Below are 229916 nucleotides of genomic sequence, written 5' to 3'. Positions count from 1 at the left end.
GGCGGGCTTCTCGCCCAACAGCCACGACGGCCGCGACCTGATGCAGATCATGGAGACGTACCCGCGCGACGACATGTTCCAGACCCCGGTCCCGGAGCTGGAGTCGATCGTCACGAGCGTGCTCTACCTCCAGGAGCGCCGCCGGCTGCGGCTGTACCTGCGCCAGGACGAGTACGGCCGCTACTACTCGGCCCTCGTCTACCTCCCGCGCGACCGCTACACCACCGGCGTCCGGCTGCGGATCATCGACATCCTGAAGGAGGAGCTCGGCGGCACCAGCGTCGACTTCACCGCCTGGAACACCGAGTCGATCCTCTCCCGGCTGCACTTCGTCGTCCGCGTCCCGCAGGGCACCGAGCTGCCCGAGCTGTCCGAGGCCGACAAGGACCGCATCGAGGCCCGGCTGGTCGAGGCGGCCCGCTCCTGGGCCGACGGCTTCGCCGAGGCGCTCAACGCCGAGTGCGGCGAGGAGCGCGCGGCCGAGCTGCAGCGCCGCTACACGAACTCCTTCCCCGAGGGCTACAAGGCCGACCACACCCCGCGCGCGGCGGTCGCCGACCTGGTCCACCTGGAGCGGCTCACCGAGGAGCCGGGCAACGACTTCGCGCTCAGCCTCTACGAGCCGGTGGGCGCCGCCCCCGGCGAGCGCCGCTTCAAGATCTACCGCAAGGGCGCGGCGATCTCCCTGTCGGCCGTGCTGCCGGTCCTGAACCGGCTGGGCGTCGAGGTGATCGACGAGCGGCCGTACGAGCTGCGCTGCGCGGACCGGACGACCGCGTGGATCTACGACTTCGGGCTGCGCATGCCGAAGGTGGCCGGCGGCGGCAACGGCGACTACCTGGGCGACGACGGCCGTGAGCGTTTCCAGGACGCGTTCTCCGCGACCTGGACCGGCCTCGCGGAGAACGACGGCTTCAACGCGCTGGTGCTCAGCGCCGGGCTGAGCTGGCGGCAGGCGATGGTGCTGCGGGCGTACGCCAAGTACCTGCGGCAGGCCGCGTCCACGTTCTCCCAGGACTACATGGAGACGACGCTCCGCAACAACGTCCACACCACCCGGCTGCTGGTCTCCCTCTTCGAGGCGCGGATGTCGCCGGACCGGCAGAAGGCCGGCCTGGAGATCACCGACGCTTTGCTCGAGGAGCTGGACGCGGCCCTTGACCAGGTGGCGAGCCTCGACGAGGACCGCATCCTGCGCTCCTTCCTGACCGTCATCAAGGCGACGCTGCGCACCAACTTCTTCCAGGAGACGGTCGACGGCAAGCCGCACTCCTACGTCTCCATGAAGTTCGACCCGCAGGCCATCCCCGACCTCCCGGCGCCCCGCCCGGCGTTCGAGATCTGGGTGTACTCGCCGCGCGTCGAGGGCGTGCACCTGCGCTTCGGCAAGGTCGCGCGCGGCGGTCTGCGCTGGTCCGACCGGCGTGAGGACTTCCGTACCGAGATCCTCGGCCTGGTCAAGGCGCAGATGGTGAAGAACACCGTCATCGTGCCGGTCGGCGCCAAGGGCGGCTTCGTCGCCAAGCAGCTGCCCGACCCGGGCGTGGACCGGGACGCGTGGCTGGCCGAGGGCATCGCCAGCTACAAGACGTTCATCTCGGCGCTGCTCGACATCACCGACAACATGGTGGCCGGCGAGGTCGTGCCCCCGCAGGACGTGGTCCGGCACGACGAGGACGACACCTACCTGGTGGTCGCGGCCGACAAGGGCACCGCGACGTTCTCCGACATCGCCAACGAGGTCGCCGGCAGCTACAACTTCTGGCTCGGCGACGCCTTCGCCTCCGGCGGCAGCGCCGGCTACGACCACAAGGGCATGGGCATCACCGCGCGCGGCGCCTGGGAGTCCGTGAAGCGGCACTTCCGGGAGCTGGGCACCGACACCCAGACCGAGGACTTCACGGTCGTCGGCATCGGTGACATGTCCGGTGACGTGTTCGGCAACGGCATGCTGCTCAGCGAGCACATCCGCCTGGTCGCCGCCTTCGACCACCGGCACATCTTCATCGACCCGAACCCGGACGCGGCCACCGGCTACGCCGAGCGCCGCCGCCTGTTCGACCTGCCCCGCTCCAGCTGGGGCGACTACGACACCGACCTGCTCTCGCAGGGCGGCGGGATCTTCCCGCGCAGCGCCAAGGCCATCCCGGTCAACGGCCACATCCGCGAGGCCCTCGGCATCGAGGAGAAGGTCGCCAAGCTGACCCCGGCCGACCTGATGAAGGCGATCCTCGGGGCGCCGGTCGACCTGCTGTGGAACGGCGGCATCGGCACCTACGTCAAGGCGTCGACCGAGTCCAACGCGGACGTCGGCGACAAGGCCAACGACGCCATCCGCGTCGACGGCGCCGACCTGCGCGTCAAGGTCGTCGGCGAGGGCGGCAACCTGGGCCTGACCCAGCTCGGCCGGATCGAGTTCGCCCGCCAGGGCGGCAAGATCAACACCGATGCCATCGACAACAGCGCCGGCGTGGACACCTCCGACCACGAGGTGAACATCAAGATCCTGCTCAACGGCGCGGTCGCGGACGGCGACATGACGGTCAAGCAGCGCAACAAGCTGCTCGCCGAGATGACCGACGAGGTCGGCGCCCTGGTGCTGCGCAACAACTACGCGCAGAACGTGGCGATCGCCAACGCGCTCGCCCAGTCCGGGGACATGCTCCACGCCCAGCAGCGCTTCCTGCGCCACCTGGTCAGGGAAGGCCACCTCGACCGGGCCCTGGAGTTCCTGCCCACGGACCGCCAGATCCGCGAGCGCATCGGCACCGGCCAGGGCCTGACCGGCCCGGAGACGGCCGTCCTGCTGGCGTACACGAAGATCACGGTCGCCGACGAGCTGCTGGCCACCACGCTGCCGGACGACCCGTACCTGAGCAGCCTGCTGCACGCCTACTTCCCGACGGCCCTGCGCGAGCGGTTCGCCGCCGCGCTCGCCACCCACCCGCTGCGCCGCGAGATCACCACCACGGTGCTGGTCAACGACACCGTCAACACCGGTGGTACGACCTACCTGCACCGGCTGCGCGAGGAGACCGGGGCCTCCCTGGAGGAGATCGTCCGGGCGCAGACCGCGGCCCGCGCGATCTTCCGCTCGGCCCCGGTGTGGGACGCCGTCGAGGAACTGGACAACAGGGTCGACGCGGCCGTCCAGACCCGGATCCGGCTGCACTCCCGCCGCCTGGTGGAGCGCGGCACCCGCTGGCTGCTCAACAACCGGCCGCAGCCGCTCCAGCTCCTGGAGACCGTCGACTTCTTCTCCGAGCGGGTCGAGCAGGTCTGGCAGCAGCTGCCGAAGCTGCTGCGCGGCGCGGACCTGGAGTGGTACCAGCACGTGTACGACGAGCTGTCCGGCGCCGGTGTGCCGGCCGAGGTCGCGACCCGCGTGGCCGGCTTCTCCTCCGCCTTCCCGGCGCTGGACATCGTCTCGGTGGCCGACCGCACGGGCAAGGAGCCGCTGGACGTCGCCGAGGTCTACTACGACCTCGCCGACCGGCTCGGCGTCACCCAGCTGATGGACCGCATCATCGAGCTCCCGCGCGCCGACCGCTGGCAGTCGATGGCCCGCGCCTCCATCCGCGAGGACCTGTACGCGGCCCACGCGATGCTCACCGCCGACGTGCTCGCCGCGGGCAACGGCACGTCGACGCCCGAGCAGCGCTACGAGGCCTGGGAGCAGAACAACAGCGCGATCCTGGGCCGGGCCCGGACCACCCTGGAGGAGATCCGCAGCTCGGACTCCTTCGACCTGGCCAACCTCTCGGTGGCCATGCGGACGATGCGGACGCTGCTGCGCACGCACTCGTAGCCGTACACGGTGGTAGTACGACATGAAAAGCGCCCCGGGCCGGTGACGGCTCGGGGCGCTTTCTTTCTTACCCGTGTTTGTTCTTGCCGATATCTAAGGGGAAGTGGGCGGAGGATTTACCGTTTCCTGCTAGTCGGGATGTCTCGGTTATCGTCTGCCGTGTGACAGTGCAACTCACGGTGGGGCGGCCGGTCCCGCAGGTCGTCCTCGAGGTCGCGAAATTCGGGATCGTCGGCGGCAGCGGTGTCCTCGTCAATTTCCTGGCCTTCAACCTGCTGCTGCACGGCCTGCGTTGGCAGGCCATGGCCGCGACGGTGGTGGCCAGCTGCCTGGCGATGGCGACCAATTACGTGGGTTTCCGGTTTTTCGCCTATCGGGACCGGGCCTCGCGCACACGACAGCAGATCGCACTTTTCTTCGTGTTCAGCGGAGTGGGTGTCGTGCTGGAAAGCGGTCTGTTCTATGCCGGCTATCACGGTCTCGGTCTCGCCGGCCCGCTGGAATCCAACATCGTGAAGGCGCTGTCGATCGTGCTCGCCTCCGCGTTCCGCTTCCTCGTCTACCGGACCTGGGTGTTCCGGACGGACGCGAGCCGCGCCGTATAGCAACGGCGCGGCTCGCGGTCGTGGTTCTGCTGCAGGAGGGTTCAGGAAGGCTGGGTGACCTTCGGCTTGGGCTTCGCCTTCGTCTTGTCGGACTTGTCGCCGGTGAAGGTCTCGTACTCGGCGAGGACCTCCTCGGTCGGCCCGTCCATGCGCAGCACACCGCGCTCCAGCCACAGCACCCGCTCGCAGGTGTCGCGGATGGACTTGTTGCTGTGGCTGACCAGGAACACCGTGCCCGCGTGCTGGCGCAGTTCGCGGATGCGCTCCTCGGACCGGATCCGGAACTTCGCGTCACCGGTGGCCAGGGCCTCGTCGATGAGCAGGACGTCGTGGTCCTTGGCGGCGGCGATGGAGAAGCGGAGCCGGGCGCCCATGCCGGAGGAGTAGGTGCGCATCGGCAGGGTGATGAAGTCGCCCTTCTCGTTGATGCCGGAGAAGTCGACGATGTCCTGGTAGCGCTCCTTGATCTCCTCGCGGGACATGCCCATGGCGAGGCCGCCGAGGTAGACGTTCTTCTCGCCGGTCAGGTCGCCCATCAGGGCCGCGTTGACGCCGAGGAGGGAGGGCTGGCCGTCGGTGTAGATGGCGCCGTTCTCCACGGGCAGCAGGCCGGCGACCGCCTTCAGGAGGGTCGACTTGCCGGAGCCGTTGGTGCCGATCAGACCGATCGCCTCGCCCTTGTAGGCGACGAACGAGACGTTCCTGACGGCGTGCACCTTGCGGACGCCGGCCGCGCTCTCGGCCCGCTTCTTGCCACGCAGCATGCGGTTGAGGGCGGCGGTGGCGGAGCCGCGGCCGGCGCCGGTGCCGTTGACCCGGTAGACGATGTCGACGCTGTCGCAGACGACGGTGGGGACGTCGCTCACGGTGCGGGGCTCGCGCACGGTGGGGATGTCGTCGTTCATGCTGGGGGTGTCGCTCACGTTCTCAGCCACGGCCGTACGTCTCCTCAGCCTTCCAGAAGTAGATGAACCCACCGACGCCGACGACCAGGGCCCAGCCGGTCGCGACGATCCACACGTGCGGCGGCAGCTGGCTTCCGTGGAAGCTGTCGATCAGGGAGTAGCGCATCAGGTCGATGTAGACGGCGGCCGGGTTGTCCTTGAGTACCGGCGCCACCCAGTCCGGCAGCCCCTTGTGCTTGCCGGTCAGCCGGTCGATGCTCCACATGACGCCGGAGATGTACATCCAGGTGCGCAGCACGAACGGCATCAGCTGGGAGATGTCCGGGGTCTTGGCGCCCCATCGGGCCATGATCAGCGACATGCCGGTGTTGAAGGTGAACTGCAGGATCAGCGCCGGGATCGCCAGCAGCCAGGAGGCGGCCACCGGCACGCCGAAGCAGAGCAGGATGACGACCAGGGCGCACATGGAGAACAGCAGCTGCTGCAGCTGCTGGAGGCAGAAGGAGATGGGCAGCGCGGCCCGCGGGAAGTGCAGGGCGCGGACGAGGCCGAGGTTGCCGGCGATCGCGCGGGTGCCGGTCATGATCGAGCTCGACGTGAACGTCCAGATGAACACGCCCGTGACCAGGAACGGGATGTAGTCCGGGACGCCCCTCTTGGTGTCCAGCAGGACGCCGAAGATGAAGTAGTACACCGCGGCGTTCAGCAGCGGGGTCATGACCTGCCAGACCTGGCCGAGCTTCGCCTGGGCGTACTGGGCGGTGAGCTTGGCGGTGGCGAACGCGACGATGAAGTGCCGTCGGGCCCACAGCTGGCGGATGTACTGCGGCAGGGAGGGGCGGGCGCCGCTGACCGAGAGACCGTGCCGGGCGGCGAGCGCCGCGAGGTCGTCCTCGGCCGTGACCGGGGCCGGGGGCGGTGTGTGGAGAACCTGGGTCACATCCGCTGCTTTCACTCGGGGGGTGGGGGTGCTGCGGCGTCCGGCTGGGGCCGGGCCCGTCACCCGAAGTTTCCTTACGCTTCTCTTCACGTTTTCTTACGTCGGGACGGGACCGTATCGTCGCAACGGGAGCGTAGGCCGAGTTGGCGTCGGAACGCAACCGTTTCGTCGTCACGGGCGGGTGTGCGCCGTAACACTTTCGAGGTCGGGGTGCGACCGATTCGTTGCGGTGTGGTGCGGGCACGTGTTCGGTACGGCGATGACCTGGGACGCGTTCAGCGGGCCCGCGTTGCGGCGTTCGGGTGGCGGCTCCGTGCCGCTGCGTCGTCGGAACGCAACCGTTTCGTCGTTACGCCCCTATGCTGGGAGTCATGACGACGAACGCCGAGGAGTCCCAGACGCGTCCGCGCCGACGAGCCCCCGCCGGGGCGGCCGTCCTCCGCGAGGACGTGACCGAGGCCATCCGGGCCGCCGTCTTCGAGGAGCTCGCGGCGGTCGGCTATGCCCGGATGTCCATCGAGGGCATCGCGCGCCGCGCGGGCGTCGGCAAGACCGCCGTCTACCGCCGCTGGCGCTCCAAGCTGCACCTGGTCCTCGACGTCGTCTCGGCCCTCGCCGTGCTGGGCCTGCCGGTACCCGACACCGGCTCCCTGGAGGGCGACCTGCGCCTGCTGTACGAGGTCACCTCGCGTGCGCTGCGCCATCCGGTCGCCTCGCAGATCATCCCCGACCTCCAGGCCGAGGCGGCCCGCAACCCCGACATCGCCGAGGCCATGCAGAAGACGCTGCGCGAGGGCCAGGAGGGCGTCGCCAGCAAGATCATCGAGGCGGCGCAGCGGCGCGGCGAACTCGCCGAGAGCCTCGACGACGACCTGGCCATGGACCTGATCTCCGGCCCGCTGTACTGGCGCTCGGTGGTGATCCGCACCCCGAAGCTGCCGAAGGGGTACCTGGCGGCGCTGGCCCGCGGGACCACGGAGGCGCTCAAGGCGCTGTAACCACTCCGCCGGGGATGTCACAGGCGGCGCGGCCGTCTCGTCGTAGAGGGCACAGGCATCCCCGATCAAGGAGTGGACGATGAACCTCGCGCTGTGGATCGCCGCCGGGCTGCTCGCCGCGGTGGCGCTGGCCGGCGGGATCAGCAAGGCGTTCGTGCCGCGGGAGAAGCTGGCCGCGGCCCACGGCGGCGGCTGGACCGGTGACGCCGGCGACGGTTTCGTGCGGACGCTGGGCATCCTCGAACTCCTGGCCGCGGCGGGCCTGGTGCTGCCCGCCGTCACCGGCGTCGCCCCGGTCCTGGTGCCGGTGACCGCCACCGCCTGGATCCTGCTGATGATCGGCGCGATGATCACCCACGGCCGGCGCGGCGAGCGGGCGTTCGTGGCGCTGAACCTGGCCTATCTCGCGCTGGCGCTGGTCGTCGCGGCGGGCCGGTTCGGCCCGGGCACCTTCTGACGGAACAGGGCGGAACAGGGCAGCACGGAGCGGGACCGGCACGGTTCCGGACAGGTCGGGACGAGGGGGAGACGCACATGAAGAGCAAGACCGAGGAGTTCCAGGAGCTGCGGCCGCTGCTGTTCTCGATCGCGTACCGGATCCTGGGCAGCGTCGGCGAGGCCGAGGACGCGGTCCAGGAGGCCTGGCTGCGCTTCACCGGCTCGCCGACCGAGGTCAGGTCGCCGAAGGCCTTCCTGTCGGCCGCGGTGACCCGGATCTCGATCGACGTCCTGCGCTCGGCCCGGGTCCGGCGCGAGGAGTACGTCGGCCCGTGGTTCCCCGAGCCGCTGCTCGCCGACCCCTACGAGGACCCGGTGCGGTCGGCGGAGCTGGCCGACTCGGTGTCGATGGCGGCCCTGCTGCTCCTGGAGCGGCTCAGCCCCCTGGAGCGTGCGGTCTTCGTCCTGCGCGAGGTGTTCGACTTCGGCTTCCCCGAGGTCGCGTCGGCGGTGGGCCGCTCGGAGGCCGCCTGCCGCCAGCTGGCGGTCCGGGCCAGGCGCCACATGGCCGAGGGCCGCCCCCGTTTCGCGGCGGACCGCAGGGAACGCGACGAACTGGCCGCACGCTTCTTCGAGGCCCTCCACGAAGGCGACCTGGCCGGCCTCCAGGAACTGCTCGCCGCCGACGTGTCGCTGGTCGGCGACGCCGGCGGCAAGGCACCGCAGCTGGCCCGCGCCGTTCTGGGCGCCCAGAACGTGGCCCGCCTCCTCGCCGCCGTCGTCCCGTTGCTGTTCCGGATCGACGTCACCTGCGAGCAGCACGAGGTCAACGGCCAGCCCGGCGCGATCTTCCGCGACCGGGACGGCAAGGTCCTGCAGACCTTCTCCCTCGACATCCTCGACGGCCGCGTCCAGGCCGTCCGCCTGGTCCTCAACCCCGACAAACTCGGCCACGTGGGCCCGGTCGCGGACGCCTGGTCCATCGCCGAGGAGGCCAAACAGGCCCGCAGAGCGGGGGCGTGACGGGACCTCACGCCTCCAGCCGTCGGGTCAGCGCCGCGAGGTCCGCCGCCCGCAGCACCCGGTCACCGAACCCGGGCAGCGGCACGTGCAGGACGTCCGTCCACCGTTCCGGTACGGCCCCGACGCCGTGGACGGCACCGGCCAGGGCGCCGGTGACCGCCGCGACGGTGTCCGTGTCGCCGCCCAGGTCGACGGCCGCCCGGACGGCGTCCTCGTAGGAGGAGGTGGTCCGCAGCGCCCAGACCGCGGAGCCGAGGCAGGGCCACACGGCACCGTTGAACTCGGTCGCGAGGTCGGGATGCCAGGCGGGGTCGAGGACGGTGGCGTACCGGTCGCGGTGGCCGGGGTGGACCGCCGCCAGCGATTCCGGTACGGCGGCCAACGGGTCGTCCCCGGCCAGGGCGGCCCGCAGCAACTCGTGCAGGATCGCGGTGCCCTCCCAGGCGGCCCGGTCCCCGTGGGTGAGCGCGGCCAGTCGGCGGCCGGCGTCCATCGTGCCGTCCCGGCCGAGGGGCGCGAAGTACACCCCGGAGGTCGCGGCGCGCATCAACGCGCCGTTTCCGGCGGCGCGTTGGCTGGTCTGGAAGTGCAGGGCGGCAGCCAGATCCCACGGGTCGCCGCTGCCCAGCACCGCCTCGGTCTGCAGGCCGATGTCCTTCGGCTCGCCCGCCGCCCACCGCCGGAACCGCCCGAAGACGTCCGGGAGTTCCAGCCCGCCGCACTCCACCAGGGACTCCCCGACGAGCATCGCCATCTGCGTGTCGTCGGTCGCCTCGCCCGGCTCCCAGCCTCCGCCCCCGCACATCTCGCCGCCGTGACCCGCTGTCGGGAACCGCGCGGAGAAGGCCCCCTCGGGGCCGAACTCGAAGGGTGCGCCCAGGGCGTCACCTACGGCGGAACCGATGACGGCGCCGAGGGCGCGGTCGAGGCGGGGCAGTCGAGGCATTCCCGCAGGGTACGGGGTCGGCCCGGGGCCGTCTCCGGTCGTGTCCGCCGCGGCCGTTCCCGGTTGCGGGGTCGGCCGCGAGGTCGGTCAGGGGGTCGGTTGCGGGTCAGCCCCGGGCTGCCTCCGGATGCAGGCGTACCCAGCCGTCCCAGGCTGAGGTGATCATGTCCTGGATGTCGTGCTTGGTCTTCCAGTCGAGTTCGGTGGTGATGCGGTCGGCGGAGGCGACGACGCGGGCCGGGTCGCCGGGGCGGCGCGGGGCGACGGTCGGGGGGAGGGCGTAGCCGGTGACCGCGTTGATGCGGTCGATCATCTCGCGGACCGAGACGCCCTCGCCGCGCCCGATGTTGAGGGTCAGCGCGCGGCCCGGCTCGGCCTGGAGGGCGCGGGCCGCGGCCACATGGGCCTCGGCGAGGTCCACCACGTGGATGTAGTCGCGGACGCAGGTGCCGTCCGGTGTCGCGTAGTCGTCGCCGAAGATGCGCGGCGGCGCGTTCTCCGTGAGCTTCTCGAAGACCATCGGGATGAGGTTGTAGACGCCTGTGTCGGCGAGTTCGGGGCGGGCCGCGCCGGCCACGTTGAAGTAGCGGAGCGAGGCCGTGGCGAGGCCCGTGGCCCGGCCCGTCGCGCGGACCAGCCACTCGCCCGCGAGCTTCGTCTCGCCGTACGGCGACATCGGCACGCACGGCGTCTCCTCCGTCACCAGGTCGACGTCCGGCATGCCGTAGACCGCCGCGGAGGAGGAGAAGACGAAGGAGGGGACTCGTGCCTCCGTCACCGCCTGCAGCAGGACGCGCAGGCCTTCGACGTTCTCGTGGTAGTAGTGCAGCGGGCGGTCCACCGACTCGCCGACCTGCTTCTTCGCCGCCAGGTGCACGACCCCGGTCACCTCGTGCTCGGCCAGGACCCGCGCGACCTTCTCACCGTCGAGGGTGGAGCCCGTCACCAGGGGCACGTCCTCGGGCACGCGCTCGGCGATGCCGGTGGACAGGTCGTCGTACACCACCGTCCGCTCGCCCGCCTCCGCCATCGCGCGTACGACATGCGCCCCGATGTAACCGGCGCCGCCGGTGATCAGCCAGGTCATGTGTGGCCGTCCCCTCCGTCAGTTGGCCCGTGGTGTTCGTCAGCCGCGGTCACCCCTCAGTGAAGCAGGTGCCGCGGACATCTGCGGACGGCCGACCTGACCCGAGGTGACCATGTGGACACGGGACGTGCTCTCCCGGCGGCGGGAGGCGCGCCACAGACGGGTGAGGGAGAGCACGGCGGCGGTGGCCAGCAGGCCGTTGCGGGCGAGCATCAGCAGGCAGCCGGTCCAGGTGCAGTGGATGACCTCGGCGTAGAACACGGGGTAGGCGACGGCACTGAGCGCGGTCGCCGCCATGACCAGCGCGGCGACCGGACGCTGCGTGGTGTGCCGGGAGGTCAGGCACACGGCGGCCAGGCCGAGCAGCCAGATCATGTACTGCGGGCTGATCACCCGGCTGGTGACGGTGAACAGGAGTACGGCGCTCAGGGCCGCGTCGTACGGGGTGGCCGGGGTCCAGCGCCGGGCCCGTACCCGCCACAGCAGGAGGAGGGCGAAGGCCGCCGCGGTGAGCGCGAGGGAGGCGGTCGCGACCGCGTGCACGTGCGGGCCGACCAGTTCCATGGCGCCGTACTGGTAGCGGGTCGTGCCCCGCCAGCCGGCCTGCCGCGCGAGGCTGAGCGCGGTCCCGCCGAGCGACTCGACCTGCACACCCCGGCCGCCCTGCTGACGCAGAAAGGCCAGCGGGTTGCGGAACGACATCAGAAGGGCGGCGAGGGCGACGGCCCCGGTCAGGGCCGCGGACAGCCATGCCGTGCGCGTCGGCCGCCCGCGCGCCAGGCCCAGCAGCACCAGCGCCGGCCACACCTTCACCAGTGCGCCCAGCGCCGCCAGCGCACCGCACACGCGCGTGGAGCGCGACAGCGCCAGCAGGGAGAGCACCGCGAAGGCGGTGACCTCCACGTCGTAGCGGGCGAGCGGGAGGTGCAGCAGCAGGGGGAGGCCGCCGGTCCACAGGGCCGCGCCGAGCAGGGTCCGGCCGGGACGCGTGCCCGCGCGGGCGAGCGCCGCCGTGATCAGCGCGTCGGTGGCCAGGGTGAGCGCCACGAACGCCTGGAAGTAGCTCGGTCCGGGCACCAGCCCCGGCGCCAGCAGCACCGCACCGGCGCCCGGCGGGTACTGCCACAACGTGTCGTGCGCCGGGAACGCGCCGTGCGACAGCACGCCGTACCAGTGGAAGTACAGCCGCCACACTTCGCGCGCGACCGCTCCGTGACCCAGGACTCGCTCGTTGTTGTGGGCGAGGAGCCACAGCATCGACGCGCGCGTGACGGCCCAGGCGACGGCGAGACAGAGGAGGCGGAGGAGACGCGGGAGGCCGGGCGGGCGGCGGAGCCGCGGGAGTCGAACAGGCGGGGCGAACGGGACGCGCGGGAGCGGCAAGTACGGGCGGCGGTTCATCAACCGCGAGCGTAAGCCGCGCGGATGGTGTATCCATGCCGATACGCCGTCAATACCCGGCAAAGGTTGGCTAATCGCAAAAGATCGGGCCGTGGTGACTATCGGGCCTCTCGTAAAAGCACATCCGCGAACGACGCGAACAGCAGAAGACGGCCGGCCGGCTCCACGGAGTCGGCCGCGCCCGTTGGGCGGTCCGCCCCGGTGGCCGGGGGCCGCCCGGGGCCTGGCCGTGGCCGTCCCGGCCGCGGTGATGCTCGCGGTCGGGTTCTGGGGGCTGCACCGCGGCGGCATGTGGCGCGACGAGGCCGTCACCTACCAGGTCGCCCGGCGCACGGTGCCGCAGATGTGGCGGCTGCTGCACGACGTGGACGCGGTGCACGGCCTGTACTACCTGCTGATGCACGTCGTCCTTGCCGCCGACCCCGGCCACCCCGGCGAGGTCGTCCTCCGGCTGCCCTCGGTGTGCGCGGCTGCCGTCACCGCGGGCCTGGTGGCAGCCCTGGGCAGCCGTCTGGCCCGGCCACACGTCGGCCTGTGGGCCGGGCTGCTGTACGCGGTCACCCCGCTGATCGGCCACTACGCGCAGGAGGGCCGCTCGTACGCCCTGGTCGCCGCGGGCGCCACCGGCGCGACGCTGCTCTTCGTCCGGGCGGTGCGGGAGGGGGGACGACGGGCCTGGTGCCGGTACGGCGTCGTCCTCGGAGTCACCTGCTGGCTGCACGAGTTCGCCGTCCTGCTGCTGCTCGCGCACGCGGGAACTCTGGCGCTGGCCCGTTCGTCGGGAAGGGTGTGGCGGGGGTGGGGCTGCGCGGCCGGGGGTGTGGCGCTGTCGCTGCTGCCCATGGTCGTGGTCTCGCGGGGGCAGTCGGCCCAGGTGGCGTGGTTGCGGGAGCCGGACGTGGAGACCGCGCAGGAGTTGCTGCGCCAGTACCTCGGACCGACCGACGGGGTGTACTGGGCGTGCCTGGCGCTCGGGCTCCTCGGGCTGACGAGGCTGGTGGGCCGGCGCGGTGAGGTGACCCTCGCGGCGGTCGCGCTGCCGCTCGCGGTGCTGCCGCCGGTGGCGCTGATGCTGGCCTCCCAGCTCACCCCGCTCTACGTCGACCGGTACGTGCTGTACGCGCTTGCCGGGGGGCCGTTGCTGGTGGCGCTCGGCGCGGACCGGGTCGCCGGGATGCTCGGCCGACTCTGGTCCCACGGCACGGCGACCGCGCCCCGGTCGCCCGCGCTCACCCTGGCCGGGGTCCTGGCGGTCCTCCTCGCCTTCACCCACCAGATCCCGCTGCTGCGGGCGGACCGGGTGCCGGGCACCCGTCCCGACAACCTCGGCGGGGTCGCGGCGGCCGTGGCCCGGGTGCTGCGGCCCGGCGACCCCGTGCTGTTCCTGCCGGCCCACGCGCGCGGGGCGGAGCTCGCGTATCCCGCCGACTTCAGGTCCACGAGGGACGTTGCACTGGCCGAGCCGGGGCCGGCGTCGGGCACGCTGTACGGGCGTGAGGTGGGGGTGGGGACGCTGCGGCGGCGGCTCGCCGGGGTGGACGAGGTGTGGGCGGTGATGGAGAAGTACGCGCTGGTGAGGGGATATCGGCCGCGGCTCGGGACGGAGCGGGCCAAGTGGGCCGTACTGAACCAGGAGTTCGTGCTGCGGGAGGAGATGGTGATCGACCGGGTTGCGTTGAGGTTGTATGTGCGGCCGATTCGGGTGGGTTCGGCCGAGTCCGCGGTGCGGGCCGGTGGGGGCTGGCCGCGCCCACGCGGCGACAGCCGCACCTCGACAACAGCCCCGCGCCCCTGAGGGGCGCGCTCAGCGCGCCCCTTCCTCCGCGGCCGCCGCGTCCAGCGTTCCCGTCAGCTGGTCCAGCCGTGCCTTCAACTCCCGGATCTCGTCCACGTCGAACCCCGTCGCCGAGACGATCCGGCGCGGTACCTCCAGGGCCCGCTCGCGCAGCGCGGCGCCCTCCTCCGTGAGCCGTACCTCCACCGAGCGTTCGTCGCGTGTGCTGCGCTCGCGGTGGACCAGGCCCGCCGCCTCCAGGCGCTTGAGCAGCGGCGACAGGGTGCCGGAGTCCAGGCGCAGGTGTTGGCCGAGCTTCTTGACCGGCAGGTCGCCCTGTTCCCACAGCACCAGCATCACCAGGTACTGCGGGTAGGTGAGTCCGAGGTCCTTGAGGATCACGCGGTAGACGCCGTTGAAGGCGCGGGACGCGGCGTGCAGGGAGAAGCAGATCTGGCGGTCCAGGTGGAGCCACTGCGCCTCGGGAGGAGCGGCGGGGCCGGGGGCCGGGGTTGTTGCGGTCATGGCTCAAGGGTAGCGCTTGTGGGTCATTTAGTTGTGTGCAATTGAATTGTGTGCTCTACTTGTCGTCGTGAGGGCGGCCGAACGGGAGCCGCCGGAACACCGAGACTTCGAGTACTTCGAGAGGGATGGTCTTCCATGGACGCCATCTACACGGCAGCCGCCACCGCCACCGGCCGGGAAGGACGGGCGGTCAGCTCGGACGGGCAGCTGGACCTGACGCTGGCGTTCCCGCCCGCGCTGGGCGGCAACGGCCAGGGCACCAACCCCGAGCAGCTCTTCGCCGCCGGTTACGCCGCCTGTTTCGCCAGCGCCCTCGGTGCCATCGGCCGCCAGGCCAAGGTCGACACCGGCGAGATCTCCGTCACCGCCGAGGTCGGCATCGGCAAGGACGAGTCCGACGGCGGCTTCGCGCTCAAGGTCACCCTGCGCGTCGAGCTCCCCGAGGCGCTCGCCAACGAGACCGGCGAGAAGCTGGTCCACCAGGCCCACGCCTTCTGCCCCTACTCCAAGGCCACCAAGGGCAACATCCCGGTCGACCTCGTCATCGAGTAGTCAGCGGCGCCGGGGACGCGTCCCGCGTCCGGGCGAGCCGCGCGAGCACCTCGCCGGTGCGCCGGCTCCAGTCCACGACCACCGCCTCCGCGGGCAGCCGCTCCTGCCGCGTCAGCAGCAGCCAGCGCACCCGGGGGCGGTGGTCGTGGCCGTCGGTCAGGTCGATGCCGTACCCGGGGAGCAGCCGGACGGCGTAGTACGCGTCCGTGATCACCGGTTCCCCCGGGCCGATGTGCCGGGCCGCCCAGTCGTACGACGGCCAGCGCGGCGGCTGTGTGAAGCCGACCGGGTCCACCGAGCGAGGCACGACCGCTCCCGCCTGCGCGGCCAGAAAGCCCAGGCAGACCCCGCCGCCCGCGGCCCAGCCGAGCGCCCGCCGCCACCGGGGCCAGGGCCGCTGTGCCGCCAGCTCCACGGCGAGCGCGCACTGCGGCGCCAGCAGCGCGAGGCCGAGCACGCCGACGAGCCGGCCGCCCGCCAGCACCAGGCACTCCAGGGCGAACAACAGCACCAGCGGATCACGCCGTGCCGCAAGCCCCAGCGAACCCGGCGACCCCAGCGAACCCGGCGACCCCAGCGAACCCAGCGAACTCGGCGGACCGGTCCCGGCCGCCCGCCGCGCCCGTAGCCACAGCGCCGGGACCCCGAGCAGGGCCAGCCAGCACTGACCCGCCCACCCGGTCAGCCCGGCCAACCCGATCGACCCGTCGTACGACCCGTATGACGAGTACGACCCGTATAGCGCGTACGACCCGTACACCCCGTATGACGCGTACGGCTCGTACGGCGAAGCCGCCGGCACCCGCGCGTGCGTCCCGAAGGCGAGCATCGCCGCCGCCACCGCGCACGTCAGCGCCCACCGCCCCCATACCGAGCCACGCCACCCCCGCTGCCACCCCGCCACGAACGCCACCGCCCCGGCCGCCGCGCCCACCCCGGTCACCGGGTCGACCAGGGCCACCGTCCCGTACAGCAGTCCGAGCGCCGCGTATCCGGACAGGCTGCGCAGGCCGCTCGGGCCGACGTAGCGCACCCGGCGCAGATCACGGGCGCGGGCGCCGGTCAGGGACCAGGCCCAGAAGGTGAGGCCGAGGGCGAACGCCGACGGGTAGCCGAGGCTGCCGGTCAGCGGCAGCAGGGCCAGCGAGCCCCCGCCCCAGGCGGGTCGCGTGCCCCACAGCACGGACCCGAAGACCAGCGCCAGTACCGGCGCCCACGGGCGCGGGCTGAGGACCCGGACCAGCCGGCCGAGGCCCGTCAGCAGGACCACCAGGTTCAGCGGGCCGCACACCCGCAGCAGCTGCCAGCCGCTGAGCCCGGTCAGCCGGGCCAGCGCACCCTGCGCCAGCACGTACGGGGACACGGCGGGGTCCGTCAGGCCCGCCCGCAGCCGTGCCACCGCCGCCGCGTGGAGCCCTGCCTCGCAGCACGGCGGCACCCGCCAGTAGGCGAGGGTCATCAGCAGCCAGAAGAGCAGGCCGAAGACCTGGTACGGGGTGAGTCTGCGGACCCGGCCGCCGCGCAGGGCGGTGGAGCCACGCGTGGCGCGCCGGAGCAGGGCGCCGGTGCTCACCGGAGGAAACGGAGAGGGCGGACCATTTGCCAAGTGTTCCCGTCCGCCTCGACGGCGTTGCCGTCCATCACCTCATCGAGTGACACCCACCTCATCGAGTGACGCCGACCGCCCTGGGCGACCCCTGCGCGGGAACCGGGACCGGCCGGCGCAGCAGCGGTTCGAGGAGCAGCGGCACGCCCAGCACCGGCAGCAGCCAGGCCAGCACGATCAGCCGGTCGCCGAAGACGGTGATGTCGGGATGCCCGGCCTGGGTGAGGATCCCGGTTCCGGCGGCCGCCAGCAGGAAGACACCGAAGGCCGGCCGCCGCCGCGCTCCCCACGCCCCGGCCGCCAGCACGGCCGGGAACAGCGGCTCCGTCAGCTGCCGGCGCAGCCACTCCACCCAGAAGTCGAACTCCAGATGGAGGAACTCCCGCCACGGGTGGGCCCGGTCCGGGTGGGTGTAGTGGACGGTCAGCAGGTCCTGCACGCTCTCCGCCTCGGAGGGATAGCGCAGCAGCCGGGCGAGGAGCAGCGTGCCGGCCACCGCCGCGCACCCCACCGCCGCGATCGCGGTCACCGCGCGCCCGGGTCCCCGGCCGTGCCGGCGCCGCCACAGCGCGACCACCGCCGCGGCCCCGGCCAGGCACCCGCCGAGGAAGAGCGCCTGCGAGTGCTTCACCGCGAACAGCGCGAGCAGCGCGCCCGCCACCAGCGCCGTCCCCGCCCGCACCCGCCCGGTCAGGGCCAGCGCGCAGCCCCACACCGCCGTCAGGGTCAGGGCCAGCATCAGGCCCTCCGCCATCGGCCGCATCGCGGTCGTGCCGACCGGCAGGACGTAGTACAGGACCTGCCCGGTCAGCGCGAGCGGCACCGGTACCGACACCGTCCGCAGCACCAGGAAGACCAGCACCCCGCCCGCGCCCGCGACCAGCACGCTCGCCAGCCACACCCCCCACGTCACCCCGAACACGGTGACGAACGGCACCAGGAACACCGGATAGCCCGGCCGCACCTCGAAGATCCGCCGCAGCCGGGGGGCCACGAACGGCACGACGTGCCCGTCCGTCTGCGCGCCCCCGGCCCGCAACCGCCGTTCCACCCGCCCCAGTTCACCGGCCCGGCAGTCCGCGAACACCTGGTCCGCCGGACTCGGCCCGTGGAAGCGCAGCACGTCCACGCGCTGGGCGCGCTCCGCCGCCGACGCCTCGCCGGCGCACGCCCAGTCCGTCGTCTTGGCCGCCGCCTCCCGCTTGCCCGCCCCGGCCAGGGCCAGCGCGTACGACACGTAGTTCTTGGAGTCAGGGGTGTCCCGGCCGGTGACGTCGGCGAGTTGCAGCACCGCGAAGACGGCGGCCAGCACCAGCACCCAGGTACGCGGTCTCACGTCGACGCCAGCAGGTCACGCGCCCCGGCCGGACCGGGCACCCGGGCCGGCGGCTCCGGCATCGACTCGCCGAGCAGCAGCGTCCGTACGACCCGTTCGGCGGCCCGGCCGTCGTCGAACTCGCAGAACCGGGACCGGAAGTCGGCCCGCAGCCGCGCCGACTCCTCGTCCCGCCAGCCGCCCGAGGCGAACAGCCACGCCAACTCCCGGTAGGAGTGCGAGACATGGCCCGGTGCCTCGGCGGTGATGTCGAGATAGGCGCCGCGGCTCGCCGTGTACGCGGCCCAGTCGTCGGCGTGGACGACGATCGGCCGGTCCAGGTTGGCGTAGTCGAACATGATCGACGAGTAGTCGGTGACCAGGGCGTCCGCGGCCAGCATGACCTCCTCGGCGTGCGGTTCGCCGGTCGCGTCGACCACGATGCCGCGCCGGTGCAGCTCGGCCAGGCCCGTCCCGCGTGCCGGACCGGTCGCGAGGGCCGGGTGCAGCCGGACCACCAGCGTGTGCCCCTCGCCGAGGTCGGCGGCGAACCGGTCCAGGTCGATCCGGTCGACGTGACCGCCCCGGACGTAGTCGCGGCGGGTCGGCGCGTACAGCACCACCGTGTGGTCGGCGGGAATGCCGTGCCGGGCCCGGAAGTCCGTCCGGCCGCCGGTCACCAGGACGTCGTTGCGCGGGCTGCCCGTGCGGGCCGACGCGAAGTGGCAGGGGTAGGCCCGCTCCCACACCAGCTCCGAGTGGCGGTTGGCGACCAGGCTGTGGTCCCAGCGGTCGGCCCGGCGCAGCATCTGCGGCACGTCGAAGCCGAGCCGGGCGCCGGGCTTGCCCAGCAGGTCGGCGCCCAGGTACTTGAGCGGGGTGCCCCGGTGGGTGTGGACGTGCACGCTGCCGGGCCGTTTCACCAGCGTGCCGGGCCAGTTGACGTCGTTGACGAAGAACTTGGCGCGGGCGGTCAGCCGCAGGTACTCCGGGGAGTCCAGCAGTACGTGGTCGACGCCGGCCGGCAGGTCCGCGGCGACCTCCGCGTCCCGCACCACCCAGACGCCGCGCAGCCGCGGGGCGATCTCCCGGGCCGCGCGGTACACGGCCGCCGGGTCGCCCCGCAGCCCTTGGTGCGAGGCCGCCGAGTACAGGACCAGCTCCTCGTCCAGGGGACGCAGGCCGCGCAGCCCGGTCAGCGCGCGCCGGGCCCGGGCCCCCGCCGCCCGCCGCACCCGCAGCGCCTGCCGCCCGCTCTCCCGGCCGACCCGCCCGGCCTGCTGCCGCAGCCGGTACGAGGCGTACGACCCGTCGAGCACGCTCAGGTCACCCACACCGGGGTCACCGGGGTCACCGGGGTCGGCCGGGGGGTTGGCCCCCGCCGGCCGGAACGCCCGGTACAGCTCCGCCGTGCGCCGGAAGAACTCGCCCTTGGCGGCGGCCGGCAGCCGGTCCGGCTTCGCCAGGATGTCCAGGCAGTGCTCGCCCATCTTCCGGTGCAGGCAGGGCCGCCAGACCGCCAGCTCCGGGCGGGCGCCGACGAAGGCGAAGACCCGCTTGTACTGCTCGTGCACGTCGAAGTGCTTGCGGCTGGTGGTGGAGAGGATGTTGCCCTGCCGGCGCTGGCGGTAGTGGAGGCAGATCCGGTCGAGGGTGGCGATCCGGGCCGCACTGAGCAGGACCGGGAAGGTCCAGGGGGTGTCCTCGTAGTAGCCCGGCGGGAACTGGAAGCCGTTCTCCTCGACGAAGTCCCGGCGGTAGGCCTTGTTCCACACCACCATCAACAGGTCGAGGATCTCCGGGTGTTCGGCCGCGGTGAAGACGCCGTCGGTCGAACCCAGCACCTCCGCGAGGGCGTTGCGCCGGGTCCCGCCCCACCAGTAGGTGCGGGCGTAGTCGAAGACCAGCACGTCCGGGTCGCCGGTCTCCGCCAGCCGGTCGGCGATCGCCCGCAGCGCGCCCGGCGTGAGGGTGTCGTCGCTGTCGAGGAAGAGGAGGAAGTCACCGGTGGCGTGCGGGAGTCCGGCGTTGCGGGCGCGGCCGAGGCCGACGTTCTCCGGCAGGTGCAGGACCTTCACGCGCGGGTCGCGGGCCGCGTACTCGTCGAGGATCGCGCCGCAGCCGTCCGGGGAGCGGTCGTCGACGGCGATCACCTCGACGTCGTGGAAGGACTGCTCCAGGACCGAGTCGAGGCACTCCCGGAGGAAGCCCTGCACCTTGAAACAGGGGACGATCACACTGAGTCGGGGCACGGTCAGCTCCTGACGAGGGTCGCGGCCGGGGCGGGCAGGCGTTCGGCGAGCGGGATCACCGCCGGGATGTCCTCCGGCGGTCGGCCGAGGAACACCCGGCGCACGACCCGTTCGGCGGCCAGGCCGTCGTCGAACTGGCAGAAGCGCGCGCGGAAGTCGGCCCGCAGCTGCCGGGACTCCGGGCCCCGGTAGGAGCCGTCGCGGAAGATCCGGGCCAGTTCCTCGGGGGTGCGGGCGACCGGTCCCGGCGGTTCGGCCATCAGGTCGAAGTAGACGCCCCGGGTCTGCCGGTAGACCTCCCAGTCGTCGGCGTACACGACGATCGGCCGGTCCAGGTTGGCGTAGTCGAACATGATGGAGGAGTAGTCGGTGACCAGCGCGTCCGCGGCCAGGCAGACGTCCTCGGCGGAGCGGTGCGCGGTGACGTCGATGACCCGGCCGGTGCCCGCCGAAGGGCCCCGGTCGTAGAAGTAGTGCGCGCGCAGCAGCACGACGACGTCCTCGCCGGCCGCCTCGCAGAACGCCTCCAGGTCCAGGCCGGGCTCGAAGCCGGTGTGGTGGTCGCGGTGGGTGGGGGCGTACAGCACGGCCGTCCTGCCGTCGGGGACGCCCAGCCTGCGGCGGGCCCGGACCACCTCGTGGGCGGTCGCCGTGTAGTAGACGTCGTTGCGCGGATAGCCGTACTCCAGCGTCCGGTACGAGCCGGGGAAGGCGCGCTCCCACGTCTGGGTGGAGTGGCGGTTGGCGGAGAGGTTGAAGTCCCAGCGGTCGACGCGGCCGAGCAGCTTGGCGAAGCTTCCGGTCTGCGCGGCGACCACCGGGTACGTCGACTGGTCGACGCCCATCTTCTTCAGCGGGGTGCCGTGCTGCGTCTGGACGTGCACGCTGCCGGGCCGCTTGACGACCCCCTCGGCGAAGTTGGCGTTGTTGACGAGGTACTTGGCGCGGGCCAGCACCTGCCAGTACCGGCGGCTGCCGATCACCGCGTACTCGACGTCCTCGGGCACGCTGTGTTCCTGACCGGCCTCGACCAGGAACACCGAGCGGAGGTGCGGGGCGAGTTCGCGGGCCACGGCGTGGATCGCGGCCGGGTTGCAGACGTAGCCGCGCCCCCAGTACGCGCAGTACACGGCGAGGTTCTGGTCCAGCGGGCGGCGCAGGTCGAGGGCGTACCGCAGCCGGGTGAGCGGCATGCGCGGGCGGGGCAGCCGCCCGGCCGCCGAGGCCGCGACCCGGTTGGCACCGCGCAGCACCCGGAACGCCGTGTACGCGCCCGCCGCGAGCAGCCGGTGCTGGACGCCCACGCTCCCGCCCGGCATCCGGAACCCGTCCGGCCGGTGCGTGCGGTGCAGCCGGGCCGCCCGCCGGAAGAACGCCCGGCGCCCGGACGGCATCCGGTCCGGCCGCGCGGCCGTCCTCAGCACCACCGCGAAGACCTGCTCGAACAGCGCCCGCGCCCGCTCGCCGGGCAGCGCGGCGGCCCGCTCAAGGACCAGCTCCGCCTGGTCGAGGAGCTCGTGCTGGTGCGGCCCGGGCAGGTTCAGCCGGCTGCCCTGGCGGCGCAGCCGGTGCCGTACGACCACCGAGCGCAGCACCGCGATCCGTTCGGCGGCGACGGTGGTCAGGCCGCCCCAGCCGAGGTCCGTGAAGTGCCCGTCCGGAAAACTCAGCCGCCGTTCGGCCAGGAAGGCACGGCGGTAGACCGCGCTCCACGCGGGCAGGGCCACGCCCGTCAGCCGGGGCGCCCGGTCCGGGGCGAAGGCGCCGTCCGGGACGCCCGCAAGGAGGGGGACCGCCGGGTTGCCCGGCTCGCCCTCCCACCAGGGCGCCCGCTCGTGCTCGGCATACAGGACGTCCACGTCACCGGTCTCGGCGAGCCGGGCGTCCAGCTGCGCCAGCGCGCCCGGGATCAGCACGTCGTCGCCGTCGAGGAAGAGCAGGTACGTGCCGTTCGCCGCGCGCATCCCGGTGTTCCGGGCCCCGCTCAGCCCGGCCGACGGCGGCGAGTGCACCGGGGCCACCCGGGAGTCCCGCTCGGCGTAGGCGGCGGCGACCGAGGCGGCCGGGGCGTCGGGCGCGTCGCAGACCGGGATCAGCTCCAGGTCGCCGAAGGACTGGGCGAGGACCGAGTCCAGCGCCTGGGAGAGCCGGCCGGCGACCCCGTGGGACGGGACGATGATGCTGAAGCGGGTCATGCTGCTCTTTCTCAGGTGTGCATGCGGCCCGGCCTTCCCGTCGGCCGCCAGGTGGACGGCCGGGACGGAGTGGGCCGCGAGGTGTTGGGGGGCATGAGGGAACTCCCTGCAAGGCAAACGGCGTTCAGCGGCTCTCGGTGACGGGCAGATGGCCGGAAGGTTGCGGAACGGTGGCCAGCGGGGAGTGGGCGAGCCCCGCGGCCGCCGAGGGCACGGGGTGCCGCTGCTCCAGCGGGACGACCTCCGGCAGCCCGGCCGGCTCGCCGAGCACCACGTGCCGGACGACCCGCTCGGCGGCGCGTCCGTCGTCGTACCGGCAGAACCGCTCGCGGAACGCGGCGCGCAGCTGCGCGGAGCGGGAGCCGCGCCAGTGGCCGGTCGCGAAGATGTCGATCAGTTCGTCCTCGGTGCGGGCGACCGCGCCGGGCGGGCTGGAGCGCAGGTCGAAGTAGGTGCCGCGGGCCGCGTGGTAGGCGTCCCAGTCCTCGGTGTGCACGACGATCGGCCGGTCCAGGTTCGCGTAGTCGAACATGATCGACGAGTAGTCGGTGACCAGCGCGTCCGCGGCCAGGCAGAGGGACTCCACACGGGGGTGGCCGCTGACGTCGATCACCCGGTCCCCGGACGCGAGCGGACCGCCGTGCCAGTAGTGGGCGCGGGCCAGGATCACGAAGCGCGGACCGAGGCGGCGCACGATCCGGTCCAGGTCGAGAGCGGGGCGCTGGGTGCGCCGGTAGTCGCGGTGGGTGGGCGCGTACAGCAGGGCGACCGTGCCCTCGGGGATGCCGAGCGACGCGCGGATCCGGGTGACGTCGGCCGTGGTGGCCTGCTGGAAGACGTCGTTGCGCGGGTAGCCGTATTCGAGGGTCCGGTAGCCGCCGGGGTAGACGCGCTCCCAGGTCAGGGTGGTGTGCCGGTTCGCGGACAGGACGTAGTCCCACTTGTCGACACCCCGCAGGAGCTCCTCGAAGTCCATGTCGGCGGCGGCCGCCGGGTGTTCCTGGAGGTCCAGGCCCATGTGCTTGAGCGGGGTGCCGTGCTGGGTCTGCACGAACACCTGGCCGGGGCGCTTCTTCAGCCGCCGGTCGAAGTTGACGTTGTTGACCAGGTACTTGGAGCGGGCCAGCGCCGTCCAGTAGCCGAAGGTGCCCGGCCGCAGCCGGCGCGGACCCGGCGGAACCGTGTGGTGGTGCTCCGGACGGGCGATCCACGCGGTGCGGATGTGCGGGGCGTGGGTGCGGAACGCCTCCTCCAGCGCCCCCGGGTTGCAGCCGTGGCCGCGGTTCCAGTAGGCGGCGAAGACCGCGCGGTCGGCGCGCAGCGGGAGCCGCAGCTGGATGCGGTAGTGCAGCTGGAGCAGGGCCGAGCGCAGACCGCGGACGGACTTGACGCCTGCCTTGAGGGCGCGGCGGCGGGCGGACATCGCCAGCTGGAGGGCGCGGTAGGTGCGGTGCAGGCCGTAGTGGACGAGAGCGTGGCGCAACCGGGTGCGGAGCGGGATCTGCGAGCCCCCCACCTGATAACGCCGGTAGTGGGCGCGGGCCGTGCGCAGGAACTCGGCGCGGCTGCCCTTCGGGAGCCGGTCCTTCCTGGTGAACACCGTCGAGAAGTGGTCGACCATGCGGCGGAACAGCACCGGCCGCCAGCGCGCCAGTTCGGGCCGCTCCTCGATGAACGCGAAGACCCGGTCGTACTGGTCGAAGACGTCGAAGTGCCGGCGGCTCCGGGTGCCGAGGATGCTGCCCTGCCGCCGCTGCCGGTAGTGCACGCAGACCCGGTCCAGGGTCGCGATCGACCCGGCGGCCATCAGGGCCGGGTAGGTCCAGGGCGTGTCCTCGTAGTAGCCGGGTGGGAAGGCGAGGCCGTTCTCCTCGACGAACTCCCGCCGGTACGCCTTGTTCCAGGCCACCATGAGCACCCGCAGCAGACCCGGCCGGTCCTCAAGACGGAACGGCGCGGGACCCTGTTCGGTCAGGTGCAGCGCGACCTTGTTGCGCTCCGCCCGGCCCGTCCAGAACGTCCGCGCGTAGTCGTACACGAGCACGTCCGGGTCGCCGGTCTCCTTGATCCGGTCGGCGATCGCCCGCAGCGCGTCCGGCGTCAGCGTGTCGTCGCTGTCCAGGAAGAGCAGGTAGTCGCCGCGCGCCTGCGCCAGCCCCGCGTTGCGGGCGCCGCCCAGGCCCTGGTTCTCCGGCAGGTGCACGGCCTTCACGCGCGCGTCCCTCGCCGCGTACTCGTCGATGATCGTGCCGCAGGCGTCCGGTGAGCAGTCGTCGACGGCGATCAGTTCCAGATCGGGGTACGACTGCGAGAGCACCGAGTCCAGGCACTCGGGCAGATACGCCTGGACCTGGTACGCGGGGACAATGACACTGAACCTGGGCAAGGGACATCCATGGGTCGGTCGGCGCGGGCGTTCTGCCCGGGAACGGCCAATGGAGTGATTCGGTTACGGTTCGCTACGTCATGTGGGTTACGTTCCGTGAGCGGGGAGAGGCGAGCCGATGGCCGACTCGCCCCTTTCGAGAGCCCCTTGTGCGGTCTTGTGCGGTTATTTGACCGCGCCCGCCATCACCCCCGACACGAACTGCCGCTGGAACGCGAAGAACACGGCCAGCGGGATCACCATCGAGATGAACGCGCCGGGCGCGAGGACGTCGACGTTGTTGCCGAACTGGCGTACCTGGGTCTGGAGCGCGACCGTGATCGGCTGGGTGCTCGACTTGGTGAACACCAGCGCGACCAGCATGTCGTTCCACACCCACAGGAACTGGAAGATGCCCAGGCTCGCGATCGCCGGCCCGCCGAGCGGCATCACCACCCGCGTGAACACGCGCAGTTCACCGGCGCCGTCCAGCCGGGCCGCCTCCAGCAGCTCCCGCGGGATCTCCGCGAAGAAGTTCCGCAGCAGGAACACCGCGAACGGCAGCCCGAAGCCGACGTGGAAGAGGACCACCCCGAAGACCGTCCCGAACAGGCCGATCTTCCCGAAGAGTTCGGCGATCGGGATCAGCGCCACCTGGACCGGGACGACCAGCAGACTGACCACGACCAGGAACCACCAGTCCCGGCCCGGGAACTCCAGCCACGCGAACGCGTAACCCGCCAGCGCCCCTACGATCACGACCAGGACCGTCGCCGGGACGGTGATCAGGACCGTGTTCCAGAGGGAGTTGGTGATGTCACTGTTCTCCAGGAGCTTCTGGTAACTGTCGAACGTCAGCTGGGACGGCTTGGCGAACACGTGCCACCAGCCGTTCGCGCTCATGTCCTCCGGGGATCGGAGGGAGGACGCCAGCAGACCGATCGTCGGCACCAGCCAGAAGAGGGCGACGACGATCAGGAAGACCCGCACCAGACCGCCGTTGATCTTCTCCAGCAGTCGGCTCATCGCCGCTCCTCCCGCCGCAGCCGCCGCACGTTGAACCACATCACCGGGATCACGAGGAGCAGCAGGAACACCGCGATGGCGCTGGCGATGCCCGGCTGGCCCTCCGAGAAGCCCTTGCGGTACAGCTCCAGGGCGAGCACGTTCGCGTCGTCCTGCGAGGAGCCCGGCGCGATGATGTACACGAGGTCGAAGACCTTCAGCACGTTGATCATCAGGGTGACGGTGACCACCGCGAGGACCGGCGCCAGGAGCGGCACGGTGACCTTGCGGAACACCTGCCACTCGGTGGCCCCGTCGACCCGTGCCGCCTCCAGCAACTCCCGGGGCACGCCTGCCAGTCCGGCCGCGATCAGCACCATCGCGAAGCCCGCCCACATCCACACGTACGACCCGATGATGGCCGGCGTGACGAGGGACGGGCCGAGCCAGTCGACGCCGTTGTAGGGCTGCTTGAAGTTGCTCGCGGGGAGCCGGAGCCGGGCACCGTCGGCGGCGGCGGGCAGGGTGAAGGTGCCGTCGGCCGCGGCCTTCGTGGACGCCACCACCCTGCCGTCCTTCACCGCCTCGATCCGCATCCCGGCGTAGCCGACCTCGGACGGGTCGGGGGCGCCCAGCGTGCCGACGCCCTTGCCTCGGGTGAAGTCCTGCCAGGTGGTGCCGGTGATCCTCCCCGGATCGGGCTTCGCCGCCACGGCCTTCTTCGCGCCGTCGGGCAGCTGGTCGGGGGCGACGCCGAGGAGGGGCAGGGTGACGGCCTGGCCGGTGTGGACCGTCGCCTTCGTGACGAAGCCGCCCTGATCCGCCGTCAGGGGAGACTCCCGGCCCAGGTGGGCGTTGGGGAACGCGGAGGACCGGGCGAAGGTGTCGTGGATGCCGACCCAGACCGCGTTGGCGACCCCCTTGTCCGGGTCCTGGTCGTAGACGAGACGGAAGATGATCCCGGCGGCCAGCATCGAGATCGCCATCGGCATGAAGACGACCAGCTTGAACGCCGTGCCCCAGCGCACCCGTTCGGTCAGCACCGCGAAGACCAGACCGAGGGCGGTGGAGACCGTCGGGGCGAACACCACCCAGATGACGTTGTTCTTCAGGGCGGTGCGGATGCCGTCGTCCGTGAAGATCGCCTTGTAGTTGTCGACGCCGGCGAAACCGTCGCCGTTCGCGTTGGAGAAGCTGCGGATCAGCGAGTACCCGATCGGGTAGACCACGAGCGCGCCGAGCAGCACCAGGGCGGGGAGGAGGAAGAGAGCCGCCACGGTCTTCCGGGTGCCGGTCACGCTCCTGCGGTGGCCGGGAGGCGGAGCGGGGGCCGTGGTCGCGGGTGCGGCCATCGCCGGGTCAGCTTCCGCTGCCGTAGGCGGCCGCCGCGTCCTTCTCCAGCCTGGCCTGGGTGCCCGCGACGTCCGTCGGGTTCTGCAGGAAGTCCTGGAGGTCCTTCCACTCGCCCTTGCCCGGGGTGCCGCCGAACGCCTGCGGGGCCTGGTCGGACATGTCGAAGCGGAAGTCGTCGCCGGACGCGATCAGGGACTTGGCGATGGTGCGCTGCACCTCGTTCGGGTAAGCCGAGTCCGGTACGCTCTTGTTCGGCGAGAGATAGCCGCCGAGCTTCGCCTGGATCGTCGCCGCGTCCGGGGAGGCCAGGAACTTCGCCAGCGCCTGGGCGCCCTTGGAGTCCTTGAAGACGACCGCCGCGTCACCGCCGGAGACCACGGGCGCCGTCGAGCCGACGGACGGGAACGGGAACACCTTCGCGTCCGTGCCCACCTTCGCCTTGGTCTCCCCGATGTTGACCTGCACGAAGTCGCCCTCGTACACCATGGCCGCCTTCGGCTGGTCGCCGCCGGTGAAGGTCTGGGTCACCGAGGCCGGGAACTCCGTCTGCAGCGCGCCGGACGCGCCGCCCGCGACGTAACCCTTCTTGCCCCAGATCTGGGCCAGCGTGGTCAGCGCCTGCCTGACGCTCGGGTCGGTCCACTTGATCTTGTGCTGGGCGAGCTGGTCGTACTTCTCCGGACCCGCCTGGGAGAGGTAGACGTTCTCGAACCAGTCGGTCAGCGTCCAGCCGTCGGCACCGCCGACCGAGAACGGCGTGACGCCCGAGTCGTACACCGCCTGCGCCGTCGTCAGCAGCTCCTGCCAGGTCTTGGGCTCCTTGGCGCCCGCGTTCTCGAAGACCTTGGCGTTGTACCAGACCAGCGACTTGTTGGCGGCCTTGTAGTAGACGCCGTACTGCTTGCCGTCGACCTTGCCGATGTCCTGCCAGCCCTGCGAGTAGTTCTTCTGCACCTCCGCGAGCGTGTCCGCGTCGAGCGGCTTCGCCCAGCCCTTCTGGACGGCCTGCTTGATCGCGCCGGGCTGCGGCAGCAGTGCGATGTCCGGCGGCTGGCCGCCCGCGATCTTCGAGCCCAGGAAGTTGATGATCGGGTCCTGGGCGGGCACGAAGGTGACCTTCGCGCCGGTGCGCTTCTCGAACTCCGCGAGCACCTGCTTGAAGTTCTTCTGCTCCTGACCGGTCCAGACGGCGGCCACTTCGAGGGTGGTGCCGTCGAGCTTCGGCAGGGTGAGGGTGCTGGTCGCGGTGGCGCCGGTACTGGTGTCGCCGCCGCCCGACTTCTTGTCGCTGCTTCCGCACGCGGTGAGCGCGAGGGACCCCGCGAGCAGGGCGGCGAGTGTGGTGAGGGTGGTGAGGGTCCTGTGTGTCCGGATGGTGTTGCTCATGACGCGCATCACTTCCCCGTTCGTCGTTCCTCGTTGAACGTCAGAACTCTGTGCCGTGCGCTCCGGTGTACGCGGGGGCCGCGTATGCGGCAAGTGGGCCGACAGGTCAGCGCGGGGGATCGTGACTGCGTTGTGATCGGTGACCGGCGGGAGCCCTCGCTCAGAGAAGGGAAGGAACCTCCGCCGCCGAGACCTCCTTCGCCGCCCGCTCCACCGCGCTGGCCAGCAGGGCCAGGTCCGTCGGGCCGTTGCCCAGTTCGCGGACCGGGCGGCGGGCCGGGGGGTCGCCCATGCGGTGCCAGTCGAGGGGGACCACCGTGGGGCGCTGGGTCGCCGTGCGCGGGATACGGCCGGTGACGCGGCCCGTCTGGAACGCCGTGGTCCGGCCGTCCGGGGTGGTCAGGCGGCCACGGCCCGGTGCCGGTTCGTCGGGGCCGCCGGCCGGGGTGTCCAGGGTGATGCGCAGGGTGGCCTGCCGGGCCGGTTCCGTCTCCGCCGTACGGCCGCCCGCGCCGGCCGCCGCGACCAGGTGCACGCCCAGCCGGTCGCCCTCCTTCGCCACCGCCTCCAGCGCCCGCATCACGGAACCGGCGGCCGGGCGGCCCGGTGAGCCGAGCGCGGGGGAGACCAGGGCGTCCAGGTCGTCGACCACGACCACGAGACGGGGGAGAGGGGGCGGTGTCTCCGTACGCTCGCGGGCCGCGGCGCCGGACGACGGGCGCAGCCGGATCGTCGAACTCGGCGGGGCTTCTATGTCGGCGGCGCCCGCGGCGGCGGAGCGGGTGCGCTGCGGGACGATGCGGCCGGAGATCTCGCGCTGCGCATGCCAGTCGGTGAAGTCGGAACGGCCCAGCAGCTCGGCCCGCCGCTTCAGCTCGGCGCTCAGCGACTGCGCGAACTCCCGCATCCGCACCGGGTCGTTGGCGGTGAGGTGGGTGGTGACATGCGGTATGTCCGTACAGACCCGCAGGCCCTCGCCGTGCCCGGCACCCGTGCCGACGCCGTCGCGGCCGTCGATCAGGACGATCCCGAGCCGGTCGGGCCGCTCCGCGGCGGCCAGCGAGGCGACCGTCGACCGCAGCAGCTCGGTACGGCCGCTGCCGGGCGGGCCCTCGACCAGCACATGCGGTCCGTCGGCCACCAGGTCGGCGGTGAGCGGACCGCGCGGACCGGCGCCGAGCACCGCCCGGGCCCGGCCGCCCAGCGACTCGGTGTCGTCGGCCGCGTCCGCCCAACGGGCCATCAGCGAGGCCGGGGTGGCCCTCGCCAGCCCCAGCTCGTCCAGCAGCCGGGCGGACTGGGGGAGCGGGGCGGCCACGCGCGTGTGCCGCTCGGCGCCCGGGCCGTCGGGGCGCAGCGGGGCCAGCGCCCTCGCGAACCGCTCGGCCCAGGCGGGGGAGACCGCGTCCACCGCGGCCAGGGTGCCGGGGCCGACCGGGCCGGTGTGACCGGCATGGCCGCCGGGACCGGCGGAGACCCGCATCAGGTGCAGTGCCGTCGCCACGTCCCCGCTGAGCAGGGCGACCGCCCCGCACTCCCGGAACGTCGGCGTCACCGCGCACGCCTCCTCGTAGGTCCGGTCGACCGGGGAGGCGGACGAGGTGGGCGCCGTCTCCGCGAGGCAGATCACGTGCACTCCGGCGCGCGGGCCGGCCACGGTCAGCCGGGCCACCGCCTCGCGCAGCGCGGAGCCACCGGGATCGCCGTCCACGACGACGACCGTGTACGGCCCCGGGAAGCCGCCCTTGCCGTCGTCGCCGAGGTCGTCGCGGGCCCAGGAGGGGCGGTGGGCGGCTTCGGCGGGCGAGGCGTCCGCCGCCGTACGGGCGGATGCCGGTGCCTGCGGCGGGACCGGTGCCGGGCGGTCGGACGGGGTGGCCGGCCTTCGGGGGGCGGACAGCTCCTCCGTCCGCCGCAGCAGCTCCTCCACGCGGGCCGCCGCCTGTTCGCGGTCGTAGGCCAGCAGCAGGCGGCAGTCCTGGCCGTGCCCCGGGCGGACGTGCGGGAGCCAGCCGAGCCAGGACCACTCGGCCGTGCGCTCCTCCAGGGGGCGGGCCCGGTCCGCGCTGATCAGCACGATCTCCAGCAGGTCGGGCGAGTGCAGCGCGGCGAGCTGGGCCAGCACCGCGCGGGCGAGGCCGGCCAGGCGGGTGCGTGGGCCGGCCAGGCCGAGCGCGCCGGCCTCGCGCAGATCGGCGGTGACCGGGACGGCGGGGAGCAGCCCCGAACCGTCGGGCGCCGAGCGGTCCGCGGTGCCCAGCCGGACGGTGAGCGCCTCCGGGTGGCCGGGGCCGCGCTCCCAGAGACGGGGGCCGGGGCCGAGCACGGTCAGCAGCAGGGCGGCGGGGTCCGGCCAGGTCTCGGGCTGGGCGGGAAGACCGACGAAGGAGGTGCCGCCGTCCTCCGCCGCGGTCTCGTCGTCGACGGCCGACGGGGGCTCACCGCGCCCGCCGGCCAGCCGCCGCGCCCAGGCCCCGAGCCCGCCGCCGCGCTTGCGGGCAGCGGGCAGGGCGGGGGCGTCGGTACCGCGGAGGGGGGTGCCTTTGCGCCTGGCGGAGGGGGCGGAGGCGTCGGCGGGGGTGTCGGTGAAGGGGCCGTCGTCGGTGAAGCGGCTCTCGTCGGCGGCGGCGGCGGCCGCGGGGCGGGTGGCGCCGGTGCCTGCGGTGCCCGCGGAGGAGCTCGGGCCGCCGAGGGCTCCGGAGCGGCCGGCATGGGTGTCGCCCGAGCGGTGCTTGACGGCGGAGCCGCGCGCGGTGCCGGGGTCCTGCGCCGCGCCGGGGCCGGGTGCGGCCCCTGATCCGTGGGACGGGACGGGGCTCTGCCCGGCGCCCGACCCGGGTGCGGTACCGGAACCGCCGCGTGGGCCCGGCAGCGTGCCGTGCGTGCCGTGCGTTCCGTGCTCGCCGGCCGACGGGTGTCCGTGGCGGTCGTCGTCGCCCCCGGGCCCGGCCGACAGCGGCTCGATCCCTTGACCGGCGGACGGCGGGAACCCGCCCGGGTACCCGCCGTGCCCGGCCGGCAGTCCGGTCTCCCGTCCGGTCCGCCCGGTCCGCTCGCTCCGTCCGGTCCGCTCGCTTCGTCCGGTCTGTTCGGTCCGTGGTGTTCCGTCCCCGCGGCCGGCCGTCGGCAGCCCGCCCCGGCTCTCGATCCTCGGTGCGTCCCCCTGGGCCGGTACGACCGGTGGCTCCACCGCGCCGTGCCCCTGACCCCCGGCCGCCCCGCCCGCGGCTCCCCAGCCCGCGGTGCCGTAGGCGTGATGGGTACGGCCCGCCGGAGCGGCCGTACCGCCCCCGGGGCCGGCGGGACCGCCCTCGTCGGCCCCCTCGCTCCCCGTCAGCACCCGCATGCACCCCTCCCCGTCGGGTGCCGTGCCCACCCGGGCGCCCGGGCCCCCGGACGGCGTAAGCCGCAGGGCCGACTCCCCGATGCGCAGGAGCGAGCCCGGGGTGAGGCGGACCGGGTGGTCGGTGACGCGGGTGCCGTCCAGGGCGGTGCCGTTGGTGGAGTGCAGGTCGGCGACCGAGACCCGGCCGTCCGCGGCGACCGTGACCGCGCAGTGCAGCCGGGAGACGTCCGGGTCGTCGAGCGGGACGTCGGCGTCGGCGGAGCGGCCGATGGTGATCTGGCCGCCGTGCAGGAGGTGGACCCCGCCCGCGTCCGGGCCGGCGATCACGTGCAGCTGGGTCGGGGCGTCGTCCAGCTCGGGGTGCGGCTCGGGGGCCGCGGGCGCGCCCAGGGACAGCACCGCACCGTCGACCAGCGGGGGCTCGCCCAGGATGCGGCGGCGGGCGTCCAGCCGCTCCACCCCGGCGTACAGCACGACCGGGGCACCGCTCGGCTCACGGCCGCCCAGGCTGCCGTCCCCGGTGACCGCCGAGGCCAGCCCCGACGCCACCGCGGCCAGGTCCGTGCCCGAGGGCGCCGTCACCAGCACGTCCCGGCTCACGGCCCGGCCCCGCTGCGCGGCAGGGCCCAGCGGGTCTACGACGGTCAGCCGGATCTGCATCGCCGTCAGCGGTCCCTTCTGCGCGGGCGCGGATTTCCCCCCACCACCACTAGCGCGTGGGCGAGTTCTGCTGTCGCACGCATCCTCGCACCTGCCACTGACAACGTGCCCATGCCCCGATGGTAAGTGATCTTGATTGGTCAGCTCTGCCCCCAAAAGTGCCTGACCAATACCTTGCGCGCGATCACTTGAGATCGGTCACGTCCGAGCCCGGCAACCGGCGGACCGAAGCAAGCGTCTTTCCATCGAACGCATGCAGGAACGCCAACGTATGGGGATACGTCGGGACGCTTATCGGCTCCCTACGAGGGAGGGGAAAGCACAGCCGGACGACAGCCCGGTCCCAGGCACCACGGCACTACAGTGGGTCGGACACATGGGTCGGAGACATTCAGCAAGCAGCAGGGAGTGCATGACGTGCGGCCGGTAGGCAGCAAGTACCTCCTGGAGGAGCCGCTGGGACGCGGCGCCACGGGTACCGTCTGGCGTGCCCGCCAGCGGGAGACCGCGGGCGCCGAGGCAGCCGTGGCCGGGCAGCCCGGCGAGACCGTCGCGATCAAGGTTCTCAAGGAAGAGCTCGCGAACGACTCCGACATCGTGATGCGCTTCCTGCGGGAGCGCTCCGTCCTGCTCCGGCTCACCCACCCGAACATCGTCCGGGTCCGGGACCTCGTCGTGGAGGGCGATCTCCTCGCCCTGGTCATGGACCTCGTCGACGGTCCCGACCTGCACCGCTACCTGCGGGAGAACGGCCCCTTCACACCCGTGGCGGCCGCCCTGCTCACCGCCCAGGTGGCCGACGCGCTCGCCGCCAGCCACGCCGACGGCGTGGTGCACCGCGACCTGAAGCCCGCCAACGTGCTGCTCGCCCAGTACAACGGCCAGATGCACCCGATGCTGACCGACTTCGGCATCGCCCGCCTCGCCGACTCCCCGGGCCTGACCCGTACCCACGAGTTCGTCGGCACGCCCGCGTACATCGCGCCGGAGTCCGCCGAGGGCCGTCCGCAGACCTCGGCCGTCGACATCTACGGCGCCGGCATCCTGCTGTACGAGCTGGTCACCGGCCGTCCGCCGTTCTCCGGCGGCAGCGCCCTGGAAGTCCTCCACCAGCACCTGAGCGCCGAGCCCCGCCGCCCATCGACCGTCCCCGACCCGCTGTGGACGGTCATAGAGCGCTGCCTGCGCAAGAACCCCGACGAACGCCCCAGCGCCGAGAACCTCGCGCGCGGCCTGCGGGTCGTCGCCGAGGGCGTCGGCGTGCACGCGAACTCCGCGCAGATCGCGGCGGCCGAGGGCGTCGGCGCGCTGCTCGCCCCCGACCCGGCGCCGACCGCCGTACCGGGCGCGGCCGACGCGACCCAGGTGCTGCCGAACACGGGCGCGCCGATGGGGACGTACGACCCGAACGCCGCGACCAGCTTCCTGCCGCACACCGGCGGGCCGGTGCCGTTCGGCGCCGCCGACCCGACCGCCGTGCTGCCGAACACCGGCGCGGCCGACCCGACGGCCGTGCTGCCGCCGATGCCCCAGGGGCAGCCGGGCCAGCCGGGCCAGCCCGGCCAGCAGCAGCCGGAACAGCCGCATCCCTGGCAGACCCAGCTCCGCGCGGCCCGCGACCGCAACGAACAGACCCAGGTCCAGTACCTCGACCCGGGCGAGGACCCGCTGCGCCGCCGCCCGCAGCGGCAGGTGGCCCGGCCGCAGCAGCAGCCGCCGCGCCAGGCCCCGCAGCAGCAGCCGGTACGCCGGCCGCAGCCGCGAGGCCAGGGCGGGCAGGGCGGACCGGGCGGGTACGGCCAGCAGCCCGCCGGGTACGGCCAGCAGCCGGGCGGGTACGGCCAGCAGCAGCCCGCCGGATACGGCGGCGGCCGGCCGCCGCAACAGCAGTACGCCCCGCCGCAGCAGCCCCAGCAGCCTCAGCAGCGCTACGCGCCCCCCGCCGCCGAGCCGCAGCAGCGGGCCCCGCGCGAGCCGCGGCAGCGCAGCGCCAACCCGATGAAGATCCCCGGGCTCGGCTGCCTCAAGGGCTGCCTGTTCCTGGTCGTCATCCTGTTCGTCGCGGGCTGGCTGATCTGGGACCTGACCCCGGTGCACACGTGGGTGGGGGAGGGCCGGGGCTACTGGAGCCAGCTGAAGGACTGGACGAAGTCGGTCAGCAGCTTCGTCGGCAGTCTGGGCAACGGCTCAGGGAACTGACCGCGAGTCTGTGGATTTGTCGACACCTGGCGGGTGATTTCCGCCTCCGTGGTGAAGGTTGGCTCGTCGGACGCGTACTTTTGTCGGCAACACGCGTCTGTAGGAGCAGTCTTGGCACGGAAGATCGGCAGCCGGTACACCGCCAACCAGATCCTGGGGCGGGGCAGCGCCGGCACGGTGTGGCTGGGCGAGGGGCCGGAGGGGCCCGTCGCCATCAAGCTGCTGCGCGAGGATCTCGCGTCCGACGAGGAGCTGGTGGGCCGGTTCGTGCAGGAGCGCACGGCACTGCTGGGCCTCGAGCACCCGCACGTGGTCTCCGTCCGTGACCTCGTCGTCGACGGCAACGACCTCGCGCTCGTCATGGACCTGGTCCGCGGTACGGATCTGCGCACCCGCCTGGACCGGGAGCGGCGGCTCGCGCCCGAGGCGGCCGTCGCGATCGTCGCGGACGTCGCGGACGGGCTGGCGGCGGCGCACGCGGCGGGGGTCGTCCACCGGGACGTGAAGCCGGAGAACGTCCTTCTGGACATGCAGGGTCCGCTGGGCCCCGGCGGCTCCCACCCCGCCCTGCTGACGGACTTCGGCGTCGCGAAGCTCATCGACTCCCCGAAGCGGACCCGCGCCACGAAGATCATCGGTACGCCGGACTACCTGGCCCCGGAGATCGTCGAGGGGCTGCCGCCCCGCGCCTCGGTGGACATCTATGCGCTCGCGACGGTGCTGTACGAGCTCCTCGCGGGCTTCACCCCCTTCGGCGGCGGCCACCCGGGCGCGGTCCTGCGCCGCCACGTCACGGAGACCGTGGTCCCCCTCCCCGGCATCCCCGAGGAGCTCTGGCAGCTGCTCGTGCAGTGCCTGGCGAAGGCGCCGGCCTCGCGGCTGCGGGCGTCCGAGCTGGCCGCGCGGCTGCGGGAGCAGCTGCCGATGCTGGCGGGGATGCCGCCGCTGGACGTCGACGAGCCGGAGACGGAGGCGTCGGAGGAGGCCGAGGAGTCGGCGGCCGCAGCCGCTCCGGCCACGGAGGAGCAGCGGGTACGGCGCCGGGGGGCCGTCTCCCTGGTGCCGGGCGCCAAGCCGGACTCCAACCGGGACACGCACACGTCGATGCGGGTGCCGGGCCCCGACGAGCTGGCGGGCGGCGCCCGGGGCACGGCGCGGGTGCCGAGGGCGTCGGGGGCGCCGCGGCCGGGGTCGGCGCGGCATCGCGTGGCGGCTCGGCGACGCAAGGTGACGTTCGCGGTGGCGGGGGTGGTGGTGGCCGCGGTGGTGGGCGTCGGGGCGTGGCTGGCGACGTCCGGTGACGATGCGGCTCCGCCGCAGGAGACCCACAGCACGTCGACGCCGTGACCGCCCCGTCGCCCGTCGCCCACCCACCCGACTCGATAGGCCAAAACCCCACCGCCACGGGACTCCGCCCCGGACCCCGGCGGGGGGCTTGGCGTCCTCCTGGCTCGGCCCCCCTACGCGGAGCGGAGCGCGTGGGCGATGCCCGTCGGCCATCCTCGCTTGGCGGAGCCGTTACGCTGGAGGCGTGGCAGTCGTCGATGTATCCGAAGAGCTCAAGTCCCTCTCCTCGACCATGGAGTCGATCGAGGCCGTTCTGGACCTCGACAAGCTGAGGGCAGACATCGCCGTGCTCGAGGAGCAGGCGGCCGCGCCGTCCCTGTGGGACAACCCGGACGAGGCGCAGAAGATCACCAGCAAGCTGAGCCACCTGCAGGCCGAGGTCAGGAAGGCCGAGGGGCTGCGCGGGCGGATCGACGATCTCGCCGTGCTCTTCGAGATGGCGGACGAGGAGGACGACCCGGACACCCGCGCCGAGGCCGAGTCCGAGCTCGCCGCCGTCAGGAAGGCGCTGGACGAGATGGAGGTCCGGACGCTGCTCAGCGGGGAGTACGACTCCCGGGAAGCGCTGGTGAACATCCGCGCCGAGGCCGGTGGCGTCGACGCCGCCGACTTCGCCGAGAAGCTGCAGCGCATGTACCTGCGGTGGGCGGAGCAGAAGGGCTACAGGACCGAGCTCATCGAGACGTCGTACGCGGAAGAGGCCGGCATCAAGTCGACCACCTTCGCCGTGCAGGTGCCGTACGCCTACGGGACCCTCTCCGTGGAGCAGGGCACGCACCGGCTGGTGCGGATCTCGCCGTACGACAACCAGGGGCGCCGGCAGACCTCCTTCGCCGGGGTCGAGGTGCTCCCCGTGGTCGAGCAGACCGACCACATCGAGATCGACGAGTCCGAGCTGCGGGTCGACGTGTACCGGTCCTCCGGGCCCGGCGGCCAGGGCGTGAACACCACCGACTCGGCGGTGCGGCTGACCCACCTCCCCACCGGCATCGTCGTCTCCTGCCAGAACGAGCGGTCGCAGATCCAGAACAAGGCCACCGCCATGAACGTGCTGCAGGCCAAGCTCCTGGAGCGGCGCCGGCAGGAGGAGCAGGCCAGGATGGACGCCCTCAAGGGCGACGGCGGCAACTCCTGGGGCAACCAGATGCGGTCGTACGTCCTGCACCCGTACCAGATGGTCAAGGACCTGCGGACCGAGTACGAAGTGGGCAACCCCGAGGCCGTGTTCAACGGCGAGATCGACGGGTTCCTGGAGGCCGGAATTCGCTGGCGCAAGCAGCAGGAGAAGTAGCTTTGTCGACTCGCCGACGGTGAGTCCGTCGACCTGGAACTGCCGCCCCCGTGGCGGCAGTTCTCGTTTGTCTGGGTTTTACGTCACACTCACATGCTTCAAGCCCCGGCATTGGGTGCGCAACTGGACATCGCGCCCGCAACGGCCTTGACGTTGCTTTGAAAAATGGGAAGGGTGAAGGGTGGCATGCGTATCTCTGGGGCGCATGTGAACCGGGGGGCTTGCGCATCCGTAGCCTTCTCCGTCGATCACGGCCCCAGCGCCGCCATCCTGACGTTCAGCTACTGGGGGTAGCAACCAGATGACCAAGAAGACCCGGATCCGGGTCGCGCGGATAACCGCCGGCCTCGTGATCGCCGCCGGTGCCTCGCTGACCGCGGCGGGCGCGGCCTCCGCCCTGTCCATCGGCGTCGAGGCCGACGAGACCGGCGTGAGCGTGAACGCCGACCTCGACGGCGATGACTCGCCCGCCCCGACCGACAGCGCCACGGAGATCCCGACCGGCCCGGCCTCGCCGACGGAGGAACCGCCCTCCAGCGAGCCGCCGACCAGCTCGCAGCCGTCCGAGCCGAGCGAGCCCACGGACGAGCCCACCCAGCCGACCGACGAGCCCACCGAGCCGACGGACGAGCCGACCACCGACGACCCGACCGACGGCAGCGGCACGGGTACCGGTGACAGCGGCAGCGGCAACAACACCGGCACCGACGGCAACTCGGGCACCTCCGCGCAGGAGGAGGGCACCTCCGCCCTCACCGACACCGGCTCGTCGAACACCGAGGCCCAGGGCGGCGGCGGCCAGCTCGCCGAGACCGGTGCCGCGCAGACGACCTTCCTCATCGTCGGCGCCGCCACGATGATCGCCGGCGGTATCGGTTTCCGTATCCTGCCGCGCCTCATGAGCGGCCGCGGCGGCGCTGCCGCCTGACGGTAGCCAGTCGCTCACGGAGCGCATGTGCACCGCAGGGCGAAGGGCCCCGAGCAGTAGCTCGGGGCCCTTCGGTCGCTCTCGGCGGGCTTCGGGTGTGAGCTTCGTTACGCGGTCTGGTGCGCCGCCAGCAGCGCCACCGCGGCGATCAGTACCGCCAGCAGCCCGATCAGCGCCATCGGGTTCAGACCACCTAGGAAACTCTCCTGCTGAAGACGCTCGCGGTTGGCACGGCACACGGGGCACCGGCCTTCGCTCACGGGCGCCGCGCAGTTCGCGCACACCAACCGGTCGTACGTCATGCGCTCGCCCTCCTTGCACCGGCCATCGCCTACACAACGCTCTGCGGAACGAGAACGTTCCCCTCCCACTGTGCCAGGTTCCCCCGGAAAGGGCGCGGCCGTCCGTGGAGCCCGCCCGGCCACTCCGGGGCACTCGGGAGAGACTGCCCCGGAACAAAACCGCACAAGCCTCACCCAACCGTGACCGGCGCCTGCGCTTCCTCACCCGACTCGCGTATGGTCACGCTCATCTACCCCCGGCGACCCGTGGTGCATCCGTGATCCGATTCGACAATGTCTCCAAGGTCTACCCCAAGCAGACCCACCCCGCACTCAGGGATGTCTCCCTGGAAGTGGAGAAGGGTGAGTTCGTCTTCCTCGTGGGATCCTCCGGCTCCGGAAAGTCCACCTTCCTGCGGCTGATCCTCCGCGAGGAGCGGTGCAGCCACGGCCAGGTGCACGTCCTCGGCAAGGACCTCGCCCGTCTCTCCAACTGGAAGGTGCCGCAGATGCGCCGCCAGCTCGGGACGGTCTTCCAGGACTTCCGTCTGCTCCCCAACAAGACGGTCGCCGAGAACGTGGCCTTCGCCCAGGAGGTCATCGGCAAGTCCAAGGGCGAGATCCGCAAGTCCGTGCCCCAGGTGCTCGACCTCGTCGGGCTCGGCGGCAAGGAGGACCGCAGGCCCGGTGAGCTCTCCGGTGGTGAGCAGCAGCGCGTGGCCATCGCGCGCGCCTTCGTGAACCGGCCCAAGCTGCTGATCGCCGACGAGCCCACGGGCAACCTCGACCCGCAGACCTCGGTCGGCATCATGAAGCTCCTCGACCGCATCAACCGCACCGGCACCACCGTGGTGATGGCCACCCACGACCAGAACATCGTGGACCAGATGCGCAAGCGCGTCATCGAGCTGGAGAAGGGCCGTCTCGTCCGCGACCAGGCCCGCGGCGTCTACGGCTACCAGCACTGACCGCGACCGTCCACGGAAAGGCATAACCCGACGCCATGCGCGCCTCGTTCGTAATGTCGGAGATCGGAGTCGGTCTCCGCCGCAATCTGACGATGACCTTCGCGGTCGTCGTCTCGGTCGCCCTGTCCCTGGCGCTCTTCGGCGGCTCGCTCCTGATGAGCGACCAGGTCAACACCATGAAGGGCTACTGGTACGACAAGGTCAACGTCTCGATCTTCCTCTGCAACAAGAGCGACGCCGAGTCCGACCCGAACTGTGCCAAGGGCGCCGTCACCGACGACCAGAAGAAGCAGATCCAGGCCGACCTCGGCAAGATGTCGGTGGTCGAGAAGGTGACCTACGAGTCGCAGGACCAGGCGTACAAGCACTACAAGGAGCAGTTCGGCGACTCGCCGCTGGCCGACTCCCTCACGCCGGACCAGATGCAGGAGTCGTACCGGATCAAGCTCAAGGACCCGGAGAAGTACCAGGTCGTCGCGACCGCCTTCGACGGCCGTGACGGGGTCCAGTCGGTCCAGGACCAGAAGGGCATCCTCGACAACCTCTTCGGCCTGCTCAACGGCATGAACTGGGCGGCCCGCATGGTCATGGCCCTGATGCTGGTGGTCGCCCTGATGCTGATCGTCAACACGGTGCGCGTCTCCGCGTTCAGCCGTCGGCGCGAGACCGGCATCATGCGGCTGGTCGGCGCCTCCGGCTTCTACATCCAGGCCCCGTTCATCGCGGAGGCCGCCGTCGCCGGCCTGATCGGCGGCACGGTCGCCTGCGGATTCCTGGTGATCGCCCGGTACTTCATCATCGACCACGGCCTGGACCTGTCCCACAAGCTGAATTTGATCAACTTCATCGGCTGGGACGCGGTGTTGACCAAGCTCCCGCTCATCCTCGCAACGAGCCTTCTGATGCCCGCGCTTGCCGCGTTCTTCGCGCTGCGCAAGTACCTGAAGGTGTGACGCATGCCAAGAGGGCCGTACGGGCAACCGCCCGTGCGGCCCTCTTGCCTTGTCCTAGACTCACCGGCATGTCAGGCCGAGAGCTGTTCTGTCAGCCCCGCCGGGTTCGCCGGGGGGCGGCTCTGACGTTGGTTTTCGCAGGGCTGTTGGTGACCGGGGCGGCCACCGGGGCGTTTCCCGACCCCGGCCGGTCCGACCGGAAGACGCCCACCGGAGCCGCCCGTCCGGCCACCGGGCACGAGGACGTCGCGAAGGCCGCCGCCGAGGCGATGGCCGACGGCAAGTCCCCCATGGAGGCCGCCGAGCGGGCTGTCAGCCGCAGCGGCGACCGGTGGGCGGCGGTCTACTCCGAGGGCGAGTACCAGGAGTTCGAGGAAGCGCTCGACGGCCAGTACACGGGCGTGGGGCTGTGGGCCCGGCGGACCGCGGACGGGCGGATCGACGTGACCAAGGTGCAGGCGGGGTCGCCCGCGGCCGGGGCGGGGATCAGGAAGGGCGACCGGCTGCGCAGCATCGACGGCGAGGACGTCGACGGGCGGCCCGTCACCGACGTCGTCTCGTTACTGCGCGGTGACGCCACCGACGCCCGCGCCGGTACGACCGTCACCCTCGGCCTCGAACGCGGCACGCGCGCGTGGAGCGAGACCCTGCGCCGGGCGCTGCTGTCGACGGACTCGGTGACCGTCCGCAAGCTGGCCGCCGGCATCACCGTCATCAGGATCTCCGCCTTCACCAAGGGCTCCGGGGAGCTCGTGCGCACCGCCGTCCGGCAGGCCCCCGCCGACGCCGGGATCATCCTCGACCTGCGCGGCAACTCCGGCGGACTGGTCAGCGAGGCCGTCACCGCTGCCTCCGCCTTCCTCGACGGCGGCCTGGTCGCCACCTACGATGTCGACGGCGACGAGCGCTCCCTGCACGCCGAGCCCGGCGGCGACACCGCCAGACCGCTGGTCGCCCTCGTCGACGGCGGCACGATGAGCGCGGCCGAGATGCTCACCGGCGCCCTCCAGGACCGCGGCCGCGCGGTCGTCCTCGGCTCCCGCACCTTCGGCAAGGGCTCCATCCAGATGCCGACCCGCCTCCCCGACGACTCGGTCGCCGAGCTCACCGTCGGCCACTACCGCACCCCCTCCGGTCACGCCGTCGACGGCCGGGGCATCACCCCCGACCTGGAGGTGTCCGCCGGGGCACTGGAACGGGCGGAGACGGTCCTGAGCGGCCTCGGCGACCCGTCGTAGGAAACGTCGCGGGAAGCCCGTTAACCGCTTCCCCCGCACCCCCTCCGTAGTGCGAAAATGGACAGCACTATGGCCAAGGGAATGTACGTACCGAAAGAGTCCCAGCAGAAGCAGCAGGGGACGGCCGCCAAAGCCCGGGACGGCGAGAAGGGCGGCAAGCGCAAGATCGTCGCGCAGAACAAGAAGGCGCGGCACGACTACGCGATCATCGACACCTACGAGGCCGGCATCGTCCTGTCCGGCACCGAGGTGAAGTCGCTGCGTCAGGGCCGCACCTCGCTGACCGACGGCTTCGTGCAGATCGACGGGAACGAGGCGTGGCTGCACAACGCCCACATCCCCGAGTACCACCAGGGCACCTGGACCAACCACTCGGTGCGCCGCAAGCGCAAGCTGCTGCTGCACCGGGAGGAGATCGACAAGCTGGAGGCCAAGACCCAGGAGACGGGTCACACGATCGTGCCCCTCGCCATCTACTTCAAGGACGGCCGCGCGAAGGCGGAGATCGCCCTGGCGCGAGGCAAGAAGGAGTACGACAAGCGGCAGACCCTGCGCGAGAAGCAGGACCGCCGGGAGTCGGACCGCGCGATCGCGTCGGCCAAACGCAAGCAGCGGGGCGCGTAGCCGACAGGAATGCAGTGGCACGGGCGTACGTTGGTCACGTACGATGGGGCCAACAGCAGGGGAAGCCCTGGTGTGAGCATTGAAAAATCAACATGGGGATGATCGGTTTCGACAGCGGATGTCGAAGCAGGGGAAGCGTGTCGAGGAAGCGGCAATGATCTCGTAAACCATATGTCGCAACCAATAATCGCCAATTCCAAGAGCGATTCCCGCGCCTTCGCCCTCGCTGCCTAATAAGCAGTGAGTGAAGGCCCTAACGGGTGTCAGCCCGGGGGTGTTCCCGACCCGGACCCTGGCATAATCTAGGGGACTAAACCATCGAGCCCGGTCACGGGGTTCGGTGGGAAATCAAACAGTGACTGGGCCCGTCGGCGACTTGTTCGCGTGATCGCCGGGGCCGAGAAAATCACAGCGAACTGCACACGGAGAAGCCCTGTTTTTGCACCGTTGGACGCGGGTTCGATTCCCGCCATCTCCACGATCAGGGGAGCCCAGCTCCTCAATCCCATGTGGGCACAGGCCCTGGCGCTCTGGAAACAGAGCACCGGGGCCTTTGTCATGCCCGGAGGACCGGCACCGGACGGATACGTGATCGGAGCGAACACCGCATGACGTCCGAAGCACCATGGAACCTGCTCGTGCAGGCGCGCGGCGAGCCGTCTCCCCTGTACGAGCCGGAGGACCCGGAGAGCCCTGCGGCCCACGACGCCCTCGGCGCCCTCGGCGCCTTCACCCGCGCGATCGCGCTGGACGACGACCGGCTGGCCCTCCCGGCGGACCTGGCGGACGAGCTGCGCTCCTGGTCGCTGTCCCGCCCGCCGGGGGGTTTCGCCTCCCGCCCCGCCCTGCGCAAACACGCCGCACGGGGGCTGGAGACCGCCCGGCGCCTGGCCGGGCGGCTCGGGCCGGCGTGGTCGGTGCGCTACCGCGACGAGCGGCACCGGACGGCGACGTGGCTGTGCTGGGGCTGCGACCGCCTGCACGGGGAGCCCGACGAACACGGCACCCCGCCGCATCCGCTCGACCTCACGGTCGAGGCCGAGTACCGGTACGGTCCGCTGCGCGCCGACGGCTTCGGGGACTTCTTCCCCGACGACCCCGCCGCCGGACTGGCCCTGTCCGACGACCTGGTCGCCGGTCTGTACACCTGGGCGAGGGCCGTCGACACCACCCTGGACCTGTATCTGCGGGACCGGGACGAGGCCGCGTACGAGGACGACTGGCAACGGCTGTTCCACGAGGGCGCGGAACTGGCGAGACGAGTCGCCCATGAGTCCGGCCCCGCCCGGAGAGTGACCTACCGGGGCGTGGCACACGGCGGCCTGAGCACACTGACGTCGATCACCTGGCAAGGGGACCGGTCCCGGTAGCCGACGGGAAATCCTTGGGGGAGGGGTGCGCGCACCGGGGCACTGCTTCCATTCGACCGGCGGTGCCGATCAGGAACGCCGCGGTGGCCGCGGCGAGCGGTGCGGTGAACGCGGCCGTCGGGGAGACGTGTTCGGCCGCCCAGCCGCCGAGCGCGGAGCCGCAGGCGATGCCGGTCAGCAGGGCGGTGACGACCAGGCTCATCCCCTCGTTGAGGCGGTCCGCCGGGGCACGGTCCTGGACCAGGGTCATCGCGGTCACCATGGTCGGCGCGGTCGCCATGCCCGCCGCGAGCAGGGCGGGGGCGAGGGCCCAGAGGCTGTCGAACGCGCGCGCGGCGAGCAGGGGGAGGGACATCAGCGCCGCCATGGACAACAGGCAGACGGGAAGCCTGCGTTCGACCGGTCCGGTCGGCCTGAGCGCCCCGTACAGCAGGCCCGCCGCGCAGGAACCGGCCGCCTGGAGGGCGAGCACGGCACCGGCCGCCGAGCGGTGGCCCTGGGCGTCGGCGTAGGCGATGGTGACGACCTCCATCGAGCCGAACACCGCACCGGTCGCCACGAAGCAGGCCAGCAGGGGACCGATGCGCAGCGGCGTACGTGCGGTGCCCGTACCGGCCCGGGGCGGCGGCTCGGTGGCCCGCTGGGCGGCGAACAGCAGCGCGCCGGTGAGCAGCAGCACCGCGCCGGCCAGGGTGCCGGCCTCCGGGAAGAACGTGCCGGTCAGGAAGGAGGCGAGAACCGGTCCGAGCATGAAGCACAGCTCGTCGGCGGCCTGTTCGAAGGAGTTCGCGGTGTGCAGGGCGCCAGGGTCGTCGCGCAGCAGGTGCGCCCAGCGGGCCCGGGACATGCCGCCGAGGTTGGGGGTGGTGGCGGTGGCCGTGTATGCGGCGAACAGGGTCCAGTCCGGGGCGCCGCAGCGGACGCAGAGCAGCAGGGCGAGGCTGCCGAGCACGGCGGTGACGGTCGCGGGCACGGCGACCCGGGCCTGCCCGTACCGGTCGACGAGCCGTGCGATCCAGGGCCCGGCAAGACCGGTCGCGGCGAGGCCGGTCGCGGTGACGGCACCGGCGAGGGCGTACGAGCCGCGCGACCCGGCGATCATCACGACCGCGCTGACGCTGAACATGCCCATGGGGAGCCGGGCCAGCAGGTTCCCGGCGGTGAAGGCCCGGGTGCCGGGGCGGGCGAAGAGGCGGCGGTACGGGCCGGGTGGGCGGCGGGGGGAGCGGGGGTGAGGGTGAGGGGTCTCGCGAGGGCCGGCGCGGTGGTCGGCGCGGCGGTGGAAGCGGGGGCCGAAGTCGGCGGTGACGAGGGAGTCGGCGGTGACGGTGTGGACGAGGTGGGCGGTGTGGGTGGTCTCATGCGGGCTCGGCCGAGGCGGTTGTGGCATGGACACCACCGTCGCCCCGGGGCGATCAAGGAGTCCAACACCTGCTCGGCGCCGATTCACGCACTGCTGTTGTGAGTCCGGTGAGGCCCGGGCCGTTCGGGTTGCTCGGGCTACTTCGGGCTGAAGGCGATCACCGGGGTGTAGTCGGATCCGGCGTTGAATTCGACCCGTTGGGTGCCGGTCGGTGAGCCGATCCCGCGCAGGGGCAGGGTCCAGGTCTGTGTCGAGCCGTCGACCGTCCGGTTCGGGCGGGTCGCTGTTTCGGTCCAGCTCCAGTCGGTCGACCGGCTCCGGTAGAGGCCGTCGTTCTCGATCATGTAGTCGGCTCCGAGGGCCGCGGACGACGGATAGGGGAGCTGGTAACCGGTCGCGGTGTTGCCGTCGGTGTTGAAGAAGACGTGGTAGTAGGACTGTCTGGTGTGGAAGGTGACCTGGAAGGTGACCGTCCCGGACGACAGGCAGACGGAGTAGTCGGTGAGGGCGCCCGAGCCCGCGGCGGAGGTGCAGGAGGAAGAGGCCTCGTCGCTGCCGCCCGACTTTGCCTCGGTCCGGCCGCCGTCCGCCACCGCGGCGGCAGCGACGGACGGCGCGGTCGTCGGGTGGGTGGTGGAGCCGCCCTTGGCGGCTTTCGTGGCCGACGGCCCCGACGACGCGTGCACGGCGTCCGCCGACGGTGACGTGGACGGCGAGGCGGACCGCGACATGGACGGTGGGGGCGGGCCGAGCAGGCTCGGCGTGCTGTCGTACGAGCCGCCGCCCCCCGCGGTGCCCGGCATGGCGCCGGACGTCGAGTCCGACGACCGTGTGCCGTCGTCACCGGCGCGGCCGATGAGGAAGGCGCCGCAGATCAGCGCGGCCACGACCACGGACGCCCCGGTCAGGAGCACCGCCTGGGGCAACCGGCGTCGGGCGGTGCCACCGGCCGGGGGCTGCGGAGCGGTTGCGGTCCCCGGTCCGGCGGTGGCTTCGGCCGCGCGGTCGCCCCCACGGTCCGGCGGCGTGCCGACGACCTTCGGGGTCCGCTCGCTCCCGCTCTCCATGCGCTTGCTGCCGATGCGCGAGGGATTGGCCGTGACGGCCGTGGGCTGAGGGGTGACCGCGCTCTCCGCTGCGAACGCGGCCGCCGTCGCGGACATGGGCGGCGTGGTGGGGTTGGGTTGCTGCTGGGAGGCGGAGTCGTCCTTGGGGCCGGGGCCGGGGCCGGGGCCCGGCGCGGTGCGGGAGGCGGACGCCGCGGCGATGGCCGACGGCCCCTTCGGCCGCCGGGGCAGTGGAGACGGCACTGTGGTCGCGTCCTTCCAGGAGAGCGATGGCGAACGCGTCCGGCGGCGCCAGGGCGCCGATGGTACTGGCGCCGGACCCGGATCCAGGCCGCGTCGAGTTGTCTCGTTGTTGTCAACTTGCTTGTGGGTTCGTCAAGTTGCCGTTTCCTGCCGCGTTGTCGGTAACAGTGCCTGATGGGGCACCGGTGATGTCCCGGCCGATGCATCGCCGACTGCCCGCCGGGGCATCGGCCGGGTGCCCGGCGCGGTACGGGTAAATTCGCCCGATGGCCGCTTCTCCCGTCCACATCGACCCCCGGCTCCTGCGTGTCTTCGTCGTCGCCGCCGAGGAACTCCACTTCACCCGCGCCGCCGCCCGGCTGTACGTCGCTCAGCAGGCCCTCAGCCGTGATGTACGGCGACTGGAGCGGGAGTTGGGCGCCGAGCTGTTCCTCCGCAGCACCCGGCGGGTCGGCCTCACCGCCGACGGCACCCGGCTGCTGCCGTACGCCCGCCGGGTGCTGGCCGCCCAGGACGCCCTGCTCGCCGCGTTCGGGCAGGCCCGGCCGCTGCTGGTGGACCTCAACTCCCCGGGCCTGGAGACCGCCCGCGGTGTCCTGCACCGGGCCCGCGAACTCGCCCCCGACTGCGAGCTGATGGCCCGCTACGAGAGCGGGCTCACCGGAGCGGCGGCCGAAATCCTCGCGGGACGGCTCGACGCGTCCTTCGGGCGGTTCGCGGGACTGGATCCGGCGCTGCGCCCCGGACTCGAACACCAGCCCGTTCGATTCGAACCCATGGCCGTAATTCTCCCCTCCGAACACCGTCTCGCGCCCCTGGACGCGGTACCGCTGGCCGCACTGGCGGGCGAGACGGTGTACGCCGGCGCCGGGAACGAGCGCACCCTGGAATGGACTGACCTGGCCTTTCAGCTCTTCGAGGGGCGAGGCGTCGCGGTCGCGCCGCCGCTGCCGCTGGCCGTCGGGGAGGAGGAGTTCCAGCGGGTGATGGCCAAGGACCGGTATCCCGTCCTCGCGGTAGTGGGGTTTCCGGCCATACCTGGAAGCGTGTCGCGGCCCCTGGTCGACCCGGTCCCGTTGTCGCCCGTGTCGCTCGTGTGGCGAAAGGGGCTGGTCCATCCGGGACTCGACGCGCTGCGCCGGGCCGCCGCCGAGATCGGGCGGGCGGAGGGCTGGCTTCAGCGGCCGGCCGGCGGATGGATTCCGGCCAGTGATCAAGAGGTGATGGACGACCACAAATGACACATCGGGAACGTGGGTCTTCCCCGTGCGCTAGCTTCATGGGCCCGGGCGCGGAGAGCTAAAAGGGGGCGCTCGGAGCGGGTGGGGGCCCGTTCCGTCGACGTGTGCTCGGGTTCGTCAGCGCGCCCGGAACAGTCCCGTGGGGGGATGTGCGCGCGTGAAAAACTGGCGAGAAGAAGCCCAGCCCGAAATGCCGGAGGCGGCCCTGGAAGCCAGGGATGTGCCGGTGACGGGAGACGACGGGGCGGAGACGGCCGTCGAGGGCGACGGCGGTGGCGGTGGCGGGGAGGCGGCCGGGGAGACCGGCCGGACCGAGGTGTTGCGGGCCGGTTCCTTACGGGACCCGTGGGCCGTGGTCGAGCCGTCGATCCCGGTGTTCCTGCGCGGCCCGGCCCCGGGCCCCGTCCACGACCCGGCCCCGGGGGCCGTCCACGACCCCGACGAGGTGACCGTCCAGAACGACGTCGGTGCCGTACGAATACAGCCGCCGGGGCGGACCCGGCTGATACGCCCCGGCACGGACCAAGCCTCCGGCGCGCATGGCGTTTCCGGCACATCCGCCGCATCCGGCATTTCCGGTGCCTCCGAAGTCCCCGGCCCCGTCTCCGGCCCGGGCCCCGTTCCCGTCTCCGGCCCCGTTCCTGTCTTCGTCGACGCGTCGGGCCGCCGCAGCCGCCGGTTCCGCAGGTTCGGGATGGCCGTCGTCCTCGCCTGTGCGGTCTACGCGGCCGTCATCGTCGTCACTCTGCTGTCCGGAAGCTCCGACGCGCCCTGGCTGCCGGTGCCCGGGCAGAACGCCGACAAGCCGGCCGGCAAGGTCGACGACTCGCCGCGGCCCGCGAGGTCGCCGCGGTCCTCGGACGGCGGCGGCGCCTCGGTGGCCGGCCCGGCCGTGAGCGGCGGTACGACTCCGTCGGCCGGTGCCTCCTCCCGGGTGCCCGGCGCCGGAAAGGGGACCGCCCGGCCGAGTGCGTCGGCGTCCGCGCGGCCGTCGTCGTCCGCCGGGGTGACGGGCTCCTCGCCGAAGCCGGGGTCGTCGTCCGCGTCCGCCTCGCCGTCCGCGGCGACACCTTCCTCGGACGCGCCCTCCTCGCCCGCCCCGTCGCCGCCCCCGGCCTCGCCCAGCGAGTCGGCCGCCCCGACCGGCGGCCCGGTCGCGGAGGGCGCGGCCCCGCGCACCGCCACGACCGGCGACGCCCTCGCTCCCGCCACCGTCCTCTGATGGCCTCGCGCACCCGGCGCCGCGGGACCGCCGCCGACGCCTCCCGGCGCCGCCGCCTGTCCATGCGCCTGACGCTGCCCGTCCTCCTCCTCGCCGCCCTGATGGCGATGCTGATGCTGCGCGGCTACGTGCACAGCGAGATCCTCGCCGACCACCGCATCCGCCCCGAGGCCGCCTCCGACAGGGTCCCGGAGGAGATCCTGGACGGCGGCCCGGTCATCGACACCCGGGGCGGCCGTACGACGTCGCTCCGCATCCCCGACCACCACCTGGTCCTCACCTTCGACGACGGTCCCGACCCGACCTGGACCCCGAAGGTCCTGGACGTCCTGAAGAAGCACCACGCGCACGCCGTCTTCTTCGTCACCGGCACCATGACCTCCCGCTATCCCAAGCTGGTCCGGCGCATGGTGGCCGAGGGCCACGAGGTGGGCGTGCACACCTTCAGCCACCCCGACCTGTCGTACCAGTCGAAGAGGCGCATCGACTGGGAGCTGTCCCAGACCCAGCTGGCGATCACCGGCGCGGCCGGCATCCGTACGTCCCTCTTCCGGCCGCCGTACTCCTCCTTCGCCGACGCGATGGACGACCTCTCCTGGCCGGTGACCGAGTACATCGGCAGTCGCGGCTACATCACCGTCGTCAACGACAGGGACAGCGAGGACTGGCGCAAGCCGGGCGTCGACCGGATCATCCGCAACGCCACCCCGGCCGGCGGCAAGGGCGCGATCGTCCTGATGCACGACTCGGGCGGCGACCGCCACCAGACCGTCCAGGCCCTGGACAGGCTCCTGCCCCGGCTGGAAAAGCGTGGCTACCGCTTCGACAACCTCACCGAGGCACTGCGCGCGCCGAGCGCCCACACCCCGGTCACCGGCCCCGACCTCTGGCAGGGCAGGGCCTGGATCCTGCTGGTCCAGGCGGCGGACGGCATCACGGACGTGCTGGTGGTCGGCCTGGCGGTGATCGGCGCGTCGGTGCTGGCCCGGTTCGCCCTGATGCTCTGCCTGTCGTTCCTGCACACCCGCAGGGTCCGCCGCAAGGGCTTCCGCTGGGGCCGCCGCCCGGTGACCGAACCGGTCTCGGTCCTCGTCCCCGCGTACAACGAGGCCAAGTGCATAGAGAACACGGTCCGTTCACTGACCGCGAGCGAACACCCCGTCGAGATCGTCGTCGTGGACGACGGTTCGACGGACGGCACGGCACGGATCGTGGAGAACCTGGACCTGCCGGGCGTCCGGGTGGTCCGCCAGGAGAACGCGGGCAAGCCGGCCGCCCTCAACCGGGGCCTGGCGAACGCCCGTCACGACATCGTCGTGATGATGGACGGCGACACGGTCTTCGAACCGGCCACGGTACGGGAGCTGGTCCAGCCCTTCGCGGACCCGGCCGTCGGCGCGGTCGCCGGCAACGCCAAGGTGGGCAACCGGGATTCGCTGATCGGCGCCTGGCAGCACATCGAGTACGTGATGGGCTTCAACCTGGACCGCCGGATGTACGACGTGCTGGGCTGCATGCCGACGATCCCCGGCGCGGTCGGGGCCTTCCGCCGTACCGCCCTCGAACGGGTCGGCGGCATGAGCGACGACACCCTCGCCGAGGACACCGACATCACGATGGCGATCCACCGGGACGGCTGGCGGGTGGTCTACGCGGAACGGGCCCGGGCCTGGACGGAGGCCCCGGAGTCGGTCTCCCAGCTCTGGTCCCAGCGCTACCGCTGGTCGTACGGCACGATGCAGGCGATCTGGAAACACCGGGGCGCGCTCCTGGACCGCGGCCCGTCCGGCCGCTTCGGCAGAGTGGGCCTCCCCCTGGTGTCGTTGTTCATGGTGGTGGCCCCGCTCCTCGCCCCGCTGATCGACGCGTTCCTCCTCTACGGCATCGTCTTCGGCCCGACGCAGAAGACGATCGGCGCCTGGCTGGGGGTCCTGGCCGTCCAGGCGGCCTGCGCGGCCTACGCCTTCCACCTGGACCGCGAACGCATGACCCACCTCGTCTCGCTCCCGCTCCAGCAGATCCTCTACCGCCAGCTCATGTACGTCGTACTCCTCCAGTCCTGGATCACGGCGCTGACCGGCGGCCGCCTGCGCTGGCAGAAGCTGCGGCGCACGGGAGTGGTGGGGGCGGCGCCGGGCACCGCCGAGGAGAGGCAGGCGGCATGACACACGCAGAGGCGACCCCGGTCGCACCGGGCAGGACCGGAACCGGTGGCGGGCGGGACCGCTACCTCGACCTCCTCCGCTCCCTGGCCCTGCTCCGCGTGGTGGTCTACCACCTCTTCGGCTGGCCGTGGCTCACCGTCCTCTTCCCCTCCATGGGCGTGATGTTCGCGCTGGCGGGCTCCCTGATGGCCCGCAGCCTGGACCGCCCCGCGGGGAGCGTGATCCGGTCCCGGCTCCGCCGTCTCCTCCCACCCCTCTGGCTGTTCGGGGCGGTCCTGCTGACGATGATGCTGACGGCGGGCTGGCATCCGCTGAAGGACCCGGACGTGGGCGGCGGTTGGAGCGGCTGGTCCCGACTCGCCTGCTACGTCCTCCCGATCGGCGCCCCGCCGTACCCCGAACACCTCGGCTCGGCGTCGGGCCTGCTGGACGACACCTGGGCGGAACAGGCGGCGGGCCCGCTCTGGTACCTGCGGGCGTACCTGTGGTTCGTGCTTCTTTCGCCCTTGCTGTTGCGGGCATTCCGCAGGTGGCCCGTGCCGACGGCTCTCGCCCCCCTGGCGCTGACCGCTGTGCTGGCCACGGGGTCGGTGAGGATCCCCGGTGAAACGGGTAACGCGGTGACGGACTTCGCGGTGTACGGCGGCTGCTGGATCCTGGGCTTCGCCCACCACGAGGGCGTACTGGCACGCGTCCCGCGCTATGCGGCGGTCTCGCTGTCCTGCCTGGTGATGGCGGTGGGCCTGTGGTGGGCGTCGGGCCACCAGGGCCCCGACGGCTGGGACCTCAACGACATCCCGCTCGCACAGGCGTGCTGGTCGTTCGGGGCGGTTGTGCTGCTGCTCCAGTACAGCCCGTCCTGGCGGGAGCTACCGGGCGGCCTACGCCGCTGGGACAGCTGGATCACCCTCTCCAACAACCGCGCGGTGACCATCTACCTCTGGCACAACCTGCTGATCATGGCAACGGTCCCGATCATCGACCAGGCGTACAACCTGCCGTTCATGGAGTCGGACCGGGCGGCGGGGCTGCTCGATTCGACGTACGGCTTCTGGATGTTCGTGGTGGTCTGGCCGCTGATCGCGATGGCGGTGGTGGCGTTCGGGTGGGTGGAGGACGTGGCGGCGGGGCGACGGCCACGGCTGTGGCCGGACGGATCGGGGAGGCGACGGGGGGTGTCGCGCCGCCGGGCGTGAGCGAATCCCTTACACGGAGGGGGAGGGCGCTGTGGCGGCTCAGGACTGGGTTCAGTCGTTCAAGAAGGCCGGTTGGACCGTCACCGGAACCGTGCGTTACACGGACCGTCAGGTCAGCGTCGAGTCCAAGGACAGGGCTTCGCTGACCTATTGCGGGGACGAGAGCAAGGGTTACACCAAGGTCATCAAGACCGGGGTGATCGAACACACGAAGGTCACCCAGAACAGCTATGTCGCTTATGGCGCTGAGGTCCAGAAGAACGACAAGGGGGTCTGGGAGCTCGTCAGGATCGCTTCCACTCGGGGTGCCGACAAGTGCAAGCCGTGACGGCGAGGCCACTTGCTCCTCAGCGACATCCCGCAGGGTTGAGCGCGGCCCCGACGAAACCATCCCCCGTGGTGACGGTGAGGTGTACGTCCCGTCCTCCTAGGCGGCCTGGAGGGGATCGAACCTAAGGACACCGTCGGTCTCCGGGGACCGGGATCGGGTCCGGTGATTCCCCCATCCCACGCCACCGCTCTCGCACTCGGTTGGTCAAGAACGTCCCCAGAGTCCAGCGCCGCTGCGCTGCCGGTCGGTTCAGTCGCGGCGTCGCCGCAGGGCCCGCCAGGCGTCGCCGATCGCGTCCTGGATGCGCTGCCACCAGTACTCCAGCTTGTCGCGCACGGTCACATGCACCCGCTGGTATTTGAACCACGGCGGCAGATCCCGGAACGGTACGAAGGTCAGTGTGTCCCTGATGGGGTGCTCGGCGACCCCGCCGAGGCCCTCGGCCCGCAAGGCCGCGAACAACTCCGGGGTCAGAGCGCCGTTCAGCCGTGCCGCGTGCCCCGCCGCGATGAAGGCGTTAGTGCGCTGAAGCCTGTCCGGCAGCTGCATCGCCTTGACGATGCGGGGCGACACCTCCTCCAACGGGCAGTGGAACGCCAGCCCGATCACCGCCGTACCGAGACGAGGCTCGCCGCGCTCGAACGCGGCATCCCATTCCCCGGGATCGTCGAAGGCCAGCAGACCCTGACCGTTCTGCCAGTCCCACTCGGACGCCATGCCTGATCTTCCCTCTCCGCCCGTCACTTGTCGCACTTGGGCGGGAGCACCCGCTGCTTCTTCTTGTTGTCGATCATTCCGGCCCTCACAAGCCTGGTCAGAGCGTTCTCCTTGACGCTGTTCGACGGGTACGAACCCTGCACGTGACCGTGGTAGATCTCCTTGATGATATTGCCGTCCTTGTCGGTGACGTAGTCGTGCCGGTCCAGGACCACGATTTCGTTGTTGACGTGATCCACGCCGAGCCGCCGGAATTCGTCAGGGTTGTTCGGGTCGCCCAGGTGGATGGACCGGTCCAGTGCGGCCTGCCCGTTGCTCGGGGCGCGGCTGACCTCGCCCTTGGCCGACGAACTGCTGCCTGAACCGTGCTTGCTGTACGTCGAGTCGTCGTACACGCGGACCGGCTCCGTGCTGTCGCCCTCCAGACCCAGCGGGTCGGTCCAGCGCAGCGGGTTGTCCACGTAGGCGTGGTGGTTCGGAGCGGGGACCAGTCCCAGCGGGTCGGGTGAGAGGTACTGCGCGGTGTCCGGGTCGTAGTACCGGGCCAGGTTGTAGTGCAGGCCGGTCTCGGGGTCGCGGTACTGACCTGGGAAGGCCAGCGGGCACAGGCCGTCGTCGTCGGCCAGGGGCCGTCCCCACAGGCTGGTGGCGGCCCGCCAGACGATCGTGCCGTCCTCGTCGACGAGTTCGCTGGGCGTCCCCACCGAGTCGGTGACGATCGCGTAGAACCGCCTGCTGACCTCGTCCGCGTCGAGGGCGCTGCGTCGCCCGCGCGTCTGGGCCGCCGCCCGGTGGGTACCCGGATCCCAGTCCCACGTGTCGGTCTCCACCACACCGTCCCGGAGCGCCTGCTGCTCCGCGAGGTTGGCTCCGTCCCAGGTGAAGACGGTCTCGTCGACGGCCGAACCGTCCTCGTGCACCCGCCACTTGGCGGTACGCCGGCCGAGGACGTCGTAGCGGTACCGCCATACGCCCCGGTCGGGAGTCGCGGCCTCGACGAGCCGGTCGTCGGCGTCCCAGGCGTAGGTCCAGATCCGCCGCAGCCCGGACAGCGTGCGCCGGATCATGCGGACCACGCGTCCTTGGCCGTCGTGCTCGTACGTGGTGCGGCCCGCCGACGTGACCTTCGTGCCGGAGCTCCCGACCGGGCCCTGCGCGTCCTGTCCCGCGGTTCCGGGATGGTTCGCGGTGGTCAGGTTGCCGAGTTCGTCGTACGCGTAGGTCTCGGTCCAGTTCGCGGCCGACACCCGGGTGACGCGGCCGGCCCGGTCCAGGTCGAACCTCCGGGTACCGGCCGGCCTGTCGTCGACCGAGGTGAGGTGTCCGTCGCCCCGGTAGGCGTAGGAGCGGGCCTGCAGCACGGTGGTGGCATCGGGGCCGGCCGCACCGGTCCCCGAGTGGATGACCTGCTCCACCAGGCGATGTCCGGCGTCCCAGGACTGGGTCAGCGTGGCGGCGTCGGCCAGCCCGCGGGTGGTTTCCCGGCCGGCCGCGTCGTGGGTGAAGGTGAGCTCGCCCGCCGCGGTCACGAGCGAGACGGGCAGCCCCACGGAGTCGTAGGACCACCGCGAGGTGGCGCCGGACGGAGTGGTCCGCCCCACCCTGCGGCCCAGCGGGTCGTACGCGCTGGTGACCGTGCGGCCGTCGACGCTTTCGGTGAGCACCCTGCCCACCGCGTCGTAGGTGAAAGCGACCACGCTTTCCGGGCCCGCGGCCTCGACCAGTCGGCCGGCCGGGTCGTAGCGCAGGGAGACGACGGCACCGATGTCCGTGCGGGTCTCCACCACACGGCCGGCGGTGTCACGGGTCATCCGCACCGTCTGCCCGGTGCCGTTCGTCCGCTCGGTCTGCCGGCCGGTGCGATCGTGGGTGTAGGTGAGCGTCCGGCCGTCGAAGTCCGTCTCGCCGACGAGACGGCCCGCCGCGTCGTAGCGGTAGCTCCAGATGCCGCCGAGCGGATTGGTCACGCCGGTCAGCCGTAGTTCGGCGTCGTGGGTGAAGCGGTAGCGGGTGCCGTCCGGATCGGTCCTGGCGCTGGGAAGGTCGAACGCGCCGTACTCGAAGACGGTGGTGGCCCCGCCGCGGTCGCGGTGCTCGGTGAGGTTGCCCTGCGGGTCGTACGACCACGTCTCCCGGCCGCCGTCGGCGTGCTCGCGCCACAGCAGCCGGCCCTCCGGGCTCCATCCCTGGCGGAGAGTCCCGCCGACCGCGTCATCGATCCGGACGACGCGGCCGAACGCGTTCCGGTGCACGGTGACGGTGCTGCCGCGTGGGTCCACGACCCGGACGGGCAGCCCCGCCCCGTCGGTCTCGAAACGGAAGGCGCTGCCGAGCGCGTCGGTCCGTGCGGTCCGGTGCCCGCGCCCGTCATAGACGTAGCGGCTCACCGCACCGAGCGGATCGGTGCTGGTGAGCAGGTTGCCCCGGTCGTCGTACGTGCACTCCCAACGCGCTCCGTCGGCGCCCGTGACGGCGACGGGCAGACCTTCGTCGCTGTACGCCACCTCGATGACGGTGCCGTCCGGCCGCTCCATCCGGGTCGGCCGGCCGTGGGCGTCCAGAGTGAGGCCGGTGGTGCGGCCCAGCTGGTCGGTGCGGGCGAGCAGCCGTCCGAAACGGTCCCACTCGGAGAGCTCGGTGTGCCCGAGCGGGTCGGTCACGGCGACCGGTTGGTAGAGCTCGTTGTAGCGGTACGTCGTGGTCTGGCCGAGCGCGTCCGTGTAGCGCGTCTCGCGCGCTTCGTCGTCGTACTCCACAGTGCAGGACAGGCTGCCGTCGGCACCCTCGCCCCGGACGCAGCGGTCCAGCCCGTCGTAGCCGAAGCAGTAGCGGTAGCCGTTGCGGTCGGTCCACGACGTGATGCGCCCGCGGGAGTCGTAGGCGAGGCTCATGGGCAGCTCGCCCGAGTCGTGGATCCCGGTCAGATCGCCGGCGGAGCTGTAGTCGAAGCGCCGCAGGACAGTACCCCGAGGGCCGTCCTCGGGATTGCGCAGGCGCAGCGCGGTGACGCGCCCGCTGTCGGTGTCCACATGGAGGTGGCGGCCGCCCGAGTCGCGTACGGCCACCGGTGTGCCGTCGGCATCACGGTCGAAGTCGATCCGGTAGCCGTTGCGGTCCGTCATCGCCGTGAGCAGCAGGGTGAACGGCTCGTCGATCGGTCCGGGCCGCTGCGGCGGGGCGAAATGACGGGTGATGTCGGTGAGCGGGTCGGTGATCCGTACCGGGGCACCGGAAGTGCCGTCCCAGTCCAGCGGCCACCGCGGCCCCTCCGCCGGCAGTACCGACGCCCCGGGTTCCGGCACGGGATAGACGAGGATCATGCCGTCCTCGGTGGCGAAGACGGCTCCTCGGTCGTCCAGCTCCAGGCGTTCGTCGAGCGTGCAGGCCCACGACGAGCCGAAGGAACGGCCCGCGCGGTACGTGGACAGGTGGGTGCGCCGTAGGAGGAGCGGGACCAGCCCGGGTAGTTCGACATCGGTCTCGGCCATGTACATCTCGCCGGAGACCATGTCGACGGGGTCGCCGTTGAGGCACCGCCCCTTGCCCGGCTTGCTCTTGGCGAGCACATCGTCGGCCTCCTTGCGCAGCCCCTTCTTGCCAAGGCTCTCCGCCATGGCCTTGAGGCCGCCCTTGAGGAACTTCATCTCCTTCACGCCCTTGGCGAGTTTGCCGAGAGACGTGATGCCCTTGCCGCCGGGTATGCAGTCCAGGGCCGCGAACGCCACGTCCCATACCGACGCTTGCCCCTTGGAGTATTTGTAGAGGGTGTCCGCGAGCACGACGAGGGCGGCGACCAGCACGATCGCGCCGAGGATCGGCCCGCCGATGATCATCGCGATGATCCCGACGACCGCGACGACGACCTTGCAGACGGTGACGATGGTGTCCCAGTTGTCCTCGAACCAATGCCCGACGTCCTGCCACCAGTGCCGGTTCGGAATCCCGGCATCCGAGGCCTCGTCGATCCTCCGCTTCGCCTCACCCGCCGCGTCGTCGCGCATCTTCCGCGCGTCCTCGGCCATCTTCTTCGCCGCGTCCAGCGCACTCTGCGCGGTGGTGACGTCCGACTGCGCCGTGGAGTGCGCGGACTTGGCGCTCTGCACGTCCCGGGCGGCGGCCCGCACCTTCCCCTCGTCCGGCTTGTCGGCGTCCGACTTGCTGCCGGTGGGATCGTCCTTGTACTTGTCCGCTTCCTTCGTCGCCCGCGTCACCCACGAATCGGCCGACGACAGGCGGGACTTGGCGGAGGACAGGTCGGACTGCGCCTCCTTCGCCTTCGTCAGTGCCTTGTCGGCAAGTGCCTGGGCCCGCTCCAGCTTCGGCCAGTAGTCCGCGAGGGCGTCGCCGCACAGCTCGTAGGACTTCTTCAGCTTCTTCAGGTTCTTCGGGACGTCCTTGAACTGCTCCTTGAACACCTCCGCCGACTTGCCCGCCCACTGCAGCAGGGTGTCCTCACCGGCCATGCCCTTGACCAGGCGCAGCGCGTCGGAGACGTCGTCGGCGAAGGCGTGCAGCTGCGCGGCCAGGGTGCGGACGCGCTGCGGGTCGCCCGGGGTCGGGTCCCGGTCGAGGTCGAGTGGATGCCAGTCCGCCGGTCGGTACCCCGCCATGATCCCGCAACCCCCGTCACGTACGCCCCGTCAACAAACCTGTGCACACGTGAAGTTACAGGTCGGGCCTGTTTGAGGTGAAGGCTGGTCCTGACCCGGCTTGGGCAGGCCCCCAGCCCGGACGTGTGGGGCATCCCATCTTCTGGCAGCCTGCCCGGCCCAAAGTCCTTTGCGGCGGCCAACTGAGGGGCGCGGCGATGTCACGGGACGGCACCAAAGCCGAGGCAGGGGCGTTGAGTTGCCCGACTATGATGTGCAGTGCGCGTTTCGTGCGACTGGGGTGCAGCAAATCGCTCTGGTGCATTCCGGATCGACCCCGATACCGTATTCGCTGCTTCGCAGACCCCAACCGCCCCACCAGGAGCCCACCGTGACCCGCCGTTCCCGCCTGCTCACGACAGCCACCGTTGGTGTGGCGGCCGCACTGCTGCTTGCCGGTTGCGGCGGAGGTGACGGAGACAAGTCCGACTCGAACGACAAGATCGCGGGCGCGGACACGGGGGCGTCGACATCGGCTTCGCCCAGTGCTTCGGCTTCGGCGGCTGAGTCGGGGCGGCCAAAGATCGAGCTGCCCTCGGATCTCTCCTACACCTTCGAGTGGTCCAAGACCGGGAACGAGGTCAAGGACGCCGTATTGGCGGACAGCGAGCAGAACATCAAGTCGGTTGACCTTGCCATCGCGAACCAGGACCCGTTGGACAACGCTTACCGGTACTACTTCGAAGGTGAAGCCGCTGCCCAGATCCAGACGTATGTGCAGGCATACGTCAAGGCCAAGGCGCGGACGACGGGACACTTCCGCTATTACGACCCGGTGGTGAACGTCAGCGGCTCGGATCAGGCCTCTCTGGTGTACTGCGAGGACCAGGGCAAGGCCTATGACCTTTACCTGAAGACGAAGAAGGTCAACAAGACGGCCGTCACCAAAGACAGCTATGTGCTTTACAGCACTCAGTTGCACAGGAACGGCAAGGGCGTCTGGGCTGTCGAGAAGCTCATGTCTGTAAGGGGGAGTTCCAAGTGCCAGCCATGAGGCCGGGCTCAAGAACGCTGATCACTTTGTTTCTGGTCAGCGCGATCCTGGCAGGAGTTCAGCCTGCTACGGCTAACACTGGCGTAGGTGGAGGTGCGAAGACTCCTCCCGTGCCGGGAGGGAAAACGTCTGGCGGTGTCGACGGGGACTCGCTCAGCGCGGGCGTGATCGTCTACGACCGTTCCAAGAACGGCTCGGGCGATTCCGCCGGTCCGGTCACCCCCATCACGTCTTGGACCCCGCCGGCCTGCTGGTACGCCCCGAAGTACACCCCCGCCGCGCTGCAGGCGTACCTGGAGCCGATCTGGGCGGCCGGTTCGACCGGTGACGCGTGGGACCAGACCCAGCGCGACCGGTACGTCAACGGTCACCCCTACAAGGACTTCAACAAGGACGAGACCGGCAAGGGTTACTGGTGGGACTCGTACGTCAACGAGTCCTTCCCACCCGGCTGGGACAAGTGCGACGAGCCCTACTTCTGGGTGGCCACCGGCGACGCACCGCCGGCCAACATCGAGAACGTCGTCACGCCACAGATCCTCGCCGAACTCGCCTACAACGAGATCCGGGTGCCTTCCAAGGACGTGAGCCTGGCCCCGGCGGACAAGACGAAGGTCAACCTTCCCACGTGGGCCTGGCTGGACAAGACGACGTTCAAGCCGGTCTCGGTCACCGCGCGCATCGACGCGCTGGGCATGTGGGCCACGACCACCGCCGAACCCGTCTCCCTCAAGATCGAGCCGGGCACCTCCGACGCGGTCACCTATCCGGCCTCGGGAGTCTGTGAGTTCGACAACGGCAGTGTCGGGGAGGAGTACGCCGCGGGCGACGCCGGTAAGACGCCACCCTGCGGGGTGAAGTACCTCCGGTCCTCCGGCAACGGTTCGTACCAGCTCAAGGCCACGATCACCTGGCGGATCACCTGGTCCGGCAGCGACGGCACCAATGGCCGCCGACTGCCCGACGGCTCCTTCGGCCGGTCGCAGGATGTCGTCGTGCAGGAGATCCAGTCCGTCAACAGGTGAGATCTGTCGTCCGGTGACGACGACCGGGACCTGGCCATGTACCCGAGGGCACCTGGCCGGGTTCGTTTTCCGCGCGCCGAAGCCTCCTTTCCCCATCCCGATCACGTCGCCCCAACAGGAGTTTCAGAGTGAGCCGTCGGCCCCGTCTGTTCGCACACACCCTCACGGGAGCCGCGGTCGCGCTGATCGTCGGCGGTTGCGGTGGCAGCGGTGGCTCCACGGGTGACGACAACGCGGCGGCCGGTGCGGGAAAGCTCAGCAGTGCACCCGCATCGCCGAGTGCGTCGGTGGGAACGGACCGGCCCCAGGTCACGTTGCCGTCGGACGTGACGGACGAGTACGTGGGCTGGAAGACGGGCGATGCGGCGAAGGACGCCGTACTCGCCGACGTCGCCGCACGCATCGACTCGACGAACGACGCCATCCTGCGCGGCGACACGGGCGCGCCCGGCCTGTCCTTCTACTACCGGGACAAGGCGCTGAGCGGTGCCGTCGCCTGGATCCAGGCGTATCTGGACGCCGACCTCTCCTTCGCGGGCACCACCCGCTACTACGCCCCCAAGGTCACTCTGGCCTCCGGAAAGACCACGGCGACGGTTCTCTACTGCTCCGACGAGAGCAAGGGCTTCAACAAGAACCGCAAGACCGGCAAGGTCGACCGGACGCCCTCGGACCAGAGCCCGTACGTGCTGTACAACACGCGCGTCGAGAAGAACGACTCAGGCGTGTGGCAGACCACCGCCCTGACCTCGCACCGCGGCGACAAGGCCTGCGCCGGTTAGCCGACGAGCCGGGTGTTCTCGATACCTCGTGGACCAGTCCCAGCCGCCCTACCAGGAGTCATTCGTGAACCCCCGTTCCAGCCCGCCCACGACAGCCGTAGCCGGTCTGACCGCCGTACTCCTGCTCACAGGGTGCGGCGGGGGCGACGGCGTCGACGGGGCGAAGACTGCGGACAAGGCCTCCTCCACGCCCACAACGACCGGGGCGTCTGCTTCAGCCTCGCCGAGTGCGTCTGCTTCGGCATCGGCCGACGGCCGCCCGAAGATCACGTTGCCGTCGGATGTGACGTTGACCTTCGAGGGCGGCCGGACCGGGGATGCGGTCAAGGACGCGGTGCTCGCTGACAGCGCGGAGATGACGCGGGCCGTCGACGCCGCCATCGCCGGTACGGATCCCAAGGGCCAGGGAATGGGCTACTACACCACGGGCAAGGCCCTTGAGGCATCGCTGTCCTGGGTCGCCCAGTTCAAGAAGGCCGACGTCACGATCACCGGTGCCGTCCGTTACTACGACCGCAAGGTGACGCTCGAGAGCAAGACGTCGGCCGTCCTCACGTACTGCGGCGACGAGAGCAAGGGCTTCAGTAAGGACAAGAAGACCGGCAAGGTCAACAAGACGCCTGTCACCAAGGACAGCTACGTCACGTACAACACCAGGCTCGACAGGAACTCCGACGGCGTCTGGCAGACATCACAGATCATTTCCACCAGGGGGGCGGCTCAGTGCCAGCCGTAGCGAGGGCAGTCGGTATCGGTGTGGTGGGGGTGCTGCTTCTTGCCGGATGCGGGGGCGGAGAGTCGAAGTCCGACGACAAGTCGGCAAGGGCGACGGGGACCACTCCGAAGCCCTCGGTTTCGTCCAGTGCCTCGGAGGCAAGTGCGGCTGAACGGCCGGAGATCAGGCTGCCGTCCGACCTGACTTACACGTTCGAGTGGCCGAAGACGGGCGACGAGAAGAAGGACGCGGTCCTCGGCGACACCGAGCAGTTCATCAAGGCGGTGGACATGGCGATCGCCGAACAGGATCCGCTCGACAAGGCGTACCGCTTCTACTCCCAGGGCACAGCGGCGGCCGGCAGCCAGAAGTTCATCCAGGAGTTCGTGGACTACAAGGACCGGATCACGGGGGCGAAGCGGTACTTCGATGCCAAGGTGAAGATCAACGCGGACGGTACGGCCGGTCTCGTGTACTGCGAAGATCAGACCAAGGCGTACAACAAGAGCCTGACGACCGGGAAGACCGAAGTCGACACGCCTTCCGGAGACAGCTACGTCCTTTACCGCAGTCTGCTTCGGACCGGCGAGCAAGGTGTCTGGATCACCGAGAAGCTGACGTCCCAGAGGGGGAGCGCCGAGTGCCGACCCTGAGTTCACCTGCCCCACGCCCGTTCATCATGGCCGCCGGCGGTGCCGTGGCAGCCCAGGTGGCGTGCTCCTCGCGGACCTCGGGGGATGTGTCCGGCGGCAGGCCTCGGTTCGCTGCCACCGGGCGCCACGTGGCGTCGAAGTCGCGTACGCCGAAGAGGCAGGCGAAGCCGTCGTAGTCCCTCGGCATCCCCAGCAGCGGGAGGCTGATGGCCGGGGACCATGCCGTCTCGTCGTGGGGCAGGGCTTCCCGCCAGGTGCGGCACTCGATCCAGCCGTGGATGTCCGTTCCCATGCGGTCATTGTGACCGGGGCCGTGCCAGGCGGGAGATGAAGTGGGTCCAGGCGGAGGACCTGACTGTGAGACGGAGGCCTTCCGGGTTCTTCGAGTCGCGGATGTGGATGGTCGCGGGGGCGGCGGCTATCTCGACGCAGTTCGAGGCGTCGGGGCTGTAAGTGGACTTCTGCCAACGGAGTTCGGACACGGCTCCCTCAGATGGTCTTGGCGATGCGGTGGATCAGGTCAAGGGATTCTGCGGGTTCCAGGGCGTTCTCTTCCATGCGGTCGAGAACGAGTCGGTATTTTTCCAACTGGGCCTCGGCGTCGAGGAAGTCGCAGCCGTGGTGGGTGTCCAACTGAACGGTGTCGAGCTGAGGCACCGCCCCCACCAGATAGTCGACGGACTGCCCTGTACCGGGGAAGGAGCCCTTGCCGAACGGGATGACTCGAACGGTGACATGTTCCAGCTCGCTCATGTCCAGTAGGTGCTTCAGCTGAGCCCGCACAGTGGCGGGGCCGCCGTACCCCATGTGCAGTGCGCACTCGTGGATCACCGCCGTGTAGGGCGGGGGAGTCTCCCGGTGCAGCATTTCCTGCCGTTTGATCCGGTGGCTGACCCGATGCTCGATCTCGTACTGCCGCAGAGCCGGTACGGCCTCCTTGAAGAGTGCCCGTGCGTGGTCGGTCGTCTGGAGCAGTGCGGGGATGTGGATCACCAGGGCAACGCGCAGTGCTGCCGCGTGGTATTCCAGCTCGGCAAGGTCGATGAGGCCGACTGGAAGGTGGTCGCGGTAGCTGTCCCACCAGCCGCGAGTGCGCCGACCTGTCATCGAGGCCAGGGCCTCCACGAGCTGCCCGTCGGAGCAGGAGTAGGCACGTGCCATGGACCGCAGTCGGTCGGCGCCGACAGGGGTGCGGCCGGTCTCGATCATGCTGACGCGCGCCTGATTGACGCCCAGGAGGTGGCCGGCGCCGGTGGCCGTGAGTCCGGCCCGCTCCCGCAGTTTGCGCAGCTCAGCACCCAGCCGTCGCTGTCGGAGCGTAGGGCTGTCGGTGGGCGGCACGCTGTCCCCTTCCTGGCCGCGACGCGGCACTGCGCTCCCTCACAGGAGTGAAGCATGGATGCTTTCCGTGGATTTAGTTAGATGCATCTAACCATTTGCTCTAGCGTGATTACACGTAGCCCAACTTCCCGCGCCCATAAGCCGGAAGCGCACCCCCACGGCAGAGCCGCCGCCCGGCGCGGTCGTTGAGCCTGATCCGCCTCCCCTTCTCTCGCTGGAGGTCTCCATGGGAACCGTATCCCCGCCCGACACCTGGGTGTACGCCCTCCGTCTGCCGCACGACCCGCGCGCGGCACGCGTCGCACGCATGACCGTACGGGCGGCGCTGAGCTGCCATGACAGACTCGAAGTCCTCGACACCGTCGAGCTGTTGACGTCCGAGCTGGTCACCAACGCCTACCGGCACACGAACGGCCCCGCTTCCCTCCGGCTGACCGCTCTGCCCGACGGTCGGCTGCGGGTCGGCGTCTGGGACAGCCACCCCCGAATCCCGGCCCCCTTCGGTGCGCCGCCCCGGGACCGTGTCGGGCTCATCCCGGCGTATGCCGAAGAAGGGCGCGGGCTGCATCTCGTACAGGAGTACGCCGACTCGTGGGGCGGTTGGGCCGTCGGCGACGGTGGTCCGCTGGACCGCGGTGCTGGGAAGCTGTTGTGGTTCGAGGTGAGCGGGTGTCGTGTGCAAGTGCGAGGGGCGACGGCGTGAGTAACGCTCGGCCGGCGTTGGCGGCAGGTCAAGCTCCGGTCAATCCGCTGGGCGGCCGTCGCTCTCGTAGCTGCCGCATGGAAGGATTCCCAGGTTGCGTAAGTGAAAAGAGTGGCTCGATCAACGGGGAGCGGATGCGATGAGCGCGCGGCAAGTGCGGAAGATGTTCCAGCTGATGGCCAGTGGCGAGCCCGTCGAGCTCACCAACGCCTGGGCCTCCGTGAAGAAGCTCGCCCGGCTCGCCTTCCTCGCCCAGCAGTTCGGGTACGAGTACGCCGACGCCCGTCACACCGGCTCCCGCAACAACGTGCTCAAACTCCTCATCGTGCCCGACCTCAGCCCGCAGGGGCGGGCGCGCGCCGCGCAGAACTGGGCGCAGTACCCGAACGCCGCCGACGGCGTCTCACTGCCGCCCCTCGTGCCCGACGCCGTCGAACTCCTCAAGGCCCGCATCCAGTTCGACCTCACCGGGAAGAACGCCGAGAAGCGGATGCTGCTCGGGGCCGGTGGCATCACCCTCGGGTTGGTGCTGGCCGCGGCGCGCGCCGGTGGGAGTGCGGGGGCCTTCGTCGTCTCCGGTGTGGTGTGGGTCCTCCTCATGGCGCTCATGGGGCTCGGGTTCTTCGTCACGCGCGGGCGCAACGCCAAGTTCGCGCAGCGACTCCAGGCTGCCGGGTTCATACCGGTGACGGGGGAGGGCGGGCGGGTGCGGTATCTGCCGCCCGGCACACCGATGCCGATGCCGATGCCGATGTCCATGTCCGTACCTGTGCCCGTGTCTGCGCCCATGCCCATGCAACCGGGGCCGGTGCCGCAGCCCCAGCAGTCGTGGCAGCAGCCCTCGCCGCAGGCCGGCCCCTACGGCCCGTACGGCGGCCAGGGCGGTCAGGGTCCCTACGGCGGCCAACCTCCCGCCGCCCCCGGTTACGGTCAGCAGCCCCCCGCCCCCCACACCCCCGGCCCCTACGCCCCGCCCCCGCAGCCCGCCGGGCCGTACGCCGCTCCTCAGCAGCCCCCGGGGCCGTACGCCCCCGGCCCCTACCACCAGCAGCCCCAGCAGCCTCCGTACCCGTCCCGCTGACCCGTGCCCGCCCGCCGACCTCTCACCGGGCCTCCCCGCAGGGTGAGAGCAACGTTCCCTTCCGGTCACCCACAGCCACAGCGCGGAAACGACGCCTCCCTACCTTCGTGGCCTAGTCACTCGTAGCAGCCCGAGCACGCGGAGCACCGTGGAGGCGTCATGACAGCCCCAGCCCCTACCTCACACAGTCACTGGATCCAGGAGTGGGATCCGGAGGACGAGACGTTCTGGAACGCGACCGGCGAGAAGGTCGCCCGGCGGAACCTCATCTTTTCCGTCCTCTCCGAGCACATCGGGTTCTCGATCTGGACCATGTGGTCGGTTCTGGTGCTGTTCATGGGGCCGGAGTACGGGCTCACCCCGGCCGACAAGTTCCTGCTGACCTCGATGGTCACGCTCGTCGGCGCGGTCGTCCGGGTGCCCTACACCTTCGCCGTCGCGGTCTTCGGCGGCCGGAACTGGACGATCATCAGCGCCGGACTGCTGCTCGTCCCGACCGTCGCCGCGTTCGCGGTGATGAAGCCGGGGACGTCCTTCAACACGTTCCTGCTGGTGGGGCTGCTGGCCGGGATCGGCGGCGGTAACTTCGCCAGCAGCATGACCAACATCAACGCCTTCTTCCCGTTGAAGAAGAAGGGGTGGGCGCTCGGGCTCAACGCCGGCGGCGGAAACATCGGCGTGCCGGTCATCCAGCTGGTCGCCCTCGCGATCATCGGGGCGAGTGGGGGGCCGCGGGTGCTGCTGGGCATCTACATCCCGCTGATCGTCGTCGCCGCCGTCCTCGCCGCGCTCTTCATGGACAACCTCGCCACCGTGAAGAACGACACCGGCGCCGCGATCGACGCCGCCAAGGACGGCCACACCTGGATCATGTCCTTCCTCTACGTCGGGACGTTCGGGTCGTTCATCGGGTACGCCTTCGCCTTCGGGCAGGTGCTCCAGGTCCAGTTCGGCCGGACGCCGCTCCAGTCCGCCTACCTCACCTTCATCGGCCCGCTGCTCGGCTCCCTCATCCGGCCCGTCGGCGGCTGGCTCGCCGACCGGTACGGCGGGGCGCGGATCACGCTCTGGAACTACGTCGGCATGGCCGCCGCCACCGCCCTCCTCGTCGTCGCCAGCATCCAGAAGTCGCTGCCGCTGTTCGTCACCTTCTTCGTCGTGCTGTTCGTGCTCAGCGGGCTCGGCAACGGCTCGACGTACAAGATGATCCCCGGCATCTTCCAGGCCAAGGCTCTCGCCAAGGGGTTGGAAGGCGAGGAAGCGGCGGCCTACGGGCGGCGGCTGTCCGGGGCCTCCATGGGGCTCATCGGGGCGGTCGGCGCGCTCGGCGGCGTCGGCATCAACCTCGCCTTCCGGCAGTCGTACCTCTCCTACGGCAGCGGCACCGGCGCCTTCGTCGCCTTCCTGGCCTTCTACGGCCTGTGCTTCGCCGTCACCTGGGCCGTATACCTTCGCCGGCCGGCCGTGCGGGAGCAGGCCGCGGCCGCCACCGAGGCAAAGGCGCAGCTCAGCTACGCCGAAGTGTGACGTAACACCGGTGACATCAACCCGAACCGAGCCTGTCACGCACCGTTGACAGGCTCGTTCGGCATGCGGGTCAGCTAGGAGAGCAGCCATGGCCATGGACGAGGAACAGCAGCGGACGGACCCAAGTCCGCACGGCCCTCTCGCGGGGTTCACCGTGGGGGTCACGGCCGCGCGCCGCGCCGACGAGCTCGGGGCGCTGCTGCAGCGGCGCGGTGCCGCCGTGCTGCACGCCCCCGCCCTGCGCATCGTGCCGCTCGCCGACGACGGGGAGCTGCTCGCCGCCACCAAGGAGATCATCGACCAGGCGCCGGATGTCGTGGTGGCCACCACCGCGATCGGGTTCCGGGGGTGGGTCGAGGCCGCCGACGGCTGGGGCTTCGGCGAGCAGCTGCTCGGGCGGCTGCGGGACGTGGAGCTGCTGGCCCGCGGGCCCAAGGTCAAGGGGGCCATCCGGGCCGCCGGGCTGACCGAGGAGTGGTCGCCGTCCTCCGAGTCCATGGCCGAGGTGCTCGACCGGCTCCTGGAGGAGGGCGTCGACGGCCGCCGGGTCGCCGTACAGTTGCACGGGGAGCCGCTGCCCGGGTTCGTGGAGTCGCTGCGGGCGGCGGGCGCGGAGGTGGTGCCGGTGCCGGTGTACCGGTGGATGCCGCCGGAGGACCTCGGGCCTGTGGACCGGCTCCTCGACACCGTCGTCTCCCGTTCGGTCGACGCGATCACCTTCACCAGCGCCCCCGCCGCGGCCTCCCTCATCTCCCGCGCCGAGCACCGCGGGCTGCTCGGCGACCTGCTCGCCGCCCTCGGCCACGACGTCGTCCCCGCCTGCGTCGGACCGGTGACGGCCCTGCCGCTCCAGGCCCTCGGCATCGACACCATCCAGCCGGAACGCTTCCGGCTCGGCCCCCTCGTACAGCTGCTCTGCCAGGAACTGCCCTCGCGGGCACGGGCGTTGCCGATCGCGGGGCACCGGGTGGAGATCCGGGGGCACGCCGTCCTCGTCGACGGTGCGCTGAAGCCGGTGCCGCCGGCCGGGATGTCCCTGCTGCGGGCGCTCTCGCGGCGGCCGGGCTGGGTGGTGGCCCGCGCCGAGCTGCTGCGCGCGCTGCCGGGCGCCGGGCGCGACGAGCACGCCGTGGAGACGGCGATGGCCCGCCTGCGTACGGCCCTGGGCGCGCCGAAGCTGATCCAGACCGTCGTCAAGCGGGGGTACCGGCTCGCCCTGGACCCGGCGGCGGACACGAAGTACGCGGACGTCTGAGGCGGACGGCCGGTGCGGTCCGGTCCGCTGTCGGTCCGGTCCATTGTCGGTCCGGTCCGTTGCCGGTCCGGTCCGCTGGCGGTCCGCCGCCGCCCGCGTGATGGAGGCAGGTGCCTCTATATCGCGATGGCCGCGGCCCGGCATGTCCGGCCTGGACTTCGAGAACGACTGGTCGGCCCTCTCCCAGGCGGCCCAGCGGTCCACGCAGAACGGCACCGCGCCCAACGTCCGGGTCGGTTCCGGAAGCCTGACCACGATGTCCGCCATCGACGCCCAACTCGCCCTCGCCCTGCGCAGCTGAGCCACGTGCGGCTGAGCCGTGCGCAGCTGAGCCATGTGCGGCTGAGCCGTGTGCGGCTGAGCTGGGGGAGGCGGTTCTCCGCCATGGGATGAGCGGACCGGCCGGCCGTCGTACGACGTTCTGGGGAGCGCCGCCGGGCAACGGGCCGTAGCGGGCGGCGTCCTGCTCGCCACTCCGGTCCGTCGCTTCCCGGGCGCGCCGGGCCGTCCCGTGCGGCCGCGCACGGGCGGCGGTCCGTGCCCCGGGTCCGCGGCCGTGCGCTCTGCCGGATCTCTCCGGCCGGGCGGCACGCTGACGCCGGACCACGGCACACGGGGGAGACGGAACATGACACGCTGGCAGCCCTTGCCGGCCACGCTGCCGCGCGAGGCCCGGCATCTGGTCGAGCAACTGCGGGCCCTGAAGGGCCGCAGCGGACTCAGCCTCGCCGGACTGGCCCGGCGCACCGCCTACAGCAAGTCGTCCTGGCAGCGCTATTTGAGCGGCGACAGACTGCCGCCGCGGGGCGCGGCACAGGTGCTGTGCCGGCTGGCCGGCGGGGACCAGGCGCGGCTGCTCGCGCTGTTGGAGCTGGCCGAACAGGCCTGGCCGCAGGGCGCGCCGGAGCCGGCGGCGGAAGCGGCACCCGGGCCTGCCGGGCCTGCCGTGCCCGCCCGGCTCCCCGAGTCCGCCGAGCCCGCCGAGCCCTCCATAGGACTGCGGCGGTGGCGGATCGCCGCCCTCGCCGCGTCCGCGCTCGCCGCGCTGCTGGCCGCCGGGCTGTGGTGGGCGCTGCCCCGCAGGGCGGACGACGACACCGGCGTCGCCCGCCCCCACGGTGTGCTCAGCCGAGCTGGTCGTAGTACGCGATCTTCCAGGAACCCGTGCCCTTGATGCGCACCCGGTACTTGTTGCTGATCCGCTTGAGGGTGGCGTTGTGCGCGGTGCCGTGGAACGTGACGGCGCTGCCTGCGGCCGGGCCGGTGAGCCGCTGTTGGGCGAAGGTCCAGCTCTGCTCGGTGACCACGCCGTCGTTGTCCGAGAGGCCGAAGTGCTCCTGCCACCACTGGGTGGCCGACTCGGTCTCGGGGCCGAACGAGCCGTCGATCTTGCTCTTCTCGAACGGGTGCGAGTCGCCGTCGTCGTCCTGGTACTGGGCGCCGTCCGCCCACAGCACGGTCTCCCACAGGGCCGTGGCGTTGCTCTGGGCGTAGTCGTCGACGCCGAGGTTCTCCTCGTCCTGCCAGTCGTCGGTGACGGCGCCGCCGCCGTCGATGCCGTGGTACGGCGCGGCGGCGCTCGCCGCCGGTGCCAGGGCCAGGCCGCCGGCGCCCAGCAGCAGGGCCGTCGTCGTCGCGACGATCCGGGTACGCATGCTCATGAACGTGTCCTTTCTGAACCGCCGTCCCTCGCGGGTCCCCCCTGGGGCGGCTCGCTGTGCGTTCGCAGGACACAGGGTCACGGCCCGGAGCGGGCGACGGCGAGGCCTGCCGGGGTATCCGGACCGAACGGGGACGGCCCGCGTCCCGGGCACCGGCGTCCCCGCCCGGAGCGGGGACGCGCGGGAACCCCGCGGAACGACGGGACGCCGGAACACCGGACCACGGGAACCGCGGAACACCGGTACGAGGACTTCCCGCCCGCCCGCCGCACCGGGCACTGTGAACAGAACGGTTCCCCTGTCCTAGGCGTAGGCGGTGACAGGCACATGGCACTGGGTACGGCCGCGGCCCCGTACGAGCTGCGCTTCGACGCCGGGCGGATCTGTCTCGATCTGCTCGCGACCACGCATCCCGGCGAACGGCTCGACGGGCTGGAACCGTTGCGGGCCTGGATCACCGGATCCGGACTCGTCCCGCCGGGCACCCCGCTGGCCCACGCCGACTCCGGCTGGCTCGTCGGGTTCCGTGAACTGCGGGTGCACGTGAGCCAGTTGGTGCGCGGCCGGCATACGCCGAGGATCCGGCCGTACGACCTCGCGCTCGCCCGCGTCAACGACCTCGCGCGCGCCGCCGCACCCCCGGCGCCGCGCGCCGTTCCCGACGAAGACGGACTTCTGGTGCGGGAGTTGGCCGGCCCGCCGGAGTGCGCCGCGCTGCTCGCGGCCGTCGCCCGGGACACCGTGGAGCTGCTCACCGATCCCGTCGCCCGGGCGGCGATCAGGGAGTGCGAGGGCGACAACTGCCCCCTCGTGTACCTGGACACCTCCCGGGGGCGCAGGCGCCGCTGGTGTTCCAGCGAGGTCTGCGGGAACCGCGAGCGGGTGGCCCGGCACCGGCGCCGAGCCGCGCTCGCCCGCGCGTGAAGCACGAGGGGAACACGAGGGAACACGCGTGAACACGCCCGAGCGCGCGTGACCGCCGTCACTCCGCATCCCAACTCCCGTCCCATTCGCGGCTTCTGCCGGATCTTCATCGAAGCTCCGCGAAAGTGATTTCGACAACACTCCGTTTGGTGACCGGCGAGTACGGGCAGCCCGGCCGCCTTCGACGTTGTGTCGGAAATGTAAAGATCACGCGGTGGGAATGTGGGGTCATGTCCCGCTCGTCATGTCACCTCGCAGAAAAATGTGGGGTCTTGTTGAACACGCCGCGAGCCACTTCCGTACCGGTGGGGGAGCGACCGACTGGGGGAACCCCCGGACACCGGAGGTGGGCGTGCGCAAGGATGCGGCCGTGGCCAATGAACGTGGATCGAGGGCCCGACATCGCATGTCCCAGCCCTCGGAGCCTGATGAGGAGCTGATGCGTGCTCTCTACCGGGAGCATGCCGGACCTCTCCTTGCGTATGTCCTTCGGCTGGTCGCCGGTGATCGGCAACGCGCCGAGGACGTCGTGCAAGAGACACTCATCCGTGCCTGGAAGAACGCCGGACAGCTCAATCGAGCGACCGGATCGGTACGCCCCTGGCTGGTGACGGTCGCTCGCCGCATCGTCATCGACGGTCACCGCAGCCGGCAGGCCCGGCCGCAGGAGGTCGATCCGTCGCCGCTGGAGGTCATCCCCGCGGAGGACGAGATCGACAAGGCGCTGTGGCTGATGACGCTGTCTGACGCGCTCGACGACCTGACCCCGGCCCACCGGGAGGTGCTCGTCGAGACGTACTTCAAGGGGCGTACCGTCAACGAGGCGGCCGAAACGCTGGGTATACCCAGCGGCACCGTCCGTTCGCGGGTGTTCTATGCCCTCAGGTCGATGAAGCTGGCTCTGGAGGAGCGGGGGGTGACGGCGTGATGAGTGTGTACGGGGGGCACGGCGGGTTCGGCACAGGTGGTTCGGGTATGTCTGGTGCCATGCAGGAATCTCCGGTGCCCAATGAGCACGAGACCGTCGGCGCGTATGCGCTGGGGATTCTCGACGACGCCGAGGCAACCGCTTTCGAGGCCCATCTGGCCGGGTGCGAATGGTGCGCCCAGCAGCTCGACGAGCTGGCCGGGATGGAGCCCATGCTCGCGGCCCTGGCGGATCTGCCGGGTTCCGGAAGTACCCCGTCCATCGGGGAGTCGCTGTCCGCGAAGCCCAGTCCGCGGATGGCCGAGAAACTCGTCGTCGAGGTCTCCGAGAAGCGGAAGGTCCGCAGCCGGCGCAACATCTTCGCGCTGGCGGCCTCGGTCGTGCTGATCGCCGGCGGCTCGGCGGCCGGCGTGGCGCTGGGCAGCGGCTCGAGCGACAACAGCGGAGACATGGCGATGGGCCCCGCCCAGGCGGCCTTCCAGACCATGACCGACAAGAAGTCGGCCACGGACCCGACGACCCACGTCAGCGCCACCGTCGCCGTCGAGAAGAAGGACTGGGGCACCCACGCGGTCCTCCAGCTCAAGAACGTCACCGGCCCGAAGAAGTGCTCGCTGATCGCCGTCGGCAAGAACGGCGAGCGCGAGACGGTGACCTCCTGGTCCGTTCCGACCTGGGGATACGGCATCACCGACGCCACGTCGGCGAAGGCCAAGGAGCCCCTCTACGTGCACGGCGGGGCCGCCTTCACCCCCAACCAGATCGACCACTTCGAGGTCATGACCTTCGACGGCAAGAAGCTCGTCTCGGTCAGCGCGTAGCTTCAGCGGGCCCCCTTCGCGTACGGTTGACGGCTGCCCAGCACGTCAGAAGGGGGCCCGGTGGCCGCTCAGGCTCAGCAATCCGCGGTCGGCTCTCACGGCTCGGATCGGGATTCCGCACAGGACTCCGTCCAGGACTCGCTCCGGGACGCGGTCCAGGATTCCGTTCGAGACCGTGAGATCAGCGTCGAACAGGTACATCTCGACCGGGTGTACCGCCGTCTCGAGGAGAAGATCCACGAGGCGGAGTTCCTCATGAACGACGCGGCCAAGCGCGGTCAGGTAGGCACGCCCGGCGCTCTCGCCGAGCGGGACGCCCAGGTCTTCCGGGCGGGCGTCCACCTGAACCGGCTCAACAACGAGTTCGAGGACTTCCTCTTCGGCCGGATCGACCTGCTCCTCGGGAAGGACGGCAAGAAGGGGCCCGACGGCGCCTACACCGCCGTGGAACCCGCCGAGGGCGCGGTCCGGACCGACAACACCGCAGACATCGCCGAGACCCTGCACATCGGCCGTATCGGCGTGCTCGACCAGGACTACGCCCCGCTGGTCATCGACTGGCGGGCGCCGGCCGCCGCGCCCTTCTACAGGTCCACTCCGGTGGATCCCGGGCGTGTCGTACGACGCCGGGTCATCCGCTCCAAGGGCCGCCGGGTCCTCGGTGTCGAGGACGACCTGATGCGCCCCGAGCTGACCGCCTTCCTGGACGGCGACACGCTGCCCGTCATCGGCGACGGCGCCCTGATGGCCGCCCTCGGCCAGGCCCGCAGCCACACCATGCGGGACATCGTCGCCTCCATCCAGGCCGAGCAGGACCTGGTCATCCGCGCCCCCGCCGCCTCCGTGACCTACGTCGAGGGCGGCCCGGGGACCGGCAAGACGGCCGTCGCCCTGCACCGCGCCGCCTACCTGCTCTACCAGGACCGGCGCCGGTACGCGGGCGGCATCCTGATCGTCTCCCCGACCCCGCTGCTGGTCGCGTACACCGAAGGGGTCCTGCCCTCCCTCGGCGAGGAGGGCCAGGTCGCCATCCGCGCCATCGGCTCCCTCGTCGACGGCACCGAGGCCACCCTGTACGACACGCCGGCCACCGCCCGCGCCAAGGGCTCCTCCCGGATGCTCCGGGTGCTGCGCAAGGCCGCCCGCGGAGCCCTGGAGCTGAACGATTCACCGACCCGGCTCAGGGTCGTCGCGTTCAACCGCCGGCTGGAGCTGGAGGCCGCGGACCTGGACCGCGTCCGGCACAACGCGCTGGGCGGCACGGCCCCGGTCAACCTGCTGCGCCCCCGCGCCCGCAAGCTGCTCCTGGACGCCCTGTGGAACCGCTCCGGCGCGGCCGGTCGCCACACCGACCCGGAACTCGCCGCCGAGCTGCGCGCCTCCTTCGACGAGGACATCCTCACCGAGGACTCCTTCATCGAGTTCCTGGACGCCTGGTGGCCCGAGCTCACCCCGCAGACCGTCCTCGCGGCCATGGCCGACGAGAGACGCCTCGGCCGCTGGGCCCGCCGCATCCTCAACCCCGGCGAGGTCCGCCGGGTGGCCCGCTCCCTGAGGCGGGACGGCCACACCGTCCACGACATCGCCATGCTCGACGAACTCCAGGCCATTCTCGGCGCCCCCGCCCGCCCCAGGCGCAAGCGCGAGGCGGACCCGCTGGACCAGCTCACCGGCCTGGAGGAGCTGATGCCGGTGCGCGAGGAGTCGCAGCGCGAGCGCGCCGAGCGGCTCGCCCAGGAGCGGATCGAGTACGCCCACGTCATCGTCGACGAGGCGCAGGACCTCACCCCGATGCAGTGGCGGATGGTCGGCCGCCGCGGCCGGCACGCCACCTGGACGGTCGTCGGCGACCCGGCCCAGTCCTCCTGGTCCGACCCGGACGAGGCGGCCGAGGCCCGCGACGAGGCCCTGGGCACCCGCCCGCGCCGCCGCTTCGAGCTCACGGTCAACTACCGCAACCCGTCCGAGATCGCCGAACTGGCGGCCAAGGTCCTGGCCCTCGCCATGCCCGGTTCCAAGTCCCCCTCGGCCGTCCGTTCCACCGGCGTCGAGCCCCGCTTCTCCGTCGTGCGCGACTCGCTGGAGAAGACCGTGCGCGCGGAGGCCGAGCGGCTGCTGGACCTGGTCGACGGCACGGTCGGTGTGGTCGTCGCCATGGACCGGCGCGCCGAGGCCGCCCGCTGGCTGGCCGGTCTCGGCGACCGGGTGGTGGCCCTCGGCAGCCTGGAGGCCAAGGGCCTGGAGTACGACGCCACGGTCGTCGTCTCGCCCGCGGAGATCGCCGACGAGTCCCCGGCCGGACTGCGCGTGCTGTACGTGGCCCTCACCCGGGCGACGCAACAGCTGACGGTGGTTTCCGGCGAGCGGGACGAACCGGACGCGGCAGGGGTCCCGGACCTGCTCAGGGACTGACGGCGGGGCCGGCGACCGGGCTGACGGCAGTGCTGCCGCGGGCCCGGTGCCAGCCGAACGGGCCCGATGTCAGGCCCGTTCGGCTGGAGGTTTCCTGTGAAGTCCCCGGACGGGAATGGCCGCGCGGGATCTGTTTGTTAGCCTTGTCGTGACACCGGCCCGATCCAAGCCCCCGGGCCCAACCTTCGTCGCTGCGAGCGACCACTTGCCGCGAGGCGAGCATGGCGGGTCGGTGTCATGAACGTCGAAGAGGCCCACGTCACTGTGTGACGTGGGCCTCTTTTTTGCGCGAACAATACGCACGCAATCAGGCCCGGCTAACGCCTACCCGACGGTAGGTGCGACGATCGGACGGCAAAACCAGCGACACGGTGAAACAACGAAGGAAGTCGGCCATGGCAACGGCGCCCAGCGTCTCCTACTCGATGACCATCCGGCTGGAGGTGCCCGCGAGCGGAACCGCCGTCTCGCAGCTCACCACCGCCGTGGAGTCCTCCGGAGGCTCGGTCACCGGCCTCGACGTCACCGCGTCCGGCCACGAGAAGCTCCGTATCGACGTCACCATCGCGGCCAGCTCGACCGCGCACGCCGACCAGATCGTCGAGCAGCTGCGCGGCATCGAGGGCGTCACCCTCGGCAAGGTCTCGGACCGTACGTTCCTGATGCACCTCGGCGGCAAGATCGAGATGCAGTCCAAGCACCCCATCCGCAACCGTGACGACCTCTCCATGATCTACACCCCGGGCGTGGCCCGCGTGTGCATGGCGATCGCGGAGAACCCCGAGGACGCGCGCCGCCTCACCATCAAGCGCAACTCCGTTGCGGTCGTGACGGACGGCTCGGCCGTGCTGGGCCTCGGCAACATCGGCCCGAAGGCCGCCCTCCCGGTCATGGAGGGCAAGGCGGCCCTCTTCAAGCGGTTCGCCGGCATCGACGCCTGGCCTCTGTGCCTCGACACCCAGGACACCGACGCGATCGTCGAGATCGTCAAGGCGATCGCCCCCGGGTTCGCCGGCATCAACCTCGAGGACATCTCGGCCCCCCGCTGCTTCGAGATCGAGGCCCGGCTGCGCGAGGCCCTCGACATCCCCGTCTTCCACGACGACCAGCACGGCACCGCGATCGTCGTCCTCGCCGCCCTGACGAACGCACTTCGCGTCGCGGGCAAGGCGATCGAGAACATCCGGGTCGTCATGTCCGGCGCCGGCGCGGCCGGTACCGCCATCCTCAAGCTGCTGATCGCGGCCGGTGTGAAGAACGCCGTGGTCGCCGACATCCACGGTGTCGTGCACTCCGCCCGCGAGGACCTGGTGGACGCCCCGGCCGACTCGCCGCTGCGCTGGATCGCCGACAACACCAACCCCGAGAACCTCACCGGCACCCTCAAGGAGGCCGTGCGCGGCGCCGACGTCTTCATCGGCGTCTCCGCCCCGAACGTCCTCGACGGCGACGACGTGGCCGCCATGGCCGAGGACGCGATCGTGTTCGCACTCGCGAACCCCGACCCCGAGGTGGACCCGGCGATCGCGCGCCAGACGGCCGCCGTGGTGGCCACCGGCCGCTCCGACTTCCCGAACCAGATCAACAACGTGCTGGTCTTCCCGGGTGTCTTCCGCGGCCTCCTGGACGCGCAGTCCCGTACGGTGAACACCGACATGATGCTCGCGGCCGCGAAGGCCCTCGCCGACGTGGTCACGGAGGACGAGCTGAACCCGAACTACATCATCCCCAGCGTCTTCAACGAGAAGGTCGCGGGAGCGGTGGCGGGCGCGGTCCGGGAAGCGGCCAAGGGCGCGTAGCGTCCCGTAAGGGGCGCGGGGAACTGCGCGAGCAACCCCCACCGGCCGGCAGCCGAAACACGACCGCACCCGCATGGTGCAGGGGTCTGGGGGCAGCAGCCCCCAGGCAAACGTTTGTGAAACTTGCCACGCCATCCGACCGGCGCGTCGTGAAACCCCCCCTTCGGCCCACCCGTAGGGTATTTGCGGCACCCGGATTGGCGTTCCCGCCGCAGGTGGGGGCAGGATGCGTCCCGGCCCAACATGCGGCTCCGCCGCGTGGCACGCCTCAATGGCAAGAAGAACACGGGAGTAACAACATGAACCGCAGTGAGCTGGTGGCCGCGCTGGCCGACCGTGCCGAGGTGACTCGCAAGGACGCCGACGCCGTACTGGCCGCGTTCGCCGAGGTCGTCGGCGACATCGTCTCCAAGGGCGACGAGAAGGTCACCATCCCCGGCTTCCTGACCTTCGAGCGCACCCACCGTGCCGCTCGCACCGCGCGCAACCCCCAGACCGGCGAGCCGATCAACATCCCCGCCGGCTACAGCGTGAAGGTCTCCGCGGGCTCGAAGCTCAAGGAATCCGCCAAGGGCAAGTGACCTTGCCGTCCGTAGGCCACGGGACGGCATACGGTGCGTAGCACGACGATGGGGCGGCCCCTCCACCAGGGGCCGCCCCATCGTCGTACGGGAAGGGCTATCCGAGCGCCTTGCCCGGCAGTTCCACCTTGGCGCCGAGCTCTACCAACTTCTCCATGAAGTTCTCGTAGCCGCGGTTGATGAGGTCGATGCCGTGGACGCGGGACGTGCCCTGGGCCGCGAGGGCCGCGATGAGGTAGGAGAAGCCGCCGCGGAGGTCGGGGATGACCAGGTCGGCGCCCTGGAGCTTGGTCGGGCCGGAGACGACCGCGGAGTGCAGGAAGTTGCGCTGGCCGAAGCGGCAGGCCGAGCCGCCCAGGCACTCGCGGTAGAGCTGGATGTGAGCACCCATCTGGTTCAGCGCGGAGGTGAAGCCGAGGCGGGACTCGTAGACCGTCTCGTGGACGATCGAGAGGCCCGTGGCCTGGGTCAGGGCCACGACGAGCGGCTGCTGCCAGTCGGTCTGGAAGCCCGGGTGCACGTCCGTCTCCAGGGCGATGGACTTCAGCTGGCCGCCGGGGTGCCAGAAGCGGATGCCCTCGTCGTCGATCTCGAAGGCACCGCCCACCTTCCGGTAGGTGTTCAGGAACGTCATCATCGAGCGCTGCTGGGCGCCCCGGACGTAGATGTTGCCCTCCGTCGCCAGCGCCGCCGACGCCCAGGACGCGGCCTCCAGCCGGTCCGACAGGGCCCGGTGGGTGTAGCCGCCGAGCTTGTCCACGCCGGTGATGCGGATCGTGCGGTCGGTGTCGATCGCGATGATCGCGCCCATCTTCTGCAGGACGCAGATGAGGTCCTCGATCTCCGGCTCCACGGCCGCGTTCGACAACTCCGTGACGCCCTCGGCGAGTACCGCCGTCAGCAGCACCTGCTCGGTCGCGCCGACGGACGGGTACGGCAGCTGGATCTTCGTGCCGCGCAGCCCCTTCGGCGCCTCCAGGTACTGGCCGTCCGCACGCTTCTCGATGGTCGCGCCGAACTGCCGCAGCACGTCGAAGTGGAAGTCGATGGGGCGGCCGCCGATGTCGCAGCCGCCGAGGCCCGGAATGAAGGCATGGCCGAGGCGGTGCAGCAGCGGGCCGCAGAAGAGGATCGGGATCCGGCTCGAACCCGCGTGGGCATCGATGTCGGCGACGTTCGCGCTCTCCACGTACGTCGGGTCGAGCACCAGCTCACCGGGCTCCTCGCCCGGACGCACCGTCACCCCGTGCAGCTGCAGCAGGCCGCGCACCACCCGCACGTCGCGGATGTCCGGAACGTTGCGCAGCCGACTGGGTGCACTGCCCAGCAGGGCGGCGACCATGGCCTTCGGTACGAGGTTCTTCGCACCGCGGACCCGGATCTCGCCCTCCAGCGGGGTTCCGCCGTGGACAAGCAGGACATCGTCGTTGACGGTCATGAATCTCGCGTTCCATGGAGTTGGGCAGGGCCGGAGAGACAGAGTAATCGCCCATCGGCCCACTCCCGTAAGCCCAAGGACCGCCCAGCTACGTCATAGCTGTGTCACAACACGAACGGTGCCTAATCGGGCACATGGGGTCACCGCCCGTGACCGTGCGCCGGGGGCGCTCCCTTCCGCCCTCCCGTCTCCCACCACCACCCTCAGACGAGGCCTTATCAGGCCGCTCCTTTAAATCATGGCTGCATTCACCCATGGACCCGGATTGGCTCCCCATGCGACGGGAAGATGCGGGATCATGTCAGGCATGACCGAGGTGTCCTCGCTCACAGGGCGGCTGCTCGTGGCCACGCCCGCCCTGGCGGACCCGAACTTCGACCGTGCGGTGGTGCTCCTTCTCGACCACGACGAGGAGGGCTCCCTCGGTGTCGTCCTCAACCGCCCCACCCCGGTGGACGTCGGCGACATCCTGGAGGGCTGGGCCTCCCTCGCCGGCGAGCCGGGGGTCGTCTTCCAGGGCGGCCCGGTCTCCCTGGACTCCGCGCTCGGCGTGGCGGTCATCCCCGGCGGGGCGAACGGCGACCGCGCCCCGCTCGGCTGGCGCCGGGTGCACGGCGCTATCGGCCTGGTCGACCTGGAGGCCCCGCCGGAACTGCTCGCCTCGGCCCTCGGCTCCCTGAGAATCTTCGCCGGTTACGCCGGCTGGGGCCCCGGCCAGCTGGAGGACGAACTGGTCGAGGGTGCCTGGTACGTCGTCGAGTCCGAGCCCGGCGATGTCTCCTCGCCGTCCCCCGAAAGGCTCTGGCGCGAGGTCCTGCGCCGCCAGCGCAACGAGCTCGCGATGGTCGCCACCTACCCGGACGACCCCTCGCTCAACTGACGCCGGGCCTTCGCTCAACCGTTGTCCGGGCGCTTCAGTACCCTTGGCACTCATGAGCACTCTTGAGCCCGAGCGCGGGACTGGTACGGGGACCCTCGTAGAGCCGACGCCGCAGGTGTCCCACGGTGACGGCGACCACGAGCGCTTCGCCCACTACGTCCAGAAGGACAAGATCATGGCGAGCGCCCTCGACGGCACCCCCGTCGTGGCGCTGTGCGGCAAGGTGTGGGTGCCCGGCCGCGACCCGAAGAAGTACCCCGTGTGTCCCATGTGCAAGGAGATCTACGAGTCCATGGGCGCCGGCGGCGACGGCGAGGGCCAGGACAAGTAACCCGCCCGTCCGACAACTCGGCTCTCCGAGGCCCCGGGCACGCTTTGGCGTGCTCCGGGGCCTTTGTCATGCCCGCGCGTTGCACGGAGTGCGTCCCGCGGTCACAGAGTGGTTGAGACCTCTTGTCGACGTGTTCATGTAGTCCCTAGCCTCCGTGGTGTTGTGCAGAGCGAAACAGCCGTTGCATAGCTTGCAACGCCCCATGCTTGAGCGCGCTCCCGGAGGGTCACTCCATGAAGCTCCCCGTCCCCGCACTCCTCGCCGGCGCCCTGTTCCTGGCCGCCGCCTGCGCCCCGCAGACCTCCTCCAATTCCGCCTCCGACAAGGACGACAAGAGCGGCACCCTGCGGGTGTGGCTCTTCCAGGAGGTCGGCAACGACCCGAAGCAGAAGGTCGTCGACTCGGTCGTCGCCGCCTTCGAGAATGCACACGACGGCACCAAGGTCGACGTGGAGTACATCCCGGTCGACACGCGCGCCCAGCGCGTCAAGGCCGCCTTCAACGACCCGGCCTCGGCTCCCGACGTCATGGAGTACGGCAACACCGACACCGCCGGTTACGTCCACGACGGCGGACTCCTCGACGTCACCAAGGACTTCGGCGCCTGGAGCGAGGCGAAGGACACCGATCCGACGGCCCGGCAGTCGGTCACGGTCGCCGGCAAGGTCTACGGCGCCCCCTTCTACGTCGGCGTCCGCGCCCTCTACTACCGCACGGACGTCTTCAAGGACCTCGGCCTGAAGCCGCCGACGACCATGACCGAGCTGGCCGCCACCGCCCGCGCCATCCGCAAGGCGAAGCCCGACCTCTACGGCCTCGTCGTCGGCGGCGCCTACACCTACGGCGCCATGCCCTTCATCTGGGCCGACGGCGGCGAACTGGCCACGGCCGACGGCGGGTCGTACACCTCGGCGATCGACAGCGCGGCCGCGCAGAAGGGCATCAAGGCGTACACGTCCCTCTTCGGCGACGACAACTGCCCGGCCGCCAAGTGCGCGGGCTTCGGCGGCAACGACACGGTCACCGCGTTCGCCGCGGGCAAGGCGGGCATGGCGATCGGGGGCGACTTCAGCCATGCGGCCGTGGAGGCGGGGAGCGTCAAGGGCAAGTACGCGGTGGTGCCGCTGCCGGGGGCCACGGCCGGCTCGGTCGCGCCGGCCTTCGCGGGCGGCAACAACATCGGGGTCCTGAAGAGCACGACGCACCGCACGCTGGCCGTGCAGCTGATGGAGCAGCTGACCTCGAAGAAGACGCAGGCGGCGATGTTCGACGCGATGGGTTTTCTGCCGACCTTCAAGGACGTCCGTGACCAGGCGGCGGCGAAGGAGCCGTTCGTGAAGCCGTTCGTGGCGACCCTGGCCGCCGGGACGAAGTTCGTGCCGGCGTCGGCGGGGTGGTCGCAGATCGACTCGTCGCTGGTGCTGCCGACGATGTTCCAGGAGGTCATCAGCGGCAAGAAGAGCGTGGCGGCGGCTTCGGGGGAGGCGGCGAAGAAGATGGACGACGCGTTTGGCTCCGCCGGATGACGCCGACGGTGGGGGTGCTTGCCGAGCGTGGGCGGGTGCGGCGCCGTCGTGGCTGGTCGCGCCCACGCGGCGGAAGCCGCAAATTCAATACAGCCCCGCGCCCCTTGGCAAGTTGGACTGTGCCTTGGCTGTATCTGACCCCCGCTCTCGTCGTCCTCGGGGGTCTGCTCGTCTACCCCATCTACCAGCTCGGGCTCATCTCCGTCTTCCGGTACACCCAGGCTCAGGTCAGTGGGGGTGAACCCACCGCCTTCGTCGGGCTCGGCAACTACTCGGACCTCTTCTCCGACGACCAGTTCTGGTCGGTGCTGCTGGCCACCGTCCTCTTCGCCGCCGGCTGTGTGGTGTCGACGCTCGCCGTCGGCTGTGCGCTCGCCGTGCTGCTGACGCGGGTGCGGGCGGTGCCGCGGCTCGCGCTGATGCTGGCGGCGCTGGGGGCGTGGGCGACCCCGGCCGTCACCGGGTCCACGGTCTGGCTGTTCCTCTTCGACGCGGACTTCGGGCCGGTCAACAGGGTGCTCGGGCTCGGCGACCACTCCTGGACCTACGGGCGGTACTCCGCCTTCTTCCTGGTCCTGCTCGAAGTGGTCTGGTGCTCCTTCCCGTTCGTCATGGTCACCGTGTACGCCGGGATCCGCGCCGTACCGTCCGAGGTGCTGGAGGCGGCCGCGCTGGACGGGGCCTCGCAGTGGCGGATCTGGCGGTCGGTGCTGGCGCCGATGCTCCGGCCGATCCTGACGGTCGTCACCATCCAGTCGGTGATCTGGGACTTCAAGATCTTCACGCAGATCTACGTGATGACCGGCGGGGGCGGGATCGCCGGGCAGAACCTGGTGCTCAACGTGTACGCCTACCAGCAGGCCTTCGCCTCCTCGCAGTACGGGCTGGGCGCCGCCATCGGTGTCGTCACGCTGCTGGTCCTGCTCGCCGTGACCCTGGTCTACCTGCGGCTGCTGCGCCGGCAGGGGGAGGAGCTGTGAGCGTGGTGAATCCTGTGCGCGGGTTCGTGCGGCGGCCGGGCCGGCTGGCCGCCGAGGGGGCGGCGCTGGCGATCGCCGTACTCGTCGCCTTTCCGCTCTACTGGATGGTGCTGGGCGCCTTCAAACCGGCCGGGGAGATCGAGTCGGACCGGCCCCGGCCGTGGACCCTCTCGCCCTCTCTGGACTCCTTCCGGCGGGTGTTCGGGCAGCAGGAATTCGGTCGTTACTTCGTCAACAGTCTGGTCGTCGCGGGCAGTGTCGTGGTCGTCTCGGCGCTCGTCGCCTTTCTCGCCGCGACCGCCGTGACCCGATTCCGGTTCCGCTTCCGGACCACCTTGTTGATCATGTTTCTGGTGGCCCAGATGGTGCCCGTGGAGGCCCTCACCATCCCCCTCTTCTTCCAGATGCGGGACTTCGGTCTGCTGAACACGCTGGGATCGCTGATCCTGCCCCACATCGCCTTCTCGCTGCCCTTCGCGATCTGGATGCTGCGGGGGTTCGTGAAAGGGGTGCCCCAGGCGCTGGAGGAGGCCGCGTACATCGACGGGGCGAGCCGGTCGCGCTTTCTCTGGCAGATCCTTTTCCCGCTCGTCCTGCCGGGCCTGGTGGCCACGAGCGTGTTTTCCTTCATCTCCGCCTGGAACGACTTCCTCTTCGCCAAGTCCTTCATCATCAGCGACACTTCGCAGTCGACCCTGCCGATGGCGCTGCTGGTGTTCTTCAAGCCCGACGACCCCGACTGGGGCGGGGTGATGGCGGCGTCCACGGTGATGACGATTCCGGTGCTGGTGTTCTTCGTACTCGTACAGCGACGCCTGGTCTCGGGACTGGGCGGAGCGGTTAAGGACTGACATGACTTCAGAGACGAATCTCATTCCGGCGCCGCGCACTGTCGTCGCGGGTTCGGGCGAGGTGCGGCTGACGGCGCACTCGCAGCTCTATGCCGGTCCGGGGACGGAGGGGGCCGGCCGCTGGCTGCGCTCGGTCCTAGGGGCGGCCACCGGTCTGCCGCTGCGCGAGGGGAGGGAGCTCGACGACACCGAGGGCGACGGCATCGGGCTCCTGCTCGACCCCCACTTGGGCCCCGAGGAGTACCGCCTCGTCAGCGAACCGGCCGGCGTCCTCGTGGAGGGCGGCAGCGCGGCGGGCGTCTTCTGGGGCGCCCAGACGCTGCGGCAGCTCCTCGGCCCCGCCGCGTACCGCAGGGCCGCCGTGGAACCCGACCGCACCTGGGCCGTGCCGCATCTCACGATCGAGGACTCCCCCCGATTCGCCTGGCGCGGCCTCATGCTCGACGTCGCCCGGCACTTCATGCCCAAGGAAGGCGTCCTGCGCCACCTCGATCTCATGGCGGCGCACAAACTCAACGTCTTCCACTTCCACCTGACGGACGACCAGGGCTGGCGCCTGCGGATCGAGCGCTACCCCCGGCTCACCGAGGTCGGCTCCTGGCGGACCCGCACGAAATTCGGTCACCGCGCCTCACCGCTGTGGGACGAGAAGCCGCACGGCGGCTTCTACACCCAGGACGACATCCGGGAGATCGTCGCCTACGCGGCCGAGCGGCATATCACCGTCGTCCCCGAAATCGACGTACCGGGACACTCGCAGGCCGCCATCGCCGCGTATCCGGAACTCGGCAACACCGACGTCATCGACACCACCTCGCTGACCGTCTGGGACTCCTGGGGGATCTCTCCGAACGTACTCGCCCCCACTGACAACACCCTGCGCTTCTACGAGGGGGTGTTCGAGGAAGTGCTCGGGCTCTTCCCGTCGGAGTTCGTGCACATCGGCGGCGACGAATGCCGCAAGGACCAGTGGCGGGCCTCGCCGGCCGCGCAGGCGCGCATCAAGGAACTCGGGCTCGCCGACGAGGACGAGTTGCAGTCGTGGTTCATCGGGCACTTCGCGAAGTGGCTTTCCGCGCGCGGGCGTCGGCTGATCGGCTGGGACGAGATCCTGGAGGGCGGGATCGCCGAGGGCGCGGCCGTGTCGTCGTGGCGCGGTTACGGCGGCGGGATCGCGGCCGCGCGGGCCGGACACGACGTCGTCATGTGCCCCGAGCAGCACGTGTACCTGGACCACCGGCAGGCCGACGGCGCCGACGAGCCGGTACCGATCGGATTCGTCCGCACCCTGGAGGACGTGTACCGGTTCGAGCCCGTTCCGGCCGGGCTGGACGAATCCGAGGCGCGGCGGATCCTCGGCACCCAGGCCAACGTCTGGACCGAGGTGATGGAGGACCAGGCGCGCGTGGACTACCAGGCCTTCCCCCGGCTCGCGGCCTTCGCCGAGGTCGCCTGGAGCGCGCTCCCGGCCCCGGGGGAGCGGGACTTCGCCGACTTCGAGCGCCGGATGGCCGAGCACTACCGGCGGCTCGACGCCCTGGGGGTCGCCTACCGCCCGCCGGCCGGCCCCCTGCCGTGGCAGCAGCGCCCCGGCGTCCTGGGCCGCCCGATCGACGGCCCGCCCCCGAACCGCTGAGCGCTCCGCCGGAAGCGCCGCGATGTGCCGTCTGCCGTCTGTCGTCTGCCGTCCGCTGTGTGCGGCGCCGTCGTGGCTGGTCGCGCAGTTCCCCGCGCCCCTTCGGGGGCGCAGCGGAGCCGCCCCCGAACACGTAATGGAAAAAGCCCTCAAGGATCACCGAAGAGTGTCAATCGGTACGCACCGGCGATGGTGGAATAAAACGGACCAAGTCGCCGATGAGGTGGGCGAATGCCTCCTAGCGGACCCGTGCGTTCGAGGCTTGCGAAGATGTGCCAGAGTTGCCACGTCCGCCCTGTGAGCACGTACCGTACGGCCACACAGGTGGGACCAGGTGGGGCAGCGGGAAGGGGCAGCCGGTTTTGACCACGCACGTACCGCAGGCGGCGCAGTCCGTCACGCTGCCCACGACGCTGAACGAGGCAGTGGCGGCCCTCACCGCCATGCCCGCCGCCGTCCCCGTCGCGGGCGGCACCGACCTCATGGCCGCCGTCAACTCCGGACAGCTCAGGCCCGCCGCCCTGGTCGGCCTCGGCCGGATCAGCGAGATCCGCGGCTGGCAGTACCAGGACGGCAACGCACTGCTCGGCGCCGGCCTCACGCACGCGCGCATGGGCCGACCCGACTTCGCGGCCCTGATCCCGGCGCTCGCCGCCGCCGCGCGGGCCGCCGGTCCGCCGCACATCCGCAACGCCGGCACCCTGGGCGGCAACATCGCCACGGCCGCGCCCACCGGCGACGCGCTGCCGGTGCTCGCCGCCCTGGAGGCGACGCTCGTCATCGCGGGACCGGGCGGCTCCCGCCGGGAGATCCCGGTGTCGCACCTGCTGGCCGGCGTGGAGATGCTCCGCGCGGGCGAGCTGATCGGCTTCGTGCGGGTGCCGCTGCTGCACGCCCCGCAGGTCTTCCTGAAGGCGACCGGCCGCACCGGCCCTGGCCGCTCGGTGGCCTCCGTGGCGCTCGTCCTCGACCCCGCGCGGCGCGGCGTCAGATGCGCCGTCGGCGCCATAGCGCCGATGCCGCTCCGGCCCCTGGACGCCGAGCAGTGGGTGGCCCGGCTGATCGACTGGGACAACGACCGCGCGCTCGTCCCGGAGGCGCTGGCCGCCTTCGGCGAGTACGTCGCGGCCGCCTGCATCCCGGACCCGGCCCCCGAGCCCGACGGTTCGGTGCCGGCGCTTCCGCCCGCCGTACTGCACCTGCGGCGCACCGTCGCCGCGCTGGCCCGACGAGCACTGGGGAGGGCGCTGTCATGACCGACGACCAGCATGGAGAGGGCGCCCCCTCCGGCGGCGGCCGCTGGAACCCGCTGCCCCAGGGGGACTACGACGACGGCGCGACCGCCTTCGTGAAGCTCCCCGAAGGCGGCATCGAGGCCCTGCTGTCCGCCGACAGTCCCCTGGCCGCGCCCGGACACGGCTATGTGCCGCCGCAGATAGCGGCCGCGCCCGGCACCGAGACCTGGGGCGCGCCGGCCGACGGCACCCGGTGGCCCGACCCGAACGCGGTCCCCCAGGAGCGGCCCGCCGACGACCGGTTCACGTACAACCCGGCCTCGACCCAGCAGTGGACGTACGAGGAACCGCCGCCCGCGCCCGGTCACGATGTGACCGGCCAGTGGTCGATCCCGGTCGCGACCGGCGACGCTCCGGACGAATCGGGCGAGTTCACCACATCCGCGCTCATGGAGCAGTGGGGCGGCACGCCGCCGGCCACCCTGCCGGGCGGCGCGTCCGCACCGTGGGCGACCGAGCCCCCGGCGTGGGAACACCCCGTGGGGGCCCCTGGATCGCCCGCTGAGCCCCGTGCGGGCCACGGCGACACGCGGGCCCCTGGTCTCGCCCCCGGGGCCGCCGGTGCGCCCCCTGTGGCCGACGTGCCGGCGAGGGACGAAGGGGGCGAAGCGGGCGATACCGGCGAACTGCGGGCAATCCGCGAGTCGCCTGATGCCGACGGAGCCGACGCGCCCCACGCCGCCGGCGGAGACCCCGCCCACGATCCGCAGGCCGCCGACGGCGAGTCCGCCCCACCGGGGCCACCCGCACCCGACGACGAAAGCGGCACGGGCGGTGCGGCCGGGAAAGAACACGCCGAAGGCGAAGCCGAGGCGGTCGACGACCACCCCCTCGCCTCCTACGTCCTGCGCGTCAACGGCGCCGACCGCCCCGTCACCGACGCCTGGATCGGCGAGTCCCTGCTCTACGTCCTGCGCGAACGCCTCGGCCTCGCCGGCGCCAAGGACGGCTGCTCGCAGGGCGAGTGCGGCGCCTGCAACGTCCAGGTCGACGGCCGCCTGGTCGCCTCCTGCCTGGTCCCCGCGGTCACCGCGGCCGGCAGCGAGGTCCGCACGGTCGAGGGCCTGGCCCAGGACGGCCGCCCCTCGGACGTGCAACGCGCCCTCGCCCGCTGCGGAGCCGTCCAGTGCGGCTTCTGCGTCCCCGGCATGGCGATGACCGTCCACGACCTGCTGGAGGGCAACCCGGCCCCCTCCGAGCTGGAGACCCGCCAGGCCCTGTGCGGCAACCTCTGCCGCTGCTCCGGCTACCGGGGCGTCCTGGACGCCGTCAACGAGGTCGTCGCCGAACGCGAGGCACACGCCGCCGCCGACGCTGAGACGGACGGCGACGAGGCCCGTATTCCGCATCAGGCGGGACCGGGCGCCGGCGGCGTCAACGCGTCGGCGTTCGACTCCCCGGGCACCTTCGGGGCCGGAATCCAGATCCCGCACGAGCAGTCGTACGACCAGTCGTACGGTGGCAACCAGACGTTCGGCGGCGACCAGTCGTACGGCGGGAACCAGTCCTTCGGCGGCGACCAGTCGTTCGGCGGCGACCAGACGTTCGGCGGGAACCGGACGTTCGGCGGCAACCAGTCGTTCGACGACCAGAGCCAGAGCTACGACGACCAGCCCTACGGCCCGGACGGAGGCCAGGCGTGACCAACGAGACCGTCACCACGACCACGGCCGCGGAGACCCCCGTCCCCGCTCCCGAGCCGCTGCCGCACGGCCTCGGCGTGTCGCTGCCCGCCGCCGACGCGGGCGCGAAGACCGAGGGCACCTTCCCGTACGCGGCCGACCTGTGGGCCGAGGGCCTGCTCTGGGCGGCCGTGCTGCGCTCCCCGCACCCGCACGCGCGCATCGTGTCCATCGACACCAGCCACGCGCGCGAGATGCCCGGCGTACGGGCCGTGATCACCCACGAGGACGTCCCCGGCACCCCCCGCCACGGCCGCGGCACCCCGGACCGCCCGGTCTTCGCCTCCGAGGTCGTACGGCACCACGGCGAGCCCATCGCGGCCGTCGCCGCCGACCACCCGGACACGGCCCGGATGGCCGCCGCCGCCGTCATCGTCGAGTACGAGATGCTCGACCCGGTCATCGACCCCGAGCAGTCCTTCGAGGCCGAGCCGCTGCACCCCGATGGCAACCTGATCCGGCACATCCCGCTCCAGCACGGCGACCCGGACGCGACCGGCGAGATCGTCGTCGAGGGCCAGTACCGCATCGGCCGCGCCGACCCCGCCCCCATCGGCGCCGAGGCCGGACTCGCCGTGCCCCGCCCCGACGGCGGGGTCGAGCTGTACCTGGCCTCCACCGACCCGCACACCGACCGCAACACGGCCGCCGCCTGCTACGGCCTGTCCCTCGAACAGGTGAAGATCGTCGTCACCGGCGTGCCGGGCGCGACCGCCGACCGCGAGGACCAGGGCTTCCAGCTCCCGCTCGGCCTGCTCGCCCTGAAGACCGGCTGCCCGGTCAAGCTCACGGCGACCCGCGAGGAGTCCTTCCTCGGCCACGCCCACCGCCACCCCACCCTGCTCCGCTACCGGCACCACGCCGACGCCGAGGGCAAGCTGGTCAAGGTCGAGGCGCAGATCCTGCTCGACGCGGGCGCCTACGCCGACACCTCCGCCGAGTCCCTGGCCGCGGCCGTCTCCTTCGCCTGCGGCCCCTACGTCGTCCCGAACGCCTTCATCGAGGGCTGGGCCGTCCGCACCAACAACCCGCCCTCCGGCCACGTCCGCGGCGAGGGCGCCATGCAGGTGTGCGCCGCCTACGAGGCGCAGATGGACAAGCTGGCGAAGAAGCTCGGCCTCGACCCGGCCGAGATCCGCCTGCGCAACGCCCTCGCGACCGGCGACGTCCTGCCCATCGGCCAGACCGTGACCTGCCCGGCACCGGTCGCCGAACTCCTCCAGGCGGTACAGGACTTCCCGCTCCCCGCGCTGCCCAAGGACACCCCCGAGGACGAGTGGCTGCTGCCCGGCGGCCCCGAGGGCGCGGGCGAGCCGGGCGCGGTGCGCCGGGGCGTCGGCTACGGCCTCGGCATGGTGCACATGCTCGGCGCGGAGGGCGCCGACGAGGTCTCGACGGCCACCGTCAAGGTCCACGACGGCATCGCGACCGTGCTCTGCGCGGCCGTGGAGACCGGCCAGGGCTTCACCACGCTGGCCCGCCAGATCGTCCAGGACACCCTCGGCATCGACGAGGTCCACGTGGCCCCCGTCGACACCGACCAGCCCCCGGCGGGCCCGGGCTGCCGGGGCCGCCACACCTGGGTCTCCGGCGGCGCCGTCGAACGCGCGGCCAAGATGGTCCGCACCCAGCTTCTGCAGCCCCTCGCCCACAAGTTCGGCATGTCCACCGAGCTGCTCCAGATCACCGACGGGAAGATCACGTCGTACGACGGCGTCCTGTCGACCACCGTGACCGAGGCGCTGGACGGCAAGGAGCTGTGGGCCACCGCCCAGTGCCGCCCGCATCCGACCGAGCCGCTGAACGCCGAGGGCCAGGGCGACGCCTTCGTCGGCCTCGCCTTCTGCGCGATCCGCGCGGTCGTCGACGTGGACATCGAACTCGGCTCGGTCCGCGTCGTGGAGCTCGCCGTCGCCCAGGACGTCGGCCGGATCCTCAACCCGGCGCAGCTCAACGCCCGTATCGAGGCGGGCGTCACGCAGGGCGTGGGCATCGCCCTGACGGAGAACCTGCGCACCCCGCGCGGGCTGATCCGCCACCCCGACCTCACCGGATACGCCCTGCCGACCGCCCTCGACGCCCCCGACATCCGGATCGTCAAGCTCGTGGAGGAGCGGGACGTGGTCGCCCCCTTCGGCGCCAAGTCGGTCAGCGCGGTGCCGGTGGTGACATCCCCGGCGGCCATCGCCTCGGCCGTCCGCGCCGCCACCGGCCGCCCCGTCAACCGCCTCCCGATCCGCCCGCAGGCGGCGGTGGTCACGGGTCTGTGAGCCTCTCCGGGGTCGTGGTGATCGCGGGGGTGATGGCGTCCGGCAAGTCGACGGTGGCCCAGGCGCTGGCCGAGCGGTTGCCGCGCGCCGCGCACGTCCGCGGCGACGTCTTCCGCCGGATGATCGTCTCGGGGCGGCAGGACTACACCCCCGACGCCGCCGAGGAGGCCACGGCCCAGCTGCACCTCCGGTACCGCCTGTCGGCCGCGACGGCGGACGCGTACGCCGAGGCCGGGTTCACCGCGATCGTCCAGGACGTGCTGCTGGGCCCGGAGCTGACGTCGTACGTCGGCCGGATCCGCACCCGCCCGCTGCACGTCGTCGTCCTGGCCCCGAGCCCCGAGGCGGTGGCGGCGAGGGACGCGGCACGTCCGAAGACCGGATACGGGCCCGCGTGGACGGTCGCCGATCTGGACGCGGAACTGCGCCTGCGCACCGAGCCGTTGGGGCTGTGGCTGGACACCTCGGAGCTGACCGTGGAACAGACGGTGGAAGCGATTCTCACCGGGACGGAACGGGCGAGGGTCCTCTGACGTCTCTTCTGCGGGGCGTTGTCAGTGCCGCGGCGTAGTGTTCTGGGCAGTGGGGACGACCGTTCCGGAGGGGAAGCCCGGACGGCCCGCCATGCCCCGCTGACTTCGACGCAGGACGCACCACGCACCACTCGACTCGACCTTCTTGCTACTTACTACTTGCTATTTGCACGACTTGAACACATTGATCGCGGGGGCAGCGATGAGCACGATCAGCACGACCGGCAGCGGTGCGACGGCGATCACGCTGACCGAGGCAGAACTGGACCGCTACATCACGCACGAACCCACCCGCAGCCGGCTCGCCGGCCCCGGACTGCCCGACAGCGGCGGCCTGCTGACGTTCGAGCCGCTGCGCACGGTCGGCCTGCGCACACTGGCGGACGTCACGGACGGCCCCTCCCGGCTCGCGGAGGAGCTCCGGGACCGCCTGGTGATAGGGGAACTGCTGGCCCCGGCCGGCCTGGACCCGGAGTCGATCCTCCTCGACGGCGGCACCGGCGAGATCTCCACGGCCTACCTGGTCGACCCCACCGACCCGCGCCCGCTGGCGCCCTCGCTGGAGACGCTGCTGCGCTTCGCGGCGGTCACCGAGGAACTGACGGGCCTGCGCGGCCGTTTCGCCTCCCTCGCCGGGACGTACGGCACGAAGGCGGCGACCGAGGCCTCCCGCAAGCTCCTGGAGCTCTTCGAGGAGGGCACCGCCGGCCGCGTCCCGCCGTACTGGAAGGCGACGGCCCTGATCCGCCCCCTCAGCCTGATCGCGGGCCCCGGCACCGACTCCGGGCTGGCCGTCGACCTGCCGGCCCGACTCCTCGACCAGGAGTTCGGACAGGGCCGGGTGGCCCGCTTCGAGGAGGTCGACTTCCCGCCCACGCTCACCCACGAGCCGACCCGCCGCTTCCTGCGCGAGACCGGCATCCCCGAGGACGCGGTCCTCTTCCACCTCGACCCGGACGGCCCGCTCCCCACCCTCTGGGAGTACTTCACCGACATCCACCCGGGCGGCTTCCCCCTGGACGACCTCCCGCCCCACGCCGACCGGCTCATACGCCTCGGCCACCTGGTCGAGGACAACAGCCTCGTCGTGGACGGCACCACGGGCGCGATCCTCAACTTCTCCGAACCCGAGGCGACCCTCTATCCCCTCAACACGGACATCTCCACGCTCGCCTACACCCTCTGGCTCCTGCACCACGAGCGCACCATCGACGAGCACCTGAACCACGAACTCACCACGGAGGCCTACGACCAGCTCGCCGCGACCATGCTCCACACCCTCGCGGCCATCGACCCCACCCCCGTCACGACGGACGCCGACTGGCACTACTGGACGGAGCTGTTCCAGGACGAGGCCGGCGGGGTGCTGTAACGGCGGCCGTGGCGGGGCAGGTCAGGTTGGGTCGGAGGCCGGGGCAGGGCGGGTCGCGGGTCAGGTCACCAGGCCCTGGCGGTAGGCGTAGACGACGGCCTGGACGCGGTCGCGCAGCCCCAGCTTGGCGAGGATGCGGGACACGAAGGTCTTGACGGTCTCCGGGCTGAGCACGAGGGCCGCGGCGATCTCACCGTTGGAGAGGCCCTCCGCGATCAGCCGCAGCACCTCCAGCTCGCGCGGGGTCAGCGGAACGCCGTGCGGGGTGCCGCCGTCCGCGGGGCGGATGCGGGCGGCGTAGCGGCCCACGAGCTGCCGGGTCACCTCGGGGTCCAGCAGGGCCGCGCCCGTGGCCACGGTCCGGATGCCGTGCAGCAGGCGGTCCGGCGGCGCGTCCTTGAGCAGGAAGCCGCTGGCGCCCGCGCGCAGGGCCTCGTAGACGTACTCGTCCAGGTTGAACGTCGTCACCACGAGCACCTTCACCGGATGCGGCACCCCGGCACCGGCGAGCAGCCGGGTGGCCTCGATGCCGTCGAGGACCGGCATCCGGACGTCCATCACGACGACGTCCGGACGCAGCCGGGCGGCGAGGTCGACCGCGGCCCGCCCGTCCCCGCACTCGCCCGCCACCTCCAGGCCGGGCTGGGCGTCGATGATCGTCGCGAGGCCGGTGCGGATCAGCACCTGGTCGTCGCAGACCAGGACCCGGACCGGTGCCTCGCCGCCGCCGGCGGTCACGCCGTTCGTGCTGCTCGTGCCGTTCGTGCTGCTCGTGCCTGTCATGCCGGGCTCCCCGCGGGTATCCGGGCCCGGACGACGAAGCGGCCGTCGTCCGCGGGCCCGGCGCTGAACTCGCCGCCCAGCACGGCCACGCGCTCCCGGAGACCGGCCAGGCCCCGCCCGCTCCCGCCCAGGGACGCCGGGGCCGGGCCGGACCCGTCCGTGCCGACCTCCACGGTGATCTCCTTCCCGCCGTGCTGCACCCGGACCGAAGTGCGGCTGCCATGGGCGTACTTGAGGGCGTTCGTCAGAGCCTCCTGCACCACCCGGTAGGCCACCAGGTCGGCGCTGCCGGTCGGCTCCGTCGGCATGCCCTCCTCGGTGAACTCCACCGGCTGCCCGGCCCGCCGCGTCTGCTCCACGAGCGTGAGCAGCCGGCCGACGGGCGGTGTCCTGCCCCCCGTACCACCGCCACCGGTGTCCGTGCCGTGGTCGGGATTGAGCAGGTCGAGCAGGTGGCGCAGGTCGGAGATGGCCCGCCGTCCGGTGTCAGTGACGGCGGTCAGCGTCTGGTCGAGGCGGTCCGGCGCGGCGGTCAGATACCGGGCCGCCTCCGCCTGCACGACCATCGCCGTCACATGGTGGGTCACCACGTCGTGCAGCTCACGGGCGATCCGGGTGCGCTCGGCGGTGCGGGTGTCCTCGGCGACCCGCCGCCGGCGGTCGGCCTCCGCGGCCCGGGTGGAGCGCAGCCACGCCCCGACGCCCCACGCGAGGACCAGCGCCAGATAGAACGTCACGAACCCGCTCACCGTCTCGCCCCCCGACCCCAGCCGGTACAGCGCCACCGCCAACGGCACGTAGGCGACGGAGAACAGGAGCGCGGCGGACCGCCGGTGCCGTTCCAGATGGGCGCCGGTGCTGATCAGGGCGAGCGGCAGCGCGGTGCCCGCGACCGAGTGGTAGCCGCGCAGCTGGTCGACGGCGAAGCCGAGGGACACCAGGGCGAGGGAGACGGCCGGTCGGCGCCGGCGCGCGGCCAGCGGCAGGCACTCCAGGCCGAGCACCGCGATGGTCAGCGCGTCGAAGGGCCGGGTCGGCAACTCCCCGACCTGGGTCCCCTTGCCGTGCAGGGCCGGCAGGAACGACCCGGCCAGGAGCAGCAGTCCGAGCGGAAGATCCCGGACCATGACATCGAGCCGGTGCCACCATCCGGGCGCCCGCCGAGGACTGATCACCGGGGCAGTGTAGCGACGGAGCCGGCCGGGACGTCCCGGCGCCGACGCGGCACCACATGCCCCCGCCGCTTGGCGAGCCACAGGAACGCGACCGTCACCAGCACCCCGAACACCACCGAGTACACACTCGCCTCCGGCCCGAACTGCCCGCCGGTGACCAGCTGCGAGCCCGAGGTGGTGGCGTCCAGCAGCCCCCGCTGCGCTCCGCCGCTGCCGGAGACCTCGGTGCCGAAGATGCCGGACTCGGCGAAGTTCCAGCCGAAGTGCAGGCCGATCGGCAGCCAGAGGGTGCGGGTGGCGGCGTACGCGGCGCCGAGCATGCCGCCGGCCTCGATCGCGATGGCGAGGGCGCCCCACACGGTCGCGTCCTTGTTGAGCAGATGCATCATCCCGAACAGCGCCCCGGTCGACACCAGCGCGATCCAGGTCCCGGTGCGCTCCTCGACGATCCGGAACAGCACGCCCCGGAACAGCAGTTCCTCCGTCACGGCGGCAGCGGCCATGTACCCGACGACCCCCACCGCACCCCCCACCGAGCCCACCCCGTGGACGGAGTAGTCCCCGAGGAAGGCAATGTTCCCGATGACGCACGCGAACGTCACCACGCCTATGGCCACCCCCCGCCCGAACGCCGCCCGGGCACCGGCCCGCCCCACCTCGCCGCTCGGCCGGTGCTCGGTCCGCCGTACCACCCACCCGTAGACGAGCACCGCGACCACGGCCGTCAGCAGGCCGAGGACCAGGGTGAGGAACCAGTTCTCCTGCACCGCGGCGACAACCTGCCCTCCGACGAAGGCGACCGCCGCGACCGCCAGGAGCTGCCAGACCAGCCTCATGATGACTCCCTCACAGGATCCGCAGCCCAGGCGCTGCGACTGGTCCGAACGCTACGGATCGGCCGCCCCGGGATCGTCACCACGCAGTGGACACCTGCCCGTAGCTCGCACGGGGGACAAGCGGGGACCACGGCCGGATCCTCCGACTGTCCGACTGACCGGACCCTCTGACTGAATCGGCCGTCACCGTGCCTCTCAGGGCCGGCGACGCTTCCCCGCTCACTCACCGTCACCGCCGGGGATGCGGGGGTGCACGCCTCCACCTAACGTCGCAGGTGAGGACCAGCCAGGGAGCGGACATGAGCCGAACCAAGCGCAGCAGGACCCGCGGCACGACCCGTAAGCCGGTGCCGAGGATCTCGTCCCACAGGGTGACGTCACCGACGGCGCCCACTCCGACGGCACCCGAACGCGGGTCGTCCCAGCCGGCGCCGCCCCGTGAGCACGCCTTCCCGCACGGCCCACCGCGCCGCCCCACCCGCATGCGCATATCCGGGACCAACCCGTGGTCGGTCACCGTGATGAGCTTCTTCTTCCTGACGGGCCTGGGTGTGTGCGTCCTGGGCGCCGCGCTCGCCACGTCGCTGCTGCTGGACATCGTGGCCCCGGGCGACTGGCCGACGCCGTGGGAGACGCTGGTCGTCGCCACCGGGGTAGTCGCGCTGGAGATCTTCCTGGGCACCGTTCTGGCCTGCCTGTGCGGCTTCATGTACAACTACACCGCCCGGTTCAGCGGCGGTGTCGAAGTGGCCCTGACCGGCGACCTCACCGATCCACCACCGGCCGCCCAGGCCCTCCGACTCCTGACACGGCTGCACGTGCACGCCCGACGGCACCTGGACGCCTGGCTGCCGGCCAACCCCTTTGCCGCCGGACGCCTTTCCCGCCGACGAGACCGCGCCCCATCCCCACCCGAAGCCGACGCCTCAGCCGCAGCCGACGCCGACCCCCGCCCCCGGCAGCCGTAGCCACCCGGACAACGACGAGGGCGGCCCCCCTTCCGGGATGCCGCCCTTTCGTTTTACCTGGTCAGGTCAGGCAGGTCAGGCAGGTAGAGGCCGTGACCGGAATTGAACCGGAGTAACTCGCTTTGAAGGCGGGTGGCCGAGGTCGGCTATCGAGCAGTTCGCGCGCGACTGCGGAGAAGTCGCCGGCTGCCTTCTTGGCGGGCTTCCTGAGGGGTTGTCTCGTAATGGACACGCGATGAGGAGTTTCACTTCTCCGGCGTCTTGCCATTTAAACTTTGGCCGTCACACAGCGTGAGAGATGACGTGAGAAGGACAAACGAAATGCTGCGTACGCGTATGCGTAGGCTCCCGCGCCCCCTTGTGCTCCGTGCGATGCTCATCACCACCCTCGTCGTGCAGTCGATTGCGCTCATCGTCCAGGACGCGCAGCTCGACAGTCTGCGCGTACAGCACGTCGACCTCCAGGCGCAAGGCGTCGCACCCGGCCCCTCCGGCCCGCCAGGCCCGTCGGGTCCGCCGGGCGTTACCGGCCCGGCAGGAAGGAACGGGCAGGACGGGAGGAACGGCGTGAATGGGAGGCCCGGACAGAACGGGAGACCCGGCAGGAACGGCAAGAACGGAAAGAACGGCAAGGACGGCAAGGACGTTTTTGCCACTCCGAGGCCTACCGTCACCGTCACCCTGAGCCGCAACTGAGCCCCACGTTCGCCATGGGTACGTCAAGGATGGGATTCGGTACCCCGCAGACGAGCGCGTATGCCGCGCGTTGGGGCCGCACTCACCCTCGCTCGGGCTTCGCCTTGATGACGTCGCTTTGAAGGCGGGTGGCCGAGGTCGGCTATCGAGCAGTTCGCGCGCGACTGCGGAGAAGTCGCCGGCTGCCTTCTTGGCGGGCTTCCTGAGGGGTTGTCTCGTAATGGACACGCGATGAGGAGTTTCACTTCTCCGGCGTCTTGCCATTTAAACTTTGGCCGTCACACAGCGTGAGAGATGACGTGAGAAGGACAAACGAAATGCTGCGTACGCGTATGCGTAGGCTCCCGCGCCCCCTTGTGCTCCGTGCGATGCTCATCACCACCCTCGTCGTGCAGTCGATTGCGCTCCTCGCCCAGGCCGGGGAGATCGACAGTCTGCGGGTGCAGCACGTCGACCTCCAGGTACATGGCGACGCAGTCGGTCCCTCCGGCCCGCCGGGCCCGTCGGGTCCCGCCGGCCCTGCCGGCCCTCAAGGAAGGAACGGGCAGGACGGCAGGAACGGGCAGGAGGGGAGGAACGGGCGGGAGGGCCAACAGGGCAGGGACGGCCAGGACGGCGAGGACGGCCAGGACGGCAAGGACGCTGTTGCCACTCCGAGGCCCGCCGTCACTGTCACCAAGATCCAAAACTGAACCCGTGCCCCGTGTCGCGAACGCGTCCGCGTGTCTCTTGGTCCCTGCCGTTCCACCGTTTCCCCGCGGGATCTGGTGCGCCAGTGGTGCGAGTCGCCCTTCCTCCGTCAACTTCCGCAGGACGGCCCTCTGGTCGAGCAGTCTCCAGTGCCGTCGTGCGGTGATCGACAAGCTCACGGCGTTCACGGCCGCTCCCGGGCGGGCGCGCGACGAGGGGGGAAGCTTTCTCAACTCCCTGCTATTTACACCCTTCCATCACTCAGCGTGAGGGACAATGTGGGAAACGTAAAAGAGAAACTGCTCAAGCGGCGCCCCCTCGTGCTTGGTGCCGCCCTGATCGTCGCGCTTGTCGCGCAGTGGGGCGCGCTCGTCGCCCATCAAATGCAGATCGACGACATGTGGACAGGGAACGTCGAACTCCAGACGCACGGCCTGGAGATGGGCCCTTCCGGTCCGCCAGGCCGCACCGGTCCCCCCGGTCCGCCCGGCGCCACCGGCCCGCAGGGCAGAAGAGGAGCGGACGGGCGGCCCGGGAGGGACGGGGAGGACGGGGAAGACGGGGACGATGGGAGGAGAGGACACCACGGAAGAAACGGGAGAAGCGGCGTAGTGGTAACTCTGCACAACTAGTGCCCCGACAGGCGACGTTCGCCCCGTCGCGACGTCTGGCAGTTGGGTGTGACTCCCGTCGGGCGCTCGACCAGTACAGGAATGAACTCGCGCACCGGCCGATCCGTGGATGACGCGTAAGCCTCGGCGACGGCTGCTTTGACCTCGGCCTGACTGCGCGTCGCGCCGAACGCGTCGTTCAGGCGTTTGCCCAGGAGGGTGCTTCTCGGCCACTGCAGCCCCTGGACTGCTGAGACGGGCGGTCAAAAGGATGACACCCCCGGAGGGGTGCCGCCCTTTCGTTTTGCCTGGTCAGGAAGTCAGAGGCCGTGGCGGGAATCGAACCCACGTAACTCGCTTTGCAGGCGAGTCCCTAAACCACTCGGGCACACGGCCGTGTCGGTGATCTGAAGGTACGGGGGTGCGGGGGAGGGGCTCAAGGGGGCGGGCGGGGCTGCAACGGGACTGCCATACGGCGTTCATGAACCGGGGGACCGGGGGTTGTGAGCAGGTCGCGATCGACGGTGCTTGAACGCGTTCTGGCGTGCATGAGTGAGTCTTCCGGGCAACTGGCGGGCGCGCTCTGGGTGGGGAACGGGAGTTCTTGCATCGAATGTGTGACCTTTGCCGGTGGTGGTCGTTGGACGTGATGACGGATTTCTGTGACACCGGACCGGGGGTGAAGGGGTGGGGGGACTGCGGGAGGTGGCGGCGCCGTTCGTGGTGCCCGGCCCTGCGGGGGTTGCGGTCCGTGCCCGGCTCAAGGGCCTGATGGGCGAGGACGAGAAGGTGCTGGGCCTGGTCGGTGACCACCTCGCATCGCTCGCCTCCCGTGATCTGAGGACCAGGTGCGCGGCCGGGCTGGAGCACGACAGCGAGCAGTGGGCGCAGCGCAAGCGTGTCCTGACCGGGGAGTCCTCCTCGCGCTGGGCCGGGTCGGTCACGAAGGCCACCCACGACCAGTGGGCGCTCGCCCGGCGCGGCCAGCTCGCGCATGTCCAGAGCCTTCAGGCAGGGGTACGCACGATCAGCCACCGGCTGTCCCTGCCCCTGGGCGAGAAGGGAGGCAGGGGTGTTCCGGGTGGCTACCGCTCGCGCAAGGAGTGGTTCGCCAAGTCCCGCCGTCTGCACGTCCTGGAAGACCGGCTCCAGGCGGTGCGGGCCGACTGGCAGGCAGGTGTCGTGCACGTGGTGCGGGGCGGCAAACGGCTGCTGACCACGCGCCACCACCTTGGCGCCGCCGGGCTTGGCGAGGAGCAGTGGCGCACGCGGTGGCAGGCCGAACGACGGTTCCTCCAGGCTGACGGCGAGTCCGGCAAACGCTACGGCAACGAGACCATCCGCGTCAGCCCCGACGGCGAGGTCTCCCTCAAACTCCCCGCGCCGCTGGCGCATCTGGCCAACGCCCCGCACGGCCGGTACGTTCTCACCGCCAAGGTGTCGTTCGCGTACCGGGGTGAGCAGTGGGCCGACCGGATCACCGCGAACCGGGCCGTGGCCTACCGCATCCATGAGGACACAGGCCGGAGCCGCTGGTACCTGACCGCCTCCTGGACCATCCCACCCGTCCAGACGATCCCGCTGAAGGCGGCCCGCGCGAACGGTCTGGTCGGAGTCGACACCAACGCCGACCACCTCGCCGCCTGGCGCCTCGACGCACACGGCAACCCGGTCGGCGAACCGCTCCGCTTCGGCTACGACCTCACCGGCACCACTCAGCACCGCGACGCGCAGGCGAGGCACGCGCTGATCCGGCTTCTGCACTGGGCCAGGCGCCACGGCCTCGCGGTTGCCGTCGAGGACCTCGACTTCACCGCCGAGACCACCCGGGAGAGACACGGCCGCAAGAAGCGGTTCCGCAGGCTCATCTCCGGCATGCCCGTGGCCAGGCTGCGGGCCCGGCTGGTCAGCATGGCGGCCGAACTCGGCATCCCGGTCATCGCCGTCGACCCGGCCTACACCTCCCGGTGGGGTGCCCAGCACTGGCAGAAGCCCCTCACCAGCACGAACAGGAAGACCACCCGCCACGACGCTGCTGCCGTGGCGATCGGAAGGCGCGCCCTGGGGCACCCGATCCGGCGTCGGACGGCACCGCCCCGTGCACACCAGAGCGATGTGCACGGGCATCGGACCGTCCAGGCCGGCCGGCGTACTCCCGGGCGTGAGGGACCCCGCCCCCGTATCCCCGGACCACGGACACGATCCGTGCCGCCGGACGCGGCGAGTACGCGGGCAACCAGGACATCCAAAACCGTTCGGGGTGTCCGCAGCGACCAGGTCTGGGTCCAAGACTCACTCCTGCTCACTGATTAGGAACGGTGTACGACCAAGGTCGGAGGCGGGGTGGGGCTTGCGACAGGGGTCAGAGTGGGGATTGGGCCTTACCGTGGTCGGTATGACCGCCCTTGAGCCGAGCGACGCCGTCGTCGCAGACGAGACCGCCGACAGTGTCGATGACGAGCAGGGCGTGCTGGGGCGGTCGTACCGGGCGCTGAGTGTCGGGATCGTGTCCGTCGTGCTGCTGATCGCCTTCGAGGCGACGGCCGTCGGGACGGCGATGCCCGTCGCGGCGCGGGAGCTGGACGGGGTGTCGCTGTACGCGTTCGCCTTCTCCGGGTACTTCACGACCAGCCTGTTCGGGATGGTGCTGGCCGGGCAGTGGTCGGACCGGAGGGGACCGCTCGGGGCGCTGACGACGGGGATCGGGGCCTTCGCCGCCGGGCTGGTGGTGGCCGGGACCGCGCAGAGCATGTGGGTGTTCATCGCGGGGCGGGCCGTGCAGGGGTTCGGCGGCGGGCTGGTCATCGTCGCGTTGTACGTCGTCGTGGGGCGGGTCTACCCGGAGCGGTTGCGGCCCGCGATCATGGCCGCGTTCGCCGCGGGGTGGGTGGTGCCGTCCGTCGTCGGGCCGCTGGCCGCCGGTGCGGTGACCGAGCAGCTCGGGTGGCGGTGGGTGTTCCTCGGGATTCCGGTGCTCGTGGTTTTTCCGGTGGCGCTCGCGCTGCCGCAGATACGGCGTCGGGCCGGAGGGCCCGTGGCGGACGGGGGGCCCGGAGCCGGAGCCTTCGACCGGCGGCGGATCCGGCTCGCCTTCGGTATCTCGCTCGGTGCTGGGCTGCTGCAGTACGCGGCCCAGGATCTGCGGTGGCTGTCGGTGATACCCGGGCTGGTGGGTGGTGCACTGCTGGTGCCCGCCGTGCTCGGGCTGCTGCCCCGCGGTACGTACCGGGCGGCGCGAGGCCTGCCCTCCGTCGTCCTGTTGCGCGGGGTCGCGGCCGGCGCCTTCATCTCCGCCGAGTCCTTCGTGCCGCTGATGCTGGTGACCCAACGGGGGCTGTCCCCCACCCTCGCCGGATTCTCGCTGGCCGCGGGCGGGGTGACCTGGGCGGTGGGCTCCTGGGTGCAGGCGCGGCCGCGCATGGAGCCGTACCGGGAGCGGCTGATGACCCTGGGGATGGTGCTGGTGGCGGCGGCGATCGCCACGGCGCCGACGGTGCTCGTGCCCGGCGTGCCGGTGTGGACCGTCGCCGTCGCCTGGGGCTTCGGCTGCTTCGGGATGGGCCTGGTGATCGCCTCGGCCAGCGTGCTGATGCTGCGGCTCTCCGCCCCGCAGGAGGCCGGCGCCAACTCCGCCGCCCTGCAGATCTCCGACGCCCTCTCGAACGTCGTCCTGCTCGCCGCGACCGGCGCGGCCTTCGCGTCCCTCGGCGGCGGCAGCATGACGGGGGCGGCCGGCTCCGGTTCGCATCCTGCGGCCTTCGCCGTGGTCTTCCTGCCGATGGCGGGGGTGGCCCTCGTCGGCGCCTGGGTGGCGACGCGGTTGCGGGAGCGGGCGTCGTGACTCGATCGTCGGCCGTGCACCGGCCGCGGGCCCGGATGTTCGGTACGGCGGCCCACCCGGACCGGTACGACCTGGTACGACCTGGTCGTCGATGTGGCCTCCGGCGCGGAGAGCGGCGTCGGCGGCATCGCGCGGCGGCTTCGTGATCTGTGACGTGAGTCCCACCCGGGGGTGACCCGGCCTTGTCCGCGCGTTGACCGCCGTGGGGCGCCGGTAGGGTGGCCCGGTTGTCATACGTAGCCGCCCAACCCCCTTACCCCCCTTACTACGGAGACCGTGACTACCGCCCGCCCGTCGCCCGCCACCACCCTCAACGGAGGGCCCTCCGGGCCCACACCTATGTCTGCCTCTGCTTCCTCGTCCTCCCATCACCTTTCGCCGGCCTTCCCGGGCCGGGCGCCCTGGGGTACCGCCAGCAGGCTGCGTGCCTGGCAGCAGGGGGCCATGGAGAAGTACGTCCAGGAGCAGCCGCGCGACTTCCTGGCCGTGGCCACGCCCGGCGCCGGGAAGACGACGTTCGCGCTGACGCTCGCCTCCTGGCTGCTGCACCACCATGTCGTGCAGCAGGTCACCGTCGTCGCCCCCACCGAGCATCTGAAGAAGCAGTGGGCGGAGGCCGCGGCGCGGATAGGGATCAAGCTCGATCCCGAGTACAGCGCCGGACCGCTCAGCCGGGAGTACGACGGGGTCGCCGTGACGTACGCCGGTGTCGGTGTCCGGCCGATGCTGCACCGCAACCGGTCCGAGCAGCGCAAGACCCTCGTCATCCTCGACGAGATCCACCACGCCGGTGACTCCAAGTCCTGGGGCGAGGCCTGCCTGGAGGCGTTCGAGCCGGCGACCCGGCGCCTCGCCCTGACCGGTACGCCGTTCCGGTCCGACACCAATCCCATTCCTTTTGTGACCTATGAGGAGGGGCAGGACGGGATCCGGCGGTCCGCCGCCGACTACACCTACGGGTACGGCAACGCGCTCGCCGACCACGTCGTGCGCCCCGTCATCTTCCTCTCCTACAGCGGCAACATGCGCTGGCGGACGAAGGCCGGTGACGAGATCGCCGCCCGGCTCGGCGAGCCGATGACCAAGGACGCCGTCAGCCAGGCCTGGCGTACCGCGCTCGATCCGCGCGGCGAGTGGATGCCGGCGGTGCTGCGCGCGGCCGACCAGCGGCTGACGGAGGTACGGAAGGGGATTCCGGACGCGGGGGCCCTGGTCATCGCCTCCGACCAGGAGTCCGCCCGCGCCTACGCCAAGCTGATCCGTGAGATCACGGGGACCAAGGCGACCCTGGTCCTGTCCGACGACACCGGCGCGTCCAAGCGGATCGACGACTTCAGCGCGAGTGACGACCGGTGGATGGTCGCGGTGCGGATGGTGTCCGAGGGCGTCGACGTGCCCCGGCTCGCGGTCGGGGTCTATGCGACGACCATCTCCACCCCGCTCTTCTTCGCCCAGGCCGTCGGCCGTTTCGTGCGGTCCCGGCGGCGCGGCGAGACCGCCTCCGTGTTCCTGCCGACCGTCCCGGATCTGCTGACCTTCGCCAACGAGATGGAGGTCGAGCGCGACCACGCCCTCGACAAGCCGAAGAAGGACGGCGAGGAGGACCCCTACGCCGAGTCCGAGAAGGAGATGGAGGAGGCGAACAAGGAGCAGGACGAGGACACCGGCGAGCAGGAGCAGTTCGCCTTCGAGGCGCTGGAGTCCGAGGCCGTCTTCGACCGGGTGCTCTACGACGGCGCCGAGTTCGGCATGCAGGCCCACCCGGGGAGCGAGGAGGAGCAGGACTACCTCGGCATCCCGGGGCTCCTCGAACCCGACCAGGTGCAGCTGCTGCTGCAGAAGCGGCAGGCCCGGCAGATCGCGCACAGCCGCAAGAAGCCGGACACCGAGGCCGACCTGCTGGAGCTGCCGGCCGAGCGGCGGCCCGTCGTCTCCCACAAGGAGATGATGGAGCTGCGGAAGCAGCTGAACACGATGGTCAGCGCGTATGTGCATCAGAGCGGGAAGCCGCACGGGGTGATTCATACGGAGCTGCGGAGGGTGTGCGGGGGGCCGCCGAGTGCCGAGGCCACGGCGGGGCAGTTGCGGCAGCGTATTGCCAAGGTGCAGGAGTGGGCTACGCGGATGAGGTAGTCGGCCGGGTGCGGGCCGGTGGGGGTTGTTCGCGCCCGCGCGGCGGAGCCGCAAATCGACACAGCCCCGCGCCCCTTACGGGGCGCTGTTGCGAGGGCGCTGTGTACATACCGGGTCAATTCTCAGTAGTCCATACCGGTACGTGACCGGATTCTGGACGGAGGCTTCCGCTCAGCGAACCCGCTTCGCTACTGTCCGCCTACGCACACGCCCCGTGGCAGCGCCGCCGCGGAGCGCAGCCGTGAAGCGACTGGGCCCGGAGCCGCCGGGCCGTCCTGCCGATCGGCGGCCTCTGAAGCGCGTCGCTGACGGGACTCGGCGACGCATCCGCCGCGTCGGAGGTTGCCGACCTCACCACTTAAGGAGTGGGCGTCGTGACCGCGGAGACCTCTCAGACGCTCGACCGGGGACTGCGCGTCCTCAAACTGCTGGCCGACACGGACCACGGGCTGACCGTCACCGAGCTTTCCAACAAACTGGGCGTGAACCGGACCGTGGTGTACCGGTTGCTCGCCACGCTTGAGCAGCATGCGCTGGTACGGCGTGACCTGGGCGGGCGAGCCCGGGTCGGGCTGGGCGTGCTGCGCCTCGGCCGGCAGGTGCATCCCCTCGTACGGGAAGCGGCTTTGCCGGCGCTGCGTTCGCTCGCCGAGGACATAGGGGCGACGGCGCATCTGACCCTGGTCGACGGGACCGAGGCGCTCGCCGTCGCGGTCGTCGAGCCGACCTGGACCGACTATCACGTGGCCTACCGGGCCGGGTTCCGGCATCCGCTGGACCGCGGGGCCGCCGGCAAGGCGATCCTGGCCGCACGGCACAAGCCGCGCGACGATCCCGGCTACACGCTGACCCACGGCGAACTGGAGGCCGGGGCGAGCGGGGCCGCGGCACCGCTGCTCGGGGTCACCGGCGTCGAGGGCAGCGTCGGGGTCGTGATGCTGGCCGACGCCGTGCCGGAGAGGGTGGGGGCGCGAGTGATGGACGCGGCGCGGGAGGTCGCGGAGGCGCTGCGGTAGGGCGCGGGCCGGTTGGGGGGCTGGGGCCGGGGGGTGGGGACGCTCACCGGCGCTGGCCGGGTGCCTCCCCCAGCCTTCGGCCGGGGGACCCCCAGCGCCCACCCGTGCCGCCCTGCGGCACGACTGCCCGCAGCTACGACGTGCCCCGTAAGGGGCGCGGGGAACTGCGCGACCAGCCCCCATCCACCCGCACCCGCAACACCACCGCGCCACCCCCTTTGTTTCACCCGCCCATCCACATTGGCCGATCCGCCAATCCCACCCCCCGACCTCTGACCGATCCTCCCAGCCGCCCATGCCCGTTCCCTCCGCATCATCAGGGCCAGACAAGAGCCCACGGCGGAGGGAACGGCACAGTGGAGACAGTGGAGACACGGCCCCGGCGGCAAGTCGGCACCGCAGGCCGGCTCACCCGGCGGCAGTCCGTCGGCGCCCTGGTCGGCGAGGCGGACGCGAGTCCGTTGAAGCGGACCATGGGCGTCACCCAGCTCACCCTGCTGAGCGTCGGCGCGACCCTCGGCACCGGCATCTTCGTCGTGCTCGGGCAGGCCGTGCCCGAGGCCGGCCCGGCGATCGTCGTCTCCTTCGTGCTGGCCGGCGTCACCGCCCTGTTCTCGGCCCTGTCGTACGCCGAGCTGGCCGGCATGATCCCCGGTTCGGGGTCGTCGTACAGCTACGCCTACGCCACCCTCGGCGAACTCGTCGCCTGGGTGTGCGGGTGGTGTCTGATCCTGGAGTACGGCGTGTCGGTGGCCGCCGTCGCCGTCGGCTGGGGGCAGTACGTCAACGAACTGCTCGACCTCGTCTTCGGCGTCACCCTGCCGGAGTCGCTCAGCGCCCCGCCCGGCGCCGGCGGCACGCTCAACGTCCCGGCCGCGCTCATCGTCGTCCTCGCGATGGTCGTCCTGCTGCGCGGGGCCAAGGAGAGCGCCGTCGCCAACGTCGTCATGGTCGGCGTGAAGATCGCGGCCCTCGTGATGTTCTGCGCGGTCGCCTTCACCGCCTTCCACGCCGGCAACTTCCAGCCACTCTTTCCGCTCGGTGCGGCCGGGATGAGCGCGGGGGCCGCCTCGCTCTTCTTCTCCTACATCGGCTTCGACGCCGCGAGCACCGCGGGGGAGGAGGCCCGCAACCCGCAGCGCGACCTGCCGCGGGCGATCATCCTCTCCCTCGTCCTCGTCACGGCCCTGTACGTCCTGGTGGCCGTCGCCGCGCTCGGCGCGATGCCGTGGAAGCAGTTCGCGGGGACCGAGGCGACGCTCAGCCAGGTGCTCGTACGGGCGGTCGGCGGCGGCGACCTGTGGCCGATCCTGCTCTCCGTCGGCGCCGTGGTCGCCACCACCAGCGTCGTCCTCACCGTGCAGTACGGGCAGATCCGGATCCTGTACGCGATGTCCCGCGACGGGCTCGTGCCGCCGCTGTTCGCCAAGGTCCACCCGCGCACCGGGGTGCCCCGCGCCAACACCGTGATCGTCTCCTCCTTCATCGCCGTCCTCGCCGCCCTGGTGCCGCTCGGCAGCCTCGCCGACGCCACCAGCATCGGCACCCTCTTCGCGTTCATGCTGGTCAACCTGGCCGTGGTGATCCTGCGACGGCGCAATCCGGAGGCGCCCCGCTCCTTCCGGGTGCCGTTCTCCCCGGTCGTACCCGTCCTCGGCATCGGCTTCTGCGGCTACCTGCTGTTCAGCCTCGGCGCCGACACCTGGATCGCCTTCGGGGTGTGGATGGCCGTCGGCCTCGTCATCTACGGCTGCTACGGCATCCGCCACTCCCGGCTCGCCGCGCAGACCACGACCCCGCAGGACAGCCCCGCATGACCGCCCTCGACCTCACCGCCGACGTCGTCGACCTCACCCGGGCCCTCGTCGACCTTCCCTCCGAGAGCGGGGCGGAGGCCCGGATCGCGGACGCGGTGGAGCACGCCCTGCGCGGCCTCGGGCACCTCAAGGTCGACCGCGTCGGCAACACCGTGGTCGCCCGCACCGCCCTCGGCCGGGACCGGCGGGTCCTGATCGCCGGCCACCTGGACACCGTCCCGGCCGCCGGGAACCTGCCCGCCCGGCTCGCCGACGGACGCGTGCACGGGCTCGGCGCCTGTGACATGAAGGGCGGGGTGGCCGTCGCCCTGCGGCTGGCCGCCACCGTTCCGGAACCGGCCGTCGACCTCACCTTCGTCCTCTACGAGTGCGAGGAGGTGGCGGGGGAGCGCAACGGGCTCGGTCTCCTCGGGCCCGGACTCCTCGCCGCCGACCTGGCCATCCTCATGGAGCCCTCCGACGCCGGGGTCGAGGCCGGCTGCCAGGGGTACCTGAGCGCCGACGTCGTCGTACCCGGCCGGCGGGCGCACACCGCCCGCGCCTGGCAGGGCGTCAACGCCGCCCACCGGGCCGCCCGGGTGCTCCAGCGGCTCGACGACCACACCGCCGAGCGGATCGTGATCGACGGACTGGAGTACCGGGAGGGGCTCAGCGCGGTCGCCGTACGGGCCGGGGTCGCCGGGAACGTCGTACCGGACGAGTGCGTCGTCAGCGTCAACTACCGCTTTGCGCCCAGCCGTTCGACGGCGGACGCAGAGGCGTACGTACGACGGCTGTTCCCGGAGTACGAGGTCCGGGTCACCGAGGTGGTGGCCGGTGCGCCGCCCCGGCTCGACCGGGTCGCCGGGCTCGTCGAGGCGCTCGGGGCCGTGCCCAGGCCGAAGTTGGGCTGGACCGACGTGGCCCGGTTCGCGGCCCTCGACGTGCCCGCCCTCAACTACGGCCCCGGGGACCCCTCCCTCGCGCACACGGCGGGGGAGTACGTGCCGGTCGGGCAGTTGCGCGCCTGCGAGCGGAACCTCAGGGCGTGGCTGCTGCGCTGAGCCCGGCCAGCACCCGCAACTGCAGCCACAGCACCAGCCGTTCGTCGGGATCGTCCAGGTCGATCCCGACGTGCTGCCGGACCTGGCGCAGCCGGTAGCGGCAGGTGTTGGGGTGGACGGCCAGCAGCTCGGCCGCGCCCGCCATGTCGCAGCCCGCGTCGAACCAGCAGACCAGGGTGCGGGCGTACTCGGTGCCGTGCCCGGCGTCGTACGCCAGCACCCGCTGCCACGCCCCCGCAGTCAACTCCCGCCGCTCGCCGAGCACTTCGGCCAGCCGGAGCAGGGTGACCCGGGGGCGCACCTCGTCCACCGTGGCCACCGGCGACCGCGCGTCCAGCACCCGCAGCACCAGGTCCGCGTCCGCCCGGGAGGCGGCCACCCCGGCCACGTCCGGGACCAGCTCGCCCAGCCCCGCCCGGACCGGTACCCGCAGCGCCTGCCCGGCCCGCCGCACGATGTCCTCGGCCAGCGGCCGATGCCGTGCCCCCGGGCCGGGCAGCAGCGCGTACACGACCCCGTCGGCCAGCACACACGCCTGCCGCCCGTAGCGCGCCTCGCACTGCAGCCGCACGACGTCCAGCAGGCGCAGCGCGGTGCGCTCGGCGTCCGGCACGTTCGTGGCGGTGTCGAGCGCGAACGCGGCCACCCGTACCTCGCCCTCCACCCCCAGACGGGCCGCGGCGGCCGGGGCGTCCGCCGTGCCGTCGAGGAGCCGGCGCAGCAGGTCGCCGCTCTGGTGGCGGGCCAGTTCCTGCGCCGCGCGGGCGCGCAGCAGGAGCAGGGCGGCGGTGGCGGCGCCCTGCGCGAGGGTCTCCTCGGCGTCCGGCGCGAGCGCACCGCCGTCGACCACCCAGACCGAGCCGAGGGTCTCGCCGCCGGCCCGCACCGCCATCGCCAGCCGGGGCAGGTCGGCGTCCCGCAACGCCGGGAGCCTGACCGGCCGTTCGGCCGCGAACAGGGTCCGGTACTGCTCGGTGTTCTCGGCGCTGGGCGGCACCTGGAGGCCCAGGATGCCCTGCCGGCGGTCCTCGTCGACCGGCTGGCCGGCGACGGTGGAGTAGGCGAGGATCCGCTGCCGGGGGTCCTCGATGGCGGTGGCCCCGCCGACGCCCGCGGCGATCGCGTCCGCCAGCGCGAACAGGTCGCCGAGGCCGCTCCCGGGGGCCGCCGGGCGGGCGCCGATCGCCGAGGCCAGCAGCAGGTGCACGTGGTGCCAGGCGGCGTCCTCGTCGACCGACAGCAGCGCGATCCCGTGCGTCTCCGCCTCCCCGACCGGCCCGTCCGCGCCCCGCACCACCACCCCGGTCAGCCCCGCCCCGGCCGCCGCCCGCACCAGCGGCCCGGCCGCCGCCGCGCGCACCCCGACCGCCAGCAGCAGCGCCCCCGGCCGCCGGGGCAGCGGGGCGTGGGCGTCGTACAGCAGCGCCTCGGTCACCGGCACGGTCAGCCCGGCGGGGGCCGTGTGCAGCCGGACGGAGGGACCGCCGACGACGTCGAGCAGGTCGCCGAGGGTGCAGACGTCCATGGGAGTCCTCAGGGAAGCAAAGGAAGCAGGGGAGGCAGGGGAGGCAGGGGAAGTAGGCGCTTGGCCGATCTCCTCATCAAGATATGCATTCCTTGTCCGTCCGCACAACGCACCGGAAGAGGTCGGCTCCGAGACTCGGATCATGACCCTGACCGTGACCGGAGTCAGCATCCGAACCGTCCACGACGTCGCCGGGCTCGCGGCCGTCACCGGCTACTTCAGCGACGTCTGGCAGACGCCCCGCACCGCCCCGCCCTACCCGGCCGAGGTCCTGCACAGCCTGGTCCACGCGGGCGGCGCCGTGCACGCCGCCTACGACGGCACGCGGCTGGCCGGGGCGGCCGTCGCCGTGTTCGGCCCGGACCGCGACACCTACTCCCTCGTCGCCGCCGCCGACCAGGGCCTCGGGCACGCCGTGAAGCGGGCCCAGCGCGACTGGGCGCTGGGCCTCGGCGCCCGCACCATGCGCTGGACCTTCGACCCGCTGGTCGGCCGCAACGCGCGCTTCAACCTGGTCAAGCTGGGCGCCACCGGCACCGAGTACCTCGTCGACTTCTACGGCCCGATGGCCGACGGCGTGAACGACGGCGACGAGAGCGACCGGCTGACGGTGACCTGGGACCTGACGGCGGACCCCACCGTGCCGCCCGCCACCGGGTACGACCGCCACGACGCCCCGGCCAGCCACCGCGGCCCCGACGGCGAGGTCCTCGCCCGCCGCGACGTCGGCGACCGGGCCGTGTGGTGCCGGGTGCCGGAGGACGTCGTACGGCTGCGGGCCGCCGACCCGGCGCTCGCCCTGCGCTGGCGGTACGCCGTCCGCGAGGTGTTCACGGCGGCCTTCGCCGAGGGCTTCCGGGCCGTGGGGATGTCCCGCGACGGCTGGTACACGCTCGCCCGCACGACGGGGGCGACGGCGTGAAGCTGGAGCGCGTCGAACTCGTACAGGTGGCGATCCCGCTGGTCACGCCCTTCCGTACGTCCTTCGGGACCATGACGACGAAGGACACCTTCCTGCTCCATGTCGTCACCGACACCGCCGAGGGCTGGTCGGAGTTCGCCGCCGATCCCGAGCCGCTGTACTGCTCGGAGTTCGTGGCCGGCGCGGAGATCGTGCTGCGCGACTTCCTGGTGCCGCGCGTGGCGGCGGTACGGAACCTCACCGCCGCCGCGGTCGGCCCGGCGACGGCGAAGGTCAAGGGGCACGAGCTGGCGAAGGCCACGCTGGAGACGGCGGTGCTGGACGCGGAGCTGCGGACCTACGGGATGCCGCTGTCCGTGTTCCTGGGTTCGGTGCGGGACCGGGTGCCGGCGGGTGTCTCGGTCGGCATCAAGGACTCGGTCGGCGAGCTGCTGGACGACGTCGAGCGCTACCTGGCCGAGGGGTACGTCCGGATCAAGCTGAAGATCGAGCCCGGCTGGGACGTCGAACCGGTGCGGGCGGTGCGCGAGCGGCTCGGGGACGCGCTGCCGCTCCAGGTCGACGCGAACACGGCGTACGGCCTCGCCGACGCGGAGCACCTGCGGCGGCTCGACGAGTTCGGGCTGCTGCTGATCGAGGAGCCGCTGGAGGAGGACAACCTGCACGGCCATGCCCAGCTGCAGCGCCGGATCGCGACGCCGGTCTGCCTCGACGAGTCCCTGCACGGCGCGCGGGACACGGCGGCCGCGATCGCCATGGACGCCTGCCGGGTGGTGAACGTCAAGCCCGCGCGGGTCGGCGGCTATCTGGAGGCCCGCCGCATCCACGACGTGGCCCGCGCCCACGGGGTGCCGGTGTGGTGCGGCGGCATGCTGGAGACCGGGATCGGGCGGGCACCCAACCTGGCGCTCGCGGCGCTGCCGGGGTTCACGCTGCCGGGCGACACCTCGGCGTCGGGCCGGTACTTCGCGGAGGACATCACCGAACCGTTCGTGCTGGAGGACGGGCATCTTCCGGTGCCCACGGGCCCCGGCATCGGGATCGAGCCGCTGCCGGACGCGCTGCGCCGGTTCACCCGCGGGCGCCGCGAGCTGCTGCTCGGGCGCTGACCGGGCGGCGGTCGCGTGACGGCCGGGCTGCCGGTGGTCGCGCGACGGCCGGGCGGCCGGTGGTCGGGCGGTGGCCTGAACAGGTCGCCGCGTTAGATTGACTCCGTGCTCTCACGTCTCACGCGTCTCCAGGCCATCGCCGTCTGTGCGGTTCCCGTCGTGGCCCTGATCGGTACGGCCGTCGTTGCGCCGCTGCCGTTCTCGGTGGCCCAGCCCGGGATGACGGCGAACGTCCTCGGTGACAACAAGGGCACCGCGGTGATCACCGTCTCCGGGGCGCCCGTCCGCACCACCAGCGGGCAGCTGCGGATGACGACGATCGAGGCGACCGGGCCGGACGCGCGGGTCTCGCTCGGTGACGTGATCGGCAGCTGGTTCCGGGCGGACCGGGCGGTCATGCCGCGCGACTCGGTCTACCCGAGCGGCAACAACGTCAAGGAGATCGAGCAGCACAACACCCAGCAGATGGAGCAGTCGCAGGACGCGGCGGCCCAGGCCGCGCTGAAGTACCTCGACCTGAGCGCCAGCAAGGTCAAGGTGACCCTGAAGCTGGCGGACGTGGGCGGGCCGAGCGCGGGGCTGCTGTTCTCGCTCGGCATCATCGACAAGCTGGACGGGAACGGCAGCGGGGGAGACCTCACCGGGGGGAAGAACATCGCCGGTACGGGGACCATCGCCGCGGACGGCACGGTGGGCGCCGTGGGCGGGGTCGGTCTGAAGACGCAGGCCGCGCGCAGGGACGGGGCGACCGTCTTCCTCGTGCCGAAGGACGAGTGCTCCGATGCCAAGGGGGAGCTGCCGAAGGGGTTGCGGCTGGTGCCGGTGACGACGCTGAAGGGGGCCGTTTCCGACCTGGTCGCGTTGCAGAAGGGGGAGAAGGTCCCCAGCTGTTGAGTTTCGGGTGCGGGTGGGTGGGGGTTGCTCGCGCAGTTCCCCGCGCCCCTAAAGGGGCGCCGGGGCCGGCGATGCCAGGCGCAGGCCTACCTCCACCAGGGTCCAGCCGATGCGCTCGCGGAGTTCCCGCTCGGGCCTGGTCTTCTTCGCCAGCCGGTAGTTCGACGCCTGGTTGTGCAGTTCCGTCATGTGGTGCTGGGCGAGCTGGGCCTGCGTGTACATGGTGTGCCTCTCAGTCCGTCTCGATGGGGAAGAGGTGCGTGTGGACGCGCACTTGCTGTGACTCCGGGGTGTCCTTGTCGGGGACCCGGTCCCGGTAGTCGTCGACCAGGGCGTGCATCTTCTCGATCAGTTCGAGGGCGAGGTCGGGGGTGAGCCGCAGACCCATGTCGCTCATGTCCGAGGAGCGGGTCCAGGCCGGGGACCACCGGTCACGGGTGCCGAGCCAGGCGGCCAGCTCGCGGCTGTGACGCGCGGCGGCCTCCTGCAGGAACACCTCCGTCAGTCCCCGTATCTCGGGACTCGCGTCCTCGAAGTCCGCGCTGTCGTAGGTGATGCCCTGGTCCGCGGCCTGCCACCAGCGCTCGCGGCCCTTGCCGCGCTCCGGGGCGTCCTCGACGAAGCCGTGTTCGGCGAGCTGGCGCAGGTGGTAGCTGGTCGCGCCGCTGGACTCGCCCAGCCGCTCGGCCAGTTGGGACGCGGTGGCGGGACCGTACTGCCGCAGGGCGTCCAGCAGCTGCATCCGCAGGGGGTGCGCGAGCCCGCGCAGGGATCGGGCGTCCAGCCGGCGCGGTGTCCGCTTCTCGTGCTCCGTCATGTGTACAAAGATAGCTATGCAAAGACTCCTTTGCAACACCTCTTTTGCATCGACTTCTTTGGAACTCTCTCCCTGCCGGTCAGGTCTCTTCGCTGTCCGCCGCGGCCTGTTCCACCAGCGGGATGATCCGCAGCGGAACGGGGTTCTCCATGACGATCGCCGTGGAGGCCCGGACGATGCCCTCGAATCCGACCACCCGGTCGATCACCCGCTGGAGGTCGGCGTTGGAGCGGGCCACCAGACGGCACTGCATGTCGCCGGTGCCGGTGGTGGTGTGCAGTTCCAGCACCTCCGGCACGGTCGCCAGGTGCGCCCGCACGTCCGGACCCTGGCCCTGCCGGATCTGCAGGGTGGCGAACGCGGTGACCGGGTAGCCGAGGGCCGCCGGATCGACCTGGGGGCCGAATCCCTGGATCACCCCGCTCGACTGGAGCCGGTCCAGTCGCGCCTGCACGGTCCCCCGGGCCACCCCCAGCCGACGGGACATCTCCAGGACCCCGATGCGCGGCTCCCGGGCCAGCAGCACCAGGATCCGCCCGTCCAGACGATCGATCGTCATGCCCGCCTCCATGGGTGGTCACCCTGTACAGAAAGTCGGCCGTTACGGCCGTACTGCTGAACATATTGCCCAGTAGAAACGCCATCTATTGCGCACCTTGCGGGCCCGGTTCACCCTTCGGACATGACGCAGACCACACACCACACTCCCGCTGCGACCGCCCGGCAGGACGACCCCTTCCCGGTCAGGGGGATGGACGCGGTCGTCTTCGCCGTGGGCAACGCCAAGCAGGCGGCGCACTACTACTCCACCGCCTTCGGCATGCGGCTGGTCGCGTACTCCGGACCGGAGAACGGCAGCCGCGAGACCGCGAGCTACGTCCTGGAGAACGGTTCGGCCCGGTTCGTCCTCACCTCCGTCATCCGCCCGGAGACCGAGTGGGGCCACTTCCTCTCCCGCCATGTGGCCGAGCACGGGGACGGGGTCGTCGACCTCGCCATCGAGGTCCCGGACGCCCGCGCCGCGTACGCCTACGCCGTCGAGCACGGCGCGCGGTCGGTGGCCGAGCCGTACGAGCTGAAGGACGAGTACGGCACGGTGGTGCTGGCGGCGATCGCCACGTACGGCGAGACCCGGCACACCCTCGTGGAGCGGACCGGCTACGACGGCCCGTACCTCCCGGGGTTCGTCGCCGCGTCCCCGATCGTCGAACCGCCCGCCCGGCGCACCTTCCAGGCCGTCGACCACTGCGTCGGCAACGTCGAACTCGGGCGGATGAACGACTGGGTCGGCTTCTACAACAAGGTCATGGGCTTCACGAACATGAAGGAGTTCGTGGGCGACGACATCGCCACCGAGTACAGCGCGCTGATGTCGAAGGTGGTCGCCGACGGCACCCTCAAGGTCAAGTTCCCGATCAACGAGCCCGCGATCGCCAAGAAGAAGTCCCAGATCGACGAGTACCTGGAGTTCTACGGCGGGGCGGGCGTCCAGCACATCGCGCTCAACACGAACGACATCGTCGGGACGGTACGGACCATGCGCGCGGCCGGCGTCGAGTTCCTGAACACCCCGGACACCTACTACGACACCCTCGGCGAGTGGGTCGGCGACACCCGGGTGCCGCTGGACACCCTGCGCGAGCTGAGGATCCTCGCCGACCGGGACGAGGACGGCTACCTGCTCCAGATCTTCACCAAGCCGGTCCAGGACCGGCCGACGGTCTTCTTCGAGATCATCGAACGCCACGGCTCGATGGGCTTCGGCAAGGGCAACTTCAAGGCCCTGTTCGAGGCGATCGAGCGGGAACAGGACCGCCGCGGCAACCTGTGACCCACCCCCACCCCACCTGCGCCGCCCTACTGCGGCAGCTCCTCGTCCGGTGGCTGGTCGCCGAGGGCGGTGAGGGTGGCGCGGGCCGCCGGGGTCTGGAGCGGGGAGAAGTACGGGTTGGTCCGCAGGGCGTCCTGGAGGTGGCGGCGGGCCGGGGCCTCCAGGTCCAGGTCGCGCTCGATCATGCCCCGGTGGAAGGCGTACAGCGCGCTGCGGACCCCGCCGCCCTTCGTCGAGTCCGTCGCGACCGAGGCGTACCGCAGCGCCTCCTTGTCGTCGCCGGCCCGGTGCAGCGCCCAGCCGAGGGCGTCGGCGACCTCGATGCCCGGCTGGCGCTCCCACTCGGCCGTCAGCCGCTGCACCGCCTCCTGGACGTCTCCGTGGTCCGCCTCGTACTGCCCGATCACCAGATCGTCGTCGACCCCGGCCGCCAGCTCCTGCCGCACCTGCGTCCGCAGCAGCGTGTACTGCGACTCCGCCTGCCGGCCCATGCCCAGCGACTCGTACAACTCGCCCAGTTCCAGGGCGACCTGGGGAGTCGGCCGGTGCGCCAGCGACCCCTGGTACGCGGTCAGCGCCTCCTGCGCCCGGCCCAGCGCGGCCAGCGCCCGCCCCTGCCCGGCGCGCGCGGCCGACTGGTCGGGGTCCAGGCGTACGGCCGCGGTGAAGTGCCGCAGCGCGTCCTCCCGGTCACCCCGCTCCCAGGCCAGCTGCCCGGCCTGGCAGAGATACGCGGCCTGCTCGGCGGGGGTCCGGGCGGCCGCCGCCGCGTCGGTCACCTGGGCCACCGCGTCCTCGCGCCAGCCCCGGTCCCGGTACACCGCCGAGGCCCGCGCCATCACCGCCGGCCTCACGTCCGCCCCGGCCTTCAGCGCCATCAGCTTGTCCAGCGCGGACCGGGCCGCCTTGTAGTCGCCGAGCCCGTTGTACGCGTCGATCAGCACCGGGTACGCCGACCACCGCTTCGGCGCCGCCTTCAGCGCCTCCTCGCCGAACTGCTTGGCCTGCGGGAAGTCCCGGCGCGCCACGGCCAGGACCGCCAGTCCGCCCAGCGCCTCGGTGTTGCTCTTCCCGGCCACCTTGAGGGAGGTCTGCAGCGCGCGCTCGGCCCGGGGGTAGTCGCCCGTGTCGGCGCTCCGGCGCGCCCGCTCGATGTACGCGGCCCCGAGCACGGCCCAGGCCTGCGCGTCCCTCGGCTGCTCCTTCACGCGTGCCTCGCGGGCGCCGATGAGCGTCGTCAGGTCGGGCAGCGCGGCGGGCAGGCCGTTGACGACGGCCGTCTGCGCCGCGGCGAGGGCCGCCGCCCGCGCGGCCGCCTGGGCCCGCGGCCCGGCGGCGGGACCCGGTGCGGCCCGGTGCGGTTCGCGCGGCCACAGCATCAGCGTGCCGCCCGCCGCCACCCCGCCCGCCACCGCCACGACCAGCAGCCGCCGCAGTACCCGGCCACGGCGGCGGCGCGGCGGCGCCGGTTCGAGGAGCAGTGAGGTGGCCGGCGGGGACGGTCGGTTATCCAGCGCGCACATGACGCACACTGTGCGTCAATACGACCAGCGCATCCGTGCGGCCCAAGGAGGGCACCTCCGGGGTTCACACCGATGGCCCCGGGTGCGACGCTGTGATCATGAGCCGTATCGAAGCGCCTCGGGACGAGGCCACCAGCAACCTCACCGACCGGCTCCTCGCGGGTCTGCCGGCCGACGCGGTTCTCGTCGATCCCGACGTGACCGCCTCCTACGCCAACGACATGGCGAGCTTCTGTCCGGCCGGCACCCCGGCCGTCGTCGTGCTGCCCCGCACCGTGGACCACGTCCAGCACGTCATGCGCGTCGCCACCGAACTGCGCGTCCCGGTCGTCCCGCAGGGCGCCCGCACCGGCCTGTCCGGCGCCGCCAACGCCACCGACGGCTGCATCGTGCTGTCCCTGACGAAGATGGACCGCGTGCTGGAGATCTCGCCGGTGGACCGCATCGCGGTCGTCGAGCCCGGCGTCGTCAACGCGACGTTCTCCCGCGCGGTCGAGGAACACGGCCTCTACTACCCGCCGGACCCCTCCAGCTGGGAGATGTGCACGATCGGCGGCAACATCGGCACCGCCTCGGGCGGCCTGTGCTGCGTGAAGTACGGGGTGACCGCCGAGTACGTGCTCGGTCTGGACGTCGTGCTCGCGGACGGGCGGCTGATGTCCACCGGCCGCCGGACGGCGAAGGGCGTCGCCGGCTACGACCTCACCCGGCTGTTCGTCGGCTCCGAGGGCTCGCTCGGCATCGTCGTACGGGCCGTGCTCGCGCTGAAGCCCAAGCCGCCGCAGCAGCTGGTGCTGGCCGCCGAGTTCGCCTCCGCGGCCGCCGCCTGCGACGCGGTGTGCCGGATCATGGCAGGCGGCCATGTGCCGTCCCTGCTCGAACTGATGGACCGTACGACCGTGAAGGCGGTCAACGAACTCACCCGGATGGGTCTGCCGGAGTCCACCGAGGCCCTGCTCCTCGCCGCCTTCGACACCCCGGACCCCGCCGCCGACCTGGCCGCCGTCGGCGCGCTCTGCGAGGCCGCGGGCGCCACCCAGGTGGTCCCCGCCGACGACGCCGCCGAGTCCGAACTCCTCCTCCAGGCCCGCCGGTCCTCGCTCGTCGCCCTGGAGGCCGTCAAGGGCACCACGATGATCGACGACGTGTGCGTGCCCCGCTCCCGGCTCGGCGACATGATCGAGGGCGTGGAGCGGATCGCGGAGAAGCACGGGCTGACCATCGGGGTCGTCGCCCACGCGGGCGACGGCAACACCCACCCCACGGTCTGCTTCGACGCACAGGACCCCGACGAGTGCCGCCGGGCCCGCGAGTCCTTCGACGAGATCATGGGCCTCGGTCTGGAACTCGGCGGCACCATCACCGGCGAACACGGCGTCGGCGTCCTGAAGAAGGAGTGGCTGGCCCGCGAGATCGGGCCGGTGGGCGTGGAGATGCAGCGGGCCGTGAAGCACGTCTTCGACCCGCTGGGCATCCTCAATCCCGGCAAGCTGTTCTGATCCCCTGTGGCCTCCACGCAGCTCCCCCACGGCTTTTGCCGGGGGGCCCTCACTGGGCGAGCAGCTGGTCGAGCGCCTCGTCGATCCCCAGCTGCCCGCCCTCAGTCCCCGGGGGCACCACCCGCAGCGTCCGCTCCAGCCAGGCGGACACCTGGGGGATCGGGGCCTCGAGCAGGGCGTCACCGTCGGGTGAACTCAGCGCCATCAGCACGACGCTGCGGCCCTCCGACTTCGTCGGCCACACCCGCACGTCCCCGTGCCCGCACGGCCGGAACACCCCCTCCACGAGCAGGTCGCGGGCGAAGGTCCAGTGGACCGGGAACTCGGAGTTGATGTGGAAGCTGACGTGGACGGCGTACGGGTCGTCGGAGCGGTAGGTCAGCCGGGCCGGGACCGGGATGCTCCGCTCGGGGGACAGGATGAGCCGCAGCTCCAGTTCGCGTTCCACCACGGTGTGATGCATGACGTCCGTTTCCTCTCTCGGTCGGTCGTGCGGGCGCCTGCGAGTGGGCCCGTACGAGTGGAGAGCGGCTGGGGCCGCGAGCATTACGCGGGTTCCGGGAAGTTTTTTTCGGATGCGGTGAAGCGGGTGCACAGGGCTGCCCGGAAAGGGGCGGGTCCTGCGGGACTGGCGGTGACGGGCACCCGGGTCTGATAGATGTGGAGGCTCCCACATGACCCCCGAGCAGATACGGGATGACGGACATGACCGCCCCAACCCCGGCACCCGGTGACGAACGGCCCCGCGAGGGCTACTACCCGGACCCGTCCATCCCCGGCTACGTCCGTTACTGGAACGGCGCCGCGTGGGTGCCGGGCACCAGCCGCCCGGCCCCGTCGGACGGCGAACCCCTCGTCGCGCCGCCCGGGTCCCATCCCGCGGCCCCCGCCGTCCCCGCCGCTCCGGCGGCACCCGTGGCCTCGGCGGCCTCGGCGGTCGAGGAGACCGGCCCGCACTTCTTCGACGAGGACCCGCAGCCGGGGGCCGCCTCCGGCTGGGCGGCCGCCGGGGGTGCCTGGGGCAGCGACCCGCGGGCGGCGGGCTCCCCGGCCCAGCCGGACGGCCGGTCCTCCCGCACCGACGGCACGGCGACGATCCCGCCGGCGGACCAGGGGGACGTCGACTCCGGCGGCACGTTCATCTTCCGCAGGCCGACGGTCGGCCCGGCGGGGACCCCGCCGGTCACCCAGCCGCCCCTGGACGACGGCACGATGACGTTCCGGCCGATCCGGGGCGAGGGCGCGCCCGGCCCCGGGACCGATGCGGCGGCGGGCCCCGGTGGCGCGGCCGGTCTCGGCGCCCAGGGGCCGGTCGGTGCCCCCGGCGCCGGCGGCAGCGCGCGCCCCGGTTTCGGCGCCGGAAAGGCGGCCGCCGCCCGCGCCGCCGCGGCCCAGGCCCAGCCCGCCCCCGCGCAGCCCGCCGCCCCCCAGGCCGTCGCTCCCGCCGTCCCGCCCCAGCAGTCCGCCGCGCCCCGGTCCCCGATGGCCCCTGCCCCCGGCCCCGCCACCCCGATGGCCTCCGGCGCCGGTGGCGGGCAGTCCTCCTGGGCGCAGCAGGTGCACCAGCTCGCCGGTGACCCGCAGGTCGCCCCCTGGAAGCCGCCGGTGGAGGACGTCTTCCAGGCGGCCGCGCGGCGACAGGCGGCGGCCCGGCCCGCCGGGCTCGGCAAGCGGTTCGCCGCACGGCTCGTCGACAGCCTGGTCGTCGGCGCGGTGACCGCGGCCGCCGCCGTACCGTTCGGGACCAAGGCCGCCGCCCATGTGCAGGACAAGATCGACGCGGCCAAGCTCTCCGGCCGTACCGAGACCGTCTGGCTGCTCGACGGCACCACCGGCCTGTACCTCGGGATCGTGCTCGCCGTCCTGCTCGTCGTCGGCGTCCTCTACGAGGTGCTGCCCACCGCCAGGTGGGGCCGCACGCTCGGCAAGAAGCTGTTCGGCCTGGAGGTGCGGGACATCGAGGGCCACGAGCCGCCGGCCTTCGGCGCCGCGCTGCGCCGCTGGCTGGTGTACACCGTGCCCGGACTGCTCGGCATCGGGATCGTCGGCGTCGCCTGGTGCCTGTTCGACCGGCCCTGGCACCAGTGCTGGCACGACAAGGCGGCGCACACCTTCGTCGCCGACTGACGGGCCGTCGTACACGAGCCGTCGTACATGGGCGGCTGTACCCCGTACGGCCGTACCCCGTACGGCCGCGCGCCGGATGCGGGCCCGGCGGGTTCGCGGTCCACTCGGGCCATGAGCACCGAACCGCCCCCGCCCCCCGGCTCCGGAGAGCCGCCGGAGGACGATCCGTTCCGGAAGCAGCCCCCGCCGGGCCAGAACGGGGGCCAGGGGTCGGGCTCGCCGTACGACGCCCCGTACGGCGGCTCGCAGCCCCCGCCGCCCTCCTACGGCGGCGGTCCTTATGGAAGCGGCGGCGGAGCCGGCGGTTACCCCGACGATCCGCTCGCCGGGATGCCGCCGCTCGCCGACAGCGGCAAGCGCACCCTCGCGCGGATCATCGACATGATCCTGGTGGGCATCGTGGTCGCGTTGCTCACCTGGGCGTTCGGGGTGAGCGAGTACCAGATGAACGGGGACAGGATCTCGGCAGGGCGGTCCTTCGCCCAGTCGCTCGTCGCCGCCGTCCTGTTCGTCGCCTACGACACCCTGCTGATCGCCAGGTCCGGGCAGACCCTCGGCATGAAGTGGCTCGGCATGCGGGTCGCCAACCTGGCCGACGGCGCCACGCCCACCACCCAGACCTCGCTGCTGCGCGCCCTGGTGCTGTGGGTGCCGTTCGCCTTCTGCTGCGCCTGCATCTGGACCGTGATCTGCGGCGGTTGGAGCTTCTTCGACAAGCCGTACAAACAGGGGTTGCACGACAAGGCCGCGAAGACGGTCGTGGTCAGCACGAGCACGTAGCGGGGGCGGTGCGACGGGGCGTGCAACAGGGGGCGCACAAGCAGTCGGCGGGTCCGTCAGTCTCACGGACCCGCCGACTTCACTCGTGTGCGTACGTCAGGGCGCGGTGGGCTCCCGGACGGGCTCGGCCGTGGCGGCGGCCACGGTCTCCCGGTGCACGGGGATCCGCACCTCGGGCAGGGGGGTCGGGGCGGGCACGGACTGTGCGACCGTACGCGGCCGGGGGAGCGGGATCGTCATGGCGACCAGCAGTCCCAGACCGAGCGCGGCGAGCGCGATGACCGCGATCCCGATGCCCGAACTCGTCTGTGACAGCAGCAGCATGGCGAGCGTCGAGCAGATCACGGTGCAGGAACCGTAGACGAGCTGTGCCGGGGTCGGACGAGGCATGGCAATCGTGTCCTCGGGAGATATGGGGGTGAGACGGGGAGCCGGCCTTGGTTTCCACCGGCTTCCGGGCGTTCCACCGTTCGACTCTATTCGCGTGCATGCCCGAGAGGAACGGCCGGTAAGCGTGACCTAACCCACGGTACCGGTGCACAGGGGGCGCACGGTCGCATGGCGTACGGCAACCGGAGGCATATGCGCGCCGGTTGGGCGAGGCCCTTCCGGGGTACCTCCGTGCCCGGCGTCCGTAAAGCGAACTTCCGCTCCGCATAGTGCAGTTGAACTGTCCGAGTCAAGGTCTGTCTTTTCTCGTAAACCAGTAGTCAAATATCGTCACTTGAATCGACGCGTTGAACGTGCGCGCACGGACCCCCAAACCATCACCCGGTCCCCCTTGCCGTGCGCGCGGCGCGGGGGAGGAACTCAAGTGACCAGCAGACCCTGGACGTTCAGAGCACTCGCCATCGGCGTGACGCTCGCTACCGCCTCCGTGGGCTTCGCCACCTTCGCGGTCGCGGAGGCCGCGACCCCGGCGGCGACCACCAGCACCGTCGACCGGCACGACCCGTCGACGAAGCAGGAGGAGCACGACCTCGACGGCCCGCTGAGCAAGACCCAGGAGGCCCAGCGCCAGGAGGCCCTCGACCAGGTCATATCCGGCAAGGCCCAGGTCAAGGACCGCGACGGTTCCCAGGTCGTCCAGCTCAAGGGCAAGAAGGGCGACAGCAAGTACGTCGAACTCGGCCGCGAGAAGACGGACAAGATCTTCACGATCCTGGTCGAGTTCGGCGACCAGACGGACCCGCGGTACAACGGCACGGCCGGCCCGCTGCACAACCAGATAGCCCAGCCGGACCGCACCAAGGACAACTCCACGGCGTGGCAGGCGGACTACAACCAGCAGCACTTCCAGGACCTCTACTTCGGCACCGGCAAGAACACCGAGTCGCTGAAGAAGTACTACGAGAAGCAGTCCTCGGGCCGCTACTCGGTCGACGGTGAGGTCACCGACTGGGTCAAGGTCCCCTACAACGAGGCCCGTTACGGCAACAACGCCTGCGGCTCCACCACCTGCTCCAGCGTCTGGAACCTGGTGAAGGACGGCGTGACCGCCTGGGTCGCCGACCAGGAGGCGGCCGGCGTGTCCGCCGCCGCCATCAAGGCCGACCTCGCCCAGTACGACCAGTGGGACCGCTACGACTACGACGGCGACGGCAACTTCAACGAGCCCGACGGCTATGTCGACCACTTCCAGATCGTGCACGCCGGCGAGGACGAGTCCGCGGGCGGCGGCGCCCAGGGCACCGACGCGATCTGGGCGCACCGCTGGTACGCCTTCGGCACCGACGCCGGCGCCACCGGCCCCGCGGACAACAAGCTCGGCGGCACCCAGGTCGGCGACACCGGCATCTGGGTCGGCGACTACACCATGCAGCCGGAGAACGGCGGACTCGGCGTCTACGCCCACGAGTACGGCCACGACCTCGGCCTGCCGGACGAGTACGACACCAACGGCGGCGAGAACTCCACCGGTTTCTGGACCCTGATGTCCTCCGGCTCCTGGCTGGGCACCGGCAAGGAAGCGATCGGCGACCTGCCGGGCGACATGAACGCCTGGGACAAGCTGCAGCTCGGCTGGCTCAACTACGACGTGGCCAAGGCCGGCACCAAGTCCAGCCACAAGCTGGGCGTCGCCGAGTACAACACGAAGGACAAGCAGGCCCTGGTGGTCTCGCTCCCCGACAAGGCGGTCACCACCACCGTCGTCACCCCGGCCGAGGGCTCGGCCCAGTGGTGGAGCGGCAGCGGCGACAACCTCAAGAACACGCTGACCCGTGACGTCGACCTGACCGGCAAGTCGTCGGCCACGCTGTCGCTCGACGGCTGGTTCGACATCGAGTCGGGCTACGACTACCTCTACACCGAGGTCTCCACCGACGGCGGCGCCAACTGGACCGCCCTGGACGGCACGGTGAACGGCGCCGCCATCCCGCGCGACGGCAGCGACAAGCCGGCGCTCACCGGTTCGGTCGACGCGTACACCAAGCTGTCGTACCCGCTGGGCGCCTACGCGGGCCAGAAGATCCAGCTGCGCTTCCGCTACCAGACCGACGGCGGGGTCGCCCTCAAGGGCTTCGCGGCCGACGAGATCACCCTGACCGCGGACGGCTCGACGGTCTTCTCCGACAACGCCGAGTCGGCGGACGCGGCTTGGACCGCCTCCGGCTTCTCCCGCATCGGCGCGTCCTTCACCAAGGACTACGCGCAGTACTACATCGCGGAGAACCGCCAGTACGTGTCGTACGACAAGACCCTCGAGGTCGGCCCGTACAACTTCGGCTTCTCGACGACCCGTCCGGACTGGGTGGAGCACTACGCCTACCAGAACGGCCTGTTGATCTGGAAGTGGGACCTCTCCGAGGCGGACGACAACACCAGCGTCCACCCCGGTACCGGTCTGATCCTCCCGATCGACTCGCACCCGACGCCGCTGAAGTGGTCCGACGGCACGCTGATGCGCAACCGCATCCAGGCCTACGACTCGCCGTTCAGCCTCTACGCGAGCGACGGCATCACCCTCCACAAGGCGGACGTGGCGACGAAGATCAGGCAGTCCTCCGGGGTGTCGGTCTTCAACGACCACAAGAGCGACTACTACGACGCCTCGAACCCGGCCGCCGGCGTCAAGATCACTGACACCAACACGAAGATCAACATTGTGACGGAGGCCCGGGACGGCTCGACGATCTCCCTCCAGGTCGGTCCCGCAGTGAAGTAATCCGCATCATTGCAGGTCAGGCACGTATCGGCGGCGACCCCTTGGCGGGTCGCCGCCGCTCGTGTTTAGGTGCCTCCTGTGGCTTTCTTATTGACACCGACGCACACGGGGGTGTGACCGCATGGCCGCAGGAGGGTTCTGCAAGCTGCCGAACGGCAGGGTGGTGGTGGCGCTGAACCTGCCCAGCCCCGCCACCGCGGACGGCTCGTCCGCCGTCCGGGTACTGGTCCACGCCCAGAACCGAGCCCGGGCCCTGACGAGGCTCCGCAACCTGGGCATGCGAGCCGTCTACCTCCGGGGCAACGCCGCCCCACCCACCCCCGACGAGATCACCGCCGTCCTCCACCACCCCGACGGCCTCATATGGCGAACCGCCCCTGACAACGGTGTCACGGCCCTGGAACTCTGGAGACCAATCAGATCCCTCCTCCGAAGACCGACAGCGGCGTAGCCTCCCCAGGGGCGCGGGGCTGCACCGACATGCGGCTCCGCCGCGTGGGCGCGACCAGCGAGGTGATGGATTGTTGCCGGGCCGGGCAGCCAACTCAGGGGCGCGGGGCTGTATCGACATGCGGCTCCGCCGCGTGGGCGCGATCAGCCACCACCGGCCCGTAGGTGCCCACTGGCCGAATGGAAGAGGGGCCCTCAGACCACCGGCTTGCCCGTCAGTTCCACGCCCGCCTCGCGGAGCTCCTCCAGGGCGCGTTCTGTGGTGGCTTCGGCCACGCCTGCCGTGAGGTCGAGGAGGACCTGCGTGCGGAAGCCCTCCCGCGCGGCGTCCAGGGCGGTCGCCCGCACGCAGTGGTCGGTCGCGATGCCCACCACGTCCACCTCGTCGATCTTCCGGGCCCGCAGCCACTCCGCCAGCTTGACGCCGTTCTCGTCGACGCCCTCGAAGCCGCTGTAGGCCGCCGCGTACGCCCCCTTGCTGAACACCGCGTCCACCGCCCCGGAGGCGACCGCCGGGGCGAAGTTCGGATGGAAGCCCACGCCCTCGGTGCCGGCGACACAGTGCGCCGGCCAGCTGCGGACGTAGTCGGGGTTGTCGGCGAAGTGGCCGCCCGGCGCGATGTGGTGGTCGCGGGTCGCCACCACGTGGCGGTAGCCGGCGGGCGCCTGCCCGATCAGCTCCGTGATCGCGGCGGCCACGTCCGAGCCCCCTGCCACCGCGAGGCTGCCTCCCTCGCAGAAGTCGTTCTGCACATCGACGACGATCAAGGCGCGGCGCATGGTCGGTGTCCTTCGCATTCGATATCGGGTCCGTCGACGGGAGAGACGCGGAAAGAAGGGGTGCGGGCCCGGCCTGAACCTATGAGCGTAGAGACTTACGGGGGCGTAGGGGAGGGGGCTTTGCGGGGCGCGTACGCGGGCACTCGCTCTAGCTACCCGAGCGCCCCTGCACGTACTCCGTCGGAATGACCGGTTCCCCGCGCGACAGCTGGGTCGCGGAGAGCGGCAGATTCGCGAGGGCTACCGTGTGCCGGGTGCGGGGCGCGTCCAGGGGTTCGCGGGCGACGACCTCCCCGGACTTCACCAGTTCGACCAGGAGCTGCCGGTCGACCAGGTCGGCCGGGACGTCGCCGGTGCCGACCACCTCGGCCTCCGCCACCCCGTCGGCGTCCAGCCGCCGCGCCGCCCACTTGCGGCCGCCGACGGACGTCTTGCCGCCCGTCGACTTCTTCGCGACCGGCACCAGCGGCGCCCTCGGGTCGGCGGACTCGGCGCGGGCGACCAGCTTGTAGACCATGGAGCAGGTGGGGTGCCCGGAGCCGGTCACCAGCTGGGTGCCGACGCCGTACGCGTCCACGGGGGCGGCGGCCAGCGAGGCGATGGCGTACTCGTCGAGGTCGGAGGTGACGATGATCCGCGTGTCCCGGGCGCCGAGCTCGTCCAGCTGCTGGCGCACCCGGTGGGCGACCAGCAGCAGGTCGCCGGAGTCGATGCGGACGGCGCCCAGCTCGGGCCCGGCCACCTCCACGGCCGTCCGGACCGCCTCGGCGACGTCGTAGGTGTCGACCAGCAGGGTGGTGCCCCGGCCGAGCGAGTCGACCTGGGCCCGGAAGGCGTCGCGCTCGTGGTCGTGCAGCAGGGTGAAGGCGTGGGCACTCGTCCCCACCGTCGGGATGCCGTAGCGGAAGCCGGCCGCGAGGTCGGAGGTGGTGGCGAAGCCCCCGACGTAGGCGGCGCGGGAGGCGGCGACGGCGGCCAGTTCGTGGGTGCGGCGGGCGCCCATCTCGATCAGCGGGCGGTCCCCGGCGGCCGAGGACATCCGGGAGGCGGCGGCCGCGATCGCCGAGTCGTGGTTCAGGATGGAGAGGATCACGGTCTCCAGGAGCACGCACTCGGCGAAGGAGCCCTCCACCCGCATGATCGGCGAGCCCGGGAAGTAGACCTCGCCCTCGGGGTAGCCCCAGATGTCGCCGCTGAAGCGGTAGCCGGCGAGCCACTCCAGGGTCGGCCCGTCGATGATCTTCCGCTCCGCGAGGAAGCCGAGGACGCCGTTGTCGAAGCGGAAGTTCTCGACCGCGTCCAGGACGCGTCCGGTGCCCCCCACGACGCCGTAGCGGCGCCCCTCCGGCAGTCGCCGGGTGAAGACCTCGAAGACACTCCGCCGCTCGGCCGTACCCGCCTTCAGGGCGGCCTGCAGCATCGTCAGCTCGTACTGGTCCGTGAAGAGCGCCGTCGACGGGACGTCCACCGGCAGCCCAAGGTCCGCTACATCCACGACAGCTCTCCTAGCTATGTCTCTCGGGGGTGCCCCAGGTCGGCCGGGGGTTCGGGGGTCGCCCCCCGATGTATGCAGCATGGCAACAGATGCTACACCCCTTTGTGTCAGTGTGACGATTTAAGGGGCCCGTGGCAGCATGGGCCTTGTGACGTCACCCGCTCCCGTAGAGATCGAACGCACCGAGTCGGCGGAGGAGGCCTTCGCCGTCCCCGAGCCGGACGTCCCGTGGATCACGCTCGTGCACAACGACCCCGTCAACCTCATGAGCTATGTGACGTACGTCTTCCAGACGTACTTCGGCTATCCCAAGGACAAGGCCACCAAGCTCATGCTGGACGTCCACCACAAGGGCCGGGCGGTCGTCTCCAGCGGCAGTCGCGAGGAGATGGAACGCGACGTGCAGGCGATGCACGGCTACGGCCTGTGGGCGACCCTCCAGCAGGACCGGAAGTAGCCACGCCCACCGTTCGGCCCACCGTTCGGCCCACCGTTCGGCCCACCGTTCGGCCCACCCACCGGCCGGCTCCCCGCTCAGCTCCTCGAACAGCTCCCCGATCAGCTCCGGAAGCAGCGAATCCCCTCCATGCCAGGAATCTTCGAACCGCTCCCCGGCGGCGGCGCGGCCGTCGCGCTCGACGACGTCGAGATCTCCATCATCCGGTCGCTGGCCGTCCAGCTCCTGGAACTCATCGGCCCCGGCCCCGCCGAGGACGCCCCCGACGACCCGCTCGCCGAGCTGTTCGCCGAGGGGCCCAGCGAGGCGCCCAGCGACCCGGTGCTGCGCCGGCTCTTCCCGGACGCCTACTGCGACCCGGAGCGGCTGCCGCAGACCCCGGAGGAGGCTGAGGAGCGGCAGGCCCACTCCGCCGAGTTCCGCCGCTACACCGAGAACGACCTCAGGGCGGGCAAGCGGGAGACCGCCCTCGCGGTGATCCGCTCCCTGGACGCCCTCGTCCCGGAGGAGAAGGGCGACGCGGTCCTCAAGCTGACGCCCGAGGAGTCCCGGCAGTGGCTCGGCGCCCTCACCGACCTGCGCCTCGCGATCGGTTCCCGCCTCGACATCACCGACGAGGACGACACCGACCTGCTCTACCGGCTCCCGGACGAGGACCCGCGCAAGCCGATGGTGATGGCGTACCTGTGGCTCGGCGGCCTCCAGGAGACCCTGGTCGCGACCCTTATGCCGTAATCCGCACCGAATTCCTCCCGGTCTCGCGTTCGCTCAGAGGACGCTCAAATCCGGATAACGATCCCGTCACCGTTGCGGCCTGGTATGGCGGTTTTGGTCGCGTTTTGTCCGCTTCTTCCAGTGGTGTGCGCCACAATCCCTCTCGGCGGAATCCGGTGATCAGTGTTGCGGCCGTGATAAATCTTCACGACCGCCCGGCGAACACCACCCACGTGTACGTCCGGGTGCGCCACCGAACCGGCCACCACCGGTCAGGCACCGCTCCAGCAATCCGGGGGGATCGAAACCCGATCCGAGGCCGACGAGAGGCCCGGGTCGGCATGGAGAAAGGCGCACACCACACATGACCTCCGCTCAGGTCGACACGTCGGGGAACTCCTCCGGGACCTCCGAAGCCCCCGAAGAGGGGTACGAGCGCGGGCTCGGCAGCCGCCAGGTCCAGATGATCGCGATCGGCGGCGCCATCGGCGTCGGGCTCTTCCTGGGTGCCGGGGCGAACATCGCCAAGGCCGGTCCCAGCCTCATCCTGATGTACGCCCTCGCCGGCGGCATCATCTTCTTCATCATGCGGGCCCTCGGCGAGCTCCTGCTCTACCGTCCGGTCTCCGGCTCCTTCGCCGAGTACTCCCGCGAGTTCCTCGGCCCGTTCTTCGGCTACTTCACCGGCTGGACGTACTGGCTGATGTGGGTCGTGACGGGCATGGCGGAGCTCACCGCCGCCGCGATCTACGTGAACTACTGGTTCCCGCAGGTCCCGCAGTGGGTGACCGCGCTGGTCTTCCTGGTGATCCTCTTCGGGGTCAACCTGATCTCGGTCAAGGTCTTCGGAGAGCTGGAGTTCTGGTTCTCCATGGTCAAGGTCACCGCCCTGATCGGCATGATCGTGATCGGTCTCGGCGTCCTCACCTTCGGCTTCAGCGCCGCCGGTGACACCGCCTCGGTCGCGAACCTCTACCAGTTCGACGGCTTCTTCCCCAAGGGCGTCGGCTCCTCCCTGATGACCCTGCAGGGCGTCATGTTCGCCTACCTCGCGGTCGAGCTGGTCGGCGTCACCGCCGGCGAGTCGGAGAACCCGGAGAAGACCCTCCCCAAGGCGATCAACACCCTCCCCTGGCGGATCGCCCTCTTCTACGTCGGCGCGCTCACCGTCATCCTCTGCGTCGTGAAGTGGACGGAGTTCGCCCCGGGCGTCAGCCCCTTCGTGGCCGCCTTCGCGAAGATCGGCATCCCGGCCGGCGCCGGCATCGTCAACTTCGTCGTCCTCACCGCCGCCCTGTCCTCCTGCAACTCCGGCATGTACTCCACGGGCCGCATGCTGCGGAACCTGGCCGACAGCGGCGAGGCCCCGGCCGTGTTCCGCAAGCTGTCCGCGTCGAAGACCCCGGCGCTCGGCATCACCGTCTCGGTCCTCTTCATGGGCATCGGCGTGATCCTCAACTACGTCGTCCCGGAGAAGGCGTTCGGCTACGTCACCTCCGTCGCCACTGCGGCCGGCATCTGGACCTGGCTGATGATCCTGATCAGCCACGTCCGCTACCGCCGCGCGGTCGACGCGGGCCGCCTGCCGGCCTCCGCCTTCCCGGCCCCCGGCGGCGCGAAGTGCAGCTGGATCGCGATCGTCTTCCTCCTCTTCGTCACCGGCCTGATCGCCTACGACGGCGACTCCCGGATCTGCCTGTACGTGATGGCCGGCTGGGCCGCCGCGCTGGGCGTCGGCTGGCTGGTCCTGAAGAACCGCAACCCCGAGGTCGCCGAGCGCCGCGAGCCGGCACCGCTGGAAAAGGTGGGCTGACCCAAGACCAACCCCTCCAGGACGCCCGCCGCAGGGGAGCACTCGTGGCGCCCCCCTGCGGCAGCCGCTCAGGGCGTCCGGCATCCGGGCCGTCCCGTACCAGCCTTCGGTACGGGGCGGCCCTCTGCTTATCCTGGCGACCATGCTGACCATCACCCAGGCCCTCGTCGACCAGATCGTCGCCCACGCGCGCAAGGACCACCCCGACGAGGCGTGCGGCGTCGTCGCGGGCCCGGCGGGCTCGGACCGCCCCCAGCGGTTCATCCCGATGCTGAACGCGGCGATGTCCCCGACGTTCTACGAGTTCGACTCCGGCGACCTCTTGAAGCTGTACCGGGAGATGGACGACCGCGACGAGGAGCCGGTGGTCGTCTACCACTCCCACACGGCGACGGAGGCGTACCCCTCCCGGACCGACATCTCGTACGCCAACGAGCCCGGCGCCCACTACGTCCTCGTCTCCACCGCCGACACCGACGGCCTGGGCGACTTCCAGTTCCGCTCGTACCGCATCGTGGACGGCGAGGTGACGGAGGAGGAGATCAGCATCGTCGAGGCGTACTAGCTTCTCCGCCGCCGACCCTGCTCTCCACAGCCGACCTCGCTCTGCGCAGTCGGCCTTCCCCTCTGCCGCCCACCCTCCGCCGGTGCCTTGTTTCCTCCGCTCACCTTTTCCAGTGGCTCGTCCTTCTTCGCCGCTCAACCAGACTCCTCCGCTGCCCGCCCTCCGCCCGCCTTTTCTTTCCGCCGCAGCGGCGCTCGGCCGCGACGGCGGATTCCGGCGGTGCCGGACCGGCCGGTGGGCACCTGCGGGCCGGTGGGGGCTGAGCGCGCCCACGCGGCGGAGCCGCATATCGATACAGCCCCGCGCCCCTGGGTCGGTCATCTCAGGCCTCGGTCAAAAAGTGTCCGGCATGTGGAATCACACTCCGGAACCGGCACCGGGAATCGATACGATGACCCCATGGTTCTGAACGACGTGGGCGACAAGGCGCGGGGCACCCTGCTCGTGGCGCGGCTGCACGTCGATCTGTGCAGGCTGAACAGCGCCATCTGTTGACGTTTCCCTGCCGCCGTACGGCCATGAGCCGCGGCGTGCTGCTGTGCGCGCCCAACCACCCAGACTTCCCGACAGGAGCCCGCAACCATGGCCATCGAGGTCCGCATCCCGACCATCCTCCGCCAGTACACCGACGGTCAGAAGGCGGTGGAGGGCAGTGGTGAGACCATCGCCGACCTCTTCAACGACCTCGAGACCCGGCACACCGGCATCCACGCCCGCATCGTGGACGACGGCAAGCTGCGCCGCTTCGTGAACGTGTACCTGAACGACGAGGACGTCCGTTTCGTCGACGGCATCAACACCAAGCTCACCGACGGCGACACCGTGACGATCCTGCCGGCCGTCGCCGGCGGCATGGCCTGAGATCTCCATGCGCTACGACTCCCCGTTGGCCGCGGTCGGCAACACCCCCCTGGTGTGCCTGCCGCGGCTCTCGCCGTCCGCCGACGTCCGGATCTGGGCCAAGCTGGAGGACCGCAACCCGACCGGCTCGGTCAAGGACCGTCCCGCCCTGCACATGATCGAGCAGGCGGAGAAGGACGGCCGGCTCACCCCGGGCTGCACCATCCTGGAGCCGACGTCGGGCAACACCGGCATCTCGCTGGCGATGGCCGCCAAGCTCAAGGGCTACCGCATGGTCTGCGTGATGCCCGAGAACACCTCGCAGGAGCGCCGGGACCTGCTGGGGATGTGGGGCGCGGAGATCATCTCCAGCCCGGCCGCGGGTGGTTCCAACACCGCGGTGCGGGTGGCCAAGGAGCTGTCCGCCGAGCATCCGGACTGGGTGATGCTCTACCAGTACGGCAACCCGGACAACGCCGGTGCGCACTACGCGACCACCGGTCCGGAGATCCTCGCCGACCTGCCGTCCGTCACGCACTTCGTCGCGGGGCTGGGGACCACCGGCACGCTGATGGGTGTCGGGCGGTATCTGCGGGAGCACAAGCCGGACGTGAAGATCGTCGCCGCCGAACCCCGGTACGACGACCTCGTGTACGGGCTCAGGAACCTCGACGAGGGCTTCGTGCCCGAGCTGTACGACGCCTCCGTGCTTACCACCCGGTTCTCGGTCGGCTCCGCGGACGCGGTGACCCGGACCCGGGACCTCCTCCAGCAGGAGGGCATCTTCGCGGGCATCTCCACCGGCGCCGCGCTGCACGCCGCGATCGGCGTCGGGAAGAAGGCCGTCCAGGCCGGCGAGAGCGCGGACATCGTGTTCGTGGTCGCCGACGGCGGCTGGAAGTACCTGTCGACCGGCGTGTACACCGCCGCCACGACCGAGGAAGCCATCGAGACCCTGCAGGGTCAGCTCTGGGCATAGCGCTCATCATGTACGCGCCAACCCCCTCCTATGAGGGGGCTAAGCGCTGCCTATGGCGCGGCAAAGATCTTCGTCCGGGGGAACCGGTCCCCGGTGAACCCGGCTAGGTTCCTCACCGTCCTGTCATGCCACGCTCATCGGCATACCAGGGTGTTCGAAGTGTCATGCTCATGACCGCGCACTCTGCCGCCGCTACGCGCGTCACGGGCCTGCCTTGTAACCCCACCGATGGAGGCAGTACCCCCATGCGTGAATCACGACGGAGCCTGCGAAGACTTCTGGCCTTCGCCTTCCCCGCCCTCGCCCTCGCCGTCTCCGGTTTCGTCGCGGCACCGACCGCACAGGCACAGGCATCGGCACAGACCATCGCCCCCCGGGCCACCGCCCAGACCACCCGGGCCGCCCAGAACTCCAAGGCCCTCACCGACCCCGCCCGGCAGGCCGTGCACAGCACCGGCAAGGCCGGGCAGAAGGTGCCCACCAAGCACCTGTGCGCCACCGTCTCCAAGCCCGGTGAGGTCAACTGCTTCGCGCAGCGCCGCACCGACATCAAGCAGCAGCTGTCCGCCGCGCTCGCCGCCGCCCCCTCCGGCCTGAGCCCCACCAACCTGCACAGCGCCTACAACCTGCCCTCGACCGGCGGTTCCGGCCTGACGGTCGCCGTGGTCGACGCCTACAACGACCCGAACGCCGCCTCGGACCTGGCCACCTACCGCTCCACGTACGGCCTGTCCGCGTGCACCGTCGCCAACGGCTGCTTCAAGCAGGTCAGCCAGACCGGTTCGACGACCTCGCTGCCCACGAACGACTCCGGCTGGGCCGGCGAGGAAGCGCTCGACATCGACATGGTCAGCGCCGTCTGCCCGAACTGCAACATCATCCTCGTCGAGGCCAGCTCCGCCACCGACTCCGACCTCGGCACCGCCGAGAACGAGGCCGTCGCGCTCGGCGCCAAGTTCGTCTCCAACAGCTGGGGCGGCTCCGAGTCCTCCTCCCAGACCAGCGAGGACACCTCGTACTTCAAGCACCCGGGTGTCGCGATCACCGTCTCCGCCGGTGACAGCGACTACGGCGCCGAGTACCCGGCGACCTCCCAGTACGTGACCGCCGTCGGCGGCACCGCGCTCTCCACCTCCTCCTCCACCCGCGGCTGGACCGAGTCCGTCTGGAAGACCAGCTCCTCCGAGGGCACCGGCTCCGGCTGCTCCGCCTACGACGCGAAGCCGAGCTGGCAGACCGACACCGGCTGCACCAAGCGCATGGAGTCCGACGTCTCCGCGGTCGCCGACCCGGCCACCGGCGTGGCGGTCTACGACACCTACGGCGGCTCCGGCTGGGCGGTCTACGGCGGTACGAGTGCCTCCTCGCCGATCATCGCCGGCGTGTACGCCCTCGCGGGCACCCCGGGTTCGAGCGACTACCCGGCGAAGTACCCGTACTCCCACACCAGCAACCTGTACGACGTGACCAGCGGCAACAACGGCTCCTGCTCGACGTCGTACTTCTGCACCGCGGGCACCGGCTACGACGGCCCGACCGGCTGGGGCACCCCGAACGGCACCACCGCCTTCGCCTCCGGCACCAGCACCGGCAACACGGTGACCGTCACCAACCCGGGCAGCCAGTCCACCGCGACCGGCTCCTCGGTCAGCCTGCAGATCTCGGCCTCCGACAGCGCGGGCGCGACCCTCACCTACAGCGCCAGCGGCCTGCCCACCGGCCTGTCCATCTCCAGTTCCACCGGCCTGATCTCCGGCACGGCGTCCACCGCGGGCACCTACAGCGCCACCGTCACCGCGACCGACTCCACCGGCGCCTCCGGCTCGGCCTCCTTCACCTGGACCGTCAGCACCAGCGGCGGCGGCACCTGCACCTCGTCCCAGCTGCTCGGCAACCCCGGCTTCGAGTCGGGCAACACCACCTGGACCGCGAGCAGCGGTGTCATCACCAACTCCAGCAGCGAGGCCGCCCACGCGGGCTCGTACAAGGCGTGGCTCGACGGCTACGGCTCGACCCACACCGACACGCTGTCCCAGTCGGTGACGATCCCGTCCGGCTGCACCGCCACCACCTTCACCTTCTACCTGCACGTCGACACGGCCGAGACCACCACCAGCACCCAGTACGACAAGCTGACGGTCACCGCCGGTTCGACCACCCTGGCCACGTACTCCAACCTCAACGCGGCCACCGGATACGTGCAGAAGTCCTTCAGCCTCGGGTCCTACGCGGGCTCGACCGTCACCCTGAAGTTCAGCGGTGTCGAGGACTCCTCGCTCCAGACCAGCTTCGTCGTCGACGACACCGCCGTCACGACCGGCTGACCCCTCCCGTGCACTGACCGGATCCCGCGCCCGGAAGCCGTCCGGGTGCGGGATCCGTACGAGCGGCGGATACGTCATATCGGCACCAAGGGTCCGTTCCCCGACGGAAAGGCGGACACCCCATGCGCCGTACGACGTTCCACCGCGCGTCTCTCGCCGCGGCGAGCCTGCTCCTGCTGGCGGGCTGCGGCTCCCAGGGCGGAGGCGGCGACAAGGGCAGCGGCGCGGTGTCCCCGAAACCGACGCCGACCCCGACCCCGAGCGTGACCTCGACACCCACCCCCTCCGCCGGCTGCACGCCCGTGACCTCCGAGCTCACCACCGCCGACAGCGGCCGTACCTTCTGCCTGGCCCAGGACGGCACCCTCCGGATCACCCTGGACGGGACCGAGCAGCGCCCCTGGAAGAAGATCACCGCGGCCGGGGACACGGCCGCCCTCAAGGAGATCAACTACGGGATCATGCTCCGGGGCGGCGACGCCGGATCCGCCTTCCAGGCGGCGGCCGCCGGGACCGTCACCCTCTCCGCCACCCGCCCGCTGTGCGCCGAGCCCACCGCGCCCGGCGGAGTCTCCTGCAAGGGCATCCAGGAGTGGCAGGTCACGGTGAAGGTGAACTGAGCCTCAGTCGGCCAGGTGCCGCACCTGGTCCCACAGCACCGGGTCGACCACGCCCACCCGGCGCCGGAACTCCCACACCGCGATCTCCCGCAGCTCGTCCGTCTCCAGGAAACTCGGCCGGCCCTGGGCGTCCCCGACCGAGCCGGGCGGCAGCGGGATCACCCCGGCGCGCTCGTCGTGGTACTTGCTGGTGATCTTCGCGATCGTCGCCCGGTCGCCGCGCACGGCCAGCACCAGACAGGGCCGGTCCTTGGCGCCCGGGCCGTCCTCGTAGGGCACGTTGGCCCACCAGATGTCCCCCGGATGAGGCCGCCCGAGCTGCCCGCGCGTGCCACGCGGATGCCCCGGCGGTCGGGTGCGGTGCCCGCGCGGCCGGTGGCCCCTGCCCCAGCCGTCCACGAGCGTGGCGACCAACGCCAGCAGGACGACTGCCGCGAGCGCGAGCCACCATGACGTGTCCATACGACGACGTTACCGGCGCGAGATAATCGACGCGCGCCCTTACGCGATCCTCATGCGCCCCCGGTCCAGCCGAACCGGTGACACCACAGGTGAGTTCGCCCACAACGGCCCCTGGCGGAGGAGCGACCGGCTCTTTTGCGCCTTACGCTCGACAAACCGCACGACCCCCGTCATGCCCTTTTTCCCGACTCCAGTTCCCAGCGCATCTGGGTTTCCGCCAACGGAGGTTTCTGCTTCATGAAGCTCACCGTCGTCGGCTGCTCGGGGTCGTTCCCGTCCGCGGAATCGGCCTGTTCGAGCTACCTCGTAGAGGCCGACGGCTTCCGGCTGCTCCTCGACATGGGCAACGGCGCCCTGGGCGAGCTGCAGCGCCACTGCGGTCTCTACGACCTCGACGCGATCTTCCTGAGCCATCTGCACGCCGACCACTGCATCGACATGTGCGCCTACTTCGTGGCGCGCTACTACCGCCACGACGGCGGACCGTGCCCCCCGCTCCCGGTCTACGGCCCCGAGGGCACCGAGCACCGCCTGACCACGGCCTACGCCGACACCCCGACCGCCTCCTCGATGAGCGAGGTCTTCGACTTCCACACCGTGAAGCCGTCCACGTTCGACGTCGGCCCCTTCACGGTCCACACCGAGCGGGTCCGGCACCCCGTGGAGGCGTACGGCATCCGCGTCGAGCACGCCGGGAAGTCCCTGACGTACTCGGGCGACACCGGGGTCACCGAGGCGCTGGAGGACCTGGCCCGGGACACCGACCTGTTCCTGTGCGAGGCCGCCTTCACGCACGGCAAGGAGAACATCCCGGACCTGCACCTCAACGGCCGCGAGGCCGGCGAGACCGCGGCCCGGGCCGGCGCCCGCCGCCTGGTCCTCACCCACATCCCGCCGTGGACCGACCCCGCCGTCAACCTCGCCGACGCCCGCGAGGTCTTCGACGGCCCGGTGGATCTCGCGGCGCCGAGGGTGACGTACGAGATCTGACACGTGTACGGCGTTCAGGGCCGTACGACGCGACGAAGGCCCCCGCCGCCGCGGGGGCCTTCGTCATGTGCGCTGCCGGGAGGGACTCACGCCTTAGTGAGGTCCTCGATCTCCTCCTCGGGCTCGCGGCCCGGGGTGGGGAGGTTGAAGCGGACGATGGCGAAGCGGAAGACGAAGTAGTAGATCGCTCCGAACACCAGGCCGATCGGGATGATCAGCCAGGGCTTGGTCGCCAGGTTCCAGTTGAGTATGTAGTCGATGACACCCGCGGAGAAGGTGAAGCCCGCATGCACCCCGAGCGCCCAGGTGATCGCCATGGACAGGGCGGTGAGCACCGCGTGGATCACGTACAGCAGCGGCGCGATGAACATGAAGGTGAACTCGATCGGCTCGGTCACACCGGTCACGAAGGAGGTCAGCGCCATCGACAGCATCATGCCCATCACGGCCGCGCGACGCTCCGGGCGGGCGGTGTGCGCGATGGCCAGGGCGGCGGCCGGGAGGCCGAACATCATGATGGGGAAGAAGCCGGACATGAACTGACCGGCGGTCGGGTCACCGGCGAAGAAGCGGGTCAGGTCGCCGTGCACGATCGTGCCGGACGCCGTCTTGTAGTCGCCGATCTGGAACCAGGAGACGGTGTTCACGAACTGGTGCATGCCGACCGGGATCAGCGCGCGGTTGATGAGACCGAACAGGGCGGCACCGAAGGCACCCAGGCCCGTGATCCACTCACCGAAGTTGGAGATGCCCTCGCCGATCGGCTTCCAGACCAGACCGAAGAAGACGCCCATGACCGTGCCGACGAAGGCCATGATGATCGGGACGAGCCGGCGGCCGTTGAAGAAGCCGAGCCAGTCCACCAGCTTGGTCCGATGGAACCGCTGCCAGACCACCGCGCCCAGCAGACCCATCACCAGGCCGCCGAGCACACCGGGGTTGTTGAAGGTCGCGGGGACGTCCGCGCCCTTCAGGATCTGCGCGTCGGTGACGGGGAACGCGGTGAGCACGTTCTTGTAGACCAGGAAGCCGACCAGGGCGGCCAGCGCCGTGGAGCCGTCCGCCTTCTTGGCGAAGCCGATCGCGACGCCGATACAGAAGAGCATCGGGAGGTTGTCGAAGATCGCGCCGCCCGCCGTGGCGAAGACCGAGGTGACCTTGTCGGGCAGGTGCAGCTTGTCGTGGATGTCCTGCTGACCGAAGCGGAGCAGCAGACCAGCCGCCGGCAGCACGGCGATCGGGAGCTGGAGGCTACGGCCGACCTTCTGCAGGCCCTGGAAAAGACCGGATCCCCACTTCTTTGTGGGGGCCGCCGTCGCGGTGGCGGTTGTCATACTTCCTCCATCGGTGGTGGTCTACACCACTCAGTGGTGTAGACCTGTTGTACACGATGGGGGCGATATAAGGAACCCGTCAATTCCGCAACCGGAGCGCTACGCGCTGTACGCCATAGGGCGACAGGCTGCTTAAGCCTTGGTGACGTCCTCCACTTCATCCTCCGGTTCCCTGCCCGGGGTCTTCAGGTCGAACCGCGTGATGGCGAACCGGAAGATCACGTAGTAGACCGCCGCGAAGCACAGACCGATCGGGATGATCGCCCAAGGCCGCGTCGCCAGCTTCCAGTTGATGACGTAGTCGATCAGCCCCGCCGAGAAACTGAACCCGTCGTGCACCCCCAGCCCCCACGTCACCGCCATCGACGCCCCCGTCAGCACCGCGTGCACCACGTACAACAGCGGCGCGATGAACAGGAACGAGTACTCCAGCGGCTCGGTGATGCCGGTCACGAACGACGTCAGCGCCACCGACAGCATCAGGCCGCCGATCTCCTTGCGCCGGTGCGGCTTCGCACAGTGCGTCATGGCCAGCGCGGCGGCCGGCAGCGCGAACATCATGATCGGGAAGAACCCCGACGTGAACTGACCCGCGTCCGGATCACCCGCCAGGAACATGTTGATGTCACCGTGCACCGTCTGCCCGTCGGGCGTGGTGTAACTGCCGAACTGGAACCAGATGGGCACGTTCAGGAACTGGTGCAGCCCGACCACCAGCAAAGCCCGGTTCGCGACCCCGAACACCCCCGCACCCCACGCCCCCGCGTCCCGCAACCAGTGACTGAAGCTCTCCAGCCCCCCGCCGACCGGCGGCCAGACCCACAGACACAACGCGGCGAACACGATGGCCACGAACGACATGATGATCGGGACCAGCCGCCGCCCGTTGAAGAACCCCAGCCAGTCCACCAGCCGCGTCCGGTGGTACCGCGCCCAGAAGAACGCCGTCAGCAGCCCCAGCGCGATCCCCCCGAACACCCCCGGGTTCTGGAACGTGAACGTCGACACCGACCCGTCCCGCACCTGGCACCCGATCCCCGGCAACACCCTCGAACCACCGGGACAGTCCTCCGGGAACTGATGCAGCACCCCGTAATAGACGAGAAAGCCCGCCACCGCCGCCAGCGCCGTCGAACCGTCCGCCTTCTTCGCCATGCCGATCGCGACCCCGACACAGAACAGCAGCGGCAACCCCACCGAACCGTCCAGCAGCGCCCCGCCCGCCCCCTTCATCACCTTGGACACGGCCGTCCAGCCAAGACCCTGGTCACCGAACACGTCCGGCTGACCCAGCCGGTTCAGGATCCCCGCCGCCGGCAGCACCGCGATCGGCAGCTGAAGACTGCGCCCCATCTTCTGCAGCCCCTGGAACAACACGTTCCACCGCTCCCGCGCGGGACGTGCCGTACTGTCGGCGCTCTCGGCACTCATGGGCGCGTCCTCCGGGCCGCTCGGCTGCACCGCGGGTCGCCGCGGGGGTTTGTCGACCGCCCACCAGCTGGTGTAGACCAGTCGACGACGGTTCCGCCGCGGTGCTCGCCATCATTCGGCACCCGCGGTACGGCCGCTCGCAAAGATGGGCCAACTGTGGGTTACTGCGACAAAGCGGTTCGGATCAGGGAGAAGGAACATGGCCAGCAAGGCTGAGAAGATCGTCGCCGGCCTCGGCGGAATCGAGAACATCGACGAGATCGAAGGCTGCATCACCCGGCTGCGCACCGAGGTCCACGACGCCTCGCTGGTCGACGACGCCGCGCTCAAGGCCGCCGGCGCCCACGGCGTCGTCAAGATGGGAACCGCCATCCAGGTCGTCATCGGCACCGACGCCGACCCGATCGCCGCGGAGATCGAAGACATGATGTGAGCGACACCGCTCGCCCCCAAGGGGCCCCTCCCCTCCTGGGGAGGGGCCCCTTCCCGTGCTCACGCTCCGGATAGGCTCGTCGCCATGTCTCGAATCGACGGCCGCACCCCCGAACAACTCCGCCCGGTCACCATCGAACGCGGCTGGAGCAAGCACGCCGAGGGCTCCGTCCTCGTCTCCTTCGGCGACACCAAGGTCTTCTGCACCGCCTCCGTCACCGAAGGCGTCCCCCGCTGGCGCAAGGGCAGCGGCGAGGGCTGGGTCACCGCGGAATACAGCATGCTCCCCCGCGCCACCAACACCCGCGGCGACCGCGAGTCCGTCAAGGGCAGGATCGGCGGCCGCACCCACGAGATCTCCCGCCTCATCGGCCGCTCCCTCCGCGCCGTCATCGACTACAAGGCCCTCGGCGAGAACACGATCGTCCTGGACTGCGATGTGTTGCAGGCGGACGGCGGCACCCGCACGGCGGCGATCACCGGCGCGTACGTGGCGTTGGCCGACGCCGTCACCTGGGCGAAGGAACGCAAGCTCGTCAAGGCCGGCCGCCAGCCCCTCACCGGCACCGTCTCGGCCGTCTCCGTCGGCATCGTCGGCGCGGTCCCCCTCCTCGACCTCTGCTACGAGGAGGACGTCAAGGCCGAGACCGACATGAACGTCGTCTGCACCGGCGACGGCCGCTTCGTCGAGGTCCAGGGCACCGCCGAGGCCGAACCCTTCGCCCGCGACGAACTCAACGCCCTCCTCGACCTCGCCGTCGCCGGCTGCACCGACCTGGCCACCATCCAGCAGACGGCACTCGACGAGGCACTCAAGAAGTAGCGGCAGAGGTAGCGGCAGGAATAGCGGTCGAAGTAAAGGGAAGGGAAAAACCCGAGGTACGACGGGGCAACCCCGACGACCGACCCCGCGTCCCTATCAATACGGGCGCACGGCACGTACAACCGTGCGCCCGGCCAGCCGTACCACGGGGAGGGACACCACCATGGCCGCCAGCCGACGCCGAGGACGCCGTCGCGTCACCACCACCATCGCCGCCGTAGCCGCGACCGCCGCACTCGCCACCGCCCTCCTCACCGGCTGCGACTCCGTCAACACGGCACTCGACTGCGTCCGCACCGCCGACTCCATCGCCGACAGCGTCACCGCACTCCAGCAGGCCGTGGAGAACGCCGCCGACGACCCCACCCGCACCGAGGCCTCCCTCGACTCCATCCAGCAGAACCTCAAGAAGATCGGCGACAAGACCGACGACGCCGACGTCAACAAGGCGGTCGACCACCTCGAGCAGGCCGTGGACAACGTCCGCACGGCCGTCAGGAACGGCGACTCCACCCCCGACGTCACCCCGGTCACCGACGCGGCCGGCGAACTGACCAAGGTCTGCACCCCGTAAGGCACCGCCCCGGCCCTTGCGATACTGCTGGCCATGACGACCCGCCTGATCCTCGCCACCCGCAACGCCGGAAAGATCACCGAGCTGCACTCGATCCTCGCGGAGGCGGGGCTGCCCCACGAACTGGTGGGCGCGGACGCGTACCCCGACATCCCCGACGTCAAGGAAACAGGCGTCACCTTCGCCGAGAACGCGTTGCTGAAGGCCCACGCCCTCGCCCAGGCCACCGGCCTCCCCGCCGTCGCCGACGACTCCGGCCTCTGCGTGGACGTCCTGAACGGCGCCCCCGGCATCTTCTCCGCCCGCTGGGCCGGCCGCCACGGCGACGACAAGGCCAACCTCGACCTGCTCCTCGCCCAGCTCTCCGACATCGCCGACGAACACCGATCCGCCCACTTCGCCTGCGCGGCGGCCCTCGCCCTCCCGGACGGCACGGAACGCGTCGTCGAGGGCCAACTCTGCGGCTCCCTGCGCCACACGCCCTCCGGCACCAACGGCTTCGGCTACGACCCCATCCTCCAGCCGAACGGCGAGTCCCGGACCTGCGCCGAACTGACCCCGGCAGAGAAGAACGCGATCAGCCACCGGGGGAAGGCGTTCCGGGCGTTGGTGCCGGTGGTGCGGGAGCTGTTGGGCTGAAGGGCGAGAAAGGGGCTGCCTGGTCGGGCAGCCCCTTTGTGCGCGTGCGGCCGGTGGGACTCGAACCCACACGGGTGTGAACCCACTGGGACCTAAACCCAGCATGACTGCCAAATTCCATCACGGCCGCTCAAAAACGGTCATCACACTCGACCGGTAGCGTTCAGTGTACGGGTAGAGAGCGTTGGGCGACGAGGGGATCCCTCGCCTTCTGACGGCACCACGTCTCCGTCAGCGCGTGACAGTTGGGGCATAGATACCGAAGATTCTCCCGGCGGTTGTCGCGCCAGTCGCCGTTGACGTGGTCGATCTGCAAAGTGATCGTCTGCCCCAGCCACTCGCCCCTGTTGCCGCAGGACTCACATGTGTATGGCACGCCGATCTCGGCCAGGGCTCGATGAAGCTGAGATCTGTTCGTCCGACCCGCATCCGAGGGCAGAACGATCAGTACTCGGTGTGAGACGGGCGCGGGGGCGGGACGCTCCGGCCGTGCCCATGTCCTGCGCTTGAAGTGGCTTGTGTCCAGGCCGAGTCGAGACGCTGCACGCCGAACACGCCGGTGATTGGTGTCGTTCACGTCCAAGCCGAGGTCGCGCATCACGTCGGCGTAACTCGTGGCGTGTTCTACGGCTTCGCGGGGCCTGCCCTCGGGGATCGATGCACGCTGGTGGGAGAAGTGCCCCATGTCGACACCCTGGCTGCGCAGCATGCGGCTCAGGGTTGCCCGCGATCGGCTGTCGTCCGGTACGCCCAGGGCGCGAGCCACGCCCCGGATACTGGTCGCATTCGCCGCAGCGGCCTTCAACTCCTCGGCCGTGAACGGAAGGTCCACTTCGGCGCGATCCATGCCGGGGAAATGGCTGATGTCAATCCCGGCAGCGCCGATGCGGCGCCGGATGTGGGACAGGGTTCCGGTAGCCGGAGTGGCGCCCAGTTTCAACGCGACTTCGCGCAGCGAGGAAGAATCGGCGGCAGCCTCGGCGATGGCGGCGTCCGGGTACTTGCGCCAAGGACTGCGCTTGGCGAAGTGGCTCGAATCGAGGACGTGACGGGCTACGTGCTCCTGGAGCACCCGCCGCTGGCCCCCACTTGGTTTCAGGCCGAGTCGTCTCATCAGATCGGTCCAGTTCCGTGCCTTGGCGACCTCCGCCTCCAGCCGCTCCCTGGTGTACGCACTCGCTCCCATCGAGCCCCCCGTTCCGGCCGCGCGTTCGCAGCCCGTACGGAGTAACGAACTGGTTATCGGACAGTCACGCACGGAAACCGGAAAAGGGAAACGGCTCGCGCCAGGTCACCCCGGTGCGAGCCGTCAGTGGTGGTGGATCAGGTGGGCCTCAGATGCCCAGGTCCTTGATGATCTTGGCTACGTGGCCGGTGGCGCGGACGTTGTAGAGGGCTCGTTCTACCTTGCCGTCCTCGTCGACGATGATCGTGGAGCGGATGACGCCCAGGTAGGTCTTGCCGTAGTTCATCTTCTCGCCGTAGGCGCCGTAGGCGTCCAGGGCCTTCTTGTCGGGGTCGGCGAGGAGGGTGACCCTGAGGTTCTCCTTCTCGCGGAACTTGCCGAGTTTCTCCGGGGCGTCGGGGGAGATGCCGAGGACGTCGTAGCCGGCGTCGGCGAGGAGGGAGAGGTTGTCCGTGAAGTCGCAGGCCTGCTTCGTGCAGCCGGGGGTGAGGGCCGCCGGGTAGAAGTAGACGATGACCTTGCGGCCCTTGTGGGCGGAGAGGGACACCTCGTTGCCGTCGGCGTCGGGGAGGGTGAAGTCGGGGGCTACGTCCCCGGGCTGGAGTCGCTCGCTCATCGGTCTAGCGTAACGGGGGGTCCTGGCATGGCAGCGGTGGCGAGAACTGACAGACTGTCCAGAACAGGCAGTACGGCAGACTTCGGAGGGCCTACGGTGGCGGAGACGTCGGACACCAGATCCCCGGCGCAGATCGAGGCGGACATCAAGCGCCGCCGCGAGGTGCTGGCCGAGACGCTGGACGAGATCGGGGTGCGGGTGCACCCGAAGACCATCGTCGGCGATGCGAAGGCCAAGGTCGCGGCCAACGTCGATCACACGCTCGGGAAGGCCTACGTCCAGGTCAACCGGGTCGTGAGTGAGGTGCGGGCCCAGTTCGTGGACGACGAGGGCGCGCCGCGGCTGGAGCGGGTGGTGCCGGTCGCCCTCGTCGCCGTGGGCGTGGTCGGGCTGCTGGTCTTCAGCGGTACCCGGCGGCGCAAGAGCTGATCAGAGGCAGGTAGGTTCAAGGGCGTGAGCGCCAAGAGAGACGAGCAGGGCAGCGGGCACGACAAGCTGCCGATCCGGATGCTGCACGACCGGGTCCTGGTCAAGCAGGACACCGGTGAGGGTGAGCGGCGGTCGGGCGGGGGCATCCTGATTCCCGCCACGGCGGCGGTCGGGCGCCGGCTGGCCTGGGCCGAGGTGGTCGCGGTCGGGCAGAACGTGCGGACGGTGGAGCCCGGCGACCGGGTGCTGTACGACCCGGAGGACCGTGCCGAGGTCGAGGTGCGGGGGGTGGCGTACGTGCTGATGCGGGAGCGCGATCTGCACGCGGTGGCCGCCGACCGGTTCGAGGGCTCGGAGGACTCGACCGGCCTGTATCTGTGATTCAGAGGACGAAAGGGGCCTGGTGACTGCGGTCACCAGGCCCCTTTGCTATTTGTTTGCTATGTTCGAAGGAGCCAGCCCGACGAGACGCGCCGTACCGGGACCGTGGAGGCAAAGACGACGCACCCCCCGCTGCCGGAGATACGTCAGCGAAGCTTCTCGGAGGTGCCGTCATGGCCTGGGTTCTGCTTGTCGTCGCCGGGTTGCTCGAGGTCGGGTGGTCCGTGGGCATGAAGTACACCGACGGCTTCACCCGGCTCGTGCCCAGTCTGCTCACCGGCGGCGGGATCGTCGCCAGCATGCTGTTGCTGTCGTACGCGGCGCGGACGCTCCCCATCGGTACCGCCTACGGCGTGTGGGTGGGGATCGGGGCGGCCGGGGCGGCGGTGTTCGGGATGGTGGTGCTCGGGGAGCCGGCCACCGCCGCCCGGATCTTCTTCGTGTCCCTGCTGCTGGTCGCCGTGGTGGGACTCAAGGCGACCAGCGGTCACTGATCGCCCCTCACTGACCGGCCCTCACGGACCGGCGGTCATTGGATGAACCCGAACCCGCCTCCGTCGCCCGCTGTGGTGCCGGTACTGGTGCCGGTATCGGTGCCCGAGGTCGTCGTACCGGTACTGGTGCCGCTGGTCGTCGTCCCTGCCGTGGTTCCGGTCGTCGTGCCGGAGTCCGTTCCCGAGGTCGTGGTGCCCGAGTCGGTGCCCGAGGTCGTCGTACCGGACGTGGTCGAGCCGTCGGTGGTGGAGCCGTCGGTCGTGGCGCCGGCGGTGGTGGAGCCGTCCGTGCCGCCGTTGTCGGCGCCGCCGTCCGTGCCGCCGTTGTCCTGGCCCTGGTCGGTGGTGCCGCCGTTGTCCTGGCCGCCGGTGCCCGGGGTGGCCGGGGCCTGGGTGCCCGGGGCCACGGTCTCGGCGCCCGCCTGGAGGTCCAGGTCGAAGTCGGAGGCCGTGGTGCCCTTCAGGGCGGCCTTGGTGTACTGCGCCCAGATCTCGGTCGGGGCTCCGCCGCCGTTGATGCGGGCGAGGCCGAGGGCGCCGTACAGCGACTTGTGGGCGGCGGTGACCGGGTCCTGGCCCATCACGGAGACGACGGTGGCGAGGTCCGGGGTGTAGCCCGCGAACCAGGCCGCGGTGTCCTCCTCGGCGGTGCCGGTCTTGCCGGCCGCCGGACGGCCCGCGGCCTGGGCGGCGGTGGCGGTGCCGTTGTCGACCACGCTCTGCAGGATGGAGGTGGTGGTGTCGGCGGCCTGCCGGCTGACGGCCTGCTTGCTCGTCGACTTCGGCAGCTTGATCTCCTGCGTGCCGTCCTTGGTGATCTTGTCGACCATCGTGTACGTGCCGTGCTTGCCGTGGTTGGCGAGCGTGGCGTACGCCTCGGCCATGTCCAGGACGCTGGCGGTCGCGGTGCCGAGGGCGATGGACGGGTAGGGCTGGAGGTCCTTGGTGTCGGCGGGGATGCCCAGGTCGACGGCGGTCTGCTTGACCTTGGACGGGCCGACGTCGACGGCCATCTGCGCGTACACCGAGTTCACGGAGAGGTCGGTGGCCTTGCGGACGGTGATCTGGCCGTACGACCTCTCGTCCTCGTTCTCCGGCGCGTAGGCGCCGCCGGACCAGCCCTGGACGGCGCGCTTGTTGGTGCCGTCGTAGTAGGTGTTCGGGGTGATGGTCTGGCCGGACTGGGTGGTGGAGCCGTCGTCGACGGCGGAGGCGAAGACGAAGGGCTTGAAGGTGGAGCCCACCTGGAAGTCGCCGCGGGTCGCGCCGTTGGTGTACTGCTTCACGTAGTCGATGCCGCCGTACATGGCGACGACCTCGCCGGTCTTCGGGTCGACGGAGGCGCCGCCGGCCCGCACGTAGTTGTCGACCTTGTTGTTCTTCTTGTCCAGCTGGGAGATCAGCTTGTCGTCGACCGCCTTCACGAAGGCGTTCTGCTTGGACTTCTGCAGGGTGGTCGTGATGCGGTAGCCGCCGGCCTCCAGGGCGTCCGAGTCGACGATCTTGTTCTTGATCAGGTAGTCGTTGACCGCGTTGACGATGTAGCCGCGCTGCCCGGACATCCCGGTGGAGACGGTCTGCTCCTTGGGCATCGGGAACTTCATGCCGGCCCGCTTGGACTCGCTGAGCCAGCCCTTCTTGACCATGCCGTCGAGGACGTAGTTCCAGCGGGCGACGGCCGCGGCCTTGTTCTCGGGGTGGGCGACGACGTCGTACTCGCTCGGCGCGTTGACGAGCGCGGCGAGGTAGGCGGCGCGGGCCGGGTCGAGGTTGGTGGCGTCCATGCCGTAGTAGGCCTGGGCGGCGGCCTGGATGCCGTAGGCGTTGCGGCCGAAGTAGCTGGTGTTGAGGTAGCCCTCGAGGATCTGGGACTTGGACTCGCTGCGGTCCAGCTTGATCGAGATGAAGAACTCCTTCACCTTGCGGGTGACGGTCTGCTCCTGGGCGAGGTAGTAGTTCTTCACGTACTGCTGGGTGATCGTCGAGCCGGACTGGGTGCCCTTGCCGGTCGCGGTGTTCCAGGCGGCGCGCAGCATGGCCTTGGGGTCGACGGCGGACTCGGTGTAGAAGTCGCGGTCCTCGGCGGCGAGCACGGCGTGCTGGGCGTCCGCGGAGACCTGGGAGAGGTCCACGTTCTCCCGGTTGACCTCGCCGTCCCGGGCGAGCTGGGAGCCGTCGGCGTACAGGTAGACGTTGCTCTGCTTGGTGGCGAAGGCGTTGGCCGCCGGGATCTTCACCATCGAGTAGCCGAGGAAGAACAGGCCGATCACCAGCAGCACGCCGATGACGAAGGTGCCGAGCACCATCCGCCAGGTCGGGATGATCCGCCGCCATCCGGTCCGTTTGGGCCGCTTCATCTTCTTCTCGCCCCCGTTCGTCGGCACGGCGGCCGCGGCCGGTTCGGCCCCGGGTGCCGGGACCGCGGTGACCGCGGTGGGTGCCGGGGGCGCGGTGACCGCGGTGGTTGCCGGAGGCGTTGCCGCCTTCGGCACCCTGACCGCCGCGAGCTGCCGTGTCTGCGTGTCCTGCGTGTCCTGCCTGGTGGTCTCGGCCGCCGCGGGCGGGCGCGCCCTGGGCACCGTGACCGCCGTGAGCTGACGGGTCTGGGTGTCCTCGGCCGCCGCCTTCGGCGGTGCGATCTTCTTCTCGTCCGTTCTCTCGCCCGCTCTGCCGCCCGCCGCGGGCGGCTCCGTCGTCCTCTCCTCGGCCGCCGCGGGCGGCTCCGGCTGCTTCGCCTCGGCCACCGGCGGGGTCTTCTTCTCCTCGGCCGCAGCCGGCGGCTCCGTCGGGCCTCCGCCGCCCTGGTTCGGCTGTTGCGGCTGCGGCTCGTCGCTCATGTCGTGCACGGACTCCTGTTTCGCGTCGTACATTCGTTCCCGTACGACCTCGTACGCTTCTGCGCCCCCTGTTGAAGACTCTCGCACCGCGCGTTCCGTTCCCGGATTCCGGCACGCTTCGGTCACGGAAATTGCGTGGCCTGCGATGTCGTCGGCGCAGTAAGCTCCTGCGCTTCGGTGTCGGGCGGTCCGGGAGGTCGGTTGGCGTGGGCGCGGGACGGTTGTACACGGCCGTCGCGGCGGGGGGTTTCCGACGGTACGCGACGTATCGGGCGGCCACCGCCGCCGGGGTGTTCACCAACACGGCCTTCGGGATCATCCTCGTCTACACGTACTTGGCGCTGTGGGACGAGAAACCGCACCTCGGAGGCTATGACCAGGCACAGGCGGTGACCTATGTGTGGCTCGGTCAGTGCCTGTACGCGACCCTCGCGATCCAGGGCGGGGGCGTGGAAAAAGACCTGATGGAGCGTATCCGCACGGGCGCGATCGCGATCGACCTGTACCGTCCGGCCGATCTGCAACTGTGGTGGCTGGCGACCGATTTGGGCCGCTCGCTGTTCCAGATGCTGGGGCGGGGCGTGATCCCCTTCCTGGTCGGAGCGGTGTTCTTCCCGATGGCGCTGCCCGCGGACGCCGGCACCTGGGCCGCCTTCCTGGTCGCGCTGTTCCTCGCGATGCTCGTCAGCTTCGGCATCCGCTACCTGGTCGCGCTGAGCGCGTTCTGGCTGCTGGACGGCATGGGCGTCAACCAGGTGCTGATGATCACGGGGATCTTCTTCTCGGGCATGACCCTGCCGCTGAACGTCTTCCCGGGCGCCTTCGGCGAGGTCGTCCGCGTCCTGCCGTGGGCGGCGCAGATCCAGATGCCGGCGGACGTGCTGCTGGGGGAGACGGGCGTGGCCGGGGCGTTCGCCTTCCAGGCCGCGTGGGCGGTGGCGCTGCTGGCGGCGGGGCGGCTGCTGCAGTCGGCGGCGACGCGGCGGGTGGTGGTGCAGGGTGGGTGAGCGTGTTCCGGACGGGTGGCGCGGGGCGGGTGAGCGGGCCCGGGACGGCCTTCGGGCCTACCTGCTGATCGCCGGGATGTGGATCCGTTCCACGATGACCTACCGGACGTCCTTCGCCATCACCATGGCCGGGAACCTGCTGGTGACCGGGCTGGACTTCGCCACGATCCTGCTGATGTTCTCGCAGGTCGACTCGCTCGGCGGCTGGTCGCTGCCCGAGGTCGCCTTCCTGTACGGCCTGTCGGCGACCGCGTTCGGCGTCGCCGACCTGGTGCTGGGCTCGATGGACGTGCTGGGCACCCGGATCCGCGACGGCTCCTTCGACACGCTGCTGGTCCGGCCGGCCCCGGTGCTCGCGCAGATAGGCGCGGACCACTTCGCGCTGCGCCGCCTGGGCCGGATCACCCAGGGCGCCGTGGTGCTGGGCTGGGCGCTGGTCTCCGTCGGCATCGACTGGACGCCGGCGAAGGTACTGCTGGTCCCGCTGACGCTGGCGGCCGGCGCGGCGATCTTCTGCGCGCTGTTCGTGGCGGGCGCGGCCTTCCAGTTCCTGGCGCAGGACGCGGCGGAGGTGCAGAACGCGTTCACGTACGGCGGTACGACGCTGCTCCAGTACCCGCCGACGGTGTTCGGGAAGGACTTCGTGCGCGGGGTCACGTTCATGCTGCCGCTGGCCTTCGTGAACTGGGTGCCGGCCGCGTACGTGCTGGGGCGGCCGTATCCGCTGCGGCTGCCCGCGTGGGCGGCGTGGTCGCCGCCGCTGGTGGCGTTGGTGTGCTGCGCGCTGGCGGGTCTGGCGTGGCGGGCGGGTCTCAGGGCGTATCGGAGTACGGGGAGTTGATCTGATGTCGGACGTGTTCATCGAGGTCGACCGGGTGGAGAAGGTCTTCGAGGTCCGGAAGAAGGCCGGGTTCCTGAAACGGGAACGGCGGCAGGTACGGGCGGTCGACTCGCTCTCGTTCACGGTGGCGCGCGGCGAGATGGTCGGCTACATCGGCCCGAACGGCGCCGGGAAGTCGACCACGATCAAGATGCTGACGGGCATCCTGACCCCGAGCGGCGGCCGGCTCCGGGTGGCCGGCATCGACCCGTCCCGCGAACGGACCCGCCTGGCCCACCGCATCGGGGTGGTCTTCGGCCAGCGCACGACCCTCTGGTGGGACCTCCCCCTCATCGACTCCTACCGCCTGATGCACCGCATGTACCGCATCCCGGACGCCCGTTACGCCGAGAACCTGGACCGCCTGGTCGAACTCCTCTCCCTGGAAAGCCTCCTGGACGTCCCGGTCCGCCAGCTCTCCCTCGGCCAGCGGATGCGCGGCGACATCGTGGCGGCGCTGCTGCACGACCCGGACGTCCTCTACCTCGACGAACCGACCATCGGCCTGGACGTGATCTCGAAGGCCAAGGTCCGCGAGTTCCTCCGCGAACTGAACACCGAACGCGGCACCACGGTCCTGCTCACCACCCACGACCTCCAGGACATCGAGCAGCTGTGCTCCCGGGTGATGGTCATCGACCACGGGCGGCTGATGTACGACGGTCCGCTCACCGGCCTGCACGAGGCGGGGGAGAGCGAGCGCACCCTCGTGGTCGACCTGGAGCGGGAGCTCCCGCCGATCGACGCGGGCCCGGCGGCGCGGGTGGTGAGGGTGGAGGGGCCGAGGCAGTGGCTGGCGTTCCCGGCGTCGGAGTCGGCGGCGCCGCTGGTGGCGCGGATCGCGGCGGAGTACCCGTTGGCCGACCTGTCGGTCCGGGAGCCGGACATCGAGGCGGTGATCGCGAAGATGCTGCGTTCCATGGGGGACACCCCCAACCCCCCACCGGACCGGGCCACCGCATAGTCCCCGGCGCCGCGAACTCGTAGTCTGCCTCCATGACCGACGATGCCCCGGAGTTGCGCGCCTCCGACGCCGATCGTGAACGAGTCGCCGAGGTCCTCAGGGACGCCCTCGCGGAGGGGCGCCTCGACATGGAGGAGTTCGAGGAGCGGCTGGAGGCGACGTACCAGGCCCGTACGTACGGCGAGTTGACGCCGATCACGAGAGACCTGCCGGCAGCGGGCGTGCAGCCGCCGGTGTCGCTCAGCAAACCCCCTGCGACGAGCGGGAGCTGGGGAGGCCGGATCATCGGCGGCGAGGGCACGTCCTCGTGGGCGGTGGCCGTGATGTCCGGTTTCCAGCGCAAGGGCCGCTGGACGGTGCCCAGACGCTTCAACTCCTTCGCGTTCTGGGGCGGCGGCGAGATCGACCTGCGCGAGGCGAACTTCGCGGACGGCGAGGTCGTGATCAACTGCGTCGCGATCATGGGCGGGATCAGCGTGATCGTGCCGCCGGGCGTCGAGGTGGTGATGCGCGGCATCGGCATCATGGGCGGCTTCGACGAACGCGAGCACGACATGTCGCCGGACCCGGGCGCCCCGAGGGTGGTCGTGACGGGCTTCGCGTTCTGGGGCGGCGTCGAGGTGGCCCACAAGGTGACGAAGGCGGAACGCCAGCGGCTCAAGGAGGAACGCCGCCAGCAGAGCCTCGACCGCAGGACAGCCCGCCACGAACTCCACGAGGCCCGCCACGAGTGGCACCAGCAGCGCCGCGAACACCGCGAGGAACGCCGCGAAAACCGGAACCACCGGAGACACGGGGACCACTGAGGGGCGACGGCGCAGCCGACGATCGACGGGGCATTCTGAGCGCCGGCGGCGCAGCCAACCCAGCGGTGTGTATGGATGTGCAGCTCCGCCGCGTGGGCGCGACCAGCCCGCCGGTTCGGCACCGCCGAAATCCGCCGTCGTGGCTGATCGCCGTCGCGGCGGGGTGGGAACTCCTCGCTCGTTTCGGGAGTAGGTGAGGTAGGGACAATGGGTGCGGGGTCACCGTGAGGGTGGTGCCGGCTGCGAACGGGTGGAGCCGATGGAGGAACGTACGGAAACGGTGGACGGGGAGGGAGAGCGGGTGGCGCAGGCCGCCCCTTCCTACAAGTCCATGAACGCCTTCACACCCGCCGACGAGGAGCGCCAACGCGGCGTCCGGCGTATGAAGCGCACGGCGACCGGCCTGCTGTTGATGGTCGCCCTCGTGTACGTGCTGGCGAAGTGGGCGTCCGGCGCCGGCGCCGGCACCTGGGCGGACTACGTGGCCGCGGCCGCCGAGGCCGGCATGGTCGGCGCGCTCGCCGACTGGTTCGCGGTGACCGCCCTGTTCCGCCACCCCCTCGGCCTCCCCATCCCGCACACCGCGATCATCCCGACCAAGAAGGACCAGCTCGGCGTCTCGCTCGGCGAGTTCGTGGGGGAGAACTTCCTCTCCCAGGACGTGGTGAGGCAGCGGCTGCGCGCCGTCGGCATCGGCAGCCGCCTCGGCGCCTGGCTGGCCGAGCCGAACAACGCCGACCGGGTCACCGCCGAGCTCGCGACAGCGCTCCGCGGCGCGCTCACCGTGCTGCGGGACTCCGACGTCCAGGCGGTCGTCGGCGAAGCCATCACACGGCGGGCCGACGCCCAGGAGATCGCCCCCGGCATCGGCAAGATGCTGGAGCGGGTCGTCGCGGACGGCGGCCACAAGCGGGTCGTCGACCTGGTCGTCACCCGCGCGCACGACTGGCTGGTGCTGCATGCGGACTCCGTGATGGACGCCGTCCAGGGCGGAGCCCCCGGCTGGACCCCCCGCTTCGTGGACCGCAAGGTCGGCGAGCGCGTCTACAAGGAGCTGCTGCGCTTCTGCGCCGAGATGCGGGACATGCCCTCCCACCCGGCCCGCGGCGCCCTCGACCGCTTCCTCTCCGACTTCGCGAACGACCTCCAGTCCGACACCGACACCCGGGCCCGCGTCGAGCGGCTCAAGGGCGAGGTGCTGGGCCGCGGCGAGGTGCAGGACCTGATCGCGTCCGCCTGGACGGCCGTACGGTCCATGATCGTCTCGGCGGCCGAGGACGAACGCAGTGAGCTGCGGCTGCGCGTCCGTGCCTCCCTGATCTCCCTGGGCGCCCGGATGGCCACCGAACCCAAGGTCCAGGACAAGGTCGACAGCTGGGTCGAGGGCGCGGCCGTGCACGTCGTGACGACGTACCGCAAGGAGATCACGTCCCTGATCACCGACACGGTGGCCGGCTGGGACGCGGAGCACACCACCCGGAAGATCGAGGCGCACATCGGCCGCGACCTGCAGTTCATCCGGATCAATGGCACGGTGGTGGGGTCGCTGGCCGGCGTGCTGATCTTCACGGTGTCCCGGGCACTGGGGGCGTAGCGCGCCCGGAGCGGGGCACCCGGCCGGGGTTGCGGTTCCCTTTCCCGGCCGAGGAGGCGCGATGGGTGCGGATGCGGGTACGGGTGCGGGTGCGCATGCCGGCGTGGACACGACGGCGGGCGGCCGGACGATCACCACCCGCATCCCGGCCCGCCTGGACCGCCTCCCCTGGTCCCGCTGGCACTGGACGATCGTCATCGGCCTCGGCACGGTCTGGATCCTGGACGGCCTGGAGGTCACGGTCGTCGGCAACATCTCCAGCCGCCTCTCCGAACCGGGCAGCGGCCTCGCGATCTCCTCCGCCCAGGTCACCGGCACCGCCGCGGCGCTCTACGTGGCCGGCGCCTGCGTCGGCGCCCTCTTCTGGGGCCGCCTCACCGACCGCCACGGCCGCAAGAAACTCTTCATGATCACCCTGGCGGTCTACCTGGCCGCCACCGCCCTGACCTCGCTCTCCTTCGCCCCCTGGTGGTTCTTCACCTTCCGCTTCCTGACCGGCTTCGGCATCGGCGGCGAGTACGCGGCGATCAACTCGGCGATCGACGAGCTGATCCCGGCGTACTACCGGGGCCGCGTCGACCTGATCATCAACGGCAGCTTCTGGGTGGGCGCGGTGGGCGGCTCGCTGCTGTCGATCGTCGCGCTGGACACGGACTTCCTGGCGAAGGACGTGGGCTGGCGCCTGACCTTCGCGCTGGGCGTCGTCCTCGGCCTGGTCATCCTGCTGGTACGGCGCAACGTCCCGGAGAGCCCGCGCTGGCTGCTGATCCACGGCAGGGAGCGGGAGGCGGAGGAGATCGTCACGTCGATCGAGCGGCAGGTGGCGGCCGAGAAGGGCGCCCCGCTGCCCGAGCCGGCCGGCGAACTGGTGATCCACCAGCGCGAGAGCGTCACGTTCGCCGAGATCGCCCGCACGGTCTTCCACGACTACCGGCGCCGCGCCGTCCTCGGCTTCTCCCTCTTCGTCGGCCAGGCGTTCCTCTACAACGCGATCACCTTCGGCTTCGGCGCGATCCTCACGAAGTTCTTCGACGTGCCGACGGGGGACACGGGCTACTACTTCGTGGTCATCGCGGTCGGCAACTTCCTCGGCCCGCTGCTGCTGGGCAAGCTCTTCGACACGGTGGGGAGAAGGGTGATGATCTCGTCGACGTACATCCTGTCCGGGCTGCTCCTCTTCCTGACGGCCTGGCTGTTCGGCCGGGGCGTGCTGAGCGCGGGAACCCTGACGGCGTGCTGGTCCGGGGTTCTCTTCTTCGCCTCGGCGGGAGCGTCCAGCGCCTATCTGACCGTCTCCGAGATCTTCCCGATGGAGACGCGGGCGATGTCCATCGCCTTCTTCTACGCCCTGGGCACGGCGGCCGGCGGCATCAGCGGGCCGCTCCTCTTCGCCGACCTGACGGGGACGGGCAAGGTGGCCGACACGGTGCTGGCCTTCCAGATCGGTGCCGGGCTGATGTGCGCGGCGGGGCTGGTGGCGGTGGCGCTGGCGGTGAACGCGGAGCGCCGCCCGCTGGAGGACATCGCCCGGCCGCTGACGGCCGCCGCGCCGCCCGGCGACACGGCGGCGGGCGGCGCGCCAGAGGGTGGTGCGCCCGGGGATCCCGCGGTCTAGAGCCAGCCGCCGGCGATGAACTGGACCGGGTCCTCGCCGGGGTGCTCACGGATGCCGAACACGGCCTGGGACATCGACCACAGAACCGTGCGCCCGATGCGGTCCGGGTAGCGGGCGATCATCGCGTTGAAGAAGTCGACGGCGCTGTTCTCGGTGCCCATCAGCTCCTCGGCGACGTCCAGGTACTCCCGTGTCTCGGTGATCGTCCGCGCCGCGTCGTCGTCGAGCTCGGACTTCTTGTGGCCGGCGACGACCGAGCGCGGGCTCAGCGCCTCGACCTGGTCGATCGCCCGGCGCCAGGAGTCCAGGCCCGCGAGCACGGCCTCGCCGACGTACTGGTGGGCGCCGTTGTAGATGACGTCACCGGCCACGACGAGCGCGAGGTCGGGCACGTGCAGGACGCTGGTCGCCTCGGTGTCGGTGTGCCCGACCTCGACCATGACAAGATCCCTGCCCTCTAGGGTGAAGCGGTTGTCGGGCACGGTCACCGCGGTCACCGGGGAGGGCGGGATGTCCGAGTAGACCTTGTCCCAGACGTACGGGCGACCGGCGTTGTTGGCGTGCATCTCGCGGTCCGCAACACGGACGCCGGCGAGCGCACCGCGACCGACATCCGCAAGGCGACCGGCAACGACGACGTCCATGTCGCACGGCTCGACCTCCTCGACCGCGAGTCGATCGCGGTCTTCACCGGAGCCTGGGCCGGACCGCTGCACATCCTCGTCAACAACGCCGGAGTGATGGCGCTGCCCACGCTCGACCGCACCCCGGACGGCTGGGAGCTCCAGTTCGCCTCCAACCATCTCGGCCACTTCGCGCTCGCACACGGCCTGCACGACGCGCTCGCGGCAGCCGGCAACGCGCGCATCGTGTCGCTGAGCTCCAGCGGTCACCACGCCTCGCCGGTCGTGTTCGACGACATCAACTTCGATTCCCGCCCGTACGACCCGTGGCTCGCCTACGGACAGTCGAAGACGGCCAACGTCCTCTTCGCGGTCGGTGCGACCAGCCACTGGGCGGCCGACGGGATCACCGCGAACGCCGTCCACCCCGGCGTGATCATGGAGACCAACCTGTCCCGCCACATGGACCCGGAGCAGGCCGCGCAGCTGCGCTCCGCCGCGGCGGCCGGCGAGTCCAGTTCGATCCTCGGCATGTCGATCCGGTTCAAGACGACCGCCCAGGGTGCCGCGACGAGCGTGCTGGTCGCGACCTCCCCGCTGCTGGAGGGCATCGGCGGCCGCTACTTCGAGGACTGCAACGAGGCGGAGACACTGACGTCCGACGCGATGCCGGGCGCCTCCGGCGGCGTGGCCCCCTTCGCCCTCGCCGCCGATGCCGCCGAACGCCTCTGGGCACTGTCGCTCGCCACCGTGGACGCGTGAGCGGGGCCCCCGTCGGGGAAGCCCCCGGGGAAGCCTCGCGAAGGCGCCGTCACTGACCGCCCCGCGCCCGCCTGCGCAGCAACAGCAACCCACCGGCCAGTGCCGTGATCCCCGCCCCCGCGCTCCACGCCACGATGTCACCGGTCCCGGTGCTGGCAAGGTCGCCGCCGCCCTTGCCCATGGCCGACGGCGCGGACGACGCCGAAGCCGAAGCCGAAGCCGAACCAGAGCCCGGGACCGGTGAGGTGGCGGATCCCGATACCGACGCCGAGGCGGACCCGGACGCCGCCGGGCTCGGCGAGGACGAGGACGACGTCGACGTCGTACCCCCCGCCGCCGTCCCCCCGCTCGCCCGGTCCCGCGTGAACGTCAAGGTCCCGAAGCCCAGCTGGTCGTACCCGCCGCTGTTCGGCCCGTAGTCCCCGCCGCCGCCCTCCGGCGCCGCCTTGGCCGCGATCCGGGTGACGTACGTCGCCGGCAGGCCCCGCCGCTTGGTGTAGTGGTTGGCGATCATCGCCCAGATGGGACGGATCATCGACGGATCGACGCCGGCCGCGGCCGTCACCGTCTCGCTCCCCGACCACCCGCCGACCGCCCCCTTCCGCCGCGTGCTCGCGGTGAACGGCACCTGCCCGCCCAGGTTCCACTTGGCGACGTACTGCGCCCCCTTGAGGAACCGGCTGTCGTCGTACCCGTACAGGTCGATCCCCTGGTTCCAGGCCATCTCGCAGAACGTGCCCATCAGCCCGACCCCGAGCAGCGCGTGCCCCTGATCACGCCCGGCCTCCAGCCACTCGCCGAGCCCGCCCTCGTCCGCGTCCACGTCGTCGTCCACGACGGGAATCGCGTTCTTGATCGCGCCGAGCCCGGCGCCGTGCTTGAAGTAGTCGACGGCGCGGGCGACTTGGGCGCGGTCGTCGCAGAAGACGCCGGTGGCGAGGACGCAGGCCATGTTGGCCAGGTCCCAGTTGGTCCAGTAGTTGGAGACGACGGCGTTGTTGTGCCGGACGAGGAAGTCGTCGCTGACCGCGCCGAAGATCTTGCTCAGCATCTCCTGGAAGCGGGCGAGCTCGAAGTCCCCGTGGTCCCGGACGAGTTCCGCGGCGTTCGCGAACTGGTAGCCGTACAGGCCGGCGGCCAGGAACCGGTCGGCGGAACCGTTGACCGCGGTGAGGGTGGCGGACCAGGCGTTGAGGACGGCGACCGCGGTGTCGGCGTACGCGCTCTCGCCGGTCACGTGGTGGCGCAGGGCGTTCTGGTAGGCGGCGTGGATGTCGTTGTAGAGGATCGAGTAGTTCTCCGGGGTGCCCGAGCCCCGGTACACCACGGCCTGCGGCCGCGCCTGCCAGCCGCTCTGCGCGTGCCGGTTGGCGGTGAGCCGGGCGAACCCGGCCGTGTAGGGCGCGGCGCCCGCCTTCACCTTGGCGGCCATGCGGGCGAGGTCGGTACGGGTGTGCAGCAGGCCGGGATGGGCGAAGGCTCCGGCGGCGACCGCGGTGCCGCTCACCGAGACGGCCCCCGCGGCGGCCCCCACCGCCGCTGCTCCCGAGACCTTCAGCATGCTTCGGCGGCTGATCTGTCGAGTCATCTGCATGCCCTGGGAGACGAACCGGCACGGCCCCGATAACAGAAACCGGGGAGCCGGTCAGGTGCCGGTGAGGCCGCGCCGGCCGGCTCCGGTCAGGCGCCGGTCGTCGACCCGGGCCGCACGATCATCAGCACCGTCACGGCGGCCCAGAGGAGGTTGAACACCCCGGTGAACATGGCCAGTTGCACGGTGGCCTGCCGCGTCCGGGCGTCCGGGCCGCCTTCCACCAGCGCACTCTGCCGGGGCAGCACCAGCGCGCCGAGCACGACCGCCGCGAGCGCGGTGAGCGCGATCGACGTGATCAGCCAGGCGCTGCCCAGCACATACATGGAGCTCGCCGTGGCGAACCCGAACACGGGGACGACGACGCCGACGACGGCGTACACCTGGCAGATCCGGTACAGCAGCCGAAGGGTCTCGGCGGCCCGGACGTCGTCCGGCGCCTCGATGGCGCGCCGGGCGGCCGGCGGGAACATGCTGGCGGCGACGGTGACGGGACCGATCGCGACGATCGCCGCGAGGACATGGACGGCGAGGAGGAACTTGGTCACGGCGTCGACCGTAGGCGGGCGGCGGATCTTGCAGAAGCGGCGATACTGCCACCACTCGACGGATTCTCGCCACCCACATCCGTCATCCACCCCGCACAGGAACCCGCCGTTGGCGAAATTCCGTCGAACGGCTAGCTTCCTGCCATGCACACCGTCGCCGTACTCGTCCTGGACCAGGTCATCCCGTCCGACTTCACCGTGCCGATCGACACCTTCGGCTGGGCCCGGCTGCCCGACGGCCGGGACGCCTACCGGGTGCGGGTGTGCGGGCCGGCCGGCGAGGTGACCGCGGCGGGCGGCGCGTTCACGGTCAGGGCGCCGTACGGGCTGGACGCGCTCGCGGAGGCGGACACGATCATCGTGCCGGGCGTCGCGGACCCCGCCTGCGTCCTGCCGCCCGAGGTCACCGAAGCCCTGCACGCGGCGGCGGCGAACGGCACGCGGATCGCGTCGGTCTGCGTCGGGGCGTTCGTCCTCGCGGCCACCGGCCTCCTCGACGGCCTGCGCGCCACCACGCACTGGGCCGCGGCCGACACCCTGGCCGCGCTGCACCCGGCCGTCGAGGTGGACCCGAACGTCCTCTACGTCGACAACGGACAGTTCCTGACCTCGGCGGGCGCGGCCGCGGCCATGGACATGTGCCTGCACATGGTCCGCAAGGACTACGGCTCGGCGGTCGCCGCGCACACCGCCCGGATGTCGGTGATGCCGCTGGAACGGGAGGGCGGCCAGGCCCAGTTCATCGTCCACGACCAGCCCCCGGCCCCCTCGGGCGCCACCCTGGAGCCCCTCCTGGCCTGGCTGGAGGACAACTGCGACCGTGACCTGACCCTGGACGAGGTCGCGACGCAGGCCGGTATGAGTACCCGTACCCTCAACCGCCGCTTCCGCGACCAGACCGGCACGACCCCGCTGCAGTGGCTGCACCGGGCGCGGGTACGCAGGGCCCAGCACCTGCTGGAGACCACCGCCCACCCCGTCGAACGCATCGCGACCCAGTCGGGCTTCGGCTCCCCGACGGCCTTCCGGGAACGCTTCCGCAGAGTGGTCGGCACGAGCCCGCAGGCATACCGGCGGGCGTTCCGCAGTACGACCTAGAAGGATTCAGCCCCGGCGGTCCGCGACGGCCCAGGACGCCAGTGCCACCGCGCCCGCCACCCCGAGGACGGACGGCCAGGCACCGACCTTCTTGGCCAGCGGATGCGACCCGGCGAACGCGGCGACATAAGCGGCCGACAGCGCCCCGGCGGCCTTCCCGCCCGCCTGCTGCCGCCACTGCTGCGCGGCGGCGGCCCCGGCGACGGCCAGCACGGCTCCGCCCAGCGGCCGCTTCTTCGTCCACCGGGCCACGCCGTACCCCCCGACGAGCCCACCCGCGGCAATCACCGAACTGGGAACCCTGGCCATGCGTGTCTCCTTCTGCTCCTGCCGCTTCTGCCGGATTTCCCGAGGGTAGCGCCCCCTTTTGGGGGCGCGGGGAACTGCGCGACCAGCCCCCACTCACCCGCACCCGAATCTACGGCCGCCACTTCGCGCTGAGCGCGATCGCGCGCAACTGCTTCATGGTCAGCGCCGGCGCCTTTCGCGTCGCCGCACTCTGCTGGGACCCCGAGTTGAAGGCGCTGATCACCACCCGGAAGCCGTCGGTGCGCATGGTGTCGACGGTCCACATGACGACCCCGGCGCCGTCCTTCTCCCCGGGCTGCTTCCGCTCGGCGACCATGGTCCCGTCGGCGAGGGTCTCGGACCCGGCCCCGAACAGCTGCCCCGCGACATCGGACATGTCCGGCTGCACGTTGATCTGGACGAGACTCCGCCCCTTGCCGTCGTCGACCACGACGTAGGTGAACTGGTCGTCGTCATCGCTCCCGTGCGCCACCACCTTCAGCCCCTTCGGGACGAGCGAGGTGAGGGTCTGCCGGATCGCCCTGCCGTTCCCCTGCGCCCTGGGCGGTTCCTGGGTCTGCCGGGGATCCTCCGGAATGGCGTCGACGACCCCGCGCCACTCCTGCGCGGCCGCCAGCTCCTTCAACTGGTCGCCAGACAGCGGCGGTTCGTCCCGGCTGATCGGCGCGCCCTTCTCGGCGGCGGCATTCCACTCGCTGACGGAGACGTGATGGCCGTCCGGGGTGACGAGGTTCGCCGTCCAGAGCTTGGTGTCCACCCGCCGGTCGGGGTACTCGTACCTCTTGACGACGGTGACGACCGACGCGTCGGGCAGATGCCGGGTGACGCAACTGTCGTACGGGACAAAGGTCTTGTCCGGGCACAGGACGGCCTGCCGGGCGTCGGACCCGCCCGGCAGCACCCGGTCGACGGCGACGCTGATGGCGCCGGGGCCGTGCCCGTCGTCGAACACGACCTGGGCGTAGGGCGCCACGAGCGGCTCGCTCGCGTCGACACCCCGTCCCTCCGCCTTGCCGAACGTCCCCTTGGGCAGCAGCTTCTCCAGCGTGCTGATCATCTCGTCCGAGGTGACGGCGCGGGCCGCGGGGGAGGACGTGGGGTGCGGGGTGGTGCTCACGGAGGAGGGGGGCCGCGGCTGTCCCGCCGACGACCCGCTCCAGGGCACCAGCAGCGCCCCGCCCACACCGGCGAGCGCGACCCCGGCGGCGCCGCCGAGGACGGCCGTCCGCCGTCGCAGCCGTAGCCGCCGCCCCCGCACCGTACCGGCGGCGACGAGCGCGCCCCGGTCGGTGTCGAAGGTGTCGCCGGCGTCGTGCAGGGCGGCGGAGAGCCGCGTCTCGAAGGCACGCTCACTGCTGTTGTCGCTGTCGTTGTGCCGCTGCTCCACGGGCATGACGAACCACCGTTTCCACAAGGTTGATGTCAGGAGCGAGGTCAGGAGTGAGGTCAGGGGCGTGCGTACTCGGCGAGGTCCTCGCCCAGCAGCTCGCGCAACCGGGCGAGGGCGCGCACGCACCGCGTACGGACGGCGGCCGAGCTCATGTTGAGCGCGTCCGCGGTCTCGTGCACCGACCGGTCCTCCCAGTACCGCAGGACGACCACGGCCCGGTCCTTGGCGGGCAGCCGCGCCAGCGCGTCGAGGAGGGTCAGCCGCAACGAGGGATCGGTGCCGCCGGTATCGGCGCCGGTGTCGGCCAGTTCGGGGAACGAGTCCCGGGCCCGCTCCCTGCTGCTGAACCGCCGCCGGTGGGCGAGGAAGGTCCGGGTGAGGACGGTCTGCGCGTACCCGGCGGGGTTCCCGACGCGGGAGACCCGGCCCCAGCGGACGTAGATCCGTCCGAGGGCCTCCTGCACCAGGTCCTCCGCGAGATGGGTGTCCCCGGCGGTGAGCAGACAGGCGGACCGGTACAGATGCCCGGCCCGCGCCGCGGCGAACTCGGCGTAGTCCTCCCCAGCTCTCTGACTCATCCGCACGCTCCCCCGTCCCCCGCTCCCGGCGCTCTGCCGCTCACCTCATTGATGCGGTGGGCCGGGAAAATGTTTCAAAGGATTCTCAGGGGCGGCTCACTGGAGCGAGTCGAGCCAGCGGAGGAGACGGGCGCCTTCGCGGTTCATGATCTCCGGGTCGCGCAGGGCGTTGGCCAGAAGTGACATGCCCTGGTAGCCGGCGACGAGGGTGAGGGCCAGGTCATCCGGGCCGTCCGGGCCGTCGGCGCTCCCGTTCGCGCTGCCGTCCGCGCTGCCGTCCCCGCTGCCGTTCGCGCCGGACAGCCCCATCTCCCGGAACTGCCGCGCCGCCCAGTCGAGCAGCCGCCGGATCACCGCGCCGGCCTCGGCGTCGAGGGTCCCGTCGGTGCGCTTGCCGAGCTCGGCGGCCAGCGTCCCGGTGGGACAGCCGTACCGGGCGGCGACGTCACGCTGCTCGACCCACGCCCGGACCAGCGCCTTGAGCCGGTCGCGCGGATCGGGCAACTGGTCGAGCCGGGCGGTGAGTTCGTCGAGATGCGCGGTGTGTTCGCTGAGCGCGGCCTGGACCAGCTCGTCCTTGGTCTTGAAGTAGTAGTAGACGTTCCCGACGGGGACGTCGGCCTCTCGCGCGATGTCCGAGAGGGTGGTGCGCTCGACGCCCTGCTCGTGCAGGACCCGGGCGGCCGCCGCCATCAGCCGCTGCCGCTTCTGCGACGCCCGCGCCCGCCGATCCACTGAGTTGGTCACCCAACTAACTATAGACAACGCGGGGTTGGACCGTGCTAGCGTGCGAGTCGGCGATATAAGTCAGCCAACTAACTCACTCCAGGGGAATTCGATGATCACGGTGACGGGCGCGACCGGCAACATCGGCCGGACGCTGGTGGACCTGCTGACCGAGGCGGGGAAGGACGGCGAGGCGGCGGAGTCGGTGGTGGCGGTGTCCCGGCGCCCCCAGCAGGCGTCCGGTGGGCGGCCCGGTGTCCGATGGGCCGAGGCTCATGTCGGTGACGCGGCGAGCATGCGGGCACCCCTGGCCGGCGCCCGGGCCCTGTTCATCGTCCTGGGCGGCGAACTCAACGCCCGGGGCGAGGACCCGAAGCTCCTGCTCCGGGCGGCCGAGGACGCCGGCGTCGAACGGGTCGTCCTGGTCTCCTCCCAGGTCAGCGCGACCCGCCCGGAGGCGGCCTCGCACGCCCGCCTGCGCGAGTTCGAGGCGGCGGTACGCGCGTCGGGCCTCGACTTCACGATCCTTCGCCCCGGCGGCTTCGCCTCCAACGCCTTCGCGTGGGCCGACACGATCCGCGCCAAGCGCACGGTCTTCGCCCCGTTCGCCGACGTGGCCCTCCCGGTCGTGGACCCGGCGGACATCGCGGCGGTGGCGGCGACGGCGCTGCGCGAGGACGGCCACGGGGGCCGCGTGTACGAGCTGACCGGTCCGGAACTCATCAGCCCGCGTCAGCAGACGGCGGCCGTCTCCGCGGCGCTGGGCGAGGAGGTGACGCTGGTGGAGCTCCCGCGCGAGGAGGCCCGCGCGGCCATGGCCCGCTTCATGCCGGAGGAGGCGGTCACGGGCACGCTGGACGTCCTGGGGGCGCCGCTTCCGGCGGAGCTGCGGATCAGCGCGGACGTGGAGACCGTGCTGGGGCGCCCGGCGGGCGGGTTCGGGGGGTGGGTGGGGCGCAACGTGGCGGCGTTCCGGTGACGGGTGTCTTTGACGGGTGTCTCTGAAGGTGTCCTGGGCGCACGTACGCTCGTGCGTCCAGGACGGTCAGGACGGGTCCCCCTGGGCGGACCCATCCGGTCACGACGCGGCTCGTACCGCCTCCACGAGAGCCGACGCACGCGGGTCCTCGGCCCCCTCGACGATGCTGTTCATGACGTACCCGAAGGCGATGCCGTGCTCGGGGTCGGCGAAGGCCAGTGATCCGCCGCGCCCGGGGTGGCCGAAGGCGCGGGGCCCGGCGAGGGGGTTCGTCTCGACGGGCAGCATGTACCCGGAGGCGTACCGGGTCGGCAGCATGATGACCTTGTCCACCCCACCGGCCTGCTCGGCGGTCGCCGACGCAAGCGTCTCGGGGCTGAAGAGCCGTACCCCGTCCACGTCCCCGATCAGTGCGGCGTACATCCGGGCGAGGCTGCGCGCGGTGCCGATCCCGTTGGAGGCGGGCAGCTCCGCGGCCTGCACCTCGGCCGAGTTGAAGTCGATCTCGGCGGGGTCGGTGACGGTGAACGCCCTGTTGCCCAACGACTGCGGATCCTGCAGCGCGGCGACGTACTCCCGTACCTCCGGCGGCACGAGGTCCAGCGGTACGGTGCTCAGATCGACCTCCGGCTTCGGATACACCATCCGGCTGACCCGCCCGCGCTCGGCCGCCGGCAGCCCGATGAAGAAGTCGAGGCCCAGCGGCCCGGCGACCTCCTCGGCGAAGAACCGCCCCGGCGTACGCCCGGAGACCCTCCGCACAACCTCCCCGACCAGCCACCCGAAGGTCCGCCCGTGATACCCGTGCGCGGTCCCCGGCTCCCACTCCGGCCGCTGTGCGGCGAGGGCGTCGACCATCGGCTGCCAGCGCAGCGCGTCACCCACCGGCACCGGCGGATCGACGGTCACCACCCCGGCCCGGTGCGACAGCAGCCACCGCACCGGGATCTCCGCCTTCCCCTCCACCCCGAACTCGGGCCAGTACGCGGCAACCGGCGCATCGAGATCCAACTCCCCCCGCTGGGCGAGCAGATGGGCAACGGTGGCGGTGACGCCCTTGGTCGCGGAGTACACGAGCTGCAAGGTGTCCCGCTCCCACTCCCGCCCGGTGTCCGGATCGGCGACCCCGCCCCACAGATCCACCACGGGCCGCCCGTCCCGGTACACGCAGACAGCGGCCCCGACATCCCCCCGCTCCGCAAAGTTGGCGCGGAACGCCTCCCGTACACCTTCGAACCCGTCGGCCACTTCCCCGTGGATAGTCGTCATGCCCTCATCCTGGCACCGGGTCCACTCTCAAGCAGTCGATGCCGAAGGCGAGTTGGAGCAGCGGGGCCCGACCCGTCCGGTGCGACCGCTCCTGAGAAAATCGTCAATTACAAGTTGACGTCCACGGATCGTCAACTTAGGATTGACGCATGAGCCCACTCGACATCAGCCTGGCCGACTTGATCGCCCGTCTCGACGAGGAACTCCCCGAAGCCGGCGAACTGGCCCGCATCAGCGAGGCCCGCCTGCGCGCCCAGACCCTGTCCGACCTCGGTGACCAGCTCATCGACCACTACGTCAGCAAGGCCAAGCAGGTCGGCGCGTCGTGGACCCAGATCGGCGACGCGATCGGCGTGTCCAAGCAGGCCGCCCAGCAACGCCACGCGCCCGCCGCGTTCGAGCGGTTCACCAACCTCAACCGGCACAGCATCGTGCTGGCCCAGGAGGCCGCCCGCACCCTGAAGCACGACTCCATCGGCACCGAACACCTCCTCCTCGGCCTCCTCGGCGAACCGCAGGGCCTGGCCTACGAGGTGCTGGTCGCCGGGACCGAGTCGGAACAGCGCATCCGCGACGCCGTCCAGGCAGCACTCCCGCCGGCCGGAGAGAAGTCCCTGCGGGGCCACATCCCGTTCCACGAGGAGAGCAAGGAAGCCATCAGCCAGGCCCGCCGAGCGTCGACCGTCCTCGGCCACGACTGGGTCGGCACGGAACACACACTCCTGGGCCTGATCCGCGTCCCGGAGAGCCCGGCCGCCCAGATCCTCCGCAACCTCGGCTTCACGCCGGAGGAACTCCACGAGACGGTCAAAGCCGAAATCACCAGGCGCCTGGCCGAACGCGACGGGCGCTGACGCATGGTGCCCAGGAGGCCGGAACCTCCTGGGCACCACATGCACGTGCGTACGTCGGTGAGCGGTAGGCGGACCGTCAGCCGTCCGTGGCCGTGACGTCCGAGGCGTACACCAGGGCCACCCGGTGGTTGTACTGGATGGTGTACATCGCCTTGGCACCGGTGACGACCGCGCCGCTGGACGGGAAGAAGTCGTCCGTGAGGGACGGCGCCGTGGTGGCCACGTACGCCTGACCGGCCGGGACGGTGTACATGCTCAGCGGGGCCTGCGTCGAGGGCGACAGACCCGCGGGGTACTCGGCGGCGTCCGGGTAGCTGGACCCGTACACCGCCACCGGCGAGGTGCCGTTCGCCTCGATCACCTTCACCCCGTGGGCGGGCGCGGTGTTGCAGCCGTGCGGGTTGTAGAACCACACCTTCGAGCCGCCGTACCAGATGGCCGTCCAGTCCCCGTCCTGCCCGGCGACCACGAACTGCTGCCCGGCCGCCGCCGTGCTGCCCCAGTCGTTGATCCGGTCGGTGCCGGCCGCGCCGGGGTGCAGCGCCTGGTCCCCGAAGAGGGGAGCGGTGTCACTGGGCCCGGTGCGCAGGTACACGAAGTTCGACGGCTGCTGCGTCTCGGTGCACGCGGTGGTGGCGCCGGTCGGGTCGTCGGACGGGCAGATCTGCACGGTCTGCAGATTGTCGTCGAAGCGCGGGGCGATGGTCACCACGGAGCCGACGGGACCGACGCCGTGCCGCCCGGTGTGCACCCCGAGCAGGCTCATCAGGCGGTTCCAGTCCCAGGACGGGCCCGGATCCCAGTGCATGCCCGAGACGAGGGACGACTTCGGCCCGGCGACGTTGTCGTGGCCGACGATGTGCTCGCGGTCCAGCGGTATGCCGAACCGGTCGGCGAGGTACTCGACCAACTCGGCCGTGGCCTCGTACTGCGCCTCCGTGTACCAGGTGGCACCGTGCGCGGCGTAGCCCTCGTGCTCGATGCCGATCGAGTGCATGTTGGTGGAGTAGTTGCCCGCGTGGAAGGCGAGGTCCTTCGTCGGCACCATCTGCGTCACCGCGCCGTCCGAGGACCGCATGACGTAGTGCGCGGCGGAGCCCCCCGGCTGCGTGAAGAGGTTGACGGCGGCGTCGTACGACGTCTCGGTGTCGTGGATGACGATGCTGTCGATCCGGATGCCGTTGGCGGGACGGTTGGAGACCTGCCCGTTGGACGGCGCCGCCGGAACGAAGGTGCACGCGACGGTGGCCGGGCACTCGGTGTCCGTCGTGTCCGCCGACTTCAGATCCAGGACCTTCAACTGACCGGTTTCCGGCTCGACATCGCTGTCAGCCGCCAGCCGTACGTGCTCGCCCTCGGCCGTGGTGCGGCCGACACCCTTCTCGATGGTGGCGAACACCCGCCCGGCGAAGGCCGCCGCCCCCTGCCGCTCGTCGGACTGGCTGTAACGGGCCACCGCCGCATACCAGTTGCCCGGATCCGCGGAAACGGACCCGATGACATCCTTCTGGTACGACGCGAGCAGCGCCGCGCCGCCACGGATGTTGGCCGACGGATCCTCGCGCAACTCCTCGGCCGACAGCCCGGTCAGCTTCGCCGCGGCCTGCAGGGTGTGCAGCGCCGGATCGGCGGCCAGCTTCGCCAGATCCGCACGCCCTGCCGCGCCCGCGTCGCCGCCGGCCATCATCGCCGGGGTGACGTCCGTCAGATGCATCGGCCCGTAGCCGCCGTCCGTGCTGTACTCCCCGGCGTGCGTGTCCCAGGCCGACTCCTGGTACGCCACCGCCAGCAGCACCTGACGCGGCACGTGGTACGCGTCGGCGGCGGCCGTGAACTCCTGTTGCAACGTGGTCGTCGCGTCCGCGACCCCACCGTCGGCCAGCGCCGGCACCGGCACGGCCGCCCCACCCGCAACGGCGAGCGCGGCGACGGCGGTCAACAGGGCCGGACGTCTGGAATTCCTTGTGCTCATGAAAAAGTCCCCGAACCTCGGAGGATCGAATGGCGGAATGGAGGATGCGTACGACGGGACATCGGTTCATCAACCGCGCCGGTATGCGCACGGCTCCGCGACCTACGCGGGGCTCCGCCCGTCGGCGCCCGGAAGCGGATGATCCTCCTCGGGGCGAACCGGAGTCAACCTCGGTTGAAAACAGGGAACTTGAGTGTACGGAGGGTTGGTGAAGGGTGCGGTCGGGCGAACGAAGCTCAGGTGAACACCGCGTCCGCCGCCGCTTGCCTTCTCGTGCTGCCTGAGCGTCAATGTGGGTCACCTGACGACACGTCAGGACTGTGAAGTCTCCTTCAGGAGGGGCCAAGCCATGAGACTCGCGAGACGCACGAGATGTCCGAGCCGCACGAACCGGAAGTTACGCGCAGCGATGACCGCCACCACGGCCTGCGCCGCTCTGCTGGCCGGTACCGTGGCGCTGGCCCCGGGGGCAGCCGCGGTGACCCCGACGCAGGCCACGACCCAGTACGACTGCGGCCTCCTGGGTTGGGCCGACGGCCAGTTGACGGCCACTCAGACCGGTACGTTCGTGACGATCACCATCGAGCTCTCCGTGACCGCCCCCCTCGCCGTCCCGTGGTACAGCATCTCCTCGACCCTGGAGCTCGACGACATCAACACCGGACGGCCGGTCTTCTTCGCGGGAACCGTGAACCCTCCCCTCTCCGCAGGCGACCCGATCGTCCTCGGCCCGCTCCCGGGCACGGTCGAACCCGGCGAGAGCCTGGACGCCTACGGGCAGGAGCTGACCTTCCAGATGTACGGCATCAGATTCTCCTGCGAGGCGGTCTTCCCGTTGTCCCCGGGCCCCTTCCAGTTCTGACCCGCCCCTCCACGGCCCGGACGCCACCCCGACCCCCACCGCCTCGCGTCCTCCGCACCGGCCGACCTTTTCCCAGGCAGCTCCCAGCCCACCCCGGCCCCGCCAACTCCCCACCCATGGCCCCTCACAACCCACCCAAGGGCCACCCGACGCAAGCCCCACCCCACCCTTCCCGGCCGCCCGCTTCTTCCCCGTGCTGGAGTGAGCCGAGTCAAGGGTCGGCCGAAGGCCGATCGGCGCCAGCCGACGCGGACGCGGAGCGCAGCGGAGCGGGAGCGCCCTTTACTCGGCTCGCGGAGGCACGACACTGACGAAGAAGCGGGCGGTCGGGGCACCTTGCAGCCAACAGTTCGGCACGTTCACCTCGATACCGGGCCCCACCCCCAGAAGCAGTTCAAGCCCCCGGCAACTCAAGACCGGACACCTGCGCGTGGACCAGCCCCTGCTCTCTCCCGCACACCCGCAGCCTGAACGACTCCGGCCCCGGACACCCGGCAGAGTCGAAGGCGTCGACGACCTCCTCAACGCGCTCCCACAACCGCACAGGCCCGGCCTCCCGCACCTCCCACCTACCGTCGCAAGGCGTGAGCGTCGCGGCAGAGCCATGGACGACGTCGACCAGGTGCACGACCTTTCCCACGGTCGTCATCTGGGCGTCGGGAACCGCGCACTGGGCAAGAAAACGCAGATGGAACGCCTCCGGATTCGAGGCCGTGATCCGCTCGGGACCGTACCGCGCCGCCCTGGCCTTCTCCGGCAACCCCGCCGCCCAGTGGGCGGGGACCCCGAAGGCCGGAGCGGCGTGCGCCCGGACCGACATGAAGGAGACGGTGCCCGGCAGCAGCGGCCCCTCCGCCGCACCGTCATCCGCGACCGTGAGGAGGACGCGCGCATAGCCGTACAGCCACCCCGACAGCGTGAGCAGGATCTTCCCGCCCGGCCGAGTCTGCGCGACGAGCGCGCCCGGCACGGAACGGAAGGAGCAGGCGGCCACGATCCGGTCGAAGCGTGCCTCGGGCCAGTAGCCGTACCGCCCGTCGGCCACGGCCAGGGTCGGCGTGTAGCCACATCCGTACAGCGCGTCCGCCGCGACCGCCAGCCGGTCCGGATCGACGTCGATGCTCGTGACATCGGCGGACCCGAGCCGCTCGCAGGCCAGCGCTGTGGAGTAGCCGCTGCCGGTGCCGATCTCCAGCAGCGTGTGCCCCTCGTCCAGGTCCGCATCGGCCCACATCCGCAGGACGAGCGACGGCAGGGTGGAGGAGGAGGTCGGCGCCCCGCCGTGCCGCGTCCCGGGCGCACTCCAATCCGGCTCCCTCTCATCGAACTGGGTGATCAGCGTGGCATCGGAGTACGCGGCGGCCAGCCACCTGCCGTGGTCCGATTCGGCGGTGACCGGCTCCCACACGGTCAGCCCGTGAGCGTCGGTCTCCCCGGCCGGCAGGTAGAACCCCGGCACGAACCGATGCCGAGGCACCTCTTCCACTGCGGCCAGCCACCGCGGATCACTCACCGACCCGTCCCGCGCGAGTTCCTTCGCCAGCGTCCGCCGAAGCAGAACGGCATTGCCGCTTCCAAAGTCATTCGGCGTTGTCATGTTTTCTCGACTTCCTCTCTGCTCAGGATCTCGGCGAACGCGTCCGCGATGGCCGGGGCGTCCGGCAGCCAGCCCCACTGTCCATTCGGATTGCACTCGATCGCCCACCAGTCCTCCGCGGCCGTCCCGTCACCGGTGAGCGCGAAGTCGAAGCAGCCGAAGACGAGCCCGAACGAGGCCAAGTAGCCGTGCAGAGCACCCTGCACGGACTCGGGCACGGTGACGGAGGTGTGGACGAGACGGCCCCAGTCCCCCCGACGCCAGTCCAACGCACCGTCCGGTGTGCTGATCCGTTGCGCGAAGACACGACGCCCGACCACGGTGACCCGCACATCCCCGGTCTTGGGAATCTCGGCCTGAAAGAGATGCGCGGTCACCACGACCGAGTCGTCCAGCGCACCGGGCTCGATGCGCTGCGCCCAGATCGCCCCGGCACACCCGTCATTGCCCTCCGGCAGCCCGCGGAACGACTTGTAGACGACGCGTTCGTACTCGGCCGCGAACTTCCGAGCCTCCTCCACGTCATTGGTGACCAGGGTCGCCGGAACACGCAGACCGAGAGCGGCGAACTTCCGGAGCTGGGCGGGCTTGAAGTCGGCGCGGGCCACGGCGGACGGGTGGTTGACGTACAACGCACCCCGCAGACCGTGAAGCACACCCCCGAGCCCATGACGTGCCTCGGCAACGGAGAACTCCCGCGACTGCCGGGGCAACTGGTGGAAGCGAGCGGCGTACGGGGTCGGCCGGCGCCAGTAGACGGCCGTCACGGCCTCCACATCCACCTCCCGGCCGGCAGTACGCAACCGCCCACCCCACGTCGAGCCACCGCTCTGCCCGAGCCGAAACCCGAAGACAAGGCCCGGCCCGACATCCCCCGGATCAACGCGTACGACGGCCGTACCGCGCTCGTTCAGAGCCTCGATGACCAGGTCCGCGGTGACGTCCTCCAACGCGGTGAGCACCAGAACGACGGACTCCACCGCTCAGTCCGACTCGTAGTCGGTCGTGCTGTCGTCCTGCGTCTGCGGCTGGGGCTGCTGCCCGTCCCCACCACCGGACACCGACGCCGTCCCCGCCGTCTTCGACGTCCCGTGCTTCCCCATCTCCACCACCCGACCGGCGGCGTCCGTGTACACGGCGGTCTGCGAGACGGCATCCAGCGCTACGGACACGTACGGGGGAGGCCCGACCGGCAGCCGATCGGTCACCAACCGCATGGCCCAGGGCGTCTGAACGGTCGTGGTCGTCATGTGATTGCTCACCATTCCTTTCGAGGTGCTTCGAGCGGGAGGATCAGACTTCCGAGCCTGCGGCCAGTCGTGACCGCCCCCTCCTGACCAGAGCTGTGACAGAACGCGGGGTGCACAGATCGCCCTCGTAGCGGGGCGGAACCAGCCAGTAGGTGCCCGGGGACTGCTGCCGGTCGAGCCGTGGCACGCCGAGAAAGGTGCCATACCCCAGACACGTGGCAATGTCGTCGTACGCCCAGACCAGACCGGCGTGTCCCTGGATCAAGGCGTAGTACGTGCCGCCGGCCACCCGGCGGTCGTAGATGATCGAGCCCCCGAGGAGCAGGCCGAGACAGACGGCGACCTGGTCCGGGTCGCTCGAATCCACAGCGGCGTGCACCTCGTCCGACGCCATCCGCACAGCTGCGAACCGATCGCCGAGCGGTAACAGGGCCACACCCTGAACCATCCACTCGTGCCAGGCCTGCGCAGGCGTCGGATGGGCTCGTGCGAGCCACTCGGAGATCGCTCTGTCCAGGGCCTCTTGTGTGTCCACAACCTGCCTCCTGTCCTAGGAACAACACAAAGCCTCCAGCAACCATGTGTCAGATTCGAGGACTTGGAAGGGCCTCTGATAGGACTTGATAAGGGCCTCTACGACTCCTTAGGAGGGAGGTCATGCCTGAAACAGGGCCCTGTGTGGGAGAGTTGGAGAAGCCGTAGCAGGAGGTGCTCCAGTGCCCAGGCCCACCGGCAACATCCGACTCAAGGCCGCCCGCGTAGCCGCGGGTTTTAACTCCCAGCAGCATTTGGCCGATGCGCTCACCCAGCACGCCAAGGAGATGGGCGTTCGAGGGTTGTCGATCGGTGTACGACAGGTCCGCCGCTGGGAGTCGGACAACCCGCCCTGGCCGCAGCCGGACTGCCAACGCGTTCTTGTGCATCTGCTCGGACAGAGCATGGAGGCGCTGGGGTTCACGCCCCCGTGGGGTTCCGACAGGCCACAGCACGCAGAGCACGCCCGGCGTACCCCGGTCATCGGCGACCGGACAGTGCTGGGAGGTCGGGCCTCACTGCCCCGCAAAGTCGTCGTGACACGCCAACCTTCCACGGTCGGTGTCGATTTCATGGCGGTGACCCGCTCGCACCGTCGGCTGTACTGGTCGGTCGCACCGGCAGAGCTTCACCCGGCCGTCGTCGCACACGCGACGCTGGGGTGCGCCCTGTTGCCCGAGACGACGGACTCGTCACGTCGTGAGGTCGCTGCCGCCATGGCGGAGACCTACCTCCTCGCGGGCCGCATCGAATTCTTCGATCTCCGCGAGCCGAGTACCGCCAACGACACCCTTCTGCTGGCACTGCAGGCGGCGGGAGAGGCGGACGACGCGCTGATCGGCTCGGCGATCATCGCGCACATGGCATTCGTCCCGGGCTGGGTGGCGGATCGCGACGGCGCGCTTGAGCGCATGACCGCAGCGCGCACCTACGCACGGCGCGCCCCCGCTTCTGCCGAGTTCCTGGCCTGGCTCGACGCCGTGGAGGCGGAGTGCGAGACGAGATCGGGCAACACCCGCACAGCGCTGCACCTCCTCGGCCACGCCGAGGACATCCTGGCGACGGGCAACGAGTGCCCTTCGCCGGAGTGGCTGGACTGGTTCTCCCCGGCCCGCCTGGCGGCCTTCAAGGGCAACACCCAGATGATCGCCGGCCACCTCCCGCAGGCCCGCGAAAGCCTGCTGCGCGCCCTGGCCGCGATGACACCGGCCGAGGACAAACAGCGCTCGGTCGTCTACGGCGACCTGGCAGCCGTCGAGGCGACTTCCGGGAACCCGGAGCAGGCGTGTGAGTACGCGGGCAAGGCCCTCGACCAGCTGGCGGTCACCTGGTACGCGACCGGCATGGACCGGGTGCGCGAGGTACGCCGTGCGCTTGCGCCCCACCAGGCCGAGCGCTGCGTACGAGACCTCGACGACCGCCTGTACGACTGGTCGACGACTCTCAGTGCGCTGGGCCGTTGAACCGACTGATCAGGTACGGCAGTTCAAGCAGCGACTCGACCCTGAAGGTCGGCAGTTCTCTGGCCTCGCGGTCATTCCACTGGATGGTGGCCCAAGGCCCGCGGCGCACGAGAGCGGTGAGCATGCCGGCCTGTAGGGCAGGTCGAATGTCGTTGTCGCAACGGTCTCCGACGTAAAGGATCTCGCTGACGTCGAACGGTACGGCGTCGCCGACCCGCTTGAAGAACTCCAGGTCGGGCTTGCTCGCCCCCCAGTCGTCCGACGTACCGATCAGATCGACGTCCTCCGAGAACAGCTCACGCAGAATCCGCCCCGCCCGCACCGTCTGGTTGCCAGCGATCCCGAGCCAGAGCCCGTCAGCTCGCAGGGCCGCGAGCGCAGGCCTGACGTCCGCGTAGAGATCCTTCTCCCCGAAGGACTCCGGCCGCCCGGCGGCGGCCCGCTTCTCCCGTTCCTGGTAGAGGTCGAACTCGGGTCGGAACTCCTGAAAGACCTCCCGGTAGTCCCGCCCCTGGGCGATCACGGCGCCGAACATCGCGTGGAAGGTGTGCCGAGGCACGCCCAGCCAGTCGGCCCAGGTCCCGTACTCCCTGGTCTCGTCCACCAGGCACTCACCTACGTCGAAGACCACCGCGCGAATCATGGGGGGCAGAGTAGTAGGCACGGAGATACTCAAAACTGCCACCGTTGCGAAGAGACCCGCTCCCGATCACGGACGGTACTCGGGTGGTGCCTGCGTTCTGCGGCTCAGTGGACGTCAGTGGCCCACCAACTCGGCGAAGAAGCCCACCGCTGGATCCTCAGGGGTACCGACGAGCAGCGCGCGGTCCAACAAGACGTTGTTGTGCTCGCAGCTTGTCTCCGGGAGCATCACGCAGGCGTGGCAGGCCGCCAGGTTGATGCCGCCGGCACCGGACGCCTCGGTCTCCATGCAGAGCGGGTCCGAGGAGCACCACTCCGCACGGCGGACGGCAGAACGGACCGTTCGAGCGAGAATCTCTGGTTCGCCTTGAGCGACCAGACCACCCAGACTGCCGGCCGAGTCGCTCGTCGCCGTGTAGACGAGCACCCCGGCCATGTCGTCGGCGGCGTACAGGCGCTCGCGCAGGGCCGCGGCCGGGTAGCCGGCTTCCAGGCTCCACTCGTTGATGAGGACGTGGGCCAGCGTGTGCAGCAGCACCATGCGAGGGGTGGCAGGGGAGGGGACGGCGCGGCTCGGGTCGTCGGCCCGCTCCTCCAGCAGTCGCTGATGGGCGGTACGCATCCGCTTGACCCGGGCTGCCACCGCCACGGTCTTCTCCCACGAGCCGAGTCGGTTCTCGTCCAGGCGGAGGAACACCCCTTCTCCCTGCACCTCCATGGCCGGGAGCCAGCGCATCGGATGTTCGGAGAGCCGCATCTCCTTGGCGTCGGTCGTCGACTCGGCGTCGACGAGCCGGGTGAACGCCTTCAGAGCGCGCACCTCGCGAAGCCTCTTGACCAGCATCGGGCCGGTGACGCCGAGGGGATCGAGCACGCTCTGGCCGCCCAGCGGGGTTTCGCAGACGAACTGCTCTTCGCGGGAGTGCTCGCTCTCGTCGTTGCCCGAGCGGAGACGCTCGTACTCCATGTTGCGCAGGAGGCGGTAGCGGTGGTCGAAGGTGGGGGCGGACTCGCTGTCGGGGTCCTCCGCGCTCTCCGCGGCAAGGAGTGCCATCACCTCGTCCAGCGGCACCGGACACGGCTTTCCCTTGAAAGCACCTCTGAGATAGACCTCGACGTGCTCGCGCTTGTCGTACTCACGGAGAGCATCCCAGTGTTCGGCGAGCGGATCCTCTCGGCGGTTGCTCCACGGCGGGATGGACAGCGCCGACTTCAGCACCGGCTGCCACACCGCCGACGAACCGCGCTGCAACGTGCGCAGAGGGAGTCCACACCCCGCAGCCGGGGTGGACGAACCGAGCCAGGGGAGGGTTCCTTGGCATTTGAGGCCCAGGTCCTTGAGCGCCTGCCTGCGGAAGGAGCCCTCCATCGAGACCTCGGGAGCCCGCCCGCAGGTGCAGGAGACGAGGATGGAGCGGAGCGAGGAAGTGCGCCCGGTCGTGCGCATCTTGAGCTTCCCCCCGCATTGTCCCGCAGTGGGCGCACCACGGTCCGTGGAGCGGTGCACCCACTGCCAGTACGGGAACTCACCGAGGTGCCCGGCCTCACAGGCGACGATGAATCGGGAGGGGACCAGGTCGACCTCGCACGTACCACAGACGCTTCGCCCGGCGGGCGGGTTGAAGTCGCGGTGCCGTTGCAGGTCATTGCACTCGGGGCAGGAGTGCATCAGGGGGAATCGTCGAACCCGGAGACCGTCCCGGCTGGTGTCGTCGGAAGCGGGCGGCAGCCTGAAGTAGTCGACGTCGAGCAGGCGGGCCAGGCGCCGTTCGTAGATTCGCGGGGACTCGTCACGGCTCCAGCTCTGCTCAGCGTCGTCGAGTCCCGAGACGATGAAGGACTCCTGGTCGACGGCTATGAGAGACCCGACACCGTACGTGGTGATCGCCTGGGCGCGGCGGACCGCACCACGCCGCGGAAAGTTGTGGGCGGGTGCTGCGCCGTTCGCTCCGGTCCGGCGACGGCGGGCGGGGGGCGGGGTCATCGGTTTCCCTCCATGAACAGGGCGGTCTCGGCGTCGACGTCGCGCAGACTCCACAACGTGGAATATGCCTCGGTGTCCTGGGACTCGTCGTCGTACGGCTTCAGAAGCGAAGGGGTACGGTTGCCCCTCTGCGGCTCGAACAGCAGGTTGTTGTCGATCTCGGCCTCTTCGCACCACCAGTCGACGAAGTCGTCGAAGGCCCTGGAAACGGCGTCGGTCTCCTCCTCGGTGACTGCCTCCACGCGTTCCAGGAGGATCGACTTGATGCGGCCCCGGAGCACGCCTTCGTAGGACTCGACCTGGCCAGCGCCCTCGTTGGGGCGGGCTGTAGGGATCATGATGCGGGCGAGGGCGACGATCACCGCGTGCAGGCCCCGGTCACGGGCACGGGCGGAGAACGGGGTGACAGAGGTGGACTCGACCTCGCGGTACAGGGCCGAGTGGAAGTGTTGGAAGCTCTCGTAGTGGGAGCGGTCCCGGGACCGGGTCGAGTTGAGCATGACCGCGACCAGGCCGGGGTGCGCGCGGCCGACCCGGCTGGTGGCCTGGATGTACTCGGCGGTCGTCTGCGGCTGGCCCATCACGGCCATGAGACCGAGGCGATCCACGTCCACGCCGACCGCGATCATGTTGGTGGCCAGCAGGACGTCCACGGTGTCGCCGTCGGGCAGCCGCTTCTCGATGCCCTTGAGGCGGGTGGGGATCTCGCTGGCGTCGATACGGCTCGTCAGCTCGGAGTAGTTGGCGACCGAGCGGACCTCCACCCCCTCGCGCTCGGCCAACAGCTCTAGATAGGCCACCACGTCGTCATGGACCTGGAGTTCGGCCGCCGACAGCACCCGCAGGCTGTTGAAGTAGCCGACGAGACTCCAGTACGCGTCGCGTACCTCGTCCTCGGTCTTCGCCTGCTTGGCCCGGTGCAGCAGGGTGGCGTACGTGCGGATCAGGAGGGTGGACTGGCTGGTGCCGGGGGCCAGGAGACCGACGTAGCGACGGCTCGCCTTCTCTTCGCGTGGTGTCTCCACGGCGAACCACGAGTCGCGGGCGTCCAGACCGGCGGGCGGGAACTGCCGTACTTCGCGGGCGAAGAGGTGGCGGCCCTGGTCGGCGGCGCGACGGATGGTCGCTGTGGAGGCGATCACCTTGGGCCGGTCGGCAAGCGCGTCCACCGCGGTCTCGTAGAGGCCGGTGAGGGTTCCCAACGGGCCCGAGATCAGGTGGAGTTCGTCCTGGACGATCAGTTCCGGGGGAGGAGTGCCGCCGTCCGGGTCGTCGTCGCGGTTGAAGAGCGCGGAGGTCGCCGGACGCCATGGCATCGACGCGAACTTGTCGACAGTGGCGATCACCAGGGTCGGCCGTGCGTCGTACACCGCCTCGTCGATCAGATGGACGGGCAGGCCGTCGGCGAAGTCGCAGCCCGCGCCGGGGCAGCGGACGCGCATCCGCTTGGCATCCTCGTCGACCTCATAGTTCCGTGCGTCGAGGCGGGTCCCGCACCAGGGGCAGGCGTGCAGTTGGACGGGGTTCTCGGTGGCGAGGCGCTTGTCGAGATTCCTGCGCAGCTCGTCGAGCTTCTGGCTCGCCACGGCGAGCGTGTTGGGGGTGGCCGAACGCCCCACCCACATGCCGACGGAGAACTCCTCACGGCCCAACTCGGGCGTACCGTGCCGCATGTGCTCCATGGAACAGAGCAGGATCGCCGCGCGCTCGAACTGCTGGAGGGTGAGCAGCCGCAGCGTGTAGCGCATGAGAACGGTGACACCGCCGCCGTCCGCGCCCTTGCGGATACGACGCAGGAACGACGTGAGGGCGATCAGTCCGAGGTAGGCCTCCGTCTTGCCACCACCGGTGGGGAACCACAACAGGTCGGAGATCTGCCGGTCGTGGTGCTCGCGGTCGTCGATGCCGGCCAGGCAGAGCAGCACGAACGCGATCTGGAAGGGACGCCAGCGACCGGCGGCCGGGTCCGGGGCACCTACGCGTCCGCCCTTCACCCAGGCACTGCGGGCACGCTGGTCCGCCATGGCGTGATTGGCGAGTCGGAAAGCCCTCATCAGATCGGGCTTGGTCCGCAGCAGCTCGATGCCCTCACGGATTCGGTCGAGCGCCTCGCGGCAGGCGCTCACCTGTTTCCGTGCGGGCTTCTCGTGGGGGGCGCCTGTCAGAGCGTCCGCCTCGGCCGACTTGCGGTCGATCCAGTGTTCGTATCCCGCGACGAGACCTTCCAGAGCGGCCAGGACCTCGGCGTCGGGCTGCTCGGCCAGCCCCAGCATGGACAGCGCGGAACTGTCGATCTCCGGGTTGGAGTCGGTGAGCAACACCTCCACGGAGGGCACGAACTGGCTCCGCACCTCGGGGACGGCGGGAATTTCGGCTTCGGTCATACCGATCGGCTGCGGAGCCCAGTCCCACTCGGCGGAGCAGCCGTGGCCGACCGCGAAGGTCGGGGCGTGGCGGTGCAGCAAGCGACTCGTCGCGATCTCCGGGTCGTGGTCGGCCGCCGGGGCGGGGCGCTCGACGAACGCGGTGGAGCCGTTGGCGGCCCGGACCGTCAGACCGCACTGGAACAGAGAGAAGGCGTCCTGGAGATCCCACTCCCCGACCTTCTGGGTGTTGATCAACGTGACTGTGACCGTGACCGTGCCGTTGGCCTTGTCGAGACGTCGGACGTTGACGTGCAGCGCGGCTTCCGGGGCGAGTGTGATCCTCATCTTCGGATCCGGCTGGGTCACGTCGATCGTCTGGTCAGGAAAGGCGAGTTCCTTGCGCCGCCACCGCTCCCGCTGCTCAGCGGTGGTACGGGCCTCGGCACGGCGGGCCGGGACGCGCCGGCCGTCGGCGTCGGTGGGTTCGTAGACGGCCGCGCGGGCCGAGACCACGATCGAACCGCTTATGGCCGGGCGGACCGCGAAGGTGAGGCCCATCGAGGAGGGACGCCTGTCCCCGGAGGAGCCGACCTCTTGCGCGGTGCCGGACTCCTCGACGTCGTCGCGGGCGAGCAGTGGTGCGGCGTCCAGTCCTTGCTGTTCGCCGGCGTCGTCGTCCTGCCGCTCCTTCGTGGCCCTGTCCGCGGCACGCGGATACAGCACGCCGGTCAGGTAGCGGTCGATCGGCGCGTCCTGGGTGAGTACCTCGCCCCGATCGTCCGGCTCTGCATCGGTGGCGGGGCCGAGGAGTTCACGGCGGAGCCCCACCAGGAGTTCCTCGTCCCGGACCCGGTAGTGCTCGGAGTGGGGGCCTGCCACCTGCGTCATGCGCGCTGCTCCTCGTAGTTGTCGGCTCTCCGGTACCGGCCGATGCCGGTGATCCGCGGGGCGATCCAGACGCCTCGCTCGCCGAGTCCGGCGTTCGCGCCGGCGGCGGTGCTGCCCGTCACGGTCTCCACGGTGTCGATCCGCAGGTCATGGATCTCGTCGGGCCACCAAGGGTCCCAGGTACGGTTCACCTTCTGCACATGGAACAGGTCCTCGCGGAACCGACGCGAGGCCTCGCCGATCTTCTTTCCGTCGTGCACCAGAGCGTACGGCGGGCTCTGCGTCTCGCCCATCGGCAGGTCGTGGAGCCTGCGCAGCAGCACCTCCTGGCCGGGGCGCACCTGTTCCAGGAGATACGCCTGGGTGGCGACCGCATCGGTCTGATGACCGGGTGGGTTGTCCCGGCACACGTCGCCCGACTCGGCGACGATCCCGTACCTGTCGTACGACCGCCACGATCCGAGGTAGCGGCGGCCGCCCTGCTGGCCACCCGCCCTCCTGAAGAGCGGTAGTTCGGGAGGAGCCACGTGGTACAGGTCCTGACGAGCGCGTGTCATGGCGACATACAGGGCGCGGGCTTCGGCGGGGAGGTCCAACTCGTCCTGGTACCGCTTGTGGAACTCGGCGAGGGTCGGTGGTGCCAGAACGATCACCCGGTCGAACTCCAGGCCCTTGGCCCGATGCACCGTCGAGACGATGACGCGGGCGTTCTCCGGGTCCGCCGCTTCGTCCGGGAACCTTCCGTCGGCGACCGCGCGGCGCAGCCGGTCCAGATCGAGCACCCCGCGCCCCGCTCCGCGCGCGACCCTGCGCAGCACCGTCCACAGGGCGGCGGCGTCAGGTTCGTAGGGAAGAGGGATGTCCGAGAGGAGCGTACGGAACCGGTCCTCGGTGAGCCCGGTCGCCTCCGTGCGACGCAGCAGCTCGGCCACCCAGTACGGCACCGGACGCTCCTCCAGCGGGCGGCGCAGCCGGTGGTCGATGCCGTGCGCGTGCAACAGGCCGGAGACCACGAGGGCCTGCTGGTTGTCGCGCGTGAGGACGGCGCAGGTGTCGGAGAGGTCCCGTAGGCCGTCCAGGGTGAACTCGTCGTCGAGGTCGCCCATGCCGTTCGCCGGATCCAGGAGAAGATCGCGCAGTTCGTCGTAGAGCCTCCCGGCCTCGTCCGGGTCGTCGACCTGTTGGAGAAGGGGGCCGTGCGACAGAGCGACCCGGGCCTCGGCGGTGGTGGCCCGGAAGTTCCGGGTGAGACGCAGCTCCACGAGGTCGTCGGGGTAGGAGCAGCGCAGCCAGTCGAAGAACCGACCGGTCTCGTCGGTGCGTTCGTCCAGGTTCTCGATCTGGAAACCGTAAACGGACTGGGCCGCGTCGCCGACGACGGTGAAGCCGCAGCTGTCCTGGTACCGGTCGAGAAGCGTCTCCACCAGCTCGCGGCGCCCGCCCAGGAGGTCCTGCACCTCGTCGATCACGACATGGGCCGGTGGTACCGCGTCGCCGACCTCCAGCGCGCCCTTCTCGATCGCGCGGGCCGCGGCGGCGATCCGCTCGTCGAAGCCGACCGCACCCCACTCGCCGTCCGGATGAGCCTGAAGGAGCACTTCATAGGCCCACGCGTCGAAGGTGCGGGCGCGTACTCGGTGAGCTCGTTCTCCGTGCCGAGTGATCCGTTCACGCAATTCCCTGGCCGCTGCTCGGGAGAAGGTGAGCACCAGGATCTCGGCCGCCTCCAGCGCCTGTTCGGGATCCTCGTGGCCGCACAGCGCGTCGAGCCGGCGTACCAGGGTGTGCGTCTTGCCCGCTCCGGCGCCCGCAGTGACCAGGACGCGGGCGTCCCAGGGCTGTTCGACCACGGCCAGTTGTTCATCGGTGAGCGGGGGGCTGTCCTGGTAGACGTCGGTCACTTCCGGCTCCAGAGGTGCTCGAACTGGGTGAAGGCGAGGTGCGTGTCGAAGTTGGCAATGTTGTCGCTGACGTTGAGGATCAGACAGCTTTCCTTGCCGCCGTTCAGCGGTCCGCGCAGTCCGCGACCGATCATCTGCTGGTACACGTTGGTGCTGTAGACCGGCCGGGCCACGACCACGACACGAGTGGCAGGTGCGTCGAATCCCTGGGTGAGCACACCGTAGTTGGTGAGGACTCGGATGCGTCCGTTTCGGAAGTTCTCGATGCGGTTGCGGCGGTCTTGCGTGCTGGTCGTCGAGTCCACGGCGGCGGACGGGACACCGCAGTCATTCAGCATGGCGGCCAGGTATTTGGCGTGGTCGACGGAGGTTGCGAAGAGCAAAGTCGGCCAATCGCCGGGCAGTTCGGCCACAGAGTCGACGATGCGCCGACTGCGTGCGTGGTCGTCGGCGAGCCGCTGTTCGGCGGAACGGGAGAGCACCGCCATACGATCGGCGTGTGTCTTCTCGTCCCGGGTGAGTTCGATACGGCCACCTTCAAGGGTGCGGTGCTCGACCTGTGCGAGCATGCCCCAGTCCTGCAGGTCACGGTACGGGTCGCCCGACGGGAAGACTCCTTGGTCGAGTCGCCGGTTGCCGAAGCGGCTGACCAGGCGACGGGTCTCCTCCTCATTGGTGTTCCGGAACGGGGTGGCGGTAAGGCCGAGCAGATGCCGACCGGTCTCGTACTGGGTGAGCCCCAACTGGCCCAGGATCTCGGTGTATCGCTTGGAGATGGCGGTGTGCGCCTCGTCCACGATCACCAACGCGGCCTGACGCAGCCAGGCGTACTGGTCGGTGTCCAGGCATCGCTCCAGTTTGGCGTCGGTGGCGACCACCAGGTGGGGGTGTTCGACGACGTTTCCGACCTCGTTGGTGCTCCACAGCCGGCTGATGGTGAGCGGGCGTTCGGCACCCACCTTGCTCCATACGAACTTCCAGCTCTGGACGGCCTGTTCGCACAGTTCCTCGGTCTGTGCGATCCACAACAGCGGACCCTTGAGGTCGCCGACCCGCTTCACCCAACGGATCACGGCCTCGGCGGTCACCCGGGTCTTGCCGGCGCCGGTCGGCAGGGACAGCATGCCGCGCTGCGGGGCCAGTCGGTCGAGCATCGTGGAGATGTTCCTGACCAGGTCCTCCTGGTAGTCGTGGAGGCGGGGGAAGTCCCGAGGGCCCTCCACTGTCTCGAACGGAGGCAGGGAGGGAGTCTTCGAACCGGCGAACGAGACGGGCAGCCTCATCTCCGACACGAACGCGACGGCCGCCGACGAACCCCCGTACGCGACGGGTGCGTTGGGAAAGCGCGCCTGGATGTCCCGGGCGTGCTGCTGGAGCACTCCGTCACCGTGCGCGTTGAACGCCATCTGCGCGATCCGACGCCCGGACGGCTCCGCACTGTCGGTCGCCTGCATCTCGGCCTCCATCAGTCCCTCGGGGAGGCCGGCCCGAAGCGCGTCGGCACCGATCAGCAGCTCGATCTTGGACACCACGTCCGAGGCCTCGCGCACCGCCTTCTGCGCAGCCTTCAACTCGCTGTCACGAGCCATGCGGTCCTGATAGTCCAGGACCGCGCGGCAACCGGCAGCGCCGAGACCGAGGCCGAGTTCGCGGTCGATGAGACGCAGCATCGGCTCGGGCTCCAGCGGTACGCGGACCTTGACGGTGCTGTCCTGGCGCACGGCGTCCAGAGGAGAGGCGTGCGTGCCGTTGGGAGTGCGGATGACCTCCTCCAGCTCGCTGCACCTTTGGACCATGCTGTTTCGTTGCCCGCTGTTCAGGCGCTGCCGCAGGGCAGGGAACAGCTCGACGAGCGGAACGGGGTCACCCTCTGGTTTCTCACGGGTCTCTCGGCTGATCACGTCGGCATAGCGGAGCATCCCCCACTTCTCGATCATCAGCTCGGCATCCTCGGCGGTCGGGACGAGGAGCGCGGGGAGCTGTTCGGCACGGAGCGCCCGGTACTGAGAGGCTCCGACGGCGATCGTGATCTCGTCGTCGGGGCGGGTGCCCCAGACGTCACCGATTCGGCAACGGGTCAAGGAGTCCTCGGGGAAGTCCGCACCGAACCGGGTCAGCATCACGTAGGTGGCGCCGACGAAGGAGTCGTCCTCGCTGCGGGTGACCTCGTCAAGGAGTGTGTCCCAGCGGTCGGTGGGGACCTCGTCGACGGTGGTCGGGAGCCGCAGCCTACGAGCCTTCTCAGGGGAGATGTCGGCGACCGGCAGCACGTCCCGGTAGTCGGCGAGCTGGGGGCCGACGGCCTCCTTCAGCGGCTTGATCCCTTGGGAGGTGGCGACCGTGCCGTGCTTCCACAACATCCACCGGATCGGCGAGGCCACCGCCTGGCGGGTGCTGCTCTGCGCGCCGATCTGACGGATCCAGTTGTCCACCACTGCGTCGTCGGGCAACACCTTCAAGAAGGCCGCGCGGGACTCTTCGGAGAGGGCGCGGAAGAGGTGGAGCGGACCACCGATCGCCGCGCCCTCGACCTTCATCCGACTCAGTGTCGGGCGCGGGGCGCGACTGTCCAACCCACGCAGGTAGGCGGCGTGGACGGCTTCGCGGTACTCCTCGAACCACTCTTCGCCCGCTTGGGGCTGCACCCCACCGGACGGTCGCTCCCGCAAACCGACCTGGGGGAAGAACGGGGTGTCATCGGAGTGGAACTTCATGTCGACGGCGACGCTCGGATCACGCTTCGCATCGACTACGTCACCCGGCAGCATGCAGTCCTCGACCGGCCGGAACCGACCGTCGGAGGTCCGTACCCGGAGCGTCGAGCGGGGAGCGGGCACCCGCTCCAGGACCTTGTGGGCCAGCCGACGGACCCCTGCCTGACGGAACAGCTCCCAGAAGCGCTCCCAGTCCGAGTCGCCGTAGTGGTCGAAGCCCTGGTCGAGGACGCTGACGAACCTGCCCTCGATATCGGCCTCCCGAATGCCCAGGGTGTTGAGAGCGTGAGCGAGCGACGGGTCCTGGGCCAGTTCGTCGACCACGTACACCAGGGCCTCGCGCAGTCCGTCGTGGTCGGCACGGCGGAACACCTTGCCGGGCACCGGGGTGACGAGGCCGTGCTCCTCGGTGAGCACGATGTGGGCCTTGCGGGCTTCCTCGGCGTAAGGGGACCGAGCCTCGATCATGTTTGCGAGGATTCGCACGGCCACCGCCGACGCCTCGGGGGTCTTGCTTTCGACCAAGGCCTCCAGCCACACGCGGACGTCGGTCCGCTCGTGCCCGGCCGCGCCGATGATGTGCTCGACCTTTCCGGAACGCAGGGTGTCCGCCTCGACGCTCGGGTGCAGCCAGTTCGAGGGGCGTCCGGGGCAGTGGTTCCACATCCGCAGCCAGTTGGACAGCTTCTTCGGGTCCCTGTCGAGCCGCGGGTGGATCCGCAGATCTGTCGGTACGCGCAGGACGCCGTCCTGGTCGGGCAGGGACGGACGGTCCGCGGCGCGGGCCCAGATCTCCCGGGTCAGGAACTCGTCGGCCCAGCTGATCGATTCCTTGACTCGGCCGGGCAGCAGGGGGAGGTAGGCGGCCGGGTCCTCGGCGGGCGCCAGGGCGGGAAGGGAGTCGACGACAAGATGCGCCGCCACCCGGATCATCTCCTGGTTGAAGGGGGAGGAATCGAGCAGGTTCTGCCGGTCCTCGTTGGTCTTCCAGGCTCCGTTGAGGATGCCGCTCAACGACACCTCGTACTTGGTCGGGAAGAACGACCAGAAAGTGCCCCGGCCACGGGTCCTCGGATTGACGTAAAGGCCGCTTTCCGGATCCTTCTCCAGAGCCGGAACACCCCATGAAAGGCCGAGTGAGAGCCGGTCGTGGAGTTCGCCGGCGTCCGCGCGGGCCGCCGGGCCGGGGGTGTGGGTGGTGGTGAACACCCGCCAGTGGATGGTGTTGGTTCTCCCGTTCCTTTCCTCGGTCACGGTGTGCAGGTCGCCGACCTGTCGAGTGGTCAGGATCCGGTGGGCCGATGGGAGATGCCGACGGTCCTCCAGGACGACCTTCGCGACGTGGGGTGAGAAGAGCTGGAAGCCCACAGGGAACTCGTCGCGCGGCTCGCCGTTGTCCTTGGCCCGTCCGCCGTGCATGTCCAGACCGAGCCGGCGGTCCGCCTTGGGCAGCAAGGGTAGGCGCACGACAGTGGTAGCCCAGGTCAGCAGCTCGTGCAGGACGGGGTCCGCGGCGCGCTCGGCCTGCACGTCGAGAGGACGGGCCAACCGCAGCACCGGGGCATCAAATTCCTGACCATAACGAGCGGTCACCCCGGGGACGTTTTTGATTTGCTCGTAAGACCAGGCGCGGTCGAAGCCGAAACTTCCGGTGCGGCTGAAAAATTCCGGAGCGTCGGTCACCACCAGGACCGATTTAACACCCACTCCGAATCTTCCGATCTGCCCTCCGCGCTTCCTCGACATACTCATACGAAGAATGGTTTCCGCACCCTCGGGGGTGACGGGATTTCCTTCGTTCGCACAGTAGAGATGTGTTGCCGTGAGGACGACTTGGATTCGACCTCCGGGCTCGTCGGCGATTTCGTCGGCGGCATTCTGGACAAGTTCAAAAAGCTGGCGGTCGCCATATCCGCCTTGAGTGATACGGCGCTCTCCGTTGGCATGCTCGGCCACGAGGCCGGGATCCACGGCGTAAGTTTGCAGGACGCGGGAAGATTGTTCAATGACGGTTTGAATAACCGGAGGAACCGAAGATGGCATTGGTCCAGCACTCCTCAGGGTATCGAGCGGTAGGACGAAGGTGTGGGCGGGCCGGCTGTCGATTTCGCGACAGCCGGCCCACGGGTGCGTGAGCGATGGCCCAAAAGGCCTGAAAGTGCCTGGGGTGAATCCTGTGTTTCTGCTGGTGAAGGAGCCCTCAAGGAGACACGCGTAGCGCCCGCGCCGTGGGCTTCCTGGCCTTCGGCTGGCGCTGCAAAGATGGGTCAGGCTGAGTGGGTGGTGTCGTCGGGAGGTTCCTGAAAGTATTGAGCCATACAAGGAAATCTGCTCACAAATTCATCTGCGCACGGGTGCCCCTTCAGGATGTCCGCCGCAGCCTTCAATTCCACCTCCCCTATTGCAATGTCGAGTTCAAGACTGCTTCGGCCGCGGTCCGAATCCAAGTCATATCCGTAGTACTCATCCATCAAAAATTCCCCTGTCGGTCTCGTTGTCGCAGGGGTGCAGTAGAGTGCAAATGACCCCCGTAAGAAAATAGATGCACGAAATCTCGGAAGAGATGTTTTCACTGGAATTAGGGTAGCAGCTTGCAAGCCTATACAGCCAGTGCCTCTATTTTTGGTGAGGAGGGGCTTGTTCGAGGCTAGGATAGACCTGTGGCTTTTGGCCGTCGGTCGGTTTTGGACAGAACTCTGTCCTGCCGCCGGATCCCCTTGAACTCGCATTCAGGTTCACCAGCGGGACGAGATTTTTCGTCGTTCCTCACATTATCTGATGCCGGTCTCTCGAGTCAACCAACTGGCCCTGGCCGGTGGGGAGTTGTCAATGCTCCGCGAGGAATGTGTGCAAATAGAGGCAAAGTCGGGCAAGTCGCTCATCCGTGCAAGCGGTCAGTGGGGTCCGGACCCGATCAACTTTTGGTTGACAGTGTTCAGCGTGTCAAATTAGCCTCCTGGTCTACGACATGCGAGCTGCAAGCGGCTCCAGGGGAAGAGCAGGTGGCACGTGGATACAGGTGAGGAGTTCGGGCCCTGGCTGGCCCGACAACTCAAGCTGGCCGGAAAGACACAGGCCGAGCTGGCCGACGAGCTCCAGCTGACTCGAGCTGCCGTGTCCGCGTGGATCACCGGCAGGTCGACTCCTCGCCCGACCGTCATGACCGACATCGCCAAGGCGCTCGGCACCGACGTGGGTACGGTGCACACCCGCACCACCGACACCCAGGCCGGCCTCCCGGTCACCTGGTACCACCGGCCCGGCTACTCCGACGGTGGTCGTGACCTGGGCAACGCCGCAGCCTTCGCCTTCGACGCCGACGTCCAGGTTCTCGCCCGCGAGACCTGCCAGAACAGCCTGGACGAGCGCCTCACGGAGAACGGCCGCCCGGTCCGGGTTCGTTACACCCTGCACGAACTCACCGGTGAGGCCCTGGACTCCTTCCGTGAGGCGATCCTCTGGAACGATCTCTTCCCGCACTACTCCGCCGTCTCGGAGGCCGCCGCCAATCAGAAGGTAGGCCGGGTCGTGGACGCCGGTGTGCGCGACATGTACGAGAAGGGCCGCCTGGTCCTGCTGCGTGTGGACGACTACAACGCTTCCGGGCTCATCGGCGACGACTACGCGGACGGCAAGTTCGCCGCCGTGGTCCGGCGCCAGCTGGAAAGCCTCAAGTCCGGTCCTGGCGCGGGCGGTTCGTATGGTCTGGGCAAGGCGACGCTGTGGGCCACCAGCTCCCTCGGACTCGTACTGATCAATTCCACCCTGTCCGTGCCGCACGAGGGACGTACCGAGCGACGGGTCATCGGCCGTCTCGAACTGCCGTGGCGGGAAGTGGACGGCGAGCCGTACGCGGGCCCGGCCTGGTTCGGGCGCCCCGATCCCGATTCGCCCGGTGCGATGGTCGCCCGTTCCTGGTGGGCGGACGAGGAGACCGTCGCACGCCTGCATCTGACCAGGGAGAGCGACGAACCCGGTACCTCCTTCCTCATCGTCGGCGCGCACGACGTCGCCAGCCTTGAGAGCAGGTCCGACGCCGACGACGAGACCGGCGGTGTCGAGGACGGCGACGAGGACACGCGTGACATCCGCAAGATGCACGGCCGTCTGGTAGAGGCGCTGGGACGTGACTTCTGGGCCGCGATGACCGGCGGCGGCAGCAGGCTTCCTCTCCTGGAGGTCTCTGTCCGTGCCCTTCAGAACGGTAAGGAGGTCGTTCCGGAGAAACAGGTGGACCCGTCTGTCGAGCAGCCCGCCCGGACTCGTGCCCTCAGGGCGCACTACGAGGGCACCACAGTGGACCGCCTCACCGAGGCCGGGCAGGTCGCGGCGCGGAACGTCCCGCTGAAGCTGCCGCTCTCCGGTGGTTCCCATGGGACGCTCGGCACGCACCAGGCGGTCCTGCTGGTCACCGAGGCCGAGGGGGACAGGGACGGGGACGGGGGAAAGAACCAGGTGCACTCGCTGCGCGGCAACCGCATGACCGTCAGGAGGGCCGGCGTTCCGAGACTCCCGCTCGGGACCAACCCCTTCCAGGCCGTTCTACTGGTGGGCGAGGCAGCCGGAGAAGCTGCTCCCTTTGCGAAGGAGGCCGAGGAGTTCCTGCGTGCGGCGGAACCGCCTGAGCATGACCGCTGGGGACAGACGGAGGAGCTGACTCTGCGCTGGTCCCCGTCCGCGTATCGGCGGATCAGCGCGCTGACGGCTGAGGTCAACAACGCCGTCAGGGAACTTGTGGCGCGCCCGAAGCGCAGCAGCAGCCGCGAGGGCGGTGAGGCCGTGCGCAAGGCGTTGACCGTGAGATCGAGGCCCAAGGCCAAGGCGCCCGCCGGGCCGGTGGTTCCGGTGCTGGACACGCTCGACGCGACAGTCGGAGACGACGGAGAGTGGCGGATCACCGCCGAAGTGAGCATCCCGCGTGGCGACGAGATCGTCCCGATGGTGCCGGTCGCGCAACTGGATGTGCGGTCCGGAGGCCGTCCGAAGCTGGAGTGGGCGGAACTCGTGGCTGTCGAGGGTTGCGAGGTGGAGGACGGGACCCTGCGCTTCACTCCCGGCGTGCGTCGCGCGAAGTTCCACGGATTTACCGATGTGAGCAGTCACCCGGTCAGGACCACGCTCACCCGCCTCGTCGTCGAACTCCGTGCCGGAAAGGGGGAGTGACGCGTGAAGATCTACCCGTACAAGCGGCTCAACCGGCCAGTCACTCTCAGAGTGACCTCGGTCTCCCTCAAGCTCTCGGACGGCACCCGCGACCAACTGGAGACCACCGCGTACTCGACCCAGCAGCAGTCCGTCGCGCTCGGTATCGCCGGCCACACCGACTGGGTGAGCGCCACGATCGGCCTCTCGGCGACGCTGCCACCCGGTGCGAACGCGCCGGACGCGGCCTGGTCCGATCTGCGTGTCCTCGCCGTGCTGACCGACGGCGAGACCAACGTCCGCACCTCTGCGGATCTCACACTTGACGCGGAGGGCGGACGGGACTGGTCGGGATCACTGGAGGTGCTCCGCGACGACCACTTGGGTCGGGCCTCCCTCGCCGTGTACGCGGTCGGGACGGTCGACGGAGTGCGTGGACGGTCAATCGCCGAGACCGACCGGAGCTGGATCGTGGACACGGTCTCCGACGAACCGGTCCGTGGACTCCAACTAGACGTTCAGACGGCATCTTTCAAGAGAAGCTCCCGGGAGTGGCTCCAGGCCTACGCAGACGCGCCCTGGATCGTGGACGTCTCGGCCAGAGTCCCCACCGTGTTCGTGAACACCGACGTCGAGGGTGTCATCGGGCTGCTGGACAGCAACGGCTCGGGAGTGGACAGCAAGGTACGCGACCTCCTGGTCGCCCAGATGGCTACCGACGTCTGGACCGCGGTGTTCCACGGTGCCATCGGCGATCTGGAGGTGGAACCCGATGGGGGCCCGGTCTTCCCGACCGACTGGCAGGGCGAGGTGCTGCGGGAGATGCTCCCGGACGTCGTTCCCGGCGTCCACGTCGAGGAGGCCCTACGCCAGGTGCACCGCCGGCGTACCGGCGAATCAGGGTGGGTCGAGCTGCAGACCCGTATCCACTACGCGGCGGTCCGCCGTGCCGATGCCACCAAGGCGCTTGCCTATGTGATCCGCAGTCTGGAACAGATGAACCGGGAGAGCGAGACGTGATCAGCCAACCGAACCACGTACCGGAGCGCCTGGCGCTGCTCGCCACCTCGGCCGTCGATCCGTTCCTCACCGAAGAGCTGCTCAGAGGCGAACAGGTTCACGGCGGCATCGACCTCGCCAAGGTCGTCGAGCCGCTTCCCGAGGATGACGCCAGATGGTGGGTCGAGCCGATCCGAAGCCTGGTGGACGACGCCATGTTCGAGTTCCGGGAGGACCGCACCCGAGCCGACGCATGGCTCGCGCCACGGCTCCATGCCACGCTGCGCCTGACACGGCGAGAAGCGGCGGACAAGCGATTGTGGAATCACATCGCCCTCGCTGTGGCCCCTGACTACGTGGTGTGGCGCCACCTTTCGGGACCGACGGCGAAGAAGCCGGAACGGAGTGTCCCCGCAGAGCGCTTCCGGGGATCTGCCGATCGGCAGTGTTTCTCACGCCTGTGGTGGGCAGCTGAGCTGTTCAGGAACGGGGCGGACTACGAGCCGGTCGAGGCGGCCTGCAGAAACCAGGACCTCATCCACAGCGTTCTGAAGAAGGAGATAATCGACCACCGTCCCACTGCTCAGGCCGTTGTCCGCCTGCTGAAGAATGGACTGGTCACCAAGGGCCGAGAGGCCGATGGTCTCAGCGTCGCGATCAACGCGGCCGGTGCGACCCTGATCTACGACATCCTCGCGCCGGACCAGCCCCGTGACCCCGTCCATCTGCGCGACTGGATCGCGGAAGCGGAATCAGCACCACCGGTCGAGCGGTACGAACTCCCGAAGGGGCCCGACGAGGACCCCGTCCCGGAGGAGTCCGTGGCCGCGCTCACCAGCTACTTTGCAGAGCTGTTCGAGACTGCGCCGGTCAGGGGCAGGAAGCTCGGGGATTGACCCGGTGCTGGCCTCGAACTACCTGGCCGACGCCCTCTTGTCCTTCCGAGGGCGCACGGAAGAGGGCGGCGGCACCTGGTCCTTGGCCTGCGGGCACCTGTCGGTGCAGTGGTCGGCGGCGCCGCAGCCGTTGCTTCGCAGCTTGGCCCGCTGCTCTTCGGTGGCCGGCTGCCACGGCTTCCTCAGCGCCTCCGGGTCGGGCTTGGGGAGTCCGAGAGCGGAACTCAGCAGGTGCGCACCGAACAGGGGCGGTACGGCGTTGCCCACCTGCTGGGCCTGCGCCGTACCGGACCATGGATAGTCCGGCGGGAAGCTCTGCAGCATTCCCGCTTCGTTCATGCTGAAGCGCGGTCCTTCGTAGACGACCTTCTCGTTGAGGTGCTCGAAAACCACGAAGCGGGAGATGCGGCCGGTGACGGTGGTGGCGGGCTGCCGGTCGGTCCGCACCCCACGCCTCCCCGGATGGCCTGAACTGCCGTAGTTCGAGCGGACCAGGAAGGGAGTGACACGCCCGGGATGTGAGCCCACCGGGTCCGAGAGGGCATCATGCATCGACCGCCAGGGAAGCCTGTCCTCGTCGCTCCCCGACGGGGCGCCCTCGTCAAGGGTCGGTTGAAGGACCTGGTCGGGTGTGCTCGTCCCGTTGGTCCGGTTCCATTCCTTCGCATCGTAGGAACGGTGTGTAGGAGAGGGGAGCGAGGGTTCGCCGAGCCCTTCACGTCGGGCGATCAACACCGCGCGAGATCGCGTCTGCGGTACCCCGTAGGTCTCCGTGTCCAGAACGCCGACGACAACCTGGTATCTGGTCCCGTCGGGGAGCCCGGTCTGGGCCAGCACCTTGGCGTAGTGCTCCCAGAGCGGAGCCACTGCCGGGACCTGCTCCAGGACGATCACATCGTACGGTCGGTTCTCACGGTTGGGGCTCCGCGTTGCCTGAATCGCATACCGGAGAGGTTCGAGAACCAGGGCAGTGCGTGGATCGGGGAGATCCTCGAGTTCTTTGTCGATCTCCTTGTCGGAGTCACCTGGCATCAGCCGGTCGATGTACTTCTTGACCCTGTCCAGGGCCTGGCGCCCGGCGCCGTGCCCTGCCACCGAGTACGTCTGGCACGGAGGGCCACCGGCGAGCACGTTGATCTCCGGTGGCAACGACTCGAAGGCATCCCTGCGCACTGCGCTCACATCGGCGTGAAGGGTGTCCAGCCCGGCGGCGTACCGGGTCAGGCAGGCGCTTCTGTCCCACTCGACACCGAGACTCGGGATGTCGAGCGAGTGACCGGCGACGTCCAGCCCTCCGGGACCTGCGAAGAGGTCGAGGACGAAAGGCTGGTCGAGGATGGGCTTGTGGGACGCCGTGCTGGTCATGTGGCCGAAGTCTAGCCGGCAGCGGGGACTGCTGGATCCCGAATCAGCGCTGCGGCGACAGCCCTCCCCAGCGCCTCTCCCACCGGCGGTGGTGTCGCGTGCCCGACCTGGCGATATCTGGCGGTCTTCCGCCCAGTGATCTCCCACGTCTCGGGAAAGCCCTGCAGCAGCGCGGCCTGCTCAACGGTGATCTTCACCATGTTGTCCCTGCCGAGTTCGGGGTTCCAGACGAAGTCCGCGTCGGGCACGACGTCGCCCACAGTGTGACCGTTGACACCCATGGTCGCCCAGGTCCGCTTGGCCCCCGTCGGTCCGAGGTCCGCGCCGCCCCGGTTCTTCGAGCCACCGACCAGAGTGGGTGCCGGTCGATCGGCCTGGGCGACCCAGCGGGCGGCGTCCGGCCAACCCCGGGAGGCCATGGTCGGCCCCAGAACGGCACCGACCGTCTTGGGCTGCTGCACGGTCGGTGCCGGTGGCCGGAATGCCGCGGCCCACTGCCGCTCGATGGCGACGAGGACGCCCTGCTTCCGGTTCTGGGGCACGCCGAAGTCGACCGCGTTCACGACGAACCAGCTGAACTCGTAGCCCAGGTGGGCCAGTTCGGCTCGGGCGAAGTCACGGAAGTGCTGGTAGGCGTCCGAGTGCGCGAGCCCGGGAACATTCTCGATGAGTACCGCACGAGGCCTGATCGCATGGACGAGAAAGATCGTGGCCTCCAGCAACCGCTCCTCCGCACGTGAATTCGCGCGTCCGACGGTTGCACTCGACTTCACCCGTGGCAGGCCCGCGGACAGAAGGTCCACGTCGTGGCTCACGGTGTACTCGGCCGGGTCGAAGTCCATCAGGTCGGTCTGCAGTACGTTCCAGTGCGACCGGTTGGCCCGCAGAGTGCCGACGGCGAGCTCGTCGTCGTCCAGCAACAGGCGCGGCTCGAACCCCGCCTGTTCCAGTCCGAGGGCGAGCCCACCCGCCCCGGAGCACACGTCGACGAAAGTCAGTCCACTCATTCTTTCCTCCCCCGGGTCCCTTCCGTCCGGCGCCGCTCCACGGCCGCTACCACTCGTACGGCCACTTCCCCAGGAGCCTCGTGCTCCCAGAATCGCAGCACCGTCCAGCCTTCCGCGATCAGATGCTCGGTCGTCTCCCGGTCGCGGGCCATGTTCCGATCCAGCTTGCGGCGCCACCAGTCGGCGTTGGCCTTCGGGTGGGTGGCGTGCTGGGGACAGCCGTGCCAGAAGCAGCCGTCGATGAGGACAGCGACCTTGGCCCGGGTGAAGGCCACGTCGATCCGTCGCCGGGGCATGCCCGGCACGGGGTACTCCACGCGGTATCGCAGACCGGCCGCGTGCAGCAGCCGTCGTACGGCCAGCTCAGCCTCCGTGTCTTTGCTCGCCTGCTTGCTCATGCGGGCGGAAACGGCAAGAGAGGAAGGGGTGACATCTGGCACGGGGGTATTTTGCCGGCGTTGCCGGATCGGCGTGCAGCCAGTGAAGTATCTGCCTCGCTGGAGCGGCGATCTTCGGCCTAGGAAGGCCGCCCGCTTCTTTCTCAGTGTCGTGCCTCCGCGGCCCGCCTCAAGGGCGCTCCCGCTCCGCTGCGCTCCGCGTCCGCGTCGGCTGCGCCGATGGCCCTTCGGGCCACCCTTGACCCGGGCCGCTCCGGCACGGGGGAGAAGCGAGCGGGCGGCCCGGGGAAAGTGGGCGGCTTGGCGGGGTGGGGGCGCGTTCAGTGCGTGGGGGCACGCCGGGTCGGTTCAGCGGAGGGCGGCTCAGACGCCGTGGCAGGCGTCGTACGGCTGTTCCAGCCCGCACCAGCAGTCCGACGTGCGCTGTGGGGGCCAGGCCACTGCGCGGCCGCGGGCTGCGAGCGTCGTCGCGTACTGCGGGAGCAGGGTGGTGTCGCCCGGGGACGAGCCCTCTGAGGCGGCGAAGGCCTCGTAGGAGGGGACCGTGCCCGTGACGATGCCCAGGTTGCCAGTGCCCGAGGCGGACAGCTCGCGGAGGGAGGACTCTATGGTCGAGAGGTGCTCGGGGTGGGAGGGGTATTCGGTGGTGAGGTCCGGGTACGCCGAGAGGAGTTCCGTCAGTTCGGTTGCCGGCCAGTGCAGGACCGCTACCGGGAAGGGGCGGGAGAGGGCCTCGCGGTAGGTGCCGAGTTCGGCGCGCAGGCGGGAGATCTCTGCTTCCAGCTCCGCCGGGTTGTCGGAGCCCAGGGACCAGACGCGCTTGGGGTCGTGGAGCTCGTCCAGGGAGATGGGGGAGGAGTGGAGGGTGTCGGCGACAGCGTCCCAGTCGTCGTGGGGGAGGCCGAGCATGCGGCGGACCCGGTGGCGGCCGAAGAGCAGGGGGTGCGTGGCGTAGGGGGGTTCGGCGATGTCCGTGAGGAGGAGGGTCGCCGCCTCCGTGAACGTGTCGTGCGCCGCTTCCAGCTCGTCGTGGGATTCCAGGGACTCGGCGACGATCACCCAGGGGGCCGGGTCCCGGGGGGCCGTGGTGCGGATGCCGTCGATGATCGCGCGCGCCTCGGCCTCGTGGTCGTACTCCCACAGGTTCGACGCCTTGAGGGCCCGGACGAGAGGGGCGTTCTCCAGGGTGTCCGGGGTGGCGAGGAGGCGGTCGTAGAGCGCGGTCGCGGCGGGGCGGGCGTCGGCCAGTTCCAGGTGGGCCGCGGCCTGGAGCAGCAGGGCCTCGGCGTCCTCGGGGTAGCGGCCGGCGGTCCGCTCCAGGCGTGCCGCTTCGGCGGTGTGGTCGACGTTCTCGGCAGGCGTGTCGGGGCGCATGAACGACACCGTACTGCCCGGCGGTGACAAACGAGAGGTACAGGTAGGGGGCAGTCGATGCGAGGGGAGTCGTTCCGTGGAGTTCGAGTTCGGTGGGTGTGTGGTGGAGTGGCGGGGTCCCGCTCCGTATTACTTCGTGCCCGTGCCCGAGGAGGAGTGCGAGGAGATTCGGGCCGTGGCAGGTATGGCCTCGTACGGGTGGGGGGTCGTTCCCGTCGAGGCGACCGTGGGCGGGGTGGTCTTCCAGACCTCCCTGTTCCCGAAGGACGGCGGGTATCTGCTGCCGCTGAAGAACGCGGTGCGCAGGCCTGCGGGCTTGGGGGCGGGGGACGCGGTGACGGTGGGGCTGCGGGTTCTGGTGCGGTAGGGGAGGCGGGTTCGGTTGTGGCGCCGGGGACACGGAAGGGGCCGCGTGTCCCCGGCGCCGGTCCGGGTCGGTTCCGGGCCAGGTCGGTTTCGGGTTAGGTCGGTTCCTGGCTAGATCGTCACGCCGTCGATCTGGAGGGTCTGGACGGCCTTCGCCGCCACCGACACCGCCACCGTCTTTCCGGACAGGTAGGTGTCGGAGTACGACTTGTACGCGTCGCCGCCCGTCGTCACCGTGTTCCAGCGCGGGACCAGGCCGTTCGTGCCGCCCGTCACCGTCGTGAAGCCGGAGAGGTTGAAGGTGAAGGTCTGGGCGGAGGTGGCGGTGTTGAGAGCCACTATCACCAGGCGCTTGGCCGAGCTGTCGTAGGCGGCTACGGCGTTGCTCACGCCGGTGTCCAGGATCTTCATGCCGGGGCGGATGTGACGGCTGAACTGGGCCATCACGTAGTACTTGGTGGTGATCGCGCCTGCCGCCAGGGTGTCGGCGTCGTACGCGATCATTGCCCAGTTCGTGGAGGGGTCCATGACCTGCCAGTAGACCCAGGCCGTGGGGTGCAGCCAGCGGAAGTCGTAGAGCAGGTTGAAGGCCATGGTGTAGCCGGTGCCGTCGTTGTCGCCGGTCTCGGAGTTCCAGAGGGCCTTGCCGGCCGTCGTGACGACGTCGGTGTACAGGAGGTCGCGGCGGCCGCCGGAGCCCTGGTAGCCGTGGACGTTCACGCGGTCCACGTAGCCCTTCGTGGTGGAGGAGAAGGCGCTCCAGGTGGTGCGGGCCAGGTCGTAGCTCGTCTCGTCCGAGGCCGAGATCTTGGTCGAGGTCAGGCCTCGGCTGTTCAGCTCGCTGCGGAGGTAGGGCAGTACGGCCGCCTGGACCGTCGAGTCGATGTGGCAGCCCTCCTGGGTGCCGGTCGCCGTCCACCAGGAGGAGGACGGCTCGTTGAAGGCCTCCACCGTCGCGAAGTTCACGCCCCAGTTGTTCTTCGCGTACAGGGCCACCGAGGCGAGGTGGGAGGCGTGCTGGCGGTAGTTCCAGGACTGGAGGTTGTTGCCGCCGTCGGAGGCGCCGGACGGGTTGTGGTTGTAACACATCCACCACATGGGGGAGTTGGCGAAGAGCTCGGCCGTAGCGCCGCGGTTCACCGCCTTCACGAGCATCGCGCGCTGGGTGGCGTCCGCCGTCCAGTCCCAGGCCGAGGAGGTGGGGTCCTCGTTGTTCCAGTCCTGCCAGTAGCCCTCGATCTGTTTGAAGGAGGGGATGTTGGCGGAGGCGACCATCGATTCGCCGCTCACGCTGTTCCAGCTGCACGCACCCAGGTTGTAGCGGGCGATGTTCAGGCCGAGGCCGGGGAGCGAGGTGCTGTTGTACGTCGTCGACTTGGTGGTGAAGAAGATGTCGGCGAAGTCGTCCCGGGTGCCGAAGACGTTGCCCCACCAGGCCAGCGAGGTGCCCCAGCCCTCCCAGGTGCCGTACGAGGTGGATGGGCTGACGGCGATCGTGGCGTCGGCGTGGGCCGTGCCGGTGGCCAGGGCGCTGCCCAGGAGGCCGCCTCCCGCGGCGGCCAGGAGTGTTCTGCGTCGGATCATGGCTGCTTCTCGACCTCTCCGTGCGGCTCAAACACCGGTTCCTGGACCGGTGTTGACTCGTCCCCCCGCATGCCAACAGGAAGCATCGGGTGTGGTGTGTGAGGTTGTCGAGGGGTGTGACCGTGCTTTCTGACAGTGGTTTCTAAAACCCGTTGAGGAAGCGGGGAGGGGGAGGGAGAGGGGGAGGGGAGGGGGAGGTTCGGGGACAGGGGGTCGCGCGACTCTGGTGAGTTGGCGATGGCCGCCTTATCGTGCGGCACCGACGCGGGGGCGGTGGGAGGTGCGCGGTGCGGGTCGTGGGGCACGGTGAGCGGCGGTGGCGGGCCCGGCGCCGGCGGGTGCTGTGGACCGGGGGCGAGCTCCTCGTCACGGTGGGCGTGGTGCTCATGCTCCTCGTCGTGCACCAGCTGTGGTGGACCAACAGGGAGGCGAAGCAGGGGGCCGAGCGGAAGGTGGCGGCGCTGGAGCGGGAGTGGGGCGGCGGGGGGTCGGACGGTTCCGGGGGCGCCGGCAGCGGAGAGGAGGGCGGCTCCGGTGCGGCCGGTTCCGGGGCGTCCGGCGGGGCGTCCGGTGACGGCCGGGGGCAGACGTCGTACACCACGCGGGTCGTCGCCTCCCAGGCGTACGCCGTCCTCGTCGTCCCGCGGCTCGGGCTGCGCGTCCCGATCGCCGAGGGCGTCAGCAAGCCGAAGGTGCTCAACCACGGGTACGTCGGCCACTACCCCGGCACCCAGCAGCCGGGCCAGGCCGGGAACTTCGCGCTCGCCGGGCACCGCAACACCCACGGCGAGCCGTTCCGGTATCTGCCGCGGCTCAGGCGCGGGGACACGATCGAGGTCGAGACGGAGTCGGCGACGTACACGTACGCCGTGGACCAGATCCTGCCGCAGACGTCGTCCCGGGACTCGGGGGTCGTGCGTGCCGTACCGCGGTCGATCGTGAAGCCGTCGTACGGGTACAAGGAGCCGGGGTACTACATCACCCTCACCACCTGTACGCCCGAATTCACGTCGCGGTACCGGATGGTGGTGTGGGGGAAGCTGGTGTCGATGCGGCCGCGGGCGGGGACCGGGTGACCGTCGGGGGAGAGGGAACGGAGGCCGGGGCGGATTCCGGTGGCCCAGAGGGGAGTTGAGGCGCTGGGGAAGGCCAGGGGGTGGGGAGGCGCCGGGGCTCGGTTCGGCACCGTGGGGTTCTCGGCAGGCGGCGGGCGAGCGCATCGCCTACCGTGGAGAAGTTCAGTGAGCCCGTGGTCCTCGACCGCGGAGTACTCACGTCCGCAGTCGCGGACACACGCGGTGGGGCCGGGAGGACACCGGCCGCCCGCTGTCTCGGCCTCGGCCCGTGACCAGGACCAGGACCAGGACCTCATGGGGTTCTGGGCGTCACGTGTGCCGAGGACATGTGGTGTCCGCGGCGCTTCCTGCTGGCCGGTGCCGCCCTGACATGTGCCGTCGGAAAGGGCACGGCGGTCGCCGAGTCGCAGGCGACTCAAGAACTGGAGGGATCATGACCACGTCCCGCCTGTCTCTGAAAGCCACACTGTGCATGTTCGTCGCGTTGCTGACGGCAGCGCTGTGGACGCAGCCGGCAAGCGCGTACACCTGGGCCCGAAGGGTCACCGTGTACAACGCTTACGGCCTGTGCGTCCAGGGAAACGCAGGAATCGACCACAAGAAGCCCGGCGTGCTCTCCGGCAACCTCGCCTACTCGGAGACCTTCGCGCTGAAGCAGGGGTGCGGTACGGGGCTGAACGAGCCCGACGGCTGGGCCGCCACGCGAGCGGTCGTCTTCAAGTGGAACGGGTCCGGCTGGGACGTGTGCCGCAGCAGCGCCTGGAAGTACGGTGCCACCGGCGTGAACCGGTGGGGTCCGTGGGGGCCGGAGCAGGTCTTCGACTGGGGCGGATGGGCTTCGTGCGGGGCGGGCTTCTACGGGACGCAGGCCGCGGCCTACGTCTGGGACGGGTCCGCATGGCGAGGGGGCGGTGTCTGGTCGGGGTTCGAACAGGCCACCCCCGCGGGAGTCGCGCGCATGCGGCAGCCCGCGACCGGTTCCGCTCCCGCTCCGCACGCCAAGCCGCCCACTGTGCGGCCGGCGGCACACACCCGGTAACGGGCAGGAACGGGAAGCGCTTTGAGGGAGTGTCCGGCGGGTCCGTGAGGGCCCGCCGGACACTCCCGTCCCGGTGACCCGCTACTGCGCCCGCTCCCGCAACGCCACCATCCCCGCCGCCCCCAGCACCGCCACCCCCGCGGAGACCACCATCGCCACGTCCGCCCCGTGTGCCAGGCCGGAGCCGGTCGACGTGGCCAGGGCGATGGTCAGGGCCACGCCCGCGCAGGAGCCGATGTAGCGGAAGGTCTGCTGGGCGCCCGAGCCCATCGCGGCCCGCGCGGCGGGGACCGACTCCACCGCCAGGAGGGGGAGCGCGGCGTTGAGGAGGCCGCTGCCCACGCCGCCCAGGAACAGGCCCGGCAGCAGCCGGGGCCAGGAGCCCGCGTCCAGGGCGCCCAGCATGGCCAGCGCGCCGCCCGCGTGCAGCAGGAAGCCCGCCGCGAGCTGCCAGCGCGGTGAGACCCGGCCCGCGAGGCGCTTGGCCTGCAGGGCCACCGTGAAGGACAGGCCGGACCAGAGCAGGAACAGCCACGCCGTGTCCATCGCGGACATGCCCAGCGTCTGCTGGAGCAGCGCCGGCAGATAGCTGAACAGGCCTATCACCGTCAGGCCCGTGACCAGGCCGCTGAGGGAGGAGGCCAGGAAGCGGGGGGTGCGGAAGAGGGCCAGGTCGATCATCGGGGTCGACGAGAAGCGGCGTTCGACGAGAGTGAAGGCCGCCAGCAGGACCACCGTCGCCGCCAGCAGCAGGGCCACCGGTGCGCGCAGCCAGCCGTCCCGGCCCAGGGTCAGCGCCGCGACCAGGGAGACCAGTGCGAGGCCGAAGGTCAGGGCGCCGGCGACGTCCGGGCGGCCGCCGCGCGGTGAGCGGGACTCCGTCAGCGTGCGGGCGGAGGCCGCGGCCACCAGCAGTGCGGCCGCGCCCAGTACGGCGTACGCCACCCGCCAGTTGGGCATCGCGCCGGCGACCAGCGGGCCGAGTGCGATGCCGCCGCTCACGAACGCGCCCCACACGCCCGTCGCGTGCAGCCGGCCGCGCGGGCTCGGGAACGCGGCCACCAGCAGGCCCAGGCTGCTCGCCAGGATCGCCGCGCTCGCCGCGCCCTGCGCCACCCGGGCCAGGGTGAAGGCCCAGGTGGAGGTCGTGAGGCCGCCGAGGGCGGTGGTCAGGCCGAGGGCGAGGGTACCGGCGACGAAGACCCGGCGGCGGCCGTAGTCGTCGGCCAGGCTGCCCACCACCAGGAGGAGGGCGGCGAGGCCGAGCGGGGTGCCGTTCAGCAGCCAGGCCTGGGCGGAGAGCGGGGTGTGCAGGGCGGCGACCGTCTCCGGGAGCGTGACCACCGGGGCGGTGTACGTCATCAGGGCCACGGCGGTCGCGGCGCTGGTGAGGGCCAGGGTGGGGCGGCCGCTCGGGACCGTGGCGGCCGTGGTTTCCGTGGCGTCCGTGACCGTCGCAGATGCAGGTGCGGATTCCGGATCCGGGCTCGCACGCTTCATGGTTCTTTCATTGAACCTAGTCATGGGAGTACCGTAGCACCGTTGGTTCGTTCATTGAACCTGCGACAGGGAAACTGACTAAGGTGGCCCCATGGCACTGGGCAAGGACTACGCGACACAGGAGTGCTCGATCGCCCGCGCGCTGGAGGTCGTCGGCGAGCGCTGGACCCTGCTCGTCGTCCGCGACGCGCTCTACGGCGTCCGGCGCTACAACGACTTCCTGGCCCACCTGGGCATCCCGCGTGCCGTCCTGTCGGCCCGTCTGAAGGCGCTCACCGAGGGGGGGATCCTGGAGAAGCGCCGGTACCAGGACTCGCCGCCCCGGGACGAGTACGTCGTCACCGAGCGCGGGACCGCACTGTTCCCCGCCCTGCGCGCCCTCGGCGTCTGGGGGCGCGAGCACTTCATGGAACAGCAGCTGCGCTACTTCCGGCACGTGGACTGCGGGACCGAACTCGGCTCGTACGGCGAATGTCCCGCCTGCGGAACCGTCGTACCCGTCGCGGACGTTCTCGTCACACCGGGGCCGGGACTCGACCCCGACCCGGCGGACCCGGTCAGCCGGGCGCTCCTCAAGCCCAAGCGGCTGCTGGAGCCGCTGGAGACCGATCACGTGTGAGCGGCCGACCGGTCGAGCAGCCGACCCGTCGAGCAGTCGACCGCGGTCCAGGCTACGGTCCAGTACGTGAACAGGCTCTTGCCCGCTGCACGCTCATCTTGGAGGATCGACCAGTCCTCCGATGGCTGCACCCATCGGTCGGGCGACTGCTGTCAAGGGAGATGGTGACGACCATGAAGCTGCTGCGAGTCGGTACGGCGGGGGCGGAGCGGCCCGCGCTGCTCGACGCCGAGGGTGTCCTGCGGGACCTGACGGGGATCGTCGACGACATCGACGGGGCGCTGCTCGCCGACGACGCGGCGCTCGGGCGCGTCCGCGCCGCCGCCGACGCCGGGGAGCTGCCCGCGCTCGACGCGACCGGGCTGCGGATCGGGCCGCCGCTGGCGCGGATCGGCAAGGTCGTCTGCATCGGGCTCAACTACCACGACCACGCGCGCGAGACGGGGGCCGAGCCGCCGGCCGAGCCGGTCGTCTTCTTCAAGGCCGCGGACACGGTCGTGGGGCCGAACGACACCGTGCTGGTGCCCCGCGGGTCGGTGAAGACCGACTGGGAGGTGGAGCTGGCGGTCGTCATCGGGCGTACGGCCCGTTATGTGGCCGACGACGAGGACCCGTTGGCGTACGTCGCCGGGTACGCCGTCGCGCACGACGTGTCCGAGCGGGAGTTCCAGATCGAGCGGGGCGGGACCTGGGACAAGGGGAAGAACTGCGAGACGTTCAACCCGCTGGGGCCGTGGCTGGTGACCGCGGACGAGGTCGGGGATCCGCAAGGGCTGTCGCTGAAGCTCTGGGTGAACGGGGAGCTGAAGCAGGACGGGACGACGGCCGAGCAGATCTTCTCGGTGGCGGAAGTGGTGCGGTACGTCAGCCGGTTCATGGTGCTGTACCCCGGGGACGTGATCAACACCGGGACTCCGGCGGGGGTTGCGCTCGGGGCGCCGGAGCCGAAGCCGTTCCTGCGGGCCGGGGATGTGGTGGAGCTGGAGATCGGTGGGCTCGGGCGGCAGCGGCAGGAGCTCAAGGACGCCTGAGGGGCGGGGGGTTCCGGTGTGCGAGCGGCTGCGGGTCGTCCGTGGTTGCTCGCGCAGTTCCCCGCGCCCCCGAAGGGGCGCTGCAGCTGTCGGCGCTTACAGCTTCAGGAAGCTTTCCAGGGCCTCCACCACGAAGCGGTGGTCGTCCAGTTGGGGCAGGCCCGAGACCGTCACCGTTCCGATCACGCCGACGTTCTCGACGGTGATCGGGAACGCGCCGCCGTGGGCCGCGTACTCGTCGGGGTCCAGGCGGGAGGACTCCTCGAACGTCGTGCCCTTGGCCCGGAAGCGGGCGCCGACCAGGTAGGACGCCGAGCCGTAGCGCTCCACCACCCGGCGCTTGCGGGCGATCCACGCGTCGTTGTCGGGGGTCGAGCCGGGCAGGGCCGCGTGGAAGAGCTGCTGGCCGGCCCGGTGGATGTCCACGGCCACCGGGGCCTGGCGCTCCCGGGCCATCTCCACCAGCAGGGAGCCCAGCGCCCACGCGTCGTCGTACGTGAACTGCCGGAAGACCAGGCGGTGCTCCTGCTTCTCCAGGTCCTCCACCGACGGGGTGAGTTCGGGAGCGAATCGCGGGGTGATCTGCGGGTGCTGCATCAGAGGGTCACCGTCACCTTGTCTCGTGCCGAACGGCGGGCTGCTTCCAGTACGTCCAGGGCGGCGGCCGCCTCCAGCGCGGTCACCGGGTTGGGGCCCTCGCCGCGCAGGGCGGCGGCCACGGCCGCATAGTAGGCGGGGTAGTCGCCGGGGAGGGTGGGGACGACCCGGCCGCCGCCGGTGACCGGGGACTCGCCGGCGCCGATACGGCCGTACAGCGACTCCGGTTCGAGGCCCCAGGCGTCCGTGGCACCGGGGCGCTCACCCGTGCGCAGGGCGTCCTCCTGCGGGTCCAGGCCGTACTTGACGTAGCCGGCCTTCGAGCCCAGCACCCGGAAACGCGGGCCGAGCTGGGCCGTCGTCGCCGAGACGTAGAGGTGGGAGCGGACGCCGTTCGCGTGGGTGACGGCGATGAACGTGTCGTCGTCGGTCTCGGCGCCCGTCCGGCGGATCACCGACTCGGCGTAGACCTCGGTGGCAGGGCCGAAGAGGACCAGGGCCTGGTCGACGACATGGCTGCCGAGGTCGTAGAGGAGACCTCCGATCTCTGCCGGGTCGCCGGACTCGCGCCAGCCGCCCTTGGGCTGCGGGCGCCAGCGCTCGAAGCGGGACTCGAAGCGCCAGGGGTCGCCCAGCGAACCGTCTTCGAGGAGGCCGCGCAGGGTGAGGAAGTCGTTGTCCCAGCGGCGGTTCTGGAAGACCGAGAGCAGCAGACCGTGCTCCTCGGCCAGGGCGGCCAGCTCGCGCGCCTCGGCGGCGGTGCCGGCGACCGGCTTGTCGACCACGACCGGGAGGCCCGCCTTGAGGGCGGTCGTCGCCAGCGGCACGTGCGTCCTGTTCGGGGACGCGATGACGAGGAGGTCGAGTTCGGCGGCCCGGTCGAACAGCTCGTCGGAGGTCGCGACCGTCCGGACGTCCGGGAACTCGGCCTTCGCCTGCGCCTGCCGCTCGGGGTTCGAGGTGACGACCGTGTCCAGGGCGAGGCCCTCGGTGGCGGCGGTCAGGGGGGCGTGGAAGACGGATCCGGCGAGGCCGTAGCCGATGAGGCCGACGCGCAGGGGAGTGGCAGCTGTCATGCGTCCTACTTTCGCAACGCTGTTGCCAAAGTGCAAGTGGCAGGGAGAATGAGTGGCGTGAACAGGACGAGGAGCGGACGGCCGGGTGTGGTCGGGGCCAATCTGCCGGCCATGCGCAGCCACAACAGCGCGCTGGTGCTGGACCTGCTGCGTACGGCGGGGGAGGACGGCATCAGCCGGCTCGAACTGGCCGAGCGGACCGGGCTCACCCCGCAGGCGGTCAGCAAGATCACCGCCCGGCTGCGGGAGGACGGCCTCGCGGCGGAGGCCGGGCGGCGCGCGTCCACGGGCGGCAAGCCGGCCACCGTGCTGCGGCTGGTGCCGGACGCCGGGCACGCGGTGGGGATCCAGCTGGACCGGGACGAGCTGCGCGCGGTGCTCGTCGATCTCGACGGGACGGTGGTGGCGGCGCGGCAGGCGGAGGTGGACCTGGGGGCGGGGGCGGAGGCCGTCCTCGGCGCGGTCGTGGAGCTGGCCGGGGAGCTGGTCGAGCGCGGCGGCGACTCGCTGCTCGGGGTCGGGGTCGGGGCGCCGGGTCCGCTCGACCACATCCACGGGGTGCTGCACCGGGTCACCGGGTTCCCCGAGTGGGACGGCTTCCCGTTGCGGGACGCGCTCGCGGAGCGGTTCGGGGTGCCGGTCGTCGTCGACAAGGACAGCAACGCGGCGGCCCTCGGACTCGCCGTCGGCGGTGAGAGCGGGTCCTTCGCCTGCCTGCTCCTCGGTACGGGGCTGGGCGCCGGCCTGGTGATCGGCAACACCGTGCACCGGGGGGCGCGCACCGGGGCCGGGGAGTTCGGGCACCAGGTGGTCCAGCTGGACGGGCCGCCCTGCCACTGCGGCAACCGCGGCTGCATCGAGGCGCTGTGCCTGGCGGCGGTGGCCCGCGGCGACGTGGCCGAGGCCGCGCGGGTCCTCGGCGTCGGAGCGGCGAACCTGGCAGGCCTGCTCGACATCGACCTCGTGCTGCTCGGCGGCCGGACGATCGCGGCCGCGCCGGAGCCGTTCGTACGGGGGGTCGCCGCCGTCCTCGACGACCACACCCGGCGGGAGGGGAGCCTGCGCACGACGGTCCCCGTCCGCCTCGCCCCCGGCGGCGGCCGCGGCGTCGCGGAGGGCGCGGCCCAACTCCTCCTCGCCCCACTGTTCGGCCGCGCAGACGGCTAGCCGCCGCCCGGCCACCGGCGGGGTGGGCAGAACCGACGGGGCGTTTTGAGCACGGGTGGCGTAGCCGACCAAGGGGCGCGGGGAACTGCGCGACCAGCCCCCACCGGCCCGCGGGTGGTCACCGGCCGGTTGGGCACCGCCGGAATCCGCCGTCGTGGCTGATCGCCGTCGCGGCGGGGTGGGGGGAAGCGGCGGAGTTGGGTCGACTGCGAAGGGGGCGGTGGGGCGGCCCACCCAGGGGCGCGGGGAACTGCGCGACCGGCCCCCACCGGCCCGCAGGTGCCCACCGGCCGATCGAGCGGAGGCGGGCGGCCGATCGGGGGGAGTGTGGCCGCGTTCGCGGAGTGGCGTCCGGTGACCCCGGTCCGCCCCCGGCAGAGTCACCTGTTCATGCGCATGCGACTGAGCATCTCCCTGTCCCTCTGCCTGGCCGCCGCAGCCGCCGTACTCGCCCCCTCGCCCATGGCGACGGCCGCCCCCGCCGTCGCCGGGACGTCCTGCGCGGCTCCCGACGAGCAGGGCTTCCCCCTCACGACCCGCCTCCACGACGGCCCCTCGTCCTACGAGCCCGGCGGCGGCTTCGGCACCTGGTACCTCGACCTCACCAACGTCACCGGCCGCATCTGCGCCGACGTGCACCCGGTCCTCGTCCTCGTCGACGACAAGCGTGCCCTCAAGCCGTCCCAGACCGAGCTGGAGTTCTACGACGGCCCACGCACCCGCCCGGTCCCGCTGACGGTGACCGACGAGTCCGAGCTGGTCGGCGTCCTCGACGGGACCGACTTCCCGGGGTTCACCGTCGCGCCCGGGGCGACCGTCTCGGTCAAGCTCAGACTCGCCGTCACCTCCGACGCCGTACGGAACGGGGTCACGGTCAACGCGGCCGTCGTCCAGCGGCAGGGGGCCGACGGCGCGTGGGTCGGGGAGTCGAACGACTACCGCTTCGGCATCGGCGGCGAACCGCCGCCCCCGCCCGCGAGCATCGCCCCCGCCGTTCCTTCCGGCGGCGCGCAGGTCGGCCCGCGGACGTCTCCCGGGACCAGCCCCGACAGCCCCGACAGTCCTGGGACTTCCGACAGCCCCGACAGCCCTGACAGCCCTGACAGTTCCGAGAGTCCCGCCGACCCCGACACCAGCCCGGGGGCCACCCCCGGAGCCACTCCCGGGGGCACCCCCACCGCCTCGCCCGGCGGCAGCGCCCGGCCCGTCACCGACGAGGCCCGGGGCGGCGGGGACGGCTGGGGCGGAGGGGATGGCGGGGACGGCGGAGGGACCTGGGGCGCCGAAGGCGCCTGGGCGGCCGGGGAACGCGCCCGCGAACTGGCCCGCACCGGCGTCGGTCTGGCCCACGGCCTGTTCACGGCCGCCCTCGCCCTGCTCACCGTGGGAGCGGGCGCGTTCCTGCTGGCACGCCGACGGCGGTGACCCTCGTCCGGTGCGGGAGGCGCCGTCTGCGACGATCCCCGGGTGGACTACCCGAACGACCAGGCCCCCGGCGCCCCCGTCCGCTCCGGCATCCCCGAGCACGGCCGCATCCCGAAGTACTACGCGGTGAAGGCGCGGATCGACCAGCTCGTCGGCGCGCTGGGGGAGGGCGCTCTCATCCCCACCGAACGTGACCTCTCGGAGGAGTACGGGGTCGCCCGCGAGACCGTCCGGCAGGCGCTGCGCGAACTGGTGCTGGAGGGCAAGCTTCGCCGGCAGGGGAGGGGCACGGTTGTCGCGGGGCCCAAGCTGGAGCAGCCGCTCTCCCTCGCCAGCTACACCGAGGGGGTACGGCGGCAGGGCCGCACTCCCGGCCGCAGTCTGGTCACCCTCGACCGCTTCCCCTGCCCGGCCGCCCTCGCCGCCGAGACCGGCCTGGAGCGCGGCGAACCCGTCTGGCACCTGGAGCGCGTGCTGCTCGCCGACGACGAGCGGGTCGGCCTGGAGAGCACGTACGTCGCCGTCGCCCGGGTCCCGCGCCTCGACACCGACTTCCACCCCGACTCCTCCTTCTACGGCTACCTGCACGAGCAGGGCATCGCCTTCGGGGACGCCGACGAACGCATCGAGACCGTGCTGGCCACCCCGCGCGAGGCCCTCCTAGTCGGCACCCTGCCGGCCCTTCCGATGCTGCTGATCCACCGGGTGTCACGGGACACCGAGGGCCGGCCGCTGGAGCGGGTGCGGTCGCTGTACCGGGGGGACCGGTTCTCGTTCACCACCCATCTGCGTGGCTGAAAAGTACCTGTTTCGGCCGCTTTTGAAGCCCCTTGTGTATCACGGAAAGATAACGGGTCTAGCCCAAACGTGATGGCCGGTTCACGCTCTCGTTGTCAGCCGGACCTTTCCGGTTCCCCGGTTCCGAGGAGCGTGACGGTCGTGAGAGTGACAGTCGTCGGAGCAGGCGTGGTGGGCACCATGCACGCCTGGCAAGCAGTGGAACGCGGCCACGAGGTCGTGCAGATCGAGCGCGAGGCCGAGGCCCGCGGCGCCTCGCTGCGCAACTTCGGGCAGATCTGGGTGAGCGGGCGCGCGGGCGGGGCGGAACTCGAAACCGCCCTGCGGGCCAGGGAGTTGTGGGAGGAGACCGGCAACCGGGTGCCCGCGCTCGGCTTCCGGGCCAACGGGTCGCTGACACCGGTGCGCGGCGCGTACGAACTCGCCGTCGCCGAGGCCGCCGTGGCCCGCGGCGACGCGGCCGCCCGCGGCCACAAGCTGCTCACCCCCGCCGAGGCCCGCGCCCTGAACCCCGCCCTGCGCGGAGCCTTCGACGCCGCCCTGTACTGCGAGCGGGACGCGGCCGTCGAACCGCGCACCGCCCAGCTCGCCCTCCGCGCCGAGCTGCTGAAGTCCCCGAACTACACCTTCCTGCCGGGCCGCGAGGTACGCGAGGTGACCGCAGCGGGCACGGTCCGCGACGACCACGGCGACGTGCACGCCGCCGACGTCGTCGTCCTGTGCACCGGCGCCTGGCTCGGCGGCCTGGTCCGCGAGCTGGCCGGCCCCGACCTGCCGGTGCGCCGCGTCCGCCTCCAGATGATGCAGACCGACCCGCTCGGCGAACCCCTCCCCACCTCGGTCGCCGACGCCGACAGCTTCCGCTACTACCCGGCGTACGCCTCCCCGGCCCTGGACGAGCTCAACGCCCGCTCGCCGCAGCCCGGGACGGCTGCGGCGCATCGCATGCAGCTGCTCATGGTGCAGCGCGCCGACGGCGGCCTCACCATCGGCGACACCCACGAGTACGCACACCCCTTCGCCTTCGACACCGTCGAGGAGCCGTACGAGCACCTCACCGGCGTCGTCGAGTCCCTCCTCGGCCGCCCGCTGCCGCGCGTCCGGCACCGCTGGGCCGGGGTGTACGCCCAGTGCACCGACCCCTCGCGGGTCGTGCACCGGCAGCAGGTGGCCGACGGGGTCTGGCTGGTCACCGGGCCCGGCGGGCGCGGCATGACCTGCTCGCCCGCGATAGCCGAGACAACCGCGAACGAACTGGGCTGGTGAGAGAGATGACCGACATGATCGATATGGCTGAGACCGAAGACATCCGCCTCGTCGTGCTCGACATGGCCGGTACGACCGTCGCGGACGGCGGGCTCGTCGAGCACGCGTTCACCGCGGCGGCCCGCCACCTGGGCGCCGACCCCGACCGGATGATCGACTACGTCCGCGCCACCATGGGCGAGTCCAAGATCTCCGTCTTCCGGCATCTGTTCGGCGAGGAGGCCAGGGCCCAGGAGGCCAACAAGGCCTTCGAGGCGGCGTACGCCGAACTCGTCGACGCGGGCAGCGTCGAGGCGCTGCCCGGGGCGCGCGAGACCATCGAGGAACTCCAGGGGCGGGGCCGTACGGTCGTCCTGACCACCGGTTTCGCCCGCGCCACCCAGGACGCGATCCTCACCGCCCTCGGCTGGCAGGACCTGGTGCCGCTCACCCTGTGCCCCGCCGACGCAGGGGGCCGCGGGCGGCCCTACCCCGACATGGTGCTCACGGCGTTCCTGCGGACGCGGGCCGCCGACGGGGTCGGGCAGATCGCCGTCGTCGGCGACACGTCGTACGACATGCTCAGCGGGGTGCGTGCCGGGGCGGGGCTGGTCGCCGGCGTCCTGACCGGGGCGCACGACGCGGATGCCCTGCGGGCGGCCGGCGCGACCCAGGTGCTGGAGTCCGTGGCCCAGTTGCCGGGAGTGCTCGCATGAGCAGCGGGATCGGCAGTGGCATCCGCTTCGACTCGGTGAGCGTCGCCTACGACGGGAACGCGGGCAGCCTCGCCCTCGAATCCCTCGATCTCACCGTCGCGCCCGGCGAGGTGATGGCCCTGCTCGGGCCGTCCGGCTCCGGCAAGACCACCGCGCTGCGGACGGTCGCCGGGTTCGTACGGCCCGTCTCCGGACGGGTGTTCCTCGGGGACCGGGACGTCACCGGCCTGCCGCCCCACCGGCGCGGGATCGGGATGGTGGTGCAGCAGTACGCGCTCTTCCCGCACCTGCGGGTCGCCGACAACGTGGCCTTCGGACTGCGGGCGCGCAGGACACCCAAGGCCGAGATCCGGGAGCGGGTCGCCGAGGCACTGGAGATGACCGGGATGGCGGCCTACGCGCTTCATGCTCGCCCGCAAGCAGCAGGAGGAGGTCAGCTCGATCGGCGGCGGCTTCACCGCCCGCACCGACGTCAAGGCCACCGACGCCAACGCGGCCGCGCTGACCGAGCTCATGGACGGCGTCGACGTGTTCACGCCGGACTGGAACGACATCGGCAAGAACCTGACGTCGTACGTGGCGGCGTGGAAGTCGGCGACGGGCAGCTGACCGGGAGGTGAGCCGGGCGTTCCCGGGCGTTCCCGGGTGATCCCGGGTGTGTCTAGTCTGGGGGCGTCGGTACGCCGTGGTTCCGGCGCCCCAGCTCACGCAAGACCCGCACGCCAGGAGACGCACCACATGGCAGAGCGCAAGCCCATCGAGTCGTGGCTCACCGACATGGACGGGGTCCTCATCCACGAGGGGGTGCCGATCCCCGGAGCGGACGCCTTCCTGAAGAAGCTGCGGGAGTCCGGCCGGCCCTTCCTGGTGCTGACCAACAACTCCATCTACACGGCCCGCGACCTGCACGCACGGCTGCGCCGGATGGGTCTTGACGTGCCGGTGGACAACATCTGGACGTCGGCGCTGGCCACCGCCCAGTTCCTGGACGACCAGCGGCCCGGCGGCAGCGCCTACGTCATCGGCGAGGCCGGCCTGACCACCGCGCTGCACGACATCGGGTACATCCTCACCGACCACGAGCCCGACTTCGTCATCCTCGGCGAGACCCGCACCTACTCCTTCGAGGCGCTGACCAAGGCCGTGCGGCTGATCAACGACGGCGCCCGGTTCATCGCCACCAACCCCGACAACGTCGGCCCGTCCGTCGAGGGCGACCTGCCCGCCACCGGCTCGGTCGCCGCGCTGATCACCGCCGCGACCGGCAAGCAGCCGTACTTCGTCGGCAAGCCCAACCCGCTGATGATGCGGGCCGGTCTCAACGCGATCGGCGCCCACTCGGAGACCTCCGCGATGATCGGCGACCGGATGGACACCGACGTCCTGGCGGGCCTGGAGGCCGGGATGCGCACCTTCCTGGTGCTGTCCGGCGTCACCCAGCCGGCCGACGTCGACCGCCACCCCTTCCGGCCCTCCGAGGTCGTGGACTCGATCGCGGACCTCGTCGACCGGATCTGACCGGATCCAACCTGATCCAACCGGGTCCAGTCGGGTCCGAACCGCCGTCGAACCGCTTCCGGCCGGCCGGCACCAAACCTGTCACCACCCGTACGGAGCAAGAAGGCGCCCCCCGAGGATGCGGGGGCGCCCGGTGCGGGGGAGCCTCCAGATATCTGGAGGTTCACGATGGGCTCACTTCGCCTCACTCTCTGTACCGGACTCCTGGCCTGCGCCGCCGGTCTCTCCCCGGTGGCCGCCCGTGCGGCGGACGGCCAGGGCGTCACCGTGACCCCGGCTTCCCCGCCCGTCGGGTCCGTCGTCGCGCTGCGCGTGAGCGGCTGCTCCGGTACGACCGGCACCGCCGCCTCGACGGCCTTCGTCGCGGACGCCCGCCTCGGCGGCACCGGCGGCGCGCTGACCGGCCAGGCCCAGGTCCGCTCCACGATCGGCGCCGGCACCTATGACGTGCGGGTCAGCTGCGCCGGCACCGCCGTCACCGGCAGCGTCGCCGTCGTGGCGCAGTCGTCGTCCCCGCTGGACGCCTCCGCCGAGCTGCCCGCCTCGCCGGTCGCGCCCGTGCACGCCGGCGGCGGGGGCACCGCTCCGCTCGCCTCGGTGGAGTCCCGCTCGACCGGTCCCGACACCGCGCAGGCGGTGACCGGCCTGCTCCTCGCCGCGTTCGCCGCGGCCGCCGTCGGACTGCTGAGGGCCCGCCGCGGCCGCGGTTCGCGCTGAGGACGGGACCACATGTCCGACGACACCGAACGTTCCCCCGGCACCGGACGGCTGCTGACCGGGGTGGCCTGGGCGATCCTGCTGCTCGGGCTGTGGCTGTGGGGCCGCGGCGTGACCGAGGTGCCCGACGGCATGACGGGTCCGACCACGGGTGACGTGGCCGCCGTCGGCCGACCCCCGTCCGACCCCGAACTCCCGCCCGCCGCGAAGCCGTTGACCTCGGCCGTGCCCGAGCGCGTCGACATTCCGGAACTGGGCGTGCAGGCCCCCGTGGTCGCCCGCGGCCTCGACGACGAAGGCGGGGTCGACCCGCCGCCCTTCGACCAGCCCGGCGTGGTCGGCTGGTACGGCGCCGGGACCGGCCCCGGCGCGGCCGGCACCGCGGTCCTGGTCGGGCACGTCGACACCGAGACCCGGCCCGCCGTCTTCTACAAGATCAGCACCATGCGCCCGGGCGAGACGATCCGCGTGGTCCGCGCCGACAACACGGTCGCCGAGTTCACCGTCGACGACGTCCGGGTCCTGCCCCGCGACCACTTCGACGTCCAACAGGCCTACGGCGCCCGGGAGTCGGGCCGTGCCGAGCTCCGCCTGATCACCTGCGGCGGCACCTACGACCGGACCACCCACCGCTACACGGCGAACGTGGTCGTCTCGGCATACCTCACCGGAACCGCCGTTTAGACAGAGCTTGCCGCACCGGACCCACCTGTCACCCGGTCGACGGCCTGCTCCCCTGAGGCCGCCGACCGGGCCGGTCCTCGACCGCGCGCGCTCGGGCCGCGGGAGTAACCCGGCGTCAGGCGCGGGAGGCTGGGAAGGCGGACCGGGGCCCGGGCCGCCCGCAAGCGACTCTAGAGGGCAACGGGTGCCCGGGCCTAGGTTCGCGCCCGCCAAGCCTCCCCGACTCGTCAACTCGCCCGTCAACTTGGGCTGTAACAGCTCACCGACAAGGGTTGGGCGATCTCGTGACGAGTGCGGCTGGTATGTCACGATTGGGCTCTGGCCAAGTGCACCCAGGGGGGAATTGGATGTACGACAGCAGGGGGGCCCGCTCGGCGGCCCGGGCCGGGGCACTGGGAGCGGCGCTGCTGCTCGCCGGCTGCTCCTCGGGCGGCGGCTCGGGCGGGGACAAGCCGACCGCGAGTCCGCAGGTGGCGATCACCCAACAGCCCAAGGAGGCCGACCCGTTCTGGGTGAACCCGGACTCCAACGCGGCCCGCCAGGTGAAGGCCTACGCGAAGGCCGGCAAGGGCGGCGACGCCGAGCAGATCCGCAAGATAGCGGCACAGCCGACCGGGGAGTGGATCGGCCCGGAGAACCCGGAGCAGGAGGCGCGCGGCTTCACCGAGGCCGCCCAGAAGTCCGACCGCACGGCCCTCCTGGTCCTCTACAACATCCCGCACCGCGACTGCGGCCAGTACAGCCAGGGCGGCGCGGCCGACGGCGACGCGTACCGGACCTGGATCGACGGGGTCGCGAACGGCATCCAGGACCGCCCGGCCACCATCGTCCTGGAACCGGACGCGGTACTGCACCTGGTGGACGGCTGCACCCCGTCCCGGTTCGCGGAGGAGCGCTACGACCTGTTACGCGGCGCGATCACGAAGCTCAAGTCCCTGAAGAACACCAAGGTGTACCTGGACGCGGGCAACGCCGGCTGGGGCCACCCCGACCAGATCTACCAGCCCCTCCAGGAGGCGGGCGTCACCCAGGCCGACGGCTTCGCGGTCAACGTCTCCAACTTCTACTCCACCCAGGACTCCATCACCTACGGCAAGCAACTGTCGCAGAAGGTCGGCGACAAACACTTCGTCATCGACACCAGCAGAAACGGCAACGGCCCCTACGCGGGCGGCGATCCGGAGGAGCGGTGGTGCAACCCGCCGGGCCGGGCCCTGGGGGAGACCCCGACGACGAAGACGGCCGACCCCCTGGTGGACGCCTACCTGTGGGTCAAGCGCCCCGGCGAATCCGACGGGACGTGCAAGGGCGGCCCGCAGGCGGGCCAATGGTGGCCCACCTACGCTTTGAAACTTGCCCTAGGGTCGGACACCTAGGGGCGCGGGGCGGAGTCGATTTGCGGCTCCGCCGCGCGGGCGCGACCAGCCACAGCGCTCCCGCACCCAAAGTCCCAACCGGCGGGAGCGCTACGGCACCTTCACCCACTGCGCCACGCTCGGCGTCCCCTGATCGTCATCCACAAAAAGCATGTACCACCCCGAAGGAACCAGGTTCCGATTCCCCGGCACGGTCACGGTGATCCGGTTCCCCGACGTCCTGAAGTCCAGGGCGATCGACCGCTGGTCCACGTCCGTCACATGGGTGGTGGCACTGGGCCGGATCAGCCGCACCTTCCTGATGGTCGACGCATGCTGCGAGGTGAACGTCCCCGTCCCGCCCCGGGCGATGGTCTGCGGCCCCCCGCTCAGCGACGGCCGTGAGTCCCGGTACAGGTACGGCGGCGTGTAGATCTCGATCCGCTGCTCGAAGACCCCCGGCCTGGTGTTCGCCTTGTCCGCGAACAGCGGGTTGGAGCCGAAGAACATGACCCGGCCGTCGGGCAGCAGGATCGACCCGGAGTGGTAGTTCCGGCCCACCAGCGGATCGGCCACCCTCCGGAAGGAGTTCGTCGCGGTGTCGTAGATCCGTGCCTGCTTGATGTCGGAGTTTCCGCGCCCCCGGTAGTCCTCGGAGCCGCCCGACACCAGGACGCTGTCGTCCGGCAGGACGGAGATCTGCGGATACCGCGTCCCCTTCTCCAGCGAGGGCCCGTCCGTGAACTTCGGGTCGGGGTCCTTGAGGTCGATCAGCCGCGTCCTCTTCGTGGACAGCGCGGACTCGCCGACCCCGCCGCCCCCGACCACCAGGTACTTCTCGTCCTGCGCCGGAGGCAGCAGCACCGTCCCGGACGTCTCCAGCATGTTCGGGTCGCTGAGCCCGGACAGCTTGGTGAACCGGTTGGTGTCGACGTCCCAGATTCCCGGATCGCGCCCCACATCATCCGGGCCGTACCCGGCGTTGGAACCCGAGTAGAAGAGCTTGCCGTTCTCCAGGAGGAACAGCGCGGGGTACGTCGGGAACTGGCGCTTGTACTTGGTGTAGGTCCAGGTCCTCGTCTTCGGGTCGAAGACCTCGTTCTTGCCCGGCACCAGCTGACCGATGTCGTCGAGCCCCGAGACGCTGAGCACCTTGCCGTCCGACAGGGTGGTGAGCGTCGGATACCAGCGGGCCTCGTTCATCGGGTCGACCTTGATGTACTTCTCGGCGACCGGATCGAACTCGTAGGTGTTCTTGATGCCCTCGAAGTCCCGCTTGTCCATGCCGAGTTTGTTGGCGATGCCGTAGGTGTTGCGGGCGTCGGGGCCGGTCAGTCCCGCGATGCTGTAGTTGTCCTGGGTGCCGGTCTCGTACTTCGTGCCCTGCTTGGGCGCCTCCACGACGACCCGCGCGTAACCGGGGTTGTTCCGCAGGAACCTGCCGGTCTTCTTGTCGAAGACCTTCGTCGCGCGCGGGATCAGCACCGAGTCGTCGGAGACGAACGTCTTGCCGTTCTGCTTGCCGGTGAACCGGGTGCCCTTGGGCAGGGTCATCGGTTTGTCCGGGTTCTCGTTGTAGAGGATCATGACGCCGCCGGCCTTCTTGACGTCGCCCTTGAGCTTCTCGTACTGCTTGGTGCCGCCGGCGATCAGGATGTTGCCGTTGGCGAGCTGGGTGTGGCCGGTGCAGAACAGGTCGGCCGGGGTGGGCACCTTCTTGATGGTGCCCTTGACGGGATCCCAGATCCGGCTGTCGTAGATCTTGGCGTCGAAGTTGTCCTGGTTGTTGCCCGAGCCCGCGACCAGCAGCACCTTCCCGGTGTGCAGGAGCACCGCGTGGATGGTGTCCTGGCGGTACTCCTTCGGGAACTCGATGATGTCCCAGTGGCCGTTCTCGGCCTTGTACTCCGGTCTGTTGATCTTGTACTGGTGGTAGCGCTCCGTCCCGAAGCGGTACAGCCACGGCCCGTTCATCCCGGCCAGGGCGAGCACGACCACCGTACTGATCGCGAGACGACGAGCCCGGCGGCGGCCGGCACTGTCGTTCATTCCTTACGTCCCCCCAGTCCGCTGCTCCCGCCCAGTCCGCTGCCTCCGCCCAGTCCGTTGAGCGCGATCCGCATGGTCTGTTCCGCGGGGGTGCCGGCGGGCGGCGTCCAGGTCGGCCGCTGCTGCGGCGCGTGGCCCGCGGGCAGGTACCCCGCGGGTACCGCGTCCTCCGGTTCGGCGGCCGGCTCGGACGCCCTGCTCTCCTTGCGCAGGGTGTACTGCCAGGCGAAGATCGGGGCCGCCGTGATCAGCAGCGCCAGCGTCGCCCAGGTCAGCATCGCGGGGTGCGAGTGGCCGTTGAGGAAACCCGAGAGCAGGGAACCGCCGAAGACGACGATGAAGAACCAGTGGATCCGGAACGTCCCGAAGAGGGTGTCCGGGCTGGCCGACTCGCCCTTCGGCGTGACCACGAACTTGCTCTTGCGGCGCAGCACCGCGTCCATGAGCGAGCGGGCGTAGATCGGCGCGGACAGGGCCGACATCACCATGCCGGCGACCCCGCCGGAGCCCTCCGGTTCGTGCGGGGAGACGTTGTGCCGGCGGTTCCAGATGTAGAGGCCGATCTGGAGCGCGGAGGCGTTGCCGTAGAGCATCAGCCACACGGTCGGGTCGATGTTCACGCCCGAGGCGCCGAGGCCCAGGAACAGGGCGCAGCTCAGCGCCGCCAGGATCCAGTTGATGGCCGACATCGGGTAGAAGATGATCATCATCGTGTAGTTGAAGACCTTGCCCGGACCCAGGCTGAACAGGCCCTTCCAGTACTGCTTGAGGATCGTCTCGTACGTCCCCCGGGACCAGCGCAGCTGCTGGGTGAAGAAGTCGGTCCAGGCGTTCGGACCCTCGCCGACCGCGAGCACGTCCGGGGTGTAGACCGAGCGCCACTTGCGGCCGGTCGCCGGGTTCTTGGCGCGGTGCATCTCGAAGCCGGTCGCCATGTCCTCGGTGATCGAGTCGTACAGGCCGCCGATCTGCTTGATGGCCCTGATCCGTACGGCGTTGGAGGTGCCGACGAACATGGGGGCGCCGTAGCGGTTGCCGGCGCGCTGGATCAGGGCGTGGAAGAGGAACTGCTGGGACTCGGCGGCCTTGGTGACGAACGTGTCGTAGTTGCCGTACACCTGCGGGCCGATGACGAAGCCGACGTCCGGGTCGCGGAAGTACCCCAGCATCCGCTCCAGGTAGTTGGGCAGCGGCACGTGGTCGGTGTCGACGGAGGCGAAGAAGTCGTACTCGTCGCCGTGCGCCTCCAGCCAGGCGTTGTAGTTGCCGTGCTTGGTCTTCGCGCGGTGCGGGCCCTTGGGCCGGTTCCACTTCTCTACGCCCTTGCGGGTGAAGTGGTGCACGCCCAGGCGCGCGCAGACCTCCTTCACCTCCGGGTCGTCGCCCTCGTCGAGCAGCCACACGTGCAGCAGGCCCCGGTGGCGCAGCCGGACGGCCGCCTCCAGGGTCCGGGTGACCATGTCGAGGGGTTCCTTGCCGGGCACGAACGTGGTGATGAAGGCGACCCTGGTGCCGGTCTCCGGGATCACCGGGACCGGGTCGCGGGCGACCAGCGTGGCGTGCGCGTTGGACAGCACGTTCATGCAGCGGAAGAACTCGATCAGGCCGATCGACACCAGCATCACGATGTCGAGGGCGGGCAGGAAGTCGTACGCCGGGTAGTCCCGCTGGGTCCAGTGCTCGGGCTGCAGCAGCCAGGTCAGCAGCACCAGCGAGAGCAGCGGGGCCGCGCCCAGCATCAGCGCGGCGCGGACGCGGTGCGGTTCCTGGGAGAGCAGCGAGCGGTACTGCACGGTGTACGGCCTGCTCGGGTCGGGCTGGGTGAGGGGGCCCGCGAGCCGGCTGTAGTGCTCGTAGTCGTATCTGGGCAGTGTCTTCTTGATGCGGCCCAGGGCGCCGGCGGTGGTGCGGTGCGCGGGCACCCGGAGTTGTGCGGTCTGTGACGGGTCGTATTCCTGTTCCTGCCGGGCGCCCATCGGCGTCGACGTCATGAGTCATCCCCCCACACGCAGTTCAGCGCGTGTTTCATCGATCCAACCGCCCGCTCGGGTCCCCCTCGACCCTGCCGGGCGCGGCAATGACGAAGCACAGTCGTCCCACAGATATGGACACGGACCGTGACCGTCCGGTTGCATGATGCCCCCCTCGGCACCGATTCATGACGGGGCCCCTCACCCCGCAGATCTGGCAACCGGCTACCTACCCCCCAAGTGCCGCGAAACACCGGCACTTTGGACATCCAGGGTTCTACGGTGCTCATCATGATCGCAAGAGCGAAACACGGTGTTTACCGGGCATACGCGTTCATTGTGGAGCTTGTGGGGATGGTGTGGATGACGGCGACGAACCGCCGGTCCTTCCTGCGGGGCCGGCGGTCCGTCCGTGTGTTCAGAGCCTGCTGAGCCAGTCGATGGCGGAGAGGGACGGCATGAGGCCGTACTCCCCGCCGTGGGTGCGGGTGAACGAGGTCAGCGCGTGGAGGCGGCGGCGGACGGGGTGCCGGGGGCTAACAACTGCTGCGTGTTTCATCAGTGAATCTCAGTCTTTCTCATCTTTTATCTTGATCGTGTGAAGCTTTCCGAGTGGGCGGCACGCAACGGCGTGCACTACCAGACCGCGTGGGCGTGGGCGAAGGATGGCCGTATGCCGGTCCCGGTACACCAGACTCCTTCCGGTACGTGGCTGGTCGACGAGCCCACCCCGGAGACGTCCGGCCGGGTCGTGGCGTACTGCCGGGTCTCGTCGGCGGACCGGACACCAGACCTTGACCGACAGGTAGCCCGTGTCGTCCAGGGGGCTACCGCGCTCGGTCTGCCGGTCGCTGAAGTCGTGACCGAGGTCGGTTCGGGGCTGAACGGGCGGCGTCGCAAGCTGCACCGGGTGCTGTCCGACCCGCAGGCGGCGGTGATCGTGGTCGAGCACCGCGATCGGCTGGCCCGGTTCGGGGTCGAGCACCTCGAGGCCGCGCTGTCGGCGTCCGGGCGGCGGCTGGTCGCCCTCGACCCCACGGAGACCGCCGACGACCTCGTGCGTGACATCACCGAGGTGCTCACCTGGATGTGTGCGCGCTTGTACGGGCGCCGGGCGGCGAAGAACCGCGCCGCCCGCGCGGTCGCCGTGGCGACCGGCGAGGACGCCGGGTGAAGAAGTCCCGGCCCCAGCCCGGGTTCGTGGTGCAGGCGTTCCGGTTCGCTCTGGACCCGAACGCCGCCCAGGAGCATGCGCTGCGCTCGCACTGCGGCGCGGCGCGTGCCGCCTACAACTGGGCTGTCGGCTGGGTGAGCGCCTCCTGGTGGCAGCGCCGCGCGGAAGAGACGTACGGCGTCTGCGAAGAGGCGCTGACGGAGTGGCGGCCGTGGTCGCTGGCGTCGCTGCGGAAGGCGTTCAACGAGACCAAGCACACAGACCCTCGGTTCGCGGCCTGGTGGGAGGAGAACTCCAAGGAGGCGTACAGCACTGGCCTGGCGAACGCGTCGGCGGCGTTCGACAACTACGCGAAGTCGAAGAACGGCAAGCGCCGCGGCAAGCGGATGGGCGCGCCGCGGTTCAAGGTCAAGCGGAAGGCGCGCCTGGCCTGCCGGTTCACCACCGGCACCATCCGCGTGGACGCCGACGGCCGGCACGTCACCCTGCCCCGCCTCGGCACGCTCCGCACCCACGAACCCACCAGCTGCCTCCTCGCCCGCCTCCAGGCAGGGACCGCCCGGATCCTGTCCGCGACCGTCCGCCACGAACGGGGACGCTGGTTCGTCTCCTTCCAGGCCGAGGTCAAAGGCGACCTCGAACGCGTGGCCCGCCCGGACGTGGCCGTCGGCATCGACCTCGGCGTGAAGACCCTCGCCGTCATGGCCGACTCGACGGGCGAGATCCGCACCGTCGCGAACCCCGGGCACTACGACGCCGCACGCCGGCAACTGCGCCGCGCCTCCCGCACCGTGTCCAGGCGCCAGGGCCCCGACCGAAGGACCGGACGCAAGCCGTCGAAGCGGTGGGAGAAGGCCAACGCCGCACGCAACAAGGTGCACCACCGGGTGGCGAACCTCCGCGAGGACGCCCTGCACAAGCTCACCAAGAGCGTGGCCGCCGAGTACGGCGCGGTCGTGGTCGAGGACCTCAACGTCGCCGGGATGCTCCGCAACCGGCGCCTGGCCCGCCGTATCGCCGACGCCGGATTCGGCGAGATCCGCCGCCAGCTCGATTACAAGACCCGCCGGCGTCACGCCACCCGCCTGGTGGTGGCCGGCCGCTGGTACCCGTCCTCGAAGACCTGTTCGGGGTGCGGCGCGGTGAAAGCCAAGCTGCCGCTGCACGTCCGGACGTACGAGTGCGACGCCTGCGGCCTGGTCATCGACCGGGACGACAACGCCGCGCTCAACCTCGCCGCCCTGGCGGCAGCCTGCATGACTGGTACCGGAGTGGCCGGAGACCAGGGCACCCCCAAGCGGGTGTCGAAGCCTCGTGGAGCCGACCAGAAGACCCGCGCCACCCGCCCCCGCCGCAAGGCGGACGCGGAGCGGGCAGGTGGTGCAACCCTGCCGCACCAGCGGCAGACAGAAGCGAGAGACCGTACTCAAGCCGAAGCACTCACGCTTTGGTGATGAGACGGACCTTCCTGGCCGAAATGCCCGGAATGCTGAGAGCTGCTGAGGCTCTGAGCAACGGTCGCTCTCCTCCCCGAAGGCCGGTGAAGGAGTCCTGGTCGAGCCACTCGCCCTTGAGGAACTCCAGGGTGCTCGTCGCCTGGGCGCTCATGAAGAGGAGATGGATGCCGCGCGCCTGGCCGTCGTCGTCCAGGACCCCCTCCGGCAGCGGGGGCCCGAAGGTGGTGCCCTGCCGGGGGCACCCGCGCGAACCTGCTGCGGGAGGCCGTGGGGACCTGCACCGAGCGGTTCCTCGCACTGCCCGACACCGGCTCGGTCGAGGAGGATCTGCGCCAGGTGCTGCGCGGACTGACCAGGCTCCTGTCCACGAGCCAGGGCCGCACCCTGCTGCGCATCGCCGTGCTGCCCGACGACCCGGAGCGCGCCGACGCGCGCCAGGCCTACTGGGTGAAGCGCCTCGCCCGGATCGAGGTCCTGATCCGGCGCGGCATCGACCGCGGCGAGCTGCGCGCCGACACCGACCCCCGGCTGGCGCTGGAAATGCTGGTCAGCCCGGTACAGGCCAAGGTCCTGATCTACGGCGAGCCGCTCACCGACGACCTGCCGGACCGGCTCGTCGAGAGCGTGCTGCGGGGTATCCGGGCCTGACGTCGTTCCGTCATCCGGGCTGACGTCCCGTCATCCGGGCCGGAACACACGAAGGCCCCGGCCGCACGAGGTGCGGCCGGGGCCTTCGGTCATGTGCGCCGCCAGGGACTCGAACCCCGGACCCGCTGATTAAGAGTCAGCTGCTCTAACCAACTGAGCTAGCGGCGCCTGCTGACATCGAGAACTCTACCCGACAGGCGACCGTGCTCCCGACCATCGGCCACCGGGGCGACCTTCGTCCGCCCGATGCCGTACATCATTCGGACCGTCAGCATGCGCACCGGGGCGACAGTTGGGAAACTGATCAACGTGCACAGTCCCGGACATATCCACCCGAAATGTGAGGGGAATCGCATGCCGGCCCCGGTATTCGAGGAATTCGACCCCGCGAACAACTGCGAATGCCCCGGATGCGTCCACTGGCGGAGGGTGGGCGCACCGCCGCTGCCCGGCCGTTTCGGTGGGCACCCGGCCGCCCGGGGCGTCCTGGTCGTGGCCGCCGCCGCGTCCGCCGCCCTCGCCGCGACCGCCCCGACCGCCGCCGCCCACAGCGCCCCGCCCGTCCCGCACCGGTCCGCCGCCCCCGTGGACCCGGTGCCCGAGACCCCGCAGGGCGCCAAGGCCCCCCTGCACGGGCTGGGCGGCAAGCCCGCCCAGGGCCCCGTCACCACACCGCCCATCACCCGTACGCAGATCATCAACCGGGCCAAGACCTGGATCGCCGCCCAGGTGCCGTACAGCATGACCCTCTACTGGACGGACGGTTACCGGCAGGACTGCTCGGGCTATGTCTCCATGGCCTGGGGGCTGACCGGGAACGAGTGGACCGGGAGCCTCGACCAGTTCGGCACGAAGATCACCAAGGAGGAGCTCGAACCCGGCGACATCCTGCTCTTCCACAACCCGGACAACCCCGAGAAGGGCTCCCACGTCGTGATCTTCGGCGGCTGGACGGACTACACCCACACCGCCTACACGGTGTATGAGCAGACACCCCCGCGGGCCCGCACCCAGCCCACGCCCTACGCCTACTGGACCAACTCCGCCAAGTACGTCCCCTACCGCTACAACGGCCTGATCGCGGACCCGGCCACGTCGGGCGCCGAGACCGGGAAGACCTCGGTGCCGTTCCCGGGAGCGGTCTACTTCGGTCCCGGCGCCGACAACAAGTACGTCACCCTCCTCGGGCAGCTGCTGATCGCCCGGGGTGCCGGCGGCGACTACACCAAGGGCCCGGGACCGGTCTGGGGCGCGGCGGACCAGCGGGCCACCCGGGCCTTCCAGCAGGCCCAGGGCTGGACCGGCGCCGCCGCCGACGGCCTGCCGGGGCCGCACACCTGGGAACTCCTCGCCACCGGCAAGGGCAAGAGCATCAAGCCGGCCGTCACGGGCACGCCCGCCCCCGCCTCGCACGGGGTACCGGGCTACCCGGGCAAGAACTACTTCCGCCCCGGCGCCACCAACGACCACGTCGCCCGGCTCGGCAGGCAGCTGGTCAAGAAGGGCTACGCCCGCTTCTACCCCAAGGGCGCCGGTGCCGCCTGGAGCGAGGCGGACCGCAGGGCCGTCGAGGCGTTCCAGCGCGCCCAGGGCTGGCGCGGCGGCGCGGCCGACGGCTACCCGGGCCCGGAGACCTGGCGCCGCCTGTTCCTGTGACGACCCCGACCCCGAGGACCACCTGAAGCATCTGGCGCGGAGGCTGGAGGCAGGCATGAGTACGACCACGGCACACACCCCTGATTCGGACGGGCCCCCGGACGGCGGGCCGCCGGCCCGTCCGGCTCCCCGGCTGATCCAGAACGAGATCACCACCGAGATCCCCGTCCATCTGCTGTTCCGGGACGACCCCGACCCGGTGTCGGTGCCGCTGCGGCCCGCCGTGGTCGGCCGCCGCCAGGGCACCGGCGAGCAGCCCCGGCTGCGCCGCCCGGCCGTGCACAAGCCCCGGCCGGTCGCCGCCGTCGACCCCGAACTGGCGGAGCGCCCGGCCCGGGTGCTGCCCGGCGTGGCCGGGGTGGCCGCCGGGCTCGGCGGCGTGGCCGGGGGCCTCGCCACCTCCTGGTGGGCGGGGGTGCTGCCGCCGCTCGCGGCGCAGGCGCTGCACCTGTCGGCGTACGGGGGTGCGGGGCTCGGCCCGGCGCAGTGGGCCGCGTACGCCGGAGCCGGCGCGCTCGGCCTGTTCGGCTTCGGGGGGCTCGCGCGCGGGGCGACCGGCCGGGCCTGGGTGCTCGGCCTGTGCGGCCGCTACCGGGGGACGGTACGGCGCACCGGCCTGCTCTGGGTGAACCCGCTGCTGCGGCGGCGCCGGGTCGACGTCCGGCTGCGGCACTGGCGCAGCGAGGCGATGCCGGCGGCGGACGGCAACGGGGTCGCGCTCCGGGTCGTCGTCCTGGTGGTGTGGCGGGTGCGGGACACCGCGCGGGCGGTGCTCGGTGTCGAGGACCACGAGACGTATCTGCGCGAGTGCGTGGAGGCCGCGCTGGCCCGGGTGCCGGTGGAGCCGCCGGGTACGGCCCGGGGGTCGGTGGAGATGGCCACGGACGCGCTGACCCGGCTGGTCGCGGCGGACGCGGCGGGCATCGGCCTGGAGGTGTTCTCCGTACAGCCGGTCCGGGTGGAGTACGCCCCCGAGGTCGCCGAGGCCATGCACCGCCGCCGGATCGCCGCGCTCGACGCACGGCAGCGGGCCACCATGCTCACCTCCGTCGTGGACTCGGTCGAGGACACGGTGACCCGGCTGACCATGCGCGGACTCGTCGAACTCGACGACTACGAACGCAAGGTGCTGGTGCGCGACCTGACGGTGGCGTTCTGCTCGGGGCGCACCGGGGGCGCGCCGTGATTGCCGGGTCCGCGCCGTGATGAGCGGGTCCACGCCGTGATTGGTATGGACATGCTCAATTCATGGCAATAATCTGGGACTTGGTCTAGACCTGCACGGCTCACCGAACATCCCCCACGTTCTCCAGGAGCGGCAGCATGCGTAAACGGACCAAGGTGTCGGCCGTCGTGCTCGGCGTGGCGACCGCCGGAGCCTTCGCACTCTCCACCGGCGGCGCCAGCGGACACGGCTACACCGACCTCCCCATCAGCCGGCAGAAGCTCTGTGCCAACGGCACGGTGACCAACTGCGGCGACATCCAGTACGAGCCGCAGAGCGTCGAGGGCCCGAAGGGCTTCCCGGCCTCCGGTCCCGCCGACGGCCAGATCTGCAACGGCGGACTGAGCAGGTTCGCCCAGCTCAGCTCGCCGAAGACCCCGTCGGGCGGGGCCTGGCCGACGACGAAGGTGACGGGCGGTCAGTCGTACACCTTCCGCTGGCAGTTCACGGCGATGCACGCCACGACCGACTTCAAGTACTACGTCACCAAGCAGGGCTGGAACCAGAACCACGCCCTGGCCCGTTCGGACCTCAACACCACCCCGTTCCTCACCGTCCCCTACAACGGCCAGCGCCCGCCGGCCACCCTCAGCCACAGCGGCACCCTGCCGTCGGGGCTGAGCGGCCACCACGTGATCGTGGCGGTCTGGACGATCGCCGACACGACCAACGCGTTCTACGCCTGCTCGGACGTCACGTTCTGACCGGCGTTGTTCGACGACTGGGTAACACCGGGCTGATCTGAGCTTCGCTTGAGGACCCGCCGCAGGCCGCGGGGGTACGTTCCGCCACACCGGTCAGTTCGACCGGTGTTCGGAAACGGGGGACTCTCATGGGCCTGATGGAAGTGTTCTTCTACGCCCTTCCCGGCATCCTCGTCGTCTTCGGTGTCCTCGGGCTGGTCAGGACGCTGAAGCGGTCGAGCGAGATCAGCCGGGCGTGGCGTCACGGGCGTACCGCCGAGGCCCGCTGTCTGCGGTCCTACGCGACGACCAGTGGCGGCGGCGGGGACACGTCCGTGACGACCACGCTGCACCATGTGTTCGAGTTCACGACGGCCGAGGGGCGCACCGTCCGCATCGACGAGCGGAACGGGCGGTCCACGGTCGTCGAGGGCGACTTCGTCACGGTGTACTACCTGCCGGAGAACCCGGAGGGGGCGACGGCACAGCCGCCCGCGCAGGGGAAGCTGGCCGTGGGGACCGGGTGCACGGTGGCGTTCTTCGCGGTGTTCATCGGGTTCGCGCTGGTCTTCATGGGGGTGGCGCATCTTTTCTTCTCGGTGGCGGACGGGTTTGGGCCGTGAGCGGTTCGTGGGTCTCTGCGGGCCGGTGGGGGCTGGTCGCGCAGTTCCCCGCGCCCCTTACGGGGCGCTCCACATCTGACGGAGTGTCAATTACTCTGCCTCTCCATGGACTCCGACAGGCGCACGATCGCTGAGGCAGTGGCTGCCCGGTGGGGTGACCATCGACCGGGGCTGTGGTTCGAGGAGCAGGTGCTGACGCACCACGAGGTGGCCGTCGGGGCCGCTGCCCGGGCGGCTCTGCTCGCTGACCTGCTGCCTCCCGGTGCCGTGCCGCACGTCGGTGTGCTCCTCGACAACACGCCCGAGTTCCCGCTCTGGCTGGGGGCCGCGGCGCTCGCCGGGGCCGCTGTCGCCGGGGTCAACCCCACGCGGCGGGGGGCCGAGCTCGCCCGGGACATCCTGCACACCGAGTGCCCGGTCCTGGTCACCGAGCGGGCCCACCTTCCGCTGCTCGCCGGGCTCGAACTGCCCGGGGTCCGGCTCCTCGTCACCGACGAACCGGAGTACGGCGCCCTCCTCGCCCCCTACCTGGGCGCGTCTCCCGACGCCTCCCGGGCCACCCCGGCCGACCGGATCCTGCTCTACTTCACGTCCGGGTCCACCGGTGCCCCGAAGGCCGCGCTCTGCTCCCAGGGCAGGCTGGCGGCGGCCGGGCGTTCGCTCGCCGGGCAGTTCCACGTCGGCCCGGACGACGTGCACTACATCTGCATGCCGATGTTCCACGGCAACGCCGTGATCGCCGACTGGGCGCCCGCGCTGGTGGCGGGCGCCGGGGTGGCGCTGCGGCGGCGGTTCTCGGCGTCCGGGTTCCTGGACGACGTACGGCGCTACCGGGCGACCTACTTCACCTATGTCGGCCGGGCCGTGCAGTACGTCCTCGCCACCGAGCCGCGCCCCGACGACCGGGACAACCCGCTGCGGCTCGGGTTCGGGACGGAGGCGGGGGCCGTGGACGCGGCGGCCTTCGAGGCGCGGTTCGGGGTGCGGCTGGTGGAGGGGTACGGGTCCTCGGAGGGCGGGGCGGCGATCCAGTGGTCGCCCGGAACACCGGCCGGGGCGGTGGGCCGGGCGGCGCCGGGGCTCGTCGTGCTCGACCAGGAGTCGGGGGAGGAGTGCCCGCCCGCCGCCTTCGACTCCGGCGGGCGGCTGCTGAACGGGGAGCGGGCGATAGGGGAGCTGGTGAACCGGGCGCCGAATCCGTTCGAGGGGTACTGGCGGAACGCGGCGGCGGAGGCCGAGCGGCGCAGGGGAGGGTGGTACTGGACCGGGGACCTCTTCTACCGGGACGGCGAGGGGTACCTGTACTTCGCGGGGCGCACCGACGACCGGATCCGGGTCGACGGGGAGAACCTGGCCGCCGCGATGATCGAGAACATCCTGGCGCGGTACGAGGGCGCGGCGGCCGTCGCCGTGTACGGGGTGCCGGATCCGGTGACCGGGGACCAGGTGATGGCGACGGTCGCCGGGCGGTTCGAGCCGTTGGACTTCGCCGAGTTCCTGCTGGCCCAGCCGGATCTGGGGACGAAGATGGCGCCCCGGTTCGTGCGGGTGGTGGAGCGGATGCCGGTGACGGCGACCAACAAGATCCAGCGGGCGGCGCTGCGCCGGGAGGGCGTGCGGTGTGCGGACCCGGTGTGGTGGCGGCCGCCGGGGGAGCGGACGTACCGGAGGCTGTCGCCGGAGGACGCCGGGACCTGGGGGCCGCCCGGCGACGGTATGCCCGAAAGCCCTTGGATACGTGCACACTTGGGCAATTGACCCCGTGTTAGCGTGCGCCGGAAGTCGACCTGGACGGCTACCCGAGAGGAGCCATCGACATGGCGCACCACGTCTCCGGCCTGGGCATCAGCCCCACGAGCATGGACCCCAGGAGTCACAACACCGACATCTACGTCTTCCGGAGTCCGGAGGACGCGGACCGGACGATCCTGGTGATGGGCATCAACCCGCACTCGCCGATCACCGCCGACGCCGTCGACTCCGAGTCGGTCTACGAGTTCGGTGTGGACAACGACGGCGACGCGGTGAACGACGTGGCCTTCCGGGTGCGCTTCTCGCCGGTGGTGGCGGACTCGCAGAGCGCCAGCGTGCAGCTGGCGGTCGGCCGGGGCCCCGCGGCCGACGTCGAGGCGGGGGAGACGATCGTCGCGGACGCCCCGGTCACCTTCGGGCCGAAGCCGGAGGTCACCACGGCCGGCGACTTCCGGTTCTTCGCCGGGCTCCGCAGCGACCCGTTCTTCGCCGACCCGATCGGGGCCGGGAACGACTTCCAGTGGACCGGCCAGGACTTCTTCCTCGACAAGAACGTGTTCGGCATCGTGCTGGAGGTCCCGAACAGCGTGCTCGGCCCGGATCCGCAGGTCGGCGTCTGGGCCCGGGTCCTCGTTCCGCACGACGGCCGCCTGGTCCAGGGCGACCGGGCGGGGCGGCCCGGGATCGACAACAACTTCAACCACAGCGACGACGACAAGCGGATATGGAACCAGCAGGAGCCGGTCAAGGACCGGGAGCTCTTCCTCGACAAGTTCGCGCACGTCCTGGAGCACGGCGGCTACTCCGCGGACCAGGCGGTCACCCTCGCCGAGGGCCTGCTCCCCGACCTCGTGACGTACGACTACACGAGCGCCGCCGGGTACCCGAACGGCCGCAACCTCACCGACGACGTCATCAACGACGGGATCGCCCTGCTGACCAACGGCGCCGCGCCCCACGACGGGCTGCGGCCCCATGACGACCTGCGCTCCGAGTTCCCCTTCCTGGGGGACCCGCACTAGGCCGTGCTGGAGGGCAAAAAAATGACCTGGGGTGGTGAAACCCCAGGTCATCAAAGGTGCGCCGCCAGGGACTCGAACCCCGGACCCGCTGATTAAGAGTCAGCTGCTCTAACCAACTGAGCTAGCGGCGCATGACTCACGCCGACCGTTCGAACCGTCTTTCGACTACCTCTCGCGGCGGGCGACGAAGAAAATACTACCTGGTCCGGCGCGGTGCTTCCGACCGCCGCCGGACGGCGCGCTAGATGGCGAGGGACAGCAGTACCGGAGCCGCGCTGCGGTTCAGGGCGTCGGCGGCCTGGCGGAGCCGGTGCGCGTGCTCGACCGGCAGGGACAGCGCCAAGCAGCCCACGGCCGAGCCGGCGGTGATCGGCACCGCCGCGCACACCGTGCCGATCGCGTACTCCTGGAGGTCCAGGACGGGGACTGTCGGCGGCTGTGCCTCCAGGCGGGACAGCAGCAGCTTGTCGCTGGTGATGGTGCGCGAGGTGAGGCGGGCCATCTTGTGCCGGGAGAGGTGGTCGCGGCGGGCGTTGTGGTCGAGCTGGGTGAGCAGGCTCTTGCCGATCGCGGTGGCGTGCGCCGAGGAGCGGAAGTCCACCCACTCGTTGACCGCGGGGGTGGTCGGGCCGGCCGCGTACTGGCCGATCTTCACCTCGCCGTCGACGTACCGGCTGAGATAGACGGCGGCGCCGACCGAGTCCCGCAGCCGGTCGAGGGTCTGCTGGAGCTGCTCGCCGAGGGCCTGCTCCCGCTCGTGCGTGGAGCCGAGCCGGCGCAGGGTCTCGCCGGTCACGTACGCGCCGTCGGCCACCTGCTCGACGTAGCCCTCGCGGCGCAGCATGCGCAGCAGCGCGGTCAGCCGGTCGGGGTCCAGGCCGGTGCGGCGGGCCAGTTCGGTGTCGGTGACGCCACTCGGGTGCCCTGCCACCGTCTCCAGGACCCGCAGGGCGTCCTGGGTGGAGTGGTACGGGGCGGTCGGCTCGTGCATCAGCGCCACGGTGGTCCCCCTGCGCTCGCTCGGCGGTACTGCTTCGGCAGCACTGCTTGGGCCGCGATCCGGACAACGGATCCTCTCCACGATAACGGGCAAGCGCCGGAAACGGAGGGGGTGTTGGTGAGATTCCGGCCCTCCGATCTGCGACTGAGACCCTCTGGCATATGTCAGCGGAATGACCCGTGTGCCGGACCTCGGATGATCGAGCATTCACTTCCTGTAGCCGGGCCGCTGCGCGGGGAAACTTTTACGGCGCCGGCGGTGGAATTATCTACAGCACCGCGCCGAGGAACTCCCGGGTCCGCTCGTGCGCGGGCTGTCCGCATCAGCAGCGTCCACACCAGCCCCAGCGAGAACGAGATCAGCGACCCCAGGACCAGCGCCTCAAGGGTGACCAGCAGGCCGTCCCAGAAGTGCGGCATGAACGCGCGTACGGCACTCCAGTCCCACGTCACGCGACACCACCGGCCTTCAGCCGCTTCTCCAGACCGCGCATCAGCCGGGTGATGACGAACGCGATCACGAAGTAGACGACGAGCAGATACGTGTAGATGTGCGCGCTCTCCTGCAGCGCCAGCCGGACCAGGTTCCCGCTGAACGCCAGGTCGCCCATGCCGGTGACCGACACCAGGGCGGTGCCCTTGAGCAGCTCCACCAGCAGGTTGCAGTAGGAGGGGATCATCTCCGTTACCGCCTGCGGCAGCAGGATCAGCCGCAGCCGGTGCCACGGCGTGAAGCCGAGCGCGATGCCGCCCTCCCGCTGCGCCGGGTCGACCGCGCCCAGTGCCCCGCGCACGATCTCCGCGCCGTACGCGCCGTACGTCAGCCCGAGCGCGAGGGTGCCCGCCCACAGCGGCACCAGCTGCCAGCCGAGGGCGACCGGCAGCACGAAGAACACCCAGAAGATCATCACCAGCGCCGAGGTGCCGCGGAACACCTCCGTGTAGAGACCGGCGAGGAACCGCACGATCCAGTGCCGGTCCGTCCGCGCCACGCCCACCACCAGGGCCACGGCCGTCATCAGCAGCCCGCCGAGCACCAGCAGCTGGATCGTGGTCCAGGCGCCCCCGAGCACGAGTTCCCAGAGTCCCGAGGTCATCCGCGCTGCCCTCCCCCGCACAGCTCCTTCGCCGTCAGGTCGGTCATCTCGGCCTCGGTGAAGCCGAACGGCCGCAGGATCCGGAACAACTCGCCGCTCTTCTTCAGCTCGCGCAGCTCCGCGTTGAAGGCGTCCCGCAGCTTCGTCTCCGCCGACCGGAACGCGAACGCGCCCCCGTCCACGTGCGGTCTCCCGTCCACGAGCGGCGCGAACGCCCTGGTTGCCTCCGCCTTCGCCGACTTCTTGACCACCGCACGCGTGGTGAGCGCCGTACCGGCGAAGACGTCGACGCGCCCGGCCTCCACGGCGTTCAGCCCGGCGACCTGGTCGGGCACGATCAGGATGTCGCTCTCCTTGTATCCGGCCTCCACGGCGTACCGGATCTCCGCGTACCCGGTCCCCGTGGCGAACCTCGCCTTCTTCGCCACCACGTCCTTGTAGTCGTGCAGCCCCTTGGGGTTCCCCTTGCGTACGACGAACGAGTCGAGCATCCGGTAGTCCGGATCCGCGAAGATCACCTGCTCGCACCGCTCCGGGTTGACGTACATCCCGGCGGCCACGACGTCGAACTGCTGCGAATTCAGTCCGGGAATCAGCGAACCGAACTCGGTGGGCACCGGCTGTACCCTGCCGACCCCGAGCCGCCCGAAGACCGCCTTCGCCAAGAAGACCGGCTGAAGAAGGTGCGGGCCGACTGGCAGGCGGGTGTCGTGCACGTGGTGCGGGGCGGCAAGCGGCTGCTGACCACGCGCCACCACCT

General features: G+C 70.8%; 199 protein-coding genes, 4 tRNA genes, 1 other RNA gene, 3 pseudogenes and 1 riboswitch (1 of these 208 running past the window's edge). Of the genes and pseudogenes, 125 read left to right on the top strand and 82 right to left on the bottom strand.

Translation table 11 applies throughout. The annotated features are described in order from the left end of the window. Positions 1–3808 carry the 3' portion of an NAD-glutamate dehydrogenase gene (locus ABZ887_RS15620; RefSeq protein WP_361288598.1) on the top strand. It extends 1133 nt beyond the left edge of the window, so only the last 3808 of its 4941 coding nucleotides appear in the window; its start codon lies beyond the left edge, outside the window; its stop codon occupies positions 3806–3808. A 161-nt stretch (positions 3809–3969) separates the two neighbouring features. Further along, positions 3970–4413, top strand: coding sequence for a GtrA family protein (locus ABZ887_RS15615; protein WP_361288595.1), 444 nt, complete (start codon positions 3970–3972; stop codon positions 4411–4413). A 41-nt stretch (positions 4414–4454) separates the two neighbouring features. Here ABZ887_RS15615 and ABZ887_RS15610 read toward each other — a convergent pair whose 3' ends face one another. Continuing rightward, on the bottom strand, positions 4455–5318 hold the full coding sequence (locus ABZ887_RS15610; protein WP_361288686.1) for an ABC transporter ATP-binding protein: 864 nt from the start codon (positions 5316–5318) through the stop codon (positions 4455–4457). A 22-nt stretch (positions 5319–5340) separates the two neighbouring features. Continuing rightward, positions 5341–6258 (bottom strand): ABC transporter permease, encoded by a 918-nt coding sequence (locus ABZ887_RS15605; protein WP_361288592.1) that lies wholly within the window; start codon positions 6256–6258, stop codon positions 5341–5343. A 371-nt stretch (positions 6259–6629) separates the two neighbouring features. Here ABZ887_RS15605 and ABZ887_RS15600 point away from each other — a divergent pair, with 371 nt between their 5' ends. From ABZ887_RS15600 to ABZ887_RS15590, 3 genes are all read left to right on the top strand, one after another. Continuing rightward, positions 6630–7256 carry a TetR/AcrR family transcriptional regulator gene (locus ABZ887_RS15600; protein WP_361288589.1) on the top strand — a complete coding sequence of 209 codons (627 nt, stop codon included), beginning with the start codon at positions 6630–6632 and terminating at the stop codon, positions 7254–7256. Positions 7257–7335: 79 nt separating this feature from the next. After that, on the top strand, positions 7336–7713 hold the full coding sequence (locus ABZ887_RS15595; protein ID WP_361288586.1) for a DoxX family protein: 378 nt from the start codon (positions 7336–7338) through the stop codon (positions 7711–7713). A gap of 77 nt (positions 7714–7790) precedes the next feature. Then, positions 7791–8717: an RNA polymerase sigma-70 factor gene (locus ABZ887_RS15590; protein WP_361288583.1), complete on the top strand. Its 927-nt coding sequence runs from the start codon at positions 7791–7793 to the stop codon at positions 8715–8717. A gap of 7 nt (positions 8718–8724) precedes the next feature. Here ABZ887_RS15590 and ABZ887_RS15585 read toward each other — a convergent pair whose 3' ends face one another. The 3 genes from ABZ887_RS15585 to ABZ887_RS15575 all read right to left on the bottom strand — a co-directional run bounded on the left by ABZ887_RS15585 (position 8725) and on the right by ABZ887_RS15575 (position 12007). Beyond that, positions 8725–9663, bottom strand: a complete 939-nt coding sequence (locus ABZ887_RS15585) for an ADP-ribosylglycohydrolase family protein (protein WP_361288580.1) — start codon at positions 9661–9663, stop codon at positions 8725–8727. A gap of 106 nt (positions 9664–9769) precedes the next feature. Beyond that, positions 9770–10750, bottom strand: a complete 981-nt coding sequence (gene galE / locus ABZ887_RS15580; protein ID WP_361288577.1) for a UDP-glucose 4-epimerase GalE — start codon at positions 10748–10750, stop codon at positions 9770–9772. Positions 10751–10789: 39 nt separating this feature from the next. Beyond that, complete coding sequence (locus ABZ887_RS15575; protein ID WP_361288683.1) at positions 10790–12007, bottom strand: glycosyltransferase family 87 protein; 1218 nt, start codon at positions 12005–12007, stop codon at positions 10790–10792. A gap of 328 nt (positions 12008–12335) precedes the next feature. Here ABZ887_RS15575 and ABZ887_RS15570 point away from each other — a divergent pair, with 328 nt between their 5' ends. After that, positions 12336–13946, top strand: a complete 1611-nt coding sequence (locus ABZ887_RS15570; protein ID WP_361288575.1) for a glycosyltransferase family 39 protein — start codon at positions 12336–12338, stop codon at positions 13944–13946. A gap of 9 nt (positions 13947–13955) precedes the next feature. Here the strand turns inward: ABZ887_RS15570 and ABZ887_RS15565 are convergent, their stop codons facing one another. Further along, positions 13956–14450, bottom strand: coding sequence for a MarR family transcriptional regulator (locus tag ABZ887_RS15565; protein WP_361288572.1), 495 nt, complete (start codon positions 14448–14450; stop codon positions 13956–13958). Positions 14451–14585: 135 nt separating this feature from the next. Between ABZ887_RS15565 and ABZ887_RS15560 the strand changes: the two genes are divergently transcribed. Next, a complete protein-coding gene (locus ABZ887_RS15560; RefSeq protein WP_189268199.1) occupies positions 14586–15002 on the top strand; it encodes an organic hydroperoxide resistance protein in 417 nt (138 codons plus the stop codon). Here the strand turns inward: ABZ887_RS15560 and ABZ887_RS15555 are convergent. From ABZ887_RS15555 to ABZ887_RS15515, 9 genes are all read right to left on the bottom strand, one after another. Next, positions 14992–16575, bottom strand: a complete 1584-nt coding sequence (locus ABZ887_RS15555) for a hypothetical protein (protein WP_361288568.1) — start codon at positions 16573–16575, stop codon at positions 14992–14994. The two genes, ABZ887_RS15560 and ABZ887_RS15555, sit on opposite strands and share 11 nt — an antisense overlap. A gap of 91 nt (positions 16576–16666) precedes the next feature. Further along, positions 16667–17944: a hypothetical protein gene (locus ABZ887_RS15550; RefSeq protein ID WP_361288565.1), complete on the bottom strand. Its 1278-nt coding sequence runs from the start codon at positions 17942–17944 to the stop codon at positions 16667–16669. After that, a complete protein-coding gene (locus ABZ887_RS15545; RefSeq protein ID WP_361288562.1) occupies positions 17941–20175 on the bottom strand; it encodes a CDP-glycerol glycerophosphotransferase family protein in 2235 nt (744 codons plus the stop codon). The genes ABZ887_RS15550 and ABZ887_RS15545 overlap by 4 nt, the downstream gene beginning before the upstream one ends. Before the next feature lie 2 nt (positions 20176–20177). After that, positions 20178–22370 (bottom strand): bifunctional glycosyltransferase family 2 protein/CDP-glycerol:glycerophosphate glycerophosphotransferase, encoded by a 2193-nt coding sequence (locus ABZ887_RS15540; protein ID WP_361288559.1) that lies wholly within the window; start codon positions 22368–22370, stop codon positions 20178–20180. A gap of 124 nt (positions 22371–22494) precedes the next feature. Continuing rightward, positions 22495–24756, bottom strand: a complete 2262-nt coding sequence (locus tag ABZ887_RS15535) for a bifunctional glycosyltransferase family 2 protein/CDP-glycerol:glycerophosphate glycerophosphotransferase (RefSeq protein WP_361288556.1) — start codon at positions 24754–24756, stop codon at positions 22495–22497. Between the two features lie 165 nt (positions 24757–24921). Further along, positions 24922–25761, bottom strand: coding sequence for a carbohydrate ABC transporter permease (locus tag ABZ887_RS15530; RefSeq protein WP_361288553.1), 840 nt, complete (start codon positions 25759–25761; stop codon positions 24922–24924). Beyond that, the gene (locus tag ABZ887_RS15525; RefSeq protein WP_361288550.1) at positions 25758–27092 is read right to left on the bottom strand and encodes a sugar ABC transporter permease; all 1335 of its coding nucleotides are present in this window, start codon (positions 27090–27092) and stop codon (positions 25758–25760) included. Before ABZ887_RS15525 ends, ABZ887_RS15530 begins: the two co-directional genes overlap by 4 nt. Positions 27093–27099: 7 nt before the next feature. Continuing rightward, positions 27100–28488 carry an ABC transporter substrate-binding protein gene (locus ABZ887_RS15520; RefSeq protein WP_361288547.1) on the bottom strand — a complete coding sequence of 463 codons (1389 nt, stop codon included), beginning with the start codon at positions 28486–28488 and terminating at the stop codon, positions 27100–27102. 151 nt (positions 28489–28639) lie between these two features. Beyond that, complete coding sequence (locus tag ABZ887_RS15515; RefSeq protein ID WP_361288544.1) at positions 28640–32485, bottom strand: FHA domain-containing protein; 3846 nt, start codon at positions 32483–32485, stop codon at positions 28640–28642. A gap of 417 nt (positions 32486–32902) precedes the next feature. Here ABZ887_RS15515 and ABZ887_RS15510 point away from each other — a divergent pair, with 417 nt between their 5' ends. From ABZ887_RS15510 to ABZ887_RS15495, 4 genes are all read left to right on the top strand, one after another. After that, positions 32903–34684, top strand: coding sequence for a serine/threonine-protein kinase (locus ABZ887_RS15510; protein ID WP_361288541.1), 1782 nt, complete (start codon positions 32903–32905; stop codon positions 34682–34684). Positions 34685–34795: 111 nt separating this feature from the next. Continuing rightward, positions 34796–36031, top strand: a complete 1236-nt coding sequence (locus ABZ887_RS15505) for a serine/threonine-protein kinase (protein ID WP_361288538.1) — start codon at positions 34796–34798, stop codon at positions 36029–36031. 184 nt (positions 36032–36215) lie between these two features. Continuing rightward, positions 36216–37322 (top strand): peptide chain release factor 2, encoded by a 1107-nt coding sequence (gene prfB, locus ABZ887_RS15500; RefSeq protein WP_361288535.1) that lies wholly within the window; start codon positions 36216–36218, stop codon positions 37320–37322. A gap of 301 nt (positions 37323–37623) precedes the next feature. Then, positions 37624–38250 carry a hypothetical protein gene (locus ABZ887_RS15495; protein WP_361288532.1) on the top strand — a complete coding sequence of 209 codons (627 nt, stop codon included), beginning with the start codon at positions 37624–37626 and terminating at the stop codon, positions 38248–38250. 107 nt (positions 38251–38357) lie between these two features. Here ABZ887_RS15495 and ABZ887_RS15490 read toward each other — a convergent pair whose 3' ends face one another. Further along, on the bottom strand, positions 38358–38552 hold the full coding sequence (locus ABZ887_RS15490) for a hypothetical protein (RefSeq protein WP_089106595.1): 195 nt from the start codon (positions 38550–38552) through the stop codon (positions 38358–38360). A 257-nt stretch (positions 38553–38809) separates the two neighbouring features. Between ABZ887_RS15490 and ftsE the strand changes: the two genes are divergently transcribed. The 6 genes from ftsE (at position 38810) to ABZ887_RS15460 (ending at position 43684) form a co-directional block, all read left to right on the top strand. After that, positions 38810–39499, top strand: a complete 690-nt coding sequence (gene ftsE / locus ABZ887_RS15485) for a cell division ATP-binding protein FtsE (RefSeq protein WP_059203505.1) — start codon at positions 38810–38812, stop codon at positions 39497–39499. A gap of 35 nt (positions 39500–39534) precedes the next feature. Continuing rightward, a complete protein-coding gene (gene ftsX, locus ABZ887_RS15480; RefSeq protein ID WP_361288528.1) occupies positions 39535–40452 on the top strand; it encodes a permease-like cell division protein FtsX in 918 nt (305 codons plus the stop codon). A 68-nt stretch (positions 40453–40520) separates the two neighbouring features. Further along, entirely contained in the window at positions 40521–41690 is a 1170-nt protein-coding gene (locus ABZ887_RS15475; RefSeq protein WP_361288525.1) for a S41 family peptidase, read from the top strand. An 81-nt stretch (positions 41691–41771) separates the two neighbouring features. After that, a complete protein-coding gene (gene smpB, locus ABZ887_RS15470) occupies positions 41772–42314 on the top strand; it encodes an SsrA-binding protein SmpB (RefSeq protein WP_361288522.1) in 543 nt (180 codons plus the stop codon). Positions 42315–42408: 94 nt separating this feature from the next. Continuing rightward, positions 42409–42795: a transfer-messenger RNA gene (ssrA, locus tag ABZ887_RS15465) on the top strand. A 127-nt stretch (positions 42796–42922) separates the two neighbouring features. Beyond that, the gene (locus tag ABZ887_RS15460; RefSeq protein ID WP_361288519.1) at positions 42923–43684 is read left to right on the top strand and encodes a hypothetical protein; all 762 of its coding nucleotides are present in this window, start codon (positions 42923–42925) and stop codon (positions 43682–43684) included. On the opposite strand, the gene ABZ887_RS15455 is transcribed toward ABZ887_RS15460, so the two are convergent. After that, positions 43656–45074, bottom strand: coding sequence for an MFS transporter (locus ABZ887_RS15455; protein ID WP_361288516.1), 1419 nt, complete (start codon positions 45072–45074; stop codon positions 43656–43658). The two genes, ABZ887_RS15460 and ABZ887_RS15455, sit on opposite strands and share 29 nt — an antisense overlap. Positions 45075–45184: 110 nt before the next feature. Beyond that, complete coding sequence (locus tag ABZ887_RS15450; RefSeq protein WP_361288513.1) at positions 45185–46357, bottom strand: hypothetical protein; 1173 nt, start codon at positions 46355–46357, stop codon at positions 45185–45187. Between the two features lie 266 nt (positions 46358–46623). On the opposite strand from ABZ887_RS15450, the gene ABZ887_RS15445 reads away from it, so the two are divergent. From ABZ887_RS15445 to ABZ887_RS15425, 5 genes are all read left to right on the top strand, one after another. Continuing rightward, positions 46624–47598: a LysR family transcriptional regulator gene (locus ABZ887_RS15445; protein WP_361288510.1), complete on the top strand. Its 975-nt coding sequence runs from the start codon at positions 46624–46626 to the stop codon at positions 47596–47598. A 226-nt stretch (positions 47599–47824) separates the two neighbouring features. Next, on the top strand, positions 47825–48820 hold the full coding sequence (locus ABZ887_RS15440) for a hypothetical protein (protein ID WP_361288507.1): 996 nt from the start codon (positions 47825–47827) through the stop codon (positions 48818–48820). Further along, on the top strand, positions 48820–50985 hold the full coding sequence (locus ABZ887_RS15435; RefSeq protein WP_361288504.1) for a bifunctional polysaccharide deacetylase/glycosyltransferase family 2 protein: 2166 nt from the start codon (positions 48820–48822) through the stop codon (positions 50983–50985). Before ABZ887_RS15440 ends, ABZ887_RS15435 begins: the two co-directional genes overlap by 1 nt. Next, positions 50982–52181, top strand: a complete 1200-nt coding sequence (locus tag ABZ887_RS15430) for an acyltransferase (protein ID WP_361288501.1) — start codon at positions 50982–50984, stop codon at positions 52179–52181. Before ABZ887_RS15435 ends, ABZ887_RS15430 begins: the two co-directional genes overlap by 4 nt. A 31-nt stretch (positions 52182–52212) precedes the next feature. Beyond that, positions 52213–52509 (top strand): hypothetical protein, encoded by a 297-nt coding sequence (locus ABZ887_RS15425; RefSeq protein ID WP_361288498.1) that lies wholly within the window; start codon positions 52213–52215, stop codon positions 52507–52509. 252 nt (positions 52510–52761) lie between these two features. Here the strand turns inward: ABZ887_RS15425 and ABZ887_RS15420 are convergent, their stop codons facing one another. Further along, entirely contained in the window at positions 52762–53229 is a 468-nt protein-coding gene (locus ABZ887_RS15420) for a hypothetical protein (RefSeq protein ID WP_361288495.1), read from the bottom strand. Positions 53230–53252: 23 nt separating this feature from the next. Beyond that, positions 53253–57839 carry an RHS repeat-associated core domain-containing protein gene (locus ABZ887_RS15415; protein ID WP_361288492.1) on the bottom strand — a complete coding sequence of 1529 codons (4587 nt, stop codon included), beginning with the start codon at positions 57837–57839 and terminating at the stop codon, positions 53253–53255. A 370-nt stretch (positions 57840–58209) separates the two neighbouring features. On the opposite strand from ABZ887_RS15415, the gene ABZ887_RS15410 reads away from it, so the two are divergent. The 5 genes from ABZ887_RS15410 (at position 58210) to ABZ887_RS15390 (ending at position 62047) form a co-directional block, all read left to right on the top strand. After that, on the top strand, positions 58210–58872 hold the full coding sequence (locus ABZ887_RS15410; protein WP_361288489.1) for a hypothetical protein: 663 nt from the start codon (positions 58210–58212) through the stop codon (positions 58870–58872). A gap of 110 nt (positions 58873–58982) precedes the next feature. Then, positions 58983–59897, top strand: a complete 915-nt coding sequence (locus ABZ887_RS15405) for a hypothetical protein (protein ID WP_361288486.1) — start codon at positions 58983–58985, stop codon at positions 59895–59897. A 128-nt stretch (positions 59898–60025) separates the two neighbouring features. Further along, entirely contained in the window at positions 60026–60679 is a 654-nt protein-coding gene (locus ABZ887_RS15400; protein ID WP_361288483.1) for a hypothetical protein, read from the top strand. A gap of 64 nt (positions 60680–60743) precedes the next feature. Next, positions 60744–61415, top strand: coding sequence for a hypothetical protein (locus tag ABZ887_RS15395; RefSeq protein WP_361288480.1), 672 nt, complete (start codon positions 60744–60746; stop codon positions 61413–61415). Further along, the gene (locus ABZ887_RS15390; protein ID WP_361288477.1) at positions 61403–62047 is read left to right on the top strand and encodes a hypothetical protein; all 645 of its coding nucleotides are present in this window, start codon (positions 61403–61405) and stop codon (positions 62045–62047) included. The genes ABZ887_RS15395 and ABZ887_RS15390 overlap by 13 nt, the downstream gene beginning before the upstream one ends. On the opposite strand, the gene ABZ887_RS15385 is transcribed toward ABZ887_RS15390, so the two are convergent. The 3 genes from ABZ887_RS15385 to ABZ887_RS15375 are packed head-to-tail and all read right to left on the bottom strand — an operon-like array spanning position 61998 to position 63388. Next, a complete protein-coding gene (locus ABZ887_RS15385) occupies positions 61998–62339 on the bottom strand; it encodes a hypothetical protein (protein ID WP_361288474.1) in 342 nt (113 codons plus the stop codon). The two genes, ABZ887_RS15390 and ABZ887_RS15385, sit on opposite strands and share 50 nt — an antisense overlap. Before the next feature lie 4 nt (positions 62340–62343). Then, the gene (locus ABZ887_RS15380) at positions 62344–62529 is read right to left on the bottom strand and encodes a DUF397 domain-containing protein (RefSeq protein WP_361288471.1); all 186 of its coding nucleotides are present in this window, start codon (positions 62527–62529) and stop codon (positions 62344–62346) included. Positions 62530–62536: 7 nt separating this feature from the next. Next, complete coding sequence (locus tag ABZ887_RS15375; protein WP_361288468.1) at positions 62537–63388, bottom strand: helix-turn-helix transcriptional regulator; 852 nt, start codon at positions 63386–63388, stop codon at positions 62537–62539. A gap of 226 nt (positions 63389–63614) precedes the next feature. Between ABZ887_RS15375 and ABZ887_RS15370 the strand changes: the two genes are divergently transcribed. The 6 genes from ABZ887_RS15370 to ABZ887_RS15345 all read left to right on the top strand — a co-directional run bounded on the left by ABZ887_RS15370 (position 63615) and on the right by ABZ887_RS15345 (position 69128). Beyond that, on the top strand, positions 63615–64091 hold the full coding sequence (locus ABZ887_RS15370; protein WP_361288465.1) for an ATP-binding protein: 477 nt from the start codon (positions 63615–63617) through the stop codon (positions 64089–64091). Positions 64092–64230: 139 nt separating this feature from the next. After that, entirely contained in the window at positions 64231–65172 is a 942-nt protein-coding gene (locus ABZ887_RS15365; RefSeq protein WP_361288462.1) for a hypothetical protein, read from the top strand. Positions 65173–65331: 159 nt separating this feature from the next. Continuing rightward, on the top strand, positions 65332–66699 hold the full coding sequence (locus ABZ887_RS15360; RefSeq protein WP_361288459.1) for a nitrate/nitrite transporter: 1368 nt from the start codon (positions 65332–65334) through the stop codon (positions 66697–66699). A 94-nt stretch (positions 66700–66793) separates the two neighbouring features. Continuing rightward, positions 66794–67954 (top strand): uroporphyrinogen-III synthase, encoded by a 1161-nt coding sequence (locus ABZ887_RS15355; RefSeq protein ID WP_361288679.1) that lies wholly within the window; start codon positions 66794–66796, stop codon positions 67952–67954. A gap of 142 nt (positions 67955–68096) precedes the next feature. Then, on the top strand, positions 68097–68255 hold the full coding sequence (locus tag ABZ887_RS15350) for a hypothetical protein (RefSeq protein ID WP_361288456.1): 159 nt from the start codon (positions 68097–68099) through the stop codon (positions 68253–68255). Positions 68256–68582: 327 nt separating this feature from the next. Then, positions 68583–69128 (top strand): helix-turn-helix transcriptional regulator, encoded by a 546-nt coding sequence (locus tag ABZ887_RS15345; protein WP_361288453.1) that lies wholly within the window; start codon positions 68583–68585, stop codon positions 69126–69128. On the opposite strand, the gene ABZ887_RS15340 is transcribed toward ABZ887_RS15345, so the two are convergent. Next, positions 69079–69615 carry a peptidoglycan-binding domain-containing protein gene (locus ABZ887_RS15340; RefSeq protein WP_361288450.1) on the bottom strand — a complete coding sequence of 179 codons (537 nt, stop codon included), beginning with the start codon at positions 69613–69615 and terminating at the stop codon, positions 69079–69081. The two genes, ABZ887_RS15345 and ABZ887_RS15340, sit on opposite strands and share 50 nt — an antisense overlap. A gap of 327 nt (positions 69616–69942) precedes the next feature. Between ABZ887_RS15340 and ABZ887_RS15335 the strand changes: the two genes are divergently transcribed. From ABZ887_RS15335 to ABZ887_RS15310, 6 genes are all read left to right on the top strand, one after another. Beyond that, complete coding sequence (locus ABZ887_RS15335; protein ID WP_361288447.1) at positions 69943–70539, top strand: CGNR zinc finger domain-containing protein; 597 nt, start codon at positions 69943–69945, stop codon at positions 70537–70539. A gap of 406 nt (positions 70540–70945) precedes the next feature. Continuing rightward, complete coding sequence (locus tag ABZ887_RS15330) at positions 70946–71467, top strand: sigma-70 family RNA polymerase sigma factor (protein WP_010039908.1); 522 nt, start codon at positions 70946–70948, stop codon at positions 71465–71467. Further along, positions 71467–72288: a zf-HC2 domain-containing protein gene (locus tag ABZ887_RS15325; protein ID WP_361288444.1), complete on the top strand. Its 822-nt coding sequence runs from the start codon at positions 71467–71469 to the stop codon at positions 72286–72288. The genes ABZ887_RS15330 and ABZ887_RS15325 overlap by 1 nt, the downstream gene beginning before the upstream one ends. Positions 72289–72468: 180 nt before the next feature. Next, positions 72469–74700, top strand: a complete 2232-nt coding sequence (locus tag ABZ887_RS15320; protein WP_361288676.1) for a UvrD-helicase domain-containing protein — start codon at positions 72469–72471, stop codon at positions 74698–74700. Positions 74701–75095: 395 nt separating this feature from the next. Beyond that, on the top strand, positions 75096–76499 hold the full coding sequence (locus ABZ887_RS15315) for an NAD-dependent malic enzyme (RefSeq protein ID WP_361288441.1): 1404 nt from the start codon (positions 75096–75098) through the stop codon (positions 76497–76499). Between the two features lie 299 nt (positions 76500–76798). Beyond that, on the top strand, positions 76799–77080 hold the full coding sequence (locus ABZ887_RS15310; RefSeq protein ID WP_121893988.1) for an HU family DNA-binding protein: 282 nt from the start codon (positions 76799–76801) through the stop codon (positions 77078–77080). 97 nt (positions 77081–77177) lie between these two features. On the opposite strand, the gene murA is transcribed toward ABZ887_RS15310, so the two are convergent. Then, the gene (gene murA / locus ABZ887_RS15305; protein ID WP_089106630.1) at positions 77178–78518 is read right to left on the bottom strand and encodes a UDP-N-acetylglucosamine 1-carboxyvinyltransferase; all 1341 of its coding nucleotides are present in this window, start codon (positions 78516–78518) and stop codon (positions 77178–77180) included. 307 nt (positions 78519–78825) lie between these two features. Here murA and ABZ887_RS15300 point away from each other — a divergent pair, with 307 nt between their 5' ends. The 11 genes from ABZ887_RS15300 to ABZ887_RS15250 all read left to right on the top strand — a co-directional run bounded on the left by ABZ887_RS15300 (position 78826) and on the right by ABZ887_RS15250 (position 91874). After that, entirely contained in the window at positions 78826–79398 is a 573-nt protein-coding gene (locus ABZ887_RS15300; RefSeq protein ID WP_217545775.1) for a YqgE/AlgH family protein, read from the top strand. A gap of 52 nt (positions 79399–79450) precedes the next feature. Then, positions 79451–79729 carry a DUF3039 domain-containing protein gene (locus ABZ887_RS15295; protein WP_351718250.1) on the top strand — a complete coding sequence of 93 codons (279 nt, stop codon included), beginning with the start codon at positions 79451–79453 and terminating at the stop codon, positions 79727–79729. Positions 79730–79962: 233 nt separating this feature from the next. After that, the gene (locus tag ABZ887_RS15290) at positions 79963–81255 is read left to right on the top strand and encodes an extracellular solute-binding protein (protein ID WP_361288435.1); all 1293 of its coding nucleotides are present in this window, start codon (positions 79963–79965) and stop codon (positions 81253–81255) included. A gap of 35 nt (positions 81256–81290) precedes the next feature. Next, positions 81291–82235 carry a sugar ABC transporter permease gene (locus ABZ887_RS15285; protein ID WP_361288673.1) on the top strand — a complete coding sequence of 315 codons (945 nt, stop codon included), beginning with the start codon at positions 81291–81293 and terminating at the stop codon, positions 82233–82235. 5 nt (positions 82236–82240) lie between these two features. Further along, on the top strand, positions 82241–83086 hold the full coding sequence (locus tag ABZ887_RS15280) for a carbohydrate ABC transporter permease (RefSeq protein WP_361288670.1): 846 nt from the start codon (positions 82241–82243) through the stop codon (positions 83084–83086). Between the two features lies 1 nt (position 83087). After that, positions 83088–84722 (top strand): beta-N-acetylhexosaminidase, encoded by a 1635-nt coding sequence (locus tag ABZ887_RS15275; RefSeq protein WP_361288431.1) that lies wholly within the window; start codon positions 83088–83090, stop codon positions 84720–84722. 362 nt (positions 84723–85084) lie between these two features. Next, a complete protein-coding gene (locus tag ABZ887_RS15270) occupies positions 85085–85978 on the top strand; it encodes an FAD binding domain-containing protein (RefSeq protein ID WP_361288428.1) in 894 nt (297 codons plus the stop codon). After that, positions 85975–87660, top strand: a complete 1686-nt coding sequence (locus ABZ887_RS15265) for a 2Fe-2S iron-sulfur cluster-binding protein (RefSeq protein WP_361288425.1) — start codon at positions 85975–85977, stop codon at positions 87658–87660. The genes ABZ887_RS15270 and ABZ887_RS15265 overlap by 4 nt, the downstream gene beginning before the upstream one ends. Further along, complete coding sequence (locus tag ABZ887_RS15260) at positions 87657–89969, top strand: molybdopterin cofactor-binding domain-containing protein (RefSeq protein ID WP_361288422.1); 2313 nt, start codon at positions 87657–87659, stop codon at positions 89967–89969. Before ABZ887_RS15265 ends, ABZ887_RS15260 begins: the two co-directional genes overlap by 4 nt. Next, complete coding sequence (locus ABZ887_RS15255) at positions 89966–90502, top strand: AAA family ATPase (protein ID WP_361288419.1); 537 nt, start codon at positions 89966–89968, stop codon at positions 90500–90502. The genes ABZ887_RS15260 and ABZ887_RS15255 overlap by 4 nt, the downstream gene beginning before the upstream one ends. Positions 90503–90704: 202 nt before the next feature. Next, entirely contained in the window at positions 90705–91874 is a 1170-nt protein-coding gene (locus ABZ887_RS15250) for an SUKH-4 family immunity protein (RefSeq protein WP_361288416.1), read from the top strand. A 60-nt stretch (positions 91875–91934) separates the two neighbouring features. Here the strand turns inward: ABZ887_RS15250 and ABZ887_RS15245 are convergent, their stop codons facing one another. The 3 genes from ABZ887_RS15245 to ABZ887_RS15235 are packed head-to-tail and all read right to left on the bottom strand — an operon-like array spanning position 91935 to position 94668. Continuing rightward, entirely contained in the window at positions 91935–92657 is a 723-nt protein-coding gene (locus ABZ887_RS15245; RefSeq protein WP_361288413.1) for a response regulator transcription factor, read from the bottom strand. Continuing rightward, a complete protein-coding gene (locus tag ABZ887_RS15240) occupies positions 92654–93784 on the bottom strand; it encodes a histidine kinase (protein WP_361288667.1) in 1131 nt (376 codons plus the stop codon). The genes ABZ887_RS15245 and ABZ887_RS15240 overlap by 4 nt, the downstream gene beginning before the upstream one ends. 44 nt (positions 93785–93828) lie before the next feature. After that, on the bottom strand, positions 93829–94668 hold the full coding sequence (locus ABZ887_RS15235; protein WP_361288410.1) for a type II CAAX endopeptidase family protein: 840 nt from the start codon (positions 94666–94668) through the stop codon (positions 93829–93831). Positions 94669–94967: 299 nt separating this feature from the next. Between ABZ887_RS15235 and ABZ887_RS15230 the strand changes: the two genes are divergently transcribed. The 3 genes from ABZ887_RS15230 to ABZ887_RS15220 all read left to right on the top strand — a co-directional run bounded on the left by ABZ887_RS15230 (position 94968) and on the right by ABZ887_RS15220 (position 97024). Next, positions 94968–95636: a DUF3566 domain-containing protein gene (locus tag ABZ887_RS15230; protein WP_361288407.1), complete on the top strand. Its 669-nt coding sequence runs from the start codon at positions 94968–94970 to the stop codon at positions 95634–95636. A gap of 372 nt (positions 95637–96008) precedes the next feature. Beyond that, complete coding sequence (locus ABZ887_RS15225; RefSeq protein WP_361288404.1) at positions 96009–96332, top strand: hypothetical protein; 324 nt, start codon at positions 96009–96011, stop codon at positions 96330–96332. 368 nt (positions 96333–96700) lie between these two features. After that, the gene (locus ABZ887_RS15220; RefSeq protein ID WP_361288401.1) at positions 96701–97024 is read left to right on the top strand and encodes a hypothetical protein; all 324 of its coding nucleotides are present in this window, start codon (positions 96701–96703) and stop codon (positions 97022–97024) included. A gap of 255 nt (positions 97025–97279) precedes the next feature. Here ABZ887_RS15220 and ABZ887_RS15215 read toward each other — a convergent pair whose 3' ends face one another. From ABZ887_RS15215 to ABZ887_RS15205, 3 genes are all read right to left on the bottom strand, one after another. Further along, positions 97280–97453 carry a hypothetical protein gene (locus tag ABZ887_RS15215; RefSeq protein WP_361288398.1) on the bottom strand — a complete coding sequence of 58 codons (174 nt, stop codon included), beginning with the start codon at positions 97451–97453 and terminating at the stop codon, positions 97280–97282. Positions 97454–97650: 197 nt separating this feature from the next. Beyond that, positions 97651–97836, bottom strand: coding sequence for a three-helix bundle dimerization domain-containing protein (locus ABZ887_RS15210; protein WP_361288664.1), 186 nt, complete (start codon positions 97834–97836; stop codon positions 97651–97653). 121 nt (positions 97837–97957) lie between these two features. Beyond that, positions 97958–98029 (bottom strand) — tRNA-Cys (locus tag ABZ887_RS15205). Between the two features lie 291 nt (positions 98030–98320). Here ABZ887_RS15205 and ABZ887_RS15200 point away from each other — a divergent pair. From ABZ887_RS15200 to dapE, 6 genes are all read left to right on the top strand, one after another. After that, on the top strand, positions 98321–99946 hold the full coding sequence (locus ABZ887_RS15200; protein ID WP_361288394.1) for an IS200/IS605 family accessory protein TnpB-related protein: 1626 nt from the start codon (positions 98321–98323) through the stop codon (positions 99944–99946). 82 nt (positions 99947–100028) lie between these two features. Further along, on the top strand, positions 100029–101474 hold the full coding sequence (locus ABZ887_RS15195; RefSeq protein WP_361288391.1) for an MFS transporter: 1446 nt from the start codon (positions 100029–100031) through the stop codon (positions 101472–101474). A 339-nt stretch (positions 101475–101813) separates the two neighbouring features. Continuing rightward, the gene (locus tag ABZ887_RS15190; RefSeq protein ID WP_361288388.1) at positions 101814–103607 is read left to right on the top strand and encodes a DEAD/DEAH box helicase; all 1794 of its coding nucleotides are present in this window, start codon (positions 101814–101816) and stop codon (positions 103605–103607) included. 374 nt (positions 103608–103981) lie between these two features. Then, positions 103982–104623 carry a helix-turn-helix domain-containing protein gene (locus tag ABZ887_RS15185; RefSeq protein WP_361288385.1) on the top strand — a complete coding sequence of 214 codons (642 nt, stop codon included), beginning with the start codon at positions 103982–103984 and terminating at the stop codon, positions 104621–104623. A 365-nt stretch (positions 104624–104988) separates the two neighbouring features. Then, positions 104989–106440: an amino acid permease gene (locus ABZ887_RS15180; protein WP_361288382.1), complete on the top strand. Its 1452-nt coding sequence runs from the start codon at positions 104989–104991 to the stop codon at positions 106438–106440. Next, a complete protein-coding gene (dapE, locus tag ABZ887_RS15175; protein WP_361288379.1) occupies positions 106437–107483 on the top strand; it encodes a succinyl-diaminopimelate desuccinylase in 1047 nt (348 codons plus the stop codon). Before ABZ887_RS15180 ends, dapE begins: the two co-directional genes overlap by 4 nt. Here the strand turns inward: dapE and ABZ887_RS15170 are convergent. Continuing rightward, positions 107461–109008, bottom strand: coding sequence for a helix-turn-helix domain-containing protein (locus ABZ887_RS15170; protein WP_361288376.1), 1548 nt, complete (start codon positions 109006–109008; stop codon positions 107461–107463). The two genes, dapE and ABZ887_RS15170, sit on opposite strands and share 23 nt — an antisense overlap. Before the next feature lie 142 nt (positions 109009–109150). Here ABZ887_RS15170 and ABZ887_RS15165 point away from each other — a divergent pair, with 142 nt between their 5' ends. The 3 genes from ABZ887_RS15165 to ABZ887_RS15155 all read left to right on the top strand — a co-directional run bounded on the left by ABZ887_RS15165 (position 109151) and on the right by ABZ887_RS15155 (position 111933). Then, positions 109151–109930 carry a chorismate synthase gene (locus ABZ887_RS15165; RefSeq protein ID WP_361288373.1) on the top strand — a complete coding sequence of 260 codons (780 nt, stop codon included), beginning with the start codon at positions 109151–109153 and terminating at the stop codon, positions 109928–109930. Continuing rightward, positions 109927–111039, top strand: coding sequence for an o-succinylbenzoate synthase (gene menC, locus ABZ887_RS15160; RefSeq protein ID WP_361288370.1), 1113 nt, complete (start codon positions 109927–109929; stop codon positions 111037–111039). The genes ABZ887_RS15165 and menC overlap by 4 nt, the downstream gene beginning before the upstream one ends. Positions 111040–111144: 105 nt before the next feature. Next, on the top strand, positions 111145–111933 hold the full coding sequence (locus ABZ887_RS15155; protein WP_361288367.1) for a S16 family serine protease: 789 nt from the start codon (positions 111145–111147) through the stop codon (positions 111931–111933). A gap of 48 nt (positions 111934–111981) precedes the next feature. Here the strand turns inward: ABZ887_RS15155 and ABZ887_RS15150 are convergent, their stop codons facing one another. The 3 genes from ABZ887_RS15150 to ABZ887_RS15140 all read right to left on the bottom strand — a co-directional run bounded on the left by ABZ887_RS15150 (position 111982) and on the right by ABZ887_RS15140 (position 113309). Next, positions 111982–112155: a hypothetical protein gene (locus tag ABZ887_RS15150; RefSeq protein ID WP_361288364.1), complete on the bottom strand. Its 174-nt coding sequence runs from the start codon at positions 112153–112155 to the stop codon at positions 111982–111984. Between the two features lie 10 nt (positions 112156–112165). After that, on the bottom strand, positions 112166–112750 hold the full coding sequence (locus tag ABZ887_RS15145; protein ID WP_361288361.1) for a helix-turn-helix domain-containing protein: 585 nt from the start codon (positions 112748–112750) through the stop codon (positions 112166–112168). Positions 112751–112829: 79 nt separating this feature from the next. Beyond that, positions 112830–113309: an Lrp/AsnC family transcriptional regulator gene (locus ABZ887_RS15140; RefSeq protein ID WP_361288358.1), complete on the bottom strand. Its 480-nt coding sequence runs from the start codon at positions 113307–113309 to the stop codon at positions 112830–112832. 123 nt (positions 113310–113432) lie between these two features. Between ABZ887_RS15140 and hppD the strand changes: the two genes are divergently transcribed. After that, a complete protein-coding gene (gene hppD / locus ABZ887_RS15135) occupies positions 113433–114581 on the top strand; it encodes a 4-hydroxyphenylpyruvate dioxygenase (protein ID WP_361288355.1) in 1149 nt (382 codons plus the stop codon). Positions 114582–114607: 26 nt separating this feature from the next. Here the strand turns inward: hppD and ABZ887_RS15130 are convergent, their stop codons facing one another. Next, positions 114608–116104: a tetratricopeptide repeat protein gene (locus tag ABZ887_RS15130; protein WP_361288352.1), complete on the bottom strand. Its 1497-nt coding sequence runs from the start codon at positions 116102–116104 to the stop codon at positions 114608–114610. Positions 116105–116196: 92 nt separating this feature from the next. Between ABZ887_RS15130 and ABZ887_RS15125 the strand changes: the two genes are divergently transcribed. After that, on the top strand, positions 116197–117603 hold the full coding sequence (locus tag ABZ887_RS15125; RefSeq protein WP_361288349.1) for an FAD-linked oxidase C-terminal domain-containing protein: 1407 nt from the start codon (positions 116197–116199) through the stop codon (positions 117601–117603). Between the two features lie 49 nt (positions 117604–117652). On the opposite strand, the gene ABZ887_RS15120 is transcribed toward ABZ887_RS15125, so the two are convergent. Beyond that, positions 117653–118066: an SsgA family sporulation/cell division regulator gene (locus ABZ887_RS15120; protein WP_361288346.1), complete on the bottom strand. Its 414-nt coding sequence runs from the start codon at positions 118064–118066 to the stop codon at positions 117653–117655. A gap of 242 nt (positions 118067–118308) precedes the next feature. Between ABZ887_RS15120 and ABZ887_RS15115 the strand changes: the two genes are divergently transcribed. Both ABZ887_RS15115 and ABZ887_RS15110 read left to right on the top strand, forming a co-directional pair. Beyond that, positions 118309–119730 carry an RDD family protein gene (locus ABZ887_RS15115; RefSeq protein WP_361288343.1) on the top strand — a complete coding sequence of 474 codons (1422 nt, stop codon included), beginning with the start codon at positions 118309–118311 and terminating at the stop codon, positions 119728–119730. 111 nt (positions 119731–119841) lie between these two features. Then, complete coding sequence (locus tag ABZ887_RS15110) at positions 119842–120510, top strand: RDD family protein (RefSeq protein ID WP_361288340.1); 669 nt, start codon at positions 119842–119844, stop codon at positions 120508–120510. A gap of 96 nt (positions 120511–120606) precedes the next feature. On the opposite strand, the gene ABZ887_RS15105 is transcribed toward ABZ887_RS15110, so the two are convergent. Next, complete coding sequence (locus ABZ887_RS15105) at positions 120607–120900, bottom strand: hypothetical protein (protein ID WP_361288337.1); 294 nt, start codon at positions 120898–120900, stop codon at positions 120607–120609. A 424-nt stretch (positions 120901–121324) separates the two neighbouring features. On the opposite strand from ABZ887_RS15105, the gene ABZ887_RS15100 reads away from it, so the two are divergent. Together ABZ887_RS15100 and ABZ887_RS15095 are read left to right on the top strand one after the other, a co-directional pair. Continuing rightward, positions 121325–123676 carry an immune inhibitor A domain-containing protein gene (locus ABZ887_RS15100; RefSeq protein WP_361288334.1) on the top strand — a complete coding sequence of 784 codons (2352 nt, stop codon included), beginning with the start codon at positions 121325–121327 and terminating at the stop codon, positions 123674–123676. 121 nt (positions 123677–123797) lie between these two features. Beyond that, positions 123798–124127, top strand: coding sequence for a hypothetical protein (locus tag ABZ887_RS15095; protein WP_361288328.1), 330 nt, complete (start codon positions 123798–123800; stop codon positions 124125–124127). A 194-nt stretch (positions 124128–124321) separates the two neighbouring features. On the opposite strand, the gene ABZ887_RS15090 is transcribed toward ABZ887_RS15095, so the two are convergent. Together ABZ887_RS15090 and ABZ887_RS15085 are read right to left on the bottom strand one after the other, a co-directional pair. Continuing rightward, on the bottom strand, positions 124322–124906 hold the full coding sequence (locus ABZ887_RS15090; protein WP_089106660.1) for a nicotinamidase: 585 nt from the start codon (positions 124904–124906) through the stop codon (positions 124322–124324). A gap of 148 nt (positions 124907–125054) precedes the next feature. Beyond that, complete coding sequence (locus ABZ887_RS15085; RefSeq protein WP_361288324.1) at positions 125055–126401, bottom strand: nicotinate phosphoribosyltransferase; 1347 nt, start codon at positions 126399–126401, stop codon at positions 125055–125057. Between the two features lie 139 nt (positions 126402–126540). Here ABZ887_RS15085 and clpS point away from each other — a divergent pair, with 139 nt between their 5' ends. The 9 genes from clpS (at position 126541) to ABZ887_RS15040 (ending at position 134713) form a co-directional block, all read left to right on the top strand. Beyond that, positions 126541–126858: an ATP-dependent Clp protease adapter ClpS gene (clpS, locus tag ABZ887_RS15080; protein ID WP_217545442.1), complete on the top strand. Its 318-nt coding sequence runs from the start codon at positions 126541–126543 to the stop codon at positions 126856–126858. A 129-nt stretch (positions 126859–126987) separates the two neighbouring features. Continuing rightward, positions 126988–127593: a DUF2017 domain-containing protein gene (locus ABZ887_RS15075; protein WP_361288320.1), complete on the top strand. Its 606-nt coding sequence runs from the start codon at positions 126988–126990 to the stop codon at positions 127591–127593. A gap of 343 nt (positions 127594–127936) precedes the next feature. Then, positions 127937–129385 carry an amino acid permease gene (locus tag ABZ887_RS15070; RefSeq protein WP_361288317.1) on the top strand — a complete coding sequence of 483 codons (1449 nt, stop codon included), beginning with the start codon at positions 127937–127939 and terminating at the stop codon, positions 129383–129385. 142 nt (positions 129386–129527) lie between these two features. Beyond that, complete coding sequence (locus tag ABZ887_RS15065; RefSeq protein WP_361288314.1) at positions 129528–129950, top strand: M67 family metallopeptidase; 423 nt, start codon at positions 129528–129530, stop codon at positions 129948–129950. 399 nt (positions 129951–130349) lie between these two features. Then, positions 130350–130445, top strand: coding sequence for a putative leader peptide (locus ABZ887_RS15060; RefSeq protein ID WP_350784557.1), 96 nt, complete (start codon positions 130350–130352; stop codon positions 130443–130445). 87 nt (positions 130446–130532) lie between these two features. After that, complete coding sequence (locus tag ABZ887_RS15055; protein ID WP_361288310.1) at positions 130533–130811, top strand: MoaD/ThiS family protein; 279 nt, start codon at positions 130533–130535, stop codon at positions 130809–130811. Positions 130812–130818: 7 nt separating this feature from the next. Then, positions 130819–131769: a cysteine synthase gene (locus ABZ887_RS15050; protein WP_361288308.1), complete on the top strand. Its 951-nt coding sequence runs from the start codon at positions 130819–130821 to the stop codon at positions 131767–131769. Positions 131770–132014: 245 nt separating this feature from the next. Continuing rightward, entirely contained in the window at positions 132015–134093 is a 2079-nt protein-coding gene (locus tag ABZ887_RS15045; protein WP_361288305.1) for a putative Ig domain-containing protein, read from the top strand. Between the two features lie 122 nt (positions 134094–134215). Beyond that, entirely contained in the window at positions 134216–134713 is a 498-nt protein-coding gene (locus ABZ887_RS15040; protein WP_361288302.1) for a hypothetical protein, read from the top strand. A gap of 3 nt (positions 134714–134716) precedes the next feature. Here ABZ887_RS15040 and ABZ887_RS15035 read toward each other — a convergent pair whose 3' ends face one another. Then, a complete protein-coding gene (locus ABZ887_RS15035; protein WP_361288299.1) occupies positions 134717–135175 on the bottom strand; it encodes a type II toxin-antitoxin system PemK/MazF family toxin in 459 nt (152 codons plus the stop codon). A gap of 237 nt (positions 135176–135412) precedes the next feature. On the opposite strand from ABZ887_RS15035, the gene ABZ887_RS15030 reads away from it, so the two are divergent. Next, positions 135413–136165, top strand: a complete 753-nt coding sequence (locus tag ABZ887_RS15030; protein ID WP_361288296.1) for an MBL fold metallo-hydrolase — start codon at positions 135413–135415, stop codon at positions 136163–136165. A gap of 86 nt (positions 136166–136251) precedes the next feature. Here the strand turns inward: ABZ887_RS15030 and ABZ887_RS15025 are convergent, their stop codons facing one another. After that, a complete protein-coding gene (locus ABZ887_RS15025) occupies positions 136252–137499 on the bottom strand; it encodes a PTS transporter subunit EIIC (RefSeq protein WP_361288293.1) in 1248 nt (415 codons plus the stop codon). A gap of 132 nt (positions 137500–137631) precedes the next feature. Then, a complete protein-coding gene (locus ABZ887_RS15020) occupies positions 137632–138930 on the bottom strand; it encodes a PTS transporter subunit EIIC (RefSeq protein ID WP_361288290.1) in 1299 nt (432 codons plus the stop codon). A gap of 199 nt (positions 138931–139129) precedes the next feature. Between ABZ887_RS15020 and ABZ887_RS15015 the strand changes: the two genes are divergently transcribed. The 4 genes from ABZ887_RS15015 to rdgB all read left to right on the top strand — a co-directional run bounded on the left by ABZ887_RS15015 (position 139130) and on the right by rdgB (position 141398). After that, a complete protein-coding gene (locus ABZ887_RS15015) occupies positions 139130–139363 on the top strand; it encodes a PTS glucose/sucrose transporter subunit IIB (protein ID WP_089106674.1) in 234 nt (77 codons plus the stop codon). 84 nt (positions 139364–139447) lie between these two features. Then, entirely contained in the window at positions 139448–140185 is a 738-nt protein-coding gene (rph, locus tag ABZ887_RS15010; RefSeq protein WP_361288287.1) for a ribonuclease PH, read from the top strand. A gap of 163 nt (positions 140186–140348) precedes the next feature. After that, complete coding sequence (locus ABZ887_RS15005) at positions 140349–140759, top strand: hypothetical protein (protein WP_361288284.1); 411 nt, start codon at positions 140349–140351, stop codon at positions 140757–140759. Between the two features lie 33 nt (positions 140760–140792). Beyond that, complete coding sequence (gene rdgB / locus ABZ887_RS15000) at positions 140793–141398, top strand: RdgB/HAM1 family non-canonical purine NTP pyrophosphatase (protein WP_361288281.1); 606 nt, start codon at positions 140793–140795, stop codon at positions 141396–141398. A gap of 45 nt (positions 141399–141443) precedes the next feature. On the opposite strand, the gene ABZ887_RS14995 is transcribed toward rdgB, so the two are convergent. From ABZ887_RS14995 to bcp, 3 genes are all read right to left on the bottom strand, one after another. Beyond that, positions 141444–141528: transfer RNA gene (locus tag ABZ887_RS14995), tRNA-Leu, on the bottom strand. 33 nt (positions 141529–141561) lie between these two features. Next, positions 141562–142584, bottom strand: a complete 1023-nt coding sequence (locus ABZ887_RS14990; RefSeq protein WP_361288278.1) for an HNH endonuclease signature motif containing protein — start codon at positions 142582–142584, stop codon at positions 141562–141564. Positions 142585–142732: 148 nt separating this feature from the next. Then, positions 142733–143200: a thioredoxin-dependent thiol peroxidase gene (gene bcp / locus ABZ887_RS14985; RefSeq protein ID WP_361288275.1), complete on the bottom strand. Its 468-nt coding sequence runs from the start codon at positions 143198–143200 to the stop codon at positions 142733–142735. A gap of 96 nt (positions 143201–143296) precedes the next feature. On the opposite strand from bcp, the gene ABZ887_RS14980 reads away from it, so the two are divergent. The 3 genes from ABZ887_RS14980 to ABZ887_RS14970 all read left to right on the top strand — a co-directional run bounded on the left by ABZ887_RS14980 (position 143297) and on the right by ABZ887_RS14970 (position 144504). Continuing rightward, positions 143297–143629, top strand: coding sequence for a DUF3618 domain-containing protein (locus ABZ887_RS14980; protein ID WP_361288272.1), 333 nt, complete (start codon positions 143297–143299; stop codon positions 143627–143629). Positions 143630–143653: 24 nt separating this feature from the next. Further along, positions 143654–144010: a co-chaperone GroES gene (locus ABZ887_RS14975; protein ID WP_361288269.1), complete on the top strand. Its 357-nt coding sequence runs from the start codon at positions 143654–143656 to the stop codon at positions 144008–144010. Between the two features lie 58 nt (positions 144011–144068). Then, positions 144069–144137: riboswitch (guanidine-III (ykkC-III) riboswitch) on the top strand. Between the two features lie 46 nt (positions 144138–144183). Continuing rightward, positions 144184–144504, top strand: a complete 321-nt coding sequence (locus ABZ887_RS14970) for an SMR family transporter (RefSeq protein ID WP_361288266.1) — start codon at positions 144184–144186, stop codon at positions 144502–144504. Positions 144505–144539: 35 nt separating this feature from the next. Here ABZ887_RS14970 and ABZ887_RS14965 read toward each other — a convergent pair whose 3' ends face one another. Continuing rightward, positions 144540–146861, bottom strand: coding sequence for a transglycosylase domain-containing protein (locus ABZ887_RS14965; RefSeq protein WP_361288661.1), 2322 nt, complete (start codon positions 146859–146861; stop codon positions 144540–144542). Between the two features lie 701 nt (positions 146862–147562). On the opposite strand from ABZ887_RS14965, the gene ABZ887_RS14960 reads away from it, so the two are divergent. The 6 genes from ABZ887_RS14960 (at position 147563) to ABZ887_RS14935 (ending at position 154207) form a co-directional block, all read left to right on the top strand. After that, complete coding sequence (locus ABZ887_RS14960) at positions 147563–148348, top strand: ABC-2 family transporter protein (RefSeq protein ID WP_361288658.1); 786 nt, start codon at positions 147563–147565, stop codon at positions 148346–148348. A gap of 76 nt (positions 148349–148424) precedes the next feature. Continuing rightward, positions 148425–149189, top strand: coding sequence for an ABC transporter permease (locus ABZ887_RS14955; protein ID WP_361288655.1), 765 nt, complete (start codon positions 148425–148427; stop codon positions 149187–149189). A 4-nt stretch (positions 149190–149193) separates the two neighbouring features. Next, complete coding sequence (locus ABZ887_RS14950) at positions 149194–150192, top strand: ATP-binding cassette domain-containing protein (RefSeq protein ID WP_361288263.1); 999 nt, start codon at positions 149194–149196, stop codon at positions 150190–150192. A 32-nt stretch (positions 150193–150224) separates the two neighbouring features. Continuing rightward, positions 150225–150998, top strand: coding sequence for a DUF1707 domain-containing protein (locus ABZ887_RS14945; RefSeq protein WP_361288260.1), 774 nt, complete (start codon positions 150225–150227; stop codon positions 150996–150998). Positions 150999–151257: 259 nt separating this feature from the next. Next, positions 151258–152592, top strand: a complete 1335-nt coding sequence (locus ABZ887_RS14940) for a DUF445 domain-containing protein (protein WP_361288257.1) — start codon at positions 151258–151260, stop codon at positions 152590–152592. Positions 152593–152653: 61 nt separating this feature from the next. After that, on the top strand, positions 152654–154207 hold the full coding sequence (locus tag ABZ887_RS14935) for an MFS transporter (protein WP_361288254.1): 1554 nt from the start codon (positions 152654–152656) through the stop codon (positions 154205–154207). Here ABZ887_RS14935 and ABZ887_RS14930 read toward each other — a convergent pair. Further along, positions 154204–154773: a hypothetical protein gene (locus tag ABZ887_RS14930; RefSeq protein WP_361288251.1), complete on the bottom strand. Its 570-nt coding sequence runs from the start codon at positions 154771–154773 to the stop codon at positions 154204–154206. The two genes, ABZ887_RS14935 and ABZ887_RS14930, sit on opposite strands and share 4 nt — an antisense overlap. Between ABZ887_RS14930 and ABZ887_RS14925 the strand changes: the two genes are divergently transcribed. After that, positions 154768–155592 carry an SDR family NAD(P)-dependent oxidoreductase gene (locus ABZ887_RS14925; RefSeq protein WP_361288248.1) on the top strand — a complete coding sequence of 275 codons (825 nt, stop codon included), beginning with the start codon at positions 154768–154770 and terminating at the stop codon, positions 155590–155592. The genes ABZ887_RS14930 and ABZ887_RS14925 overlap by 6 nt on opposite strands. A 49-nt stretch (positions 155593–155641) precedes the next feature. Here the strand turns inward: ABZ887_RS14925 and ABZ887_RS14920 are convergent, their stop codons facing one another. Then, positions 155642–157153 carry an alginate lyase family protein gene (locus tag ABZ887_RS14920; protein ID WP_361288245.1) on the bottom strand — a complete coding sequence of 504 codons (1512 nt, stop codon included), beginning with the start codon at positions 157151–157153 and terminating at the stop codon, positions 155642–155644. A gap of 119 nt (positions 157154–157272) precedes the next feature. Continuing rightward, complete coding sequence (locus ABZ887_RS14915; RefSeq protein ID WP_361288242.1) at positions 157273–157731, bottom strand: hypothetical protein; 459 nt, start codon at positions 157729–157731, stop codon at positions 157273–157275. Positions 157732–157875: 144 nt separating this feature from the next. Here ABZ887_RS14915 and ABZ887_RS14910 point away from each other — a divergent pair, with 144 nt between their 5' ends. Next, on the top strand, positions 157876–158829 hold the full coding sequence (locus ABZ887_RS14910) for a helix-turn-helix domain-containing protein (RefSeq protein WP_361288239.1): 954 nt from the start codon (positions 157876–157878) through the stop codon (positions 158827–158829). A gap of 6 nt (positions 158830–158835) precedes the next feature. Here the strand turns inward: ABZ887_RS14910 and ABZ887_RS14905 are convergent, their stop codons facing one another. The 4 genes from ABZ887_RS14905 to ABZ887_RS14890 all read right to left on the bottom strand — a co-directional run bounded on the left by ABZ887_RS14905 (position 158836) and on the right by ABZ887_RS14890 (position 161853). Beyond that, positions 158836–159138, bottom strand: coding sequence for a hypothetical protein (locus ABZ887_RS14905; protein WP_361288236.1), 303 nt, complete (start codon positions 159136–159138; stop codon positions 158836–158838). A gap of 109 nt (positions 159139–159247) precedes the next feature. Next, positions 159248–160531 carry a hypothetical protein gene (locus ABZ887_RS14900; RefSeq protein WP_361288233.1) on the bottom strand — a complete coding sequence of 428 codons (1284 nt, stop codon included), beginning with the start codon at positions 160529–160531 and terminating at the stop codon, positions 159248–159250. A 53-nt stretch (positions 160532–160584) separates the two neighbouring features. Next, complete coding sequence (locus ABZ887_RS14895; protein ID WP_361288230.1) at positions 160585–161106, bottom strand: SigE family RNA polymerase sigma factor; 522 nt, start codon at positions 161104–161106, stop codon at positions 160585–160587. A gap of 96 nt (positions 161107–161202) precedes the next feature. After that, on the bottom strand, positions 161203–161853 hold the full coding sequence (locus tag ABZ887_RS14890; protein ID WP_361288227.1) for a TetR/AcrR family transcriptional regulator: 651 nt from the start codon (positions 161851–161853) through the stop codon (positions 161203–161205). A 91-nt stretch (positions 161854–161944) separates the two neighbouring features. On the opposite strand from ABZ887_RS14890, the gene ABZ887_RS14885 reads away from it, so the two are divergent. Then, positions 161945–162811, top strand: coding sequence for an NAD(P)H-binding protein (locus ABZ887_RS14885; protein WP_361288224.1), 867 nt, complete (start codon positions 161945–161947; stop codon positions 162809–162811). 99 nt (positions 162812–162910) lie between these two features. Here the strand turns inward: ABZ887_RS14885 and ABZ887_RS14880 are convergent, their stop codons facing one another. Further along, positions 162911–164080 (bottom strand): serine hydrolase domain-containing protein, encoded by a 1170-nt coding sequence (locus ABZ887_RS14880; protein WP_361288221.1) that lies wholly within the window; start codon positions 164078–164080, stop codon positions 162911–162913. A gap of 149 nt (positions 164081–164229) precedes the next feature. Between ABZ887_RS14880 and ABZ887_RS14875 the strand changes: the two genes are divergently transcribed. After that, the gene (locus tag ABZ887_RS14875; protein WP_361288218.1) at positions 164230–164934 is read left to right on the top strand and encodes a Clp protease N-terminal domain-containing protein; all 705 of its coding nucleotides are present in this window, start codon (positions 164230–164232) and stop codon (positions 164932–164934) included. A gap of 76 nt (positions 164935–165010) precedes the next feature. On the opposite strand, the gene ABZ887_RS14870 is transcribed toward ABZ887_RS14875, so the two are convergent. Continuing rightward, the gene (locus tag ABZ887_RS14870; protein ID WP_361288215.1) at positions 165011–166906 is read right to left on the bottom strand and encodes an N-acetylmuramoyl-L-alanine amidase; all 1896 of its coding nucleotides are present in this window, start codon (positions 166904–166906) and stop codon (positions 165011–165013) included. 409 nt (positions 166907–167315) lie between these two features. On the opposite strand from ABZ887_RS14870, the gene ABZ887_RS14865 reads away from it, so the two are divergent. Next, positions 167316–167768 (top strand): hypothetical protein, encoded by a 453-nt coding sequence (locus tag ABZ887_RS14865; protein ID WP_361288212.1) that lies wholly within the window; start codon positions 167316–167318, stop codon positions 167766–167768. 394 nt (positions 167769–168162) lie between these two features. Here the strand turns inward: ABZ887_RS14865 and tgmC are convergent, their stop codons facing one another. The 4 genes from tgmC to ABZ887_RS14845 are packed head-to-tail and all read right to left on the bottom strand — an operon-like array spanning position 168163 to position 170982. Further along, positions 168163–169365, bottom strand: coding sequence for an ATP-grasp peptide maturase system methyltransferase (gene tgmC, locus ABZ887_RS14860; RefSeq protein ID WP_361288209.1), 1203 nt, complete (start codon positions 169363–169365; stop codon positions 168163–168165). After that, entirely contained in the window at positions 169362–170345 is a 984-nt protein-coding gene (gene tgmB, locus ABZ887_RS14855; protein ID WP_361288206.1) for an ATP-grasp ribosomal peptide maturase, read from the bottom strand. Before tgmB ends, tgmC begins: the two co-directional genes overlap by 4 nt. 3 nt (positions 170346–170348) lie before the next feature. Next, complete coding sequence (gene tgmA, locus ABZ887_RS14850; protein WP_361288203.1) at positions 170349–170615, bottom strand: putative ATP-grasp-modified RiPP; 267 nt, start codon at positions 170613–170615, stop codon at positions 170349–170351. A gap of 43 nt (positions 170616–170658) precedes the next feature. Continuing rightward, positions 170659–170982, bottom strand: coding sequence for a hypothetical protein (locus ABZ887_RS14845; RefSeq protein WP_361288200.1), 324 nt, complete (start codon positions 170980–170982; stop codon positions 170659–170661). 349 nt (positions 170983–171331) lie between these two features. Here ABZ887_RS14845 and ABZ887_RS14840 point away from each other — a divergent pair, with 349 nt between their 5' ends. Continuing rightward, complete coding sequence (locus ABZ887_RS14840) at positions 171332–172612, top strand: transcriptional regulator (RefSeq protein ID WP_361288197.1); 1281 nt, start codon at positions 171332–171334, stop codon at positions 172610–172612. Here ABZ887_RS14840 and ABZ887_RS14835 read toward each other — a convergent pair. The 5 genes from ABZ887_RS14835 to ABZ887_RS14815 form a co-directional block, all read right to left on the bottom strand. After that, positions 172593–173255 carry an HAD family hydrolase gene (locus ABZ887_RS14835; protein WP_361288194.1) on the bottom strand — a complete coding sequence of 221 codons (663 nt, stop codon included), beginning with the start codon at positions 173253–173255 and terminating at the stop codon, positions 172593–172595. The genes ABZ887_RS14840 and ABZ887_RS14835 overlap by 20 nt on opposite strands. A gap of 114 nt (positions 173256–173369) precedes the next feature. Next, complete coding sequence (locus ABZ887_RS14830; RefSeq protein WP_361288191.1) at positions 173370–175238, bottom strand: DUF1998 domain-containing protein; 1869 nt, start codon at positions 175236–175238, stop codon at positions 173370–173372. Further along, complete coding sequence (locus ABZ887_RS14825; protein ID WP_361288188.1) at positions 175235–178492, bottom strand: helicase-related protein; 3258 nt, start codon at positions 178490–178492, stop codon at positions 175235–175237. Before ABZ887_RS14825 ends, ABZ887_RS14830 begins: the two co-directional genes overlap by 4 nt. Then, entirely contained in the window at positions 178489–180393 is a 1905-nt protein-coding gene (locus ABZ887_RS14820; protein ID WP_361288185.1) for a UvrD-helicase domain-containing protein, read from the bottom strand. Before ABZ887_RS14820 ends, ABZ887_RS14825 begins: the two co-directional genes overlap by 4 nt. After that, positions 180390–185150 carry a DEAD/DEAH box helicase gene (locus ABZ887_RS14815; RefSeq protein WP_361288182.1) on the bottom strand — a complete coding sequence of 1587 codons (4761 nt, stop codon included), beginning with the start codon at positions 185148–185150 and terminating at the stop codon, positions 180390–180392. The genes ABZ887_RS14820 and ABZ887_RS14815 overlap by 4 nt, the downstream gene beginning before the upstream one ends. 966 nt (positions 185151–186116) lie before the next feature. Here ABZ887_RS14815 and ABZ887_RS14810 point away from each other — a divergent pair. From ABZ887_RS14810 to ABZ887_RS14800, 3 genes are read left to right on the top strand one after another with little or no spacing between them, the layout of a single operon-like run. Beyond that, positions 186117–188270 (top strand): helix-turn-helix transcriptional regulator, encoded by a 2154-nt coding sequence (locus ABZ887_RS14810; protein WP_361288179.1) that lies wholly within the window; start codon positions 186117–186119, stop codon positions 188268–188270. A 3-nt stretch (positions 188271–188273) separates the two neighbouring features. Further along, complete coding sequence (locus ABZ887_RS14805) at positions 188274–189269, top strand: hypothetical protein (protein WP_361288176.1); 996 nt, start codon at positions 188274–188276, stop codon at positions 189267–189269. Further along, positions 189266–190144 carry a DUF6339 family protein gene (locus tag ABZ887_RS14800; RefSeq protein WP_361288173.1) on the top strand — a complete coding sequence of 293 codons (879 nt, stop codon included), beginning with the start codon at positions 189266–189268 and terminating at the stop codon, positions 190142–190144. Before ABZ887_RS14805 ends, ABZ887_RS14800 begins: the two co-directional genes overlap by 4 nt. 18 nt (positions 190145–190162) lie before the next feature. Here the strand turns inward: ABZ887_RS14800 and ABZ887_RS14795 are convergent, their stop codons facing one another. The 4 genes from ABZ887_RS14795 to ABZ887_RS14780 form a co-directional block, all read right to left on the bottom strand. Continuing rightward, positions 190163–191509, bottom strand: coding sequence for a DNA cytosine methyltransferase (locus ABZ887_RS14795; RefSeq protein ID WP_361288170.1), 1347 nt, complete (start codon positions 191507–191509; stop codon positions 190163–190165). An 11-nt stretch (positions 191510–191520) separates the two neighbouring features. Further along, a complete protein-coding gene (locus ABZ887_RS14790; RefSeq protein ID WP_361288167.1) occupies positions 191521–192516 on the bottom strand; it encodes a DNA cytosine methyltransferase in 996 nt (331 codons plus the stop codon). Beyond that, positions 192513–192914, bottom strand: a complete 402-nt coding sequence (locus ABZ887_RS14785) for a very short patch repair endonuclease (RefSeq protein ID WP_361288164.1) — start codon at positions 192912–192914, stop codon at positions 192513–192515. Before ABZ887_RS14785 ends, ABZ887_RS14790 begins: the two co-directional genes overlap by 4 nt. Positions 192915–193277: 363 nt before the next feature. After that, positions 193278–194288, bottom strand: a complete 1011-nt coding sequence (locus ABZ887_RS14780; RefSeq protein WP_361288161.1) for a hypothetical protein — start codon at positions 194286–194288, stop codon at positions 193278–193280. Positions 194289–194364: 76 nt separating this feature from the next. Here ABZ887_RS14780 and ABZ887_RS14775 point away from each other — a divergent pair, with 76 nt between their 5' ends. Beyond that, positions 194365–194655 carry a DUF1905 domain-containing protein gene (locus ABZ887_RS14775; RefSeq protein WP_361288158.1) on the top strand — a complete coding sequence of 97 codons (291 nt, stop codon included), beginning with the start codon at positions 194365–194367 and terminating at the stop codon, positions 194653–194655. Between the two features lie 110 nt (positions 194656–194765). Here the strand turns inward: ABZ887_RS14775 and ABZ887_RS14770 are convergent, their stop codons facing one another. Continuing rightward, the gene (locus ABZ887_RS14770; RefSeq protein WP_361288155.1) at positions 194766–196238 is read right to left on the bottom strand and encodes a beta-1,6-galactanase; all 1473 of its coding nucleotides are present in this window, start codon (positions 196236–196238) and stop codon (positions 194766–194768) included. A 287-nt stretch (positions 196239–196525) separates the two neighbouring features. Between ABZ887_RS14770 and ABZ887_RS14765 the strand changes: the two genes are divergently transcribed. Then, on the top strand, positions 196526–197314 hold the full coding sequence (locus ABZ887_RS14765; protein ID WP_361288153.1) for a class E sortase: 789 nt from the start codon (positions 196526–196528) through the stop codon (positions 197312–197314). 433 nt (positions 197315–197747) lie between these two features. After that, positions 197748–198353, top strand: a complete 606-nt coding sequence (locus ABZ887_RS14760; protein ID WP_361288150.1) for a hypothetical protein — start codon at positions 197748–197750, stop codon at positions 198351–198353. A gap of 81 nt (positions 198354–198434) precedes the next feature. Here ABZ887_RS14760 and ABZ887_RS14755 read toward each other — a convergent pair whose 3' ends face one another. Next, on the bottom strand, positions 198435–199853 hold the full coding sequence (locus tag ABZ887_RS14755; protein ID WP_361288147.1) for an MFS transporter: 1419 nt from the start codon (positions 199851–199853) through the stop codon (positions 198435–198437). Positions 199854–199944: 91 nt separating this feature from the next. On the opposite strand from ABZ887_RS14755, the gene ABZ887_RS14750 reads away from it, so the two are divergent. Together ABZ887_RS14750 and ABZ887_RS14745 are read left to right on the top strand one after the other, a co-directional pair. Further along, positions 199945–200472, top strand: coding sequence for a helix-turn-helix domain-containing protein (locus ABZ887_RS14750; protein WP_361288143.1), 528 nt, complete (start codon positions 199945–199947; stop codon positions 200470–200472). A 173-nt stretch (positions 200473–200645) separates the two neighbouring features. Continuing rightward, a complete protein-coding gene (locus ABZ887_RS14745; RefSeq protein ID WP_361288140.1) occupies positions 200646–201503 on the top strand; it encodes a fumarylacetoacetate hydrolase family protein in 858 nt (285 codons plus the stop codon). 96 nt (positions 201504–201599) lie between these two features. Here the strand turns inward: ABZ887_RS14745 and ABZ887_RS14740 are convergent, their stop codons facing one another. Together ABZ887_RS14740 and ABZ887_RS14735 are read right to left on the bottom strand one after the other, a co-directional pair. Beyond that, positions 201600–202100 carry a heme-degrading domain-containing protein gene (locus ABZ887_RS14740; RefSeq protein WP_361288137.1) on the bottom strand — a complete coding sequence of 167 codons (501 nt, stop codon included), beginning with the start codon at positions 202098–202100 and terminating at the stop codon, positions 201600–201602. Continuing rightward, a complete protein-coding gene (locus ABZ887_RS14735) occupies positions 202100–203176 on the bottom strand; it encodes a Gfo/Idh/MocA family oxidoreductase (protein ID WP_361288134.1) in 1077 nt (358 codons plus the stop codon). Before ABZ887_RS14735 ends, ABZ887_RS14740 begins: the two co-directional genes overlap by 1 nt. Positions 203177–203224: 48 nt before the next feature. Here ABZ887_RS14735 and ABZ887_RS14730 point away from each other — a divergent pair, with 48 nt between their 5' ends. From ABZ887_RS14730 to ABZ887_RS14680, 11 genes and pseudogenes are all read left to right on the top strand, one after another. Further along, a complete protein-coding gene (locus tag ABZ887_RS14730; RefSeq protein ID WP_361288131.1) occupies positions 203225–204343 on the top strand; it encodes an ROK family transcriptional regulator in 1119 nt (372 codons plus the stop codon). Positions 204344–204733: 390 nt separating this feature from the next. Next, a complete protein-coding gene (locus tag ABZ887_RS14725; RefSeq protein WP_361288128.1) occupies positions 204734–205768 on the top strand; it encodes a hypothetical protein in 1035 nt (344 codons plus the stop codon). 42 nt (positions 205769–205810) lie between these two features. Next, complete coding sequence (locus tag ABZ887_RS14720; RefSeq protein ID WP_361288125.1) at positions 205811–206566, top strand: GntR family transcriptional regulator; 756 nt, start codon at positions 205811–205813, stop codon at positions 206564–206566. Positions 206567–206707: 141 nt separating this feature from the next. Then, positions 206708–207832 (top strand): TIGR03364 family FAD-dependent oxidoreductase, encoded by a 1125-nt coding sequence (locus tag ABZ887_RS14715; protein WP_361288122.1) that lies wholly within the window; start codon positions 206708–206710, stop codon positions 207830–207832. Between the two features lie 23 nt (positions 207833–207855). Continuing rightward, a complete protein-coding gene (locus ABZ887_RS14710; RefSeq protein ID WP_361288119.1) occupies positions 207856–208527 on the top strand; it encodes a phosphonatase-like hydrolase in 672 nt (223 codons plus the stop codon). Next, positions 208524–208928 (top strand): annotated as a pseudogene (locus ABZ887_RS14705) (ATP-binding cassette domain-containing protein); the annotation flags it as partial. The gene ABZ887_RS14710 and the pseudogene ABZ887_RS14705, both read left to right, overlap by 4 nt. A 1-nt stretch (position 208929) precedes the next feature. After that, a pseudogene (locus tag ABZ887_RS14700) lies at positions 208930–209136 on the top strand (2-aminoethylphosphonate ABC transporter substrate-binding protein); the annotation flags it as partial. 129 nt (positions 209137–209265) lie between these two features. Then, positions 209266–210045, top strand: a complete 780-nt coding sequence (locus ABZ887_RS14695) for an HAD-IIA family hydrolase (RefSeq protein ID WP_217545503.1) — start codon at positions 209266–209268, stop codon at positions 210043–210045. 168 nt (positions 210046–210213) lie between these two features. Further along, the gene (locus ABZ887_RS14690; RefSeq protein WP_361288116.1) at positions 210214–210762 is read left to right on the top strand and encodes a hypothetical protein; all 549 of its coding nucleotides are present in this window, start codon (positions 210214–210216) and stop codon (positions 210760–210762) included. A 12-nt stretch (positions 210763–210774) separates the two neighbouring features. After that, positions 210775–211446 carry a class F sortase gene (locus ABZ887_RS14685; protein WP_361288113.1) on the top strand — a complete coding sequence of 224 codons (672 nt, stop codon included), beginning with the start codon at positions 210775–210777 and terminating at the stop codon, positions 211444–211446. 347 nt (positions 211447–211793) lie between these two features. Then, positions 211794–212822, top strand: a complete 1029-nt coding sequence (locus ABZ887_RS14680) for a glycoside hydrolase family 6 protein (protein WP_361288110.1) — start codon at positions 211794–211796, stop codon at positions 212820–212822. 90 nt (positions 212823–212912) lie between these two features. On the opposite strand, the gene ABZ887_RS14675 is transcribed toward ABZ887_RS14680, so the two are convergent. The 3 genes from ABZ887_RS14675 to ABZ887_RS14665 form a co-directional block, all read right to left on the bottom strand. Next, positions 212913–214850: a kelch motif-containing protein gene (locus tag ABZ887_RS14675; protein WP_361288107.1), complete on the bottom strand. Its 1938-nt coding sequence runs from the start codon at positions 214848–214850 to the stop codon at positions 212913–212915. Then, positions 214847–216841 (bottom strand): glycosyltransferase family 2 protein, encoded by a 1995-nt coding sequence (locus ABZ887_RS14670; RefSeq protein WP_361288104.1) that lies wholly within the window; start codon positions 216839–216841, stop codon positions 214847–214849. The genes ABZ887_RS14675 and ABZ887_RS14670 overlap by 4 nt, the downstream gene beginning before the upstream one ends. A gap of 397 nt (positions 216842–217238) precedes the next feature. Next, positions 217239–217379 (bottom strand): hypothetical protein, encoded by a 141-nt coding sequence (locus tag ABZ887_RS14665; protein WP_361288101.1) that lies wholly within the window; start codon positions 217377–217379, stop codon positions 217239–217241. Between the two features lie 39 nt (positions 217380–217418). Between ABZ887_RS14665 and ABZ887_RS14660 the strand changes: the two genes are divergently transcribed. The 3 genes from ABZ887_RS14660 to ABZ887_RS14650 all read left to right on the top strand — a co-directional run bounded on the left by ABZ887_RS14660 (position 217419) and on the right by ABZ887_RS14650 (position 220099). Further along, positions 217419–217994 carry an IS607 family transposase gene (locus ABZ887_RS14660; protein WP_361288098.1) on the top strand — a complete coding sequence of 192 codons (576 nt, stop codon included), beginning with the start codon at positions 217419–217421 and terminating at the stop codon, positions 217992–217994. Then, the gene (tnpB, locus tag ABZ887_RS14655; RefSeq protein ID WP_361288095.1) at positions 217991–219448 is read left to right on the top strand and encodes an IS607 family element RNA-guided endonuclease TnpB; all 1458 of its coding nucleotides are present in this window, start codon (positions 217991–217993) and stop codon (positions 219446–219448) included. Before ABZ887_RS14660 ends, tnpB begins: the two co-directional genes overlap by 4 nt. Before the next feature lie 270 nt (positions 219449–219718). Then, on the top strand, positions 219719–220099 hold the full coding sequence (locus tag ABZ887_RS14650) for a TetR-like C-terminal domain-containing protein (protein ID WP_361288092.1): 381 nt from the start codon (positions 219719–219721) through the stop codon (positions 220097–220099). Positions 220100–220193: 94 nt separating this feature from the next. Here the strand turns inward: ABZ887_RS14650 and ABZ887_RS14645 are convergent. Then, positions 220194–220267: transfer RNA gene (locus tag ABZ887_RS14645), tRNA-Lys, on the bottom strand. A gap of 186 nt (positions 220268–220453) precedes the next feature. Here ABZ887_RS14645 and ABZ887_RS14640 point away from each other — a divergent pair. From ABZ887_RS14640 to ABZ887_RS14615, 6 genes are all read left to right on the top strand, one after another. Continuing rightward, entirely contained in the window at positions 220454–221755 is a 1302-nt protein-coding gene (locus ABZ887_RS14640) for a peptidoglycan-binding protein (RefSeq protein WP_361288089.1), read from the top strand. A gap of 55 nt (positions 221756–221810) precedes the next feature. Next, a complete protein-coding gene (locus tag ABZ887_RS14635) occupies positions 221811–222941 on the top strand; it encodes an SPFH domain-containing protein (RefSeq protein ID WP_361288086.1) in 1131 nt (376 codons plus the stop codon). 137 nt (positions 222942–223078) lie between these two features. Further along, positions 223079–223684 carry a lytic polysaccharide monooxygenase gene (locus tag ABZ887_RS14630; RefSeq protein WP_361288083.1) on the top strand — a complete coding sequence of 202 codons (606 nt, stop codon included), beginning with the start codon at positions 223079–223081 and terminating at the stop codon, positions 223682–223684. Positions 223685–223812: 128 nt separating this feature from the next. Continuing rightward, positions 223813–224286, top strand: a complete 474-nt coding sequence (locus ABZ887_RS14625) for a DUF3592 domain-containing protein (protein ID WP_361288080.1) — start codon at positions 223813–223815, stop codon at positions 224284–224286. A gap of 105 nt (positions 224287–224391) precedes the next feature. Then, entirely contained in the window at positions 224392–226044 is a 1653-nt protein-coding gene (locus ABZ887_RS14620; RefSeq protein WP_361288077.1) for a long-chain-fatty-acid--CoA ligase, read from the top strand. 59 nt (positions 226045–226103) lie between these two features. After that, positions 226104–227060 carry a DUF4331 family protein gene (locus ABZ887_RS14615; protein WP_361288074.1) on the top strand — a complete coding sequence of 319 codons (957 nt, stop codon included), beginning with the start codon at positions 226104–226106 and terminating at the stop codon, positions 227058–227060. A gap of 57 nt (positions 227061–227117) precedes the next feature. On the opposite strand, the gene ABZ887_RS14610 is transcribed toward ABZ887_RS14615, so the two are convergent. From ABZ887_RS14610 to ehuB, 5 genes and pseudogenes are all read right to left on the bottom strand, one after another. Further along, a tRNA-Lys gene (locus tag ABZ887_RS14610) sits at positions 227118–227191 on the bottom strand. Between the two features lie 110 nt (positions 227192–227301). Continuing rightward, on the bottom strand, positions 227302–228060 hold the full coding sequence (locus tag ABZ887_RS14605) for an IclR family transcriptional regulator C-terminal domain-containing protein (RefSeq protein WP_361288071.1): 759 nt from the start codon (positions 228058–228060) through the stop codon (positions 227302–227304). A gap of 317 nt (positions 228061–228377) precedes the next feature. Then, a pseudogene (locus ABZ887_RS14600) lies at positions 228378–228512 on the bottom strand (ectoine/hydroxyectoine ABC transporter permease subunit EhuD); the annotation flags it as partial. Next, positions 228509–229156, bottom strand: a complete 648-nt coding sequence (ehuC, locus tag ABZ887_RS14595; RefSeq protein ID WP_361288068.1) for an ectoine/hydroxyectoine ABC transporter permease subunit EhuC — start codon at positions 229154–229156, stop codon at positions 228509–228511. The gene ehuC and the pseudogene ABZ887_RS14600, both read right to left, overlap by 4 nt. Next, the gene (ehuB, locus tag ABZ887_RS14590; protein WP_361288065.1) at positions 229153–229914 is read right to left on the bottom strand and encodes an ectoine/hydroxyectoine ABC transporter substrate-binding protein EhuB; all 762 of its coding nucleotides are present in this window, start codon (positions 229912–229914) and stop codon (positions 229153–229155) included. Before ehuB ends, ehuC begins: the two co-directional genes overlap by 4 nt. Positions 229915–229916: the final 2 nt, after the last annotated feature.

It is taken from the genome of Streptomyces sp. NPDC047061 (assembly GCF_040643955.1).
In the GTDB taxonomy this organism is placed as follows: domain Bacteria; phylum Actinomycetota; class Actinomycetes; order Streptomycetales; family Streptomycetaceae; genus Streptomyces.
The sequence above is the reverse complement of the archived record's forward strand: the minus strand, read 5'-3'. Positions and strand labels throughout refer to the sequence as shown.

Coding starts and splice junctions, on each gene's coding strand:
- ABZ887_RS15610 (WP_361288686.1), bottom strand. CDS start 5,318: ATGAACGACGACATCCCCACCGTGCGCGAGCCCCGCACCGTGAGCGAC.
- ABZ887_RS15600 (WP_361288589.1), top strand. CDS start 6,630: ATGACGACGAACGCCGAGGAGTCCCAGACGCGTCCGCGCCGACGAGCC.
- ABZ887_RS15595 (WP_361288586.1), top strand. CDS start 7,336: ATGAACCTCGCGCTGTGGATCGCCGCCGGGCTGCTCGCCGCGGTGGCG.
- ABZ887_RS15590 (WP_361288583.1), top strand. CDS start 7,791: ATGAAGAGCAAGACCGAGGAGTTCCAGGAGCTGCGGCCGCTGCTGTTC.
- ABZ887_RS15585 (WP_361288580.1), bottom strand. CDS start 9,663: ATGCCTCGACTGCCCCGCCTCGACCGCGCCCTCGGCGCCGTCATCGGT.
- galE (WP_361288577.1), bottom strand. CDS start 10,750: ATGACCTGGCTGATCACCGGCGGCGCCGGTTACATCGGGGCGCATGTC.
- ABZ887_RS15575 (WP_361288683.1), bottom strand. CDS start 12,007: ATGCTGTGGCTCCTCGCCCACAACAACGAGCGAGTCCTGGGTCACGGA.
- ABZ887_RS15565 (WP_361288572.1), bottom strand. CDS start 14,450: ATGACCGCAACAACCCCGGCCCCCGGCCCCGCCGCTCCTCCCGAGGCG.
- ABZ887_RS15560 (WP_189268199.1), top strand. CDS start 14,586: ATGGACGCCATCTACACGGCAGCCGCCACCGCCACCGGCCGGGAAGGA.
- ABZ887_RS15540 (WP_361288559.1), bottom strand. CDS start 22,370: ATGACCCGCTTCAGCATCATCGTCCCGTCCCACGGGGTCGCCGGCCGG.
- ABZ887_RS15530 (WP_361288553.1), bottom strand. CDS start 25,761: ATGAGCCGACTGCTGGAGAAGATCAACGGCGGTCTGGTGCGGGTCTTC.
- ABZ887_RS15525 (WP_361288550.1), bottom strand. CDS start 27,092: ATGGCCGCACCCGCGACCACGGCCCCCGCTCCGCCTCCCGGCCACCGC.
- ABZ887_RS15520 (WP_361288547.1), bottom strand. CDS start 28,488: ATGCGCGTCATGAGCAACACCATCCGGACACACAGGACCCTCACCACC.
- ABZ887_RS15515 (WP_361288544.1), bottom strand. CDS start 32,485: ATGCAGATCCGGCTGACCGTCGTAGACCCGCTGGGCCCTGCCGCGCAG.
- ABZ887_RS15495 (WP_361288532.1), top strand. CDS start 37,624: ATGACCAAGAAGACCCGGATCCGGGTCGCGCGGATAACCGCCGGCCTC.
- ABZ887_RS15490 (WP_089106595.1), bottom strand. CDS start 38,552: ATGACGTACGACCGGTTGGTGTGCGCGAACTGCGCGGCGCCCGTGAGC.
- ftsX (WP_361288528.1), top strand. CDS start 39,535: ATGCGCGCCTCGTTCGTAATGTCGGAGATCGGAGTCGGTCTCCGCCGC.
- ABZ887_RS15475 (WP_361288525.1), top strand. CDS start 40,521: ATGTCAGGCCGAGAGCTGTTCTGTCAGCCCCGCCGGGTTCGCCGGGGG.
- smpB (WP_361288522.1), top strand. CDS start 41,772: ATGTACGTACCGAAAGAGTCCCAGCAGAAGCAGCAGGGGACGGCCGCC.
- ABZ887_RS15460 (WP_361288519.1), top strand. CDS start 42,923: ATGACGTCCGAAGCACCATGGAACCTGCTCGTGCAGGCGCGCGGCGAG.
- ABZ887_RS15455 (WP_361288516.1), bottom strand. CDS start 45,074: ATGCCACAACCGCCTCGGCCGAGCCCGCATGAGACCACCCACACCGCC.
- ABZ887_RS15445 (WP_361288510.1), top strand. CDS start 46,624: ATGGCCGCTTCTCCCGTCCACATCGACCCCCGGCTCCTGCGTGTCTTC.
- ABZ887_RS15435 (WP_361288504.1), top strand. CDS start 48,820: ATGGCCTCGCGCACCCGGCGCCGCGGGACCGCCGCCGACGCCTCCCGG.
- ABZ887_RS15430 (WP_361288501.1), top strand. CDS start 50,982: ATGACACACGCAGAGGCGACCCCGGTCGCACCGGGCAGGACCGGAACC.
- ABZ887_RS15420 (WP_361288495.1), bottom strand. CDS start 53,229: ATGGCGTCCGAGTGGGACTGGCAGAACGGTCAGGGTCTGCTGGCCTTC.
- ABZ887_RS15415 (WP_361288492.1), bottom strand. CDS start 57,839: ATGGCGGGGTACCGACCGGCGGACTGGCATCCACTCGACCTCGACCGG.
- ABZ887_RS15385 (WP_361288474.1), bottom strand. CDS start 62,339: ATGGGAACGGACATCCACGGCTGGATCGAGTGCCGCACCTGGCGGGAA.
- ABZ887_RS15370 (WP_361288465.1), top strand. CDS start 63,615: ATGGGAACCGTATCCCCGCCCGACACCTGGGTGTACGCCCTCCGTCTG.
- ABZ887_RS15365 (WP_361288462.1), top strand. CDS start 64,231: ATGAGCGCGCGGCAAGTGCGGAAGATGTTCCAGCTGATGGCCAGTGGC.
- ABZ887_RS15360 (WP_361288459.1), top strand. CDS start 65,332: ATGACAGCCCCAGCCCCTACCTCACACAGTCACTGGATCCAGGAGTGG.
- ABZ887_RS15355 (WP_361288679.1), top strand. CDS start 66,794: ATGGACGAGGAACAGCAGCGGACGGACCCAAGTCCGCACGGCCCTCTC.
- ABZ887_RS15350 (WP_361288456.1), top strand. CDS start 68,097: ATGTCCGGCCTGGACTTCGAGAACGACTGGTCGGCCCTCTCCCAGGCG.
- ABZ887_RS15345 (WP_361288453.1), top strand. CDS start 68,583: ATGACACGCTGGCAGCCCTTGCCGGCCACGCTGCCGCGCGAGGCCCGG.
- ABZ887_RS15340 (WP_361288450.1), bottom strand. CDS start 69,615: ATGAGCATGCGTACCCGGATCGTCGCGACGACGACGGCCCTGCTGCTG.
- ABZ887_RS15335 (WP_361288447.1), top strand. CDS start 69,943: ATGGCACTGGGTACGGCCGCGGCCCCGTACGAGCTGCGCTTCGACGCC.
- ABZ887_RS15330 (WP_010039908.1), top strand. CDS start 70,946: ATGTCCCAGCCCTCGGAGCCTGATGAGGAGCTGATGCGTGCTCTCTAC.
- ABZ887_RS15325 (WP_361288444.1), top strand. CDS start 71,467: ATGAGTGTGTACGGGGGGCACGGCGGGTTCGGCACAGGTGGTTCGGGT.
- ABZ887_RS15315 (WP_361288441.1), top strand. CDS start 75,096: ATGGCAACGGCGCCCAGCGTCTCCTACTCGATGACCATCCGGCTGGAG.
- ABZ887_RS15310 (WP_121893988.1), top strand. CDS start 76,799: ATGAACCGCAGTGAGCTGGTGGCCGCGCTGGCCGACCGTGCCGAGGTG.
- murA (WP_089106630.1), bottom strand. CDS start 78,518: ATGACCGTCAACGACGATGTCCTGCTTGTCCACGGCGGAACCCCGCTG.
- ABZ887_RS15300 (WP_217545775.1), top strand. CDS start 78,826: ATGACCGAGGTGTCCTCGCTCACAGGGCGGCTGCTCGTGGCCACGCCC.
- ABZ887_RS15295 (WP_351718250.1), top strand. CDS start 79,451: ATGAGCACTCTTGAGCCCGAGCGCGGGACTGGTACGGGGACCCTCGTA.
- ABZ887_RS15290 (WP_361288435.1), top strand. CDS start 79,963: ATGAAGCTCCCCGTCCCCGCACTCCTCGCCGGCGCCCTGTTCCTGGCC.
- ABZ887_RS15275 (WP_361288431.1), top strand. CDS start 83,088: ATGACTTCAGAGACGAATCTCATTCCGGCGCCGCGCACTGTCGTCGCG.
- ABZ887_RS15265 (WP_361288425.1), top strand. CDS start 85,975: ATGACCGACGACCAGCATGGAGAGGGCGCCCCCTCCGGCGGCGGCCGC.
- ABZ887_RS15250 (WP_361288416.1), top strand. CDS start 90,705: ATGAGCACGATCAGCACGACCGGCAGCGGTGCGACGGCGATCACGCTG.
- ABZ887_RS15245 (WP_361288413.1), bottom strand. CDS start 92,657: ATGACAGGCACGAGCAGCACGAACGGCACGAGCAGCACGAACGGCGTG.
- ABZ887_RS15240 (WP_361288667.1), bottom strand. CDS start 93,784: ATGGTCCGGGATCTTCCGCTCGGACTGCTGCTCCTGGCCGGGTCGTTC.
- ABZ887_RS15235 (WP_361288410.1), bottom strand. CDS start 94,668: ATGAGGCTGGTCTGGCAGCTCCTGGCGGTCGCGGCGGTCGCCTTCGTC.
- ABZ887_RS15230 (WP_361288407.1), top strand. CDS start 94,968: ATGAGCCGAACCAAGCGCAGCAGGACCCGCGGCACGACCCGTAAGCCG.
- ABZ887_RS15225 (WP_361288404.1), top strand. CDS start 96,009: ATGCTCATCACCACCCTCGTCGTGCAGTCGATTGCGCTCATCGTCCAG.
- ABZ887_RS15220 (WP_361288401.1), top strand. CDS start 96,701: ATGCTCATCACCACCCTCGTCGTGCAGTCGATTGCGCTCCTCGCCCAG.
- ABZ887_RS15195 (WP_361288391.1), top strand. CDS start 100,029: ATGACCGCCCTTGAGCCGAGCGACGCCGTCGTCGCAGACGAGACCGCC.
- ABZ887_RS15190 (WP_361288388.1), top strand. CDS start 101,814: ATGTCTGCCTCTGCTTCCTCGTCCTCCCATCACCTTTCGCCGGCCTTC.
- dapE (WP_361288379.1), top strand. CDS start 106,437: ATGACCGCCCTCGACCTCACCGCCGACGTCGTCGACCTCACCCGGGCC.
- ABZ887_RS15170 (WP_361288376.1), bottom strand. CDS start 109,008: ATGGACGTCTGCACCCTCGGCGACCTGCTCGACGTCGTCGGCGGTCCC.
- ABZ887_RS15165 (WP_361288373.1), top strand. CDS start 109,151: ATGACCCTGACCGTGACCGGAGTCAGCATCCGAACCGTCCACGACGTC.
- ABZ887_RS15150 (WP_361288364.1), bottom strand. CDS start 112,155: ATGTACACGCAGGCCCAGCTCGCCCAGCACCACATGACGGAACTGCAC.
- ABZ887_RS15145 (WP_361288361.1), bottom strand. CDS start 112,750: ATGACGGAGCACGAGAAGCGGACACCGCGCCGGCTGGACGCCCGATCC.
- ABZ887_RS15140 (WP_361288358.1), bottom strand. CDS start 113,309: ATGACGATCGATCGTCTGGACGGGCGGATCCTGGTGCTGCTGGCCCGG.
- hppD (WP_361288355.1), top strand. CDS start 113,433: ATGACGCAGACCACACACCACACTCCCGCTGCGACCGCCCGGCAGGAC.
- ABZ887_RS15130 (WP_361288352.1), bottom strand. CDS start 116,104: ATGTGCGCGCTGGATAACCGACCGTCCCCGCCGGCCACCTCACTGCTC.
- ABZ887_RS15120 (WP_361288346.1), bottom strand. CDS start 118,066: ATGCATCACACCGTGGTGGAACGCGAACTGGAGCTGCGGCTCATCCTG.
- ABZ887_RS15115 (WP_361288343.1), top strand. CDS start 118,309: ATGACCGCCCCAACCCCGGCACCCGGTGACGAACGGCCCCGCGAGGGC.
- ABZ887_RS15110 (WP_361288340.1), top strand. CDS start 119,842: ATGAGCACCGAACCGCCCCCGCCCCCCGGCTCCGGAGAGCCGCCGGAG.
- ABZ887_RS15105 (WP_361288337.1), bottom strand. CDS start 120,900: ATGCCTCGTCCGACCCCGGCACAGCTCGTCTACGGTTCCTGCACCGTG.
- ABZ887_RS15095 (WP_361288328.1), top strand. CDS start 123,798: ATGGCCGCAGGAGGGTTCTGCAAGCTGCCGAACGGCAGGGTGGTGGTG.
- ABZ887_RS15090 (WP_089106660.1), bottom strand. CDS start 124,906: ATGCGCCGCGCCTTGATCGTCGTCGATGTGCAGAACGACTTCTGCGAG.
- clpS (WP_217545442.1), top strand. CDS start 126,541: ATGGGCCTTGTGACGTCACCCGCTCCCGTAGAGATCGAACGCACCGAG.
- ABZ887_RS15075 (WP_361288320.1), top strand. CDS start 126,988: ATGCCAGGAATCTTCGAACCGCTCCCCGGCGGCGGCGCGGCCGTCGCG.
- ABZ887_RS15070 (WP_361288317.1), top strand. CDS start 127,937: ATGACCTCCGCTCAGGTCGACACGTCGGGGAACTCCTCCGGGACCTCC.
- ABZ887_RS15065 (WP_361288314.1), top strand. CDS start 129,528: ATGCTGACCATCACCCAGGCCCTCGTCGACCAGATCGTCGCCCACGCG.
- ABZ887_RS15060 (WP_350784557.1), top strand. CDS start 130,350: ATGGTTCTGAACGACGTGGGCGACAAGGCGCGGGGCACCCTGCTCGTG.
- ABZ887_RS15055 (WP_361288310.1), top strand. CDS start 130,533: ATGGCCATCGAGGTCCGCATCCCGACCATCCTCCGCCAGTACACCGAC.
- ABZ887_RS15050 (WP_361288308.1), top strand. CDS start 130,819: ATGCGCTACGACTCCCCGTTGGCCGCGGTCGGCAACACCCCCCTGGTG.
- ABZ887_RS15045 (WP_361288305.1), top strand. CDS start 132,015: ATGCGTGAATCACGACGGAGCCTGCGAAGACTTCTGGCCTTCGCCTTC.
- ABZ887_RS15040 (WP_361288302.1), top strand. CDS start 134,216: ATGCGCCGTACGACGTTCCACCGCGCGTCTCTCGCCGCGGCGAGCCTG.
- ABZ887_RS15035 (WP_361288299.1), bottom strand. CDS start 135,175: ATGGACACGTCATGGTGGCTCGCGCTCGCGGCAGTCGTCCTGCTGGCG.
- ABZ887_RS15030 (WP_361288296.1), top strand. CDS start 135,413: ATGAAGCTCACCGTCGTCGGCTGCTCGGGGTCGTTCCCGTCCGCGGAA.
- ABZ887_RS15025 (WP_361288293.1), bottom strand. CDS start 137,499: ATGACAACCGCCACCGCGACGGCGGCCCCCACAAAGAAGTGGGGATCC.
- ABZ887_RS15020 (WP_361288290.1), bottom strand. CDS start 138,930: ATGAGTGCCGAGAGCGCCGACAGTACGGCACGTCCCGCGCGGGAGCGG.
- ABZ887_RS15015 (WP_089106674.1), top strand. CDS start 139,130: ATGGCCAGCAAGGCTGAGAAGATCGTCGCCGGCCTCGGCGGAATCGAG.
- rph (WP_361288287.1), top strand. CDS start 139,448: ATGTCTCGAATCGACGGCCGCACCCCCGAACAACTCCGCCCGGTCACC.
- ABZ887_RS15005 (WP_361288284.1), top strand. CDS start 140,349: ATGGCCGCCAGCCGACGCCGAGGACGCCGTCGCGTCACCACCACCATC.
- rdgB (WP_361288281.1), top strand. CDS start 140,793: ATGACGACCCGCCTGATCCTCGCCACCCGCAACGCCGGAAAGATCACC.
- ABZ887_RS14990 (WP_361288278.1), bottom strand. CDS start 142,584: ATGGGAGCGAGTGCGTACACCAGGGAGCGGCTGGAGGCGGAGGTCGCC.
- bcp (WP_361288275.1), bottom strand. CDS start 143,200: ATGAGCGAGCGACTCCAGCCCGGGGACGTAGCCCCCGACTTCACCCTC.
- ABZ887_RS14970 (WP_361288266.1), top strand. CDS start 144,184: ATGGCCTGGGTTCTGCTTGTCGTCGCCGGGTTGCTCGAGGTCGGGTGG.
- ABZ887_RS14965 (WP_361288661.1), bottom strand. CDS start 146,861: ATGAAGCGGCCCAAACGGACCGGATGGCGGCGGATCATCCCGACCTGG.
- ABZ887_RS14955 (WP_361288655.1), top strand. CDS start 148,425: ATGTGGATCCGTTCCACGATGACCTACCGGACGTCCTTCGCCATCACC.
- ABZ887_RS14950 (WP_361288263.1), top strand. CDS start 149,194: ATGTCGGACGTGTTCATCGAGGTCGACCGGGTGGAGAAGGTCTTCGAG.
- ABZ887_RS14945 (WP_361288260.1), top strand. CDS start 150,225: ATGACCGACGATGCCCCGGAGTTGCGCGCCTCCGACGCCGATCGTGAA.
- ABZ887_RS14940 (WP_361288257.1), top strand. CDS start 151,258: ATGGAGGAACGTACGGAAACGGTGGACGGGGAGGGAGAGCGGGTGGCG.
- ABZ887_RS14935 (WP_361288254.1), top strand. CDS start 152,654: ATGGGTGCGGATGCGGGTACGGGTGCGGGTGCGCATGCCGGCGTGGAC.
- ABZ887_RS14930 (WP_361288251.1), bottom strand. CDS start 154,773: ATGCACGCCAACAACGCCGGTCGCCCGTACGTCTGGGACAAGGTCTAC.
- ABZ887_RS14920 (WP_361288245.1), bottom strand. CDS start 157,153: ATGCTGAAGGTCTCGGGAGCAGCGGCGGTGGGGGCCGCCGCGGGGGCC.
- ABZ887_RS14910 (WP_361288239.1), top strand. CDS start 157,876: ATGCACACCGTCGCCGTACTCGTCCTGGACCAGGTCATCCCGTCCGAC.
- ABZ887_RS14905 (WP_361288236.1), bottom strand. CDS start 159,138: ATGGCCAGGGTTCCCAGTTCGGTGATTGCCGCGGGTGGGCTCGTCGGG.
- ABZ887_RS14900 (WP_361288233.1), bottom strand. CDS start 160,531: ATGCCCGTGGAGCAGCGGCACAACGACAGCGACAACAGCAGTGAGCGT.
- ABZ887_RS14895 (WP_361288230.1), bottom strand. CDS start 161,106: ATGAGTCAGAGAGCTGGGGAGGACTACGCCGAGTTCGCCGCGGCGCGG.
- ABZ887_RS14885 (WP_361288224.1), top strand. CDS start 161,945: ATGATCACGGTGACGGGCGCGACCGGCAACATCGGCCGGACGCTGGTG.
- ABZ887_RS14880 (WP_361288221.1), bottom strand. CDS start 164,080: ATGACGACTATCCACGGGGAAGTGGCCGACGGGTTCGAAGGTGTACGG.
- ABZ887_RS14875 (WP_361288218.1), top strand. CDS start 164,230: ATGAGCCCACTCGACATCAGCCTGGCCGACTTGATCGCCCGTCTCGAC.
- ABZ887_RS14870 (WP_361288215.1), bottom strand. CDS start 166,906: ATGAGCACAAGGAATTCCAGACGTCCGGCCCTGTTGACCGCCGTCGCC.
- ABZ887_RS14865 (WP_361288212.1), top strand. CDS start 167,316: ATGACCGCCACCACGGCCTGCGCCGCTCTGCTGGCCGGTACCGTGGCG.
- tgmC (WP_361288209.1), bottom strand. CDS start 169,365: ATGACAACGCCGAATGACTTTGGAAGCGGCAATGCCGTTCTGCTTCGG.
- tgmA (WP_361288203.1), bottom strand. CDS start 170,615: ATGACGACCACGACCGTTCAGACGCCCTGGGCCATGCGGTTGGTGACC.
- ABZ887_RS14835 (WP_361288194.1), bottom strand. CDS start 173,255: ATGATTCGCGCGGTGGTCTTCGACGTAGGTGAGTGCCTGGTGGACGAG.
- ABZ887_RS14830 (WP_361288191.1), bottom strand. CDS start 175,238: ATGACCCCGCCCCCCGCCCGCCGTCGCCGGACCGGAGCGAACGGCGCA.
- ABZ887_RS14825 (WP_361288188.1), bottom strand. CDS start 178,492: ATGACGCAGGTGGCAGGCCCCCACTCCGAGCACTACCGGGTCCGGGAC.
- ABZ887_RS14815 (WP_361288182.1), bottom strand. CDS start 185,150: ATGCCATCTTCGGTTCCTCCGGTTATTCAAACCGTCATTGAACAATCT.
- ABZ887_RS14795 (WP_361288170.1), bottom strand. CDS start 191,509: ATGACCAGCACGGCGTCCCACAAGCCCATCCTCGACCAGCCTTTCGTC.
- ABZ887_RS14790 (WP_361288167.1), bottom strand. CDS start 192,516: ATGAGTGGACTGACTTTCGTCGACGTGTGCTCCGGGGCGGGTGGGCTC.
- ABZ887_RS14785 (WP_361288164.1), bottom strand. CDS start 192,914: ATGAGCAAGCAGGCGAGCAAAGACACGGAGGCTGAGCTGGCCGTACGA.
- ABZ887_RS14780 (WP_361288161.1), bottom strand. CDS start 194,288: ATGCGCCCCGACACGCCTGCCGAGAACGTCGACCACACCGCCGAAGCG.
- ABZ887_RS14770 (WP_361288155.1), bottom strand. CDS start 196,238: ATGATCCGACGCAGAACACTCCTGGCCGCCGCGGGAGGCGGCCTCCTG.
- ABZ887_RS14760 (WP_361288150.1), top strand. CDS start 197,748: ATGACCACGTCCCGCCTGTCTCTGAAAGCCACACTGTGCATGTTCGTC.
- ABZ887_RS14755 (WP_361288147.1), bottom strand. CDS start 199,853: ATGAAGCGTGCGAGCCCGGATCCGGAATCCGCACCTGCATCTGCGACG.
- ABZ887_RS14750 (WP_361288143.1), top strand. CDS start 199,945: ATGGCACTGGGCAAGGACTACGCGACACAGGAGTGCTCGATCGCCCGC.
- ABZ887_RS14745 (WP_361288140.1), top strand. CDS start 200,646: ATGAAGCTGCTGCGAGTCGGTACGGCGGGGGCGGAGCGGCCCGCGCTG.
- ABZ887_RS14740 (WP_361288137.1), bottom strand. CDS start 202,100: ATGCAGCACCCGCAGATCACCCCGCGATTCGCTCCCGAACTCACCCCG.
- ABZ887_RS14735 (WP_361288134.1), bottom strand. CDS start 203,176: ATGACAGCTGCCACTCCCCTGCGCGTCGGCCTCATCGGCTACGGCCTC.
- ABZ887_RS14730 (WP_361288131.1), top strand. CDS start 203,225: ATGAGTGGCGTGAACAGGACGAGGAGCGGACGGCCGGGTGTGGTCGGG.
- ABZ887_RS14725 (WP_361288128.1), top strand. CDS start 204,734: ATGCGCATGCGACTGAGCATCTCCCTGTCCCTCTGCCTGGCCGCCGCA.
- ABZ887_RS14710 (WP_361288119.1), top strand. CDS start 207,856: ATGGCTGAGACCGAAGACATCCGCCTCGTCGTGCTCGACATGGCCGGT.
- ABZ887_RS14695 (WP_217545503.1), top strand. CDS start 209,266: ATGGCAGAGCGCAAGCCCATCGAGTCGTGGCTCACCGACATGGACGGG.
- ABZ887_RS14690 (WP_361288116.1), top strand. CDS start 210,214: ATGGGCTCACTTCGCCTCACTCTCTGTACCGGACTCCTGGCCTGCGCC.
- ABZ887_RS14685 (WP_361288113.1), top strand. CDS start 210,775: ATGTCCGACGACACCGAACGTTCCCCCGGCACCGGACGGCTGCTGACC.
- ABZ887_RS14680 (WP_361288110.1), top strand. CDS start 211,794: ATGTACGACAGCAGGGGGGCCCGCTCGGCGGCCCGGGCCGGGGCACTG.
- ABZ887_RS14675 (WP_361288107.1), bottom strand. CDS start 214,850: ATGAACGACAGTGCCGGCCGCCGCCGGGCTCGTCGTCTCGCGATCAGT.
- ABZ887_RS14670 (WP_361288104.1), bottom strand. CDS start 216,841: ATGACGTCGACGCCGATGGGCGCCCGGCAGGAACAGGAATACGACCCG.
- ABZ887_RS14665 (WP_361288101.1), bottom strand. CDS start 217,379: ATGAAACACGCAGCAGTTGTTAGCCCCCGGCACCCCGTCCGCCGCCGC.
- ABZ887_RS14640 (WP_361288089.1), top strand. CDS start 220,454: ATGCCGGCCCCGGTATTCGAGGAATTCGACCCCGCGAACAACTGCGAA.
- ABZ887_RS14635 (WP_361288086.1), top strand. CDS start 221,811: ATGAGTACGACCACGGCACACACCCCTGATTCGGACGGGCCCCCGGAC.
- ABZ887_RS14630 (WP_361288083.1), top strand. CDS start 223,079: ATGCGTAAACGGACCAAGGTGTCGGCCGTCGTGCTCGGCGTGGCGACC.
- ABZ887_RS14625 (WP_361288080.1), top strand. CDS start 223,813: ATGGGCCTGATGGAAGTGTTCTTCTACGCCCTTCCCGGCATCCTCGTC.
- ABZ887_RS14620 (WP_361288077.1), top strand. CDS start 224,392: ATGGACTCCGACAGGCGCACGATCGCTGAGGCAGTGGCTGCCCGGTGG.
- ABZ887_RS14615 (WP_361288074.1), top strand. CDS start 226,104: ATGGCGCACCACGTCTCCGGCCTGGGCATCAGCCCCACGAGCATGGAC.
- ehuC (WP_361288068.1), bottom strand. CDS start 229,156: ATGACCTCGGGACTCTGGGAACTCGTGCTCGGGGGCGCCTGGACCACG.